200 protein-coding genes and 3 pseudogenes (2 of these 203 running past the window's edge) are annotated in these 229,144 nt (G+C 67.0%); 117 read left to right on the forward strand and 86 right to left on the reverse strand.

Going from position 1 to position 229,144, the window contains the following annotated elements; genetic code table 11:
- The 10 genes from QFZ83_RS12130 to QFZ83_RS12175 all read left to right on the forward strand — a co-directional run.
- On the forward strand, positions 1-1,460 hold the end of the coding sequence (locus QFZ83_RS12130) for a filamentous haemagglutinin family protein (RefSeq protein WP_307506556.1). The gene continues 11,080 nt to the left of window position 1, outside the view; only the last 1,460 of its 12,540 coding nucleotides appear in the window; its start codon lies off the left edge, out of view; it ends in the stop codon at positions 1,458-1,460.
- Between the two features lie 264 nt (positions 1,461-1,724).
- Positions 1,725-3,368: a ShlB/FhaC/HecB family hemolysin secretion/activation protein gene (locus QFZ83_RS12135; RefSeq protein ID WP_307506559.1), complete on the forward strand. Its 1,644-nt coding sequence runs from the start codon at positions 1,725-1,727 to the stop codon at positions 3,366-3,368.
- A gap of 66 nt (positions 3,369-3,434) precedes the next feature.
- On the forward strand, positions 3,435-5,240 hold the full coding sequence (locus QFZ83_RS12140) for a DUF2341 domain-containing protein (protein WP_307506561.1): 1,806 nt from the start codon (positions 3,435-3,437) through the stop codon (positions 5,238-5,240).
- A 15-nt stretch (positions 5,241-5,255) separates the two neighbouring features.
- Positions 5,256-5,669, forward strand: a complete 414-nt coding sequence (locus tag QFZ83_RS12145) for a biopolymer transporter ExbD (protein WP_258352369.1) — start codon at positions 5,256-5,258, stop codon at positions 5,667-5,669.
- Between the two features lie 10 nt (positions 5,670-5,679).
- A complete protein-coding gene (locus tag QFZ83_RS12150) occupies positions 5,680-6,423 on the forward strand; it encodes a hypothetical protein (protein WP_307506566.1) in 744 nt (247 codons plus the stop codon).
- A 58-nt stretch (positions 6,424-6,481) separates the two neighbouring features.
- Positions 6,482-8,275 (forward strand): putative porin, encoded by a 1,794-nt coding sequence (locus QFZ83_RS12155; protein WP_307506569.1) that lies wholly within the window; start codon positions 6,482-6,484, stop codon positions 8,273-8,275.
- A gap of 10 nt (positions 8,276-8,285) precedes the next feature.
- A complete protein-coding gene (locus QFZ83_RS12160) occupies positions 8,286-9,035 on the forward strand; it encodes a hypothetical protein (RefSeq protein ID WP_307506572.1) in 750 nt (249 codons plus the stop codon).
- Positions 9,032-9,973, forward strand: coding sequence for a peptidylprolyl isomerase (locus QFZ83_RS12165; protein ID WP_307506575.1), 942 nt, complete (start codon positions 9,032-9,034; stop codon positions 9,971-9,973). Before QFZ83_RS12160 ends, QFZ83_RS12165 begins: the two co-directional genes overlap by 4 nt.
- Positions 9,974-9,997: 24 nt before the next feature.
- A complete protein-coding gene (locus QFZ83_RS12170; protein ID WP_307506578.1) occupies positions 9,998-10,540 on the forward strand; it encodes a YbjN domain-containing protein in 543 nt (180 codons plus the stop codon).
- 26 nt (positions 10,541-10,566) lie between these two features.
- Complete coding sequence (locus QFZ83_RS12175; protein ID WP_307512870.1) at positions 10,567-10,818, forward strand: hypothetical protein; 252 nt, start codon at positions 10,567-10,569, stop codon at positions 10,816-10,818.
- A 104-nt stretch (positions 10,819-10,922) separates the two neighbouring features.
- Here QFZ83_RS12175 and QFZ83_RS12180 read toward each other — a convergent pair.
- A pseudogene (locus QFZ83_RS12180) lies at positions 10,923-11,039 on the reverse strand (hypothetical protein); the annotation flags it as partial.
- A 7-nt stretch (positions 11,040-11,046) separates the two neighbouring features.
- On the opposite strand from QFZ83_RS12180, the gene QFZ83_RS12185 reads away from it, so the two are divergent.
- Entirely contained in the window at positions 11,047-11,568 is a 522-nt protein-coding gene (locus QFZ83_RS12185; protein ID WP_307506581.1) for a low molecular weight phosphatase family protein, read from the forward strand.
- A gap of 58 nt (positions 11,569-11,626) precedes the next feature.
- Here QFZ83_RS12185 and QFZ83_RS12190 read toward each other — a convergent pair whose 3' ends face one another.
- Positions 11,627-11,821, reverse strand: coding sequence for a hypothetical protein (locus QFZ83_RS12190; RefSeq protein ID WP_307506586.1), 195 nt, complete (start codon positions 11,819-11,821; stop codon positions 11,627-11,629).
- A 368-nt stretch (positions 11,822-12,189) separates the two neighbouring features.
- Between QFZ83_RS12190 and QFZ83_RS12195 the strand changes: the two genes are divergently transcribed.
- From QFZ83_RS12195 to QFZ83_RS12225, 7 genes are all read left to right on the forward strand, one after another.
- Complete coding sequence (locus QFZ83_RS12195) at positions 12,190-12,444, forward strand: hypothetical protein (RefSeq protein WP_307506589.1); 255 nt, start codon at positions 12,190-12,192, stop codon at positions 12,442-12,444.
- Positions 12,445-12,807: 363 nt separating this feature from the next.
- Positions 12,808-14,805 carry a phosphatase PAP2 family protein gene (locus QFZ83_RS12200; RefSeq protein WP_307506593.1) on the forward strand — a complete coding sequence of 666 codons (1,998 nt, stop codon included), beginning with the start codon at positions 12,808-12,810 and terminating at the stop codon, positions 14,803-14,805.
- Between the two features lie 43 nt (positions 14,806-14,848).
- Entirely contained in the window at positions 14,849-15,007 is a 159-nt protein-coding gene (locus QFZ83_RS32760; RefSeq protein WP_373457502.1) for a hypothetical protein, read from the forward strand.
- Between the two features lie 112 nt (positions 15,008-15,119).
- Positions 15,120-18,215 (forward strand): type VI secretion system Vgr family protein, encoded by a 3,096-nt coding sequence (locus QFZ83_RS12210; RefSeq protein ID WP_307506596.1) that lies wholly within the window; start codon positions 15,120-15,122, stop codon positions 18,213-18,215.
- 56 nt (positions 18,216-18,271) lie between these two features.
- Positions 18,272-23,203: an RHS repeat-associated core domain-containing protein gene (locus tag QFZ83_RS12215; protein WP_307506599.1), complete on the forward strand. Its 4,932-nt coding sequence runs from the start codon at positions 18,272-18,274 to the stop codon at positions 23,201-23,203.
- 2 nt (positions 23,204-23,205) lie between these two features.
- Positions 23,206-23,697 carry a hypothetical protein gene (locus QFZ83_RS12220; protein WP_307506602.1) on the forward strand — a complete coding sequence of 164 codons (492 nt, stop codon included), beginning with the start codon at positions 23,206-23,208 and terminating at the stop codon, positions 23,695-23,697.
- A gap of 201 nt (positions 23,698-23,898) precedes the next feature.
- Positions 23,899-24,399, forward strand: a complete 501-nt coding sequence (locus QFZ83_RS12225; RefSeq protein ID WP_307506604.1) for a pentapeptide repeat-containing protein — start codon at positions 23,899-23,901, stop codon at positions 24,397-24,399.
- Positions 24,400-24,444: 45 nt separating this feature from the next.
- On the opposite strand, the gene QFZ83_RS12230 is transcribed toward QFZ83_RS12225, so the two are convergent.
- Complete coding sequence (locus QFZ83_RS12230) at positions 24,445-24,915, reverse strand: SET domain-containing protein (RefSeq protein WP_307506607.1); 471 nt, start codon at positions 24,913-24,915, stop codon at positions 24,445-24,447.
- Between the two features lie 558 nt (positions 24,916-25,473).
- Positions 25,474-28,659 carry an error-prone DNA polymerase gene (locus QFZ83_RS12235; RefSeq protein WP_307506610.1) on the reverse strand — a complete coding sequence of 1,062 codons (3,186 nt, stop codon included), beginning with the start codon at positions 28,657-28,659 and terminating at the stop codon, positions 25,474-25,476.
- An 84-nt stretch (positions 28,660-28,743) separates the two neighbouring features.
- Between QFZ83_RS12235 and QFZ83_RS12240 the strand changes: the two genes are divergently transcribed.
- A complete protein-coding gene (locus QFZ83_RS12240; RefSeq protein ID WP_307506612.1) occupies positions 28,744-29,145 on the forward strand; it encodes a hypothetical protein in 402 nt (133 codons plus the stop codon).
- 481 nt (positions 29,146-29,626) lie between these two features.
- Here QFZ83_RS12240 and QFZ83_RS12245 read toward each other — a convergent pair whose 3' ends face one another.
- Entirely contained in the window at positions 29,627-29,812 is a 186-nt protein-coding gene (locus QFZ83_RS12245; protein ID WP_307506615.1) for a hypothetical protein, read from the reverse strand.
- Positions 29,813-29,882: 70 nt separating this feature from the next.
- Positions 29,883-30,092 carry a hypothetical protein gene (locus QFZ83_RS12250; protein ID WP_307506617.1) on the reverse strand — a complete coding sequence of 70 codons (210 nt, stop codon included), beginning with the start codon at positions 30,090-30,092 and terminating at the stop codon, positions 29,883-29,885.
- Positions 30,093-30,610: 518 nt separating this feature from the next.
- On the opposite strand from QFZ83_RS12250, the gene QFZ83_RS32765 reads away from it, so the two are divergent.
- The 3 genes from QFZ83_RS32765 (at position 30,611) to QFZ83_RS12265 (ending at position 33,244) form a co-directional block, all read left to right on the forward strand.
- Entirely contained in the window at positions 30,611-30,961 is a 351-nt protein-coding gene (locus QFZ83_RS32765; protein ID WP_373423472.1) for an HU family DNA-binding protein, read from the forward strand.
- A 364-nt stretch (positions 30,962-31,325) separates the two neighbouring features.
- Complete coding sequence (locus tag QFZ83_RS12260) at positions 31,326-31,466, forward strand: hypothetical protein (protein ID WP_307506623.1); 141 nt, start codon at positions 31,326-31,328, stop codon at positions 31,464-31,466.
- An 839-nt stretch (positions 31,467-32,305) separates the two neighbouring features.
- Positions 32,306-33,244, forward strand: a complete 939-nt coding sequence (locus tag QFZ83_RS12265) for an IS481 family transposase (RefSeq protein WP_307502078.1) — start codon at positions 32,306-32,308, stop codon at positions 33,242-33,244.
- On the opposite strand, the gene QFZ83_RS12270 is transcribed toward QFZ83_RS12265, so the two are convergent.
- Positions 33,224-33,412, reverse strand: coding sequence for a hypothetical protein (locus QFZ83_RS12270; protein WP_307506626.1), 189 nt, complete (start codon positions 33,410-33,412; stop codon positions 33,224-33,226). The genes QFZ83_RS12265 and QFZ83_RS12270 overlap by 21 nt on opposite strands.
- 332 nt (positions 33,413-33,744) lie before the next feature.
- Complete coding sequence (locus QFZ83_RS12275) at positions 33,745-34,266, reverse strand: hypothetical protein (RefSeq protein ID WP_307506629.1); 522 nt, start codon at positions 34,264-34,266, stop codon at positions 33,745-33,747.
- A 1,175-nt stretch (positions 34,267-35,441) separates the two neighbouring features.
- Here QFZ83_RS12275 and QFZ83_RS12280 point away from each other — a divergent pair.
- The gene (locus QFZ83_RS12280) at positions 35,442-35,825 is read left to right on the forward strand and encodes a hypothetical protein (RefSeq protein ID WP_307506631.1); all 384 of its coding nucleotides are present in this window, start codon (positions 35,442-35,444) and stop codon (positions 35,823-35,825) included.
- A 118-nt stretch (positions 35,826-35,943) separates the two neighbouring features.
- Here QFZ83_RS12280 and QFZ83_RS12285 read toward each other — a convergent pair whose 3' ends face one another.
- The 16 genes and pseudogenes from QFZ83_RS12285 to QFZ83_RS12365 form a co-directional block, all read right to left on the reverse strand.
- Positions 35,944-36,192: a GlsB/YeaQ/YmgE family stress response membrane protein gene (locus QFZ83_RS12285; RefSeq protein ID WP_307506634.1), complete on the reverse strand. Its 249-nt coding sequence runs from the start codon at positions 36,190-36,192 to the stop codon at positions 35,944-35,946.
- A gap of 28 nt (positions 36,193-36,220) precedes the next feature.
- Positions 36,221-36,706: a hemerythrin domain-containing protein gene (locus QFZ83_RS12290; protein ID WP_307506637.1), complete on the reverse strand. Its 486-nt coding sequence runs from the start codon at positions 36,704-36,706 to the stop codon at positions 36,221-36,223.
- A 301-nt stretch (positions 36,707-37,007) separates the two neighbouring features.
- Complete coding sequence (locus QFZ83_RS12295) at positions 37,008-37,691, reverse strand: TraX family protein (RefSeq protein WP_307512699.1); 684 nt, start codon at positions 37,689-37,691, stop codon at positions 37,008-37,010.
- 100 nt (positions 37,692-37,791) lie between these two features.
- Complete coding sequence (locus QFZ83_RS12300; RefSeq protein ID WP_307506640.1) at positions 37,792-39,018, reverse strand: LPD7 domain-containing protein; 1,227 nt, start codon at positions 39,016-39,018, stop codon at positions 37,792-37,794.
- 64 nt (positions 39,019-39,082) lie between these two features.
- Positions 39,083-41,011: a type IV secretory system conjugative DNA transfer family protein gene (locus QFZ83_RS12305; protein WP_307506643.1), complete on the reverse strand. Its 1,929-nt coding sequence runs from the start codon at positions 41,009-41,011 to the stop codon at positions 39,083-39,085.
- Positions 41,004-42,152, reverse strand: coding sequence for a P-type DNA transfer ATPase VirB11 (virB11, locus tag QFZ83_RS12310; RefSeq protein ID WP_307506645.1), 1,149 nt, complete (start codon positions 42,150-42,152; stop codon positions 41,004-41,006). Before virB11 ends, QFZ83_RS12305 begins: the two co-directional genes overlap by 8 nt.
- A pseudogene (virB10, locus tag QFZ83_RS12320) lies at positions 42,121-43,415 on the reverse strand (type IV secretion system protein VirB10). The gene virB11 and the pseudogene virB10 overlap by 32 nt, the downstream one beginning before the upstream one ends.
- A 32-nt stretch (positions 43,416-43,447) precedes the next feature.
- Positions 43,448-44,275 (reverse strand): TrbG/VirB9 family P-type conjugative transfer protein, encoded by an 828-nt coding sequence (locus QFZ83_RS12325; protein WP_307506654.1) that lies wholly within the window; start codon positions 44,273-44,275, stop codon positions 43,448-43,450.
- An 11-nt stretch (positions 44,276-44,286) separates the two neighbouring features.
- Complete coding sequence (locus QFZ83_RS12330) at positions 44,287-45,012, reverse strand: virB8 family protein (protein ID WP_307506655.1); 726 nt, start codon at positions 45,010-45,012, stop codon at positions 44,287-44,289.
- A gap of 153 nt (positions 45,013-45,165) precedes the next feature.
- Entirely contained in the window at positions 45,166-46,218 is a 1,053-nt protein-coding gene (locus tag QFZ83_RS12335) for a type IV secretion system protein (RefSeq protein WP_307506657.1), read from the reverse strand.
- A 13-nt stretch (positions 46,219-46,231) separates the two neighbouring features.
- Entirely contained in the window at positions 46,232-46,477 is a 246-nt protein-coding gene (locus QFZ83_RS12340) for a hypothetical protein (RefSeq protein ID WP_307506660.1), read from the reverse strand.
- Between the two features lie 18 nt (positions 46,478-46,495).
- Entirely contained in the window at positions 46,496-47,227 is a 732-nt protein-coding gene (locus QFZ83_RS12345) for a type IV secretion system protein (RefSeq protein ID WP_307506662.1), read from the reverse strand.
- On the reverse strand, positions 47,220-49,727 hold the full coding sequence (locus tag QFZ83_RS12350) for a VirB4 family type IV secretion/conjugal transfer ATPase (protein ID WP_307506665.1): 2,508 nt from the start codon (positions 49,725-49,727) through the stop codon (positions 47,220-47,222). The genes QFZ83_RS12345 and QFZ83_RS12350 overlap by 8 nt, the downstream gene beginning before the upstream one ends.
- Positions 49,728-49,739: 12 nt before the next feature.
- Positions 49,740-50,108 carry a type IV secretion system protein VirB3 gene (locus QFZ83_RS12355; RefSeq protein ID WP_307506668.1) on the reverse strand — a complete coding sequence of 123 codons (369 nt, stop codon included), beginning with the start codon at positions 50,106-50,108 and terminating at the stop codon, positions 49,740-49,742.
- Between the two features lie 13 nt (positions 50,109-50,121).
- Positions 50,122-50,454 carry a TrbC/VirB2 family protein gene (locus QFZ83_RS12360; protein ID WP_307506671.1) on the reverse strand — a complete coding sequence of 111 codons (333 nt, stop codon included), beginning with the start codon at positions 50,452-50,454 and terminating at the stop codon, positions 50,122-50,124.
- A complete protein-coding gene (locus QFZ83_RS12365; RefSeq protein ID WP_307506673.1) occupies positions 50,451-50,951 on the reverse strand; it encodes a hypothetical protein in 501 nt (166 codons plus the stop codon). Before QFZ83_RS12365 ends, QFZ83_RS12360 begins: the two co-directional genes overlap by 4 nt.
- A 298-nt stretch (positions 50,952-51,249) precedes the next feature.
- Between QFZ83_RS12365 and QFZ83_RS12370 the strand changes: the two genes are divergently transcribed.
- Positions 51,250-52,038 carry a ParA family protein gene (locus tag QFZ83_RS12370; RefSeq protein ID WP_307506675.1) on the forward strand — a complete coding sequence of 263 codons (789 nt, stop codon included), beginning with the start codon at positions 51,250-51,252 and terminating at the stop codon, positions 52,036-52,038.
- Positions 52,035-52,934, forward strand: a complete 900-nt coding sequence (locus tag QFZ83_RS12375) for a ParB/RepB/Spo0J family partition protein (RefSeq protein ID WP_307506677.1) — start codon at positions 52,035-52,037, stop codon at positions 52,932-52,934. Before QFZ83_RS12370 ends, QFZ83_RS12375 begins: the two co-directional genes overlap by 4 nt.
- A gap of 108 nt (positions 52,935-53,042) precedes the next feature.
- Here the strand turns inward: QFZ83_RS12375 and QFZ83_RS12380 are convergent, their stop codons facing one another.
- Positions 53,043-54,020: a helix-turn-helix domain-containing protein gene (locus tag QFZ83_RS12380; protein WP_307506679.1), complete on the reverse strand. Its 978-nt coding sequence runs from the start codon at positions 54,018-54,020 to the stop codon at positions 53,043-53,045.
- A gap of 248 nt (positions 54,021-54,268) precedes the next feature.
- Between QFZ83_RS12380 and QFZ83_RS12385 the strand changes: the two genes are divergently transcribed.
- Positions 54,269-54,979, forward strand: coding sequence for an autoinducer binding domain-containing protein (locus tag QFZ83_RS12385; protein WP_307506681.1), 711 nt, complete (start codon positions 54,269-54,271; stop codon positions 54,977-54,979).
- Between the two features lie 43 nt (positions 54,980-55,022).
- Here QFZ83_RS12385 and QFZ83_RS12390 read toward each other — a convergent pair whose 3' ends face one another.
- The 3 genes from QFZ83_RS12390 to pabB form a co-directional block, all read right to left on the reverse strand.
- Positions 55,023-55,619: an acyl-homoserine-lactone synthase gene (locus QFZ83_RS12390; protein ID WP_307506683.1), complete on the reverse strand. Its 597-nt coding sequence runs from the start codon at positions 55,617-55,619 to the stop codon at positions 55,023-55,025.
- Between the two features lie 147 nt (positions 55,620-55,766).
- Positions 55,767-56,630, reverse strand: a complete 864-nt coding sequence (locus tag QFZ83_RS12395) for a DMT family transporter (protein WP_307506685.1) — start codon at positions 56,628-56,630, stop codon at positions 55,767-55,769.
- Complete coding sequence (gene pabB / locus QFZ83_RS12400; protein WP_307506687.1) at positions 56,623-58,815, reverse strand: aminodeoxychorismate synthase component I; 2,193 nt, start codon at positions 58,813-58,815, stop codon at positions 56,623-56,625. The genes QFZ83_RS12395 and pabB overlap by 8 nt, the downstream gene beginning before the upstream one ends.
- A 589-nt stretch (positions 58,816-59,404) precedes the next feature.
- On the opposite strand from pabB, the gene QFZ83_RS12405 reads away from it, so the two are divergent.
- Entirely contained in the window at positions 59,405-59,662 is a 258-nt protein-coding gene (locus tag QFZ83_RS12405) for an AlpA family transcriptional regulator (protein ID WP_307506689.1), read from the forward strand.
- Positions 59,663-59,855: 193 nt separating this feature from the next.
- Here the strand turns inward: QFZ83_RS12405 and QFZ83_RS12410 are convergent, their stop codons facing one another.
- The 11 genes from QFZ83_RS12410 to QFZ83_RS12460 form a co-directional block, all read right to left on the reverse strand.
- Positions 59,856-61,220, reverse strand: a complete 1,365-nt coding sequence (locus QFZ83_RS12410) for a DUF5666 domain-containing protein (protein WP_307506690.1) — start codon at positions 61,218-61,220, stop codon at positions 59,856-59,858.
- Positions 61,217-62,050 carry a DUF6502 family protein gene (locus tag QFZ83_RS12415; RefSeq protein WP_307506692.1) on the reverse strand — a complete coding sequence of 278 codons (834 nt, stop codon included), beginning with the start codon at positions 62,048-62,050 and terminating at the stop codon, positions 61,217-61,219. The genes QFZ83_RS12410 and QFZ83_RS12415 overlap by 4 nt, the downstream gene beginning before the upstream one ends.
- Before the next feature lie 126 nt (positions 62,051-62,176).
- Complete coding sequence (locus QFZ83_RS12420; RefSeq protein WP_307506694.1) at positions 62,177-62,710, reverse strand: GspH/FimT family pseudopilin; 534 nt, start codon at positions 62,708-62,710, stop codon at positions 62,177-62,179.
- 7 nt (positions 62,711-62,717) lie between these two features.
- Entirely contained in the window at positions 62,718-65,795 is a 3,078-nt protein-coding gene (locus QFZ83_RS12425; RefSeq protein WP_307506697.1) for a pilus assembly protein, read from the reverse strand.
- 47 nt (positions 65,796-65,842) lie between these two features.
- Positions 65,843-66,400 (reverse strand): PilX N-terminal domain-containing pilus assembly protein, encoded by a 558-nt coding sequence (locus tag QFZ83_RS12430; protein WP_307506699.1) that lies wholly within the window; start codon positions 66,398-66,400, stop codon positions 65,843-65,845.
- The gene (locus QFZ83_RS12435; RefSeq protein WP_307506701.1) at positions 66,397-67,536 is read right to left on the reverse strand and encodes a PilW family protein; all 1,140 of its coding nucleotides are present in this window, start codon (positions 67,534-67,536) and stop codon (positions 66,397-66,399) included. The genes QFZ83_RS12430 and QFZ83_RS12435 overlap by 4 nt, the downstream gene beginning before the upstream one ends.
- Positions 67,533-68,090 carry a pilus assembly protein gene (locus QFZ83_RS12440; protein ID WP_307506703.1) on the reverse strand — a complete coding sequence of 186 codons (558 nt, stop codon included), beginning with the start codon at positions 68,088-68,090 and terminating at the stop codon, positions 67,533-67,535. Before QFZ83_RS12440 ends, QFZ83_RS12435 begins: the two co-directional genes overlap by 4 nt.
- A gap of 8 nt (positions 68,091-68,098) precedes the next feature.
- Entirely contained in the window at positions 68,099-68,503 is a 405-nt protein-coding gene (locus tag QFZ83_RS12445) for a type IV pilin protein (RefSeq protein ID WP_307506705.1), read from the reverse strand.
- Positions 68,504-69,028: 525 nt separating this feature from the next.
- Complete coding sequence (locus QFZ83_RS12450) at positions 69,029-72,430, reverse strand: efflux transporter outer membrane subunit (RefSeq protein WP_307506707.1); 3,402 nt, start codon at positions 72,428-72,430, stop codon at positions 69,029-69,031.
- The gene (locus QFZ83_RS12455) at positions 72,418-73,746 is read right to left on the reverse strand and encodes a hypothetical protein (RefSeq protein WP_307506709.1); all 1,329 of its coding nucleotides are present in this window, start codon (positions 73,744-73,746) and stop codon (positions 72,418-72,420) included. Before QFZ83_RS12455 ends, QFZ83_RS12450 begins: the two co-directional genes overlap by 13 nt.
- A 33-nt stretch (positions 73,747-73,779) precedes the next feature.
- On the reverse strand, positions 73,780-74,967 hold the full coding sequence (locus tag QFZ83_RS12460) for an HlyD family secretion protein (protein ID WP_307506711.1): 1,188 nt from the start codon (positions 74,965-74,967) through the stop codon (positions 73,780-73,782).
- An 875-nt stretch (positions 74,968-75,842) separates the two neighbouring features.
- On the opposite strand from QFZ83_RS12460, the pseudogene QFZ83_RS12465 reads away from it, so the two are divergent.
- Positions 75,843-76,133 (forward strand): annotated as a pseudogene (locus QFZ83_RS12465) (LysR substrate-binding domain-containing protein); the annotation flags it as partial.
- A gap of 29 nt (positions 76,134-76,162) precedes the next feature.
- Here QFZ83_RS12465 and QFZ83_RS12470 read toward each other — a convergent pair.
- The 7 genes from QFZ83_RS12470 to QFZ83_RS12500 form a co-directional block, all read right to left on the reverse strand.
- On the reverse strand, positions 76,163-78,106 hold the full coding sequence (locus QFZ83_RS12470; RefSeq protein ID WP_307506713.1) for a TRAP transporter large permease subunit: 1,944 nt from the start codon (positions 78,104-78,106) through the stop codon (positions 76,163-76,165).
- Complete coding sequence (locus QFZ83_RS12475; protein WP_307506715.1) at positions 78,103-79,116, reverse strand: TRAP transporter substrate-binding protein; 1,014 nt, start codon at positions 79,114-79,116, stop codon at positions 78,103-78,105. The genes QFZ83_RS12470 and QFZ83_RS12475 overlap by 4 nt, the downstream gene beginning before the upstream one ends.
- A 72-nt stretch (positions 79,117-79,188) precedes the next feature.
- Positions 79,189-80,778, reverse strand: coding sequence for an acyl-CoA synthetase (locus tag QFZ83_RS12480; protein WP_307506717.1), 1,590 nt, complete (start codon positions 80,776-80,778; stop codon positions 79,189-79,191).
- The gene (locus QFZ83_RS12485) at positions 80,775-81,944 is read right to left on the reverse strand and encodes an acetyl-CoA acetyltransferase (RefSeq protein ID WP_307506719.1); all 1,170 of its coding nucleotides are present in this window, start codon (positions 81,942-81,944) and stop codon (positions 80,775-80,777) included. The genes QFZ83_RS12480 and QFZ83_RS12485 overlap by 4 nt, the downstream gene beginning before the upstream one ends.
- Positions 81,945-81,956: 12 nt before the next feature.
- Positions 81,957-82,766: an SDR family NAD(P)-dependent oxidoreductase gene (locus QFZ83_RS12490; RefSeq protein WP_307506721.1), complete on the reverse strand. Its 810-nt coding sequence runs from the start codon at positions 82,764-82,766 to the stop codon at positions 81,957-81,959.
- Positions 82,767-82,788: 22 nt separating this feature from the next.
- Complete coding sequence (locus QFZ83_RS12495) at positions 82,789-83,187, reverse strand: PPC domain-containing DNA-binding protein (RefSeq protein ID WP_307506723.1); 399 nt, start codon at positions 83,185-83,187, stop codon at positions 82,789-82,791.
- The gene (locus QFZ83_RS12500) at positions 83,180-83,653 is read right to left on the reverse strand and encodes a PCC domain-containing protein (protein WP_307506725.1); all 474 of its coding nucleotides are present in this window, start codon (positions 83,651-83,653) and stop codon (positions 83,180-83,182) included. Before QFZ83_RS12500 ends, QFZ83_RS12495 begins: the two co-directional genes overlap by 8 nt.
- A gap of 199 nt (positions 83,654-83,852) precedes the next feature.
- Here QFZ83_RS12500 and QFZ83_RS12505 point away from each other — a divergent pair, with 199 nt between their 5' ends.
- A complete protein-coding gene (locus QFZ83_RS12505) occupies positions 83,853-84,749 on the forward strand; it encodes a LysR family transcriptional regulator (RefSeq protein ID WP_307506727.1) in 897 nt (298 codons plus the stop codon).
- A 31-nt stretch (positions 84,750-84,780) separates the two neighbouring features.
- On the opposite strand, the gene QFZ83_RS12510 is transcribed toward QFZ83_RS12505, so the two are convergent.
- A complete protein-coding gene (locus QFZ83_RS12510) occupies positions 84,781-85,986 on the reverse strand; it encodes an MFS transporter (RefSeq protein WP_307506729.1) in 1,206 nt (401 codons plus the stop codon).
- A 91-nt stretch (positions 85,987-86,077) separates the two neighbouring features.
- Between QFZ83_RS12510 and QFZ83_RS12515 the strand changes: the two genes are divergently transcribed.
- Positions 86,078-86,857, forward strand: coding sequence for a helix-turn-helix domain-containing protein (locus QFZ83_RS12515; RefSeq protein WP_307506731.1), 780 nt, complete (start codon positions 86,078-86,080; stop codon positions 86,855-86,857).
- A gap of 638 nt (positions 86,858-87,495) precedes the next feature.
- On the opposite strand, the gene QFZ83_RS12520 is transcribed toward QFZ83_RS12515, so the two are convergent.
- From QFZ83_RS12520 to QFZ83_RS12550, 7 genes are all read right to left on the reverse strand, one after another.
- Entirely contained in the window at positions 87,496-87,882 is a 387-nt protein-coding gene (locus QFZ83_RS12520; RefSeq protein ID WP_013541310.1) for a DUF4150 domain-containing protein, read from the reverse strand.
- Between the two features lie 59 nt (positions 87,883-87,941).
- On the reverse strand, positions 87,942-88,655 hold the full coding sequence (locus tag QFZ83_RS12525; protein WP_307506734.1) for a DUF3540 domain-containing protein: 714 nt from the start codon (positions 88,653-88,655) through the stop codon (positions 87,942-87,944).
- Entirely contained in the window at positions 88,652-89,776 is a 1,125-nt protein-coding gene (locus tag QFZ83_RS12530) for a pentapeptide repeat-containing protein (RefSeq protein WP_307506737.1), read from the reverse strand. Before QFZ83_RS12530 ends, QFZ83_RS12525 begins: the two co-directional genes overlap by 4 nt.
- A complete protein-coding gene (locus QFZ83_RS12535; RefSeq protein ID WP_307506739.1) occupies positions 89,773-92,430 on the reverse strand; it encodes a DUF2169 domain-containing protein in 2,658 nt (885 codons plus the stop codon). The genes QFZ83_RS12530 and QFZ83_RS12535 overlap by 4 nt, the downstream gene beginning before the upstream one ends.
- A 13-nt stretch (positions 92,431-92,443) precedes the next feature.
- On the reverse strand, positions 92,444-92,881 hold the full coding sequence (locus QFZ83_RS12540; protein ID WP_307506741.1) for a hypothetical protein: 438 nt from the start codon (positions 92,879-92,881) through the stop codon (positions 92,444-92,446).
- Entirely contained in the window at positions 92,871-95,216 is a 2,346-nt protein-coding gene (locus QFZ83_RS12545) for a type VI secretion system Vgr family protein (protein ID WP_307506743.1), read from the reverse strand. Before QFZ83_RS12545 ends, QFZ83_RS12540 begins: the two co-directional genes overlap by 11 nt.
- Before the next feature lie 67 nt (positions 95,217-95,283).
- A complete protein-coding gene (locus tag QFZ83_RS12550) occupies positions 95,284-95,466 on the reverse strand; it encodes a hypothetical protein (protein ID WP_307506745.1) in 183 nt (60 codons plus the stop codon).
- 93 nt (positions 95,467-95,559) lie between these two features.
- Here QFZ83_RS12550 and tssA point away from each other — a divergent pair, with 93 nt between their 5' ends.
- The 15 genes from tssA (at position 95,560) to QFZ83_RS12625 (ending at position 114,421) form a co-directional block, all read left to right on the forward strand.
- Positions 95,560-96,654, forward strand: a complete 1,095-nt coding sequence (gene tssA, locus QFZ83_RS12555; RefSeq protein WP_373424140.1) for a type VI secretion system protein TssA — start codon at positions 95,560-95,562, stop codon at positions 96,652-96,654.
- Positions 96,655-96,741: 87 nt separating this feature from the next.
- Complete coding sequence (tssB, locus tag QFZ83_RS12560; RefSeq protein WP_013541318.1) at positions 96,742-97,314, forward strand: type VI secretion system contractile sheath small subunit; 573 nt, start codon at positions 96,742-96,744, stop codon at positions 97,312-97,314.
- A 45-nt stretch (positions 97,315-97,359) separates the two neighbouring features.
- Positions 97,360-98,868 carry a type VI secretion system contractile sheath large subunit gene (gene tssC, locus QFZ83_RS12565; protein ID WP_307506750.1) on the forward strand — a complete coding sequence of 503 codons (1,509 nt, stop codon included), beginning with the start codon at positions 97,360-97,362 and terminating at the stop codon, positions 98,866-98,868.
- 45 nt (positions 98,869-98,913) lie between these two features.
- A complete protein-coding gene (locus QFZ83_RS12570) occupies positions 98,914-99,396 on the forward strand; it encodes a type VI secretion system tube protein Hcp (protein ID WP_306879298.1) in 483 nt (160 codons plus the stop codon).
- Positions 99,397-99,536: 140 nt separating this feature from the next.
- The gene (locus tag QFZ83_RS12575; protein WP_307506752.1) at positions 99,537-100,412 is read left to right on the forward strand and encodes a type VI secretion system accessory protein TagJ; all 876 of its coding nucleotides are present in this window, start codon (positions 99,537-99,539) and stop codon (positions 100,410-100,412) included.
- Between the two features lie 32 nt (positions 100,413-100,444).
- Entirely contained in the window at positions 100,445-100,972 is a 528-nt protein-coding gene (gene tssE, locus QFZ83_RS12580; protein ID WP_307512701.1) for a type VI secretion system baseplate subunit TssE, read from the forward strand.
- Positions 100,973-102,853, forward strand: coding sequence for a type VI secretion system baseplate subunit TssF (gene tssF / locus QFZ83_RS12585; protein WP_307506754.1), 1,881 nt, complete (start codon positions 100,973-100,975; stop codon positions 102,851-102,853). It begins immediately after the preceding gene.
- Positions 102,850-104,046: a type VI secretion system baseplate subunit TssG gene (gene tssG / locus QFZ83_RS12590; protein WP_307506756.1), complete on the forward strand. Its 1,197-nt coding sequence runs from the start codon at positions 102,850-102,852 to the stop codon at positions 104,044-104,046. The genes tssF and tssG overlap by 4 nt, the downstream gene beginning before the upstream one ends.
- Entirely contained in the window at positions 104,043-106,778 is a 2,736-nt protein-coding gene (gene tssH, locus QFZ83_RS12595) for a type VI secretion system ATPase TssH (RefSeq protein ID WP_307506758.1), read from the forward strand. The genes tssG and tssH overlap by 4 nt, the downstream gene beginning before the upstream one ends.
- A gap of 24 nt (positions 106,779-106,802) precedes the next feature.
- Positions 106,803-109,196 (forward strand): type VI secretion system Vgr family protein, encoded by a 2,394-nt coding sequence (locus QFZ83_RS12600; RefSeq protein WP_307506760.1) that lies wholly within the window; start codon positions 106,803-106,805, stop codon positions 109,194-109,196.
- Between the two features lie 2 nt (positions 109,197-109,198).
- Complete coding sequence (locus QFZ83_RS12605) at positions 109,199-109,663, forward strand: hypothetical protein (protein WP_307506762.1); 465 nt, start codon at positions 109,199-109,201, stop codon at positions 109,661-109,663.
- Positions 109,660-112,212 carry a DUF2169 domain-containing protein gene (locus QFZ83_RS12610; RefSeq protein WP_307506764.1) on the forward strand — a complete coding sequence of 851 codons (2,553 nt, stop codon included), beginning with the start codon at positions 109,660-109,662 and terminating at the stop codon, positions 112,210-112,212. Before QFZ83_RS12605 ends, QFZ83_RS12610 begins: the two co-directional genes overlap by 4 nt.
- Entirely contained in the window at positions 112,209-113,258 is a 1,050-nt protein-coding gene (locus tag QFZ83_RS12615; RefSeq protein ID WP_307506767.1) for a pentapeptide repeat-containing protein, read from the forward strand. Before QFZ83_RS12610 ends, QFZ83_RS12615 begins: the two co-directional genes overlap by 4 nt.
- 62 nt (positions 113,259-113,320) lie before the next feature.
- The gene (locus QFZ83_RS12620) at positions 113,321-113,983 is read left to right on the forward strand and encodes a DUF3540 domain-containing protein (protein ID WP_307506769.1); all 663 of its coding nucleotides are present in this window, start codon (positions 113,321-113,323) and stop codon (positions 113,981-113,983) included.
- A gap of 9 nt (positions 113,984-113,992) precedes the next feature.
- On the forward strand, positions 113,993-114,421 hold the full coding sequence (locus QFZ83_RS12625) for a DUF4150 domain-containing protein (protein WP_307506771.1): 429 nt from the start codon (positions 113,993-113,995) through the stop codon (positions 114,419-114,421).
- A gap of 21 nt (positions 114,422-114,442) precedes the next feature.
- On the opposite strand, the gene QFZ83_RS12630 is transcribed toward QFZ83_RS12625, so the two are convergent.
- Genes QFZ83_RS12630 through QFZ83_RS12640 form a run of 3 tightly spaced genes read right to left on the reverse strand, consistent with a single transcriptional unit; the run spans position 114,443 to position 117,629 of the window.
- On the reverse strand, positions 114,443-115,252 hold the full coding sequence (locus QFZ83_RS12630) for a PP2C family serine/threonine-protein phosphatase (protein WP_307506773.1): 810 nt from the start codon (positions 115,250-115,252) through the stop codon (positions 114,443-114,445).
- Positions 115,245-117,281 (reverse strand): type VI secretion system-associated FHA domain protein TagH, encoded by a 2,037-nt coding sequence (tagH, locus tag QFZ83_RS12635; protein ID WP_307506774.1) that lies wholly within the window; start codon positions 117,279-117,281, stop codon positions 115,245-115,247. The genes QFZ83_RS12630 and tagH overlap by 8 nt, the downstream gene beginning before the upstream one ends.
- A gap of 48 nt (positions 117,282-117,329) precedes the next feature.
- Positions 117,330-117,629, reverse strand: coding sequence for a TssQ family T6SS-associated lipoprotein (locus QFZ83_RS12640; protein ID WP_234975018.1), 300 nt, complete (start codon positions 117,627-117,629; stop codon positions 117,330-117,332).
- A gap of 254 nt (positions 117,630-117,883) precedes the next feature.
- Between QFZ83_RS12640 and tssJ the strand changes: the two genes are divergently transcribed.
- From tssJ to QFZ83_RS12670, 6 genes are all read left to right on the forward strand, one after another.
- Positions 117,884-118,402: a type VI secretion system lipoprotein TssJ gene (gene tssJ, locus QFZ83_RS12645; RefSeq protein WP_013541337.1), complete on the forward strand. Its 519-nt coding sequence runs from the start codon at positions 117,884-117,886 to the stop codon at positions 118,400-118,402.
- Positions 118,403-118,645: 243 nt separating this feature from the next.
- Positions 118,646-119,941 carry a type VI secretion system baseplate subunit TssK gene (gene tssK, locus QFZ83_RS12650; protein ID WP_306879692.1) on the forward strand — a complete coding sequence of 432 codons (1,296 nt, stop codon included), beginning with the start codon at positions 118,646-118,648 and terminating at the stop codon, positions 119,939-119,941.
- 8 nt (positions 119,942-119,949) lie between these two features.
- Positions 119,950-121,308 (forward strand): DotU family type VI secretion system protein, encoded by a 1,359-nt coding sequence (locus QFZ83_RS12655; RefSeq protein ID WP_307506777.1) that lies wholly within the window; start codon positions 119,950-119,952, stop codon positions 121,306-121,308.
- Entirely contained in the window at positions 121,308-124,943 is a 3,636-nt protein-coding gene (gene tssM / locus QFZ83_RS12660) for a type VI secretion system membrane subunit TssM (RefSeq protein WP_307506780.1), read from the forward strand. The genes QFZ83_RS12655 and tssM overlap by 1 nt, the downstream gene beginning before the upstream one ends.
- Positions 124,944-124,946: 3 nt before the next feature.
- Entirely contained in the window at positions 124,947-125,660 is a 714-nt protein-coding gene (tagF, locus tag QFZ83_RS12665; protein ID WP_306879323.1) for a type VI secretion system-associated protein TagF, read from the forward strand.
- A gap of 31 nt (positions 125,661-125,691) precedes the next feature.
- Entirely contained in the window at positions 125,692-127,662 is a 1,971-nt protein-coding gene (locus tag QFZ83_RS12670; RefSeq protein ID WP_307506783.1) for a serine/threonine-protein kinase, read from the forward strand.
- 53 nt (positions 127,663-127,715) lie between these two features.
- On the opposite strand, the gene QFZ83_RS12675 is transcribed toward QFZ83_RS12670, so the two are convergent.
- Positions 127,716-128,687 (reverse strand): LysR family transcriptional regulator, encoded by a 972-nt coding sequence (locus tag QFZ83_RS12675; RefSeq protein WP_307506785.1) that lies wholly within the window; start codon positions 128,685-128,687, stop codon positions 127,716-127,718.
- A gap of 120 nt (positions 128,688-128,807) precedes the next feature.
- Here QFZ83_RS12675 and QFZ83_RS12680 point away from each other — a divergent pair, with 120 nt between their 5' ends.
- Positions 128,808-129,773 carry an alpha/beta fold hydrolase gene (locus QFZ83_RS12680; protein ID WP_307506789.1) on the forward strand — a complete coding sequence of 322 codons (966 nt, stop codon included), beginning with the start codon at positions 128,808-128,810 and terminating at the stop codon, positions 129,771-129,773.
- 125 nt (positions 129,774-129,898) lie between these two features.
- Entirely contained in the window at positions 129,899-130,690 is a 792-nt protein-coding gene (locus tag QFZ83_RS12685; protein WP_307506792.1) for an SDR family NAD(P)-dependent oxidoreductase, read from the forward strand.
- A gap of 84 nt (positions 130,691-130,774) precedes the next feature.
- Here QFZ83_RS12685 and QFZ83_RS12690 read toward each other — a convergent pair whose 3' ends face one another.
- A complete protein-coding gene (locus tag QFZ83_RS12690) occupies positions 130,775-131,254 on the reverse strand; it encodes a hypothetical protein (RefSeq protein WP_307506795.1) in 480 nt (159 codons plus the stop codon).
- Between the two features lie 32 nt (positions 131,255-131,286).
- Positions 131,287-132,153, reverse strand: coding sequence for a pirin family protein (locus tag QFZ83_RS12695; RefSeq protein ID WP_307506798.1), 867 nt, complete (start codon positions 132,151-132,153; stop codon positions 131,287-131,289).
- 132 nt (positions 132,154-132,285) lie between these two features.
- Here QFZ83_RS12695 and QFZ83_RS12700 point away from each other — a divergent pair, with 132 nt between their 5' ends.
- Both QFZ83_RS12700 and QFZ83_RS12705 read left to right on the forward strand, forming a co-directional pair.
- Positions 132,286-133,188: a LysR family transcriptional regulator gene (locus tag QFZ83_RS12700; RefSeq protein ID WP_307506801.1), complete on the forward strand. Its 903-nt coding sequence runs from the start codon at positions 132,286-132,288 to the stop codon at positions 133,186-133,188.
- Between the two features lie 86 nt (positions 133,189-133,274).
- Positions 133,275-133,880, forward strand: coding sequence for a 2'-5' RNA ligase family protein (locus tag QFZ83_RS12705; protein WP_307506806.1), 606 nt, complete (start codon positions 133,275-133,277; stop codon positions 133,878-133,880).
- A gap of 73 nt (positions 133,881-133,953) precedes the next feature.
- On the opposite strand, the gene QFZ83_RS12710 is transcribed toward QFZ83_RS12705, so the two are convergent.
- Positions 133,954-134,868 (reverse strand): LysR family transcriptional regulator, encoded by a 915-nt coding sequence (locus tag QFZ83_RS12710; protein ID WP_307506809.1) that lies wholly within the window; start codon positions 134,866-134,868, stop codon positions 133,954-133,956.
- A 132-nt stretch (positions 134,869-135,000) separates the two neighbouring features.
- Here QFZ83_RS12710 and QFZ83_RS12715 point away from each other — a divergent pair, with 132 nt between their 5' ends.
- The 7 genes from QFZ83_RS12715 to QFZ83_RS12745 all read left to right on the forward strand — a co-directional run bounded on the left by QFZ83_RS12715 (position 135,001) and on the right by QFZ83_RS12745 (position 140,133).
- The gene (locus QFZ83_RS12715) at positions 135,001-135,990 is read left to right on the forward strand and encodes a 2Fe-2S iron-sulfur cluster-binding protein (protein WP_307506811.1); all 990 of its coding nucleotides are present in this window, start codon (positions 135,001-135,003) and stop codon (positions 135,988-135,990) included.
- Between the two features lie 28 nt (positions 135,991-136,018).
- The gene (locus tag QFZ83_RS12720) at positions 136,019-137,278 is read left to right on the forward strand and encodes an aromatic ring-hydroxylating dioxygenase subunit alpha (protein ID WP_307506814.1); all 1,260 of its coding nucleotides are present in this window, start codon (positions 136,019-136,021) and stop codon (positions 137,276-137,278) included.
- Complete coding sequence (locus QFZ83_RS12725; protein WP_307506817.1) at positions 137,275-137,760, forward strand: aromatic-ring-hydroxylating dioxygenase subunit beta; 486 nt, start codon at positions 137,275-137,277, stop codon at positions 137,758-137,760. Before QFZ83_RS12720 ends, QFZ83_RS12725 begins: the two co-directional genes overlap by 4 nt.
- Before the next feature lie 127 nt (positions 137,761-137,887).
- Complete coding sequence (locus tag QFZ83_RS12730; RefSeq protein WP_307506820.1) at positions 137,888-138,253, forward strand: chorismate mutase; 366 nt, start codon at positions 137,888-137,890, stop codon at positions 138,251-138,253.
- The gene (locus QFZ83_RS12735; protein ID WP_307506823.1) at positions 138,250-139,209 is read left to right on the forward strand and encodes a tripartite tricarboxylate transporter substrate binding protein; all 960 of its coding nucleotides are present in this window, start codon (positions 138,250-138,252) and stop codon (positions 139,207-139,209) included. The genes QFZ83_RS12730 and QFZ83_RS12735 overlap by 4 nt, the downstream gene beginning before the upstream one ends.
- 19 nt (positions 139,210-139,228) lie before the next feature.
- Positions 139,229-139,549 (forward strand): non-heme iron oxygenase ferredoxin subunit, encoded by a 321-nt coding sequence (locus QFZ83_RS12740; RefSeq protein ID WP_306879345.1) that lies wholly within the window; start codon positions 139,229-139,231, stop codon positions 139,547-139,549.
- 92 nt (positions 139,550-139,641) lie between these two features.
- Entirely contained in the window at positions 139,642-140,133 is a 492-nt protein-coding gene (locus QFZ83_RS12745) for a RidA family protein (RefSeq protein WP_307506826.1), read from the forward strand.
- 12 nt (positions 140,134-140,145) lie between these two features.
- Here the strand turns inward: QFZ83_RS12745 and QFZ83_RS12750 are convergent, their stop codons facing one another.
- On the reverse strand, positions 140,146-141,219 hold the full coding sequence (locus tag QFZ83_RS12750; RefSeq protein ID WP_307506829.1) for a DUF72 domain-containing protein: 1,074 nt from the start codon (positions 141,217-141,219) through the stop codon (positions 140,146-140,148).
- A 61-nt stretch (positions 141,220-141,280) separates the two neighbouring features.
- Between QFZ83_RS12750 and QFZ83_RS12755 the strand changes: the two genes are divergently transcribed.
- From QFZ83_RS12755 to QFZ83_RS12790, 8 genes are all read left to right on the forward strand, one after another.
- Positions 141,281-142,759 (forward strand): sensor histidine kinase, encoded by a 1,479-nt coding sequence (locus tag QFZ83_RS12755; protein WP_307506832.1) that lies wholly within the window; start codon positions 141,281-141,283, stop codon positions 142,757-142,759.
- Entirely contained in the window at positions 142,756-143,394 is a 639-nt protein-coding gene (locus QFZ83_RS12760) for a response regulator transcription factor (RefSeq protein ID WP_307506835.1), read from the forward strand. Before QFZ83_RS12755 ends, QFZ83_RS12760 begins: the two co-directional genes overlap by 4 nt.
- Positions 143,395-143,537: 143 nt before the next feature.
- On the forward strand, positions 143,538-144,032 hold the full coding sequence (locus QFZ83_RS12765) for a heme-binding protein (protein ID WP_307506838.1): 495 nt from the start codon (positions 143,538-143,540) through the stop codon (positions 144,030-144,032).
- 17 nt (positions 144,033-144,049) lie between these two features.
- On the forward strand, positions 144,050-144,733 hold the full coding sequence (locus QFZ83_RS12770) for an ankyrin repeat domain-containing protein (protein WP_307506841.1): 684 nt from the start codon (positions 144,050-144,052) through the stop codon (positions 144,731-144,733).
- A gap of 43 nt (positions 144,734-144,776) precedes the next feature.
- Positions 144,777-145,421 (forward strand): FMN-binding negative transcriptional regulator, encoded by a 645-nt coding sequence (locus QFZ83_RS12775; protein ID WP_307506843.1) that lies wholly within the window; start codon positions 144,777-144,779, stop codon positions 145,419-145,421.
- Position 145,422: 1 nt separating this feature from the next.
- Positions 145,423-145,662 carry a hypothetical protein gene (locus tag QFZ83_RS12780; protein WP_306879356.1) on the forward strand — a complete coding sequence of 80 codons (240 nt, stop codon included), beginning with the start codon at positions 145,423-145,425 and terminating at the stop codon, positions 145,660-145,662.
- Positions 145,652-146,767, forward strand: a complete 1,116-nt coding sequence (gene tadA, locus QFZ83_RS12785; protein WP_307506845.1) for a tRNA adenosine(34) deaminase TadA — start codon at positions 145,652-145,654, stop codon at positions 146,765-146,767. Before QFZ83_RS12780 ends, tadA begins: the two co-directional genes overlap by 11 nt.
- Complete coding sequence (locus QFZ83_RS12790) at positions 146,764-147,723, forward strand: LD-carboxypeptidase (protein WP_307506847.1); 960 nt, start codon at positions 146,764-146,766, stop codon at positions 147,721-147,723. The genes tadA and QFZ83_RS12790 overlap by 4 nt, the downstream gene beginning before the upstream one ends.
- Positions 147,724-147,766: 43 nt before the next feature.
- Here the strand turns inward: QFZ83_RS12790 and QFZ83_RS12795 are convergent, their stop codons facing one another.
- A complete protein-coding gene (locus QFZ83_RS12795; protein ID WP_013541366.1) occupies positions 147,767-148,105 on the reverse strand; it encodes a hypothetical protein in 339 nt (112 codons plus the stop codon).
- 264 nt (positions 148,106-148,369) lie between these two features.
- Here QFZ83_RS12795 and QFZ83_RS12800 point away from each other — a divergent pair, with 264 nt between their 5' ends.
- From QFZ83_RS12800 to QFZ83_RS12820, 5 genes are all read left to right on the forward strand, one after another.
- A complete protein-coding gene (locus QFZ83_RS12800; protein ID WP_013541367.1) occupies positions 148,370-149,317 on the forward strand; it encodes an adenylate/guanylate cyclase domain-containing protein in 948 nt (315 codons plus the stop codon).
- A gap of 76 nt (positions 149,318-149,393) precedes the next feature.
- Positions 149,394-149,747, forward strand: coding sequence for a hypothetical protein (locus QFZ83_RS12805; protein WP_307506849.1), 354 nt, complete (start codon positions 149,394-149,396; stop codon positions 149,745-149,747).
- Positions 149,748-149,956: 209 nt separating this feature from the next.
- The gene (locus QFZ83_RS12810) at positions 149,957-151,795 is read left to right on the forward strand and encodes a DUF1800 family protein (protein WP_307506852.1); all 1,839 of its coding nucleotides are present in this window, start codon (positions 149,957-149,959) and stop codon (positions 151,793-151,795) included.
- 16 nt (positions 151,796-151,811) lie between these two features.
- A complete protein-coding gene (locus QFZ83_RS12815; protein ID WP_307506854.1) occupies positions 151,812-153,296 on the forward strand; it encodes a DUF1501 domain-containing protein in 1,485 nt (494 codons plus the stop codon).
- On the forward strand, positions 153,293-153,646 hold the full coding sequence (locus tag QFZ83_RS12820) for a hypothetical protein (protein WP_307506857.1): 354 nt from the start codon (positions 153,293-153,295) through the stop codon (positions 153,644-153,646). Before QFZ83_RS12815 ends, QFZ83_RS12820 begins: the two co-directional genes overlap by 4 nt.
- A gap of 110 nt (positions 153,647-153,756) precedes the next feature.
- Here the strand turns inward: QFZ83_RS12820 and QFZ83_RS12825 are convergent, their stop codons facing one another.
- From QFZ83_RS12825 to QFZ83_RS12850, 6 genes are all read right to left on the reverse strand, one after another.
- Positions 153,757-154,287 carry a hypothetical protein gene (locus QFZ83_RS12825; protein ID WP_307506859.1) on the reverse strand — a complete coding sequence of 177 codons (531 nt, stop codon included), beginning with the start codon at positions 154,285-154,287 and terminating at the stop codon, positions 153,757-153,759.
- A 22-nt stretch (positions 154,288-154,309) separates the two neighbouring features.
- Positions 154,310-154,672, reverse strand: a complete 363-nt coding sequence (locus tag QFZ83_RS12830) for a response regulator (protein ID WP_013541373.1) — start codon at positions 154,670-154,672, stop codon at positions 154,310-154,312.
- Positions 154,673-154,745: 73 nt separating this feature from the next.
- Complete coding sequence (locus QFZ83_RS12835) at positions 154,746-155,963, reverse strand: hybrid sensor histidine kinase/response regulator (protein ID WP_307506862.1); 1,218 nt, start codon at positions 155,961-155,963, stop codon at positions 154,746-154,748.
- The gene (locus QFZ83_RS12840; RefSeq protein WP_307506865.1) at positions 155,953-156,561 is read right to left on the reverse strand and encodes a chemotaxis protein CheB; all 609 of its coding nucleotides are present in this window, start codon (positions 156,559-156,561) and stop codon (positions 155,953-155,955) included. The genes QFZ83_RS12835 and QFZ83_RS12840 overlap by 11 nt, the downstream gene beginning before the upstream one ends.
- Positions 156,558-157,340 (reverse strand): protein-glutamate O-methyltransferase CheR, encoded by a 783-nt coding sequence (locus QFZ83_RS12845; RefSeq protein WP_200861479.1) that lies wholly within the window; start codon positions 157,338-157,340, stop codon positions 156,558-156,560. The genes QFZ83_RS12840 and QFZ83_RS12845 overlap by 4 nt, the downstream gene beginning before the upstream one ends.
- 107 nt (positions 157,341-157,447) lie before the next feature.
- The gene (locus QFZ83_RS12850; protein ID WP_307506868.1) at positions 157,448-160,951 is read right to left on the reverse strand and encodes a response regulator; all 3,504 of its coding nucleotides are present in this window, start codon (positions 160,949-160,951) and stop codon (positions 157,448-157,450) included.
- Between the two features lie 145 nt (positions 160,952-161,096).
- On the opposite strand from QFZ83_RS12850, the gene QFZ83_RS12855 reads away from it, so the two are divergent.
- Both QFZ83_RS12855 and QFZ83_RS12860 read left to right on the forward strand, forming a co-directional pair.
- On the forward strand, positions 161,097-163,427 hold the full coding sequence (locus QFZ83_RS12855; protein ID WP_307506871.1) for an ATP-dependent DNA helicase: 2,331 nt from the start codon (positions 161,097-161,099) through the stop codon (positions 163,425-163,427).
- Positions 163,414-164,103, forward strand: coding sequence for an alpha-ketoglutarate-dependent dioxygenase AlkB (locus QFZ83_RS12860; RefSeq protein ID WP_307506873.1), 690 nt, complete (start codon positions 163,414-163,416; stop codon positions 164,101-164,103). The genes QFZ83_RS12855 and QFZ83_RS12860 overlap by 14 nt, the downstream gene beginning before the upstream one ends.
- Positions 164,104-164,158: 55 nt before the next feature.
- On the opposite strand, the gene QFZ83_RS12865 is transcribed toward QFZ83_RS12860, so the two are convergent.
- Positions 164,159-164,398, reverse strand: coding sequence for a hypothetical protein (locus QFZ83_RS12865; RefSeq protein ID WP_013541380.1), 240 nt, complete (start codon positions 164,396-164,398; stop codon positions 164,159-164,161).
- A gap of 306 nt (positions 164,399-164,704) precedes the next feature.
- Here QFZ83_RS12865 and QFZ83_RS12870 point away from each other — a divergent pair, with 306 nt between their 5' ends.
- The 5 genes from QFZ83_RS12870 (at position 164,705) to bioD (ending at position 169,535) form a co-directional block, all read left to right on the forward strand.
- Positions 164,705-165,016 (forward strand): hypothetical protein, encoded by a 312-nt coding sequence (locus QFZ83_RS12870; RefSeq protein WP_013541381.1) that lies wholly within the window; start codon positions 164,705-164,707, stop codon positions 165,014-165,016.
- Positions 165,017-165,026: 10 nt separating this feature from the next.
- Positions 165,027-165,893 (forward strand): NmrA family NAD(P)-binding protein, encoded by an 867-nt coding sequence (locus QFZ83_RS12875; RefSeq protein ID WP_307506876.1) that lies wholly within the window; start codon positions 165,027-165,029, stop codon positions 165,891-165,893.
- 306 nt (positions 165,894-166,199) lie between these two features.
- Entirely contained in the window at positions 166,200-167,594 is a 1,395-nt protein-coding gene (gene bioA / locus QFZ83_RS12880) for an adenosylmethionine--8-amino-7-oxononanoate transaminase (protein WP_307506879.1), read from the forward strand.
- Positions 167,578-168,810 carry an 8-amino-7-oxononanoate synthase gene (gene bioF / locus QFZ83_RS12885; RefSeq protein ID WP_307506882.1) on the forward strand — a complete coding sequence of 411 codons (1,233 nt, stop codon included), beginning with the start codon at positions 167,578-167,580 and terminating at the stop codon, positions 168,808-168,810. The genes bioA and bioF overlap by 17 nt, the downstream gene beginning before the upstream one ends.
- Positions 168,807-169,535 carry a dethiobiotin synthase gene (bioD, locus tag QFZ83_RS12890; protein ID WP_307506885.1) on the forward strand — a complete coding sequence of 243 codons (729 nt, stop codon included), beginning with the start codon at positions 168,807-168,809 and terminating at the stop codon, positions 169,533-169,535. The genes bioF and bioD overlap by 4 nt, the downstream gene beginning before the upstream one ends.
- 9 nt (positions 169,536-169,544) lie before the next feature.
- Here the strand turns inward: bioD and QFZ83_RS12895 are convergent, their stop codons facing one another.
- Positions 169,545-170,579, reverse strand: a complete 1,035-nt coding sequence (locus tag QFZ83_RS12895; protein ID WP_307506888.1) for an aldo/keto reductase — start codon at positions 170,577-170,579, stop codon at positions 169,545-169,547.
- Between the two features lie 243 nt (positions 170,580-170,822).
- On the opposite strand from QFZ83_RS12895, the gene QFZ83_RS12900 reads away from it, so the two are divergent.
- The 4 genes from QFZ83_RS12900 to QFZ83_RS12915 all read left to right on the forward strand — a co-directional run bounded on the left by QFZ83_RS12900 (position 170,823) and on the right by QFZ83_RS12915 (position 175,823).
- Positions 170,823-171,815: an AraC family transcriptional regulator gene (locus tag QFZ83_RS12900; protein ID WP_041942910.1), complete on the forward strand. Its 993-nt coding sequence runs from the start codon at positions 170,823-170,825 to the stop codon at positions 171,813-171,815.
- A 25-nt stretch (positions 171,816-171,840) separates the two neighbouring features.
- Positions 171,841-172,782 carry a cation diffusion facilitator family transporter gene (locus QFZ83_RS12905; protein ID WP_307506891.1) on the forward strand — a complete coding sequence of 314 codons (942 nt, stop codon included), beginning with the start codon at positions 171,841-171,843 and terminating at the stop codon, positions 172,780-172,782.
- A 123-nt stretch (positions 172,783-172,905) separates the two neighbouring features.
- The gene (locus tag QFZ83_RS12910) at positions 172,906-174,138 is read left to right on the forward strand and encodes a cyclopropane-fatty-acyl-phospholipid synthase family protein (RefSeq protein ID WP_307506894.1); all 1,233 of its coding nucleotides are present in this window, start codon (positions 172,906-172,908) and stop codon (positions 174,136-174,138) included.
- 197 nt (positions 174,139-174,335) lie between these two features.
- Entirely contained in the window at positions 174,336-175,823 is a 1,488-nt protein-coding gene (locus tag QFZ83_RS12915) for an MFS transporter (protein WP_307506896.1), read from the forward strand.
- A 3-nt stretch (positions 175,824-175,826) separates the two neighbouring features.
- Here QFZ83_RS12915 and QFZ83_RS12920 read toward each other — a convergent pair whose 3' ends face one another.
- Positions 175,827-176,300, reverse strand: a complete 474-nt coding sequence (locus tag QFZ83_RS12920) for a hypothetical protein (protein WP_307506899.1) — start codon at positions 176,298-176,300, stop codon at positions 175,827-175,829.
- A 116-nt stretch (positions 176,301-176,416) separates the two neighbouring features.
- On the opposite strand from QFZ83_RS12920, the gene QFZ83_RS12925 reads away from it, so the two are divergent.
- Positions 176,417-176,689: a helix-turn-helix domain-containing protein gene (locus QFZ83_RS12925; RefSeq protein ID WP_373424141.1), complete on the forward strand. Its 273-nt coding sequence runs from the start codon at positions 176,417-176,419 to the stop codon at positions 176,687-176,689.
- Positions 176,679-177,902 carry a type II toxin-antitoxin system HipA family toxin gene (locus tag QFZ83_RS12930; RefSeq protein ID WP_307506905.1) on the forward strand — a complete coding sequence of 408 codons (1,224 nt, stop codon included), beginning with the start codon at positions 176,679-176,681 and terminating at the stop codon, positions 177,900-177,902. Before QFZ83_RS12925 ends, QFZ83_RS12930 begins: the two co-directional genes overlap by 11 nt.
- Before the next feature lie 28 nt (positions 177,903-177,930).
- Here QFZ83_RS12930 and QFZ83_RS12935 read toward each other — a convergent pair whose 3' ends face one another.
- From QFZ83_RS12935 to QFZ83_RS12950, 4 genes are read right to left on the reverse strand one after another with little or no spacing between them, the layout of a single operon-like run.
- Positions 177,931-178,791 carry a transporter substrate-binding domain-containing protein gene (locus QFZ83_RS12935; protein ID WP_307506907.1) on the reverse strand — a complete coding sequence of 287 codons (861 nt, stop codon included), beginning with the start codon at positions 178,789-178,791 and terminating at the stop codon, positions 177,931-177,933.
- Positions 178,784-179,611 (reverse strand): ABC transporter permease, encoded by an 828-nt coding sequence (locus tag QFZ83_RS12940; RefSeq protein WP_307506910.1) that lies wholly within the window; start codon positions 179,609-179,611, stop codon positions 178,784-178,786. The genes QFZ83_RS12935 and QFZ83_RS12940 overlap by 8 nt, the downstream gene beginning before the upstream one ends.
- Positions 179,608-180,417, reverse strand: a complete 810-nt coding sequence (locus tag QFZ83_RS12945) for an ABC transporter ATP-binding protein (RefSeq protein ID WP_307506913.1) — start codon at positions 180,415-180,417, stop codon at positions 179,608-179,610. The genes QFZ83_RS12940 and QFZ83_RS12945 overlap by 4 nt, the downstream gene beginning before the upstream one ends.
- Positions 180,418-180,430: 13 nt before the next feature.
- Positions 180,431-181,486 (reverse strand): ABC transporter substrate-binding protein, encoded by a 1,056-nt coding sequence (locus QFZ83_RS12950; protein ID WP_307506916.1) that lies wholly within the window; start codon positions 181,484-181,486, stop codon positions 180,431-180,433.
- 152 nt (positions 181,487-181,638) lie between these two features.
- Here QFZ83_RS12950 and mgrA point away from each other — a divergent pair, with 152 nt between their 5' ends.
- Positions 181,639-182,679, forward strand: a complete 1,041-nt coding sequence (gene mgrA / locus QFZ83_RS12955; RefSeq protein ID WP_307512703.1) for an L-glyceraldehyde 3-phosphate reductase — start codon at positions 181,639-181,641, stop codon at positions 182,677-182,679.
- Between the two features lie 21 nt (positions 182,680-182,700).
- Here mgrA and QFZ83_RS12960 read toward each other — a convergent pair whose 3' ends face one another.
- Entirely contained in the window at positions 182,701-182,907 is a 207-nt protein-coding gene (locus tag QFZ83_RS12960) for a dodecin (protein WP_013541395.1), read from the reverse strand.
- 151 nt (positions 182,908-183,058) lie between these two features.
- Here QFZ83_RS12960 and QFZ83_RS12965 point away from each other — a divergent pair, with 151 nt between their 5' ends.
- The 11 genes from QFZ83_RS12965 (at position 183,059) to QFZ83_RS13015 (ending at position 194,000) form a co-directional block, all read left to right on the forward strand.
- Positions 183,059-183,256, forward strand: a complete 198-nt coding sequence (locus tag QFZ83_RS12965) for a hypothetical protein (RefSeq protein ID WP_306879390.1) — start codon at positions 183,059-183,061, stop codon at positions 183,254-183,256.
- A 1-nt stretch (position 183,257) separates the two neighbouring features.
- Positions 183,258-183,758: an AAA family ATPase gene (locus tag QFZ83_RS12970; RefSeq protein ID WP_307506919.1), complete on the forward strand. Its 501-nt coding sequence runs from the start codon at positions 183,258-183,260 to the stop codon at positions 183,756-183,758.
- A gap of 100 nt (positions 183,759-183,858) precedes the next feature.
- Entirely contained in the window at positions 183,859-184,863 is a 1,005-nt protein-coding gene (locus QFZ83_RS12975) for an LLM class flavin-dependent oxidoreductase (RefSeq protein WP_307506921.1), read from the forward strand.
- 37 nt (positions 184,864-184,900) lie between these two features.
- Positions 184,901-186,244 carry an LLM class flavin-dependent oxidoreductase gene (locus QFZ83_RS12980; RefSeq protein WP_307506927.1) on the forward strand — a complete coding sequence of 448 codons (1,344 nt, stop codon included), beginning with the start codon at positions 184,901-184,903 and terminating at the stop codon, positions 186,242-186,244.
- Positions 186,244-186,780 (forward strand): GNAT family N-acetyltransferase, encoded by a 537-nt coding sequence (locus tag QFZ83_RS12985; RefSeq protein ID WP_307506929.1) that lies wholly within the window; start codon positions 186,244-186,246, stop codon positions 186,778-186,780. Before QFZ83_RS12980 ends, QFZ83_RS12985 begins: the two co-directional genes overlap by 1 nt.
- On the forward strand, positions 186,777-188,624 hold the full coding sequence (locus QFZ83_RS12990) for an amino acid ABC transporter permease/ATP-binding protein (RefSeq protein ID WP_307506931.1): 1,848 nt from the start codon (positions 186,777-186,779) through the stop codon (positions 188,622-188,624). Before QFZ83_RS12985 ends, QFZ83_RS12990 begins: the two co-directional genes overlap by 4 nt.
- A gap of 31 nt (positions 188,625-188,655) precedes the next feature.
- Positions 188,656-189,588 (forward strand): ABC transporter substrate-binding protein, encoded by a 933-nt coding sequence (locus QFZ83_RS12995; protein ID WP_307506934.1) that lies wholly within the window; start codon positions 188,656-188,658, stop codon positions 189,586-189,588.
- Positions 189,589-189,598: 10 nt separating this feature from the next.
- The gene (locus QFZ83_RS13000) at positions 189,599-190,525 is read left to right on the forward strand and encodes an ABC transporter substrate-binding protein (protein ID WP_307506936.1); all 927 of its coding nucleotides are present in this window, start codon (positions 189,599-189,601) and stop codon (positions 190,523-190,525) included.
- A 13-nt stretch (positions 190,526-190,538) separates the two neighbouring features.
- The gene (locus QFZ83_RS13005) at positions 190,539-191,582 is read left to right on the forward strand and encodes an LLM class flavin-dependent oxidoreductase (RefSeq protein WP_307506939.1); all 1,044 of its coding nucleotides are present in this window, start codon (positions 190,539-190,541) and stop codon (positions 191,580-191,582) included.
- A 136-nt stretch (positions 191,583-191,718) separates the two neighbouring features.
- Positions 191,719-192,669, forward strand: coding sequence for a sulfurtransferase (locus QFZ83_RS13010; RefSeq protein ID WP_307506942.1), 951 nt, complete (start codon positions 191,719-191,721; stop codon positions 192,667-192,669).
- Between the two features lie 140 nt (positions 192,670-192,809).
- The gene (locus tag QFZ83_RS13015) at positions 192,810-194,000 is read left to right on the forward strand and encodes a YeeE/YedE family protein (RefSeq protein WP_307506945.1); all 1,191 of its coding nucleotides are present in this window, start codon (positions 192,810-192,812) and stop codon (positions 193,998-194,000) included.
- On the opposite strand, the gene QFZ83_RS13020 is transcribed toward QFZ83_RS13015, so the two are convergent.
- From QFZ83_RS13020 to QFZ83_RS13040, 5 genes are all read right to left on the reverse strand, one after another.
- Entirely contained in the window at positions 193,984-194,229 is a 246-nt protein-coding gene (locus tag QFZ83_RS13020; RefSeq protein WP_013541399.1) for a hypothetical protein, read from the reverse strand. The genes QFZ83_RS13015 and QFZ83_RS13020 overlap by 17 nt on opposite strands.
- 25 nt (positions 194,230-194,254) lie before the next feature.
- Positions 194,255-194,644 (reverse strand): hypothetical protein, encoded by a 390-nt coding sequence (locus QFZ83_RS13025; RefSeq protein ID WP_307506948.1) that lies wholly within the window; start codon positions 194,642-194,644, stop codon positions 194,255-194,257.
- 19 nt (positions 194,645-194,663) lie between these two features.
- On the reverse strand, positions 194,664-196,667 hold the full coding sequence (locus QFZ83_RS13030) for a triacylglycerol lipase (protein ID WP_307506951.1): 2,004 nt from the start codon (positions 196,665-196,667) through the stop codon (positions 194,664-194,666).
- Positions 196,664-197,704, reverse strand: a complete 1,041-nt coding sequence (locus tag QFZ83_RS13035) for a DUF4105 domain-containing protein (protein WP_307506954.1) — start codon at positions 197,702-197,704, stop codon at positions 196,664-196,666. Before QFZ83_RS13035 ends, QFZ83_RS13030 begins: the two co-directional genes overlap by 4 nt.
- 134 nt (positions 197,705-197,838) lie before the next feature.
- A complete protein-coding gene (locus QFZ83_RS13040) occupies positions 197,839-200,538 on the reverse strand; it encodes a bifunctional acetate--CoA ligase family protein/GNAT family N-acetyltransferase (RefSeq protein WP_307506956.1) in 2,700 nt (899 codons plus the stop codon).
- A 309-nt stretch (positions 200,539-200,847) separates the two neighbouring features.
- On the opposite strand from QFZ83_RS13040, the gene QFZ83_RS13045 reads away from it, so the two are divergent.
- Complete coding sequence (locus tag QFZ83_RS13045) at positions 200,848-202,209, forward strand: homoserine dehydrogenase (protein WP_307506958.1); 1,362 nt, start codon at positions 200,848-200,850, stop codon at positions 202,207-202,209.
- A 3-nt stretch (positions 202,210-202,212) separates the two neighbouring features.
- Here the strand turns inward: QFZ83_RS13045 and QFZ83_RS13050 are convergent, their stop codons facing one another.
- Positions 202,213-203,397, reverse strand: a complete 1,185-nt coding sequence (locus QFZ83_RS13050; RefSeq protein ID WP_307506960.1) for an amylo-alpha-1,6-glucosidase — start codon at positions 203,395-203,397, stop codon at positions 202,213-202,215.
- 136 nt (positions 203,398-203,533) lie between these two features.
- On the opposite strand from QFZ83_RS13050, the gene QFZ83_RS13055 reads away from it, so the two are divergent.
- Complete coding sequence (locus QFZ83_RS13055; protein WP_307506962.1) at positions 203,534-206,182, forward strand: excinuclease ABC subunit UvrA; 2,649 nt, start codon at positions 203,534-203,536, stop codon at positions 206,180-206,182.
- Between the two features lie 135 nt (positions 206,183-206,317).
- A complete protein-coding gene (locus QFZ83_RS13060; RefSeq protein ID WP_013541407.1) occupies positions 206,318-207,298 on the forward strand; it encodes a PA2169 family four-helix-bundle protein in 981 nt (326 codons plus the stop codon).
- 62 nt (positions 207,299-207,360) lie between these two features.
- Here QFZ83_RS13060 and QFZ83_RS13065 read toward each other — a convergent pair whose 3' ends face one another.
- Both QFZ83_RS13065 and QFZ83_RS13070 read right to left on the reverse strand, forming a co-directional pair.
- On the reverse strand, positions 207,361-208,641 hold the full coding sequence (locus tag QFZ83_RS13065; protein WP_307506971.1) for a phosphatidylserine/phosphatidylglycerophosphate/cardiolipin synthase family protein: 1,281 nt from the start codon (positions 208,639-208,641) through the stop codon (positions 207,361-207,363).
- A 39-nt stretch (positions 208,642-208,680) separates the two neighbouring features.
- Entirely contained in the window at positions 208,681-209,313 is a 633-nt protein-coding gene (locus QFZ83_RS13070) for a response regulator transcription factor (protein WP_013541409.1), read from the reverse strand.
- Positions 209,314-209,594: 281 nt separating this feature from the next.
- Between QFZ83_RS13070 and QFZ83_RS13075 the strand changes: the two genes are divergently transcribed.
- From QFZ83_RS13075 to QFZ83_RS13085, 3 genes are read left to right on the forward strand one after another with little or no spacing between them, the layout of a single operon-like run.
- Positions 209,595-209,873 carry a hypothetical protein gene (locus tag QFZ83_RS13075; RefSeq protein ID WP_307506973.1) on the forward strand — a complete coding sequence of 93 codons (279 nt, stop codon included), beginning with the start codon at positions 209,595-209,597 and terminating at the stop codon, positions 209,871-209,873.
- On the forward strand, positions 209,870-210,136 hold the full coding sequence (locus tag QFZ83_RS13080; RefSeq protein ID WP_307506976.1) for a hypothetical protein: 267 nt from the start codon (positions 209,870-209,872) through the stop codon (positions 210,134-210,136). Before QFZ83_RS13075 ends, QFZ83_RS13080 begins: the two co-directional genes overlap by 4 nt.
- 11 nt (positions 210,137-210,147) lie before the next feature.
- Positions 210,148-211,248 carry an ATP-dependent DNA ligase gene (locus QFZ83_RS13085; protein WP_307506978.1) on the forward strand — a complete coding sequence of 367 codons (1,101 nt, stop codon included), beginning with the start codon at positions 210,148-210,150 and terminating at the stop codon, positions 211,246-211,248.
- 13 nt (positions 211,249-211,261) lie between these two features.
- Here the strand turns inward: QFZ83_RS13085 and QFZ83_RS13090 are convergent, their stop codons facing one another.
- Positions 211,262-211,516 (reverse strand): hypothetical protein, encoded by a 255-nt coding sequence (locus QFZ83_RS13090; RefSeq protein WP_307506980.1) that lies wholly within the window; start codon positions 211,514-211,516, stop codon positions 211,262-211,264.
- A gap of 225 nt (positions 211,517-211,741) precedes the next feature.
- On the opposite strand from QFZ83_RS13090, the gene QFZ83_RS13095 reads away from it, so the two are divergent.
- The 11 genes from QFZ83_RS13095 to QFZ83_RS13145 all read left to right on the forward strand — a co-directional run.
- The gene (locus QFZ83_RS13095; protein ID WP_013541414.1) at positions 211,742-211,978 is read left to right on the forward strand and encodes a hypothetical protein; all 237 of its coding nucleotides are present in this window, start codon (positions 211,742-211,744) and stop codon (positions 211,976-211,978) included.
- Positions 211,979-212,010: 32 nt separating this feature from the next.
- Complete coding sequence (locus QFZ83_RS13100) at positions 212,011-213,207, forward strand: DUF3182 family protein (RefSeq protein WP_307506984.1); 1,197 nt, start codon at positions 212,011-212,013, stop codon at positions 213,205-213,207.
- Complete coding sequence (locus QFZ83_RS13105) at positions 213,191-213,967, forward strand: S9 family peptidase (RefSeq protein WP_307506985.1); 777 nt, start codon at positions 213,191-213,193, stop codon at positions 213,965-213,967. Before QFZ83_RS13100 ends, QFZ83_RS13105 begins: the two co-directional genes overlap by 17 nt.
- 158 nt (positions 213,968-214,125) lie before the next feature.
- Positions 214,126-214,455 carry a hypothetical protein gene (locus QFZ83_RS13110; protein WP_306879420.1) on the forward strand — a complete coding sequence of 110 codons (330 nt, stop codon included), beginning with the start codon at positions 214,126-214,128 and terminating at the stop codon, positions 214,453-214,455.
- A gap of 214 nt (positions 214,456-214,669) precedes the next feature.
- A complete protein-coding gene (glgB, locus tag QFZ83_RS13115) occupies positions 214,670-216,559 on the forward strand; it encodes a 1,4-alpha-glucan branching protein GlgB (protein WP_307506987.1) in 1,890 nt (629 codons plus the stop codon).
- The gene (locus tag QFZ83_RS13120; RefSeq protein ID WP_307506989.1) at positions 216,559-218,628 is read left to right on the forward strand and encodes an alpha-1,4-glucan--maltose-1-phosphate maltosyltransferase; all 2,070 of its coding nucleotides are present in this window, start codon (positions 216,559-216,561) and stop codon (positions 218,626-218,628) included. The genes glgB and QFZ83_RS13120 overlap by 1 nt, the downstream gene beginning before the upstream one ends.
- 47 nt (positions 218,629-218,675) lie before the next feature.
- A complete protein-coding gene (gene treS, locus QFZ83_RS13125; RefSeq protein WP_307506990.1) occupies positions 218,676-221,987 on the forward strand; it encodes a maltose alpha-D-glucosyltransferase in 3,312 nt (1,103 codons plus the stop codon).
- Between the two features lie 67 nt (positions 221,988-222,054).
- Positions 222,055-222,801, forward strand: coding sequence for a hypothetical protein (locus tag QFZ83_RS13130; protein WP_013541421.1), 747 nt, complete (start codon positions 222,055-222,057; stop codon positions 222,799-222,801).
- Between the two features lie 74 nt (positions 222,802-222,875).
- Positions 222,876-225,038, forward strand: a complete 2,163-nt coding sequence (glgX, locus tag QFZ83_RS13135; RefSeq protein ID WP_306879427.1) for a glycogen debranching protein GlgX — start codon at positions 222,876-222,878, stop codon at positions 225,036-225,038.
- Complete coding sequence (gene treZ, locus QFZ83_RS13140; protein ID WP_307506993.1) at positions 225,035-226,873, forward strand: malto-oligosyltrehalose trehalohydrolase; 1,839 nt, start codon at positions 225,035-225,037, stop codon at positions 226,871-226,873. Before glgX ends, treZ begins: the two co-directional genes overlap by 4 nt.
- Positions 226,863-229,144, forward strand: the start of a protein-coding gene (locus QFZ83_RS13145) for a malto-oligosyltrehalose synthase (protein ID WP_307506996.1). It continues 2,863 nt past the right edge of the window; the window shows 2,282 of its 5,145 coding nt (coding positions 1-2,282); its start codon is at positions 226,863-226,865; its stop codon lies beyond the right edge, outside the window. The genes treZ and QFZ83_RS13145 overlap by 11 nt, the downstream gene beginning before the upstream one ends.

Consider the following 229,144-nt stretch of genomic DNA (forward strand, 5'->3'; position numbering starts at 1 on the left):
CGGTCCACGGCCATGCGCAGGACGTCTCGCGCATGGTCGCCGGCCGCGACATCCTCTACAGCAGCTTCAACGTCGCCGGCCCCGGCACGCTGGAGGTGAGCGCGGGCCGCAACATCGTGATGGAAGACCGCGCGGCCGTCGTGAGCCTGGGCCCGGTGACCGCAGGCGACAAGCGGCCCGGCGCGGGCATAGCGATGATGGCCGGCATGGGCGCGCAGGGCGCCGACTACGCCGGCTTCCTTGCGCGCTACCTCGACGCGGCCAATCGCGCGCAGGCCGGCACGCCGCTGGCCGACCAGCCCGGCAAGGTCGTGAAGACCTACGAGGCCGAGTTGCTCGCGTGGCTCGCCGACAAGGACAACGGCCTGGGCTTCAACGGCACGGCGGACGAGGCACAGGCCTTCTTCGACGCGCTACCGGCCGCGCAGCAGCGCGTGTTTGCGCGGCAGGTGTACTTCGCCGAACTCAAGGCCGGCGGACGCGAATACAACGACACCGACGGCGCGCGTTTCGGCAGCTACCTGCGCGGGCGCAATGCCATCGCGGCGCTGTTCCCCGAGGCCGATGCCGCGGGCAAGCCGGTCAGCTACCGCGGCGACATCACGATGTACGGCGCGGCCGGCGTCAACACGCGGTTCGGCGGCGGCATCCAGATGCTGACCCCGGGGGGCGCGCAGGTGTTCGGCATCGAAGGCGGTGCGCCGGTGGCCAGGGGTGGCGTCACGCCGGGGGTCATCACGCAGGGCGAGGGCGATATCGCGCTGTATTCGCTGGGCAGCATCCTGCTGGGCCAGAGCCGGATCATGACGACCTTCGGCGGCCACATCATGGGCTGGTCGGCCGAGGGCGACATCAACGCCGGCCGGGGATCGAAGACCACCGTGGTCTACACGCCGCCCAAGCGCGAGTACGACGCGTGGGGCAACGTGACGCTCTCATCGGACGTGCCGAGCACCGGCGCGGGCATCGCGACGCTCGCGCCGATTCCCGAAGTGCCGGCGGGCGACATCGACCTGGTCGCGCCGCTGGGCACCATCGATGCGGGCGAAGCCGGCATCCGCGTGTCGGGCAATGTGAACCTGGCGGCGCTGCAGGTGGTGAACGCGGCCAACATCGCGGTCAAGGGCGAGTCGGTGGGCCTGCCGGCCATCGCCGCGGTGAACGTCGGCGCGCTGACCGGCGCGAGCGCCGCGGCATCGCAGGCGGCCTCGGCCGCGCAGGACGCGCTGCAGCGCGAGCGCAGCGCGCAACGCCAGGCGCTGCCTTCGGTGTTCACCGTGCGCGTGCTCGGCTTCGGCAACGAGGCCGAGGGCGGCGGCGACAGCTCGGCGCCCAAAGCGCGCGAACCGCACGCGGGCTACGACCCGCAGGGTGTGGTGCAGGTGCTGGGCACCGGCACGCTCACGGCCGAGCAGATGCAGTCGCTCACGCCGCGGGAGCAACGCGGCCTGAAGCAGTAGGCGGGCAGGGCTCGCGCTCCGCGCCAAAAGATCGCGGCCAAAGACCGCGCCAAAAGAAGAAGGGCCTCCCGCGCGGAGGCCCTTCTTCTTAAGCGCGCAAAACCGTCCGCCGCGATTTCTTGATGAAGTTTTCGTGACAAACGACAGTCGCCGCGCGCGCTGCACGTCTAGATATCCGTACGCAGCAGCGACATGAAGGCTCTCCATCATGAACACGCTGCCCCGCGAGCTTCATCCTTGAGAACCGAGCTGTAAATGCATGACATGAAGAAGAAAGGCCCACCGGTGCGCTGGAGAGCGGTGTGGCTGGCCACGATGGCGATGGGTGCGCAGGGCGCGGCCTTCGCGCAGGCGCCTGCGGCAGAACCTGCACCAGCTACACCGGCCGCGGTGGCTGCAACCGCGCCGGAACCCGCGCGCAAGGTCGACATCAACGAATACATCGTGCGCGGCAACACCGTGCTGGACGCACGCGCCATCGAGAAAGCCGTCACGCCGTTCCTCGGCCCCGAGCGCACGCTGAAAGACGTGGAGGGCGCGCGCGACGCACTGCTCGCGGCCTACCAGGCGGCGGGCTATCAGTCGGTGTACGTCGACCTGCCCGAGCAGCAGGTGACGCAGGGCGTCGTGTTCCTGCAGGTGAACGAAACGCGCGTGGGCCGGGTGCGCGTGGTGGGCGCCGAATACAACTCGCCGCTCGACGTGCGCGACCAGGTGCCCGCGCTGAAGGAGGGCGGCGTGCCGAATTTCAACAATGCGCAGTCCGAGCTCTCCGCGCTCAACCGCGGCCCCAAGCGGCAGGTGATGCCGCTGGTGCGCCAGGGCAGCATGCCCGGCACGATGGACGTGGACCTCAAGGTCGAGGACGCGAGCCCGTGGCGCGCGAGCGTCGGCCTCAACAACGACTACAGCGCCGACACGCGCAAGCTGCGCGCCACCGCTTCGCTCGGGCACGACAACCTCTGGCAACTGGGCCACAGCGCCTCCATCAGCTTCTTCGGCGCGCCGCAGGACCTGAGCCAGACCAAGGTGATCTCGGCTTCCTATACCGCGCCTTTCGCGGGCACCAACTGGAGCGTGGAGGCCAACGCCTTCGTGTCCGACAGCAACGTGGCGACCGTGGGCGGCACCGACGTGCTGGGCAAGGGCAATTCCTTCGGGCTGAAGGCGACCTACACCGTGCCCAACGCCGGCAACTGGTGGCATGCGTTCAGCTTCGGCATCGACTTCAAGAACAACAAGGAGGCGCTGACGCTCAAGGGCAGCGGCGACACCGTGCCGCTGAAGTACGCGCCGATCACGCTCTCGTACTCGGGCTTCCGCCAGACCGAGAAGGGCCAGTACGGCGTGGGCGTCTCGCTGGTGGTGGGCACGAGCAGTTCGTTCAAGTACGGCAGCGACGAGGTCGAGTTCGACTACAAGCGCTACAAGTCCACGCCGCGCTTCATGCTGCTGAAGACCGACCTCAACGGCACGCACAGCTTCGACGGCGGCTCGCAGCTTTCTTTCCGCTTCAACGGGCAACTGGCCGACTCCGCGCTGGTGTCGAGCGAGCAGATTGCCGCGGGCGGCATGAACTCGGTGCGCGGCTATCTCTCGGCCGAGGCCACCGGCGACTACGGCGTGGTGGGCTCGGTGGAACTGCGCAGCAAGCCGCTGACGTACCTGGGCAGCGCGGTCGAGAACTGGCGCGTCTATGCCTTCGCCGATGCGGCGCGACTGCGCCTCAAAAACCCGCTTGCCGAACAGAACGACCGCTTCTCGCTGTACTCGCTGGGCGTCGGCACCAGCTTCAAGGTCGGGCAGTACCTGGCCGGCCGCGTCGACATCGGCTACCCGCTCACGGACGGACCGCGTACGAAGAAGCACGACCCGCGGGTGAATTTCAGCCTCACCGCGAACTACTGATCCATCCGCGCAGCACCCCGTTTTCATCTTTCATTTTTTCTCACGAGTTTTCCGGAGACCCCTGTCATGCGACGAATTCTTCTCATCGTTCTCACGCTGCTGAGCACGCTCCTGCCGGGCCTGGCGCATGCCTGGTGGCAGGCCGAGTGGTCCTACCGCAAGCCCGTCACCATCGACGGCGGTCCGCAGGCGGGCGCCATCGGCAGCGATGCCGGGCGCGTGCCGGTGCTGGTGCGCCTGCACACAGGCAACTTCAAGTTCGAAGGCGTGAGCGAGACCGGCGCCGACCTGCGCTTCGTCGCGGCCGACGACAAGACGGTGCTCAACCACCAGATCGAGCAGTTCGATCCGCTGCTGGGCATGGCGCTCATCTGGGTCGACGTGCCCAACGTCTCGGCCGGCACGCCGACGAAGCTGTGGATGTACTACGGCAACCCGAAGGCGCCCGCCTCGGGCAACGGCCAACGCAGCTTCGACCCCGACTACACGCTGGTCTATCACTTCGCCGAAGGTGCGGTGCCGCCGCGCGACACCACGGCCTACGGCAACAACGGCCAGACCCCGGCGGTGCCGGTCGAAGGCACCGTCATCGGCAAGGGCGCGCAATTGGGCACCGGCCCGCTGATGCTGCCCGCCACGCCGTCGCTCGCGGTGCAGGCCGGCGGTGCGCTCACTTTCTCGGCATGGGTGAAGCCCGATCAGCTCGGTGCGCGCCAGGCGATCTATGCGCGCCGCGACGGCGCGGGCGAACTCGTGGTCGGCATCGACCAGGGCGTGCCCTTCGTGCAGGTCAACGGCCAGCGCAGCGCGCCGGGCCAGCCGGTGCAGGCCGGCCAGTGGTCGCACATCGCGGTGAGGGCCGAGGGCGAGAACGTGGCGCTGTATGTGGGCGGGCGTCCCGCGGTGTCGCTCGCGGCGAAGCTGCCGGCGCTGAACACGGCGGCCGCCATCGGTGCCGATGCGCCGGCCGGTGCGCCTGCCGCACAGGGCGCGCAAGCCGCTGCCGCCTTCGCACCGTTCACCGGCGCCATCGACGAAGTGCGCTTGTCGAAGGTCGCGCGCGCCGATGCATTGCTGCTGGCCGATGCCGTGTCGCAGGGCGCCGAGTCGCGCCTCACCGCCTTCGGTGCCGACGAGCAGCAGGCCGGCAAGAGCCACTTCGGCTTCATCCTCGCCGCGATGCCGCTGGATGCGTGGGTCGTCGTGGGCCTGCTGGGCCTGATGATGGTGCTGTCGTGGGCCATCATGATCGGCAAGGGCCGCAGCTACGGCGCCACCTCGCGCGCCAACGGCATCTTCATCGAGCACTTCCGCGAAGCCGCGGGCGCGCCGCTCGACCGCCTGGCAGTGAGCAACAGCGTGCCCGAATACGTGCGCGCCGATTCGTCGCTGTGGCGCCTGTACGAAGTGGCGATCGACGAGATGCGCCGCCGCCATGACCGCGGCTACGACCTGAGCGCCGTGTCGACCGCGACCATCGGCGCGATCCGCGCGGCCATGGACGGCGTGATGGTGCGCGAGACCGAGCGCATGTCCAAGCGCATGAACTGGCTCTCGACCACCATCGAAGGCGCGCCCTACGTGGGCCTCTTCGGCACGGTGATCGGGATCATGCTGGTGTTCGTCGTCGCGGCCATGGCCGGTGCGGTGGACATCAACTCGGTGGCCCCCGGCATGGCCGCTGCGCTGCTGTGTACCGCGGCGGGCCTGGGCGTCGCGATTCCGGCGCTCTTTGGCTACAACTGGCTCGCCTCGCGCTCGGACGCCATCGGCGCCGACATGGCGGTGTTCGTCGACGAGTTCGTCACGCGCCTGGCGGAAGAGCAGGGCGAAGGCCGCTCGGTGCCGCATGCCGTGGCCAAGCGCGCCTGAGAACGAACGCACGCCATGGCAAACACCGCAGCCAAGTTCGGCACCCGCAAGCGCGCGGGCGGCATCAACATCACGCCCTTCGTGGACGTGCTGCTGGTGGTGCTGGTGATCTTCATCCTCACCAGCAACGCCAGCATTCCGGGCATCAAGGTCGACCTGCCGAAGGCCAGCGCCTCGGTGGCGCTGGAAAAGCCCAAGACCAAGGCCATCACCATCGACAACGCGGGCAACGTGTTCCTCGATGCCTATCCGGTCACGCTGCCGGAACTGGAGGAGCGCCTTCGCACCGAGAAGGCGCTGTCGCCCGACTTTCCCGTGATCGTGCGCGGCGACGCCAGCGTGCAGTACGCGAAGGTGGTCGACGTGCTCGACCTGCTGCGCCGCATCGAGCTGAACCAGATCGGCCTCGTGACCGGCAAGCAGAAGTGAGGAGCCGCGCGTGAAACCTCGCGATCCGACTCTTGCTTTCGCGCACGCGCACGCGGGCGGGAAGGGAAGGCCGAAAGGGCTGTGGCGCCAATGGGGCGGCGTGGCCATCGGGCTGGCGATCTTCGCCGCGCTGGTGGGGCTGGTGTGGCATCTGCTGAACGACACCGCGAGCACCAAGCGCGTGGTGGCCGACGCGCCGATGCTGATGCTGCCGCCGCCACCCCCGCCGCCACCGCCGCCCGAGCCCGAAAAACTGCCGGAGCCCGAGCCGGAAAAGATCAAGCCGGTGACCGAGCCGGAGCCCAAGCCCCTTGAGCCGCTGGAGCCGCCGAAGGACGACACGCCGCCCAGTCCCTCGAAGGATCTGGGCGACCCGGTGACCATGGACAGCGCCGGCCAGGCCGGCAACGACGCCTTCGGCATCCAGGCCGGCAGCGGCGGCGGCATGAGCGGTACCGGTGCCGGAGGCGGCCTGGGCAGCGGCTCGTATGCGCGCTACGTATCGAGCCTGCTGCAGCAGGCGCTGTCGCGCGATCCGCGCACCCGCCAGCTGGTGTTCGAGGACATCCAGATCGACCTGTGGCTCGGCGCCGACGGCAAGACCACCCGCGTGCAGCTGGTGCGCGGCACCGGCGCGAGCGAGACCGACGACGCAGTGCTCGCCATGTTGCGCGCGCTTGACCGCGTAGACGAGAAGCCGCCGGCCTCGTTGCGCTTTCCGATGCGCGTGTCCATGAAGGGGCGCCGCCCATGACCACCGATGCCCGACGCGCCTTGACCGACCCGACCCATTCAATCCTGTGAACGAAGCGATGAACCATCTTCAAAACATCTCGCGCCGGGGCGCCATGCCGACCCTGCACCAATGCGCGCTCGCGGCGGCCGTGGCCTCCGTGTTCGCCTTCGCGGCCGGCAACGCCGCAGCCCAGGCCGCACCTGCGTCAGGCGAGACCGCCATGGTCAAGCTGATCCGCGGCCTCATCCAGAGCGGCACGCTCGCCAAGGACGTGGGCGAGGCGTTGCTCGCGCAGGCCCAGACCGAGGCCCTCGCGGCGCAGCAGGCGCAACGCATGCCGGCGGCCACCACCGCGGCCTCTGCCAGCGTGGTCGGCGGCGTGCGGCTGGAGGCGGGCGACGTGCGCGTGCCCTATATCTCGCAGACCGTGCGCGACCAGATTCGCGACGAGGTCAAGGCCCAGGTCATGGCGCAGGCCAAGGACGAGGGCTGGGCCGCGCCCAACGAAACGCCCGAGTGGAGCAAGCGCATCCGCGTGGAAGGCGATGTTCGCGTGCGCAACGAATCGCGCAGCTACGCGAGCAACAACAGCAACATCGAGATCAACTGGGCCGAGCTCAACAAGGGCAGCGGCTACGACGTCAACCAGAACACCAACATCGCGCTGCCTTCGATCCTGAACACGCTCAAGAGCCGCCGCAACGTGTTCCGCGCCCGCGCGCGGCTGGGTGTGTTCGCCGATCTCTCCGAGAACACCAAGGCCGGCGTGCGCCTGGCCTCGGGCAGCGACGAGAGCCCGGTCTCGACCACGCAGACGCTGGGCGGTGGCCTCAGCAAGAAGAGCGTATGGCTCGACCAGATGTGGATCTCGCACAAGCCGGTCGACTGGCTCACGGTGACGGCGGGCCGCTTCGGCAACCCGTTCATGTCGAGCGACGTGCTGTTCTCGAACGACCTCAACTTCGACGGCATTGCCGCGCAGTTCGAGAAGAAGCTCGCCTCCAATCGCGACCTCACGCTGTTCGGCACGCTTGGCCTCATTCCGCTCGAATACTCCTCGGACAACGCGCCCAGCCGCGCCCAGGCCGAGTTCAAGGCCAAGAGCGAGAACAAGTGGCTGCTCGGCGCGCAGGTGGGCGCCGATTGGAAGATCGACGAGGACAACCGCCTGCGCGGCGCGCTCGCGTACTACAACTTCCGCAACATCAGCGGCAAGGTCTCCGAGCCCTGCGCGCTGTACGCGGGCGCCGACGGCTGCAGCACCGACTGGTCACGCCCGGCTTTCATGCAGAAGGGCAACACGCTCATGCTGCTGCGCGACATCGCGCTCGATCCGCTCAACCCGGCCGGCACGCCGCAGCCGCAGTACGTGGGCCTGGCCTCGCAGTTCCGCCTGATCGACCTGAACCTGCGCTGGGACACGCAGGTGGCGGGCAACAACCTGCGCCTGGATGCGAACTTCGTGCGCAACACCGCCTACGACGCCAAGGACATCTGGCGGCGCGCGGGCGTGCGCGGCACCATCCTCAACAACTTCGGGCCCACCGGCGGTACCAGCCAGGCGGACTTCAAGAGCGGCGGCAACGCCTACATGCTGCAGGCCACCTACGGCAAGCCGGCACCGGCTGCGCGCGGCGACTGGAACGTGCTGGCGGGCTACAAGCGCATCGAGCCCGATGCGCTGCCGGACGGATACAACGACTCGACCTTCCACGGCGGCGGCACCAATGCGCGCGGCTACTTCCTGGGCGGCTCGTACGCGATCGACAAGAACATGTGGTTCACCGGCCGCTGGCTCTCGACCCGCGAGGTGTTCGGGCAGCCGCTGTCGATCGACACCCTGCAGCTCGAGTTCAATGCGCGTTTCTAAGGGGGTCGACGTGTCCAGAAAATTACTCCCGGCGCTGGTGCTGGCTGCGCTCGCCGTCACGGCCGGCGTGTCGCATGCCCAGCAGCCGCCGCAGGGCCAGAGCATGGAAGAGCGGCTGCGCGCGCAGTTGCGCATCACGACCTCGCAGCTGCAGCAGGCGCAGAACGAGCTGGCGGAGCTGAAGGCGGGGCAGCCCGCGGGCGCGCCCGCAGCGGCAGCGGGTGCGGCGCCGGCCAGCAAATCCGAGCTCGATGCGCTCAAGAAGGAACTGGCGCAGAGCCAGCAGCAGCTCGCCGCCGAACGCCATGCGCGCGCTCAGGCGAGCGCCGGTGGCGAGCAACTGCGCCAGCAAGCCCAGGCCACGAGCGAGAAAGCCACGGCGCAGATCGCGCAGTTCCGCGGCGCCTACGACGACCTGCTGAAGCTGGCGCGCGCCGCCGAGGCCGAGCGCCAGCGCCTGGCGACCGAGACCGCCACGCAGCGCACCGCGCTCACCCAGTGCGAGGCCAAGAACGCGCAGCTCTACGCGGTGGGGCAGGAGATCCTGCGCGCCTACGAAACGGTGGACCTGGGCAGCGTGCTGGCATCCCGCCAGCCGTTCGCCGCGCAGAGCCGCGTCAAGTTCGAGCAGATCGCGCAGCAGTACGGCGACAAGCTGTACGAGGGCAAGTTCGACGTGCGCGCGGTGAATGCGCCGGCGCCGGCGAAACCGGCGGATGCGGCACCCGCCGCACCCGCATCAGGGGAGCAAAAGCAATGACGAAACACCACATGAAATACGCCGCACTCGCGCAGCGGCTGCGCGCCGCCTGCGGCGTGCTGCTGGTCTCCTCGGTCGGCGTGGCCGCCGCGCAGACGCCCGCACCCGGCAACGTCGTCGTGGCGCGCATGGGCGAAGTCACGGTGGGCCAGGACGAGGTCGAGAAGCTGCTGCAGGCGCTGCCCGAAGCGGAACGCGCCGCCGTCAAGGCCGACCGCGCGAGCCTGGACGGGTGGCTGCGCCAGCGCCTCCTGAGCGAAGCGCTGCTGCGCGATGCGCGCAGCAAGGGCTGGGCCGACCGGCCCGAGGTGAAGGCGAAGGTCGATGCGGCCGTACGCGAGGCCACGATGCGCGTGGTCGCCGCGAGCTATCTCGAATCGGTGAGCCAGGTGCCGGCGGGCTATCCGTCGGATGCGGAAGTGAAAGCCGCCTACGAACAGGGCAAGGCCAACTTCAACCTGCCCGCCGGCTACCGCGTGGCGCAGATCTTCATGGCCACGCCCGACCGGGATGCGGCCGCCATCGCCAAGGCGCGCGAAGAAGCGGGCAGGCTCGCCCGGCAGGCACGTGCCGGCGATTTCGCCGCCGTGGCGCGCGCGAACTCGCAGGACAAGCGCACGGCCGGGCGCGGCGGCGAAGTGGAGACCCTGCCGCTGGCCGGCATGCTCCCCGAGCTGCGCGACACGGTGGCCACGCTGAAGCCCGGAGAGGTGAGCGAACCGGTGCAGGCGCAGGCCGGCTTTCACGTCGTGAAGCTGCTCGACACGCAGCCCGCGCGCACTGCCACGCTCGAAGAAATGAAGCCGCAGCTGCAGCTCGCGCTGCGCCAGCAGCGGCAGCAGCAACTGGTGCAGGCGTACCTCGCGCAACTGGCACCGGCCACGCAATTGAGCATCGACGGCGCCGCGCTGGACGCGGCGCTCAAGAAGACGAACTGAACAGATTCACAACAGGGCAGACACATGAACAACACGACGACGAACACCACCGAAGCCAACGACACCGCCGCTGGTGCGACGGCGCAGCACCTCGACCTGCTGGACGCCGTCACGCCCGAGCAGGTGTCCGACGCCATCAAGGCCGCGGGCGCGGCCGTGACCACCATCGAGCAGAACGGCGTGGTGCGGCTGCACAGCGCGAGCCATGGCGTCGGCTTCCAGGTGCTGTGGGGCAACCCGGTCACGACCACGCAGTACACCGATTTCACGCTGAGCTGCCCGCTTCATGTGCAGGGCGGCACGCTGCCCGAGGCGGTGCTGGCGTCGTGGCACCGCACCAAGCGCTTCGCGCGCGTGGCGCAGCACGGCGACTTGGTGGTGCTGGAGATGGACGTGGTGGTCGCCGGCGGCGTGAGCCCCGCCTATCTTTCGTTCGCGATGCGGCTGTGGATGCAGATGATGGGCGAGTTCTTCCTGCACCTGCGCAACTACGGCCCGGCCGCGGAGACCCGTGGCGATGCGGCGAACGGCGCGGCCGTTGCGCGGGGCGAGGCCGCGGCCGCCTGAGGGGACAGTGAATGCATCGAAGCGCGATGCCTGCCAATCTCCGATCCGGGGCGTCGTTCGACGACCACGATGCCCCGGCGACGCGTGCGATTCACGCCATCGCCCGCCAGGCGGTACGCACGCAGCGCGCCGAGACCGCACGCAAGCGGCAGCGCGCGGCGCTGCTCGATTTGCTGGCACAAACCATGGCAGAGATGCACATCTCCATGTCGGAGCTCAACGCGGCGCGGCGGATGCTCGAGCTTCGAGGCAGGCAAAGGGCCGGTGCGGCAGAGTGACCGCGTGGTCGGGACACTGCGCAGCCTGCCCATCGGGTATCGAAGTGCCGCCGGCGGAGTGAGCGCGGAAGCCGCTCGCCGGCCAGTTGGTTGAGCAAAGCCTCAGCCATGAGGCTTCGGGCAGCGTTGCTGTTGCAGATGAACAGTACATTGCTGTGCAGCTTGAAGTCATGGCAAAACAAAGCTACGTGCCCGGCCGATTGACCTCTTTCCGACGACAACCTCCGCGTGACACCGCGCTATATTGAGCTCATGCAACGACGAATTGGGGTTGTTTTCGTTTCGCGGCGAAATTCCTTGCGCAGCGTGCTGGCGGAAGCATGCCTTGCACACTTGGATCAGAAGCATCGGTTCACGATCTTTTCATGCGGGCAACCGGGACACGTCGAACGAGTGATCCACCCGGCGGCGGTTGGCGCTCTTCACAGTGCGAGCATCCCTCTCGTCAAGACATCCGGCCGTGGTTGGGACGAGCTTGCGCGTACCGGTTCGCTCGCCGTGGATCTGGTGATCACGCTCGATGCTGGCGTGCAGACTCTCCAGCCGAACTGGCCAGGGCAGCCGGACGCGGCGCTGTGGGCCTACCCGGACATCGCCGCCGACAAGAAGGCAGAGCAGGTCGGGCACGACGCGCTGCATGTCCTGTATTCCCTGAAGCGGCGACTGGAACTATTGATCAACCTGCCGCTGCATGGCGCCGACCGGACCGCGTTGCGCGACGATCTGCGAGACATGGCCCACATGCGTTAAATGCGACGGAGGATGACGAACACCGCACCGACGGTGGGACGCGCATGCGCGGACGGTGCTAGGCCGATGAGGCGGCAGTGAGCCGCAGCACGGATTCCCCAGCTGCAAGTGCTTCGGAGGCCCGGCGGTAGCTCCATAGCGAGGCTGCGATCTCGACCGGGGCGTCTTGTGACTCATGGTCCAGGATGACCCAGGCAAAGCCACCACTTTGCGGCACAAATTCGACGCGCAGGCTCAGGACAGCAGTCTTCACGGCGTGGTACTTGTCGCATCGAGCCCGGCACGTGCGGCATCTGCAGCAAGGCGCAGGGCATCTCCTCTCGAAAGTGCCGCGCGGTCCGAAAGCGCCAAAGCCCGGTCGCCGAGTATGCAAACCCACCAGCATGCGCCGTCGCGCGCGCCGACTTGCACATCCACCCGGACGTGACGGTAAACGAATGAATGACGCATCGATCTGAAACTGTGATCCGGGGCCTGGGGAGGGCGGTGCTAGACTAAATTCGCTCGCGGAACCGCAGCGGGCGCACGTGGGACGCACGCGATCCGCGAAGAGGATGAGCATTAGGCCCGCCTGACGTTACGCCGCCATGACATGCGTCGTCTACCTTCTACAAGGACACCATGAACGCCATCAAAAAAGCTCGGCAGATCATCACTGCCGCTCCCGAGAGCGACGACGCCAAGACACTTGCGCGCCTGGTGCTTGCACTGGAGGCAGAAGCTGACTTCCCTCTCGCGAACCTTTATGGGCTCGAATTGAGTACCTTCGATCTCGCCCTCGACATCCTCAAGGAATGGCGCCTGGACAGGTACTACGCGCGCAAAGGAAAGCTGCTCGACGTGTCCTATCAGGTGAATGTCCAGGCATCGCATTAGGAGCTAGGAGCGAGTTGGCGTTCGTAGCGTGGGCGTCGCGACATTGCACATCTGCATGCGCGGCTGACAGGCAGCGCACGTGGGACTGCGAATCCGGCGAAGAGGTACAGGAAGTGCGCGGCCCTCGATATTCAGCAGCTGAGTCGTTTTCGAAACGTGCCAGCCGCCTCATGACGCCGCAGATGCATGCCGGCTCGAAACGCGCCGGGCCGCGCCAGCTTGCTCCCATCGCGAGGCGTTGGTTTTTTGCCGAGCTCGGATGACTATTAATAAGAACGACTTGTTGCGTGGATAGATTGCGCGGCTGTACCCGTATCGGGCGACCGGTCCGCTTGCGTTTCCAGCTTCTCCATCTATCTCACCATGTCGTCCCTCCCGTTATTCAGCCGTCCCTTCGCCATCACCCTCGTCGCAGCCCTTTGCCTTTCGGCATGCGGCGGCGGCAGCGACGGCGGTGCCTCGTTCCCGATGGTCGGCACGCCGCCGACCACCACGAATCCGCCTGCCGTTGTCGTGGCGGGTCCGCCGAACGACCTGGGCTTCACCGACGCTGCGCCCGTGCCCGACACGGCGGCCATACCGCCATTCGTCGACAACGTCGCGACCAACCAGCGCGGCGATGCGCGCTTCGCGACCAAGGAAACCAATGCGGGCGTGCGTGTGGTCGCAGGCTTCCTCGACTTCTGGCAGCCCAGCACGCTGCTGGTGGATGCAGGCGTATCGGCCCCCGCGCAGGGTAGCTTTCCGGCCGTCGTCGCGTCCACGTGGAGCGGCACTCCGGGAGACGCGACCGACGGCAAGATCCTCAACACCGCGGTGCTGAACGGCAACATCCAGTACGTCGTCGACGCTACCAATGCGCGCACCAGTGCGCAGGAGCTGGCCGCCTACCTGGACGATCGCCGTGGCAAGGGCTACAGCATCAGCGACGGCATGGGCCCGCTCACCGACGCTTGGCGCGCAGCCACCCAGCAGAGCACCACCATCACCGGCATTGCCGCCGACGCGACCACCAAGCTCTACAACGACACCGGCAGCGACATCGGCGTGCCCGGGTCGGCCAACCCTACGTTCGGCACCGTGGTGGACTTGCTCAACAACATCGGCGAGAACGCCTCCACCGAACCCGCCAAGCGCTTCTATAAGTACGCACGCCCATGGCGCTGGAGCAGCAGCGTGAAGGCGGTGCCTGCGCTGGAGCCCGCCAAGAGCAGCACGCCCACCACCGACGGCGGCTTCGTGAGCGGCCACACGGCCGAGGCCGTGCGCAAGGCCATCGCGTTCGGCTACGTGGTGCCGCAGCGGTTTCAGGAGATGGTGGCGCGTGGCCTGGAACTCGGCGAGAACCGCATTCTGGCCGGCATGCATTCGCCGCTGGACGTGGTCGGCGGGCGCCTGCAGGGCCAGGCCGCGGCGGCCGCGAGCCTGGCCACCGGCGCCAACGTCACGCGCAAAAGCGCCGCTTACGCACAGGCGCAGTCCGTGCTGATGACCGCGGTGGGTGCGAGCGATGCCGCCGCCTTCAACAGCTTTGCCCATTCGCAGGGCGCCGCGGTCGACCGCTTCGCCGACCATGCCGCGAGCAAGGCCGACTACCTGCGCCGCCTGACCTTCGGTTTCAAGCAGGTGGCCGACGCGACCAAGCCGGCCGTGGTCCCCAAGGGCGCCGAAGTGCTGCTCGAAACGCGCCTGCCGTACCTGGACGCCTCGCAGCGTCGCGTGGTGCTCAAGACCACGGCGGTGGCTTCTGGCTACCCGGTGATGGACGACCCCGAAGGCTGGGGCCGCCTCAACCTGTTCGACGCGGCCGATGGCTACGGCGTCTTCAACGGCGACGTGGTCGTGACCATGGACGCCAGCCTCGGCGGCTTCAATGCGCTGGACAGCTGGCGCAACAACATCTCCGGTGCGGGCAAGCTCACCAAGAAGGGCAGCGGCACGCTCGCGCTCGGCGGCAGCAACAGCTACGCGGGCGGCACGCAGCTTGCGGAAGGCACGCTGCAGGCGGATGCAGCGTCGGCTTTCGGCAAGGGCAATGTCTACGTCGGCGGTGGCACGCTGGTCTGCAACGCGCCTTCGACGCTCACGATGGCGGGCGCCTACACGCAGTTGGCAGGTACCACGCTGCAGCTCAACGTCGGCGCCGGCGGTGCCGGCAGCCTGAGCGTGGCCGGCGTGGCTGCGCTGGACGGAACGCTGCGCCTGAGCTTCAAGCCCGGCTTTGCGCCGCGCGCGGGCGACACGCTCACCGTCATCAGCAGCGGCGCGCTGACCGGCCGGTTCTCGGCCATCAACGCGCCGGGCTTCAAGGTCACGCCGACCTATACGGGGACGCAACTCATCGTGCGCTTCGACGCCTGAGGGTTTCCGCAGAATTTTCTCTCGCTCAGAGAAGCGAGACGTGATGTTCGTCGGCTTCATCAGCTTCGCGCTGATCGCCGACCGACTTCGATTTTGTGCCGGCATGCCCTGGTCGCTTTTCTTCGTGTCTGCTACTTTTTCATTCGTGCGTGAGCGCATGAACGCCAGCGTTTCCGAGTTCCCCGAACAGTTGTCAAGCTGACGACATATTTGGCGTCGAAGCTCCCGAGGACGGCATTTTTTCAAGAGCCGACAGGAGGGAGAGTCAGCGTGAACCACATCGTGGCGAGATCGTTTCTGCACGGGTGCATCCGATGAGCGGCCTGTCGGGTCGTCATCTCGCGGAGCTTGTCGCCGACCGGCAGCACGACCGGCTGCTGCGGCTGTCGTTCCCCCAGGGCGGGGAGCCGTCGGGGGCCGACCTCGTGGTCAACACGCTGCATGCGTCCGAGGGCCTTTCTCGCGATTTCGAATTCACCGTCGGGCTGCTCAGCAGCAATGCAACGCTGGCCCTGAAGGACCTTCAGGGCAAGATGCTCTCGGTCGAGCTCGTGCGGCCCGACGGCACGCTGCGCCATTTCACCGGCATCGTCTTCGGGTTCCGGCTCGTGCGCACCGACGGCAACCTGGCCTTCTACGAAGCCCGCCTCGGCCCCTGGCTCCAGTACCTGCGGCTGCGCGCGAACAACCGGCTCTTTCATCGGCAGACCCTGCGCGCGCAGACCGAGGCCATCTTCAACGACTACGGCGTGCTGCCCAAGTGGGAGTGGTTCGTGCGCGGCGAAGACGCGCCCCACACGATGGCCGTGCAGGGCGGCGGCGCCGGCGGCGAGAGCGACCACAACTACCTGCACCGGCGCTGGGAAGCTGCAGGCTACAGCTACTGGTACGAGCACTCGGCCGAGGGCCACACGCTGCATGTGTGCGACGACAGCACGCTCGCCAAGGCCGTGGACGGTTCGTCCTTCGGCATCCGCTTCCAGGACGAAGGCGGCGCTGAGGAGGAAGACGCCATCGGCCAGTGGAGCGCGGTGCGCGGACTGGTCTCGGCGCAAACGGCCGTGAGCGCCTTCGACTTCAAGAGCCCGCGCCCGCAGCACGCCGAGATGCCCAGCAACAACCAGCAGGGCGACGTGCCCCAGCTGGAGGTGCACGAGTACGGCGGCGCGCGCCACTTCAAGACCTCGCTCGAAGGCGAGGGCGTGGCGCGGCGGCGCATCGGCGAGATCGAGGCGAAGGCTAAGCGCTTCGAGGCCGAGGGCAACAACCGCTTCGTGCTACCGGGCCGCTGGTTCCGGCTGACCGACCACTTCGGGCGCACGCAGGGCGACGGCTCCGAAAGCGAATTCCTCATCCTCTCGGTGGACCACCGCGCGACCAACAACTACCTGCAGGACCCCGGCGCCGCGGCGCAAGACCGGCCCAAGGGTTCGCGGGCCGAGTACAGAAACAGCTTCATCTGCAGCCGCCGCTTCGTCGCATGGATGCCGGGCCGGGGCTTTCACAGCGTCGAGCAGCGCGTGCTGGCGCCGCAGACCGCCACCGTGGTCGGACCGGCCAGCGAGGGCAGCATCCACACCGACGAGTTCGGGCGCATCCGCATCCAGTTCCATTGGGACCGCGAAGGCCGGAACGACGAGAAAAGCTCGGCCTGGGTGCGCGTGCTGAGCAACTGGGCGGGCGGCGAAACCGGCATGGTGTCATTCCCTCGCGTGGGCTCCGAGGTGGTGGTGCAGTGCCTCGACGGCAACCCCGACCATCCGGTGGTGATGGGCGTGGTCTACAACGCACAGCGCATGCCGCCGTGGGCGCTGCCGGGGCAGAAGGCGCTCATGGGCCTGCGCAGCCGCGAACTGGCCGAGGGCTCGGGCAACGAGCCCGGGGGCAAGAGCAATCACCTTCTCCTGGACGACACGCAGGGGAAGATCCAGGCGCAATTGCGCAGCGACCACGACGCGAGCCAGCTGAGCCTTGGCCACATCGCGCGCATCGAGGACAACGCGGGCCGCAAGGACGAGCGCGGCCAGGGCTTTGAGTTGCGCACCGACGGCCACGGCGCGATCCGCGCGATGGCAGGCCTTCTTATCAGCACCGAGCCGCGCCCCAACGCGCAGGCGCACATCACCGACATGGCCGAGACCGTGGCGCGGCTCGCGAATGCCGGGGACCAGCAGGAGAGCCTGGCCGACCTCGCGCAGCAGCACCAGGCGCAGGACAAGGGCGGCGACCAGGAGGAAGTCGGCAAGGCCCTGAAGGGGCAGAGCGAGGCGGTCAAGGGCGCGGGCGGCAACCCGCAGCAGGGCGAGTTTCCGGAGCTGACGCAGCCGCACATGGTGCTGGCGAGCCCGGCCGGCATCGCGGCGACCTCGGTCAAGTCGACGCACCTGCACAGCGAGGAACACGTGGCGCTGACGAGTGCGCAGCACATGAGTTTTTCGGTGGGCAAACGGCTGCTCGCGAGCGCCATCGAGTCGGTGCGCGTGTTCGCCTACATGCTGGGCATGAAGCTGGTCGCGGCCAACGGCGACATCGACATCCAGGCGCTCAAGGACAACATCAACCTGCTCGCCAAGCTCAAGATCACGCAGACCGCCGACGAGATCGTGATCACCGCCAAGCAGAAGGTCACCATCGTCGGCGCGGGCAGCTACACGCATTGGAGCGCCGAAGGCATTCGCAGCGGCACCAGCGGCGCGTGGGTCGCGCATGCGGCTTCGCATTCGCTGATCGGCCCCGACACGCAACCGGCCTCGTTCCCCGCGCCGCCCGCGCCGGGCAACGGCACGCTCGAACTCTTCAACAAGTACGTGGCCGACCAGCGCGGCGTGAAGCGCGGCGACTACGAGGTGGTCGATGCACTGGGCACCGTCAAGACCGGCAAGCTCGATGCGAACGGCTTTGCCAGCGTCGCGGGGCTGTTCCCGGGGCCTGCCAGCGTCACCTTCGGCGATGACCGGAGCCAGACATGGGAGGAGGGCAGCTACTTCGGCAAGCCGAGGAACGATGCGGCCGGTGGCGCGGGTGCGGAAGGTGCAGGAGGTCTCGGCGGCGCAGCGCAGGCCGCGATGGGGCAGGTCGCAGGCGTGCTCGGAAAGAGCGGCATCGCGGCCGATGCGGGCGGCCTCGCCAGCCTCGCGCAGACCGTGCAATCGGGCCTGCAGGCCGCGCGCACCTTGCAGGCGGTGGGCAAGGGCGATCTGGCCGGCGTCGCGGGCGGGGCCGCGAGCTTGCTGGGCAACCCGGCGGGTTCGCTCATGGGCGCGGCGGCGCAGGCTGCGGGTTCCGTGGGTCATCTCATGCCTCCCAAGCTGGCCGACGCCGCGGCCAACCTGCTGCCGCGCGCAACAACGACCGCAACCGCGGCACTGCCCGAGATCGCGGGTCTGAAGATCCCCGGCTTCGTGGGCTGAGCGGGTCGCGGGCGAGCAACCGACAACGAACAACCGAATTCCAGGGACTCCACTTCATGGCCGAATCTGCCGACGCTGGCGAATACGCGATCGAACCGCTCGAGCGGATCAGCGCCTCCGAGGTAGTCGAGGGCTTCAGCCCCTTCGACAAGTGGCTGCGCGAGAACACCGACGGCATCGTCACGCTCGAGCGCCTCAAGACCGTGGGCAACGCGATTCCGGGCGTCTCGAACCTCATCGCGTTTTCCGACGTGGTCTACGACATCATCGAGATCAACGACCTGAAGCAGGCGGGCAAGGAGGTGTCGTTCATCTCGTGGGTGAACCTGGGCGTCGACGCCATCGGCGTGATCCCGATGCCCGGAACGGGGCCGGCGCGCGTGGCGTTGCGCGCACCGCTGCAGCTCGCCAAGCAGAAGCTCAAGCAGGGCGTGAAGAACCTCGCGGAAGACTTCCTCATCCTCATCGCGGGGCACCTGGCGAACGCCATCAAGGGCGAGCTCGAGGAGTTCATCCAGACCGCGCAGAAGCAGCTGAGAGCCATGCTGGAGGAGTGCGGCAAGTTCGCGGAGAAGCTGGCCAACGCACTGGCCGATGCGCTGCTATCGGCGCTCGATGGGCACCTGTTCAATTCCAACACCAGCGTGCGCTCCGCGAACGTCGCGCTCAAGGCCGCGGATCGCACCTCGTGGTGGGACCCGCTCGAGAAATCGGAGCACCTGCTGCGCGCGGCCAAGAACATGTTCGTGGCGGGCAACAAGGAGGCCGCCAACATGGCGCTGGGCGGCGCTTCCAGCGTGGCCACCTACATCTCGCCCGAATTCAGGACGCACATCCAGTCCCTTGCCAAGGCCATGCGCGCACTCGGCAAGCTGGCTGCGAAGAAGATGCTCGAGCTGGTCGACCCCGGCACGATGTTCAGCATCGGCTGGCTGCTGATGAAGATCCTGGAGGTCGCGCCCAAGCTCAAGCGCAAGCGGGGCGGCACGGTGCATCCGCGCAGGGTCAACAACGTCAAGGACAAGCGCGGCCCCGGCACGCTGGAGCCGCGCAGGCGGCAGAAGCGCAGCACCGCAGATGGCCGCCCCTGCAAGTGCCCCGGGTCGGCGACGGCGCGCTCCATCTCCTTGAGCCTCGGCGCCGAAACGCTCACGCACACCGACTTCGAATTGCCCGGTGCGTTGCCGATCACCTGGAGCCGCACCTACCGCTCGGACCTCGCGGCGTATGACCTGGGCGTGCTGGGCGCGCGCTGGATCACGCCCTACACGACGCAGTTGGACATCGAGCTGCTCGATGACGGCAGCGAGGGCGCCTTCCTCTATCACGCCGAAGACGGCCGCACGAAGCGCTACCCCGCGCTCGCCGTCGGCCAGACGCACCGCGACGTTATCGAAGACCTGACGCTCGTGCGCCTTTCGGCCGATCTCTTGACGGTCAACCAGGGCCGCGACTGGATGCAGACCTACGAGCGCATTCCGGCGCTCGACGGCCAGCGCGGCTTCTTCCGGCTCGCGCTCATGCAGATGCGCGCAGGCCCGAGCGTAGGGCTGCGCTATGACCATGCGCATCCGCTGCGGCCGGCGCACACGGTGCTCAGCGACGTCATGGTCAAGCAGGGCGCCGAGACCATCGCCCATGCGGGCACGCGCATCGATGCGGCGGGGCGGCTCACGGGCGTGTGGGAAATCAAGGAAGGGCAGCTCGTGCGTCAACTCGCCGCCTATAGCTACGACGCGAACGGCGATCTTGTCGAGGCGCAGGACGAGAACGGGCCCATCACGGCCGCTGTGACGAGCGAGCCCGTCGACGAGGCACAGCAGCAACGCACCTCCGCCGCCTGGCACTACCGGTACGACCACCACCTGCTGACCCGCTACGAAGATCGTACCGGGCGCGGCGTGAACCTCGCCTACGACGGCACCGCCCCCAGTTCCCGCGCCGTGCGCGAGTGGATGGACGACGGCAGCTTCGACACCCGCGTGCGCTGGACCGAGCACATCCGCCTCACGACCGTGACCGATGCGCTCGGTCACGAGACCCGCTACTACTACGACGAGCTGGGCTACACCTACCGCATGGTCCACCCCGACCTGCGCGAGGAATGGTTCTTCCGAGACGAGGCCCGCAACATCGTTCGCCACATCCAGCCCAACGGCGGCGTCGAACACTTCGGCTACGACGCCGAGGGCCAGCTCGTGAGCCAGACGCGCCCCGACGGCAGCGAGATCCACCTCGATTGGGACGACAGCGGCAACCTCGTGAAGATCCTCGATCCCGAAGGCCAGGTGTGGCTGCGCGCGTACGACGCGCAGGGCAACCTCGTCGAAGAGACCGACCCACTCGGCCACAAGACAAAGTACGAATACGACAAGGCCGGGCTCCCCGTGCGCGTGACCGATGCGAAGGGCGGCATCACCCGCATGGCCTACAACACCGTGGGCCAGCTGCTGTCGCGCACCGACTGCTCGGGCAAGACCACCACCTGGGCCTACGACCCACGCGGCCGGTTGATCCAAAGCACCGACGCTGCCGGCCAGTCCACGCACTACCGCTATGCACGCGGGCAGCTCGAAGCCATCGTCAACCCCGACCAGAGCACCGAACGCTTCGCCCACGACGCCGAGGGGCGCCTCATCGCACACACCGACGTGCTCGGCCGCACGACTCGCTACGGCTACAGCGAGGCCGGCCTGATCGCGCGGCGCACCGATGCAGCGGGCCGGCAGCTCACCTACCGCTGGGACAAGCTCGGCCGACTCGTGCAGCTCGACAACGAAAACCGCAGCAGCTACACCTTCGCCTACGACCCGGTCGGCCGCCTGCTCGCCGAGGTCGGCTTCGACGGCCAGAAGACCGGCTACGCGTACGCCGAATTCAACGGCGTGCTGGAGAAGATCGAGCAGCCGCTGCAGTCCATCGACATGCGCTTCGACGCAATGGGGCGCCTCTTGGAGCGCACCGCGGGCGAGGCCAGCGAGACCTTCGGCTATGACGCCACGGGACGGCTGGTGGCCGCAAACAACCGCGATGCGCGGCTGCAGTGGTTCTACGACGCGGTCGGCAATCCGGTGCGCGAGCACCTGCACTACCTCCACGCTGAAAGGAGCGCGTCGGACAAGCCGATGACAGCCGTGTGGCGCCACGAGTACGACGAACTGGGCAACCGCATCGTGAGCACGCGGCCCGATGGCCACGAGGTGCGCCTTCTAACCTACGGCTCGGGCCATGTGCACGGGTTGATGCTGGACGGGCAGGACATCCTTTCCTTCGAGCGCGACGACCTGCACCGCGAAGTCGCGCGGGAACAGGGCAACGGGCTGACCCAGAGCCTGGACTACGACCCGATGGGGCGGCTGCTCGAGCAGCGGATCACGTCCACGGCGGAAGCCACGACAGCGGCACCAGCCGCTGCTGCAACGGGCAACGCCGGCGGCGTGCTGGTCCGCCGCACCTATGTCTACGACAAGGTCGGGCAGTTGATCGGCATTGGCGACACCCGGCGCGGCCGGCTCGACTACCGCTACGACCCGGTGGGCCGCTTGGTCCAGGCCAACAGCGCGCTGGGCCGGGAAGTCTTCGCTTTCGATCCCGCGGGCAACATCGCTGCGCCCGGCTCGCCCGAGGCGCCGGGGCAGTCGGCCGCGACATCGCGCGGCACCGGCCTTCGGGACGACTCGTTGCCTGAAGCGCGCGTCCCGAGCCCGGTGGCCGCGCACAAGCTGCTGGACAACCTGCTCAAGGACTACGCCGGCACCACGTACCGTTACGACGCACAGGGCAACCTCGTCGAGCGCGTGCGCAACGGCGAGCGCACCAGCTTCGAGTGGGACGGCTTCGGCCGCATGGTCGCGGCCAAAAGTCACCAGCAGGGGACGACCACCTTCGCGTACGACGCACTGGGCCGCCGCGTCGCCAAGCTCAGCCCGAAGGGCCGCACCGTGTATGGCTGGGACGGCGACATGCTCGCGTACGAAAGTGTGGAGAGCGTCGCCGACAACGGCAAGTCCGTCAAAGCGCTGGCCCGCACCGTTCACTACCTCTACGAGCCCGGCAGCTTCCGGCCGTTGCTGCAGGCCCGGAAGCAGCAGGCCATCGCCCTGCACGCCACACCGGACTACGCGGCCATGGTGGCCGAGGAGGGCGACTACGATGTGGCGCGCGACCCGCTATGGACCACCGAGCCGGTCGCGCAGCCCTTCGCGAAGGACGAGATCTGCTACTACCAGTGCGACCACCTCGGCACGCCGCAGGATTTGACCGACGACGAAGGCCGCATCGCGTGGTCGGCGCAGTACCGGGCCTGGGGCGAAGCGCGAGAGGTGATTGGGCAGGCGGCGGAGAGCGCGGGAATACGGAATCCGATCCGCTTCCAGGGACAGTATTTGGACGAGGAGACCGGACTGCATTACAACCGGCACCGGTATTACGATCCGCACAGCGGGCGGTTTGTGAGTCGGGATCCGATTGCGCTGTATGGCGGGAATAATTTGCATGCGTATGCGCCGAATCCGACTGGCTGGACTGATCCGGTCGGCCTTAAATCGGGTTACCAAGAGAATTGGGAACGGCTACACGGCCCACTCCCTGCCGGTTATCAAGTTCATCACATCATTCCAAAAGATGGCACGACGGTGGCACTGGCAAAGAAGTTATGCCCTCAATTTGACGTCGATGACGAAAGTAATTTGATTGCACTCCCCAAAGACAACACGGTTGCGGCTCGATCGGGTCCCGGGTTTGGGAAGACTTTGCATAATGGATATCACGCCGGGTATACGTACGCTATTCGAGGGGCTTTAAAAGCCGCCGATAGACTTAAAATCCCCAAGGTCAGCGGCTGCACGAAGATAAAAGCAATTCAAGCAGCATCGTCCAGCCAGTTGAAAAGCGGTACGCTTTCAATGTATGCAGGGAAGGGCGGCACGACAAGCGGGGTCCAGGTCAACTGGATGAATTCGATGCGCGAAATAATCAGAGGAAATTGATCATGAAAAACTGGGATCAGGTAGTGGTTGACGCCAAGGCACTTTTTGACTTTTTGAGCCAACCCGTGTTTTTTGATGGCGCCTACCGAGGAGGCCAGGAAAAAATCAAGTTGATTTTCGATGCCTCGCTGGCCGCCGAGTATTCGACGGACGACAGCGGAGAGAAGTTCGAGGATTGGCAAGGCTTGCTGGAATCGGTGACCCCAGCCTGGCCCGACATGCCGCGTTCTGTGGAGAAGAAAATTCTCGAAGTACTGGATCAGATGTCTGGTAAAGATTACTCCGGGCTCGATGAAGCCCCGTTGATCTACAACATGCAGGGCGACGTTTCCCGACTGCTTCATTGCTATGCATACGGCAAAGTCGATTTGCTATGGAAAAACGTGGAAGAGGCCTATTTGCTGGGCGGTATTCCATGCGGTTGGGATGGGGAATATCCAGAAGGCCGGATGGTTGTTTATTCGAATTCTCCTGTTGCGGGAATTGCCAAGTGAGTATGGGCTACGGGGAGCTTGGATAATTCTCCCAGGCTCGTTGATCTTTGCGAGCGCGGCCCCTTGCCGGATAAACCTTACGGGGGGAGCCGCCACCAAATTTGCTGTCTAGGACGCAGTGCAGCAGGACTTCTGGTTTTGCATGGCGAGCCGTAATTAAAAAATCCCGGGCGCCTTTTTGATTTCCGATCGGGCGCTAATGTGACCTCCCAACTCATCATCCTCAACCACAACCTCTGGCGCAAAGGTGCAGGCGGCGCCCCTGCCGGCCTCATCGGCCAGGCGGACACGTTCGCCTACGCAGGTCTTGATCTGAACCTTGCCCAGTTCGCCTCCAGCGCCTTTACCGGCACCAGCTTCACCGCCACGACATTCCAGAACGCGGGCTGGACCGGCTGCCAGTTCAACGCCTGCACCTTCACCGCGTGCGACTTCGAGCGCATTTCCATCACGGGCTGCACTTTCACCGGCTGCGCCTTCAGTAACTCGCAGTTTGGCGCCGCGCAACTGAGCGGCTGCACCTTCAACCGCTGCACCTGGCACAACCTGAATTTCGACAACGGCCGCTGGACACGAGTCGCGGTTCTGAACTGCGAAGGCAACCATGTCCGCGCCGACGGGCTGCGCGGCGAAATGGTCGACTTCACCGGCAGCCGTTTCGAACGGTTGGAGTTGCGCAACGCGCAGATCAATACGATGTGACGTAGGACCTGGTTGAAACCCGCGCGGTGACTGCGTAGGTTCACTTCAGGCCGACGTGGCCAGTGGTGCCAGCAGGGTGCCGCGACACCTGACCGAACCGCAGCGGCACGGATAGTCTTGGGGATCGGCATTCGCATCTACGTTCAGCGCGTAGTCGATGAATAACTCTTCGCCGGCGCGTATGTGGCGGATCGCTTCGATGCGCAGCACGAGCTGCCCGCCTTCTCCATGCTCCTCTTGGGCTTCGCAGTTCGGCTCACAGGCGTGATTTAGGTGCCGTGTCGCGTTGCCCCCTTCGGCGCCATCGATGGTCGTGCCGTCGGACAGGCCGAAGAGATAGGTCAGCCGGTTGTCCCAATCCTCGCCGTGGGCCTCGTCTGCGCTGTAGCGTCGACCCGTGTAGATCCCGATGAGAGAGCCTGGCGGCAGATCGCAAAGCGCGAAGGCGCCTGCGCCGTGTACGTCGCTGTGCCGCACTTCTATGTGTGGATGATCTGAAATAGCGTGATCGGGCATGAATTCCCTTCGTTGCATGGACTGCGTCGTCGATGAATGCTCACCGCACTTCGTCGTAACGTTGACCAGCCCAAGGGATTGGTCAAAGCGGCTCGCAAGAAACGAGCCGAGAGCGACCTGAATATCGCGGTGGGGTATGAAAAGCCTTCTTCTCTGAGGTCTCTCGCGAGGCGCTGCCCGTCTGATAGCAGTCAAAGACTGCGAGATCGGTTCGGTGTACGCCACTCGTCATCACCAGCCAGTTGCAGTGAGTCCGAGTTCGGGGTGCCTTCGGCCAGTGGGAAGGCCAGCAGAAATCGTTGATTGATCGCGATGGTGCAAGGTGGACGTGGAATCGTCGGATCCCCACATCCGTGCTCTTTCGAAGGGACTGTGCCGAAAACCGTGGACGTCCGCTTGTTGGCACATCTGCCGGCACGGCGAAGAGCCGGTTCGGCCGATATTACCCATTCGTATGTGCCCTGCAGATGTCCGCAATCGCTGCGTAGCCGTCATTCGATATCCCTGCCTCCTGGGTCCGGCCGTTCGTCTTTGGCGCGCGAAGGGCTTCCCGTTTTCTCATCGAAAATCGCGACTGCTGACCCGTAGGCCTCCCAGCAGTGCCGTGTGATCCAGCAGTTGCCAGGCCACGAGGGAATTGACACCTTTCTCGCTTTGCCAAGTGCCGTGCACCGTCAGCAGCATCGCACCACGCAGCGTCTTGCGCTGTTCTTCGGCCAGCGAGGGCCAGACGATGATGTTCACCGTTCCCGTCTCGTCTTCCAGCGTCGCGAAGATCACCCCGCTGGCCGTGCTCGGCTGCTGGCGGTGGGTGACGATGCCGCTCGCCCGCACCTGCTGTCGGTCTCGCGCCTTCGATCGCAATTCCTCTGCCGTGCGGACGCCCAACTCAGAGAGCTTCGGACGCAACAGCGCCAACGGGTGTCGACGCAGCGTCAATCCCATCGTCGCGTAGTCATCTGCAATCTCCGCACCCTCCTGCGGCGTTTCAAAGCGCACTGGCGCTTCGTCGGTGTGCGCCTCGCTCAGCATCCGCGTCGGCCGCGTGTCCACGCCCGCGGCTTCCCAGACCGCATCCGGGCGATGACCGGCCAATCCAAGCAGCGCATCTGCGCCAGCAAGGCATTTGAGGTCGTGTCCATCGAGTTCGGCGCGGCGGGTCAGATCCTCGACGCTCAGGTACGGTCCCGTCGAACGCGCTGCAACGATCCGTTGGGCAGCAGCCTCCCGCATGCCGGAGATTCGCGACAAGCCGAGCCTCACCGCGCGAATCGGTTCGTCATAGTTCGTGTCCCAACGCGGCAACGCACGGGCACTCTGGACAACCTCCTCGAGAGTGCTGGCCCAATCGCTGTACTGCACATCGACCGGACGCACGACGACGCCATGCTCTCGCGCATCGCGCACGAGCTGCGCGGGCGCATAGAAGCCCATCGGCTGGCTGTTGAGCAACGCCGCCAGGAAGGCATCGGGATGGTGCCGCTTGAGCCAGCAACTGACGTAGACCAAGAGCGCGAAGCTCGCCGCGTGGCTCTCGGGAAAGCCGTAGCTGCCGAAGCCCTCCACCTGCTTGGCGATGCGGTTGGCGAAATCCTCCGTATAGCCCTTGGCGAGCATGCGCTGGATCAGCTTGCGCTGGTGGGCCTCGAGTCCGCCGCGCTTGCGCCAGGCGCCCATCGCGCGCCGCAGCTGGTCGGCCTCGCCAGCGGTGAAGTCGGCCGCGAGCATCGCGATCTGCATCACCTGTTCCTGGAAGAGGGGGATGCCCAGCGTGCGTTCGGTCGCGATCTTGATGTCCTCGCTGGGGTACTCGATGCGCTCTTCGCCCGCACGCCGGCGCAGGTACGGATGCACCATGCCGCCCTGGATCGGGCCCGGCCGGACGATCGCCACCTGGATGACCAGGTCATAGAAGCGCTCGGGTTTCAGGCGCGGCAGCATCGTCATCTGCGCGCGGCTCTCGATCTGGAACACGCCGACCGTGTCGGCCTTCTGGATCATCGCGTATGTCACGGGATCTTCGGCCGGCACGTCCTGCATGCGCATCGGTGCGCCGCGCTTGAGGGCGATGAAGTCGAGCGCGCGATGGATCGCCGTGAGCATGCCCAGCGCGAGCACGTCGACCTTGATGAGGCCCAGCGCGTCCAGGTCATCCTTGTCCCACTGCACCACGCTGCGGTCTTTCATGGCCGCGTTCTCCACCGGCACCAGCCGGCTCAGCTTGTCGCGCGCGATCACGAAGCCGCCGGTGTGCTGGCTCAGATGGCGCGGGAAACCGCGCACGGTCTTGGCCAAGTTCAGCCACAGTTCCACGAGGTGCGCGTTCCGGTCGAGTTCGTTTTCCTGAAGGCACGCGTCGCTGATCCACTGCTCCTCGTTGCCGTACGCCGTCTTGGCCAGGCGCTCGACGGTCTCGAGCGGAAAACCCAGCGCCTTGCCGACATCGCGCAGTGCCGACTTCGTGCGGTACGAGGTCACGACACCGGTGATGGCCGCACGGTCGCGGCCGTACTTCCTGAAGATGTACTGCATCACCTCTTCGCGCCGCTGGTGTTCGAAGTCGATGTCGATGTCCGGCGGCTCCTTGCGTTCGACGCTGATGAAGCGCTCGAACAGCACGTTCATGCGTGCGGGATCGACCTCGGTGACGCCGAGGCAGTAGCAGACGGCCGAGTTCGCGGCCGACCCCCGGCCCTGGCAGAGGATGTTGCGCGAACGCGCGAAACGCACGATGTCCTCGACGGTGAGGAAGTACGCCTCGTACTGCAGCTCGGCAATGATCTTGAGCTCGTGCTCGATCTGGGCGCGCACCTTGGCCGGCAACCCTTTCGGAAAGCGCGCCTCGGCGCCGGCATAGGTGAGCTTGCGCAGGTGCGAGGCCGCCGTCTCACCAGGCGGCACCAGTTCTTCGGGGTATTCGTAGCGCAGCTCTTCGAGGGAGAACGTGCAGCGGCGGGCCACCTCGATGGTCTCGCGCATCCATTCGGACGGAAACAGCTCGGCAAGCAGGGCACGGCCGCGCAGGTACTGCTCGCCGTTCGAACGAAGCTCATAGCCGCAGGTCTGAACCGGGCGGCCGATGCGCACGGCCGTCAACGTGTCCTGCAACGCCTTGCGCATCTTCGTGTGCATCAGGGCGCTGGATGTCGCCACGATGCGCAGGCCGGCGCGCGCAGCCGCCTCCTCGATGGTCCAGCAGCGCAGGTCATCGTCGATCTCCAGCGGCCGGGGCCCGGCCACCCACGCGCGATCGGGGAACCAGGTGCGCAGCCACATGCACTGGCCGAAGATGCTTTCGACGGTGGCGTCCTTCTCTGGGATCAACAGGGCCAGGCAACCCGGTAGGCCGGCCAGATGCGGTGCTTTCGCCGTCTTGCCTTCGAGGTCCCCAATGCGCGCGTCATACGACCCCTTCTCGGCGCGCCGACGTGCGAGTGTGATCAGTTCGGAAAGGTTGCCATACCCGCGCCTGTCCTGGGCCAGCAGCACCAGCCGCGCGAACGGCACGCCGCCTGTCGTCTTGAAGTGGATCTCGCTGCCGACGATGAAATGGATGCCGCATTCCCGCGCTTCCAGATGGGCGCGCACCACGCCCGCGACCGAGCATTCGTCCGTGAGCGCCAAGGCGGAGTAGAGCTTGGCCGCCGCCCTGCGCACCAGTTCCTCGGGCTGGGATGCCCCCACGAGGAACGTGAAGTTGGAGCGGCAGTGCAGTTCGGCGAACGGTGGCGGGTCGGACGTCATGCTGTATATTTATACAGTCTTCCACGTACAACTCCAGTACTCGTTTTCTTGTCCCACCGGCAGATCCGATAGAGGAAATAAACCGTGAACCAAACCGAACTGTTCTATCCGCGGCCGGCGCTCCATGCACCGGTCCAGGCCGTCCTCCAGGAATCCTCCGAGGACGACGCGCCCTTCGTATTTGAGGAAGCCGTGTCAGAACCCAGAGTCGCCTACATGGTGCGGCTCGTCGACTACCCGGCAGTGGATGCAGTCAAGGTCGCGGAGCAGCGCTTCAGACACGAGCTCGATCGCCAACTCGGCACCGATGTGCTCCCGGCGCTGCGCGCATTCCGGAACGCAAGTGAGTCAGGCGAGAGCGACTTGGCGAAGAACGAGATCGCGCTGGCCAAGCGATGGGCGAAGGCCTACGACGCAGCGCGGACTGCGGGCTTCCGCGATTTGGGAGACACCGACGAGGCGTACTTCGAGGTGCGGTCGATCTGATGTGTCGCGGCACGGATGGCGAGCTTCGAAAGTCTGCTTTCAGAAGATTTTGGGGACTTCAACTGGCCCGTGAAGTTTCGATGGTGGGGGCACAAAGTGGCAGTTGTCAGCCGAGATTTTGGCGAGCGACTGACATCACGGAGGACGCAATGAACTGCGTGGACACGGTTTCAAGATCAGGCGTCAGGCAAGAGCTGGCGCGAATGCGCGCCCTAGCGACAAGCGTCACCGACGTATGACGCCGGCACGGGATTGAGCGGCGGCCACGTTGCGAATCCATGAAAAAAGCCCTCATGGGGAGGGCTTCGGAAAATGGTCGTGAACTCTTACGCGGTCCACGCTACGGCAAATTCGTTTGCAGAAGTCAATGTTGTTTTTCTCGTCGTGGTGACTTCGACGCGCTGCTTTGAGATTCAGCTTGCTCGGCCGAGCAACACCCGATGACCGGGTGATGGGTGATTCTAACTGGATCTGCTTCCCCTCAGGGATCCGCACTCGAGCGTCTTGACGACACGGGCTTGTTCTCTTGATATCTCTCCCAGAGATAAAGACCCGGCAGGGCCAGCAGGTGCCCAAACGCCGCGATGAGTCCGATTGCGAACAGCGCGACGGCGAACAGCGGCATCGCCGCAATCTCCAGAATAGTCCGAATCAACTTCAAGTTCATGGTTTCCGGCCCGGGGTGTTCTGTGAGGCGTGGTTGCGGCGCGTGCGGGCGCAGCCGGCGATGGACGCCATCATCGCTTTGCAAGCGCCAGGCGGCCGAGTTCGGTGATCTGGTGCACTCGCGCCTCGGCAAACCCGGGGTCCGAAGAGATCACAACTGCCTTCAGGAAGCCGACTGTGTGGAGCATCTCGACACAAGCGACGGCCGACTGCCCGGTGACGACGAGAGGAAACTCGCGCCCTTGCAGTTCGCGCAGAAAGTCCATCGGCTCAAGCTTCATCCGGCCTCCCGCTGGCCGGCTGTCGCAGCGAAACCCTCGCGGGCCATCGGCTACCTTCTGTCTGCCGATGGCGATCGCAGTCGGTCCTCCACGTCAAACAATTGGCATGCCGGACGCGGTGGCAGCCCCTGGCGCGCCTACTTGCAGTCCCGCCGTCGATCAAACGATCCGTCATACGCGCTCCCCTTGAATGCTCGTTTCAGTGCACAAGCACTTTCCGCATCGGTGAAGGCCGTCGCTATCCGCCAAAAGCGACGCCCGCTGCCCGTACCTGTCCTACGCTGCGCGCGCGGCAGGTCGCAAAAGGGGATATGGCGCACGGGTGGGTGCGCCGCGCGGGCCTTAACGGCCGGTGGCCGCCTCTCTCTCCGGACCACAAGGCGCGGGGCGTCCTTCAGTTCGCCGCGCGCCTTGGGCTCACTCGGCGCTGCGGCTACACTGCCGCCGCTCGCCGCGGCATCGGCCTTCGGTGCACGCAGGCCCTGAGCCTGATCTCTCGTCATAGGAAAAAATCAACAATGAACCGCATCGAACTCGTCGAAAAAATCGCCACCACCCACACCGTCAGCAAGGCCGAAGCCGCGCGCATCCTCGAGACCGTCACCAGCGCGATCGTCGCCGCAGTGAAAAAGGGCGATCCCGTGCAGATCATCGGCTTCGGCACCTTCAAGCAGGTCGCGCGTGCGGCCCGCACCGGCTTCAATCCGCAGGCCGGCACCGCGATCAAGATCGCGGCGCAGAAGGTGCCGAAGTTCGTGCCCGGCGCTGCGTTCAAGGCAGCAGTGGACCCGAAGGCGGCCAAGCGCAGGGCGGACAAGGCCGCGGCTGCCAAGCCCGCACCCAAGAAGGCTGCTGCAAAGAAGAAGTAAGCGTCGCGCAGCAATGCGCAAGCGAGCGAGTGGCCCTTCGGGGCCGCTTTGCTTTGCTGCGGGCTCTTTCCCGGGGTACTTCGAAGCTCGGCGAACGGCGCCGCCAGACGAGCGGTACGCCCTGAGAAGTTGCCGTTGCTTTGTGTGCTGTTGTGCCTCACGCCGATCGAAGTTTGCGCCGCTGCTTGATACCCGGCGCGAGTTGATGCGGCGCGCTCCGCAAGCTGATGCCAAGCACACTCTCCATCGACCGGATCTGAGACGTCATTTCGTGGATCTCGCACGCCAGCGTCGACGTGCTGGATCGTTCGTGCGCGTTGCAAGGGACCGGGTGGGACCGCGCAGAAGGTGGCGATGAATCGACATGCTGCAGCATCTCAGCAACGCGATGATGGATGTCGCGCACCGCGGCACGAAGTGCGCGCATGGCGCTATCAATGTCCGCGTCACGTCGCAACATGGCTTCCCGCACGGTGGTTCCATCTGCCCGTCGGTCATCGCTTGAAAGTGGGGCCTTCGGCGGGATGCGGCTCATCGCACGAAGGAGCGAGCACTTGCAAGATGGCGCACGCGGGAACGCCATGCCGGACGATGCCGGCTTCTGCGGCGATAGCTTCCGTCGGTCACGCAGTCGCGCCTTGCGCAAACCGGATCTGGCCTGCGTTCTGCGTGGCTGGCGCGACCGTGCGAATTTGCACGATTCCGCGTCCCGACCACGGGGTGAAACGTTGAATCGCTGCGTGCTGCCTCCTACGATCGGCACCGGTTAGGAGAGCATCCGATGGAATCACCAAATTGCCCGTCCCTCGGTATTGCCACGCGAGGCAAACAGATCCGTGTGTGCTGGCGCCCAGACATCGCGCATCACGAGGACGACGAACATTGTGACGGCGGACTCTGGGTGGAGATGACCTGCGCAGCGCTGAGAGAAGCGGCGGCGATCTGCGAGGTCCAGGACGCGCGCCATGGCGCAGGATCGCATTGGATCGCAGAGCGCACGCGCTTGGATTCGGAATTTGCGGAGCGATTTTCGAATGCGCACTGCAGCGGAGAGTGTGCGCGGCCGAACTGAGCAGAGATCCGTGTCCCGGTCCAAGGGCTTGATGCAGCTCTTGCGCTGATGAATCTGCTGCGCGAGCATTGCGGTGCACGGCGATTGAAGTATGGCCGCTCGATCGCTCCTCGCTCGGACGCGGTCTATCGACGCCGAGCGCTGTCGTGGCGGTCAATGCAGGCCAGCCTTGCGCAGGCGCTCTAGCTGTGATGTCTCAATAGGTTGTTCACCCGAATGGGTCTGGGAAACTGGAGTTACCACGCTTCAGGATCTCAGAGGAATCCCACCGGATGAACAGCCATAAGAATGCCAGATTGACATTGGAAGGTCGCAAGTTGCTTGTCGAACGCATTGCAGGAATGGGGCTGATGCCTGCCGCCGAGGCGGCAGGCATCAGCCCGCGCACCGCGCGCAAGTGGCTCAAGCGCTTCCTGGAGGGCGGCGTGCAGGGCCTGCACGATCGCAGCTCGCGCCCGGCCAGGACGCGCACGAGCCTGGACGCTGCGCTGCACGAGCGCATCGAGCAATTGCGCCGCTCGCGCATGCCCATGCGCCGCATCGCCACCATCGTGGGGCGCAGCGTGTCCACGGTCAGCCGCCTGCTCGCACGCCTGGGGCTGTCCAGCCTGAAGGCCCTGGAACCCATTGCACCAATCGTTCGCTACGAGCGAGAAGCGCCGGGCGAGCTGCTGCATATCGACACCAAGAAGCTCGGGCGCATCGTGCAGCCCAGCCACCGCGTCACAGGCGATCGTCGCGATGCCACGCGGGGCGCAGGCTGGGAGTTCGCTCACGTGGCCATTGACGATCACTCGCGAGCGGGCTTCGTGCAGATGCGCGACGACGAGCGCAAGGGCTCGGCCGTGGCGTTCCTGCAGGCGGCCGTGGCTCACTACGCGGCCTTGGGCGTGACCATCAAGCGCCTGATCACCGACAACGGCTCGGCCTATCGCTCGCGGCTGTTCGCCAAGACTTGCCAGGCACTGGGCATCAAACATACCTTCACCAGGCCCTATCGCCCACAGACCAATGGCAAGGCCGAGCGATTCATCCAGACCTGTCTACGCGAATGGGCCTATGGCCGTGTCTGGGCCAACAGCAAAGAACGCACGACATGGCTGCCTGCGTTTCTGAACTACTACAACGCCAGGAGGCCGCACTCCGCATTGGGCTACAGGCCACCAGCTTCCCGACTCAGCGGGAATAACCTATTGCAACTCGACATCTAGCGCCACCGCCTGGTCTTCTTGGCTGCCGCCGCAGACGATGTCCTGGTAGGCGCCGTCACTGCTGAAGACGCGGACCGCAGTGCAGTCTCCCGCCTGAGCCAGCCGCACCAAGTCGCGAAGCTTCTGCAGCATCTCTTCGCCTTCACCATGGTTGCTTTTCTTCGGCATCGATCAAATGTATGCCATGGCAATGCGCAATGTCCGGTGGCGCGAAAGTTAAAAGATAGCACTTGTTCTCTTGTGAAATTTGCGCCGTTTGTCAGGCAGACCGGACGAGATTCACGTTGGGACAGCCTGTCAGGGCTTTCTCGCCACCGCGACGCCGGATGCCACCTCGCTAGTAGCCGTTCATCGCGATAAGGGCACATGCTCGACGCATGCCACGCCGCGCAGTCTTGAGGCAGCTCGCGCATCCGACAGCTTGAAGGAGGCCGGGCCCTGCAAGGAACGATCCGGGTTGGCGCGGAACAACGGTCGCCGTCTTCTCCTTCGGCCGTCGCCTATCCGCCGTGCTTTTCTTCGTCGTGGCTTGGCGCATCGGGTGGATCCTTGAGGGCTCGCCTCATGAAGGTCGCGATGCGTTCGAGTTGTTCGGCCGAAAAGATGCCCACCATTTCGACGCGCCCAGCTTCGACCCTCCATCGCACATAGTTGCCGATGGCTGATTCGCTCGGCTGCTCCGTCGAGACCTGATCCAGCGCATGTTGCAGATCCTCGGGTCGCCACGACTTCTTCTTTGCGCCAGGAGTGCCGAGGATCGAAGCGAAGTCCGATGCACGAAGTTCGAGCGGAGATTCAGCCGTGTAACGCCAGCCGGACTCCAACTTGGCGTGCGCCGCACGATGGATCGATTGCTTGTTGTTCACGTAAAGAAAGATCGGTGTGTGCTGTCCGCCGACCGCGCCGAAGTGTTCCTCGAGCGCTCGCCGGCTGATCCTTACGGGGACGCTGGTCTTGCGATACCGCACGCGGATATGCAGCCACTCGCCTTTATCGTCGCTGTTCTCCTGTGGCGTTTCCATGCGCGGCTTTGTCCGACATTGCCCGCTGGGTTCGTGAGCAAGCAGTACACGGCGGATGCGCCACCGGCGAGGGTCTGGCGTTCACGCAAAGGGCGCCTTGCGGACCGGGGCGCCTATTGACTCGGCCGGTGCAGGCGCACGCACCTTAGGCAAAAAGGCGCGCCGTGTGTGCAGAAGCGGTGCTGCGGGCGCTTGCAACGGCGTGCGGCGTGATGAAATTCACGTTTTTGAATGCGTGAGAACACGAACTGAGGGTTATTCGATGGCGGCACTGCTGCTCCCCAGCGCCGCGGAAATCCGTGCGGCACGGCCAGCTTGCACGGACCCATCGGATGCACCGCCGGTTGTGTGACCGCACGAGGAGTACCGGTCGTCTCGTCACGAACGACAGCCGCGCCGTCTGGTGTGCACCGGTGTTCTGCCCGGAGCCCGTGCCATGTGCACAGGCTCGGACGTCAATGCGCAACAGGCGCGAGCTTTGCTCGGTGCGTACGCACATGCAGCGAGCGGCGCCGCACGGCGCCAGGCCTGCGAGCGGCTCGGACACACGTTCCACCGCCACCGCAGGATGGAAGCCCCCGCGCGGCCAGTATCAGCTTCGTTCCGTACGATCTCCGCTCAACGTGCTGCGCTGTCTCAGCGCCGCGGCGCCTCTGCCTCCAGCGGGCTGTGCGCGGTGTCGATCGCAACGCGCAACTATCCGTGGCGGTCGTGGTGCGCCGGCAACTGTCGTGTGCGTTGCCACGCCGACAGGGGCGCGGGCGGCACCTCGATGTAGGAAGCCAGCGCGAACAGCGACGACTGCTCCTGGTCGGGGGAGGCCTGGCGTTCCTGCTGGCGCGAGCGCCGTCATCAGGAAGGTCGTCGGCGACTGTGTGAGGGTGCAGATTGCACGGCATCGAGCGAGCCATTCCCTATCACCCGCACGAAATAACTTAACTTACGCGGAGGGGTAGGTGACGTACGCTGCGGTCGGCGCCGCGGAGAGGCGCGCACAGCGGATCGCAGTTGTAGATGACCAAACGATTCGCAGAATATGGGAAAGAGAGGGCGCACAGGCGTAGCAATCTTTGCCGAGAATCTTGCGGCGGATTTTTCCTGACGCGTCGTCCGCGGGGCTTTGGCGGCAGGACAACCCAAGCAATGCTTGGCATCAGGATTGCTGGAACTGCTTCATGGGACCGCTTCACCCGCATCTTGCAGACCTGCGGCGCTTGGCAGCGCAATCGCGTGCGGCAGCCCTCGATATTCAACGTGAACTCGCATCGAAACTGATGGCGCCACCGGAAGGTGGCCGAGCATCGGAGCTCGAGATGCGAGCCAGCAATACCCTCCTGCAGCTCATGGCGGCAATCGATGCGATGTATCTGCAGGAATTGCGACGTTGCAATGCCGTGACCCTGGATCACATTCGCCGACGGGATCCAGGCCGAACCGGACACCACCCGAACGCGTTGATGCTGCGCGCGAACACTGAGGCGGCGTCGAGCGTCACAGTGCCCGGATCGACAGCCGCCGCAGCACACAGAGGCACTGCCGCGCCGGGTCCTGCGGAATGAGTCCTTCAGAGCCGATCTGGTCTCTGCGGGCAGGCCAGGCGCAGAGGGGAACGCCATAGGGCAGCGGCGAACCGCAGCGGCGCCGTGCGACGCTGGGTTCTCGTGAACGCGCGTGCCCTCAACCCCGGCGGGCAATGAACCCGTAGATGGCCAGCACGACGATGGCGCCGACTACTGAAGCTACGAAGCCGGCTCCTGCCCCAGCGGTATACCAACCCATGGCTTGTCCAAGGTAAGTGGCCAGAAGGGAGCCCGCGATGCCGAGTACCGTCGTCAATATGAAGCCCATGGCTTGTTTGCCGGGCAGCAAGGCTCGTGCAACGAGCCCGGCAATGAACCCGATGAGGATGGTCCAGATGATTCCCATGCTTGTTCTTTCGATGAGGTGAGTGGGTTCAGGCTGTGGCCAGTTCACCCAACAGTTCTTCCTTGCGTGCGGTGAGCGTGTCGCGCATTCCGATCAGGTCCAGCTTGCGCGTTGCGCGCGCCTTTACAAAGATCTCGTTGCGCTCTTCCTTCACGTGATGGTCGATGTACTCGCCCAGCACCGTGACCTTGGCGTCGAACATGTCGTCCACGTCCGCGGCGCCCTGGATCTGAGCGATCAAGTCTTTCGCACTTGCGTGTTCGACCTCGGCTTCGTCGAGCAGGTCCGTGTCCTTGATGGCCTCTCGCAGCGCCGGATAGAAGATTTCTTCTTCGATCTGGGCATGGACAGTCAGCTCAAGACAGATCTGGTTGGCCAGATCGCGCTTCTTTTGCGAAGCGCTTGCTGCACGTGACTTCGTCAGCGTCTCGTACTCCTTGAACATGGCCTTGACCTTGCGATGGTCTGCGTCCAGGAGGGTGCAGGCGTCGGGCGCGGTACGGGTGGTGGGCATCTCTGGCTCCTTCATAGTGGGAAGCCGAACATGCAGCGGAGAGGTTCGCAAGTTCGTAGGACGCAACCACGCCGCAAGGAAAGATTTCGGAGGATGGGACCCTCTTCATCATGCTTGGCGACTCGTGGCCCGCATGGCGGCGATCGGTGACGCGGTGGCGCCAGCGCGAAGCCCGTCGGCAAGGCCGGCCTTCGCGGAGTTCGATCGGGCGGCGACGCACGCTTGACTTGCCGCGCTGACATGCGAAATCGCTCCTAAGCTCAGCGGCCGCTTGCGAAGCGTTGCCACTGGTCCTTTTCAGTCATGCGGGTCTCAGCACCACGGCGATCAGTGACAGATGCGCAGGGTAGTAGGCGTAGAAGACCCATCGACAGCGACGCAACGGAATGTCGACATGCCGCGCGCCCAGGATCAAGGGCAGGGCGCCCAGCGCGGAAAAATTTCCGTTGACGATCGCGAGCGAGGCTGTCGCCAGGGCCCACAAGAGCATCCTGACCGCATCGGGACGACGCGCGAACGCCCAGGCTCCGAGGCAGCACAGCAGCGCGGGCCACCAGAACTCCACCAGTGCACCTCCGATGAGGAAAGCGATCGATGCCGCGGCGCGCGCCATCGCACCGCCGCGTTCGAGGAGCCACACGATCAAGGTCGCCAACCCCAGAGTCGCGAGTATGTTCAACGGCCACCAGCCGACAAGGCGAACGAAAGCCGGTGTCGCCAGCAGTGCGAAGACCGCCAGCCGCCGCATGACGCGCAGATGCATGCCGGCTTCAAGCGCCCCGGGCCGCGCCAGGTTGGCCATGAGGACGAAGCCAAAGAGCGGCATCACCATGCGCCCCAGGGCGTAGAGCGTGGCGCTCGTGTCCTGCAGCAGGTACTTGTTGACGTGATCGCCGGTCATGAGCACCAGGCCGACCCATTTGAGCGTTTCCAGCGAGCCGTCGGAGATCGGCCAGGTCGCCGCGGGCGCTGCGGGCTTTCCAATCGAGGGCCTCGACGAACCAGCGCGCGCGTCGGTGGCTTTTCTGGAGCCGCTGCGTGCCTTCGCTTGCCGCCCGTCGTTCGATGGAGCGGTCCTGCGACGACTAGGCGCGCTCATGGCTCGGCGCTTCCGGGTCTCTGGCCGTGCGCTGGCGCACATGCGAATGCAGTTGCATGGGTCCGAAACGCGGGCGTCGTTCAGGGAGGTGGAGCGAATGGCCTTGCGCCAGCGCGTCGGCGATGCGTTCGCGGATCAGTTGCACCAGCCGCTGTTGGGAGTCCTGGTCACTTGTCACGCGCGTCGCGTACTGCTCGGCCAACGCCAAGCCGGCCGCCGCGGCGGCCAGTTGCGGATGCTGACGTTGGATCTCGGGGGACACCGTCTCGCCGCTCCGTATGCGCGTCGCGCGCTCCTCCATGGCGCGAAGGTGGTCCGATGTCTCGATGCGCCAGATGGCACGTTGCGTGACGATTCTTTTCTCTCCGGTCAGCTCGCCCTGCGCATTTCGCTGCGCCACAAGGACTTTCACCGGCTGCGCACCGTGCCTTGTGAGGACCACCTGGTCGCCGATGCGCGGTCGCGACGCGGATTCCGCGAGTGCGCGTTCGAGGTCCGCCCCCCACACCGTGCGATCGCCGGTCTCGGTGCGGACCCTCACATAGAAGGACATGCGCTGCGCCGGATCGAATTGGTAGGGTGCGGCGGCCGCTGCAACCAGCAGCCCTTGGATGGTCGACCCGCGACTAGTCCGCGGCGATCGATGGTGTTGCGGCATCTCCGTCGAATCAGGCGCGGCATCGTGAGCCGCGCCGGGACCGCCTGCATCATCGCGCGCCGTCACGGCCCGGCGTTCCTTCGGTGCTGTCCGAGTTGCCGGCGCCTGGGCGGCTCTCTTTTCAAGCGATGGTGGGGATGGTTTCGAGGCGCGCTGCATCTGAAGGATTTCCACCTCCGTCGGTTCATAGCCTTGGACCTCGATGCCGCGCAACGCTGCTTCGCGCCACATGGCCTGCCGGAAGCTCTCGGTGCCCTTGACGGAGAGGGCCCGCCAGCCGCGCGCCTCGGCGATCGCCACCACACTGTGCAGCACCTCGCGGTTTTCGGTCTGCACGCGGATGCGCGCACCGTCGTCGATGAAGGCGAGGGTGCGGTCGGGAAAAAAGTACCGGTTGTCGACGCGCAGGTAGCGTCGTTCGATGGCATCGGGCACCCGAGGATGGCCGCGTCCCGCATGAGGCGCCTCGCCCTGGACGGAGCCGGCCTCGTCGTGAGAAGCAGCGCCCGCGGTGCCGAACGGCGGCGGGCTTCCGGACGGTGGGTCTGTGGACATCGTGGCTCCTTTCGCATACGTGCAGTCGTTCGGGCCGTCCTGATTCAGGCTTGAGTCGAGGACATCAGTCCAGGATGCGCGCCATGAACTCGTCGGCATGGCGCTTGAGGTCCTCCTCGCTGAGCTTCTCGGTGGGAATCTCCACGTCATCGAAGTCGAACGAGAAATCGTCCAGCTTCAGCTCATCGTCGAGTGCGTCGCCCGCCATGCTCGCCGCCGTTGTGTTCGCTGGTGACGGCCCACCGTCTTTCGATGCGGCGCCGGCGATGCATCCGGAACTCATGCCAGCGGTGTCTTGCTCGTCATCGGTCACGGCCGGCCGAACGCGCGCGCGGATGTCACCGCGCCTGGTCACGTCGAGCTTGGGCACCGGCGGCGGCGGGCGCTCCCGCGGGGCGAAGAACCGGTCGCGAAAGTACAGGACGCGATGCGCCAGCACAGGCCGCAGGCCTTCGTAGAAGAGAAGCATCCGGTCCGTCCCGAGCTCCTTGACCTCCTGCGGCAACAACAGGCGGCGCGGCTGCTCGCTGATGCTCACCGTCGCCCCCTTGGCCGCACCCCCCCACATCGGGCGGCTCATGTTCTTCTGCCGGACGGTGTAGGTCCCCAACTCCCGGGAGATGGCCTCGGCGTCCTCGTACTCCTTGGGCGGGAACACGATGCGCGCGGCCAGCATCTTGCGGATCGACTTGGCGCCCTCGATGCCGTACTTCTCGACCAGCTGCGAGTGGGATTGCACGATGACGACGGTGCGCACGTTGTAGCCCGGCAGGAAGGCGGTGGAATCGGCGATGACCGGAATGCGCCCGAGCGCCGCGAACTCGTCGAGCATCAGCAGCAACTGGTGGCGAAGCTGCGGGTTGCTTTCGGGAAGCTCGTGCGTCTGCAGGCCGATCGCCTGCTGGAAGAAGAGATTGAGCAGCGGCTGCAGCCGGGCGATGTTGTCGGGATTGATCTGCACGTAGATCGAGATCGGCCGCTTGCGCAGGTCCCGCAGATCGAAGTCGTTGGCCGAGGTGGCCGCATCGATCATCGGGTTGAGCCACAGGTCCAGGCGGCTGGTAAAGGTCTTGCGGATGCTCGACGCCGTGGTCGGCGCCAGGTCGATCACGTCATAGAGGCTCTGCACCGCCTCCTGCGAGAGGGGATAGCCGGCACGCTCGCAGGCATCGATCACGCGCTTCCAGTGCTTCTGGAAGCCCTCCGCATCGCTGGCCATGCCCTGGCGCAGCACCTCGCCGAGGGTGCGCGTCGCGCCGGGAGTCTCGAAGAGGTACAGGGCGATGCCCAGGAACAGCGACCGGGCCGACGAGCTCCAGAAGGGGTCGCCCGCCTGCGGATCGGGAAAGAGCATCGTGCCGATGCGCTGCAGGTCGTCGATGCAGCGGTAGGGCTGCTCGGACACGTAGCCCAGGGGGTTCCAGCGTGCCGAGCACTCGCGCTCTGACAGCGGATCGAACAGGTGCACCTCCTGCCCATGGGCCGCCCGAAAGCCCGCCGTGCGCGTGAAGTTCTCGCCCTTGATGTCGCTGACGATGGCCGAGCCGGGCCAGTTCAGCAGATTGGGAATGACCACGCCAACGCCTTTGCCGCTGCGCGGCGGGGCTTCGAGCTCGACACCCTGCTGGCCGGGCAGCACCAGGTAGCGGTTGCCCAGTCGCCCGAGGATGATGCCGTGCTCCTGCAGCAGCCCGGCCCGCGCGATCTCGCGGTGGCTCGCGAACCGTGCTTCGCCGTGCAGCGGCCGGCGACGCGGCAGCATGGCGACGCCCACCAGGCCCAGCGCGAGGCCTTGGGACCCCGCGAGCGATGCCACGAGAGCGCGGCGCACGTCCGGCCGCTCGCCGTGGGCCTGCCAGTACGTGTGGAGCGTGAGCAGCGTGACTTGCTGGGGCGGCAATTTCATCGCCATCAGGAACGCGTGGCCTGCGACGTAGACGCCGACGATCGCGGCCACCAGCATTGCGACGGCAATCCTGAAGGGGCTAGGCAAGCCTTCGGTTCTTGGTGCCAGGGTCATACCAGATCTCCCGCACGATGCGCCGCGGCCGGTCGTCCCTTCGCTCGCGCGCGCACTGCACGACGATGTCCACGCTCATCTGCGCCAGTTCCACCCCGTCGCGCGTGCTCATGCCCTGGCCCGCCTGGCTGCGCTTCATCAACTGCGCCAGTGCTACGAAGGCCATCGCCGCGCTGTCCGCATGCACGCTGGTGATCGAGCCGGGGTGGCCGGTGTTCACGGACACCAGGTAGTCGTAGACCTCTTCGCCGGTCCGCAACTCGGACACGAACACCCGGTCGGGGCGCTGGCGCTTGGCACCGGCGAGCAGCTGGCCGGGCGTGACCTCGGCTTGCCCCTGGGCGCCTTGCGAGTAGAAGAGCCTCACGTGGTTGGGTTGATTGCGCAGCGACAGTTCCTTCACGTCCTCGATCGTGATCAGACGGTCCTCGGGTGGCACCTCGAGGATCAGCGCCTTGCCGACGGTGGTCTTGCCCGAGCCTGTGGCCCCGGACAACAGGATGTTCTTGCGCGACTGCACCGCGCGGCGCAGGAACGGCACGAACTCTCGGCGTGCGAGAAGCTCCGTCAATTCCCGGTCCTCCGGCGCCAGACTGTCCAGATCGGATGGCCGCACCGGGCAGCCGGGAGCGCTGCGCGTCGGCTCGAAGACGCACAGATCCGCCAGCTCTTCGAGGCTCCAGAGCGTGTGGGACGGACGCCGGATCGTGATCGAGACCGTCCGCTCCAGCGTCGCGGGCGGCAGCACGATCTGGATTCTTTCGCCGCCCGGGAGGGTGGCGGACAGGAGCGGCTCGTGGGCCGAGATCCGCTGGTGCGTGAAGTTGGCCACAAGCTTGGCGATGGCCATGCACCAGTCGAAGCTTGCGAACGGCAACTCCTCGCGCAGCCAGCCCGACTGGCGCTCCACGAACGCCACGCCCGGCTCGTTGATGCAGATCTCGGTGACCTCGGGATCGTCCAGCAGACGACCGAGCGGGCCGAGGAAGAGGACAAGCGAAGAGGGCGATTCCGCTATTTCTGCGGCGGTCACAGGGCCGGCCACCGATTGCAAGTCGTCGGTGGCGGCGCAGAGCGTGCGTTCAGGGAGTGGCTGGGTCGTTTCGAAGCGCATAGACGCTCCTGAAATCCACATCGCGAGCGACCAGGATCTGAATCCGCTCGCCCTGGTTCTTGATGACGGTCGGCGGAATCGACACCGTGCTGCGCAGCACTTCCGTCATGACGTCGCGGCTGCCCTGCGGACCGACCACCAGGCCGCCGCCGCTGCCGACCCGGGTGCCGCTTTGCCGCTGGGCGGCGAGCGCCTGCATCGTGCCATCGATCACCGAGATCAGGACCGCGGCACCGAAGCGATCCCAGAAGTGGGTATCGACGAAACCGGGCAACCCATTGCGTCCCAGTTCGTCGGTCCTGGCGAGGCGAGCTGGACCACCACGCCGGTCGGGGTGCGGGCTTCATTCCACACGACGAAGACCCGGCCCTGTCCTTGCCGCGGCGTTCCGCGCTGCTCGCCCACGTACTTGGTGCCGCGCTCCAGCAGGACGACCTTGCCATCCGCCCCGTAGATGTCGCTGGCGCCTATGCAGGTGGTCATGCCCTCGTAGGTGGAGTCGATGGCGGTCTCCAGTGTGCAGTCGATGAATGCGCCCTTGGGCAGAAGCATGCGCCGTGTGGGCAGGGTCTGGGCGAGGACCGCCGGGGTCGGCGTCGGGCGAAGGCTGGCGCCAAGTTGACCGCCGCCGGATGCGGCAGATGCGGCGCCAGGCGGCTGCAGCGCGCCGAGCAGCTGGGACATGCTTGGCACGCCGCCGGCGGGCAGCACCGCCGGATCGGTGAACGCGTGCGGTGTCGAATTGCCCGAGGGCTGGGCGGACTGCGCGCGCCGAAGCACCGGGGTGCCCAACTGCCGTTCCAGTGCGATCTGCTCGGGCGTCTTTTGCGGCGTGCCCGCGTTGACAGCAGTGGTCGCTGGGGCAGGGGGCGTGCCGGCGATCGGCGGCGGCTCCGGCGGCGTTTTCGGGGGATCGATTCGGCCGAGCGGCGGCACCTTCATCTCGCCGCCGGCACGTGCCGACGCCGCCTTTCTCGCGGCCTCTTCGGCCTCGCGCGTCTTGGCGTACTGGGTGTTGTAGTACCAGAACAGGAAGCCGCTGCCGAGCAGAACGATCACGGCCAGCGCCAGGAATCCGCTGATGCGCGACTGGACAGAGCGCTCGCGATTGACCGACGGAATGGCGCGTTCACCTCGGACCGTTGTGCGCTCGTCGGCGTCGCGAGACGCGGCCCCTCCAGTGGCTGCTTCAGTTCGCGCAGACAGAATCTCCCCGGTGCCGGGGTCGATGTCGGACGCATCGGAAGGCGTCGGCGGATCCATTCGGGCGCCGCGGCGCGTCTGGTCGATCCAGGTCACGGACGCTCTCCCGTCGTGGTGCGGCGCACATCTTCTGCGCTCGTGTGGTTCGGGGTGCGCGCACTGCCGCCGACGAACGACCGGTTGACCACGCAGCCGACCAGGCCACCGCGCCGCAGCACGAATTGGCGCGCCACTCGGTGGATCACGACCTCATTGGCTTCGACGTTGAAGTTCAACAGTGACTCGGATCCGTCGTCGTTGCGCACGAACATGGCGGGAAAGTCCGATTGCGCCCGGAAGCGCAGTCGCGTCTGCATGCCGTCGTCGTAGGCGCTCTCGGGCTTGAGCGATTCGCTGCCGCAGAACCAGTAGTCGGCATTGCGTGGGCGCTTGGAGGCCTCTTCGCTCATACGCGCTTCGGTCCTGCGTCGTTCCTGATCCGCTGCCGCGGCGCGGGCCTCGTCCTCCGGGTAGGTGAAACGAATCGAATACACCATGCGCCGGGCCGCGGTGCCGGTCGGCGCGGCCGGAGAGGCGATGTAGTCGAAGTGGTAGGCGCGCCGGTTCGTGAGGAGGGTGAAGTTGGTCGAAGCGCGCGCTTCCTTGGGCTTGATGAAGAAGTGGTTGCGCTCGGCGCCGACATCGAAGGCACCGTTGTCGCCGGCGCCGAGGTTCACGAACTCCTCGCCTTCGGCGAACTGCAGGTGGATCTGGTAGCCCACATAGCTTTGCAGCGTGACGACGTCTTCGGGGTCGTAGGCGACCACCCGCACCCGGGCATCGACCTTGCCGGCGGGCGGCACGGTCGCGGTTCGGCCGAACGGCGCAGCCAGCGCCAGACTTGCCGCCAGCCCGATGGCAAAGCCCAGCCTGCGGGGCATGCGCCACGGCGTCATCGCGCATCCTGCCTGCTCGGTGCAGTTCCACCGACCGGGGCGACCTCGGGCTCGCGGCGGTACTCCACGACGCGAAAGCCCAGTGGATTGAGCGATCGCATCTTGTTGTCCGTCGATGGCGGGACATAAGCGAACTCGATCGTGGCGACCCAGTGGCTGGTCTGCTCATCACCGGTGCCGCCTGTGCGCGTCGAGCGGGTGAAGCGCACCTGTGCCAGCTTGTCCTTTCCGCTGTCCAGCTTGAGAAAGGTGACTGATCGCACCTGCGCGCGGATGGACGTACCGTCCTTGTAAATGTTCAGAGGCGATGCGGGATTTTCGATGGCCCACAGTGCGGTCCATTCCTGGTTGAGCCGAGGTGAGTTCTGTGAGGCGACGAGTTCGTAGTCCGCCTCCGCGGTGCCGTAGAAGTAGCGCTCCCGCGCGATCACGTAGTTCTGCAGCAGGTTGCGAGTCACGACCTGCTCGATGTCGGTGGTGCCCTCGTAGGTGGGGACGATGTCGACGATCCCGCTGCTGCTGTCGACGCGGATGAGAACGGGAACGGGCTGCTTCAGCGGAGTGAGTCCGCTGACGGCGGCGACCGAAAGCACCGCGATCAACGTTGCCGCTGCGGCCACGGTCCAGGCGATCTTGCTGGACCGCTCCGCGCGGCGCGCGCGGTCGAGTTCCCAGCTCTGGGCCTCGTTCACGTAGTTTTCAAGGGCGGCGTTCCGGCGCATGGACCGCTCCTAATTCGGAAACGCCATTCGGGATGTTGATCGGTGTGAGCGGACCTTCGCAATCCGGCGGCGTTGGCGGGCGAGTGCCACATGCAGCCAGCAGAAGGGCAACCAAAGAGAGGATCGTCGAAGGCTTCATCTGCACGCCCTCCGCTAGCGATTGCGCGACAGGCCCGGCATGACCTGCTCTCTTGGAAGTACGGTGCCGCCGCGACGCGCGGCGCCGCCATCAGCCATCGAAGCCAGGCCTGCACCGATGCGATTGCCTGCCAAGCGGCGGAACGAATCCCAGCGGCTGCGCGGCTCCCGTCGTAGGCCATCCAGCACGCCGCGACCGAATTCGTAGCTGGTGCGCTTGGCCCCGCCGAGTCCCCAGCGAATCGCGCCGCTGACGACTCCATAAGTGCTCAGCGCGACTCCGCTCGCCAACCCGGCAGCAATGGACATAACTTGACGCATTATCAGAAAGACCAAGGCCGAGGCAATGCACACTCTGGCACCCTCTGCAATCGTAATCGCGCCCCCAAGAGATGCCGTGTTCTGCGTATAAGAGCGGAGAACACTTAGCAAAAGTGCTGCCGCGAACGTTGCGAGAATGCTAACGAGCGCGTAATTGGCAAGTTGAGCTACCCAGGCCTCGAAAAAGCGCTTGGTCGCGTCGAAGAAGAGAAGCACGATAAAGATCGGGCCCAGCGCGAGGATTAGGGCGAGAGCGACTTTAGAAAGCGCTAACAGGAATGCAATCGCGACGACGGTTAAACCGACGAGAAGGTAGACGAGAAATCCTGCAAGATAGTAGGCAAAGTTTGCATTTAGTAAGCTTCCTTTGCTAAGCAATTGCTCCGCCGTCAGGTTCCCGTCGATCCATATCTGGTCTACGACAGACACAGTTGAAGCGGCCCCAAGGATTGCAGCAGCAAGCTGGTCGGGACTTCGGGTGAAACTATCGACAAAGACATCGTTGTAGGCCCAAAGGCGCAGGCTAACGCCGAGCACGACGGTGATGACAAGGATGCGCTTGACGCCTTCCCAGAGCGGTTCTTGGATCCGCCCAGTAAATGAGAGATAGCCCCAGGTCATCACGTAGATGGTCGCGAGCGTTACCGCTGCGGGCTCGATCGCGGATGCAACCCGGGTGGCGTTCGCACTCACGTAGGTGGCAAGTTGCCCGTTTAGCCAAGTAAAAAACTGCTCGAAGAAACCCATACGACCTCCACTATCATCTACTTCCTAGATCCGGCGGCAGTGGGACAGGCTTCAGATCTTTGATGCTGCCGATGCCATGCAAGATCTTTCGCTCTACATCCCTGTCCTGGGGTGCTGATGGCGTTGCAACCGGAGGAATGGCCTCACCCGAATTCGTTGATCGTTCGATCGTGGCATGGTTGATGTAGTAGTACATCCCGATGCCAGCGAAGACGATGATGGCGCAGAGCGCCACATAGATCTTTGTGCTCGTTAACATCTCGCGCCTTCCGCGGATCTAATAGCTCACCACTGACATGGTCCTCACGCTGCCTACATCTGTGGCCGCACGCTCTCGCAGGCGCTGCTGCTGGGCCGCTTCCTCGGCCCTTGCAATCTGATAGAGGCTCTGCAGCTTTGTCTGCTCATTGGTGAGCATGTTCTGCTCGGCTTGGATTCTTGCCTGCAGGTCCTGGATCGCCTTGGGGTCCTGTGCGGAAGCGATGCGACTGATCAGCAGTTGCAGCGCCGAGAAGCGCTGGCTGGTGTTCTGGTACGCGCTCTGGGTCATGCCGTTGAGCAGTGCTGCCGATTGCCGCCCTTGCTCGACGATCTGCCGCAACTCTGGACTGAGCGCCTCCATCTGCGTCCCCGAGAGGATGCTGTTGGCTCTCGTGATCGACTGCACTTGGTTGGCCAGCCCCGCATAGCCGGCTGAACTGCCGTTGAGCGTGTTCATCAGCTCGCCATAGCTGGGCGGCAGGTAGTTGCGCGCGAGCTCCGAGGTGGGCAACACCTGCTCCATGCCCCGACTCCCCGTCATCGCGTTGTGGGTCTGGGTCAGCTGGTCCTTGGATTCCTTCAGTTGGTCGTATTGCTTCTGCATCCCGGAGATCTGCTGCTGCCAGTACATGACCTGCTGAATCAGGTTGGCGACGGCGGTGACGTCGATCACCGGGATTCCGGCTTTCGCGTGCAGCGGTGCAAGCGAGGCCGCCGCGACGATGAGGGCAACAACAGACCTACGCATGGGAGCTCTCCTGGTGTGAGGGCGAACGGGAAGGGTGGCCAGCCAGCGCCTTGCGGAAAGGCGGCAGCCATTGGTCGGGATCGGGGCCGGAGGTCGCCATGCACTCGCGCATGAGGCGGACGTTGCTGGTGCGCCCGGAAATGACGTGCAGGGCGTCATCGAAGCCATGGAGATCGAGTTGCGCGACCACACTGACATGGTTCTGCTTGATGAGGAATTGCCGGGAGCCGGGCTCAAGCTCCTGCTTGATGAGTGCGAACTCGCGGTCCGTCAGGTTGAATCCCTGGGTGTATTCGTCGTAGTCCGCCTCCGGATTGGGGAACAGGATCTTCGTGGGTGTCTGCTCGACGATTGCGCGGGCGATGCCGGAATCGAGCACATGGCTGGTGCTCTGGGTGAAGGTGGCGATGTTCGCGTTTTTCTTGCGCCAGGTCTCCAGGCCGTTCTTGGCGAACTTCGCGAAGGCCGAGTCGTTCAGGAGCTTCGCGAATTCGTCCATCCAGCACACGAGCGGGCGCCCATCCACCATCCGGTTGACCAGATGAAAGAGGTACATGGTCAGCGGTGCGCGCACGACTTCGTTGTCGAGGAAGTCGGTCACGTCGAACCCGACGAGGGCGTGCCGGGCCAGCAGCGGCGCCACGTCGTCGCGATCGTTGTCGAAGACCCAGGCATAGTCGCCGCGCTCCGAGGCACACCATCTGCGAAGGCGCGCGTGCATCCCTTCGGGATCGGTGATGTCGAGGAAGGCGGACAGGCGGGACAGGCGCCTGAAGGGCGGATCGAGCTTCAGGGTGCCATGCAGCGCCTGATCGAGGTCGTCTTCCTGACGGACGCTCAAGGTGTCGTTCGGCGTGCGCATGACTAGGCGCCTGAGCCACTGCCGCATGAACTCGACGTTGTCGGCGGCCGCATCATCGAGCTGCAACGGATTGCAGCCGGTCGGCACACCGTTCTTGAGCGGGAGATACCGTCCGCCCAGTGCGCGCACCAGGATGTGCAGCCCTTCATCCTTGTCGAAGATGACCTGCGTGGCGTCGAGGCGATTGCAGATCGCCACCATGCAGAAGCCCAGCAGCGTGGTCTTGCCGGTGCCGACCGGCCCGACGCCGGTGATGTGTCCGACGTCGCGGCGGCTGCCGCCGTCCGGGCTGCGCGGGTCGCTCGCATGCAGCGAGAAGTAGTAGGGCGAGCCGGCACGCGTCATGAACATGGCCAGCGCATCGCCCCAGTAGTTGCCCGTGGCGCGGCCGGTGGGGAAATTGTGGAAGGGCGACATCGCGGCGAAGTTGCGGCTGGTCACGGGCGCCTTGCGGCTGCGGTAGCCAAAGTTTCCCGGCAGCTGCGCCCAGAATGCCGCCTCCAGCGCGAGATCCTCGCGCGCCACGACCATTCCCGTGTCGCCCAGCAGGTAGCGGGCGCTGGCCACGTTGTCGTTGAGCTGCTTGAGGCGGGGCCGGCCCTCGGCCTCGCCGACGCCGTCGTAGGTGTCGGCCAGCACATGCAGGCTGAAGTGGTGGTCGCCCATCACGAAGCGATTGCTCATCAGGTCGTCCAGCGCGTCCTTGAGCTCCTCGGCCTGCGAGACCGCTAGGTCGCCGGCCGACGCCATCCGGTGATGCTGGCGGCTCGTCATGTCGGTGGCCGTGCTCTTGGCCAGGAATGTGAAGCTTTGCGTGAGGACGAAGGGGAAGGGCGCGGTGAGCAAGGCGCTGAACATGCCGGGCGCCGTGGGCGTGGGGTATTCCTTGATGCCGAGGAAGGCCCCGATCCGCGTCTGGGTGCCCGTGCGGTATTCCATGGCCTCGTTGCCGAAGAAGGGCCGGGTGGTGGCCAGGACCTCGTTCAGGGGCGCGCGTGGCAGTGGCATGCGCTGCCATTCCCCGTTGACCAGCAGGCCGTGGAATTCCATCAGCGAGGAGAACAGCACCTCCTCGTCGGGCAGCCGATAGATGCCCAGGGCTTCGGGGTCGTAGCGCTCCAGGGCCGCGATCAGTTCCTGGCGCAGCTTGCCGCAGGCGTCGAGGGCATCGCGCAGTTCCGCCTGCGCACCTTCCGCGTCCGCGCGCTTGAAGACCCGAAGCGCGGCGTTGCCGATGCGGGTCGGCTGCGGTCGGTAGACGACCGACAGGTAGAGCTCGTTGACCATCAGCCGCTCGCCGGCCATCTTGCAGCGATACCGCTGCTCGATTTCATCGGCGAAGCCGGGGACCGTCCGCCCGGCCGGATAGCCTGTCTCGCGACGCCGGATCACGTGGGTCCACAGGGCCAGGTTGGGCGAGGCGACGTTGCGCAGCAGAACGTTGAGGCGCTCGTGCCAGCTATTGATCTCATCGTCGTCCGCGCTTTCGAAGCTCGTACCGGCCAGGCGCAGCGTCTGCACATAGTCGCCTGCGCGCGTGCGGGCCACATGCTCGTCCACGTGCGACGACAGCGGGATCATGGTTGCCGCGCCGGCCTCGCGGCGCAGCATGTGCTCGGAGCGTGACAGCAGCTTCATGGCGACCCCGGGTCAGACCACCGCCACGGGCGGCGTCCGCATGCGGCGCCGTCCCCGCCAATCAGGCATGTCCAGCGCCAGGGGGCTGTACGAGTTCGCGCGCCAGAGCCGCAGGTTGCCGCCGAGCATGGCGGGCAGGCGCGTGCGGCCCCACAGCTGCAGCAGATCAAAGAAGCGCGGCTCGTACAGGCAGACCAGGTAGAGCACCCCGTGGATCGGCACGAAGGCCAGCACCCACGCGAGGCTCTTGGTCACGATGAACGACTCGGTCGTGACGACGATGTTGAACATCATGGCCGAGTAGGTGACGCCCCAGACCATCGACGGTCGTGTCATGCCGACGAACAGAGGATCCGCGGTGATGCCTTGGTTGCGATTCACGGTTCGCTCTCCCTCACACCCCGAACAGGCCGCGGATCCAGGAGACGATCTGGGGGCCGCCGAAGACCAGCACGGTGCCGATCACGACGGCGACCATCCACCACCAGCTCAGGCGGCCGAACCAGGCCATGGCGCCGGAGACCATCACGGCGACGGCCGCCAGCGGTGTCAGGATGGCGACGAGTTGCTGCTGGGTCGCGTTGGCGCCGGTGGCAAACGGGCTGCCGGCCCAGGCGGCTCCCGCGGGGGCGAAGGCGAGCAGGGCGATGAACAGGCATCCGCTCCATCGGGTTCGGACGCCGAAGCGCGCTGCGCGCCGGTTGTGGTGGATCGAGCATGCGGTCATGGCGAGACTCCAGTGGCCGAGGAAGGTCCCGCGGGCACTTGCCCGGACGGGGGCGAGAGAGAGACTGGTGCCGACGGGTCCATGCGCCGGCTGCTGCCGTAGACGTCCCACCATGGGGTCGGCGCCGCGCGCTTGCCGGCGGGGGCAGGGCTCTTGTTGACATGCGCGGCCATGGCTTCGACCACCGCGGTCTGGGTGGAGGTACCCGAGGCGGCCGCGATCTCTCGCTGGAGGGCGGCGATGTCGCCGAGCGTGCGAACGCGCTGCGCCTCGGCCTCGGTCGCTGCCTGCGTATCGGACGCGGCGAGCCGCTCGGTCTTGCGGCGCACGAGATCTTCCAACTGCGCTTGCGACTTCCTGAGCTCTTCGCGAAGGATTGTGATGCGATCGTGGTCGCGCGCCGCCTGCTGCTGGGGACCAACGACCTGGGATGTGCCGGGCTCGGCCTGCGCCCACGGGACGCAGGCGTGCGTCATCAAGCCAGCGACAACAAGCACGGGAAGCCTGGCCGCGTGTCGGCCTTTGTCGGTTGCCTGCCTGCGTTGAACATCGGGTGCTTGCATGGGGCGCAATGTCCGCCTCCGCGCATGCGTGTGTCGACTATCGTTTTTGACAGTGGCATCGCAAAGCGCGAGGGGACGATATTCGTGAGCGACGCGGCGTGGCGATCCATCGGACCAACGAGCAGGGCCCCGTGCGTTGGGACAGCGCTGTCGCATGTCTCAGTGGCGTTCGCAGTGCGCCGCGTGTGGCGTAGAGGTCCGCGCATCTTTGGCCGAGCCTGAGGAGCAAGTCATGGGCAACGTGGTCATCTTCGGGAACCAGAAAGGCGGCGTCGGCAAGTCGACCCTGGCGGTGCTGTACGCATGCTGGCTGGCCGATGTGCGACGCCAATCGGTGTGCCTGATCGACCTCGATGCGCAGGCGAACAGCTCCAAATCGCTGCGCAGCGCCCCGGCGATCGTTGAGGCGGTGGAGCTTTTCGGGGGGGACATGGGCCCGATCGTCCCGGCCTGCCCGCAGACCATTTCCCTCGTGCCAGGCGGCAAGAGGCTGGCCGACGTCGAACTCGCGAGGGCGGACGTCGTGATTCCCACATTCCGCAGGAACGTGACTCGCCTGGCGCAGGAATTCGACGCGGTGGTGATCGACACGCCGCCGGCACTGGGCTTGCGCATGAGCGCGGCGCTGATCGCTGGCCATGCCGTGGCCTGCCCGATCGAACTCGAGGAGTACAGCATCGATGGCGTCGCCGACATGCTCAAAACCATCTTCGGCGTCAGGCGCCGCTACAACCCGCAGCTGCGGTTGGCGGCCATCCTCTTGAACCGGTTCAATCCGCATTCGCTGCGGCAGAAGGCCGCGGTGCAGGATCTGGCGTTGAACTTCCGTGAGTTCGTGATACCGGCTCGGATCTCGACACGCTCGGCCATTCCCGAGGCGCTGGCGGCGGGCGTGCCCGTGTGGCGGCTGCCCAAGAGCGCGGCGCGCGAGGCGAGCCTCGAGGTGATGCGGGCCTTCGAGTTGCTGCAGCAACGCATCGACGCCTCGAAGGAGCCCGTGCCTGCGCAAGAGCAGCCATGAATGCGACCGACGGGCTGGACCTGAGTGGGCTGTCGCAGTTCAGGGCTGCCGATCTGCTCACGGGCGAGGCGACCTCTGCGGCCGTGGGCGAACCGATGCAGGCGGCGCTCGACTGCATCGACTTCGACCCTCGCCAGCCGCGCCGTCGCATCCGGAATGAACGCATCGAGGAACTTGCCGCATCGATCCGAGAGCACGGCGTGCTGGAGCCGGTATCGTTGCGACGTCATCCCGAACATAAGGACCGGTACATCGTCAACCGCGGCGAACGCAGGGTGCGCGCCGCGCGCCAGGCAGGGCTCGCCACAGTCCCGGCGTTCGTGGACGAGCGGGTCGACCCGTTCGCCCAGGCCGCGGAAAACCTGCACCGCGAGGACATGTCGCCATTCGACCTGGCTTCCTTCATCACCGATCGGGAAAAGGAAGGCCACTCCCGCGCCGAGATCGCGCGACGCTTGGGCAAGCCGCGTTCATTCATCACCGAGGCCGCTCGGCTCAGCGACGCACCGCCGCAATTGCGGCAGGCGGTGGAGGCGGGGAGGGTCGGCGAGGACGTGCGAGTGCTCTACGAGCTGGTGGCCATCGCCAGCGATCGCCCGCACGAGCTTGAGGAGCTGCTCGCGCGGGGCGGGCCGATCGGGCGTGCGCAGACAAGACATCGCCCGCCATCGCCCCAGTCGGTCCGTGACTCAGCGCCGGCGGCGCCCGGGCAAGGGCTCTCCCGGGTCATCAGCGCCGGGCGCACGGTGCTTGTGGTGGAGCATGGTGGAAGGCGCGGGTCGCTGCGCATCAAGGCGAAGGACGGCAACGTCGGGGAGGTCCGCTTCGGCGACGGCACGCGTGCTTTGCTGCCGCTGGCGGAATTGCGGCTGGTGTGCTGGGCCACGGAAGACTAGCGATGCGGCTGTCGGTCGACGAGTCATCGGCACCCGACGTGTGGACGCGTCGCGGCGGGCGGTCTGGCAACGGGCAGTCGCTGTGGCGCGTGTGAGACCTCCTCACTGCTATGCCGCGCCTGCACTTTTCATGGTGGCGTGGCGCCGCCGGTACTCGCGCGGCGTCATCTGCAGGTCGCGAACGAAGGCTCGGCGCATCACCTCCTGGGACCCGTAGCCGCACTGCCCAGCGATGGTCTTGAGGGGAAGTGGGCTCGTCTCGAGCAGACGGCAGGCGGCATCGAGGCGGATCTGCTGTAGGCCCCGTCCGGGCGAGAGCCCCGTCGCGCGTTCGTAGAAGCGTGCGAAGGAACGCGTGGACATGTGGACCTTCTGCGCCAACCGGGCGACGCTGAGGTTCTCCTGCAGATGCGCCCCGATCCACAGATGCAGCGTGCCGATCCGCGCGTCGCTCGCGGGCGGCTCGATCGGCACCCGGCGACGGCGTGGCATGCCGCAGCGACGGCCGCGTGGCACGGCAAAGCGCGCGGCGAGCATGTCCGCAAACGCGGCACCTCGGTCCTGCGCGATCCACGACAACGCCAGGCCTTCCGCCTGGTCCGGTTCGATGACCTGCCAGTCATGCGCTCTGGTGCAGGCTGCGTGGTCTGGGCGCGGCCCGATTCGCAGTGCCGGCGCCGCCGCACGGTCTTGCCGCCGCACGGCGTGGACGTCCGGCGCACGCGGCAGCAAAGATCGGGCGCCCATGACGGCGCAGCGGCATAGCTGCCTCCGGTTGCGGGAGAGCCATTCGCGCAGGCGCCGCACGCCTACCGGCCCCGCCGAGCCCGGATCGGGCTCGCCACTGATGAAGAGCGTGCTCGCCCGACCGACGAGCCGATGCGGCAATGCACGTGTCGAGAGTGCCACGCCACTTGAACTCAGGGCGTGACCGCCCGTTGCCGAGGCCAATCGGACGTCGTAGCCGCCGAGCTTGCCGCGCGTCCTGCGCAAGGCAGCGTTGGCAGCCTTGAAGACCGCGAGCATGCGGATGATGTCGAGAAGAAGGAATCCGGGAAGCAGCAGGAACCAGACCTTGTGCATCATGAGTAGCCACCGTAGCGAGGATCAATCCCGAATCTCACGACGCTACGCCGCACTGCGCCAGTGCGCGAAGCGGAGCTCGCGAGATTGGCAGAAATGGTGGTGAATTTTGCCTCCGGGCTGGGCGGGGCGCTTCTAGACTGTCGCACCCTTGCCTCCATCACATGCTGAGTGGCCGCCGGGTGCAAGCAGCAGGCCGGCCGACTTGCTCGCGAAAAGGCGGGGGTGCCGACGACGCAGGAAGCGCACCTATGAACGATTGGACCCAGGATGTTCTCGGTCGGTTGAACCAGGCAAGCGAGCCGTCGGAGGTGCTCGCGCAGATCAGCGTGGCAACCAGGCACCTCGGCTTCGAGCACTGCGCCTACGGGCTGCGCACGCTCGTGCCCTTCACCCGACAGAAGACCTCGATGTTCAGCACCTACGACGAGCGGTGGAACCGCCGTTACATCGACGCCGGATACCTCCAGGTCGATCCCACGGTCGCTCACGGCGTGCACAGCGGCACGCCCGTGGTCTGGAACAACGAAGTCTTCCGGAACGCCCCGCAGATGTGGGACGAAGCGCGCTCGTTCGGCCTGCGCGTTGGCTGGGCGCAATCGGTCTTTGAGCCCGACGCGCGGGTCGGCATGCTGACGCTTGCGAGGTCGAGCGAACCGCTGACAGCCGCAGAGATGCTCGCCAAGGACCTCTTGCTGCAGTGGCTGGTCCATACCGCCCACCGCGCGTTCTGCCGCCTCCTGGGCGGCAGCCCGCTCGAGGGGATCGAGCCGCTGAGCGGACGCCAGGTCGAGGTGCTGCGCTGGACGGGCGATGGCAAGACGAGCGACGCGATCGCTTCGATCCTCTGCATCTCGAAACCCACGGTCGAATTTCATTTGCAGAACGCCATGGCCAGATTGGGCGCGCCCACCAAGAGCGCGGCTGCGGCGGTCGCTTCACGGCTCGGGCTCCTGAACTGAGTGGAGGGCCGCAAGGGGGCGCGCCAGCCCGGATGCGGAGTGCTCAACCGACTGCGTCGGCGTGTCGGTCGCGGCGCGGACACCAGCTCGTGTCCACATCGATGAAGCAGGCAAAGAGATGCTGGCCCTCGATCAGCACCGGCGGCGCTGCGCGGCGCACGGACAGGCCGGTGCGACGCAGGATGCGCTCGATGCCCAGTGGGGAGGCGCTGATGAGTCGTCGTCCACCCTGCTTGGCCACGGTCCGCATCGCGACGCTCAGCATGTCCAGCGAGAGCGACCAGCCATGTGGACTCCCGCCCGCTCCGAACCGCATCCAATCGGCAGCGGCGAATCGCGACAGTTCCCAGACGTCGGGCGAGCAGGGCGCGGGCGTGTCGCCGAGCAGTTGAGGAAAGACACTGGCGAGCAGATAGGGCCGGTGCGTGGGCAAGAGGCGGCTCGTGCCCACGATCTCGCCGTCCGGATTGCGCGCGATCAGGTAGATCGTGTCCTTCCGGTCGAATTCGTCCAGTTCCAGCCGGCCGCGCGTAGCGAGCTTCCAGCCCAGCTTTTCGACGAAAACCTCGTGCCGGTAGCGCGCCATGTCGAACAGCACGTCTGCCGTGAAAGAGTCGATCGTTCCCGCAATGATCTCCATGAGGTCACCTCGTTGAATGAGGCCCGCATTACAGCGTGATGACAGACGCGGGGACACTGTCAGAGTTGATAGGGCGGCGAACGCCGCGACGAGCGCACCATCAACCGCCAGCGGCACGGTGGCACGGGGACAGTTCGGACTTTTTATCTACGGGCGACGCGCTGTCCAAACGGTGAAGGCGCCGGCCGCGACGATCAGCACCACGCCGATGGCGGCCTGGGGACGGGGCATGTCGCCCCAGATCGCGTATCCCAGCAGCAGAGCCCAGACGATCAGGCTGTAGCGAAAAGGTGTGACGACCGAGAGATCCACGCCGCGGCAGGCGACGATGAGCGCGTAGTTGCCCAGCGCCGCGCAACCTGCAGCCGCCGCGAGCATGCCGAGCTCGTATCGCGTGAGTGCCGTCCAGCGTTCCGCGAGGCCCATCAGCAGGCCCGCTAGGCACACCGCGAGCGTGGTCGCGACCGCAATGGTCGACGAAGGGATCGTGGGGGGTATGCGCCGCGTCACCAGATCGCGCGCTGCCAACGAGACCGCGCACAAGAGCGCACAGGCAAGACCGGCCGCGGGGACATCCGGCCGCGCGGCTGGCTGGATGACCAGCAGCACGCCACCAAATCCCGCGGCTGCAGCCAACAGACGCCCACCGCGCCAGGGCTCCCACCGCAGCGCCATCGCGGTGGCGGCGATCATCAGTGGCGCGGTCATCATGAGCGTGCTGACCGTGGCAAGCGGCGCCAGGGACAAGGCGACCACGGAGGCCAGAGCGGTTGTGACCTCGAGGCCGCAGCGCACCCCCACGAGCGGGCGCAGTGCAGTTTGCCAGCCAGCTCTCGACCCGCGGGCGAGGGCCAGGACGAAGACGGTGGCGAATGCGCCGCGCACGGCAAGAACCTGCCCGGGCGGCAGGCTTTGCGCGACCAGCTTCACGAAGACATCGTTGAGGACGTAACAGCCCATGGCCACCAACATGAGCAGGATCCCGCGGCGGTTGGCCTGTGCGCTAGCCATGAGAGGCCGGAGGCGGCGTCGAGGGGGGCTGCGCAGCCGCGGGGGCGGGCGCCTGTGCTGCGCCGATCGGGGGGAGGGTATCGCCTGCGCCGCTTGCATCCGGCGCGGTTCCCGGCCGCCGACCGAGCGGCGCACCGCAGCGCCTGAGGACGTCCCACAGCGCCTGTGCCTTCAGAACGATCTCGTCGACTTCCGCATCGGGATCGGACATCGCGACGATGGCGCCACCGGCACCAATGGAGATTCGTCCGTTGGCCGACACCAGCGTGCGAATCACGATGTTCAGCTGGGCCGCGCCGTTGAGCGACAGATAGCCGATGCTGCCCGAGTAGATGCCGCGGGCAGCATCTTCGAGTTCGTCCAGGATCTTCATCGTGCGCACCTTGGGCGCACCGGTCATGGAGCCGCCGGGGAACGCGGCGCGCACACAGTCGACCGTTCCGAGGTCGGCACGCAACCGGCCGCGGATGGTGCTGACCAACTGGTGCACGGTGGCATAGGTCTCGACTGCGAACAAGCTCGGCACGTGAACGCTGTCGACTTCGCAGACACGGTTGAGATCGTTGCGCAGCAGGTCGACGATCATCAGGTTCTCCGCGCGGGTCTTCTCGTCGGCGACCATGGCGTCCGCGATCGCCTCGTCCTCGGCCGGCGTCGCGCCGCGCGCCGCGGTCCCCTTGATGGGCTTCGATTCCACCTCTCGGTCGCCGGAGATGCGCAGGAAGAGCTCGGGTGAGGCGCACAGCACGGCATAGCCGCCGATGCGCAGGTAGGCCGCATAAGGTGCCGGGTTGTGCCGGCGCAGAACCCGATAGATTTCCAGCGGGTGGATACGTCCTTCGCCGACGAGCTGGTTCGTGAGGCAGACCTCGTACGTCTCGCCCTGCAGGATCTCGTGCTGGCAGCGCAGGATGAGATCCCGGTAGGTCGCCAGGTCCACCCGCCAGGCCAATGAACGCAGTTCCCGCGCCGCATCGGCGCCGTCCTCCGGCGCCGCCACCTGTGGGGCTTCAAGCCGCTCGCGCATGGCCTGCATCCAGCGGCGGTTTTCGTTGCATGGTGCGTCCTCATCGAGGCAGACGATCCATGCCTGCTGCTCGAGATGGTCGAAGGCAAGAAAGCGGTCGGCGAGGATCCACATCGCGTCCGGGGTGTCCGCGTCGTGGGCGCGTGCACCGTCGAGCTCGCGCTTGAGTTCGTAGCCGAAGTAGCCCACGAAGCCGCAGGCGAAATCGAAGGGGAGTTTCGGACCCGCTGGCGACTGGCCCGGGAGGTGGTCGCGCAGATAGTCGAAGATGCTTTCGTCGCGCACCTGAACGACGTCGCCGCGGCGCACCATCAGTTCGCGCGGCGCGGTGCGGTAGTTCAGTACCTGGGTGCGCGGACCGCTCGCATCGCCCATGAAGGAGAAGCGCGCTCGCCCGGCCTCGGCGAGGCTGCTGTCCAGCCAGAAAGCGCAATCGCTGTGCGCGAAGGTGCTCATGAAGACGGCCTCGGCGTCCGCCGTGGTGTCGATGCACTCCGCGTGCAGCGACAAGGCCTGCGGACCATCAAGGTGCAGTGCGGGTCCGAAGCGATCCCGTGCCTCGCGTCGCGGCGCCTGCGCGAGCCATTCCAGCGTCAAGTCCCTGAAGTTGCGCAGCAGCCGCGCGCCGAATTCGGTGCAGATCGACTCCGGATGGAACTGCACCCCCCACCAGGGCAGCGAGACATGGCGCAATCCCATCAATGTGCCGTCGGACGTCCAGGCGAGTGGCTCAAGGGAGGAGGGCAGCTGCGTAACCGCGAGGGAGTGGTAGCGCACCGCCTCGAAGCGGTCTGGAATGCCGGCGAAGAGATCGCGCTGCGCGTGCGACACACGATCGAGACGCCCATGCATCGGTCGCACCGCCAAGTCGACGCGGGCGCCGCAGTGATGGGCGATGGCTTGGTGGCCGAGGCAGACACCGAGCACGGGTTTGCGGGAATGCTGCAGCGCGTCGGCCGAGATGCCGAGATCAGTGCGTCGCTGCGGACGCCCGGGCCCCGGCGAAATTACGATGTTGTCGAAGTGCATGCGCTCGACTTCGTCCCAGTGCATCTCGTTGTTTCGCAGCACGATCGGTGGTTCACCGTTGCAGGCCGCCAGGTACTGGTAGAGGTTGTAGGTGAACGAGTCGTAGTTGTCGATCAGCAGCGTGCGCATGGAATGCTCCTTGGCGGTAGGCAGGGCTGTGCATCGTTGAAGATCCGAACCGGCGCCGCAACTGCGCAATGTGCTAGTTGCTCGGCATGGGGTGGGTTGCCGCAGGAGGCTACAGGTGCCTGGTAGATCAGGGTCACCCATCCTCTGCCCTGAACCTCGATCACGGTGCGCAGGAACGTCGCCCACGCGGTCTCGCTGTATGTAGAGGGGAGCAGAGACGGTCCTTCGATGCCCGCTTAGGACGCACAGTCAACGCTGGGTCACTGGCCGGCACAGGCCTGATGTAGCGCTGAGGCGCTTTTGGAACTGAGACGCCCGCGCGCCATCGAGCCATCTGGCAGTCTTCAGAGGCCTCTCAAAAGTCACAGTTGCCCAAGGTGGCACCTCGTCGCACGCTAGAAGCACATCCATGCGGAAGACGATTTTGAAAAGAGGCTGCCGCTGGGTTGGATAGCGATTTTCGATCCCTGCGCAGTGCGCTTTCACTCTGGCGGGGGCACTGGTTCTGCTTCCATTCGGCGCTTCAAGCGAGGCACTTCATCTCAAACAATGCTCGGCTTGAAAGCACGGCAACCATGAAGGATCTGTCATGCAACCCGAACACCATGTCAACCCTCGCGAACTCGGTCTACAGTCTGTCGGCGCTCCTGCGTTTTTCCGCATGGCTGACGTGATTCGCATCACTGCATTGAGTCGTGCCACCGTGTATCGAAGAATTGCCGAAGGCAAGTTCCCGCCACCTGTACATCTGGGAGTGCGCGCCTGTCGGTGGCCGCGCGCCGCGCTTCAGCGGTGGATTGAGGATCCGGAGAGATATTCGAACCCACCCGAATCGCCGATGGCTTGAGCCGGGCGCGTGCGCCGATACCGTCGGTCCAATAAGTGGTCCGCGACGTTGACGCGAAGCGCCTCGTCTAGGACAGCCGGAGATGTGCAGGGCTTTGTTGCTCTGGGTGAACGGCGAACGTCCTGCTCGAGACAAACAAGAACGATGCCCAAGGCGCGTATGGAAAAGGGGCGGCGCGGGACGCCCCTCCGCCTCAGGGATTGAACGTCACTTTCTGAGCGATCAGGACGCCGTCGACGACGCGGTCTCCCACGATCGTCACGCGCTGGCCGTCGCCCAGGTTTGCGACCGTGCCGTTCTCGAAGACCGAGCTCGGTCCGCTGGCGTTCACCGGCTGGCCGCGCACCCGGAAGTCGGCAGGGGAATGGTAGGTGCCGATCGCGCCGATCAGCGTGAAAGACGCCGGACCGCCCGTCCCCGGGACATTGCGGATGCGCAGCTTCTTGGCGACCAGCACGCCACCGGACATGAAGCCGTCGACCTCCACCTTCACGCCGTTGCCGAGGGTGGTGACGGGGCCGCCGTTGATCAGCGAATTGGTGGCATCCACAGGCGTGCCCAGTACGTCAAAGGCGCCGCGCGAGGAGAAATCGGTGATGACGCCCGCCACCTGCACCGCGGTGCCCTCGCTCAGCGGGATGGCGTACCAGCCCTCGACCTTGGCGGCCCCGAACACCCCGGCCACCGGCGCGGCGTTGCCGCGAGCCCGGACGATGACGCCGTTGGCTAGCGCCGATGGGTCGATGCCCGCGAGGCTGGCGGCACCGTAGTTCACCGTCAACTGGCCCAGGTTGAAGGTCTTGCGTGCCGCATCCAGGTTCTGCACGGAGCCCGTGACCAACGGGTCGGTCAGCGTGGGCGAGATCTGCACCCGGGTCGCGCGCAGGGTGCCGGGCGCGCCGGGCAGGCCCCACACCTGGACCAGGCTGCCGTCGACCACGCTCGCCAGCCCGCTCGCATCGGCCCAGACCGTGGCCGCGTCGATGCTGACGCTGATTCCCATCACGGCGAAGCTGCCCCCGGCGACGTCGATGCTCGAGACGGCGCCCCGCAGTTCGGCCGCGGAAACGACCTGGGCCGCGATGCCGCTGGTGAAGTCCGGATCGACCTTGCCGGCCACCCGGGCGGTCATGCCGATCTGCAGTTCGGGGGCGTCTTCCACTGTGATGGCGGCGGTGTCGGTGTTGTAGCGAAGCCCGTTCAGGATGATGCTGCCCAGGCCGTCCGCCGTGCCGACGCCGGCAGCGGCCGCGGTCGCGCCGGTTCCGCCCGAACCGACGCCAGAGCCGTCGGTGTTGCCATTGCTGGCGGTGTCCCCGGAGCCTCCGCCGGCGTCTCCGGCGCCGCCGCTGCCGGCCGTACCGGTATCGCCACCAGTGCCTGTGCCTGTGCCTGCGCTGGCATCGCCCGCGCCGCTGCCAGCGGCTCCGGCGCCGATGCCGGCCCCCGCGACCGAACCGCCGCCGCCTCCACCGCCTCCGCAGGACAGCAGCAGGGCCATGAAGCAGGCCGATAGCAAGCCCAGCATGAATCTTCGGGGTGTCGTTGTCGTGTTCATGATTTGTGCTCGCCTTTCGCGGAAACATTCGAGGGCGGTGCGCTCTCGTCTTCGTAGTAGGTATAGATGCCGACCCGGATGCGCCCCTTGGCGCCCGCCGGGGCGTGGTCGACGGCCTGCGTCATTTGCTGCGCGAGCTCGTGGTGCAGTGCCGACCAGCGCTCGCGCACCAAGTTGTGAATCTGTTCGCACTCCTGCAGCGTCAGGCCGCGCGCGTACACCGCGCGCTCCAGCATCCGCGGCTGCTCGCCCAGCGTGTTGGAGACGGCCGCCAGCAGGTGGTCGCGGCCGTTGTCGCCGAGGAAAGCCAGCATCGACTGCAGATCCTGCACCGGCACGAAGCCGTCGGTGATGAGTTCGGCCACGCCGTCGCTCTCGGCCACCATGTTCAGCCGGATCAGCTCGTCCAGGATGGTTCGGTGGTGAACATTGCCGCGGGTGCCCATGCGGGCCACCGCCTCGAACGAAGGTCCCTCCTGACCGGCCGTGACGGGCAGGCGTCGGAACGTCGGGCTTTCGGTGAGCATCTGCAACCACAGCGTGAACGTCTTGGCGGCTGCCGACAGCTCGGTATGGGGCAGCGGATCGACGGTGGCCCGCACCTTGGCCGTCACGGCCTTGCGGTTCAAGCCGGTCGTGATGGACAGCTGGCTCAGGTTGGGACTGGGCACGCCTTGCGTGCGCCAGGAGCGCTGGGCCTCCTCGATCAGCAGGTCGCGCAGCAGCGCCTCCAGGTGGGGATGCTTGACCCCCATCGCGAGGGCGAGCCTGACCACGGGTCGAAGAATGCGAGCGCAGGCGGCAAGGGCCCAGTCCAGCCGGTGTTCCATGAAGCTAGGTGTCTGTTCCTGAAAGCGTGATTCGAAAAGGAGGGAGTGCAATGCCGGCGACGACCGTCAACCTCCCGCGGACCTGAACCGCACTTGAGCGAAAGCAGCAGGGCGACAGTCTGGGGGCTAACTCGCGCAAGCGCCATCGCTCAAGCGCTTGACGGCAGTGCGGCCGGTGGCACTGATGCTAACCAAGCGGGCCTGACTGGCTGTGGGCGAGGCGCGACAGATCGTAATACCGGCCGGGCTGGCGCCCACGCCGGTCGGCTGGAAGACGAGAACACTCGCACCGCCGCCGTCGCGCAGTTGGTAGCCGCCGGCGGCGGCGGGCTGCTGGAGCAGCACCGTGGTGCCGGCCAGGACGATCCAGCCCGTTTCCCATTGCCCCGTGGTGCCGCAGTTCGCGCCGTCTGCCGAGACGCACAGCGTCACCGGCACATTGCGCTTGATGGCTTCGCTGCGCGCGAGCTGGCCGCCCGCAACCAGCGCGGTGGCGTAGGCGTTGAGCCGGCTAGACAGGCGCACGCCATCGAACGAGGGCACCGCGATCGCGATCAGCACCACCAGCACGGTCAGGGTCACCATCAGCTCGACCAGCGTGAAGCCGCCCGGCCCCAGCGCACGGCGGCGCCAGCATGGAGGGACAAGTTTGCGGATCACGGCGGGCCTATTTCTGGATGAACCAGTACACCCGGCCCTTGGGCTGCTTGAACGCCGACTTGGGGGTGGCGCCCTTGGGACTCAGGAAGGAATCGGGATTGGCGCCGATCACCACGTCGCGCATGCTGCCGTCGTCCAGTTGCACGCGGCCCACCACCGGCGATGGGGCCAGACCGCCGCCCACGACGTTCTGGAATCGACCGTTGGTGCCCTGCGGCGCCGCATTGGCGTAGGACACGTTGTAGACGTTCGCCGTACCCAGGTCGGCGCGGCACGACTGCCGCACGTTCGGGTCAGTAGGCGTGTGGGTGTTGAACGTGGTCACGCCGTAGGCCGTCACCGAGGATGTCACCACCTGCTCGCCAGGGGCCAATGCCAGGTACCAGCCCTTCTTGTTGGCGAGTTCGCTCGCCGTCGGCGTGGCCGAGCCGGTGATCGCCGCCAGCGAGGCCTGGCACAGCACCGCCGTGTTGCCGCAGTTCGCCGATTCCGAGGCCAGCCAGGCATCCGAATCCGAGGGCTTGTCGACCAGCATGTAGAAGCGGTTGGCCACGCCGAGCGCCGCGTTGTAGTAGCGCAGCGGCTTCTCCCGGTCGCCCGAGCCCACCAGGACGACGAACACGCCGTTGTCCTCGACCACGTCGGGCCCGAACATGAACTTGCGGTTGGGCGTGCAGGTCGAGACGGTGTCGCAGCCGAGCGACGCGATCTTGGTCATGCTCCAGCTTCCCGGCGCCGCATTGCCGATGGTGATGCGGTACAGGTTGCCGCCCAGGTCCGCTGCATAGGCGAAACGTGCCAGGCCCTGTGCGTCGGCAATCACGGTCACCTCGCCGGACACCGCGCGATCGGTGGTGAAGGTGGTGTTGAGCTGCGCGCCGGTGTCCGCGTTCAGCACATAGATGCGATTGCCCTTGGTGCCGCTGCCGCAGGCCTGCGCGGCCAAGGTGGCATCGACGTCCTCGCACTTGTCGTAGCCGCCGCCGAACATCACGATCGGACTGTTGCCGCCGCCATAGCCGGACGCCTTCACGACCTTTGGTGCCGACCATGTCTGGCCGATGCCCTGCATGCCGCTGTCGCAGCCGGTGTCGTTGTCCTGATTGGGACAGCCCTTGCGCCACTTGAGGCTGGGCGCCGCGGGGTCCGACACGTCGAACGCATAAATCTGCCGTCCGCCGCGGCGCATGCTTGCATAGAGCCAGGCGGTGGTGTTCTGTTTATACGCAGCGACGGCGCCGTCCATGCCGTACGGCTTGGGTGCGGGGCTGCCGGTGGTTGTCAGCAGTCCGGGGAAGTTGATGCGGGTGCTGTTGTCGTACAGGCGCTTCAAGCTGCCGTAGAACTCCGGCGGCACGAAAGACCACAATTCGTCGCCCGCCGCCGCCGAGCCGATGGCTGCGGACCGGTTGCCGTTGATCGCGCGCAGCACGCCGTCGTTGCCGCCGTAGAAAACCACCACCTGCGGCTGCGCGTCGGTGCCGTAGTTGACCGCCACCGGCCGCGAGTGAACGACGTCGCCGTGGACCGAGGCGCGCATTGCGGTGGAAGTGAGCGGATTGCCGCTCGCGTCGACCCGCTCGTCGCCCTTGTCGTCGGCGCCGCGCACCCAGTTGATCAGGTTGGTGCGCTCGGTGGTGCTCTGTACGCCCAGGGCGGCTTGCGTGATGGCGGCGTTGGCATCGGCAAAACTGGTGAGCGCCGTGCAGGCCGCGCTCGTGCACGCCTTTATGTTGCGGCTGGCCACGGCGAGGCGGCGCAGCATGTAGCCTTGCGCACCTTTCTCGACCACGTTGCCGTCGGGGCTGTCGGCGGCTTCCTTGCCCAGGCAGTCGCCCGACGTGCGGAAGCTCCAGTAGGTATCGGTGTCGCTCGGCAACGGGGTCCAGAAGCTGCGCGCGCAAGGCGCCACGAAGCCGGTCTGGTTGTTCACCGCATTCACGCCTGCTGCATCCTGAAGGATGAGCTGGTTGCTTTTGTCCAGGCCGAGCTTGTACTGCTTCAGATTTCCGTTCCAGCGCGGCAATGCATCTTGGTCGGGACGGAACATGCCGACGAACACCTGGTTCAGGTAGGTGCCCTGCGTGTTCACGCTCACCGGCAGGCTCACGGAGGAGAACACGCTGTTGACCGACTGGATCTTGCTGAAGATGTCGTCCAGCGCGCCGCTCAGGGAGGCGCCCAGGTCCGGGTCGGCCGAGATGTCGTAGTACTCGCCGCCGCTTTGCTTGGCCATGCTGTTGAGCAGGGCGGTCCAGCCCGGACCCTGACCGCCGCTCGCCTTGGCCGCCTCGATGGTGTAGAGCTTCACGCCCATGCTGGTCTGCAGGAATCTCGCCCATTCGTCGGCCATGTTGTCCTGCGAACCGCTCGGGTTCAGCACGATCGGCGTGGTGCTGCCGCCCGCGGCGCGCAGGGCGTCGGCGGACGTCTGGCTGTCGTTGCTGTTGTCCTGCGCCGCGCCGTTGCTGATGTAGATGACGAAGGTGCCGACGCAATTTTCGGTGCTCGGCCCGACGTAGGTGGTGCTGTTGATGGCGTTGAGCGCGTTGCGCGGCAATGCATACACGGCCTTCGATGCGGCGGTGCCGTAGACGCTGCCGCTGTAGTCGGCCTTCAGCTTGTTGTTGCCGGCGATCGGGGCTGCGCTGGCCAGGTAGCGGTAGACCTCGGCCATCGTCTTGCCGGCCTTGCCGCCGTTGGACTTGTCGCCGAGCTTGTCCAGGCTCCGGATGAGGGCGCCGTACTTGACCTTGGTGCCGTCGTCCAGCGTGCGCACCGCCGCCCGTACATACCCGCCGTCGGAATTGGAATTGCCGCCGCCGCTCTCGGTGAACATCATCAGCCCGACCTTGAACTTGTTGGCCGGCAGGCTTTCGAAGGCACTGGCGAGCGCGGCGATCTCCGCAGTGAACGGCTGGTTCCAGTTGGCCGTGTTGTCCAGCACGAACAGCACGTTGGGTGCCTGGGTGGCGGCCTGGTTGTAGCCCACGAAGAGGTCGATGTCCTCCGCGAGCGCCGCGCCGGGCGACAGGGCCAGCAAGGCAGCGGCGGCGCACAGCGGCGCGAAGAAATTCTTTGTCATGGTGATCGATCCGTTCGTCGTCCAGTGATTCGAGGGGGGCGTGCCGATCAGGGGCACAGGGCTTCGAACTGCGCCTTGTTCAGCAGCGCGCGCACGCCCTGGCGCACTGCGGTCGCTGCGCCGGTGGTCGCATCGGTCACGGTGGTGCTGATGTCCCACACCGAGTTGTATTGGTCGGGCAGCGTGGAGAGCCCCGAGCCGGTGCTGGAAGCGCCGCCGGTGATGCCGCTCGGGCCGATCACGGTGCCGCCGGCGGTGTCGATGGCCTTGGTGGCGCGCACGCACACCGGCGGCGCGACGACCACCGTGTAGTCGGTGATGCCGTCGTTGTTGATGTCCACCAGGCTCACAGTCTGCTGGGGCGGCGTCGTCGAAGGGCTGCCGTCGGAATTGGGCACCAGCAGGCTGCTGGCCACTTCCTCGATGGCACGGTTGGCCGCGGCCACGGCCTCGTTGCGGGTCTGCAGGTTGCCCACCGATTTCAGGTTGGAACTGCTCACGTTGAACGCCGTCGTGACGGCGAGCGTGATGAGCACCAGCATGATCATTCCAATGATCAGCGCCATGCCCCTTTGCCGGTGTGCCGTTCGCGGGGTGCCGTTCATGGGGTTTCCCTCCGACCGGTCACGTTGGTAAGCCGCACGGTGGTGATGAAGGCATGGCGCTTGTAGTGATCGTTGAACGGGCCCAGCGTGGCCGCGCCCAAGTTGTAGGTGCGCGTGTCGGTGTGGCCCGGCGACACCTCTGGGCTGCGCGCGAGCACGTGGAGCTTCACGGCCACCACGTTGACCAGTTGGTCTGCGCTGCAGGGTGCCGCCGCGCTGCAATGCACGAAGTCGCCATCGGGGCTGCCGTCGCCGCGATTGGCCGGGGTCAGCTTGTTGGCCGGATCGGCCCAGTCGATGGCGGCGGCATAGTTGACGGCCCCGCTGGTCTTGCCGACGGTGTCGAGCCCGAGTTCGACCCTGAATCCCTCCACGCCCTCGATCAGCGGCACGGGCGGCTGCTGCGCCAGCACGCCAGCCGCGAGGTCGAAACGCGAGCGAGCAAGCGTCGGCACGCCGTCGCCGACGGTGTCGGCGTAGTCGCGCACGTAATAGATGTCGGCAATGAGCTTGCGTTTGGGCGACGGCGTCGTGCAGTCCTTGCTCAGCATGTTTCCGAAGCCGGCAGTGGACAGGTCGAACGACGATGACTTCTGCGTGCCGCACAGCGACGACTGGAAATACAGCGCGCCCAGGGTGTCCGCGCCGCAGTTCGGCGCGCCGGGCAGGCAGGTCTCGGCGTGGCGCACCACGAGCACGTCGGTGTTGGCCTTCTTGTTCTTGAGCAGGTCGGCGCAACTGGCGGGCACCGTCTCGTAGCTCTGCACGGGCAGATCGAGGAGCTTGCGCTTGTAGTCGTCGGTCCAGTTGGCCGCCGAATAGGCAAGGCATGGATCGGGCGGTGTGCCGGTGGGTACGTTTTCCGGGACGCCGTTGACCGTGAGGTCGTCGAACTGGGGCATGTAGTTCTCCCAGAAGCCGGCATGCGCGAGTTCGTTCTCCAGCAGGAAGATGCTGAGGCGGCCGCTCTCGACCTGCCGGCTCACGCGCTCCATTTCCCGCTGGGTGTTGTTCACGTTCAGGAACAGCGCGAGCAGTGCGGCCGTCACGATGAGCGTGATGGTGATCGACACCATCAGTTCGATCAGGGTCAGGCCGCGCTGCAAGCTGCGCGGCGAACGGTGCGCGCGCCTCATGACAGGGCCCCGATGCGCACGAGCGTGGTGACCGTCCTTCGGCACAGGTCGTTCACGCAGCGGGTGCCGGCCGTGTCGTACAGGTTCTTGCCGCAGGCCACGCCGTTGGGAGGCGCGCTGATCGGAATCAGCCCCTGCCAGGCGACCGTCACAAGGTATTCGTTGTTGCCCATGTCCTGCACGCAGCCGCGTCCGCCGATCACTGTGCCGAGTTGGCTGCCGCCCGAGGTCTCGGCGGCACCCTTGAGCGCGTTGCACCATTCGGCGGCATCTACTTGCTGGCGCGTTCCGGTGGCCGAGGGACACGCGCCCCCGCTGCCCAGCGCATCCGTGGTGACGTAGCTGGCGGCCACGCGGCGATTGATCGCGATGCGATTGGACATGTCGTTCAACATGATCAGCGCCTGCGACCGCTGGTACGACTCCATCTCCGATGCCTGAAGTCGCGCCTGAAGCCCAACTAGGCCGAAGAGGCCGAACGACACCACGATCAGCGCGACGAGCACTTCCAGCAAGCCCGCGCCGCGCTGCAGACGCCGGCTGCAGGTAGGCATCACGGTGCTCACCATTTGCCCGCCGGCGTCTTCACGCCGTCGCTGTTGAGCGTGAGCGAACCGTCGCTTGCCTGGCCGTCCTGTGGTGTCAATGTCAGCGTGTAGCCCGGAGCGTCGCCGGTGGACAGGGTGATGTCATAGCTGTAGTTGACGCCGACCTCGGAGGGCAGGGCGTAGCCGCTGGCGGTGAGGGCGGTCTTGTCGGCGTATCTGCGGTTCGCCAGCAGGAATTGCTGCTGGCGATTCGCGATATCCATCATCTGCGCCTGCGCTGCAGAACGCTTGGACCGGATGACGTACTGCCGATAGCTGGGAAGCGCAATCGAGGCCAAGATGGCCACGATCGCGACCGTGATCATCAATTCGATCAGCGTGAAGCCGCCGTGAGGGCGCGCGTGCGAAGGCTGTTTCATCACGGGGCGTTACCTAGATGTTTCACATTGTTAAAATGTGAATTTATCACATTAATAACAAAGTTACACAACTTTGTGGCAAGTGCGGATCGCCTGAATCGTCGGCGGACGGAGGGCAGGGCCATAGCCTTCCTAAAGGGAGGGCTTGGTGCTTGCACCCAGCACAGCCCGGCGTCGCGACAACGGACATCTGGTCCTAGCGCCGGTCCCGCCGGTCAGACGTTTCGTTCCTGATGATTCGCGACGATGCGATTGCGAGCGCCGTCGCCTTTGCTGCCGTGATACCGCGGTCCTTCACATGGAACCAGCCGAAACGTGGGGAACGGGTTCAGTGGGGCACGACTTCAGGCGCGAAGGTCGCGCTCGGCGTCCTACAGACGTCAAGGCGACTGCCTGGGTCGAAGGTTGGGGCGTTTGCCCAATTCATGTGCGAGCCCTATCCGAAGGGGTCGCTCGCATTGGGCGGCTGAAACGCCCAGGGTTGCTGCTGCCCGAGGCGCTCGCCATCGCGCGCGGCCCGCGCTTCTACGCGCTGTCCCAGCCCCCTCCCAGTGCCTTGTACAGGTTCACCGTATTCAACGCCGCCTTGAGCTGCAGTTCGATGAGCTGCTGCTGGCCGGTGTAGAGCTCGCGCTGCGCATCCTGGCTCGAGAAATAGTCTTCCATGCCGCTGCGAAAGCGGGTGCGCGAGATGCTTGCCACCTTCTCCAGGACCTGCACGCGTGCCTGTTGCGCCTCCAGTTGCGGCTGCAAGTGGTCGCCGGCGATCAGCGCGTGGGCCACCTCCCGAAAGGCCATCTGCGCCGCGGATTCGTACGAAGCCATCGCGCCCGCCAGCCGCGCTTCGCTGGCGCTGACATTGGCAGAGCGGCGGCCCCAGTCGAAGATCGGCAGCGACACGCCCAGCACGCCGGCCCAGCTGCCGTTGCCACTGTCGAGCAGCGTCGACAGTTCCTTGCTGACGCCACCGGCCAGCGCGGTCAACGAAATGGTCGGCAGCATGGCGGCCTTGGCCGCGCCGACGCCGGAGTTGGCCGCCTCGACGCGCGCGTACGCCGCGCGCAGGTCCGGCCGGCGCTGCAGCAGGCTCGACGGCAACCCGGCCGCGGCCCGTGCCGTGGAGCGCTCCGGCCAGGGGCGCGCGGTGCCCGTCTCGGGCGGCACGGGACGCCCGACCAGCACGTTGAGCCATTCCAGGTCCTGCGCGACACGCATGCGATATTCCTCCTGCCGCACGCGGGCGTTCTGCAGCAGCGATTGGACTCTGTAGACATCGAGCTGTGCGGCGCCGCCGACTGCGCGGGCGCGTCCGATCATGTCGGCGTTGGCGTTCAGCGTGGCCTCGTTGGTCATGGCCAGCGCCAACAAGGCGCGGTCGGCACGCAACGTGAGGTAGGCGTTCGATACCTCGCCCACCAGGTTCATGCGGGCGGCCGCGTAATCCTCGTCGCCGGCAGCGGCGAGCGCGCCGCTTTGCTGCGCCGCGCTTTGCTGCCGGCCGAAGAAATCAAGCTCGTACGACATCACGCCCGCCTGGATGTCGAAGCTGTTGGACACGCGCCCGTCGGACGGCAGATTGCCGACCGGGCTGAGCGAGCCTTGTGGCGTGGTCTGCGCCCGCTGTGCATGCGCCGACAGACCGACCTGCGGGAACAGCGAGGCGCGGCTGCCAGCATAGGTGGCGCGCGCCTCCCGCGCCTTCGCAGCATAGACGCGCAGGTCGCGGTTCTGCGCAAGTGCCGTGGCGATCAGGCCGCGCAGTTCTCCGTCCTGCACGAAGTCGCGCCAATCCGCCGGCTGCGCGCCTTGCGCCGCATTGCCGGCGGGCCATTGCGATGGCACCGGGAGATCCGGCTCCTTGAGCGGCGGGGTGAGATTGCACCCGGTCGTCACCAGCACGACGCATGCAGCCAGCACCGCAAGGAGCAGGCGCAACGAAAGGCGTGCGAAGCCCGCTTCGGGCGCCCGGAACCCTGCGCTTCCAAGCAGGGCCGAAGCCGCCTGCCAGGGCCGGACCTGGACAGCCACATGGCTCGGCGGCACATTGAAGACATGGCGCACGAGGTGTTCGCGCTGCGCCTCGGTGGCGGCAAACCTCAGCTCGGCCCCCGCCTTGCCGCGCGCGACGAGGCGGGCGGGCAGCCAGCCGAGCGGCTCGATGCAGACCTCCAGCGGCTGCCCGACGCGCAGGCGCTTGAGCGGCCCCCGGGGTTCCAGCAAGGCGCCGTCGGCCGCGATGTTGATGAAGCGCGACGCGCCTTCGCCGTCGGCCGTCCGCACGCGGGCCCGCTCGCGCCAGGGAAAGCGCTCCTCCTGTTGCGGCCGCGGCAGGTCGACGCAGGCCATGAGCGCCCCGAGGCACAGCACGAGCGCGATGCCGGTCCACATCAGGTTGAGTTGGTCGCCCGGCGTCAGCGCCGCGCCGCCGAGGACCGCCATCGCGGCAGCACCCTGCAGCGCCACGAACAGCCCACCGAAAACGGCCACCAGCCGCCAGTGCACCACCGTGCGCGAGCGGTCGAGCCCCTTGGCTGTCACCTTGAACGGATGGCCGAACGGCTGCAGCATCGCGCGGACGAGCGTGCCGCTCACGGCCATCGCCGCGACCAGCTGGCTCACCTCGCTGAACACAGGCAGGCAGCGCCGTTGGCTGATCCAATAGCTGTAGGCCCAGAACATCATGAGCGACGGCAGGCCGTAGGCCGCGAAGGCCTGCGGCGTCGCGTGGAAGACCGAGACGTCGGCATACCAGTACAGCGCCGGCGCCAGCAGGATGAGCACCATGAAGGGCTTGCCCAGCCAGTGCAGAAGACCGTGCAGGAAATGCAGCCGCGCCGCCAGGCTGTAGCCCCGGCCGCGCAGGGGGCCGTCAGGCAGCAGCGCGAGCTGCACCGTGCCAAGGCACCAGCGGCTGCGCTGGTTGATGTAGTCGACGATGCTCTCGGCCGACAACCCGTTCGACAGCCGCTCGCCCAGCCAGCGCGTGATGCGGCCCCGCCGCAGCAGCAGGTAGGTGGTGTGGATGTCCTCGCACACGCTGCCGACCGGGAATCCGCACGCGTCGGCGATCGCGTCGCGCCGCACGATGAACGAGGTGCCCACGCAGAAGGCGGAATCCACCGCGTCCTTGGCGGGCTGCAGCACGTCGAAGAACACGCGCTGCTCGTCGACCCAGCTGTCGGTGGCGCGCAGGTTGTGCTGGATGGGGTCGGCGTTGTAATAGAACTGCGGCGTCTGCACCAGCCCCACGCGGGGATCCTCAAAGAGACCGAGCATGCGGTAGACAATCTGGCGCTGCGGTGCGAAATCGGCGTCGAGCACGAGGATGAACGGCGCATCCGTCACGCCTGCGGACAGGCGCAAGCCGTTGTTGAGGTTGCCGGCCTTGGCATGGCTGTTGTCGGGCCGCCGCGCGTAGTGCACGCCGCGGCGCTCGCAGTAGTCGCGCAGCCAGTCGCGCCGCGTATCGTCGAGCACCCAGACATTCAGCCGCGGGTAGTCGATGGCCTGCGCGGCGATGATGGTTTTCTCGAGCACGGCCAGCTCTTCGTTGTAGGTGCAGATGAAGACGTCGACGGCGGGCACATCCTCACCCCGTGCGCGCAGTGCGGCCTCGCCCCGGTCGGCCTGCGCGCTGTTGTCGCGGCGCCGCATGAGCATGTGGATCGACATCAGCGTGTACACGATGGCCATCAACTCGAAGCACAGGAACACCCAGGCGAACAGGGTTTCGAAGCCCAGGTCCGAGGGCGGCATCGTCGCCACGATGCGCCAGACGGCGTAGCGCAGCAGCAGCAGTGCCGTCAGCGCGCCGAACAGCACGCGGTGGGTGATGCGATCCACCCTGGCCCAGGTCATGAGGAGCAAGGCAAGCCCTGCGACCAGTGCGTTGAGCTGGAATTCCGGCGTGGCGATCAGGTTGGACATGATGAAACGGCTCCCGAGGCAATGGTCTTGCCGGTGAAGGGGTTGAAGCCCGCGGCGGCCAGGGCGATCCAGGCGGTCGCGCCCAGGTGCGGCCAGCGGTAGTAGAAGAAATCGGCACTGGTCGAATCCGGGCCGATGGCCAAGCCGGTCGAGATGCGCGCGCTCGGCGTGGCGTAGTACAGGCCGTTGCCGGCGCGTTGCGTTGCGAGCAGTTGCCACAGCGCCTCGGGCGCCGCGCCCTTGCGGGCCATCAGCGTCGCGGCGGCCTGCGCACTGCCTTCGGTCCAGATGCCATCCGGCTCGCGCGAGAAACCGTAGCCCGCGCCAAAGCGGTGGTGCTTTTCCACCCAGTCGAGGCTGCGCACCCAGGCGCACGAGCCCTCTGGCGCCGCGAGCAAGGGCCACAGCTGCGCGTCGAGGCCGGAGCCTTCGGGAGAGACGGTGGCGCCGTCCTCCTTGGTGCCGATGTGGAAGCGCTGCTCCGACGAGTTCCACATGCGGCCCACGAAATCCAGCGCCGTGCGCGCCTGCCTTTGCTCGGCCGCCTCGTGCTGGCCTTCAGCACGCAGGGCCCGTGCGGCCCATGCCGCCGCCATCGCGATGTCCAGGTTGTGCTCGGTCGACTTCCAGGTCTGCGCTCGCTGCGCGTTGTCCCAGCCGTGGCGCCCGCCGTTGTAGCCGTCGGGGACGTTCTTGGCGCGCGTGTTCTGCTCGGCCCAGGCCAGCAGCCGACGCGCGGTCGCCAGGTAGGCGGGCGTCGGCTCGGCGCTGTGCAGGTTCAGCAGCAGCAGCGCGGCCCAGGCCACGTTGCCGGTGGCGCTGCTGACCTGGTACGCATCGGCAATCCACTGCTTGCGCCCCGCGTCCCAGCGGCCGGGCAGGGCGGGCTTTTCTTCTGTGACCGGCCCGGCGCGGTAGGCGTTGCGCACGCGCCCGTCGGACACGTTCTGGTCGTGCGCCACCGCCTGCACGACGGCGTCGCCGATGCGCCGGGCGGAGACACGGTCGCCGCACGCCAGCAGCGCGATGCCGGCCAGCGCGTTGTCGTAGGTGAAGGCGACGCCTGCCAGCGCGGGCTCGAAGGGCGGTTCGCCGGGCGCGTTCGCCGGGCGGTAACTGGTCAGGAAGAGCGGTCCCGACGCCGCGCTTTCCTGGTCGTGCGCAACGGCGCGACGCAGCCCGTCGCAGCTGTCGCGCGCAAGGGCCTGCTGCTGCGCGGCGCCGGGCGAAGGCGCGGCGGCGGCAGCCGCGCCGGCGAGCACCATCGACGCGGCGGCGCGCCGGGCCCATGCGTGGGAAGAAGCTGGAATCGGCATGGGGCGTGCTCAGCTGAGGCGCAACATGCCCATTCAGCCCTTGGCGAGGCTGGCAGACACCACCTTGCCGGGCACGCACAGGGTCTGACGGCTGCCGTCGGCTGACTGCGGCGGCTCGGCCGCCTCGATGCGGGCCACGGCATAGATGGAGCCCTGCTCGGCGTAGGGGAAAGGCACGCTGTAGGTGCTCTGCAGCGCATCGGAGGCCACGGGCAGCAACTGCTCGACGCGCGCCGGCACCGCGGCGTTGTCCGCCACCTTCACATCGAGCACGGAGCCGATGCTCAGGCGTTTGGCCAGCCGCGCGGGAAACACGGCGACGACGCCGATCCGGCTGCAGTCGGTCACGCGCACCAGTGACGCGCCCGCGGTGACGTACGCGCCTTCGGGCGCCAGCACCGTATGCACCATGCCTGGCTGGGTCGCCTTGACGTCGTAGGCGGCCAGCTTGTCGACGCGGCGGCGCTCGTCCGCTTCGAGTTGAGCGATCTGCTTGAGTTGCTCGTAGATCGCCATGCCGTCCTGGCGCGCGCGGTCGGTGCTGTTGCGCAGCGCCTCCCGCCGGCTTGCAAGCGTCTGGAACAGGTTGTTGCCCCCGGTGCCCACGAAGGCGCCTTGCCCCGCGCTCACCACCGTCTGCGCCTGCCCGACGAACGCCTGCTCGGCCACCGCCGCATTGGCGCGCGCGGTGCTCAGCTGAGCTTCGGCGGCGTTCATCACCTGCTCGCTGATGGCACCCTCCTTCAGCAGCGCCTCGTTGGTACGCACCTTGTTCTCCTGCTCAGCGACGACGCTGTGCGCCACCTCGCGCTGGCGCTGAGCGATTTCCCAGGCTTCCCAGCTCTGCGCCAGCGAGGCCTGCCGATGCACCTGCGCCTGCTGGCCCACAGCGCGCATCTCCTGACTGTCGGTCTTGTATTGGTTGCTCAGCTGAGACAGCTGGCTTTGCAAGGCGAGACGCTGCGTCGTGAGCGTGGTGAGAATCTCCTGGCTGACGGTGGGATTGCGCACCGTCGCCACCAGCGTCCCGGCAGCCACCGTGTCGCGCGAGCGCACCGCCATCTGTGTCACGACGCCGCTGATCGGCGACGTGACGAGCCCGACCGGCGCCTGCAGGACGGCACGCGTGGCCTGCGAAGACAGCAGCGGCTTGAGCAGCGTGGCGATCATCAGCCACAGCACGAACGCCAGCAGCACATAGCCCGCCAGTTTTGGAACCAAGGCGCCGCGCTGGCGCGAAAGCCGACCACGCCCGACCCGGGTGGGTGGCCTGGCCTCAGGGACATGAATGACCGCATCCGGTCGGTTCGATTCCAATGGCAGAAGAATGGGTCTGAACACTGGCATGGCCACCTCTTGGGAAGATATCGGCGGCATGCCGATGCAAGGACGGCATGCCTCTCCGGGGATGAAAACAGACCTGACACGCCCCTCCCGAACACTCAATCCGCAGCTTCGACTTCTCGGGTTGCTCATGCTGCAGTGCAATAAAGTTACGCCGAAAACACGGTCCGATCTGCTTCGGCGAGAAACAAGGTGTGAAAACTTCACATTTGATTTGTCCTCATGCACCGGGCGAAGTCCTACATTCGTTTTGATCGGTCCGGGATTGACACAGCGTTGACGTGTCGGCATGGAGGAAATGCTGCGGGGTTGCGTTTGCCTCTGAAGCCCGCAGCCGCACTGGGAGTGCAGGATTCGATGCCGTCCGCTGGCACGGGGCGCCGAATGCGCTGCTTGGGCGCCACCACCTTCAACAGGTCGTAACGATATTGCTGGGAATGCTCACAGCCGCGAAGAAGTGCGCGTGGCGGCCATGCATCGGCGACGCGACCCCTGATAGGTACAGCTACTGTTCGGCATGCACCATCGCAACGGCGATCTCTTGAACCGCGCTCGAAAGCGTCTCAGCTGCCAGCGGGCCGCTGATGCGATCTGCAGTCGAAGCGCGAGCCGAGTAACGTGTGAGGGAAGAGGGCGACAGCGCGAACTATTGACGCAACTCTTCAACGGAAAGGGACGCGTTGGCCGGGCCGGTGAAGATTGCGGCCATCTTGCCAACGGGTACGGCGGCGTTCATCAGACCATTGGGATCCCCGTGGGAGTTCGAACGCGATGGCGAAGCGCTGCGCATCGATGTCACCGGCCAACTGATCGTTCGGATCGGCTCGGCCGCCGATCTCTCGGTCGATGCGGCCATCGCCGGTGCCGGTGTGATCTACCTGTTCGAAGACTGGCTGCGGCCCCATCTCGACAGCGGTGCCCTCGAGCCGATCCTGGAGCCTTGGTGGCCGCGTTTCTCCGGCCCCTTTCTCTACTATCCAGGCCGTCGGCTGCTGCCCGCGCCGTTGAGGGCGTTTGTGGATTTCATACAGCGTGAGGGCTGAGTCGCGGGTCGCCCTGAGCGCTGCAAATTTCAGAGGAAGCCGATGGACAGCCATGGAATGGCCGCCACGGCGATGGTGCCGACCAGCAGGGCCAGCATGTAGCCGGCGATGGGCTTGATGCCGTCGTCGGGCCGTACACGCCCGATCGCGCAGGCCGCGTAATAGCCCACGCCCAGGGGCGGTGCGAACAGCCCCAGGCCCATCGACAGCACGACGACCATGGCGTAGTGCACTTCATGGATGCCCAGTTGCCGCGCGATGGGAAACAGCAGCGGCCCGAACAGCACGATGGCGGGAATGCCTTCGAGCACCGAGCCCAGCACCACGAAGATGACCAGCGACACCGCCAGAAACGTCGACGCGCCGCCCGGCATGCTGCCCATGACCTCGGCCAGCCAGCGCGAAAAGCCGGACTGCGTGAGGCCCCAGGCCATGGCCGTGGCGGTGCCGATGATCAGCAGGATCGCCCCCGACAGCGACGCCGTCGCAACCAGCATCGGCCCGAGCCGCCGCCAGTCGAACTGCCGGTACACCACAAGCCCGGCGACCACCGCGTAGACGATGCCGATGGTCGACACCTCCGTCGCCGTCGCCACGCCCTCGACCACCGCCGCGCGGATGACGAAGGGGAGCGCAAGCGCGGGCAGCGCCACCATCGCCAGCCTGGCCACCTGGCGAAACGGCGGCCGTGCGACTTGGCTCAGGTCTTCATGCCGGCTGCGGAAGTAGACGACCACGCACAGCATCAGGCCGAGGATCACGGCCGGCAGAAGGCCGCCCGTGAAGAGCGCCGCGATCGACACGCCCGTCACCGAGCCGATGGTGATGAGTACGAGGCTCGGCGGCACGGTCTCGGTCTGCGCGCCGGTGGCCGCGAGCAGCGCAACGAGCTCGCCCTCGGCCGCGCCGCGCTTCTTCATCTCGGGGAACAACGCCGGAGCGATGGCGGCCATGTCCGCCGCCTTCGAGCCCGAGATGCCAGACACCAGGTACATGGCGCCCACCAGAACGTACGAGAGCCCGCCCTTCACATGCCCGAGCAGGCTCGCGAGAAACGCGACCATCGCCTTGGCCATGCCGGTCATCTCGATGAGCAGGCCCAGGAACACGAACAGCGGCACCGCCAGCAGAATGAGGTGCGACATGCCTTCGTCCATGCGCCCGACGATCACCGGCAGGGCGGTGTCGGTGGTCAGCGCGAGGTAGCCGAAGGTGCCCAGGCCGAACGCGAAGGCGATCGGGATGCCGCACAGCACGCAGCCCAGCACCACGCCGACGAAGAACACCAGCAGGTTGAGCCGGCCCAGGTCTTCGAAGACGGCGCGCCCCAGCGCGAAGGCGGCAACGATCGTGACGACTGCGGCCAGGGCCTTGGTCGATGTCTTCCAGTCGACGTCGCGGAAGAGCCGCAGCACCGCGAACACGGCCATCAATGCCACGCCGACCGGAAGCGCCGCGGCGCGCCATGCATTGGAGATGTCCAGCGCGGGCGTGGTGATGAAGCGCTCCTCCGAGGCGTACTCCCATGCGGGCCACGCCACCATCGCCAGGAAAGCCAGCGCCGCACAGAGCGACACGGCCTCGGCAAAGCGGCGTCGCGGTTCGCGAAGGTTCGACACCAGTGCCGTCATGCGCATGTGCTCGCCGCGGCGCAGCGCCACCACCGCACCCAGCATCGCCAGCCAGATGAAGAGCATCGAAGCGAGCTCGTCCGACCAGATCAACGGCTGGTGGAAGACGAAGCGCGCCATCACGCCGGCCAGCAGGACCACCACGTCGGCCAGCACGAGAGCGCCCGCGGTCGTGTCGACCAGCGCCCCCAGCACCCGCTCGGTGCGCGACGCGAAGGAGGCCGGGTTCGCGTCGCTCGCCGCGCCGCCTTGGTGGTGCAGGCGCCCGCGGGCCCCGGCTTCGCTCGGGGTGGCGTCGCACAGTGAGTCGGCCGGCAACGCGGCCGCGCGCGGCGTGCTCATGCGAGCTTGCCCGCGCTGCGCTCCAGGAGCGCCCAGGCCTCGTCGCCGTACTTGGCCTTCCATTCGGCGTAGAAGCCGGCCTTGCGCAACTGGTCGCGGAAGGCGGCGGGGTCGGGCTGGTTCACCTGCATGCCTTTGCCCGCCAGCTCCTTCTGCAGGTTGGCATTGAGCTCTGCGACGTCGGTGCGCTCCTTCATGGCCGCGGCATTGATGTGCTTGGCCACGATGGCTTGCAGGTCGGGCGGAAGCTTCTCCCAGGCGCGCCTGTTGGCGAGGAACCAGAAGCCGTCCCACATGTGGTTGCTCATCGAGCAGAACTTCTGCACCTCATAGAGCTTGGCGGTGGAGATGATGGCGAGCGGATTTTCCTGCCCGTCGACGATCTTGGTTTGCAGCGCGGAATACACCTCGGCGAAATTGATCGAGGTGGGCGCCGCATCCAGCGCCTTGAACATCGAGGTCCACAACGGCGACACGGGCACGCGGATCTTGAAGCCCTTCAGATCCGCCGGCGTGGCGACGGCCTTGCTCGACGAGGTGATCTGGCGAAAGCCGTTGTCCCAGATCTTGTCCATGGCCACGATGTTGGCCTTGGCGATCTGCGCGCGGATGTGGCTGCCCAAATCGCCGTCCATGGCCTTCCACACGCTCGCATAGTCGGGGAATGCGAAACCCACGCCGCTGATGGAGGCCGACGGCACCAGCGTGGACAGGATCAGCCCGGACAGAGTGAAGAACTCGACGCCGCCCGAGCGCAACTGGCTCAGCACGTCGGTGTCGGAGCCCAGCTGGTTGTTCGGGAAGATCTGGATGTCGACCCGGCCAGCGGTCTCCGCGCGGATGGCGTCCGCCATCTCCTTGGCCCGGATGTTCATCGGGTGGGAGACGGGCAGGTTGTTCGCGTACTTGTAGTTGAAGACGTTCTTCTGCGCAAAAGCGTGGCGCAGCGGAAGTGCGAGGCTGGTTGCGGCGGCGGCGGTGCGCAGCACGGTGCGGCGGTTGATGGTCATTCGTTGTCTCGATGTCTTGGTTTGTTTTGAATTCAATCGTCCGGAGGAAACGGGAATGGCGGTGGGGCAGGCTCAGTTCGTGGCAACCTCCCCCATGTCTCCGCGCTCGGCCAGCAGCCGGCGGATGTCGTTCTTGGTGACCTTGCCGTAGCCCGACTTGGGCAACGACTCCCAGAAGAAGACGTGGCGCGGCCACCGGTATCTGGCGCAGCGTCCATCGAGGTGGCCGAAGATGTCCTCGGGCGTCACGCCCTCGCGGTCGCACACGAGCACCGCGACACCCACTTCGCCCCACTTGGCGTCGGGCAGCCCCAGCACCGCGGCTTCGCGCACGGCGGGGTGCGTCAGCAGGACTTCCTCGACCTCGCGCGGGTAGACGTTGGAGCCGCCCGAGATGTACATGTCCGACTCGCGGCCGGTGATATAGAGCAGCCCCTGCGCATCCATGCGCCCGAGATCGCCGGTGTGGAACCAGCCGCCGCGAAGCGCCCTGGCCGTCGCGTCGGGGTTGTTGAAGTAGCCCGCGAACACGGCCGGCCCGCGGCAGCAGATTTCTCCTATCTCGCCGGCGGGCAGGGCTCGCATCCCCTCGTCGAGGATCGCCACCTCCATGCCGGTGCGCGGCCGTCCGCAGGAGCCGATGTGCGCTGCCGGATCGTCGTCGTCGGCCGAGTGCATCGACGGCGGCAGCACCGTGATACAGCCCGTGACCTCGCCCAGGCCGAAATACTGGACCAGCACCGGCCCGAGCTTCTGGAGCGCGCGCTTCTGGTCGGCCCGGTACATCGGCGCACCGGCGTAGACCACGTAACGCAGTGAGCGGTGGTCGAATTCGTCGACCGACGGGTCTTCAACGAGCATCTTGATGATGGTGGGCACGGTGAAGACATTGCTGACCCTGTGCCGCTGCACCAGCGACCAGAAGGTGCGCGGCTCCAGCCGGTCGGACGAAGGCAGCACGGTGGCCGCGCCGCGCGCCACGTTCAGCAGCGCGTGGATGCCGGCACCGTGCGACAGCGGCGCGACGGCGATGGAGCGGTCGTTCTCGGTCGTTCCGGGTATCAGGTCGGCCAGGTGGTTCGTCACGACGAAGGCGAGCTGCCCGTGCGTGAGCACCGCGGCCTTGGGCTTGCCGGTCGTGCCCGAGGTGTAGAAGTACCACAGGGGCGTGTGCGCCTCCACGTCTGCGATGGACTTCGGTGCGTCGGCATTGGCGGCGAGCAGCGGCTCGTAGCCGTGCTCGCCCGGCCGCGCCGCACCGATGACCACGACATGGCGCAGGTGCGTGCTCGCGCCGCGCACCGCGTCCACATGTGCCGCAAAGCAGTCTTCCGCCAGCATCACCGCGGCCTCGCTGGCGCTGCCCAGGTAGGCGACCTCGGGCGGCGTGAGCCGGAAGTTGACCGGCACCCACACCGCCCCCATGCGGAACGCGGCCCAGCAGCTCTCGAACAGCGCGATGCTGTTGCGCGACTGGACGAGCAGCTTGTCCCCGGGCTGCATGCCGAGTGCACGCAGGCCTTGCACCAGCGCATCGACGCGCGCGTCGATCTCGCGCCATGTCCAGCTTCGCTCTTCGAGGATCAGTCCGGCGCGTTCGGGGAACAGCGCCGCCGTCTGCGACAGCAGCACCGACAGGTTCGCGGCCTGCGCTGCGCTCACGCCGCCTCCAGCACGCTGAGGTAGTTGGCGACGGCCGCGCCGCCCATGTTGAACACGGCACCGGGCTTGCCCGTGCCAACCTGCATGTCTCCGGCCAGGCCGGTCAGCTGCATGGCGGCCATCACGTGCTGGGAGACGCCCGTCGCGCCGATCGGGTGGCCGCGCGACTTGAGGCCACCCGACGGGTTGACCGGCAGCCGCCCGTCCTTGCGGGTGACGCCGTCGAGGATGGCACGCGCGCCCTGGCCATGCGGTGCCAGCCCCATCGCCTCGTACTCCAGCAGCTCGGCGATGGTGAAGCAGTCGTGCGTCTCCACGAAGCCGAGGTCATCGAGCCTGAGCTGCGCCGCCGTCAGCCCGCGGTTCCAGGCCAGCGCCGCGCCCTCGAAGCGCGTCGGGTCGCGCCGCGACAGGGGCAGGTATTCGTTCACCTGCGTGTGCGAACGCCAGCGCACCGCCGGCACCGTGGCCGAAGCGGCCGGCACCGCCGAGATGACCAGCGCCGCGGCGCCGTCCGAAACCAGCGAGCAGTCCGAACGCTTGAGCGGTCCCGCGACGAAAGGGTTCTTCTCGGAAGGATGGCGGCAGAAATCGAATCCGAGGTCGCGCCGCATGTGCGCAAAGGGGTTGTGCATGCCGTTGGCATGGTTCTTCGCGGCGATGGCCGCGAGCGCATCGCTCTGGTCGCCGAAGCGTTCGAAGTAGCCGCCCGCGATCTTGCCGAACACGCCCGCGAAGCCCGAGGGCGTGTCGCCTTCCTCCTTCACGTAGGAGCAGCGCAGCAGCGTCTGCGCGACGACCGGGCCCGGCACTGCGTTCATGATCTCGAAACCCACGACCAGCGCGTGGCGCACGCGGCCGCTGCTCACGGCGTCGAGCGCGGCCCAGATCGCCGCCGAACCGGTGGCGCAGGCGTTTTCCAGGCGCACGGCCGGCACATGGCGCAGCGCCGGTATCGCCATCGCCACCAGCGAGGCGCTGAAATCCTGCGGCAGGAAGCCGCCGTTGAAGTGGCCGACGAAGATGCCGTCGATGTCTTCTGCGCCGAGGCCCGCGGTCCGCAGCGCGGGCTCGACCGCGTCGCGGATCAGCTGTTCGCTGTCGGCCGCGTCGAGCTTGCCGAAGGGCGTGTGGCCCCAGCCGATGATGTAGTTTTGCGTGCTCATGGTCGTTGTTCCTCAGGCGTGGGCCGCTTGCGCTGTGGGCAAGCCCCGGCGCAGCGTCGGCAGGCCGACGCCGGTGGCCTCGAAGCCGCCATCCACTGCGATCACCTGGCCGTTGATGAAGCTGGCCGCGTCGCTGCACAGAAAGCCGACGGTGTTGGCCATTTCCTCGACGCTGCCGTAGCGTCCGAGCGGAATCGCGTCGTGGTAGTCGGAGCGGATCGCCACGCTGTGGACCAGCTTGGCCATCTCGGTCTCCACCGGTCCGGGCGCGATGACATTCACGCGAACGCCCGCGTTGCCGAGCTCGACCGCATACTGCTTCGTGAGATGAATGAGCGCTGCCTTGCTGGTGCCGTAGGCCACCCGCAGCGTGCTGGCGCGCAAGCCCGAGATCGAGGCCACGTTCACCACGGCGCCGCCGCCGGCCCGTGCCATCGACGCGCCGAAGGCCTGCGTGCACAGGAATGCGCCGTCCAGGTTGGTGCCCAGCACCTTGCGCCAGTCCGCGAAGGTGGTCTCCGAGATGCGCTTGAACACCGCCACGCCGGCGTTGTTGACCAGCGCATCGACGCGGCCATAGCGCGCAGCGACCGTCCGTGCGGCGGCATCGACCTGCACCGCGTCGGATACGTCGCAGTGGACGCCGAGCACGCGATCGGGCAGGGCGAGTTCGCGCGCCGCGGCGTCCAGCGTGGCGTGGTCGTTGTCGAGCAGCGCGATCCGGTAGCCGTGGGCGAGGAACCACTGTCCGATCGCTAGGCCGATGCCGCGTGCGCCTCCGGTGACGACGGCGACGCGGGAGGAAGAAGAGTTGTCTGTCATGGTTTTCTTGGGGGTTGCGGAATCAGGAAACATCGAAAGGCAGCCACTCCTCGAGCGTGATCTCGAAGGTGACGCACACGGCATTGGCGCCGGCCACGAACGGGCCGCCATAGACCTGGCCGTTCGCGTCGGCGACCACGCCCGTGAGGGCCGCGCGCAGCGTGCCGTCGGGCTGGCGGCGCACCTCGCCGGCCAGGCTCACGACCTCGACGGCGGGGCCGCGAATGACCTGGCACGAGCCGTCGGGCCGCTCCAGGCAGGCATCGATCAGGCTGCCGAGCGCGCCGCGCACGAAAGCGTTGCCGAAGCCTTGTGCGACGCAGAGCTTCTCGACGCTGCGCATCAGGTCTTCGTTGGGGCCGATGCGGGCGTAAGCCACCCGGCCCATGCGGCCGCGTTCGATCAGGCGCACATCAGACATGGGTCGCCTCGCGCGCTTGGGGGTGCATCAAGGGCATGCGGGTTTCCTCGTCGTACGACACGCGCAGCTCGAAGCTGTCCAGCGCGGTCACCACCGCCGTGACCGGAATGCAACCGACCACCGTGCGCTCGGTCAGGATGTGTCCGCCGCGCACGCGCCCGTCGGCCTGGCAGAACGCGCCGTGGCAATGAACGATCGGGCTGCCGGCAGCCGACCGGCCCAGCGTGGCGTTGCCGAAGATCAGGCGCGCACCGCGCAGGGTCTCGGGCGCCCCGTAGGTGGCGAGCACACGGCCGGTGGGATCGGGCAGCGCCATGCAGAAGCTCAGCTGCTCGAGTTCGCCGTCGATGAGCGTCATCGATGCGCTGGCCACGTCGTGCGTGGTCAGCAGCTGCACGAGGGCTTCGTGCAACGTGCGCCCCGCAGGCAACGCAAGGCGAAAGTGCCGGCTTTGGTCGGCATGCATGTGTGCGATCCGCACAGGCCTGTAGGGGCCAGGGTGAACCACGGTCCGTGCTCGTGGCAGGGCCGTCGCTTTCTCTGTCATTTCTTTGTCTCCTTGGCCCGCGGCAGGGGTAACGCCGGCGCCTTGGAGCAAAGTCTAGGATCGGACATCCATAGCAACAAATCTACAATTCAGATCGATCAATACAGGATTCAGATCGATGGAAATTCGTCACCTTCGCTGTCTAGTCGCTGTCGCCGAAGAACTTCACTTCGGCAGGGCCGCGCAACGCCTGCATCTTTCGCAACCGCCGGTGAGCCTCGCGATCAAGGAACTGGAAGAAGAACTGGGCGTGGCGCTGTTCGAGCGCACGTCGCGCCGGATTGCCATCACGCGCGCAGGCGAGGAGGCGCTACACGACGCACGCGCCGTGCTCGCGGGAATGGAAACCATGCGCCGCCGCGCGCAGGACGGCGCCTCCGGGGTCATGGGTTCGATCGCGGTCGGCTTCATCAGCCTGCCGGCCTACTCGTTCCTTCCGCCGACGCTGCTGCGCTTCAACGAGGCCTACCCGAGGGCCAGCGTGGCGCTGCGCGAAGGCATCACCGAGCAGATCATCGCGGACGTGGAGGCGGGCCATCTCGACGTCGGCATGGTGCTGCAGCCGGCCGACATGCCAGAGACGCTCGGCTCGCGGCTGGTGCAGAAAGACACGCTCATCCTCGCGCTGCCCGAGGCGCACCCGCTGGCCGGTACGGGTCCGGTGGCGCTGGAGAAGTTCTCGAGCGAACGCTTCCTGGGCTTCGAACGCCACATCGGCCCGCAGATGTTCGATGCCATCGTCGCGACCTGCATGCGGCGCGGCTTCAGCCCGCTGATGTTTCCGGCGCGCCAGATGAACACCATCGTGAGCCTTGTGTCGGGCGGCGTCGGCGTCGCCCTGGTGCCCGCTTGCGTGAAGGCGCTGCACCGCGAAGGGGTGGTCTACCGGTCGTTGAAGGGCGAGAAGACCTACGTGGACACACTGGTGGTCTGGCGCAAGTCGGACGAGTCGCCATTGGTCAAAGCCTTGCTTGCATTGCTGCCGGACAAGGCGGGGCGTGCGAGGGGCAGGTGAACGTTCGAGGCAGCGCAGGCCTGCCGCGGTGTCACTGCGCGCTGCCCAGGCTGCCGCTCGCGCCTGCCATCTGCACAACAGCTTGCGCCGCCCGGTTTCGCAGCCGCAGCGCCAGCCCTGTCGCCGCGGCGAGCACGCACAGCACTGCGCTGAACGTGACGCCCAGCCCGCGTGCGTCCGACAGCATGCCCAAGAGCGGTGATACCAGTCCGCCCACCGACAGCGCCAGTCCCAGCGTGATGCCGCTCGCGGTGGCCGGGTTGCGCGGCAGATAGTCTTGCGCCAGCGTTACCTGCGCGGCGAACGGCAGGAACATGCTCATGCCCAGCAGGGCCGTGCAGCCCAGCGCCCAACCGGCCGAAGGCGCGAGCACGAGGCCTGCCAGCGAGGGCAGGGCGAACAGGTAGCCCGCCCGGATGGTGCCGATGCGCCCGATGCGATCGCCGAGCCAGCCGCCCAGGAGCACCCCCGCAGCGCCCGAAGCGGTGAAGCCCGTGAGGGCCGCCGCCCCCTGGAAGCCGGTGCCGTGCAAGTCGCGCGTGATGCGCAGCGACAGCATCGAAAGCACGGTGACGTAAGGAATCGACCAGCAGACGATGGTCGCCACCAGCCAGCCGAACGCGCGCCAGTCGTTATGCGGCTTGAGCAGTGCAGCACCGGCGTTGCCCGCAGAGCCGGACGCGGCGCCCGACGCACTGCCGCGCCCGGCGTTTGACAGCAGCCACACGGCCCCCATCGCCAGCGCTGGCAGGCCCAGCAGGTAGCTGTGCGCAAGGCCTGCGCCGCCCACCACGGCGGCTGCCAGCATGGGCGCGAACGAGGCGCCGATGGTGCCGCCCACCGAGAACACGCTCATCGCCTTCTGCGAAGCGCCGCCAGCCGCGCGCGCAGCCACCGTGGCCGGCGGGTGATACGCCGCGATGCCGAGCCCGCACAGCGCGATGGCGATCCAAGTCAGCAGGTAGCTGTGGCTCAGGCCCGCCAGCACCACGCCCAGTGCCGCCACGAGGAAGCCCGTGGGCACCAGCCAGCTGCGCGGATGGCGGTCGGCGTAGAGGCCGACCAGCGGCTGCACCACGCTCGAGAGGCCGGTCGCGGCGAGCATCAGCCCGCTCACGGCGGTGTAGCTGTAGCCGCGCTCCAGCACCATGAAAGGCAGCAGCGCCGGCACCAGGCCCTGGTAGAGGTCGTTGACGGCATGGGTGCCCGTGAGCAGCCCGAGTCGACGCTTGTTCATTCGATCGCTTTCCGTAAGTCATTAGAAAAAAGCCATCGTAAAAATCGGCGCGCAGATGTTCTTGCTACGAATCAGCATCTATCGTCGAGAAATGGACAATCTCAATCTACGGCCGGAAGAGGGCGAGTCGACGCCGCGCGAGGTGGCGGTGCTCGCGACCGACCCGGCGGGCAATGCCTTCATTCCATCGCACACCCATCGGCGCGGGCAGCTCATCCACGCCATTTCAGGCGTGATGCTCGTAAGCGCGGCGGCCGGCAGCTGGGTGGTGCCACCCGGGCGTGGCGTGTGGGTGCCGGCAGGCATGGCACATCAGATCCGCATGGCGGGCGAAGTGCAGATGCGCACCGTGTTCGTGGAGCCCGGAACGCGGGCAGACCTCGGCGACGGGTGCCGGGTGATCCGGGTCGGCGCGCTGTTGCGGGAGCTGATCGTCGCCGCCGCGTCGCTGCCGCGGGCCTACGCGCCGGGCGGACGCGACGAGCGGGTGATGGAGCTGATCCTCGACGAGATCGAGAGCGCGCAGGCCCTCTCGCTTCACGTGCCCATGCCGCGCCATGCGCGGTTGGCGGCACTGTGCGAAGCGTTGGTGCGCGACCCGTCGTCGCCCGCCTCGCTGGACGGCTGGGCGCTGCAACTGCACATGAACAGCCGCACGCTGGCGCGACTGTTCCAGCGAGAGACCGGCATGAACTTCGGCGCCTGGTGCCGGCAGGCACGGCTGCTGCTCAGCCTGCCGAAGCTGGCGGCGGGCGCATCGATCCTGGAGGTCGCCCTCGCGCATGGCTACGAGAGCCCGAGCGCGTTCACAGCGATGTTCCGCCGAACGCTGGGCGTGGCGCCGAGCCAGTACCTGCACCAGGAGGGCTGAGGCTGACCTGGCGCTGCTTTCGTATCCGCCCTGAGCGATGGTGCCGTTCGGATGGCAATGCAGGTACTTCGCACGCGAGCCGACGCGACTCTGTGAGTTCGCACTTCAAGAGGCGCCCGCGCAGGGGCGGACACTGCACACATGTCGGGTGATTGGCCAACCAGCCCCGCTGATAAAAGGCTGATGCCCGGCAAACCCCAGAGTCGAAAGCAGCGCACTTGCAACGCCAGCGGAATGGATCCGGTGAGCTGAGCTTGATAAAGGTGCTGTGACCTTTTGCAGGACACCGTCCACTCGGCCGCGACTTTCTGGACAGCTGTTTGGGGATCGTGCTTCAGCTTGCGCTCCGCATCGCGAGAGCGCCGGATGACATGCAGACGCGTCCAAGTCTCCTCAGGAGGAAAATATATCTGCCACTTTTCGATGTGTCAGCGTCCGTTGGGATGGGCCGAGCTGGGCTTGATGCGATCAAAAATTTAGCATGAGTTTGGAACCGGGCTCAGTCGCTGATGCTGACGGTATTCCTGACGGTATGAGAGAAACGGTGTGCTCCCCAAGGCTTTATCCATGCGACTTTTCCCAGCCAATTGACGATCGAGTGGGAATGATCCGCCGCACACAGCCGGTCGGCCAGCATCTCAAGCTGCCAACACCAGCACCTTGAACTGACTCGGCACGATTCGCATGCCGATGATGTTGCAGCGGTTCTGCACGGCAAGGCTGGTCATGCGGGTGCAGGGCGTGCCCTTCAGCAGCACGGTGAACGCGCCGGTGATGTGGCGTGAGGGGCCCATCACCGTCTGCGACACCACGCCCATCAGCACGCCCGCGTTGTCGCCGTTGGTGATCGGCGTGATGGTGGCCATGTTGTGCGCGGGCGTGCCGCCGTAGAGGATGTTCCAGGCGTTGGGAATGGCCGTTGGCCCGAGCGCGAAGTTGGGGTAGGGGATGGGAAGTGCGGGCGGCGTCTTGCAGACATCCGGAAAGGCGAGATCCACGCCCATCATCTGTGCATTGGCAAACATGGCAAAGGCTCCTTGATCGCGTCGTTGGTGGTCAGAGGCAGCGGGGGCGGAGGCAGGGGTCAGCCCATGTGGATCTGTTCGGCATCGACCTTGACCAGCGCCTTGCTGGTGACCAAGGTGTTCTTCGCGTGCAGGCGCAGTGTTTCGCTTGCCTGCATGTCGATCTGGCCCGCGCGCACCTGCTCGACCTCCTCGGTCAGGCGAAAGCTCGAACGCGTGAGCACGCTCAGCCGGTCGAGCACGGTCTCCAGCGTGCGGCCCACGAAGCGCGCGACCAGCGTGGTCACGCGCACTTCGGCGCCGCGGTAGTCCATGTCTGCGATATCCAGACGCGCCTTCTGCGCCTGCAGCGTCAGCGTGGGCGCATCCAGTGCGATGCGCCCCTGGCGCGAGCTGATGGTGAGGTCGCCGTCCGTGACGATGCGCGACTGGCTCGCATCCGCCTGCGTGACGACCGCGATCAGGTAGAGCTGGTCGCGGTGCGGGCCGGCCACCAGCACGGTGTCGCCCGGGCTGGGCTGCAGCAGGCAGCTTGCGGCGCGAGGACAGTGCCAGCGTTCGCCGCCGTCCTGCGGTGCGACGAGAAAGCCGCCGCCGTCGGCCAGCGCTTGAACCACCGTGCCGAGCGCGCTGCCCGTCCATGGCGAAACGGCTGTCGCGGAGGAGGGCAGCGGCTTGCGCAGCAGCGCCTGCATGTCAAGGGAGGGCGTGTCGTCGCCGGCTGCAACGCCGACGATGGCCCGGGCGGACTCGCGAATGGCACGGTGGGTCATGGGGCGATGTCTTTCGGGTCGGGCGGCAAGGGCCGCCCGAAGGTGTCGCGGCCCGCACGGTGCGGCCGGCTCGCGCGGGCGGCCGAGAAGCGCTCGGCCTCGAACAACGCGGGATCGCTGTCGAGCACGCCGAGGCGGTCGCTCCAGCGCGCGCCGTCTTCGATGGCGCGGTGCAATTGCGTGCGCTGGAAGGTGGCGCCGCGCATGTCGGCACCGCGCAGGTCGGCATACGAGAAGTCCGCGTAGACCAGCTGGCTGCGCGCGAACGAAGTGCGATCGCAGCGCGCGCGGTGGAACACGCATTGCACGAGCTGTGCGTCCGAAAGGTCCGCATCGGCCAGCAGCGCATCGACCCAGATGCTCTGCGCGAAGTGCCCGCCGCGGCAGTCGGCACCGCGCAGGTCCGCCTCCGGAAAAAGGCATTGGGGCGCATGCACGCCCGCGAGCACCGCGCGTTCCAGCTTCGCGCCCTTGAAGTTGCATTGCGTGAGCCGCGCGCCCTTGAAGTTGCAGCCCGCGAGGTCCGCGTCGATGAACTGGCAGAGATGGAACTGCTGCGCCGAAAAATCCTGCGCTGCCAGATCGGCCTCGCTGAAGATCACGTTGTGAAAGCTCGCGGCCTTGAAGCTCGCGCCGCGCAGCCCGGCGCGGTAGTAGACGGTGGTGTCGAGCCGCACGTCGTCGAAGTGCGCCCCGTCGAGCGTCGATTCGCCGAACACGGTCTTGGTGAGGTCGGCGCGGTCGAAGCGCGCCGCATCCAGCGTGCTCTTGTGGAAGGCCGCGAGGTCCAGGCGTGCCGTCGCGAAGTCGGCGCCCTGCAAGGTCGATTCGCTGAAGGCCGCGCGCGTCATCGTCGCGCCCCGCAGGCTTGCCTGCGAGAGGCTGCACTTGTGGAAGGCCGCGCGCTGCAGGTCGGCGGCGTCGAGCCGCGCACCGTCGAAGCGGCAGGTGTCGAACATCGACTCGGCCAGTTGCGTGCCTTCGAGGCTCGCCTGCGAGAAATCGCATTCGCCGAAGGTGCCGCCGCGCAGGTCGAGGTGATCGAGGCGCATGCCCTTGAAATCCTGGCCCTTGATGAACTCGCCGCCGCGAACCTTCTGTGCCAACGCATCCGGCGTCATCGCGCCGGTTCCGCCGCATGCCGCGGGACGGTCTTGGCCTGTTCGATGTAGGCGCCGCGGGTTTCGGTGACGGTGTCGATCAGCGCTTGCGACACGTCGGCGCGAAAGAGATTGGCGTCGCGCAGGTCGACGCCGGCGAGCGTCGCTTTCTGGAGGCTTGCGTTCATGAGGTTGGCGCCGCGCAGCGACGCATGGGTCAGGTCGGCGCGGATGAACAGGCTCTCCGGCGCATCGACAAGGCTCAGGTCCGCGCCCACGAGGCTGCAGCCCGAGAGGTCGCAGGTGTCCAGCGTGGCGCGGCTCAGGCGCGCACCGTCGAGCACCATGTCGCGCAGGCTGCACTGCAGGAGCGTTGCGTCCTGGAAGTCGACGGTGCGCAGGCTGCTGGTGCCGACGAAGCAGGTGGTCTTGAGCGTGGCCGCGGCGAAGGTGATGCCGTGGTCGCCGACGGTGTGAACCCAGGCGCATGCCTCGAGATGCGCCTGCGGAAAATCCAGGCGCTCGACCACGGAGGAGATCAGACCGAACTTGTGCAGGCGCGCCGCGCGAAAGCTGCAGTCGATCAGCCGGCTCTGCTCGAGCAGCGTCACGTAGTCGAAGTGCGCGCGGTCGAAGCGGCAGTTCTGGAAGTGCATGCCGAAGAGGTTCAGGTGCGCGATGCGCGCATCCGAGAAGTCGCAGTCGTCGAAGCGGGTTTTCTCGATCGTGGTTTCATCGAACTGCGCGCGCGCGAACGAGGTGTGCGCGCAATGCGCAAGGCTCAGGTTGGCGCCGCGCAGCACGCAGCCGGCTAGCGACGCACCTGCCAGCCGCGCGCGGACCAGCACGGCTTCGGTGGCGTCGGCATCGTCGAGCCTTGCGCCGCACAGGTCCGCACTCTCGAGCAGCGTGCGGTGCAGGCGGGCGCAGCGCAGGTCCATGTGCGAAAGGTCGGCGCCTGTCAGGTCCATGCCGGAGAGATCGCGGGTGGTGGACATGAGCGCCTGTACGCGCGCCCGTGCTTCACCGGCGCGTTCGACGGTCATGGCATCGGCCGCGGACTGGTGCTGCGCGCCGAGCCGGTACATGTCGATCAGGCCGCGACGGCCGCTCTCGGCGGTCTTCGCAAGATCGGCCTCCTGGGCCGGTGACATGGGCGCGGTGCGCGTGGCCGGGGCGATGCCCCGCATGCCCTGCATCAGCGCCCTGGCATCGAACGTGGGCGGACCTTTGGCCTGGCCGCCGTTCGCATCGGCCACGAGCGCGCGGCTGTCGAAACCCACCTTGCGCGATTCCACCGCATTGGCCTCGGCCATCTGCGCGAGTTCGCGACGCGCGGCGTCGAGTTTCTGTTGCTGTTCGCGCTCGTAGACCTTGGTGCGCTGGATGAACTCGGGCAGCTCGTTCAGCGTCGGCATCTTCGTGAAGGGCTCGGGCGATGCGCGCTCCTTGAAATGGCGCGGCTTGTGGCCGAGGTCGAGCGCCTGCTGCGTGAGGTCTTGCCGCAATGCGTTGCCGCGCACGCGCATGTTGCGCACGAGCACGGACTCTTCCTCTTCCATCTGGTCGACCCACAGGCCGATGGCTTCGGCAGGCAGCAGCTCGTCGTCGCGGAACATGTAGAGGCCGCCGGTCTCGGGATCGCAGCGGCGCTGCAGGATCGCGAAGTAATGTTCGAGTGGCCGCGCGGTTTCGGCGGCGGACTCGATCGCGGGCATCACGTGGGTGATGTCCGCCGCGTCGTCCTCGGAGATGGCGGTTTCGCCATGCCAGATCAGCGCGACCTGCGCCAGGTGCGGAAAGAACCACGCCGTGGTGAGCCGCAGCGCCACCTCTTCGAAGCGCTCGGGCTCGGCCTGGCCCGAGGCGCCCTTGCGTGCGATGAAGGCGCGCGCGCGCCAGTCAGGCAAGCGGCCGCGCTGTACCGGCAGGGTGGGGTGCATGTTCCACACCTCATAGGGCGTGCCGCCCGGAATGCGGTCGTGGTCCGGCCAGCGCTGCTCGGGCGATGCGGCGTTGAAGAGGCGCCAGTCCATGTCCTCCGAAAAGCCGGGGAAAAGGTTCTCGCGCCAGTGCGCGTCGTAGTGCTTGCCGATCAGGCGCATGCGGCTGGGCCAGCTCACGTCCATCGCGCCGAAGCACGCGGGCTCCGGCTGCCGCGAGGGGCGGTCGATGCGGCGCTGCGGATGCTCGACATTGGGCAGGCGCTGCACCAGCAGGCCGTTCACCAGTTCGGGCGCATGGCCGATGCCCAGCGGGTTGTCGGCGAAGGCGGGGCCGCCGAAGGCACGGGTCCAGTCCAGGCGCATCGATTCGAAAGGCTGCGGCGCGGTCGCCCGGCCATCGAGCCAGAAGCGGTCGCCGAACACCACAAGCTGCCGGCTCAGCGCGCCGACGTTCAGCGCGACGGCGCAGGCGGTTTTTTCCTTCTGGTGATGCGTGTACGCATGGCCGGTCGCAAGGAATTCGGCGCATGCCTTGGGCATGCCGAGATCGAGCACCCCCGTGGGACCCAGTTCGTTGGAGACCGTCTTCCAGAACTCGGGCTCGGGCAGCAGCACGGGCGTTTCGTCCATGGCGACCATGCCCATGCAAGTCACGCCCAGCCGCTGGTGGCCGGCGCGCAGGAAAGGGCGCGTGATGATGCTCAGGCGCAGGGGTTTGACGGTCTTCACGGCGAGGCTCGCATCAACCCGCGGCGCGCGCGATTTCGAGCGGCGTGCGCGTGCGGTCGATGGCCAGGCTGGACGCATCGTGAGGGTCGCGCAGCAGGTGCACCCGCGTGCCCGCAATGCAGAACTGCGGCAGCAGGGCTTCGTCGACCAGTGTGCGCACGACGGCCGGGTTCGAGCCGCCCGCGCCGTCGAACACCTTCAGCGACATCTCGACCGCCAGCACCGTTTGTCCCTGCGAGCCGCCGCGCGTGAGTTGGTGCGCCGAGCGCTTGACCGATTCGACGATGGCTTCCGCCGGAACGCCGTGCTGCGCGAGGCGCTTCCAGGTCTTCTCTTCGGCCGAATAGATGCGGTTCTCGCGCGAGGCGACGATCGCCACCGACACGGCCGTCACAATCACCGCGCTCATCACGACGGCGAAGACGATCCAGAGCAGCGTTTCAAACCACAAGGGTCAGCACCTTGAACTTCGCGGCCAGGCCGCCGGTGGCGATGAGCATGCCCTTGTTCGCAATGGCCAGGCCCTTGGCGCTGACTTCGAGCGGCTTGTTCTTCAGCGAGAAGACGGCCGTGTCGATCTTCACGGTCGCGATCTGCGCATTGAGCCCGGCGTAGTACTGCAGGCGCGCGCCCCACACGTCGAACGACATGCCCACCAGGCTGATGCGAAGGCCCACCCCGCCCGCGCGGAACAGCCGCCAGTCGCTGCTCTTGGCGTAGTTGTTGATGTAGGTGGCGGAGTTGTTGGTGTAGTTGACGGTCAGGTTGTTGTAGGTGGTCGACGTCGTGTTGTAGGTCGTTGTGTTGATGACGTGCTGCGTCGTGTTGTGGATGTGGTTCGTGGTGTTGAAGGTCACGTCCGGCGAGGTGTGCACCGTCGGGCCGGTGACCGTGGTGGTCGAGGGGCCGTTGACCAGCACCGTGTTCGAGGTGTTGATCGTGTCGTTGCGGCCCGCGCTCACGAAGCGGATTTCCTGTCCGTCGATGGTGCCGTTGAAGCCGCCGGTGATGGCGAGCTTGACGCCGCCGGTGATGGTGTCGTTCAGCCCGCCGCTGAGCATGCGCGTCTTGCCGCCGGAGATCGTCTGGTTCACGCCGCCGCTGATGGTCTCGCCGAAGCCTCCCGCCACGTCGCGGGTGTCGCCGCCGGTGATGGTTTCCTTCGCACCCGCGGTGATGTCGCGCGTCTCGCCGCTCTGGTAGGTGGCCGACTCATGACCCTTGATCAGCGTGGTGCGGGTGCCGCCGGTGGTGTGGGTCTCGTCGGCTTCGACCTCCACGTCGAGGTTGCGCTCGGCGTGCAGCAGGATCTGTTCGGCGCCCGTGCGGTCTTCGAAGCGCAGCATGTTGGCCTGGTTGGCCGCGCCGCCGGTGCTCGAGCGCGTGAGGATGCCGCTGGCCGTGGCGTTGGCGGGAAGTTCCCATGGCGGCATCTGGTCGCTGTTGTAGACGCGGCCGGTGATGATGGGGCGATCGGGTTCGCCACCGATGAAATCGACGATCACTTCCTGGCCCACGCGCGGCATGTGCATCGTGCCGTAGTTGGCGCCGGCCCAGTTGCTCGACACGCGCACCCAGCAGGAGCTGTTCTCGTCGGACTGGCCGTATCGGTCCCAGCGGAACTGCAGCTTCACGCGGCCGAAGCGGTCGGTCCAGATTTCCTCGGGGCCGACGACGGTGGCGGTCTGCGGGCCGTTGGTGCGCGGCTTGGGCGTCCTGCGCGCGGGGCGGTAGGCGACGGTGGAGGGCAGCACGGTGAAGTCGAACTCGCACACCGATTCCGCGCTGCCGCCGCTCGAATACTCGGGTTCCTGCAGGTCGTAGCGGGTCTCGGTGACGAGGTACTCGCGGTTGTCGGATTCGCGCGGGCAGTGCGTCATCTGGAACAGGTAGCCCGGCGCCATGCCCAGGACGTTGGTGTGTCCCGACGCCAGTTCGTGCGCGCACTGCAGCTCCTGCAGGCGGACCTTCGCGTAGGCATCGCCTTGCCCGTGCTCGCTGTAGCCGCCGAGCCATTCGTAGACTTCGTAGGTCGAATGCTCGTGGCCCTTCGGGTCCTGCTGCACGCTTTGCAGCGAGGCGCGTGACTTCTTGAAATCGAAGTCGTCGAGCATCACGCGGCCCGAGGTGATCTGCTCGGAAATGCGCCACCGGTCGATGCACGGCTCCATCGCGTTGACGACGCGGTCGCGCGGACGGTAGGGAATGCTCGCGTAGCCCGGCAGCCTGGCGTAGCCGCCGGTGTCATCGGCCAGCACCAGAAGGTGCGCGCCGTTGCTGTGCTCGAAATGATAGGCGATGCCTTCGTGCTCCATGAGGCGGCTCACGAAGGCGAAGTCGCTCTCCTGGTACTGCACGCAATATTCCCACGGGCGGTAGTTGCCGGTAAGTCGCTTCTCGAACTGAAAGCCGTACTTGCCCAGCACATCGTCGAGTACCTCGGGCACGCTCTTGTTCTGGAAGATGCGGCAGTCGGTGGTGCGCGTGAGGTACCAGAGCCAGGGCTGCACCAGCGCGCGGTAGATGTAGTGGCGGCCGGTTTCGTTGGCGCGGCCCACGAGCTCGAAGCGCACCACGGTGCCGTTGAGAAAACGCGGTGCGCCGCCGTCCTGCAGTTCGATGGTGAGCGATGTGCCCAGCAGCGTCTTCAGGTCGAGGCTGAAGCTCGTGCTGACCATGTCCACCTCGAACTCGAACAGTCGCGAGAGGCCTTCGTGCCCACGCATGGCGCGAAATTTGAGGTGCTCTGCACCGAGTGCGGTGTGAACCTGAACGGTACGCGTCATTCGGAATTTCCCTGACCCCTTGGAGCTTGTTGCGGTTGCAAGCCTTCGGAGGCAGTCTAGAAATTCGTTATGTCATATGCATGACGTGGGCGTGCTGCGCCCTATGGAAATGCAAAGCGCGAACACCTCGCGGCAACGCCGCATCGAGGTCACGCGCGGCTTCATGGAACTCGGCCGTGCGCATTCGCGTGCGGTCGTTGTAGGTCTTCGGTGTGAAGTCAAAAAGAGGTTGTAATTCTTTGGAATTCATCACGCCGAGTTGCATTCAGTTGCGGTTGACCATGCCTTCTGTTCCCCTCAAGATAACAAGTGTTGACGATGGTTAATCACAAGGGGGGGCCGGTTGTTGCCGAGTGAGATCGATTTGTTGCAGTCGCCTGTCGAAGGCCCGCTTCCATGCGGCGAGGATCTGGAGTACGACCCCGATTTCATGGCGTTGCAACAGGCGACGACGGGCAAGCGGGAGCAACAGTTCGGCGCCACGATCATTCCGGCAGAGCCTCCCGACTGGGCCCGCGTGGAACGCATCGCCAAGCAGTTGTGCGAACGCACGCGCGACCTGCGGGTGCTGGTTCCGCTGACCCTGGCATGGACCGAGACGCGTGGCCTCCCCGGCTACGTCGATGGCCTTCGGCTGGTCGACTTTGTGCTGCAGAACTTCTGGGATGAAGTGCATCCGCGCGTCATCGCCGATGGTTTCGAAGACCCGTTGCCGCGCATGAATGCGTTGGCTGCGCTGGCAGAAACCGAAGGGCTCGGGCGCAGCGTGCGAGATGCACGCCTGCTCGACGACGGTGGTTCGTCGGTGAGCCTGCGGCGGGTCGAGGCCCTGCTCGATTCGAGCAAGGCCGATCAGATCGACTATCCCGGCGGCATCGGCCGCTTGCGTGAAGCGGCGCGCCGCGCGCATGAGAAAGCAACGCCCGCGGTGGTTGCCTTGCGCGCCGCGCTGGAGCTGCTGCAGCGCATTCGCGAGACTTCCGAACGCGCACTGGGACAAAGCTGGGCGCCTGATTTCTCCCGGCTCGAACGCTCGCTTCGCACCGTGATCCAGTTGCTGCCAGAGCAGGCGCAGCCCGATCCGGCACCGAGCCTTCCGAGGGAGAACGACATGAATCCACAAGGGACTGCGCAGTCTGTTTCGAGCGCGCAGTCCTCGATCTCGGCGGCTGCAAGTGGCGGCGCAGGCCTACGCGCACCCGGTATTAAAGAGATTGAAATATCGAGCCGTGATGATGTGCGAGTGCTGTTGGAGAAGGCTTGCGAGTACCTGGAGCGCACGGAGCCCAGTCACCCTGCGCCCATGCTGATACGGCGAGCGCAAAGACTCATGGACCTCAACTTCTTCCAGATCATCGAAGAGCTTGTGCCCGAGGGATTGCAGAAGATCGAGGGACTTGCCGGACGGCCGTTGAACGGCGGTGCCGCGCCTGAATAGGCGGCCATCGCAGTCGATGCCGAAGGCTTGCGCCGCCAGGACAGACAGTCGGGTCCGACCCATGGATTCAGTTTCAAGAGGAAGCTTATGGCAGACAACCGTGTCAGAAACAGTGGTCAGAAGTTCATCGCGCGGAACCGGGCGCCGCGTGTGCAGATCGAGTACGACGTCGAAATCTACGGCAGCGAACGCAAGATCCAGCTGCCCTTCGTGATGGGCGTGATCGCCGACCTCGCGGGCAAGCAGATGGACCCGATGCCAGATCTGGCCGAGCGCGATTTCATGGAAGTCGACATCGACAACTTCGACGACCGCATGAAGGCGATCAAGCCGCGCGTGGCGTTCCAGGTGCCCAACACGCTCACGGGCGAAGGCCAGATGAATGTCGACATCACCTTCGACACCATGGACGACTTCTCGCCCGCGCGCATCGCGGGCCAGGTGGGCGCGTTGCAGCAGTTGCTCGCCGCACGCACCGAACTGTCGAACCTGCTCTCGTACATGGACGGCAAGAACGGTGCCGAGCAATTGATCGCGCAGGCCCTGCAGAACCCGGCGCTGCTCAAGTCGCTCGCCTCCGCGCCCAACCCGGCGGTCGCCAAGGCGGTCGAAGCGGCGAACGAGAAAGCGGGCCACGCGCCCGGCGGTTCTCCCGAGTAAGCGCAAAGCCCGAGCAACGCACAGCAAGCCGACAGGATTCCCACCATGAGCACCGCACCGAAACAGACAGCGCGCGCACAGGCCACCACGGTCGAGGCACTGGCGCCGAACGAGTTCTCCGACCTCCTGCAGCGCGAGTTCAAGCCCAAGACCGAGCAAGCGCGCGAGGCGGTGCAGAACGCCGTCAAGACGCTCGCCGTGCAGGCGCTGGAGAGCACGGTCACCATCTCCAACGATGCCTATCGCACGGTGCAGGGCATCATCACCGAGATCGACCGCAAGCTCACCGAGCAGATCAACCAGATCCTGCACCACGAGGACTTCCAGCAGCTCGAAGGCGCATGGCGCGGCCTGCACTACCTGGTGAACAACACCGAGACCGACGAGCAACTGAAGATCCGCGTGATGTGCGCCTCCAAGCGCGAAGTGGCGCGTTCGCTCAAGCGCCACAAGGGCATCGGCTGGGACCAGAGCCCGCTGTTCAAGAAGATCTACGAAGCCGAATATGGCCAGTTCGGCGGCGAGCCGTTCGGCGCGCTGATCGGCGACTTCCACTTCGACCACAGCCCGCCCGACGTCGAGATGCTCGGCGAGATGGCCAAGATCGCCGCGGCCGCGCACTGCCCCTTCATCGCGGGCGCGTCGCCCACGGTGATGCAGATGGACTCGTGGCAGGAACTGTCGAACCCGCGCGACCTCACCAAGATCTTCCAGAACACCGAGCACACCGCGTGGCGCTCGTTGCGCGAATCGGAAGACGCGCGCTACATCGGCCTGGCCATGCCGCGCTTCCTGGCGCGCCTGCCGTACGGCGCGCGCACCAACCCGGTCGATGAATTCGAGTTCGAGGAAGAAACCGACTCGGCCGCGCACACCCGCTACACCTGGGCCAACTCGGCCTATGCGATGGGCGTGAACATCAATCGCTCGTTCAAGCAGTACGGCTGGTGCACCTCGATCCGCGGCGTGGAATCGGGCGGCGCGGTGGAGAACCTGCCCACCCACACCTTTCCGACGGACGACGGCGGCGTGGACATGAAGTGCCCCACCGAGATCGCCATCAGCGACCGGCGCGAGGCCGAGCTTGCCAAGAACGGCTTCATGCCGCTGGTGCACCGCAAGAACTCGGACTTCGCGGCCTTCATCGGCGCGCAGTCGCTGCAGCAGCCGGCCCAGTACTACGACGCCGACGCCACGGCCAACGCGAACCTCGCGGCGCGCCTGCCGTACCTGTTCGCGTGCTGCCGCTTTGCGCACTACCTCAAGTGCATCGTGCGGGACAAGATCGGATCGTTTCGCGAGCGCGAGGACATGGAGCGCTGGCTCAACGACTGGATCATGAACTACGTGGATGGCAGTCCGGGCAACTCGTCGCAAGACACGAAGGCGTTGAAGCCGCTGGCGGCGGCGGAGGTCCAGGTGGAAGCCATCGAGGACAACCCCGGCTACTACGCCGCCAAGTTTTTTCTCCGGCCGCACTATCAGCTCGAAGGGCTGACGGTTTCCTTGCGGCTGGTTTCGAAGCTGCCGTCCAACAAGAAGGACAGCAGCTAAATCAACGGTGCTCCACGAGGGCGCAAATAACTTTGGGGGTTAATCATGGCAGTAGACATGTTCATGCGCGTTGAGGGCGCGAACGGCGAATCCAAGGACTCGAACCACAAGGACTGGACCGATATCAAGTCGTTCGCATGGGGGGCAACGCAGCCTGGCAACATGGTCAGCGGCGGCGGCGGCGGTGTGGGCAAGGCCAGCTTCAACGACCTGCAGGTGGTCGCGCGCATCGACAAGGCGGCCCCGTCCATCCTGAAGAACTGCGCGAGCGGCAAGCACCTGAGCAAGGTCGAGGTGTCGCTGTGCAAGGCCGGCGGCACGCAGATCGAATACACGCGCGTGACGCTCGAGGAAGTGCTGGTCACCTCGGTGCAGTACACGGCAGAGCAGGGCGGCGACGCGGTGCTCGTGCAGTTCGCGTTCCAGGCCGCCAAGGTCAAGCAGCAGTACTGGGAGCAGACCGACAAGGGCGGCAAGGGCGCCGAAACCGTGCTCGGCTGGAACCTCAAGGAAAACAAGGAAGCCTGAGTTTCCTGTTGCCGTCATGCCGGGGGCAGGCCGCGCGAGCAACTCGCGCGCCGATGCAAGGAAGGCCCGCCCTCCGGCCGAGGATCGATCACCACCGGACGACTCCGCCCTGTGCGCGAGTCAGTCAATGAGGAAGCTTCATGGGCGATGGGTTTGCAGTGCTGGGCGAGCGCTCCGTGGCCGAGCACACCGAATGGGTACAGCGGCAGATCCGCGCGAGCCCCCAGAACGCCAGCCTGCGCCTTGCCCTGTGCCACTTCCTCGCGCTGCGCGGCGAGTGGCAGCGGGCTGAAGACCAGCTCAAGCTCGCGGCGAAGATCGATCCCTCTTTCGCGCCGGCGAGCGCCACCTGCGCGATGGCGCTGGCCGGCGAGCGCAACCGCACCGAGTTCTGGAATGGCGGCCGCGCGCCGTCCGTTGTTGCCGGCCAGGCCGCGTGGGTCGACGGCTTGATCGCCGCCGCGGCAATGCCACCCGAGCAGGCCGATGAAGCGGCTGCATTGCGCGAAGCGGCGCGGCAGGATGCGCCCGCATCGCAAGGCACGCTGAGCGTTGTCGACCGGTCCGATTCGCGTGCCGTGCAGGCCATCGACGGCGAGCCTGCGGAGACCATCGGATTCGCCTGGCTCTGCGATGGCGACGTGCGCATGGGTGCCGTGCTCGAACTTCTCACGCCTTCGGGCTACGCGTGGCTGCCGCTGCATGCGGTGAGCCGCCTGAAGTTCAAGCGTCCGCAGCATCTGGTCGACCTGCTGTGGGCGCCGGCCGAAATCGTGCTGCGCGATGGCCGCGGGCTCAACGGCCTGGTGCCGGTGCGCTATCCCGGCAAGCTCGATGCGCTCGACGACGAAACCACGCTGGGCCGCCGCACCGACTGGCTGCCGCTGGCCGGCGAAGAGCAGTACGCGGGCGTCGGCCAGCGCACGCTGATCAGCGAAGCCGGCGACCATTCATTGCTCGATGTGCGTCTCGTCGAATTCGATTCGGCAGCAACCGCGGAGGGCGCCGCACCGTGAGCACCACGCTGCCCGCCAGCCGTTCCGCGGCGATCGACGCCGATGGCGATCCGCAGGAAAGCGTTGCGCGCGACCGCCTGCAGCCCGTGCTGCTCGATCGCCTGACCGACAAGCAGCCGCAGAGCCGCCAGGAGCGCGCGGGCAGTTTTCTCATGAGCGGCAGGCTCTTGCGCGACTCGGTGCTGCGCGACCTGCAGTGGCTGCTCAATACCACCAACTTCGGCACCGAGCACGGCATCAACGCCATGCCGCGCGCGCGGCGCTCGGTCGTGAACTACGGCGTGCGCGGCTGGGCCGGCGGGCGCATGTCGGAGGTCGACTTCGCCGACGTCGAGGCCGCCATCCGGGCCTCGATCATCGACTTCGAGCCGCGCATCATGAAGGACAGCATCGACGTGCGCTGCGTGACCGATGCGGCCGACCTCGAACACCACAACCTGCTCGCGCTGGAGATTCGCGGCACGCTGTGGTCGGTGCCTTACCCGATCGAGTTCATCCTGCGCTCGGAGCTCGACCTCGAAAGCGGCCACATGATCCTGCGGCCGACGGGAGGGCTCTGAATGGACGCAAGGCTGCTCGACTACTACAACCGCGAGCTCACCTACATGCACGAGCTCGGGGCCGAGTTCGCGCAGCGCTACCCCAAGATCGCGGGCCGCCTGGGCATGCGCGGCATCGAGGTCAGCGATCCGTACGTGGAGCGCCTGCTCGAAGGCTTCAGCTTTCTCACGGCGCGCATCCAGCTCAAGATGGATGCGGAGTTTCCGCGCTTCTCGCAGCGCCTCCTGGAGGTGGTGTACCCCAACTTCCTCGCGCCGCTGCCCGCGATGGCGGTGGTGCAGATCGACGGCAACCTCAACGAAGGCTCGTTGAAGGCAGGCTACGAACTGCCGCGCCACACCGTCCTGCGCGGCCGCATGATCAAGGGCGAGCAGACGGCGTGCGAGTTCCGCACCGGCCACCCGGTCACGCTGTGGCCCATCAAGATCACCGAGGCCGGCATCGGCCCCGTGCCCGCGGAAATCGGGCATGCGATGCCGATGGTGGCGCGCCAGGCCAAGAGCGCGATCACCATCAAGCTCGAAGCGGTGGGCGGCGCCAGGTTCTCCGAGATGCCGCTCGACCGGCTCGAATTCTTTCTCTCGGGCGCCGAGTTGCATGCGCTGCGCGTGCTCGAACTGGTGGCGCACCACAGCGTGGGCACCGTGTGCCGCAGCGGCCCGGGCGCCCAAGGCGGGTCCTCGCGCATCGTGCCGCTGGGCGACGAGGCCATCCGCCACGAAGGCTTCGATCCCGACCAGGCGCTGCTGCCCTACGACGCGCGCTCGTTCCAGGGCTACCGGCTGCTGCACGAGTACTTCGCGTTTCCCGATCGCTACCTTTTCTTCAGCGTGAAGAACCTGCGCGCCGCGGTCTCGGCCATCGGCGGGAACACGATGGAAATCGTGATCCTTCTGGACCGCAGCGACGGCGACCTGGAGAGGGTGGTGGACGCCAAGCACTTCTCGCTCTTCTGCACGCCCATCATCAACCTCGTGCCGCGCCGCAGCGACCGCATCCCGGTCGGGCCGGGCCAGCACGAGCACCACGCGGTGATCGACCGCACGCGCCCGCGCGACTTCGAGATCTTCACCGTCGAGCGCGTCACCGGCCACATGACCAACGGCTCGGAGGAGCGCGAGTTCCGCCCCTTCCTTGGCTCGTTCGCGACCGACGACGGCGACTTCGGCGCGTATTTCTCGCTGCGCCGCGAACCGCGCCTGGTGTCCGACCGCGCACGCGCGCAGGGCACGCGCACCAGCTACACCGGCAGCGAGGTCTACGTGTCGCTGGTCGACCAGCACGACGCGCCGTTCCCGCACAGCCTGCGGCACATCACGCTCGATGCGCTGTGCACCAACCGCGACCTGCCGCTGCTGCTTCCGACGGGGCTCGAATCGGACTTCACGCTGCGCATCTCGGCGCCCGTGCGCTCGATCCGCATCCTGCGGGGACCGTCGCGGCCCTACCCGGCGCTGGCCGAAGGCGCGCTCACCTGGCGGCTCATCAGCCACCTGGGCCTGAACTACCTGAGCCTGACCGACGTCGACGCCGCGCAAGGCGCCGCCGCGCTGCGCGAGATGCTCGACCTCTACGGCAACCTCGCCGATCCCGCGGTGCGCCGCCAGATCCAGGGCGTGCGCTCGATGGCGCTCGCGCCGGTATTCCGCCGCTTGCCCGAGCCGGGGCCCATCGTCTTCGGGCGCGGCGTGGAGGTGGCGCTCAAGATCGACGAGGTCGCGTTTTCCGGCGCGAGCCCGTATCTTTTCGGCGCGGTGCTGGAGCAGTTCTTCAGCCGCCACGTGTCGCTCAATGCCTTTACCGAGTTCGCGCTCTCCAGCCTGCAGCGCGGCGAAATCGCGCGCTGGACCCCACGGGTCGGACGCCGCCCCGCCGTATGAGTACAGCCGGCTTCTCCGACGACATGCCGCAGGCCGCGCAGGTGGAGGGCGAGGAGGTGTTCGAGGCGCAGTCGTTCGATGAACCCGCCGGCCAGGAGACGCCGGAAATTGCAGCGACGGGCCGCCGCGATGCGCTGCTGGCCGACCCCGCGCTGTGGGCCGGCCTGGTCGAGCAGCCCTTCGAGCACGACCTGTTCATGCTGCTGCGCAGGCTCGATGCGCACGGCGACCATCCCCTGCTGGGCCGCGCGCCCCGGCCATCGGACGAGCCGCTGCGCCTCGGGCAGGAGCCCTCGATGGCCTTCGCGCCGTCGAACGTCTCGGGTGTCGATGTCGATGGCGACGGGCCGCCGCGCATCTCGATCTACGGCTTCGGCTTGTTCGGCCCCAACGGCCCGCTGCCGCTGCACCTGACCGAATACGCGCGCGAACGCAAGCGCCACCACAACGACCACACCCTCAGCGCCTTCGCCGATCTGTTCCACCACCGGCTCATCCTGCTGTTCTACCGGGCCTGGGCCGATGCGCAATCGGTCAACAGCCTGGACCGCCCCGACGGCCACCGCTTCGTCGACTACGTGGCGAGCCTCATGAACATGGGGCAGCCGGGCCTGAAGGAGCGCGACCGCATTGCCGACCATGCGCGCACCTTCATGGCGGGCCATCTCGTGCGCCAGACGCGCAACCCCGAGGGGCTGATCCAGATCCTGCGCCTGTACTTCGACGTGCCCGTGCGCGTCGAGGAATTCGTGAGCGACTGGGTGATGATCGACGAGCGCCAGGTGAGCCGGCTCGGGCTCTTCGGACGCAACCACCGGCTCGGGGGCGGGGCCACCATCGGCCTGGCGGTGCGCGATGCGCAGAGCAAATTTCGCCTCGAACTCGGCCCGCTCACGCAGCAGCAGTTCCGCGAATTCCTGCCGGGCAGCCGCCGGTTGCAGCAGGTGGTCGACTGGGTGCGGCAGTACGTCGGCATCGAGTTTGCCTGGGAGCTGAGGCTGGTGCTCAAGAAGCAGGAGGCGCGCGGCATGCAGCTGGGCAGCGACCAGCGCCTCGGCTGGGGCACCTGGGTCGGCACGCGCCTGTCGGACACCGACGCAGGAGACATGTTGTTCGAGCCCGAGGCGCTGTATCCCCGCAACACAACGGCGGCCGCAGTGCCTGCCGAGTCCGCATCTTCCATGGCCCTATGACCGACATCCGCCGCGTCTCTCTCTTTTCCAAGCTGAACCCGATGCTCTACAAGGCATTGGAGACCGCCACCGCCTTCGCCAAGCTGCGCGGCAACGCCTACGTCGAACTCGTGCACTGGCTGCACCAGATCCTGCAGCTGCAGGACAGCGACATGCTGCGCATCGTCAAGCGTGCGGGGCTCAACCTCGATGCGGTGGAACAAGACCTCGTGCGCGCGCTCGACCGCTTGCCGCATGGCGCGACGTCGATCAGCGACATCTCCGAGCACGTGGACAACGCCGTCGAACGCGCGTGGGTGTATGCGAGCCTGCGCTTCGAGGCCACGTCGATTCGCGGCGGGTATCTCCTGGCCGGCATCATCAAGACGCCGGGGCTGCGCCAGGTGCTCTCGGGCATCTCGCGCGAGTTCGACAAGATCGTGCCCGACGTGCTGGTGGCCCAACTCGACGCATGGACCGAAGGCTCGCCGGAAGACGACTACGACGCCGCGCCGGGCGAGGGCGCGGGCGGCGGTGCGCCGGCCATGCAACACCAGGGCGATGGCGCGCCGGCAGGCGGCTCGGCGCTCGCGAAGTACGCGAGCGACCTCACCGCCAAGGCGCGTGCGGGCGAACTCGATCCGGTCTACGGCCGCGACGAGGAGATCCGCCAGATCATCGACATCCTCATGCGCCGCCGGCAGAACAACCCGCTGCTCACTGGCGAGGCCGGCGTGGGCAAGACGGCGGTGGTCGAAGGGCTCGCCTCGCGGCTGGCTTCGGGCGATGTGCCGCCCTCGCTCAAGGACGTGTCGTTGTGGGTGCTCGACCCGACGCTGCTGCAGGCCGGCGCGGGCGTGAAGGGCGAGTTCGAGCAGCGGCTGCGCCAGGTGATCGACGAGGTCGAGAAGAGCCCCAAGCCCATCGTGCTGTTTGTCGATGAAGTGCACACGCTGGTGGGGGCGGGCGGCACGGCCGGCACCGGCGATGCAGCCAACCTGCTCAAGCCTGCGCTCGCACGCGGGCGGCTGCGCACCATCGGCGCGACGACTTGGTCGGAATACAAGAAGTACATCGAGAAAGACCCGGCGCTCACGCGGCGCTTCCAGACCATCCAGGTGCATGAGCCCACCGAGCCCAAGGCGGTGATCATGCTGCGCGGCATCTCGGCGGAGCTGGAGAAGCACCACGGCGTGCTGATCCTCGATGCGGCGCTTGAAGCGGCCGTGAGCCTGTCGCACCGCTACATCCCCGCGCGGCAACTTCCGGACAAGGCCGTGAGCCTGCTCGACACGGCGTGCGCGCGCGTGGCGCTGAGCCAGCATGCGCTGCCGGCCGCGCTGGAAGATTTGCAGCGGCGCATCGAGGTGCTGGGCATCGAGTCGGGCATCGCGGGGCGCGAGGCGGCGATCGGCGTGGGCGAGCATCAGCGTGTCGAAGACATCGCGGCCGAAGTGGCGGCCGCACAGGCCGAACTCGATCTGCTGGAGCAGCGGCGCGTGGAAGAGGCCGCGCTGGTCGAGCGCATCGTGGCGCTGCGCAAGTTGCTGTCGCCCGCTGCCGTGCCGGCGCAGGCTGAAGTGGAGGAGGGCGAGCAAGAGGCCGAGGATCAGACCCGGGACGCCGCGCCCTCCGATCCCTCCGAACCCGAGAGAACGCCCGAAGCGATCCGCGCCGAACTCAACGAGGCGCAGGACCGCCTCGTGCAGCTGCAAGGCGAATCGCCGCTCATCCTCGCCGCCGTCGATGCGCAGGCCATCGCCACCGTCGTGGCCGACTGGACCGGCATTCCCATCGGCCGCATGGTGCGCGACGATGCGCAGTCGGTGCTGCGCCTGGGCGAGATCCTCTCGGCCCGCGTGGTGGCCCAGCCCGATGCGCTGGAGACCATTTCGCGACGCATCCGCACAGCGCGCGCGCGGCTGGACAACCCCAACAAGCCTGTCGGCGTGTTCCTGCTCTGCGGCCCGTCGGGCGTTGGCAAGACGGAGACCGCGCTCGCGCTTTCAGAAGCGCTGTATGGCGGCGAGCAGAACCTCGTGACCATCAACATGAGCGAGTTCCAGGAGTCGCACACCGTCTCCACGTTGAAGGGCGCGCCGCCCGGCTACGTGGGTTATGGCGAAGGCGGCGTGCTCACCGAGGCCGTGCGCCGCAGGCCCTACAGCGTGGTGCTGCTCGACGAGATCGAGAAGGCGCACACCGACGTGCACGAGATCTTCTTCCAGGTGTTCGACAAGGGCTGGATGGAAGACGGAGAAGGCCGCCACATCGACTTTCGCAACACCGTGATCATCATGACCTCCAACGTCGGCACCGACCTAGTCATGCAGCTGTGCGAAGACCCGACCCTGCGGCCCGACCCCGAACCGCTCGCGGCCGCGCTGCGCGAACCGCTGCTCAAGGTGTTCGCGCCCGCGCTGCTCGGGCGGCTGGTTGTAGTGCCTTATTACCCGTTGCAGGCCGATGCGTTGCATCGCATCATCCGTCTGCAACTCGACCGCATCGCCACGCGGCTCGCGGCGAATCACGGGATTACTTTGGATTACAACGACAGCGCCGTGGAGCTTGTGGCGCGCCGCTGTACCGCCATAGAGTCGGGTGGCCGGATGATCGATGCGATCCTCACGCACACCATCCTGCCCCGGTTGAGCGAGGAAGTCATCGGCGCCACCGTCAGTGGCCGCAAGCTCGCCGCCGTGCAACTGAGCGCGGCGGGAGACGACTTTCATTACGAATTTTCTGAACGCTAGTCGAAGAGAGAAAGGGAGCGCCCCATGGCCAGAGTCGTCAAAGCCCACACACCGCTTGGAGAGGACCAGCTGCTGTTCCGCTCGATGCACGGCAACGAGGGGCTCTCGCAGCTGTTCGAGTTCGAGGTCGATCTGCTTAGCCCGAACACCTCGGTCGACATGAAGGCCGTGCTCGGCAAGCCGCTCACGCTGGAGATCGTCACCGTCAACGGCACGCCGCGCTACCTCAACGGCCAGATCACGCGCTTCACCATGATCGGCCGCGAGGAGAGTTCGTCGCGCTACGTGGTGTACCGCGCGCTCGTGCAGCCATGGCTCTGGTATCTCACGCGCACCAGCGACTGCAAGATCTTCCAGAACAAATCGGTCGTCGACATCCTGGACGAGGTCTTGGGCGAGTACGGATTCGCCTTCGAGAAGAAGCTCAGCGCCAGCTACCGCCAGCGCGACTACTCCGTGCAATACCAGGAGACCGACTTCGCATTCGTGAGCCGGCTCATGGAGCACGAAGGCATCTACTACTACTTCAAGCACGAGAAGAACCAGCACATCCTGGTGCTCGCCGACGACATGGGCGCGCACGAGACGCTGCCGGGCTATCCGCGCATCGGCTACCTGGCCACCGACCGGCCGGGAGAGCCGGGTCGCGAGGTGATCGACCAGTGGGAGGTGACGGAAGAGATCCGCCCGGGCACCTTCGTGGTCGACGACTTCGACTTCAAGAAGCCCAAGGCCGACCTGCTCAACACCCGTAGCCAGCCGCGGGGCAACGACCACGGCCAGTACGAGATGTACGAGTGGCTCGGCGGCTACAGCGATGCCGGGCAGGGCGAGCATTACGCGCGCATCCGCCTGGAGGAGGCGCAGGCGCAGGCCGAAGTCGACACCGGCCATTGCAATGTGCGCGGCATGGCCCCCGGCTACTGCTTCAAGATGCAGAACGCGCCTCGCGACGAGGACAACAAGGAATACCTGATCGTCTCGGTCACGTACAACCTGCGCGAAGGCGGCTACGCGACCGGCGCGGAGCAAGGCTTGTACAGCTTCAATTTCGGCGTGCAGCCCACGTCGTTCCCGTTCCGTGCACCGCGCGTCACGCGGATGCCGACCACGCACGGTCCGCAGACCGCCACGGTCGTCGGCCCTCCGGGCGAAGACATCTGGATCGACAAGTACGGGCGGGTGAAAGTGCAGTTCCGCTGGGACCGCTATGGGCAGCGCAACGAAGACAGCTCCTGCTGGGTGCGCGTGTCGAGCGCGTGGGCGGGCTCCAACTTCGGCGCCGTGAACCATCCGCGCGTGGGGCAGGAGGTCATCGTCGATTTCATCGCCGGTTGCCCCGACCGGCCGATCATCATCGGCCGCGTCTACAACGCCGACCAGATGCCGCCGCTCGAGCTGCCGGCCAAGGCGACGGTCAGCGGGTTCATCAGCCGCACGGTGAAGGGCGATGGCGAGTTGGCCAACCACTTCGTGATCGATGACGATCCGAGCAACGAGTCGATCAAGATTCATGCGCAAAAGGACTTCGGCATCTCTGTCGAAGCGGACGAGACGCACACCGTGGGCGGAACTCGCACGACAACCATTGAAGGTGCGGATACCTACACGACCAATACATCGCTCGACGAAACGGTAAATGGCCCTCACACGCTGACGGTAAATGGTGGCCCGCAGGAAATCACCGTGGATGGTGATCAGACGATTCACATCACCGGCAAGCGGGTGGATTCAGTGGACAGCGGTGAAGAGCGCAATATCAAAGTTGAGCTCAAAGAAACGATTACCGGCCCACAGACGACAAAAATCAGCGCGACCTACACGGAGAAATCAAAAGAAAAATGGGTTGAAGTGACCGGGCGAGAAGACTATCAAATCGGTGGAATCAGCAATACGGTCGTTACTGCAGAGACAATTCTTTATTCTGGAGGGAGTATTTTCAATACTTCTTCTGGCGGCGGTATCAAGCACAACAATCAGGGTGGCGACTTCACCGTTGATAGTTCCGGAGGAAAAATCTACCTAGATAGTTCGGCCGGTGGTAATACGGAAATCAACGCGTTGGGTCATCTTTTCAAGGTTGATGCCGCGAACATCCTTCTGCATTCGACGGAAAACCATACGAACAAGTACGACGGGGATATTCATACGGAAGCCGGAAACTCCGCGTATACCAAGGCGAAGAACACCATCGAGTCGCAAGCACCCACAATTCACACTTACGCAGACGGTCATTTTGTCATGCGTACGCCCTTGGCCATGACTTTTGCATTAAATGCACTGAATGTCGGCGTGAATATTGTGGATGTCAAAGACTTCAAGCTCAATATGTCGGGGCTCAATATAAATCTCGATTTAATTGCTTGCGGTCTCGCAGTGTGGCGCAATAAAACAGCTCAGTTGCATACCTATTGGTAATGATGAGTATCGGGTTCGTGTCGATAATCGGTGTCGCTTGCCTGGCAGGCTTTTTGTTGGGTGGGATCCTGTATGTCTCTAATGTCATCACTGCGACTGGAGCTTATGTTGCGCTCGGAGGGATGTTGGCTGGCGGAATTGTGTTGGTCATGGTGTTGTGCTTTTGGATGCATATCTGGACATCTCGCAAACCGGTAAGTCATATCACTTTGATGGGGCGCGTTGTTGAAGCCCATTCCGACAATTCGATGGTGTTAAACCAATACGTCATTCGACTCGTCGTGGAGTTCGAGACGCCAAGCGGCGAGCGTGGCCTTGTAAAGGTGACGCAAGCGGTCGACCTGATCGACATGGCGGGCTACGCGCGCGGCCGCAAGGTGCTGCTGCACCGCGGCAGCCGCGGCGGCAAGGAAGTCGCCTGGGTGAGCCAGCCCGATCCGCTTGCCGACGAAGGAGCCGCCGCTTGAGGACCGTAAAACCGATCCACCTGAGCATGCTTACGCATCCGTACCGCTGGCAGCGCAGCGACCACCTCGGGGTCGCGGTGATGGCCATGAGCACCCTGGGTGACAACCCGCACCTGGTGCTGGAACAGGAGCTTTGGAAAAGCACGGCCGAACTCATCGGCCCCGGCGCCGTGCTCGACCTCGGCGTGCCGAAGCTGGTGCCCGAGGTGCTGGTCAGCGGCTACGCGTACACGAGCCACCAGCAGGACAAGACCAGCTGCGCGGTGAAGCTGCAGATCGCCGGGCTGCAGAAAACCCTCACGGTCCACGGCGACCGCTACTGGCTTGACCGCCGGGCCACGCCGCCGCAGCCTTTCGAGAAGATGCCGCTCGATTGGCGGCACGCCTACGGCGGCCCCGGTGTGCCGGAAAACCCCCTGGGCATGGGCACGGTCGAGGAGTTGATCAACGGCGTGCGCGCCACGCGGCTCGCGCACATCGAGACGCCGGGCCGCCAGCCCGTGTCGCCGAGGCAGGCCGTCCCGCCTGCGGGCTTCGGCGCGATCCCGCCCGACTGGCCGCAGCGCGCGTCGCTGATGGGCACGCAGTACGGCCAGGCGTGGCTGGAGAACGACTACCCTGGCTTGGCCAAGGACGCCGACTGGCGCCACTTCAATGCAGCACCTGCCGACCAGCGTTGGGAAGGGCTGCAGGAGGTGCCCACGGGCGCGGCCTACGAACTCTGGAACATGCATCCGGACATTCCGGTGCTGCGCGGGCAGCTGCCGCGCTGGCAGGCCCGCTGCTTCGTGCAGCACACGCCCAGTGGCCCCGAACTGCGCGAGGTGCCGCTGCGCCTGAGCACGGTCTGGTTCTTTCCCCATCTCGAACGCATGGTGCTCATCTGGCACGGCGTTTTTCCGGTCACGCAGGACGACGCGGCCGACGTGCCATTGGGCATGGCGGCGCTGGAGCGCATGGACGACACGCCGCGCACCCTGGCGCACTACGAGTCGGTGCTCAAGCTGCGCTCGGAGCCCGAACGCGGCGGCCTGCACGCGATGCGCGACAAGGACCTGGCACCCAAGGAAGTGCTGAGCGACTGGGCCGACACCTTCCCGGCATCGGTCAACGAGCCGCTCGTGCGCAACCTGCGTGCGGGGCAGCAGCGCGACCACGAGCGGCGGCGCGAGGAACTGCGCGCACGCGGCCTGGACCCGGAGGTGTACCTGCCCCCGCTGGCGCCGCCGGAAACGCCGCCGCACGTCGATGACCTCGTCGACCACCTGGAGCGGATGGAGGCGCAGGGCCGCGACGCCAAGGCGCAAATGGAGGCCTTCGCCAAGCAGGCGGACTCTTCCGGTGTGTTCGACCTCGATGCGTTGGGTGGCGAGCCGCCCCGCGCAGAGCAAGACGAAGGCGACGGCGACGCGACGGACGATGCGCTGGTGCTGCCCGTGCCGCCGCCTTCCGACACTGCGTCCGCGTTGAGGCAGCAGGCCAGCTTGTATTCGGCCCACCTGTCGAGTCCCCGGCCACCGGCGCCGTCGTTCCGCTCCGCCAAATGGCGCCGGCGGCTCGAAGCTGTGAGCCCGGCGCAGCGCGACTTCTCGCGGCTCAATCTCACAGGCGTCGACCTGTCCGGCATGGACCTGCGCGGCGCACGCTTCGTGGACGCCGTGCTGCAGGACACGAACCTGCGCGGCGCTCAGCTCGACGACTGCGACTTCTCCCAGGCCGTGCTGGTGCGGGCCGACCTGAGCCAAGCCTCGATGGTGCGGGCAAAGCTCGTCAAGACCAACCTGGGCAGCGCCCGCTGCGAGCAGACCGTCTTCGACGAGGCCGAACTGCGCGAAGCCAACTGCACTCGGACACGCTTCGACGGATGCCGCATGGTGGGCACGCGCTTCGAACTGACGCAGCTCGGCGAGGCGACGCTGCAGCGCTGCGACCTCAGCCGTTCGCACTGGCAGCAGATGATCGTGCTGCGCCTGACGCTGAACGATCTGCGCTTCGAGGGCGCGAGCTTCGACCAGGTGACCTGGGCCGAATGCCGCTTGCAGAACGTGTCTTTCGTGGGGGCGCGCCTGGAGCGTTGTGGCTTCGTCACGGCCGACTGTTCGGGCGGCGTCGATTTCACGAATGCGCATCTCGAAGGCAGCGGCTTCGCGCACGGCTGCACGCTCGTACAGGCCCGTTTCAAGTCGGCCTTTCTCAAGGAGTGCGGCCTGCGGACCACGCCGATGATGCAGGCCGACCTGAGCGATGCGCGCATCGACAACAGTGACCTGTCCGAGTGCGACCTGAGCCATGCGCGGCTGGATCGCATAGTGGGCGGCGACAGCCTGTTCATTCGCACCAATTTTTCGGGTGCGTCGCTGCGCGAGGCCAACCTGATCGATGCGAACCTCGCCAAGGCCGACCTGCGCGGCGCCGACCTGACGCGCGCCAACCTGTTCCGCGCCGACGTGTCGCAGGTGCTGTTCGACCCCGCTACGCGCATGGACGGCACCTACACCAAGCATGCCAAGGTGTGGCCAGCGCGCCGACCCGAGGCGCCGACCGCATGACCCGCGATGAACTGCTCGACCACATCCGTCATGGCATTCAGGTCCGCACCGCCGACTGCCGGGGGTGGGACATGAGCGGTCTGGACCTGTCCGGTGCGATGCTCGACCACATCGACTTCAGCGGTGCGCGTTTCACCGGCGCCAACCTGGAGGGCAGCGTGCTGACGCGCTGCCGCCTGGACGGCTGCGACCTCTCGCGCAGCACGCTCGACAACGTGCAGTTCTTCAGCTGCCAGCTGCCGCAGGCGACGCTGGACGGTGCGCGGTGCGAAGGCACCAATTTCTCGGAATCGGCGTTGCCGCAGACGAGTTTCCTGGATGTCCATGTCGACCGCGCGCTGTTCTTTCGCTGCGAGCTCACGCAAAGCCGCATGCGGTCGGACCATTTCAAGCAGGTCTCCTTCACGGAGTGCGGTCTGGAGGGGATCGACTTCTCGGGTTCCGCGCTGCATTCGGTCACCTTCCATCGGCAGGACCTGACCACGGCGGTGTTCACGGGTGCGAGCTTCGACACCACGCTTTTCATCGAGTGCGACCTGACGAAGCAGGGCTTTCCCGCGCAGCGGTTCTTGCGCTGCGTATTCACCGACAGCCGTATGGACCACGTCGATTTCGGCAACGCCAGCATGGTGCAGTGCATCTTCAAGGGCGCCTCTTTGCGCCAGGCCAACTTCGAGCAGGCGGACGCGCCCAACGCGCTGTTTCCGCTGGCTGACCTGAGCGGTGCCAACCTGCAGCGCGGGCGCTTCGATCGCGCCATCTGGGTGGAGGCCCGCCTCGAAGGGGCGGACCTCAGCGAGGCCCACATCCACGAGAGCGTGTTCCATCGGGCGCGCTGCAAGGGCGCCAGCTTCCGAGGTGCCAGCTTGCACGACGCCGACTTTTCCTATGCCGAGCTCGTCGATGCCGATTTGCGCGACGCGCAGTTCCTGCGCACGCGCGTGCATCGCACGGTGGAGGACGGTGCACGGTTTTCGAGGCGCAAGGGCCTCATCGAGAGCGACCCCGAACTGCACAAGGCGCAGACGTGGTCCAAGGTTCAGTGATGGCGAATGCAGGAATCCGCCGCATCGCAGGTCATCCCGCAGATCAGACAAGGAGATTCACCATGACAGTCGTTCCACTGCGCACACCGGTCGATGTGTCCGGTCCGGTCCAGCACCTGGGCCAACTGGTGTCCGTCGATGCCGACGGGCTGTTCGAGGTGCACACCGAAGACGGTGCCACCTGGCACTGCCGCCGTGCGGCCAGCTGCCTGCTGCAGCCGCAGCCGGGCGACACGGTGTTGCTGTCCGGGCCGGACTACCGGCGGGTCTACCTTCTTGCCGTCATCGAGCAGGCCGATGCGTCGGTGAGCCGTATCGACGCCCCCGGCGATCTGCGTCTGGCGGCGCCTGCGGGGGCCATCTCGATCGAAAGCGCCGCAGACCTTCGACTTCACAGCGCGGCGACGCTGGCGATGCAGGGTGCGCAATGGACGCTCGACGCGCAACAGGCGCAGTGCGACGTGCGTGAGATGCGCTACGCCGGACAGGCACTCGATGCCACGGTCGGCCGGATGCGCCTGGTCGGTCAGGTGTTCGAGTCGGTGGCCGAGCGCGTGATGCAGATCGCGCGCAACGCACTGCGTTTTGTCGACGGCGTCGACCAGGTGCGCGTCGGCCATCTCGACCTGCGTGCCCAGGAGACGGCCATCGTGCACGGCAAGCACGTGGTGATCACGGGCAAGGAACTGATGAAGGTCGACGCCGGACAGATTCACATGGGCTGAAGCAGGCACGTGCCCATCCCACCATCAACCCACAACAATCCCAAGGAGAAAAAAATGCTAGCTACACACCAATGGATGGGCGGCGCACTGGCCTTCCCGGACGTCTGCAAGATGCCGTTCCCATTCCCCTTCTTCAACCTCGGCCTGCGGCCGATGACCATCCCGGCGTGCTGGCACATCCTGCTGCTCGGGGGGCCGATGCACAACCTCTTTGCCAAGACGCCCATCACGCTGCTCGATCAGCCCGGGGTTCTTGGCGGCGTCATCTCGCAAGTGTTCATGCAGATGCAACGGCACATCACGGGTTCCTTCACTTTGCTGTTGCGGGGCGGCCCGGCCACGCGATTGACCAGCCTCGCGATTCAGAACCGCATGAACATCGTCGGGTTTGAGTGCATACCCGGCATTCACTTCAAGTTTTTCAACTTCAAGTTCTGAAGTGCGGGGTGGGCGGCGGCGTCACGACGCGGATCGGACCGTCCCCGCCAGCGTCACCTGCTGCGGAAACCCCACCCACACCGCCAACGCCGAGTAGTTGTCCCGCGACTTGTCGGCCTTCGCCTCGGCCGCGCGGCGCAGCAGTGCGAGCCATTCTTCCGCGCTGTCGGCCAGTTGCAGCGAGCGTTCCATCACCTGCTGCGAGATCAATTGCCAGAGCCCGTCGGTGCACAGCAGGAACGCATCGCCATCGGCCAGTTGCTGCGATGCCGACACCGTGGTCTCGGCCGTTGCGCGCGCACCGAGCGCGCGGTACAGCAGGTTCGTCTTGACCAGGCGCTCGCCACCGTTGGCGCCGCTGCCGGCCGCGGCTTCGCCCGAGCGCGCCGACAGGCTGTGGTCTTCGGTGCGCTGCATCAACGCGCCACGGCGGAACCAGTAGAGGCGGCTGTCGCCCACGTGGGCCCAGGAAGCGTGGCCGCTTGCACGGTCCACGAACAGCGAGACGATGGTCGCGCTCATGCGGCTCTGGTCGGCGAGTTCGCGCTGTCTTGCCAGGATGGCGTCGTTGGCCGCCTTCACCGCATGGCGGATGTCGTCGGCCGCGACAGAAGGACGGCCCACGAAAGTGTTGAGCGCGGTGTCCACCGCGATGCGCGCGGCCAGTTCGCCGCCCGCGTGGCCGCCGACGCCGTCGCTCACGACGAAGCATGCGTTGTGCTCATCGAGGTGGTAGCCGATGGCGTCCTGGTTGCCGGAGCGCTCGCCCACGCAGGAGAACTGCGAGGTCGAGATGGGAACCGCGAAAGCGGCGCGGGTGGCGTCAAGCACGGCGGGCTTCCTTCAGGCGTTCCATCTCCCGGTCGTAGGCCTGCTGGAAAGCGCGGCCGAAGACGGCCTGGAAATCGTCTTCGACGGCCGCGGCCGTTTCCGCATGCAGTTGCCGCAGCTGGCGCCACAGGCGCGCCTCGCGCCCGCCGGGCAGCATCTTTTCGCCGAGGCTGCCGTCGTGCGGTGTGGTGCGGCTCAGCGTCGCGGGGTCGAAGCGCTGCAGCACGGTGAGCAGCGCCGCGCGCATGCCGGCCACCATGCCCAGCTGGTGCGATTGCAGGTCGCCGAGCGCATCGTGCACTGCGGCTTCGGGTGTGAGAAAACCGGGCATGCGCGCGCCGAACATCTGCATCAGCACCGCGCGGCCGTTGGGCAGGATCTTGAAGGGGTTGTTCTCTTCGTCCACGATCATCGTGATCTCGGCGCGTACCTCGCGCTTGAGCATCGCGCGCGATGACAAGAGCTCGATGGTGCCGTCGGTGAACGCGCGCATCAGCCGGCCGAGGTGGCGCATGGCTTCCGCATCGAGCGGCTGCTGGCCGGCGACATCGGGCACGCCGGCGCCTTCGAGAAAGGCCTTGAAGAGTTCGTCGGAAGACGCGGGTGATGACAGCGCCGTGGCGGGCGGGAGCGCTGCGGCCACGGCGGGAGGCGAAGGCGAAAGCGCAGTGGGTGCCGGGGCCTCTTCGGCTTCGACCGGTTCCGATGACACGACCTCGACTGGCGGAACGACCTCCGCGGGTGCGGCCGTGATCGGTAGCGCGGCGGCGGGGGCTTCCGGCTCCGCAATCGGCGTGGGTGCCGATGTTGCTTGAGGAGGCGGCGGCGGAGGAGGAGGAGGCGACGGCGGTAGTGGTTCGGGTAACGCGCTCACCTGCGCATTCACCGGCTTCACCTCGGGCGTATCGAATGCCACCGGACTCGGCGGCCTGAATTGCGCCCCCACTTCGCGCGCATGGTTCGAGTGGTTGAACCCCTGCGCAGCAGGCGGCTTGCCCAGCAGGTCGAGGGCCGGGTGCCTGTCGCTGAGCGGGTCTTCATGGGTGAGTGCCGTGGGGCGCGGATCGGCGAGGGGCGAGGGTGCATTGCTGTCGGCCGCGAAGAACGAGAGCGGATCCATGCCGCGCTTGAGCGCGATGTCGGACATGTCGTTCGCTGCCCCCGGGTTCAGTTCGGCGAGCGGATCGACGGGGTTTCTTCGCGCCTGCGACGGCAGCTCGAAAGGCTCGTGCACCAAGGGGTCGGGCATCGGCGCCGGCGCGCTGTCGACGCGGCGAGGCGCGTTTGCGAGGATGGCGTCCCAATCGGCGGCGGATGGAATCTGCGATGTTGTGGGCGCAGCCGTCCTCGCGAACGGCGATGGTGCTGGTGCTGGTGCTGGTGCTGGTGCTGGTGCTGGTGCTGCCGTGACCGCAGGCGCTGCGAACTGTTCCCGGGGCTGTGGTGCAAAGGCCGGCGCCGGCGCGGGCAGGGGAGTCGCTGCAGAGACAGAAGCAGATGCGGGCGCAGGCATCGCCACGGTCGTCTGCGGCGCGTCGCCGATGGGCAAGGCGCCCGCGCCGAAGAGGTCCGAGAACACGTCGGACACCGGCGCCTCTTGCGGCAGTGCATCCAACGAACTCGCCGGCATTGCCTGCACCGCAGTCGGAAGCAGCGTCGCCGGCACATCGATCGGCGGTGGCGAGGGCGGCCTCACGGGAACGTTCGTCGCACGCTGGGCGCTCGCAGCCTCCAGCACATAGCTCCCGATGACCACGCGGTCCCCGTCCGCGATGCGCGACTCTTCCTCATGCTGCAGCGTGCGTCCGTTCACGCTGATGGGCAGTACCGCGCTCATGTTGCGCAGCACCACAGCGCCCTCCTGGTCGAAGCGCACGGTGGCCTGCAGGCGCGAGATCTGCCGCTGCTCGTCGGGCAGCACGAGGTGGTTGTCGGGGCTGCGTCCGATGGTGCCTCCGGGTGCTGCAAGCAGCGCCGAGGCGCCTGTTGTCACCGGCCTGCCGGCATGTTCGATCACGGTCCAGCGCATGGCGTCTTCCTGTTCATCTCGGGCGTCGGTCGGCGGTGACCGCGATGGTCAGCGCTTCATTCGTTTGGCGGCCTCGAAGGCGGGGCCCCACACCGGGTGCTTGCGCTCCGCGACGGTCAGATCGAAGCTCGGGAATGCATCGAGGACCTTGCGGAATTGCGTGCGGCATTCCGGGATCTGGTTGTTCACGCAATAGCTGAAGGCCTCCAGCTTCATCGCGCTCTGGCGCGTGGCGGGCTCGGCGCCATCGAACACCGACACGCCGCCGCTCTTGAGCGTGGAGATGGCCTTGGCGTAGTCGCCTTCGTCATAGGCCTGCTGCGCGCGCTCGAGCGTGTCGCGTGCCACCTTCTGGCTCAGGCGTTCGGGTTGCGGTGGCGGCTCGGGCGCGGTCTGACAACCGGATACCAGAAAAAGCGTGAAAGCCAGAGCAGGCAGACATGACTTCAATCTTCTCTCCTACCTCGCGAAAGGCAATGAATGGCAATGCTCGAAACAGTATGCCGCCAGGTTGCGACACAAGCACACGATGGCACACGATGCGTCGTCGTCCGGGTACACGATTTCGATAATATAGGCCGCGAACCTCTGAGGGAGATCTCATGCAGCGACGAACCTTGCTTCAAGGCGCACTTGCAACCACACCGTTGTTTGCGGGCCTCGTCAGTGGATGCGCATCGACGGCCAAGTCGTTGCCCACGCCCTATGCGGTCACCATCCGCATCGACGACGGCGTGAACCCCGACGGGCGCGGCCAGGCAGCGCCGATTCTCGTGAAGGTCTTCGAACTGAAATCTTCCGGTAACTTCGAGACCGCAGACTATTTCGCGCTCCAGGACCGCGACCGCGAGACGCTGTCGACAGAGCTCGTCAATGCGGACCAGGCCATCATGCGAAGCGGCGAAGAGCGTGTCTTCAAGCGAGAAGCAGGGCTCGACTCGCGCTCCATCGGCATCATCGCGGGCTACCGCAAGCTCGAAGCTGCGCGGTGGCGCATCGTGTTGCCGCTCAAGGAGCCCAAGCAAACCAATCTGTACAAGGTCTGGCAGTTTTCGCCAAGCGAACAAGCCGTGCGCATTGCCATCCGAAAGACAGGCATCGAGTTACTACCAAGTCGTTAAAAACGTCGAGAAGTTAGTGCGAAAGTGCGAAAAACCAGTGCGCAAAATCCGGTGCAAAACGCAACAAGCGGCGTGTAGCATCAAGCGCAGAACGATCGATCGGGAGGCCGTCATCAGAGCGCATCTCCCGCTTCCGTGTGAGCACTCCCAGGAGGTTCTTTGGTGACAGTTCGCAACTCGGGCTCCGCAAGATCGGGCGCCCATCCGCAGGCATTGGCGAACCGCGTGGTGTGGTCCGAAGGCATGTACCTGCGGCCCCAGCATTTCCAGCAATTGGAGCGCTACGTCGAGCAATACGTCACGCGTCGCGCCGCCGGCCTGCAGGGCGCGTACTGGGGTTGGCTGCATCTGGACATCGATCGCGACGCCTATGCGCTCGGGCGCGTGTCGCTGCTCGGTGGCGCCGGCGTGCTGCCCGATGGCACGCCGTTTTCCTTCGGCATCGAAGACGCGCCGCCGCCCTACGAAGTGCCCAACGATCTGACCGATGAACTCATCGTGCTCGCACTGCCGCTGCGCAGGCCCGGCAGCGAGGAGGTCATCTTTGCCGAAGACGAGGGCTCTGCCGCGCGCTTCGGCGTGATCGAGCGCGAGGTGGCCGACGGCAACGCGGTGGCCCTCGGTCCGGCGGTGCTGCAGCTCGCGGCGCCGCGCCTTCGCCTTGCGCGCGCCTCGTCGCTCACCGCGGAGTGGCAGGCCATCGGCGCGGTGCGCGTGATCGAGCGGCGCACCGACCACAAGCTGGTGGTCGATGCCAACTACATCCCGCCGGTGCTCGATGCATCGGCCCATGCAATGCTGCGCAGCATGATCGCGGAGCTGCACGGCCTGCTCACGCAACGCTCCGAGGCGTTGGCCTCGCGGCTCTCGCAGCCGGGCCGCGGCGGTGTGAGCGAGGTCTCCGATTTCCTCCTGCTCGAGCTGGTCAACCGCTACCTCGCGACCACCTGGCACGCGCAACAGGCGGTGCAGGTGCACCCCGAGCAGCTGTTCATCGACTGGCTCAAGCTGGCCTGCCACCTTGCCACGCACACATCGCCCACGCGGCGTCCGGTGCTGTGGCCGGTGTACGACCACGACAACCTCAACGAGAGCATTCGTCCTCTGATGGAAGAGCTGCGCCGATCGCTCTCGGCCGTGCTCGAGCAGAGCGCGATCGCCATCGAACTGGAGGAGCGCAGCCACGGCGTTCGCGTGGGCCGCATGCCCGACCCGGTGCTGGTGCGCAACGCGGGCTTCGTGCTCGCGGTGCATGCGGACCTGCCGGCCGAGGCGATCCAGCAGCGCTTTCCCACGCAGGTCAAGATCGGTTCGGTCGAGCGCATCCGCGATCTCGTGCAACTGCAGCTGCCGGGCGTCACGGTGCGGCCGCTGCCGGTGGCGCCGCGACAGATTCCCTACAACGCGGGCTACCACTACTTCGAGCTCGACAAGAGCGGCGACATGTGGCGCCAGCTCGAAAAATCCGGCGGCGTCGCCATGCACCTGGCCGGTGACTTTCCGGGTCTGGCCATGGAGTTCTGGGCCATCCGTCCGTGAGGGAGCCTATGAACGGTGTCAACGACATGGCCGTCGGTCCGGGAGGCTTCGTGCCGCCGAACCCCGGCGGCGGCAATGGCGGCAACGGCGACGCGGGCGGCATGCCGGCATCGCCGCGCGGGCTGGGCCAGCAACCCGAATCCTTCACCGCATGGCACGACGCACGGCGCCCGCACGCGGGCGACACCGCGCTCGCAGGCAACAACCCGCTGGTGGCGGCCGCCAACCCGCTGCTCGACCTGATCCCGCAGATCCGCGCGACGGGCCACCACGATGCACCGGCGCAATTGCGCGAGAACCTCGTGGACGAAGTGCGTCGCTTCGAGACCCGCGCGCAGCAAAGCGGCATCTCGCCCGAGGTGATCATCGGCGCGCGCTATTGCCTCTGCACTGCGGTGGACGAGGCCGCGGCGCTCACGCCGTGGGGCGGCAGCATCTGGTCGTCGCAGAGCCTTTTGGTGATGTTCCACAACGAGACCTGGGGCGGCGAGAAATTCTTCCAGCTGCTCTCCCGCCTGGTGCAGAACCCGCAGCAGCACCTGCACCTGATCGAACTCATCTACTTCTGCCTGGCCATGGGTTTCGAAGGGCGCTTTCGCGTCATCGACAACGGCCGCACGCAGCTCGAAACCCTGAAGCAGCGCCTGCTGCAGATCATTCGCCAGACGCGCGGCGAAATCGCGCAGCCGCTGTCGCCGCACTGGCAGGACGCGACCGCGCCGGTGCGCCGCACACGCAACTGGCTGCCGGTGTGGGCGGTGGGCGCCGTGGCGGCGGTGCTGCTGGTGCTGACCTTCGCAGTGCTCACCTTCAACCTCGCGGGCAACTCCGATGGTGCGTTCGCGGCCGTCAATGCGGTGCGGCTGCCGCAGACGGCGCGCGCGGTCGTCATGCCCGCGCCGCAGCCGCGCCTGCAGCGCTTTCTCGAACCCGAGATCCGCGAAGGCCTGCTGACGGTGCGCGACGAGGCCGACCGCAGCGTGGTCGTGCTGCGCGGCGACGGGCTCTTCGCCTCCGGCTCCGACCGCGTGCTCGACCGCTATGTGCCGGTGCTCAGCCGCGTGGCCGATGCGCTCAATTCCGTGGAGGGCAACGTGCTGGTCAGCGGCTTCAGCGACGACCAGCCGATCCGCAGCGTGCGCTTTCCCTCCAACTGGCAGCTCTCGCAGGCGCGCGCCGATTCCGTCAAGAAGATGCTGGCCTTGCGCATCACGCGGCCTGAACGCCTGCGTGCCGAGGGCCGCGGCGATGCCGATCCGCTCGCGCCCAACGATTCGCCGGCCAACCGCGCGCGCAACCGCCGCGTCGAGGTCACGCTGCTGGTCGCGCCCGTGACGCCGTCGGCGCAGCAAGGGGGAACCCGCTGATGCTGCGTTCCATCTTCCGTTTTCTCATCGGCCGCGACCTGTGGATTTTTCTCGGCCTGCTGGCCGTGGCCTTCCTGATCTGGGTCATCGGCCCCGTCATCGCCGTGGGCCGCTACCGGCCGCTGGAAGGCGAGTTCGTCCGCATCGCCGTCATCGCGCTGATGTTCGCGATCTGGATCGTTCGGCTGGCCTATCGCAAGTGGCGCGAGCGCCGGCTCAATGCGCAACTGCTCAACCAGCTGCGCGTGCCTTCGAAGAAGGAAAAAGAGGCCAGGCCCGAAGACGCGCCCGAGATCAAGGAGCTGCAGAGCGGCTTCACCGACGCCACCGCGATCCTGAAGAACATGCGCTTCGGGCAGGGCGCCGACGGCAAGCCCGCGAGCCGCTTCTCGGTGTTCGACCGGCAGTACCTGTACCAGCTGCCCTGGTACATCTTCATCGGCGCACCGGGCTCGGGCAAGACCACGGCGCTGGTCAACTCCGACCTGGACTTTCCGCTGGCCGACCAGCTCGGCAAGGCCGCGGTGCGCGGCATCGGCGGCACGCGCAACTGCGACTGGTGGTTCACCAACGAGGCGGTGCTGATCGACACCGCGGGCCGCTACACCACGCACGAGAGCAACCGCGAAACCGACGAGGGCGAGTGGAAGGGCTTTCTCGACCTGCTCAAGAAATTCCGCCCGCGCCAGCCGATCAACGGCGCGATCCTCACCATCAGCATCGCCGACCTGCCGCTGGCCGACGACGCGCAGCGCGCACGCCACGCCATGGCGCTGCGCAAGCGCCTGCTGGAACTGCGCAACGACCTGGGCATCGACTTTCCGGTCTATGTGCTGGTCACCAAGACCGACCTCTTGGCCGGCTTCAACGAGTACTTCGGCTCGCTGGGCCGCGCCGAGCGCGCGCAGGTGTGGGGCTTTACCTTTCCCATCGAGGCCAACCCCGCGGACGCCGCGAAGGCCGATCTTCGCGAGCGCTTTCACCAGGAATACAAGCTGCTGCACCAGCGCCTGGACGAGCGCCTGCCGGAGCTGATGGCCGCCGAGCCCGACCAGATGCGACGCGCGCAGGCCTACCTGCTGCCGCAGCAGTTCGCGAGCTTCGAGGACATCCTGGGCACCTTCCTGGCCGACGTGTTCAACCCGTCGAAGTTCGAGGCCGCGTCGATGCTGCGCGGCGTGTACTTCACGAGCGGCACGCAGGAGGGCACGGCCTTCGACCGCGTGATGGGCGCGATCAAGCGCTACCTGCAGGTCAATGCGCCGCCCGCGCCGCCGCCGGGTCCGGGCAAGAGCTACTTCCTGAAGGAACTGCTGCAGCAAGTGATCTTCCGCGACGCGGGCGTGGCCGGCACCAACCTGCGCTGGTACCGGCGCCGCCGCGCCATCGACATCGCGGGCTACAGCCTCATCGGCGTGCTGCTCGTGGTGCTGCTGGGCGCCTGCGTGAACAGTTGGCGCAACAACAAGGACTACGTGGCCGAGGTCGACAACAACGCCAAGGCCTTCAACAAGGCCGCGGCGCGCGGCGAGTTGCCGACGGTGGTCGATGCGAGCGGCGACCTCGCGAGCTCGCTGTTGATCCTGGACCGCCTGCGCGACCTGCCCAAGTCGGGCCGCTTCGACATCGGCGATCCGCCGGTGTCCTACCGCTTCGGCCTCTACCAGGGCGAGAAGCTGCAGGCCGCGACCGATGGCGTCTACCAGCGCGCGCTGGAGAGCGTGCTGCTGCCGCAGGCGGCGCAGCGCATCGAGCAGTCGCTGCGCGATGCCGCGAAGATCGATGCCGAGTACAGCTACGAGGCGCTCAAGGCCTACCTCATGCTGTACGACGCCGAGCGCTACGACGCCGATTTCCTGCAGGCATGGCTGCTCACCGACGTGGACCGCAAGATCGGCGCTTCGCTCACGCGCGAGCAGCGCACCAACCTCGAGTCGCACCTGAAGGCGTTGTTCGCGGGGCGCGTGGTGACATCGCCGTTCGCCAAGGACGACAAGCTCATCACGCAGACGCGCGAGCGCCTGGCCGGCGTGCCGCTCGCGCAGCGCTCGTATGCGCGGCTGCGCCGCATCCTGCTGCAGACCAGCCCGCCCAATGCCTTCACCATCGCCGAGATGGCGGGGGCCGAGTCGGCGCTGGTGATCCGGCGCGCGAGCGGCAAACCGCTGACCGACGGCATCCCCACGCTCTTCACCTACCGCGGCTATTGGGACATCTTCGACAAGCGAATGGCCGAGACCACGCTCGCGCTCGAACAGGAAGACCGTTGGGTGCTGCAGATCCGTGCGCCCGGCATGACGGACATCACCTCGCGCGAGCTGCTGCTGCGCGAAGTGCGGCGGCTCTACCTCACCGACTACATCCGCGTGTGGGACGAGTACCTGGCCGACGTGCGATTGGCCGAAAGCAAATCGCTTCTGCAGAGCATTCAGATGACGCGCGTGCTCTCGACCGGCGAATCGCCGATGTCGCGGCTCATCCGCGGCGCCGCGCGCGAAACCGATCTGCTGCGCAACCACGACGAGGCCGCGCGCAGCCTGCTCGACCAGGCGCAGAACCGGGTGGCCAGCACCCGCGAGCGCATCGAACAGCTCATCGGCCAGCCCGACGGCAGCCAGCGCCGCAACGCCGCGCCCGACCGCCCCGAGTCGCTGGTGGACAACCACTTCGAGCCGTTGCGCCGGATGGTGACCGCGCCCAAGGCGGGCGGGCAGACGCCGCTGGATGCCACGGCGGCGCTCATCAACGAGCTCTACACCTTCCTCACCGCCACCGACACGGCGCTGCGCAGCGGCAACATTCCGCCGTCGAGCGATGCCGTCACCAAGGTGCAGGCCGAGGCGGGCCGGCTGCCGGTGCCGTTCCAGGGGATGCTGAACGACCTGTCGGCGACCGCGTCGTCGAAGGCGGCGGCGGTGACGCGGCAGAACATCGGGCAGAACGCGGCGGCGACCATCGGGCAGTTCTGCAACCAGGCGATTGCGGGGCGCTACCCGTTCTCCCGCGGCTCGCCGCGCGACGTGGCGGCCGGCGACTTCGCGCAACTCTTCGCACCGGGCGGGATGATGGACGACTTCTTCCAGAAGAACCTCGCCTCGCAGGTCGACACTTCGGTCAATCCGTGGACCTTCAAGCGCGGTGTCGACGGCAGCGCCGCGGGGCGCTCGGCGTACCTCGATTCGTTTCAGAAGGCGCAGGCGATCCGCGACGTGTTCTTCACCGGCATGGCGGGCAGCCGCACGCCGTCGTTCACCATCGACCTCAGGCCCGAAGACATGGACGCCGCCATCACGCAGTTCACGCTCGACATCGACGGGCAGACGGTGCGCTATGCACACGGCCCGCAGGCGCCGAGCACCGTCAAGTGGCCGGGCCCGCGCAACAGCAACCAGGTGCGCCTGCAGGTGACGACCGCCAACGGCACGCCGGCCGGCGGCATCGTGACCGAAGGGCCGTGGGCGCTGCACCGTCTCTTCGACAAGGCATCGATCTCGGCCGGGCGTTCGCCCGAGTCGTTCAACGCGACCTTCGACCTGCAGGGCAAGAAGGTGGTGTTGGCGGTGACGGCCAACAGCGTCTACAACCCGCTGCGGCTCAACCAGATGAGCGGGTTCTCGTGCCCCGGGAAGTCATAGGACATGAACAGCAGCCTTCCCCCGCAGGCCTGGGTCCCCGTCGACGAGCAGATCGGCTGGTACGGCAAGCTGCCAGCCGCCGGCGACTTTCTCTACCGCCGCATGCCGCGCGAGCTGCAGGCCTGGTGGGACCGCTGGATGCAGAACGGCCTCGCAAGCTTCAAGCGCTGGCCCGACGCCATGACGCGCCACTACGCGGTGGCCCCGGTCTGGAACTTCGCCATCCCCGCGACCCATGGCGTGGACGCGGTGCAGTTCGGCTGCATTGCCCCTAGCTGCGACCGCGTGGGCCGCTACTACCCCGTGTGCGTGACGCTGCAGGTGTCCGCGTCGAACTACCGCCCCGCCGTGCTCGAAGGCTCGGCCGCGTGGTACTGGCAGTGCGGCACCGCGTTGCTGCAGGCCATTCGCCACGGCGTGGCGCCAGACCAGTTCGACGGCCAGCTCCTTGCCGCTGCGCGCGCGGGCTTTCGCACGGCCAGCGGTGGCTCGGACGACATTCTTTCGATCCTCGGGCCTACAGCCGCTGGCGCGAGCGCCCAACAACGCCTGGGCTGGCCCGAGCTTCCACTGTGCTTCGACGCCTTCGGCAGCACCAGCTACTGGTGGACCAACCAGGCCGACGGCTCACCGTTGCGCACCGCTGCCCATGGCGGCGGCCTCAACACACCGCTGTTCTCGAAATTGTTTTCGCAGGGGCACGTGCCATGGGCATGAAAAACCGGCCCCCCGCGACAGGAGGAGATGAATGACGACGAACGACAGCAGCATCGGCAACGGCGACAGTCCGCCGTCCGACGCGCAGGACGCGGAGAAACCGCACCCGCTGGGCGTGGGCCACCGGCTGGACGAGTTCGAGCTGCTGGAGGTGATCGGCGAAGGCGGCTTCGGCATCGTCTACCGCGCCTACGACCATTCGCTGCAGCGCGAGGTCGCGATCAAGGAGTACATGCCCTCCATGCTCGCGCGCCGCGTGGGCGACAACAGCGTGCACGTGCGCTCCGAGCGGCTCACCGCCACCTTCCAGGCGGGCCTTCGCAGCTTCATCAACGAGGCGCGCACGCTCGCGCAGTTCAGTCATCCGGCGCTGGTGCGGGTGCATCGCTTCTGGGAGTCGAATTCCACCGCCTACATGGCGATCCAGCTCTACAAGGGCCGCACGCTGCGCCGCCTGGCCGAGGACGAGCCCGCGAAGATCACCGAGCCGTGGCTGCTGGGCATGCTCGGCCCGCTGCTCGGCGCGCTGGAGACGCTGCACCGCAACCAGTGCTTTCACCGCGACATCGCGCCCGACAACATCTTCATCCAGCACGATGACCTGCCGGTGCTGCTCGACTTCGGCGCGGCGCGCAAGTCGATTGCCGACCTCGTCGACGAAGTGGCGGTGATGGTGAAGTCGGGCTACTCGCCCATCGAGCAGTACGCCGACGACAACACGCTGCGGCAGGGTGCGTGGACCGATATGTATGCATTGGGCGCAGTGCTGTACCGGGCGGTTACCGGCCACCCGCCGCCATCGGCCGTGGTGCGCAGCGTGCAGGACGCTTACGTGCCGCTGTCGTCCATGGGCCGCAGCGACCTGAGCCCCGGCTTCTGCGCCGCGGTCGATCACACGCTGGCCGTGCACAGCAAGGACCGCACGCAGACCGTTGCCGTGTTCGCGGCCGAGTTGGGGCTGGTGAAGCTGGGCGATATCTATGTGAACACGATGGCCGCGCCGACGGTGATCATTCCGTCCGCGCCCGTGCCGGCCACGCCGCCACCTCCGCCGCTGTCGCCAATGCCGACGCCGCTGGAAGCAACCGCCGTCGCTGCGCCTGCAGTGGCCGAGCCGGTGCAGACCCAGCCTCCTGCACCGCCGCCGAGAGCCGCGTCGAACGGGAGTGGCAGCAAGCCTGTCGCGCAGAAGAAGACACCGGCGCTTGCGCGCTGGGGCTTGTTGGGCGGGTTGCTGATCGCACTCGTCGCCGTGGGTGCCTGGATCGGCCTGCGCGTGACCTCGGGCAAGCCGGACACGACGACGGCCATGGTGCCGATGCCGCCGCCCGCGCCGCCGATGTCCGATCGCGCCGCGCCGCCGGTCGCCATGCCCGCACCCGGCACCAGTGCACCCGCTGCCGGGCCTTCGGCCACCGACGGCACGCCGTCAGCCGGCGGTGCGACGGTGATTTCGGACGGCACCGCCGCGGCTCCTGCAGTTCCTGCGAGCGCGCCGTCGTCGCAAGGACCGCTGACGCCGCTCGAGAACGTGCCGGTCACAACACCTTCGGCCGAGGCACAGGCCGGGGCGACGTCGCCGGTTCTCCCGCAGGCGCTCACTGAAGCCGAGGACTGGAACCTTGCCCAGGCCGAAAATTCGCGGGAAGGCTACGAGGCCTATCTGCGCCGTTATCGGCGCGGCCCGCACGCAAGAGACGCGCGCAACGCGATCGCGGAGCTGAATCGGCTTTCGGCGAACTCCGGCGCGCCGTCCGTGCCCTCTGTGCCGTCGGCGGTGGCCGCACCGGGCATGGGGCGCGTGCAGTTCAACATCCGGCCGTGGGGCCAGGTGTTCGTCGATGGCGCGGACCGCGGCGTGAGCCCGCCGCTCAAGACGCTGCCCCTGCGACCGGGGGTCTACAACATCGAGGTGCGCAACGGGGACCTCGAGGTGTACCGCCAGCGCGTGACCGTGCAGGACAGCCGGTCGGTGCCTGTGGTGGCGCACGAGTTCAAGTAGGCGAAATCCGGTCCGTCTCTTCGACGGATCGGGATGGCACTTCTTATCGGGCCTCAGGTTCGAAGCTCGGAGGTGTCTAGAAACCCCGGGTGATTCAGACTGCCATCTGCCGCTGCCGCCACTCCTTCGACAAGCGGCGCGTCTTGAAATGCCTCGACCAGAAAGTCGACCATCACCCGCACCTTCGCGCTGAGATGCCGGCGGCTTGCGTAGATCGCCAGGATGTCGACGGGCGGCATGTGATAACCGGGCATGACCTCGACCAACCGTCCGGTGCGCACATCCTCTCCGATCACGAAGCTCGGCTGCCAGATGACGCCGGCACCTGCGAGCGCCGCGGCGCGGGCGGTTTCGCCGTTGTTGGCGCGAAGGGCCCAGCGCACGCGCACGGATTCCAGCGACCCGCCGGGGCCGGCGAACTGCCACTCGTCGGAGGTCGCACCGTATGTGTAGCCGAGGCACAAGTGGCGCGACAGGTCTGTCGGCACTTGGGGCATGCCATGGCTTGAAAGGTAGTCCGGCGAGGCGCAGACCAGGTTCTGCGAACGGCCCAGCCGGCGCGCGATATGGTTGCCCGACGAGGTCCGAGAAATGCGGATGGCCAGGTCGTAGCCCTCTTCGACGATGTCGACCACGCGGTCGATGAGCGCGATGTCGAGTTCGACATCGGGGTACCTCGCCATGAACTTCGGCCACAGCGGCGCCAGCACGAGGCTGCCGAAACTCAGTGGCGCGTTGATGCGCAGGCGCCCCCGCGGCTGGAGGGAGGCGGTGGTCGCCAGCGCCTCGGTCTCCGCGACTTCTTCAAGGATCGATTTTGCGCGGTCGAACAATGCTTCGCCGCCTTCGGTGAGCGACAGGCGGCGCGATGTCCGGTTGATGAGCCGCGTACGCAAGTGCGCTTCCAGCTCGTTGACGTAGCGCGTCACGTTGGCCGGCGAGGTGTCCAGCGCGTCGGCCGCCTTGGTGAAACTGCCTCGCGCCACCACGGTGACGAATACCTCGTAGGCACGCAATCGGTCCATGGCACCACTTCCAATCATTCATAAAAGCTGAATGAGTAAACCACTTTTGGCCTCTTTCTGGAAGTGAAGCTGAACCATAAATTCAGCTCATCCCAGCAACCGACAGAAAGGAAGTTCAACATGACCGACACCGATTTGACCCCCGCCGCCCCCTCCACATCGACCCGCCGCGCCTTGCTCGGCGGTGCCGTCGCCGTGGGCGCCGCCCTGACCATCGGGGGCACCGCACACGCGGCCCCCGCCGCCGACGCCGTGCCGGGCTTCCGCTCGGGCAGCGCGGACGTCAACGGCACCCGCATCCACTACCGCATCGGCGGCAGCGGGCCGACCGTCGTGCTGCTGCACGGCTATGCCGAGACCGGGCACATGTGGAACCCGCTCATGCCGTTGCTGGCGAAAACACACACCGTGGTCGTGCCCGACCTCCGAGGTGCCGGTAATTCGTCGAAGCCCGAGACGGGCTATGGCAAGAAGAACATGGCCGTCGACATCCACGAGCTTGTGCGGTCGCTGGGCATTCGCAGCGTCAGCATCGTCGGCCACGACATCGGCCTGATGGTGGCCTACGCGTATGCCGCGCAGTTTCCTTCGGAGACCGACAAGGTGGTGCTCATGGACGCCTTCCTGCCCGGCATCGGTGCATGGCAGAACGTCTGGCTGCTGCGCGATCTGTGGCATTTCCATTTCCATGGTGCGACGCCGCTGGCGCTCGTGAAAGGGCGCGAGCGCATCTATTTCGAGCACTTCTGGAACGACTTCGCGGCCGACCCGAAGCACTCGGTGCCCGAAGCCGACCGCCAGTTCTACGCCAGGGCCTACGCGCAACCCGGCGGCATGCGTGCGGGGTTCGAATATTTCAAGGCCTTCGAGCAGGATGCGGCCGAGTTCGCCGAACTGGGGAAGACGCCGCTGCCCATGCCGATGCTGGTGCTCTCCGGTGAAAAGGCCGGCGGGGCCTTCCTGATCGAGCAGGGAAAGATGGTCGCGCCCCAAGTGCAGGGCGTGATCGTCAAAGGCTCCGGCCACTGGTTGATGGAAGAGGCACCAGAGCAGGTCATTCCGGCCTTGGTCAACTTCCTGGGCTAGCGGGAAGGCTTGCGCCACATGCATGACATGGGCCCCAGGACGGCAAGGGGGCTTGCCACCCCGCGGGCGGCACGCGCAGCAGAACTCAGCGAACATGAACGTCGAACCAACCCAGGAGAACCAAGATGGATCTGCAACTCGATGGAAAGCTCGCCCTGGTGAGCGGAAGCACCGCCGGCATCGGCTATGCGATTGCGCGCACGCTGGCCGAGGAGGGCGCAAGCGTGATCGTGAACGGCAGATCGCAGGCGGCGGTCGATGAGGCGGTGGACCGCATCCGCTCGGAAACGCAAGGCACGGTGCTCGGCTATGCCGGGGATCTCAGCCGGGCGGACGTCGCGGAGGAAGCCGTGCGTCGTCACTCCGACATCGGCATCCTCGTGAACAACCTGGGCATCTTCGAGGCCAAGGCCTTCGAAGACATCCCCGATGAAGACTGGCAGCGCTTCTTCGACGTCAACGTGCTGAGCGGCGTTCGCCTTTCGCGCCTCGTGCTGCCGCAGATGAAGCAGGCGAACTGGGGCCGGATCATCTTCATCTCGAGCGAAAGCGCGGTGCAGATACCCACCGAGATGATCCACTACGGCATGACGAAGACCGCGCAGCTGGCGGTGTCGCGCGGTCTTGCGGAATCGCTCGCCGGCACGAACATCACGGTGAACAGCGTCCTTCCAGGACCGACAAAATCGCGCGGCGTCGGCGACTTCGTGGAAGGCATGGCGCGCTCGAGCGACAAGAGCTTCGAGCAGGTCGAGGCGGAGTTCTTCGACCACGTGCGCCCGACCTCGCTGATCAAGCGCTTCGCCTCGCCGCAGGAGGTGGCCTCGCTCGTGGCCTACGTGGCAAGTCCGCTCGCCTCGGCGACCACCGGTGCGGCCCTGCGCGTCGACGGCGGTGTCGTCAAGAGCGCCTTTTGAGGAGCGTGGCTCGCTGCATCCCTAACTTCGTTTCAGCGCGACCCTGTTGACCGCGTCAATGGCGGCAGCAGGCGGCACAACGGCTCAAGACTTGACGCGCCCCAGGTGCAGTGCGCCTTTACGCTCGAGTCGCCGGAGGATCGATCCAAGCGTCGAGTAGGGAATGTCGATTCCCCTGCGGACGAGTTCGCTGGCCGCGGCCTTGGGCGTGCGAATTTCCACTGGCAGGTCGGTGACCGCCTTCAACACATCCGCCTCCCGTCCGTGCAGTGTCGGGCGCAACTGGATGAACTGGTTCTCGGGACCCGGGCCCTTGTTGGGCACCACTTCAAGGATGCCTGTGACGCCGGTGCGCTTGCCGCTCTTCAAAGTCATAGCGCCGAAATGTGCAGCGCGGGCCTGAACGAAGTCTGAATGCGCAAGCTCGGTCCGGCAGGCGACAAGGTGGATCGAACCCGATCGATTCGTTTCTCGTCGCGGGTGCTTGGGCCGACGCACTTCGCCCGATACCGGTCTGATCCGGAGTGGGTTGGCGCTGGACAACGTCATGTGCTGAGCAAACAAGGAGGCCTCCGCTGCAGGAGGCCTCTGAACGCTCAGGCAGCCATCCGCCCGAAGCGGCCGCTGTTGAAGTCAGCCACGGCCTGGCGGATCTCGGCCTCGCTGTTCATCACGAACGGGCCATACCCCACCACGGGCTCGTCGATCGGCTCGCCCGACAGCCACAGCACGGTCGCATCGCTGTTGGCCTCGATCTCCACGCCGCTGCCGGCGCGGTCCAGGTGCACCAGTTGCCCTTCGCGCGCAACGGTCGTGCCGTTGACCAGCACCGTGCCGTGCAGGACGACCAGCGCCAGCGTATGGCCTTCCTTCGCGTCGAACCGGCCGATGCCGCCCTGGCCGATGCGCAGGTCCCACACGTCCATCGCGGTGAAGGTTTGCGCCGGGCCGCGATGCCCGTCGAATTCCCCGGCGATCACGCGCACCCGGCCTGCGCCTTCGGGCAGGTCGACCGACGGGATCTGCGCATTCAGCAGGGTCTGGTAGCCCGGGTCGGCCATCTTGTCCTTCGCGGGCAGGTTCACCCAGAGCTGCACCATCTCGATCGTGCCGCCACGTTCGGTGAAGCCCCGCGAGTGGAACTCCTCGTGCAGGATGCCGCCGCCGGCGGTCATCCACTGCACGTCGCCGGGGCCGATCAGCCCGCCCGCACCGGTGGAATCCTTATGTTCCACCTCGCCCTGGTAGACGATGGTCACGGTCTCGAAACCGCGGTGCGGATGCTGGCCGACGCCGCGCGGGCGCACCGTCGGCTCGAAGGACGTCGGCGTCGCGTGGTCCAGCAGCAGGAACGGGCTCAGGTGCTTGCCGAGGCCGTCGTAGCCGAACAGCGAGCGCACCGGAAAACCGTCGCCTACCCAGTGCGGACGGGGAGCGCTGTAGACACCGAGGACTTTCTTCATGTTCATCTCCTTTGCGTCGCCAGAAGGAAGCTCCTGGCCGATGGATAGAGAATATGGGCCGAACGATGAAGGCAGTAGTGGGCACTATTCGCCATCAGAGTCCTATTCAAGGAACGATGAGGGCGGTTTGACATGAAAGACCTGAACGACCTCTACTACTTCGTGCAAGTGGTGGACCATCGCGGCTTCGCGCCGGCCGGGCGCGCGCTGGGCATGCCCAAATCCAAGCTGAGCCGGCGCATTGCGCTACTGGAAGAGCGCCTGGGCACGCGCCTGATCCAGCGCTCCACGCGGCGCTTCGCCGTCACCGAGACCGGCCAGACCTACTACGGCCACTGCAAGGCGATGCTGGTGGAGGCCGATGCCGCCGACGAAGCCATCGCGCTGACCCACGCCGAGCCCTGCGGCATCGTGCGCATGACCTGCCCGGTGGCGCTGCTCGATGCGCGCATCGCCGACATGCTGGCGGCGTTCATGGTCGCGAATCCGCGCGTGGAGATTCACCTGGAAGAAACGAACCGCCGCGTGGACGTGGTGGGCGAGGGCATCGACGTGGCCATCCGCGTGCGCCCGCCGCCCATCGAGGACAGCGACCTCGTGATGCGCGTGCTCGCCGAGCGTGGGCAATGCCTCGTGGCCAGCCCGCGCCTGCTGGCGAACGGTGTCCCCGAGGTGCCCGCCGATCTGGCGGGCCTGCCGAGCATGGACCTGGGCCTGCCGGCGCACGAGCACGTGTGGAACCTGATCGGCCCCGACGGCACGCAGGCGGCCATCCGCCACCAGCCGCGCCTCATCACGCGCGGCATGCTGGCTCTGCGCGCGGCCGCCGTTGCCGGTGTGGGCGTGGCGCAGTTGCCCTCGATGATGGTGCGCGAGCAGATCGAGCGCGGCGAACTGGTCTGCGTGATTCCGGGCTGGGCGCCGCAGCGCGAAATCATCCACGTGGTGTTTGCCTCGCGCCGCGGACTGCTGCCGGCGGTGCGGGCGCTGGTGGACTTTCTGGCGGAGCGGTTCCAGGCACTGGACGAAGACTGATCGATCTCGACAACCAGGCTGTTTGCTGGTCTTCGCCGTTGCCGAAGAACTCGTGATGAGCGCAGCCCGTGCGCGATGATCGACGCATGTCAGAACAGCTTCTTCTTCCCGGAATCGATCCCCCACCGCGGCCCCTGCCGCGACCCCGAACCAAGGCACGCCGCAAGGAGCCGCTGCCGCACACGCTCTTCCTCGCGATCTTTCCGAGTGCCGAGGACGCCGCATCCATCGCCGCGCTCGGTGCGCAACTCAACGACCGGCATTCGCTGAAAGGAACACTGAGCGAGCCGCATCGCCTGCATGTCACGCTGCATGATCTCGGCGGCTACGAGACGGTGCCGCGCAAGAAGGTGCAGGCGGCACTCGAAGCGGCCGCTGCCGTCGCGGCGCCTTCGTTTGACGTCGTCTTCGACCACGCCATGACCTATGCGAACAGCAAGGCCCTCGTGTTGTGCGGCGAAGAGGGCACCGCTGCCCTTGCGGACTTCAGGCAGCGCCTGGGCGAAGCGCTGGCCGATGCGGGGCTCAAGCCCGACCGCAGCTTCACGCCGCACATGACCCTCGCGTACACGCGGCGCAAGGTCGAGAAGCACGCCATCGAGCCGGTGCGCTGGACCGCGGGTTCCTTCGCGCTCATCGACAGCCATGTCGGCGAAGGCATCCACGAAGTGCTCGGACACTGGCCCGCATGAGCGGTCGACTATTGGGCCCACACGGCCATGGGCGCGGTCGACCAGTTGGCGCTCGCTCGGCAATGCCGGGCAGCTAGTCCTTGTCCGCAAAACTGTCGAACAGCAACCCGCGCAGCCACTGATTCCCCGGATCGCGGTGCACCTTCGCGTGCCAGAACAGGTTGATCGCGATCTGCGGCAGTGCCACCGGGTGAGGGCGCCACACGAGGCCGAAGGGCTCGGCGATGCTTTCTGCGAGACGTTCGGGCACGGTCGCGATCATTCCGCTCGAACGCAGGATGTGGCCGATCGCCACGAAGTGCGGCACCTTCAGACGAATGCGCCGGTGGATGCCCTGCGCGGCCATCACGTCGTCGGCCTTGCCATGGCCGGTGCCGGCGGCCTGCACCAGCACGTGGTCGGCGGCACTGAAGTCCTTGAGCGACACGCTGCGCTTGCGCGCGAGCGGATGCGTGCCTGAGAAGAGGCATACGTAGCGCTGCAGGAACAGCCGGCGCTGGAACACGCCCGCCTTCAGTTGAGGGAGGAGGCCGATGGCAATGTCCACGTGCCCGGCCTCCAGTTCGTCGCGCAGGTTGGTCGCGGTGTTGTTGCGCAGCGTGCTGATCGTCACGCCCGGCGCGGCGACCGAGAGCGCCTCCATCAAGCGGGGCGTGAAGTAGATCTCGCCGATGTCCGTCATCGCGAGCGTGAAGCTGCGCGTGCTGGTGGTCGGGTCGAACACCACCTGCTGGTTGAGCGCGGTGTGCAGCGCGCCCATCGCGTAGGCGACCGGCTCGGCCAGCTGCAGCGCGAAGGGCGTCGGCTCCATGCCGCGCGCGGTGCGCAGGAACAGCTCGTCGCCCAGCAGCTTGCGCAAGCGCGCCAGCGCATTGCTGATGGCGGGCTGCGAAAGCCCGAGCGATTCGGCCACCGCCGAGACGCGCTTCTCGGCCAGCATCCGGTCGAACACCAGCAAGAGGTTGAGGTCGATGTCCTTGAGTTGCATGCCGGACCTTTATTCACATCGGTGATGGAGTCGATTCACCAAATTCTATTGGTCAATCTGCAGGGGCCACGCATCATCCGTCCTCAAGAGACGAGCCGGTCCACGATGCCGGCGCAAAAAGAGAGCCCCGCGATGGACCTGCACATTCACCCCCTTGCCCGCACCCTCCAGGTTCGCCCCGGCGCGAACCTGCTGGAAGTGTTGCGCGAGCACCATGTGCCGGTGTCGTACAGCTGCATGTCGGGGCGCTGCGGCACCTGCCGCTGTAAGGTGGTGTCGGGCCAGGTGCTCGACGCGGGGCAGGACGCGATCCGCCCGGACGGCCAGGGCGAGCGCTATGTGCTGGCCTGCCAGAGCACACTGACCGAAAGCTGCACCATCGAGATCCCCGAGCCCGACGAGGTGGTGGTGCATCCGGCGCGCATCCTGAAAGCGACGGTGACGGGCATCGACGTGCTCACGCACGACATCCGGCGCCTGCGGCTCAAGCCGAACAAGCCGCTGGAGTTTTCGCCGGGGCAGTACGCGCAATTGCAGTTCGCGCCCGATCTCGCTCGGCCGTATTCGATGGCGGGGTTGAGTCTCGATGCGGAGCTCGAATTCCATGTGCGCCGGGTGCCCGGCGGACGCGTGACCGCGCACATCTTCGAGCAGTTGCGCGTCGGAGATTCGGTGCGTGTGAGTGGGCCGCTCGGCACGGCGTACCTGCGCACGAAGCACCGCGGGCCGATGCTCTGTGCAGCCGGCGGCACCGGGCTCGCACCTATTCTTTCGATCGTGCGCGGCGCCATCGCAGGCGGGCTGATGCAGCCGATTCATCTCTACCTGGGCGTGCGCTCCGATGCGGACGTGTACGGGCTCGCCGAACTGCGCGAACTGCAGGCCCAACATGCGGGCCTGAACGTGCATGTGGTGGTCGTCACCGGCCCCGCGCGCGAAGGCCAGCGCCTGGGCCTCATCACCGATGCCATCCGCGCCGACTGGCCCGGCAGCCTCGACGGCTGGCGCGCGTATCTCTGCGGCTCGCCGCCGATGGTCGAGGCGGTGACGCAGCTGGTGCGCACCCGCGGCCTCGCGCCCGAGCAGACCCATGCCGATGCCTTCTACCTGCAAGGCACCTGAAGAATCCAAAAAGACAAGGAGACCCACGATGACCACGCAACCCGTGTTCCCCATCGAGCTGCATTGGGAGAGCGACAAGACCAGCCGCATTCCCTTCATGGCCTACACCGACGAGGCGCTGCACAAGAAGGAGCTGCAGCGCTTCTTCTACGAGAAGCACTGGTGCTACGTCGGCCTCGAAGCAGAGATTCCGAACCCGGGCGATTTCAAGCGCACCGCCATCGGCGAGCGCTCGGTCGTCATGTCGCGCGACGAGGAGGGCGCGATCCATGTGTTCGAGAACGTCTGCGCGCACCGTGGCATGCAGTTCTGTCGCGAGCGCCATGGCAACAAGAAGGAATTCGTCTGCCCGTACCACCAGTGGAATTACACGCTCAAGGGCGACCTGCAGGGCGTGCCGTTTCGCCGTGGCGTGAAGCAGGACGGCAAGGTCCATGGCGGCATGCCCGCGGACTTCAAGACCGAAGAGCACGGGCTCAACAAGCTCAAGGTGGCCTCGCGCGGCGGCGTGGTGTTCGCGTCGTTCGACCACGAGGTCGAATCGTTCGAAGACTTCCTCGGGCCCGACATCCTTCACTACTTCGACCGCCTCTTCGACGGCCGCAAGCTCACCATCCTCGGCTACAGCCGCCAGCGCATTCCGGGCAACTGGAAGCTGATGCAGGAGAACATCAAGGACCCGTACCACCCGGGCCTCTTGCACACCTGGTTCGTGACCTTCGGGCTCTGGCGCGCCGACAACAAGTCGGAGCTCAAGATGGATGCGCGCAGCCGCCACGCAGCGATGATTTCCACGCGCGGCAACGCGGGCAAGGCCGCGCAGGTGACGCAGGTCTCCAGCTTCAAGGAGAGCATGCAGTTGAAGGACCCGCGCTTCCTGGACATCGTGCCCGAGCCCTGGTGGGGCGGGCCGACGGCCGTGATGATGACGCTGTTTCCGAGCCTCATCCTGCAGCAGCAGGTCAACAGCGTGTCGACGCGACACATCCAGCCGGTGGGGCACGACGCCTTCGATTTCGTGTGGACGCATTTCGGTTTCGAGGACGACACCGAAGAGATGACGCAGCGGCGTCTGCGCCAAGCCAACCTGTTCGGCCCGGCGGGCTTCGTCTCGGCCGACGACGGCGAGGTGATCGAGTTCTCGCAGCAGGGCTTCGAGCAGAAGCCTTATCACCGCACGCTCGCCGAACTGGGCGGCCGCGAGGTCGAGAACACCGACCACATGGTGACCGAGACGCTGATCCGAGGCATGTACCGCTACTGGCGCGAAGTGATGGAGGCGGCATGACGAAGATGCTCGACGCCAACGCCTATCTCGAACTGGCAGGCCTCTATGCGGCCTATGCGCATGCGGTCGATTCGGGCAATTGGGACCTGTGGCCCGCGTTCTTCATCGAGGAATGCAGCTACCGCCTGCAGCCGCGCGAGAACCACGAGCGCAACCTGCCGCTGGCGACGCTGTCGTTCGAGAGCCGGGGCATGCTCGAAGACCGCGTGTACGGCATCAAGGAGACGCTGTTCCATGACCCGTATTACCAGCGCCACGTCGTCGGATTGCCGGTGGTGCACAAGGTCGATGACGACGGCGCGATCCACAGCGAAGCGAACTACGCGGTGTTCCGCACCAAGCTCGACGGACCCTCGACTGTGTTCAACGTCGGCCGCTACATCGACAAGGTCGTGCCCACGCCCGAAGGCTTGAAGTTCGCCTCTCGCCTCTGTGTGTTCGACAGCGAAATGATCCCGAACTCCATCATCTACCCGATATAAGGCTCACCCCCAGGCTTGCCCACTTCGTGTGGCCTCCAACCCCCTACCGGGGGCAATACCAGCGGCCCGGCAAAGCCGGTTCCGCGGTATTCCAGAACAGACCATTGAGCAACGAGACACAGCGAACATGCAAAAAGAACCCGAGACACACGGCGCACCGCTGCGCCGCTTTACCGATCCCGCCTACCAGCCGCTGTGCGACAACCTCGCCGGGGTGCGCGAGAACATCGACCGGCTCGATCGCCAGATCGTCGCGCTGCTGGCCGAGCGCGGCCGTTATGTGAAGGACGCGGCGCGCTTCAAGCGCGATGCCTTCCAGGTGTCGGCGCCGCAGCGCCAGCAGGAGGTGATCGACAAGGTGCGGGCGCTGGCCGAGAAGGAGGGCGCCTATCCCGAGGTGGTCGAGGCGGCGTACCGCGCGCTGATCGTGGGCTTCATCGCGCGCGAGCAGCGGGACCATCAAGGCATGGTCAATGTGGAGGCGAAGCCGTGAAGCGGGCCGTCGTTTTCGCCATCGTGGCCGTGGCCGCCGCGGCCCACGCGCAGGACTGGCCGCAGCGCCCCGTGCGCATCGTCGTGCCGTTCGCGGCCGGTTCGTCGCCCGACATCCTCGCGCGCATCGTCAATGACAAGCTCGCGGCGCGCATCGGCCAGCCGCTCATCGTCGACAACAAGCCCGGCGCGGGCGGCAACACAGGCACCGACCAGGCGAGCAAGTCGCAGCCCGATGGCTACACCTTCCTGCTCTCGGTGAATGCGCCGCTCGTCTACAACACGGTGCTCTACAAGAACCTGCCGTACGACCCGTTCAAGGACCTCGTGCCGGTGTCGCTCGCGGCGACCACGCCGAATGTGTGTGCGGTCTCGAATTCGATGAACGTCGATTCGGTCAAAGGCTGGCTCGCGGCGATGAAGCAGAACCCGGGCAAGTTCAACTTCGCCTCGACGGGCAACGGATCGATCTCGCACCTGGGTGTGGAACTCATCAAGCTCAAGACGAATTCGTTCGCCGTGCACATTCCGTATGCGTCGTCGGGGCAGGCGGTCACCGCGATCATCCAGGGCGATGTGCAGTACGCGTGCCTGCCGCCCGTCACCGTGATGCCGCAGGCCAAGGCCGGCCGGCTCAAAGCGCTGGCCGTGACGTCGGCCGAACGTTCGGCCCTGTTGCCCGAGCTGCCCACGCTGCGCGAATCGGGTCTGCCCGACATCCAGGCCGTGCCGTGGTTCGCGTACATGGCGCCCAAGGGCACACCCAACGAGGTGGTGCAGCGCATGAGCCGCGAGATTGCGGCCGTGCTGCAGGACCCCGAGACGAAGAAGCGCCTGCAGACCGCGTACTTCGACCCCGTGGGCAGCACGCCCGAGGCGCTGGCGAAGTTCATGGGCGAGGAACTGGTCCGCTGGAAGCCGGTGATCCAGCGCGCCGGCCTCAAGCCCGACAACTGAAGAGCGAAGGAAAAAAGACATGAGCACGATGACTTGGGTCGATGCCGCGGCGGTCGACGACGTTCCCGCCGACGACGTGGTGGGCATCGAGGTGCAGGGCCGCGACATCGCCCTCTACGGCACCGAAGACGGCATCCACGCGACCGACAACATCTGCACGCACGGCCATGCACGGCTCTGCGACGGTTTTCTCGAGGGCCACGAGATCGAGTGCCCGCTGCACCAGGGGCGTTTCGACGTGCGCACGGGCAAGGCGATGTGCGCGCCGCTCACGGAGGACCTCCGCAGCTATCCGGTGAAGATCGAAGGCGGGCGGGTGTTCCTGGCGTTCGAGGCGTAGCGGGCATCTGTTCCGCATTGGGTCCACGCCATCTGTATCTGTTCTCCCTGCGCTCGGGTGGCGACAATGGCCCCCCGTTTCATGGAACACATATGACGACAGCGCAAAGCCGAGACCAGATTGCCGATCAGATTGCCGCCGAGCTGGGCCACAGCTTCGCCGGGGAAATGCTTGCGGGGGGGCACTATGTGCCGATCGTGCGCGACGGCCGCACGCTCTACACCAGCGGGCAGGTGCCGCGCGTGGGCACCACGGTGGTCGTCACGGGCCGCGTGGGCGACGTGGTGTCGCTGGAGAAGGCGCGCGAGGGCGCGCAGATCTGCGCGCTGCGCTGCCTCACGCTGCTGCGCCGCGAACTCGGTTCGCTCGATGGCGTGGAGAAGGTGCTGCGCGTGGGCGTGTTCATTCAATGCACGGCCGAGTTCACGCAGCAAAGCGAAGTGGCCGATGCGGCGTCCGATCTGCTGCACCGCGTTTTCGGCGATGCCGGCGTGCATGTGCGGACTGCGGTGGGCGTGTATCAGTTGCCGAAGAATGCGAGCGTCGAGCTGGAGATGACGGTCGCCGCGCGCGACACCGCGTAGCGCGCTCTTCCTCTAGCGCGATGGCAGATCGACGATGTCCCGCGCGAGCGAGGCAATCGTCAGCGGGGCGCAGCCCTCGGCGTTGTTGCTCACCGTGACGAAGGCGTTCTGGCCCGCGCGCGTGGTGCCGGCAATCACCTTGGCGAGCGCCGCGCGTGTCTCAGGGTCGGGGTCGACGATCTTGTCGAAGGGTTCGTAGAGCTTCTCGGCATCTTCATAGCCGAACCGGCCGTGCCGGCGGTGCAGGTTCCAGCGGCACACGAGCGGCCCGGGCCACAGGGCGCGCAGCATCGGCAACTGGTCTTCGATCGGCGGCATCTTGGCGTGCAGGCCCATGCAGAAGGTCGCGCCCACGCTGCGCAGCATGTCGGCGAAGGCGGGGCACAGCAGCTGCGGGTCGCGCACCTCGACGGCGATGACGGCATCGGGCGCGGTCTGCTTCAGGCCGGGCAGTGCTTCGAGCATTTCGCCGATGCGCGTGAGCAAGGCTGGCTGATCAGCCAAGAGCTGCGAGGGGATCGGGCTCAACTGGAACACCAGCGCGCCGATGCGGTCTCCGAGACCTTCGAGCGCGGGCTGCACGAATTCCTGGATCGCGATCTCGCTATTGAGGAACACGGGGTTGACCTGCGTGCCGCGGCCGCTTTCGTCGCGCACGGTGGCGTCGGTCACAAGGCTCGGCGCCTTCACCACGAAGCGGAAGTCGGCGGGCACCATCGCCGCATAGCGCGCGTACTGGCTCGCGGTGAGGGCGCGGTAGAAGTTGCGGTCCAGGCTCACGGTGCGGAACAGCGGGTGCTGCGCGAGGGCGGAAAGGCCGTTCTTCGAGAGCACGGTCTCGGCGTATTCGCCGTCCCACACGAGGTTGGCCCAGCCGGGATAGCTCCATGACGAGGTGCCCAGGCGCAGTCCTTGTGGGAGAGCGGCCGCCAGTTCGACCAGGGCCGGATCGGTGGGGACGGGAGCAACGGTGGCGCCGCGCGATTTCTTCTTCGCGGGCGCTTCGGCCTCGGGCGGCGGCGGGGCCGCGGGCGCCTCTAGCGGGCGCGGCAGATCGGGGAAAAGAGAGTCCTGTACTTCGCTCATGCTGGGGCCGCATTCTCGGCCAACACCGGACCGCCTCGCAGCGGCGGGCACAATCCGCGCCATGAAACAGTGGTTGCGCTCGCAGGGTGGTTGGTGGCTGGCATGGCTGGTCCTCACGGTCGTGGGCGCGGTGTGGCTGGCGCGCGCGGAACTCGTGCAACTGCAGCAGGACTTCGAGACAGACGCGCGCATCGCGCACCGGCTCATGAGCCAGCAAGTGGTGCAGTACGACGCGGTGCTCGCCACGCTCGCGCTGCTGGAGCCCGGCGCCGATGCGGGGCAGCCGGAGCAGCGGTTGCCGTCGGTGTACGCATCGATCCTGAAGGTGCAGCGGCGGGCGCGCGACGAAGCATGGCCCGATCAAAAGCAGGCGGACGCGCTGGCCGCCGCGGAGGCCCGGTCGCGCAGCCAGCAGCGCGCCGAACTCGCATCGCTCGACCTCGCACATGGCCGCTATCAGCTTGTGATGGGCGCCACGCCCTTGAGCTATGCGCTCGAAATCGACCTGGCCGGCTCCGTGCCGTGGCGCGACTGGTCGATGAATCCGCAGACGAGCCCGGTGCGTGTGAGCCTGCAACGCGATGGGCAACAACTGGTGCTGCAGCCCGGTCGCATGGGCGAAGGCGGCTGGCGCTTCGGTCTCACCAAGGCGCTCGCGTCTCCGAGCCAGCCCTTCGAACTCGTGGCGGAGCGCCAGGTCGGCTGGGGCGAACTGCCGTGGCGCAGCATCGCCGGATGGGCCGTGGCGATGGCGGTGTTGATGGCCGGCTTGCGGATGGCGCAGCGCCAGCGCATCGCACGGCGCCGGGCCGAAGAACTGCTGCGGCTCGGACAGGTCGCGCGGCTCAATGCATTGGGCGAGTTGTCGGCGGGCCTGGCGCACGAACTCAACCAGCCGCTCACTGCCGTGCTGGCCAACGCGCAGGCCGCGCGCCGTTTGCTCGACGACGATCCGCCCGATCTCGCCACCGCGCGCGACGCGATGGGGCAGGCCGTGGTGCAGGCCCGCCGCGCGGCCGATGTGGTCGGCCGTTTGCGCCGCGTGATCGAACGGCCCGAAGCCGGTGGCGACGTGAAGCCGCTGGTGCTGCAGGAGGTGGTGCGCAGCGCGATGCACCTGCTCGCGCCCGAGTTCGCGCAGCGCGGCGTCGCCGCCCAGTTCGATGCAGGCGCGCAGGCACCGGTGCGCGTGCAGGCCGAGGCGGTGGCGCTGGAGCAGATCGTGCACAACCTGCTGATGAACGCGCTGCAGGCGCTGGACCTCGTGCCCGCGGCCGAACGTCGGCTCGTGGTGTCGGTCGGGCGCAATGGACAGGAGGGCGTGCTGACCGTGACCGACAACGGACGCGGCATTTCGCCCGAGGCCATGCCGCGGCTCTTCGAGCCGTTCTTTAGCACGCGCGAGGGCGGCCTCGGTTTGGGCCTGAGCCTCAGCGAGACGCTGGCGAGCGGCATGGGCGGCAGCCTGACGGCCGCCCATGCGGCGCCGCGCGGTGCGCGCTTCACCTTGCTGCTGCCGCTGGTGGCGCAGTCCGCATGAACACCTCCGCCACGCATCAACCCCAGTCGCCGCTGATCCACCTGATCGACGACGACCAGGCGGTGCGCGACAGCCTCTCGCTGCTCATCGGCACGGTCGGGCTGCGCGTGCAGGGCTGGGCCGATCCGCAGGCCTTCATCGATGGCTTCGACCGCGCGAGCGTCGGCGCCATCGTGCTGGACGTGCGCATGCCCGGCATCAGCGGGCTCACGGTGCTCGACCGGCTGATGGCGCAGGGCGTCGACCAGCCGGTGATCATGCTGACCGGCCACGGCACGGTCGAGATGTGCCGCCGCGCCTTCAAGGCCGGCGCGGCCGAGTTCCTGGAGAAGCCGGTGGACGACGAGCAACTGCTCGAGGCGCTGCAGCAGGCGGTGCGGCAGCATGTGCGCACGCGCGAACGCTCGCAGGCCGACAACGCCGCGCGCGAGCGGGTGGCCCAGCTCTCGGAGCGCGAGCGCGAGGTGCTGGCCTTCATCGTGCAGGGGCTCACCAACAAGGAGATCGCGCGCACGCTGGCGCTGTCGCCGCGCACGGTCGAAACGCACCGGGCCAACCTGTTCGCCAAGCTCGATTGCGATTCGCTCGCACAGCTGATCCGGCGCTATGCGGTGCTGGTGACTTCGGACGCGTGAGGTGCGCGCTCCGTAGTTCTACGGAGCAGCGGGCGTAGCCGTACGAATGGTCGCGGCGGCCGGCGTTTTCTACAGTGGCGCAGCCGTCGGCCACAACAGACAGTGGTCGGCGCATTCACCTGCATCCACTGGAGAAATCACCAATGCGTTCCACCCTTTGCCTCGCCGTCCTGCTCGCCGCATCGGCTGCACAAGCCCAGACGCCGGCTCCCGCCGTGCGCACCGAGAAGAACATCTCGCTGGCCCTCGCCAACCAGATCGCCGCCGAAGCCGTGGCCGCCTGCGCCGCCAACGGCTACAACGTGGCCGCCACCGTGGTCGACCGCGCCGGCACCGTGCGTGCCGTGCAGCGCGCCGACAACGCCGGCCCGCACACGCTGGCCTCGAGCGAACGCAAGGCCTGGACCTCGGCATCGGCCAAGAGCCCGACGCAGGCCATGATGGAAGGCGCGCAGAAGAACCCCGGCGCCGCGAACCTCGTGTACCTGCCGGGCTTCCTGCTGCTGGGCGGCGGCGTGCCGGTGAAGTCGGGCAACGAAGTGATCGGCGCCGTGGGCGTCGGCGGCGCGCCGGGCGGCCACCTGGACGACCAGTGCGCCAACGCGGCGCTCGAAAAGGTCAAAGGCCTGCTGGGCTGAATGTGATGAAGCGCGGTATGTGGTCTTTTATCCTGGCTGGTGTGCTCGGCCTGGGCGCGTCGGCCGGCGTGTCGGCCCAGGTGCCGCCGCTTGCGGCCGAGGTGCTGGCCTATGAAGGGCTGCACCGCGCCGCATGGCATGGCGATCTGCCGAAGCTGAAGGCGTTGATTGCCTCGGGCGCAAGCCTCGATGCCCGGGATGCGAAGGGGCGGACGCCGTTGCATGTCGCCACTTACGCGCGGCAGGGCGAGGCGATCAAGCTGCTCGCCAAGGCGGGCGCAAGCCTCGACCGGCTCGAGGACGACCGCTATGACGCGGTGACCATCGCATCGGTCGCCGACGACCCCGCGACGCTTGCATTGCTGCTGTCGCTCGGCGCCAATCCCGGGCAGACGACGAGCCGCTACGACGGCACCGCGCTCATCGCCGCCGCGCACCTGGGCCACGACGAAGTCGTGCGCCGACTGATTGCGGCCGGCGCGCCACTCGACCATGTGAACAACCTGCACTGGACGGCGCTGATCGAATCGATCGTGCTCGGCGACGGCGGGCCGCGCCACCAGCGCACGCTGGCCGCGCTGCTCGATGCGGGCGCGAGCGTGAAGCTGACCGACCGCCAGGGCAACACGCCGCTGCAACTGGCGAAGGCGCGCGGCTACACCGCGATGGTCAAGCGCCTGGAAGCACCGCGCGCAAGATAGGTCGGCTCGGGGACAATCGGGGTTCGCCACGAGGAAAAAACCCATGTACATGCCCCCGCAGTTCAATGCCAAGGACCCGGCGATCGCGCTGGAGTTGATGCGCTCGCACCCCTTCGCGAGCCTGATCTCGAACGACAACGACGGCCTGCCGTTCGTTACGCACCTGCCGCTGGTGGCACAGGCGGGCGAGGGCGACGGGCTGGTGTTGTGGGGGCACTGCGCCAAGCCGAACCCGCACTGGCGCTACCTGCAGGCGCGGCCGCAGGCGGTCGTTACTTTCCTCGGGCCGCATTCGTACCTGTCGCCCCAGGTCTATCCCGACCTGGCGCGTGTACCGACATGGAACTACCTTGCGGTGCATTGCACGGTCGAGGCCCGTTTGGTCGAGGAGCCCATGGAGAAAGACGCGCTGCTCAAGAAACTCATCGGTGACCACGAACCGGCCTACGCCCAGCAATGGCGCGACCTGGGCGAGGAGTTCCAGCTCAAGATGCTGAACGGCATCGTCGGCTTCGAGCTGAAGGTGACCGCGCTGCAGTGCAAGGTCAAGATCAACCAGCACCGCAAGGAATCGCATGCGGCCATGCGCGCCATGTACGGCGCCGGCACGCCGGACGAGCAGGCGCTGGCGGCGTGGATGGACCGGCTCGGCATGAACGCCGAAGCGCCCGTGGCGGAAGGAAACTGAAATGCGCGTGTTCGGATTGCTCGGCCTGGTGCTGGCGCTCGTGATCGTCGGGTTGATCGCCAAGAAGCAACTGACGACGACGGCCGTGGCGCCGGTGTTGCCGTCCGTGCCCGGCGCCGCGGCGCCCGCACCCGACGAGGCGCCCGCCGATGTGCGCACGCAGAGTCGGCAGGTCCAACAGCAGGTGAAGGATGCGCTCGACGCCGCGGCGCAGGCGCGCAAGATGCCGGATGACAACTGAGTTGCCCTTGCAGACAAACGACGCGCACTGGATGGCGCTCGCGCTGGCCGAAGCGCGTCTCGCGGCCGAGGCGGGCGAGGTGCCGGTGGGGGCGGTGCTGGTGAAAGACGGGCAGGTCATCGCGACCGGCCGCAACACGCCCGTGGCGCAGCACGACCCGAGCGCGCATGCCGAGATCAACGCCCTTCGCGCCGGTGCCGCCGCGCTGGGCAACTACCGGCTCGACGGCTGCGAACTGTTCGTCACGCTTGAACCCTGTGCGATGTGCGCGGGCGCGATGCTGCATTCGCGGCTGGCGCGGGTGGTGTTCGGCGCGGCCGATCCGAAGACGGGCGCCGCTGGATCGGTGCTCGATCTCTTTGCGGAGCCGCGGCTCAACCACCGCACGCAGGTGCAGGGCGGCGTGCTCGCACGGGAGTGCAGTGCGGTACTGCAGGGCTTCTTCCAGCAGCGCCGCAGCGTGGCGCGCGAACAGGCCGAGCCCTTGCGCGACGACGCGCTGCGCACGCCGGCCGAACGCTTCGCTTCGCTGAACGACTACGCCTTCGCGCCGCACTACGCGCAGGACCTGCCGAGCCTGCAGGGCTGGCGCCTGCATTACGTGGACGAAGAGGGCGCAGCGGGCAGCGACGGCCAATCGGCGCCTTGCCTTTGCCTGCACGGCTCGGGCGAATGGGGTTACTTCTTCCGCCATCTTGTCGGCGTTCAAGGTTTGCGCACCCTGGTGCCCGACCTCATCGGCTTCGGCAAGAGCGACAAGCCCAAGCGCGAAGCCGCGCACAAGCTCGAGTGGCACCGCGACGTGCTGCTCGAATGGCTGGACCGCGTGCAGCCACAGCCCGTGGTGCTGGTGCACAGCGTCGCGGCCAGCGAGCTCGCATCGTTGTTGCAAGCCGCGGCTGCCGATCGTTTCGCGGCCACCATCGTCGCCCCCGATGGCGGCGAGCGCATCAAGGACGCGTGGCGCGCGCCATACCCCGACCGCGGCTACGAAGCCGCGCTGCGCGCGCTCGGACCGATCGCTTCGTCCTCGGGTCCGACAGCCGCGCAAGCCACGCTGCTCACGCGTTTGGCGCGCAACGCAATGGGATACTCGACCTCGTGACCAAACACATCTACATCTACTCTCCGTCCAGCGCGATCCGCGACAAGGCCGCCTTCCGGCGCGGCGTGAAACGACTCCAGGCTCTCGGCCACGAGGTCGAGATCGATCCCGACGCGCTCTCGGTGCACCAGCGTTTTGCGGGCGACGATGCCACGCGGCTCGCCGCCATTTCGCGCGCGGCCGCGAGCGGCGCCAACATCGCGCTCATCGCACGCGGCGGCTACGGGCTCACGCGCATCCTCGATCAGATTCCGTACAAGGCGGTGGCCAAGGCGATCCAGAAAGGCACCGAGTTCGTCGGCTGCAGCGACTTCACCGCGCTGCAGAACTCGCTGGTCGCCAAGACCGGGGCCGTCACCTGGTCAGGCCCCGCGGTCGGCGAAGACTTCGGCGCCGAAGCCGGTGCCGACGACATCATGGAAGCCTGTTTCGACGACCTCGTGAGCGGGCAGGGCGAAGGCACCGGCTGGCGCATGCCGGCGCGCGATGCCGACCTGAAGTTCAAGCCCGTGGAAGATGCCGTGCTCTGGGGCGGCAACCTCTGTGTGCTGACGAGCCTGCTCGGCACGCCGTACTTTCCAGTGGTCGACAAGGGCGTCCTCTTCATCGAGGACACGAACGAGCACCCCTACCGCATCGAACGCATGCTCGACCAGTTGAAGATGGCCGGCGTGCTGGGCAAGCAGAAGGCGATCGTGTTCGGCCAGTTCACCGGCATCCGAAAGGTGCCGGGCTACGACCGCGGCTTCGGGCTCGATACGGTGGTCGATCGCCTCCGCGCGTCATTGAAGAAGGTGCCGGTGCTCACGGGCCTGCCATTCGGCCATGTGCCGACGAAGGTGCTGCTGCCAGTGGGGGCGAAGGTGGCGATGGCGGCCGAAGGGCGCGATGTCTTCCTCGTGTGGGGGCACCGGCATGCCCATTCGCACGACCATGACCACGCGCACTCGCACTGAATGCCGCCCGGGTTGGCGGCGGCCTCGAAAGCCGTTTTCGCCTTCAGCCGTTGTTGGTGAAGCGCTGATGGGTGCGCGGACCCATCGAGCCGGGCAGGCCGCCCTTGAACATGCTGTTGATGGATTTCATCTGGCGGCGGGCGGCGGATTCGCCGTCGATGGCGCTCAGCGCGGTCATCACGTCCTGCCGCAGATACCAGAGAGCCTCGACGTCGACCGCGAAGCGCACGCGCTGGCTGACGCGCTGGATCGAATGGCCGCCATGAGCCTGGAGCACCGACAGCATGGCCGTGCGAATCCGACCCAACTGGCTTTCGGTCGCCTGGCGGGAACCGAAACTGGGCAAATTCAGCAGACGAAAAATGCGGCGGAAGAGCACCATGTGACGAATAGCGTATTGCCGGAAGCCGGGACGGCCGCTACCTTAAGCTTGAGTTCGCCGTTACACAAGATGTTAAACAGTGTTTCTTGTTTGCAAACAACAAGCTTTACGTATCAGTTTCAGCACTTATTGAAGTTTGATATCAAAAGTACTACATCCTTTGGCGGGCTCGGTTTTCGGCATATGTCAGACAAAACACGGGCAAGGGGCTGAAGAGCTTCCTGACCATAATCAACCAGCGATCGCTACCGAGTACAAGCCAGTATGGGTGTCAATGCCACAGTCGTTTTCGCGGACCTGACGGGGAGCACGAGGGTCTTCGAGGCCATGGGGAATGCGCGCGCCACCGAGACGGTGACGCGCCTGACCCAGTGGATCGGCGGCGTCTGCCAGGCGCACGGCGGCCGGGTGGTGAAGTCGCTGGGAGACGGCGTCTTTGCCATCTTCTCGAGCGGCGCCGCCGCCACACACGCGGTGATCGAGCTCCAGCGCTACCACCAGAAGCGCCTTCAGGTCTGGCCCGCGCCCTTGCGCATGGCGCTGCAGATCGGCGTGGCCAGCGGCGAAGTGGTCGAGGTGGAGGGCGACTGCTTCGGCGACGCCGTCAATCTCGCCTCGCGGCTGAGCGACCTCGCCGGCCCCGGGCAGATCTGGGTGACCGATGCGGTGATCTCGCAACTGCGCGAAGGCAGCGTGCAGCACCGCGACCTCGGGCTCATCAACATCCGCGGCCGCAGCGAGATGTCGGTGGTGCACCGCATCGACTGGCAGGAGGACGTGACCTCCTTCCTCACCGTGCCGGCCGCGCTGGCGCCGATGCGGATTCCAGATTCGTCGTTCGGCCAGATCGAGCTGTCCTGGCTCGACGTGCGCTCCATGTTCAGCAGCGAGCAGCTGCCGATTCACCTGGGGCGCGTGGACGACGCGCAGTTCGTGGTCAACGACCCGCGCGTCTCGCGGCTGCATGCGCGCATCGAGATGCGGCAGGGCAGTTGCGTGCTGATCGACATCAGCACCTATGGGACCTGGGTGCGTTTTCATGGCAACGGCGGGCCGAGCACCGAGATCGCCCTGCGCCGCGAGGAATGCGTGCTGCACGGCCGCGGTGAAATCGGCCTGGGCGCGCCGCTGAGCGATTTCAGCGCGCCCACCATCGCCTTCAACACGACCGGCGGCGAGGTGATGCTGTCGCGCCGCGAGGTGAGTCCTTGAGAGAAGGTGCACCGGCGGGTTGCGTCGGGCGTTGCTTGTGAACCGGGCGCTGTCCGCCCTTGGCCCTGGAGCCGCTGTGAACCTCAAACAACATTCTTCTGTTTTCAAATGGGCAACCCTCGGCGCGATCGCGGCCGGTGCGTTGCTCGCCGCGGGCGCCGCGAATGCGCGGGGCCACTGGTCGGTGCAGATCGGGACGCCCGGCTATGTGGGCGGCGGTTATCCGGCGCCGTATTACGCGCCGCCGCCGGTTTACTACCCGGCACCGATCTACTACCAGCCCGCGCCGCCCGTCTACTACCGGCCGCCGCCGCCGGTGTACTACCGCCCGGCACCCATCTACAGCCCGCCGCCCGGACGCATCTACTACGGTCCCGGCTATCCGTACCGTCCGCCGAACGGCTACGAATGGGAAGACGAGCAGGACTGAAGTCCCGACCCAAGGCGCGATAACTTAAGACTTGCTCCAGCGGGTCGCCGGAGTTGCCAATTTTGTTTCGGAAGTGACGAAAAAGTCACATAAAGTCACAAATATTGGATTGACGACCCGTCGTCAAAGGTTCTCACCACCGAAATCCACAGGGCACGGCACTTGCCTTGATAGCTCCCGGCGCAAGAACGCCGCAGGAGCGAGGAAACATGGTGGAACCGATAGAAGCCGGCTGCGCGAGCGTGGCCGACGATGTGGCGTACGTCGAAGCGCCGGCAACAACAGATACAGCTGAGACCGAAGCGTCGTCCAGGCCCCTGAAGGCGTTGGCGACGTTCTCCATCGCGGCCGCGCTCGCGGCCTGCGGGGGTGGAGGTGGAAGTGGCGGCGGAGGCGGGGGAGGCGGATTCGGCGCCGGCATCGGCGGCCTGCCAGGGGCAGGCTCAGGCCCCGGCGCGGGATCGGACGCGGGCCCGTACCGCTACACGCAAGCCAAGACCGACGAAGAGGCCGCGCGCTTCCTGCTGCAGGCGCAGTTCTCGGCCTCCGAACCGGAGATCGCCGACCTGCGCAACAAGGGCTACCTGCCGTGGCTCAGCGAGCAGTTCGGCGCACCGCGCACCCAGTCGGCCTGGGAATGGATCGACAGCAAGCCCTGGAACACCGTCGAGATCGATGCGGCCGTCTGGCGCCAACTGATGGTGTCGGCCGACCCGGTGCGCAAGCGCATGGCGCTGGCGCTCAGCGAGATCTTCGTGGTCTCGGCCAACGAGATCGGCTCGAGCTGGCCGCACGCCATGATGGCCCAGTACTTCGACACGCTGGTCGCGGGCGTCACCGGCAACTTTCGCACGCTGCTGGAAGACATCACGCTCAACCCGGCGATGGGCTTCTACCTGAACACCCGCGACAACCGAAAGGAAGACGGCCGCGGCCGCCAGCCCGACGAGAACTACGCGCGTGAAGTCATGCAGCTCATGACCATCGGCCTGTCGCAGCTCAATGCCGACGGCACGGTGAAGACCGGCACCGACGGCCAGCCGCTGGACACCTACACGCAGGACGATGTGACGAACCTCGCACGCGTCTTCACCGGCTACGTGCTCGACATCCGCACCGGGGAGCGCGAGGGTTTCAAGCCACCCGGCGGCGGCGGCGCCTTCGACACCAAGGACTGGACCACGCGTCCCATGGCCTACCTGGCGGCGAACCACTCGATGCTGGAGGCGAAGTTCCTCGGCACCAGCGTGCCCGGCGGCACGCCCGGCCCGGCGGCGCTGAAGATCGCGCTCGATGCACTCTTCAATCACCCGAACGTCGGCCCCTTCATCGGCAAGCAGTTGATCCAGCGGCTGGTGACCAGCAACCCCAGCCCGGCGTACGTGAAACGCGTGGCCGATGTCTTCGGCAACAACGGCGCCGGCGTGCGCGGCGACATGAAGAGCGTGTTCGCGGCCATCCTGCTGGACGACGAGGCGCGCGGCCCGGGCGGCCTTTTGGACCCGAACTTCGGGCGCCTGCGCGAGCCGATGCTGCGCCTGGTGCAATGGGGCCGCACCTGCGGCATCGCCTCGGCCACCGACGCCTGGAAGATCGACAACCTCTCGGATGCGAGCTTCGGCCTCGGCCAGAGCCCGCTGCGCTCGCCCTCTGTCTTCAACTTCTTCCGGCCCGGCTACGTGCCGCCATCGACCGCCATCGCGAGCAACAAGCTGGTTGCGCCCGAGTTCCAGCTGGTCAACGAAAGCAGCGTGGGCGGCTATCTCAACTTCATGCAGAACAGGCTGTCCAACGGCTTCGACAACAAGGACGTGATGGCGAGCTACGCGGCCGAGAAGGCGCTGGTGCTCGATCCGGCCGCGCTGGTGCGCCGGCTCAACCTCGTGCTGACCGGCAACCAGCTGCTGCCGGCTACCGTCAACCTCATCACCACCGCGCTTGCCACGCCGAATCTCACGGCGGCGAGCAGCGATGGCGCAAAGCTCAACCGCATCTGCGCCGCCGTCCTCCTGGTGATGGGGTCGCCCGAATACCTTGTCCAGAAATAAAGCGAGAGCGTCTTTCATGTACCTGATCGATCCCGCCCGTCACACCCGCCGCGCGTTCCTCCGCCGCTCGGGCCAGCTCGCAATGGCCGGCACCGCGCTGCCGTTCGCGCTCAACCTCGCCGCGATGGGCGAGGCCGCCGCGCAGGCCGCGCCCGGCAACGACTACCGCGCGCTGGTGTGCGTGTTTCTCTTCGGCGGCAACGACTATGCGAACACCGTCGTCACCTACGACGCCGACAGCTACGGCAAGTACAGCCTGATCCGCGGCGGCGACGGCGAGGCGGGCGGCGGCATCGCCATCGCGCGCGCCGCGCTGGCACGGACCGAGCTCAAGCCAACGCAGGCATTGCCTGGCGGCCGCGTGTACGCGCTGCATCCGTCGATGACCGGGCTGGCCGACCTCTTCAACGACCCGGAGAGCAAGGCCAAGGTGGCGGTGCAACTGAACGTCGGCCCGCTCATCAAGCCGCTGACGCGGGCGCAATACAACAGCAGCAACCGCCGCGACTTCCCGATTCCACCCAAGCTCTTCTCGCACAACGACCAGCAGTCGGTCTGGCAATCGTCCTCGCCCGAGGGCTCGACCGTCGGCTGGGGCGGCAACCTCGGCGACCTGGCCCTCGGGCCGAACGGAGGCTCGCTCTTCACCTGCATGTCAGTCTCGGGCAACGCGGTGTTCCTCTCGGGCGACCAGGCGCTGCAGTACCAGGTGGGAACGGGCGGCGCGGTGCGCATTGGCGCGGTGAGCGGCGTCGGCGGCAACCTCTACGGTTCGGCAACGGTGAAGGCGGCCATGCAGCAGATCGCCCAGCGCGAGAGCGGCCACACGCTGGAGAACGAATACACGAAGGTCATCCGGCGCGCGGTCACGGCCGAGGGAAAGATCACCGAGGCGATCCAGTCGGACTTTCCCTCCGGCACCTTCCCGCAGCAGAACTACCTGGCCGACCAGCTCAAGATGGTGGCGCGCCTGATCCGCGGGCGCGAAGCACTGGGCGTGAAGCGCCAGGTGTTCTTCGTCTCCATGGGCGGCTTCGACCTGCACGACGACCTGATCGCGCGCCAGCCGGGGCTGATGAAGAACCTGTCCGAAGCGCTGGTCGCGTTCCACGCCCGAATGGACGCATTGGGCCTGGCCGAGAAGGTCACCACGTTCACCGCCTCCGACTTCGGCCGCACGCTCTCGAGCAACAGCAATGGCTCCGACCATGGCTGGGGCGGCCACCATTTCGTGGTCGGCGGCGCGGTGAAAGGCAAGGCGATCTACGGCACGGCGCCGCCGGTGAGCATCACCAACACCGCGAGCGACATAGACCAGTGGCACGTGGGGCAGGGCCGCCTCTTGCCCACCACCTCGGTCGACCAATACGCGGGCACGCTGGCGCGCTGGTTCGGCGTGCCCGACGACCAGCTCGACGGCATCCTGCCGAACCTCAAGAACTTCGGCATGACGGCGCCGAGCGGCATCGCCTATCCGCGCAACGTGGGGTTCATGGGATGAACGACGCAAGCGGCATGAAGGGAATGAAGGGCCTGAACGGGGAGGAGGGCGGCATGCGCGTGTCCTTTCCGTCCGATGGCGGCAGGAAGGCGTCCGTGCGCATTCACAGTGGGGACCTGACACCCATGCACCCCTTCTCCAGCGTCGAGGGCGCCATCGCGGCCATCGACGCGCTGGACCGCGGGCTGCGGGAGTTCGAGCTGTCGGTGTCCGACAGCCTGCAGGACTATCTCGGCGTGCAGATGGCGCAGATCACCGACCGCGCACTGGCCCGCGGCTGGGAGCCAATCAGCTTCATGCAGAAGAATGGGTACCGGCGCTATCGCTTCAAGGCGATGCGCCGGGCCTGAAGTATCGCCTTTCTCTACCATGCGTTCGAACCAGACCGCTGCCATCGGCACCCTCGCGGCCCTGTTGCTGGTGCTCGGATCGCCCTGACCGGCCTCCACGACCGCGCGCGTCAGTCCAGCCGGATGCGGCCCCACAGTTCGAGCGTGCGCTTGCCGATGCGGTCCATGACCTTGGCCTGCACGCTGTAGAGCCCGGCCTCATTGGTAGGGCCGAAGCCGAAATTCATGCTGGCCGAACCGAGCACCAAGGTTGCCGCGGGCGGCTCCGAAGTCCAGAGCGGACCGCCTCCGGCCGGCACGCGCTGTCCGCTGGGGGTGATCATGAAGAACTCGACCACCACATCGCACTGGCCGACGGCATTCGGCGCGCAGCCGCGCAGGAACAGCATCGCGCTGGAACTGATGCCGCGCTTCACGCTGTCGGTGACCCGCAGCGTCGGTGCGCGGCTGGCGGTGCTCCAGGCCTTGCGCAACTCGGCCTCGTCCGGGGTGATGAGCAATTGCGCGAGAAAGTCGCCGTCGCTGCGCATCGACTCGGTATCGGGAATCGGCTTGCCGGCGCCGTCGGTCCATCCCCCCGTCGATGCGAGCGGCACGAGAAGCGAGAGAGCAACGACAGGAAGACGGAAGAGGCGGCGCATCGGCACAAGCCTCCCGTTCTGGCTAGCGCGCCGGCTGCGCCAGGATCCGATCGAGCTGCGCAATGTCGATCGGCTTCTGCAGGTGATGGTCGAACAGCCCCTTGGCGGCTTCGCCGGCCGCGTCCTGGGCCGAGAAACCCGAGATCGCGACCAGCAGCCGCGGCGTGCCTTCGGCGGTGCTCGCACGCAGCCGCCGCGCCACCTCGGAGCCCGGAAAGTCGGGCAGGGTGAGGTCGATCAGCGCGGCATCGAAGTGTTCCTCGGCTGCCGCGTCCATCGCCTGCTGGGCCGTGTAGGTGCAGCGGGCGGTGTGGTCCTGCAGCGTGAGCAGTTCCTGCAGGAGGTCGGCAGCGGCCTGGTTGTCGTCGACGATCAGCACGTTCACGGCGGTGGGTCTCTTGAGTAGGTCGAAAGATGCAGTATCAACGGAATGTGTCTTGAGCGGCGTAAGGATGTTCCTACGCGTTGCGTGCGGGGCTCGTTGCGGTGACCTGCAGCGGCAGTTCGACGGTGAAGCGCGCGCCCTGGCCGGCCGCGCTTTCCACACCGATCTGCCCGGCGTGCAGGTCCACGATCTTGCGCGTGATGTAGAGGCCGAGGCCCAGCCCGGCCGCGTGCTGGCGGCTGTGCTCGGTGCGCTCGAACTGCTCGAAGATGCGCGCCTGGTCCTCCGGCGCGATGCCGATGCCATGGTCGCGCACGCTCACGCGCGCCACGTCGCCGGCCCGCTCGACCACCATCTCCACCGGCTTGCCGCCGCCGTAGCGCAGCGCGTTGGTCAGCAAGTTGGTCAGCACCTGTTCGATGCGGAACTCGTCCCACACGCCGTGCAGCTCGGCCGGCGCTTCGAGCGAAATCGTCGAGCCCGCGGCTTCGGCCTGCTGGCGCAGGTTCTCGACCACGGCGCGGGCGAGCACCGCGAGGTCGACCGGCTTGGTCTGGATCGACAGCGCATCGCGCCGCATGCGCGTCACGTCGAGCATGTCGTCGATGAGCCGCACCATGTTGCGGATCTGCCGCTGGTCGCGCTCGATCATCGCGGGCAGCCGCTCGGGCGAGAAGCTCGCGAGGTTCCCCTTGCTCAGGTGAAGCTGGCGCAACTGCGCCTCCAGGTAGAGCGTATTGAGCGGCGTGCGCAGTTCGTGCGAGACCATCGACATGAAGTCGTCGCGCATGCGCACCGCGCGCTCCAGCTCGAGCTGGGTGTGCTGCAACTGCTGCACCAGCTCTTCCTGCTTCCTGTGCGCGGCCGCGAGCAGTTCCATCTCGTGGCGCAGCGCCTTGCGGTGTTGGTAGAGGTCGACGAACACGTTCACCTTGCTGACCACCGCGTGCGGATCGAGCGGCTTGTGCAGGAAGTCGACTGCGCCGCTCTCGTAGCCCTGGAAGGCGTAGTTCAGCTCGCGCCCGGCGGCGCTCACGAAGATGATCGGAATGTGCCGCGTGCGCTCGGTGCCGCGCATCATTTCGGCCAGCTCGAAGCCGTTCATGCCGGGCATCTGCACGTCGACGATGGCGAGCGCGAATTCATGCTCCAGCAGCAGCGAGAGCGCCGCCTCGGCCGAGCCGGCGCGGTACACGACGCGGTCGGGCGAGCGGATCAGCGCCTCCAGTGCCAGCAGGTTCTCCGGCAGGTCATCGACGATCAGCAGCTTGCTTTGGACGTCAATGGGCATGGGCGGCCTCCAGTTGCAGGAGCAGGGCGCGAAGCTCGCGAAGCGGCAATACGTGGTCGGGGGCGTGTCGCGCAAGGGCGGCGTTGGGCATGATGGAAATCAGGGCTTCTTTGGGGTCCTGCACGGCGGTGAGTCCGCCGGCCAGGTGAATGCGATACAGGCCTTCGGCGCCATCGTCGTTGGCGCCGGTCAAGAGAAAACCGGCCAGTGCGGGGCCGTAGGCGTCGGCGGCCGAGGCCATCAGCACGTCGATGGACGGCCGCGAGAACAGCACCGGCGCCTCGCAACTGAGCGAGAAGCAGCGCTCCCGCTCGATCGACAGGTGGTAGCCGGGCGGCGCGAAATAAAGCGTGCCGACGGCAATCGGCATCTTGTCGGCGGCCTCGTGCACGGGAATGGCCAGGCGCTGCGCGAAGATCTCTGCGAGATGGCTGTCGTGGTTCTCGGGCAGGTGCAGCACGACCGTCATCGGCAGGCGCCAACCGGCGGGCAGGTCGTGCAAGAGCACCATGAGCGCATCGATGCCGCCGGCCGAAGCGCCGAGCACGACCATGTCCACGCGCTTGCGGGTGTAGGGACGAGGCAGCGTCGTCGTCATGTCGCCTTGCGGTAGATGCGCTCGGCGCGGGCGTGCGGCGCGAAGCGGTCTGCGTAGCCGGAGAAATCGATGCTTTCCTTCGACCCGAGGCCGAGAAAGCCGCGGTGCGACAGCGACTCGTGGAAGAGCCCGAGCGCACGGTCCTGCAGCAGCCGGTTGAAGTAGATGAGCACGTTGCGGCACGACACCAGCTGCGTCTCGGCGAACACGGTGTCGGTCGCCAGGCTGTGGTCCGCGAAGATGACGTCGGCGCAGAGCGACGGGTCGAAGCGCGCCGCGTCGTAGGCGGCGGTGTAGTAGTCGGAGAACGCACTGCGCCCGCCCGCCCGCTGGTAGTTGGTGGTGTAGCCGCGAATCGCCTCCAGTGGAAAGATGCCCTGGCGCGCCTTCTCCAGCGAGGCCGGGTTGATGTCGGTCGCGTAGATCTGGGTGCGTTCGAGCAGGCCTTCTTCGCGCAGCAGGATCGCAAGCGAGAACACTTCCTCGCCCGTGCTGCAGCCCGCCACCCACACCTTCACCGAGGGGTAGGTGTGCAGGATCGGCACGACGTGATCGCGCAGCGCCAGAAAGTAGGCCGGGTCGCGGAACATCTCGCTCACCGGGATCGTGAGGAACTGCAGCAGCCGGCCGAAGAGCCCCGCGTCGCGCAGCACTTTCTCTTGCAGCGCCGAGATGCTCGGCAGCCCGAGCTGGTCGAGCGCGTAGAGCACGCGGCGCTTCTGAGAGGCGGTGGTGTAGTTGCGGAAGTCGTAGCTGTACTTGAGATAGATGGCCTCCATGAGCAGGCGCAGCTCGATCTCGGTGTCGCTCAGCGGCTGGAGCGGCGAGGGCGGGGAAGACGCGGCTGAGAGCGGCGAAGGCCGCGGGGTTGGGGGCTGCTTGTCGGTCACAGGCGCTCCATCTTGGGCATCCACACGCGCAACAGCGAGAACAGCCGCTCCAAATCGACCGGCTTGGCCAGGTAGTCGTTGGCACCGGCTGCGAGGCACTGGTCGCGGTCGTCCTTCATGGCCTTGGCGGTGATGGCGATCACCGGCATCTTCTCGAAGCGCGGGTCGGCGCGGAGGCGCCGGGTGGCTTCCAGGCCGTCCATCTCCGGCATCATCACGTCCATCAGCACCAGGTCGATCTCGCGCACCTGGTCGAGTTTTTCGAGCGCCTCGCGGCCGTTGCGGCCGATTTCCACCGCCGCGCCGCGCTGCTCCAGCGCGCTGGTGAGGGCGAAGATGTTGCGCACGTCGTCGTCCACCAGAAGGATGGTGCGGCCCTCGAAGATGCGGTCGCGCCCGCGCGCCGTCTTCAGCATGCCCTGGCGCTCGGTCGAGAGCGAGGCTTCCACCTTGTGCAGGAAGAGCGTCACCTCGTCGAGCAGGCGCTCCGGCGAGCGGGCGCCCTTGATGATGATCGAGCGCGAGTAGCGCTGCAGCTCGGCTTCTTCGTCGCGCGTGAGGTTGCGCCCGGTGTAGACGATGACCGGCGGGAACGACACGATTTCTTCCGCCGCCATGGCCTTGAGCAGATCGCTGCCCTGCATGTCGGGCAGCCGCAGGTCGGTGACCATGCAGTCGAACACGCGGGTGCGCAGCAGCTCCAGCGCTTCTTCGCCGGAGCCCACGGCCACGATCTCGATGTCGTCGTCGCCGATGAGCTTGATCACGGCTTCGCGCTGCAGTTCGTCGTCTTCCACCAGCAGCACGACCTTGACCTTCTGCGTGAGCTTCTCCTCCAGCCGGCCGAACACCTTCATCAGTTCGTCGCGGGTGGCCGGCTTCAGCGCAAAGCCGATGGCGCCCATGTGCAGCGCGGCGGCCTGCGCGTTGTCGGCGGCCGAAACCACGTGGATCGGGATGTGGCGCGTGTGCGGCGAATCCTTCAGTTTCTGCAGCACGTCGAGGCCGGTGCTGTCGGGCAGGCGCATGTCCAGCAGGATGGCGTCGGGCACGAACTGCGTGGCCAACTCGAAACCGTCGGCCGCGCCGTGCGCTACCAGGCAGCGGTAGCCCAGCTCGTGCGCCAGGTCGTAGAGGATGTGCGCGAACTGCGGTTCGTCCTCGATCACCAGCACGCGGCGCACCTGGTCGCGCGGGATCGCGCGGTCGTCGTCGAACTGCGGCGCCGGCACCACGGCCCGCGGCGCGGGTGCTTGCGGTGCGACGGGGGCGAGGGCGGGCGCGGCGGCGGAGTTCCGGTTGCCGGGCACATAGGTAGGCAGGTTGCGCGGCGCGCTGGCCTGCTGCCCCGAAGCCTGCGGGGCCAGCGCCGGCAGTTGCAGCACGAAGGTGCTGCCCTTGCCCGGCTCGCTCTGCACGGTGAGCGTGCCGCCCAGGAGGTGCGTGAGGTCGCGCGAGATCGACAGGCCGAGGCCCGTGCCGCCGTAGCGCCGGCTGGTGGTGCCGTCGGCCTGGCGGAAGGCCTCGAAGATCAATTCGTGCTGTTGCGGATCGATGCCGATGCCCGAATCGGACACCGCGAAGGCCGCGCCGCCATCGGCCGTGGCGGAGACCACCAGCGCCACTTCGCCCTTGTCGGTGAACTTGAGGGCGTTCGACAGCAGGTTCTTCAGGATCTGCTCGACCCGCTGCCGGTCGGTGACCAGCGAGACCGGCGCGCCGGGCTGCAGCTCGAGCCGGAAGCTCAGGTTCTTCTGCATCGCGAGCGGGCTGAAGGTGCTCTCCAGGCTCTCTGCGAGGCGCGCGAGCGACACGTCCTCGGGCACCACTTCGAGCTTGCCCGCCTCGACCTTGGCAATGTCCAAAATGTCGTTGATCAGCACCAGCAGGTCGTTGCCCGACGAATAGATCGACTCGGCGAACTTCACCTGCTCCAGCGTCAGGTTGCCCTGCGGATTGTCGCCGAGCAGCTTGGCCAGGATGAGCGCGCTGTTGAGCGGGGTGCGCAGCTCGTGCGACATGTTGGCGAGAAACTCCGACTTGTAGCGGCTCGCGCGCTGCAGCTCGTCGGCGCGGTCTTCCAGGTCGCGCTGCACGCGGCGCAGGGCGGTGTTGCGCTGGTCCAGCGCCTCGGTGCGTTCGGAGAGCTGGCTGTTGGTCTGCTCCAGTTCGGCCTGCTGGTTCTCCAGCATCGCCTGCGAGGCGCGCAGGGCCTTCGACTGTTCTTCGAGCTCTTCGTTGGCGGTGCGCAGCTCTTCCTGCTGCACCTGCAGTTCCTCGTTGAGCTGCTGGGTCTCGGCCAGCACCTCCTGCAACTGCTCGCGGTAGCGGGCGGCGGCGAGCGAGGTGCCGATGTCGTCGGACACCACGTCCAGCAGCTGGCTCGCGCGCTCGTCGGGCGCGCCAGGCAGGCCGAGCTCGACCACGCCGTTGACGATGCCGCCGTTCATCACCGGCAGCAGCAGCACGGTTCGGGGCGCCATCGCGCCCAGGCCGGAGTTGACCTTGAGGTAGTCGGCATCGATCGGGTCGATCAGCATGCGGCGCCGCTCGGCCGCGGCCTGGCCCACCAGGCTCTCGGTGGGCGAGAAGACCTGCGGCGAGGCTTCGGCGTCGGCCGAGAAGCCGTAGCTCGCCGCCCGGCGCAGCGGACCGTGGCGCTCGCGCACATACATCGCGCCGACGCTGCTGCCCAGGTGCCGCGAGAAGAAGGCGAGGATCTTGCGGCCCATGTCCGGCGCGCTCAGTTCGCCGACCAGTTCGCCCACCAGCTCGGTCTGCGCACCGCGCAGCCACGCTTCTTCGGAGAGCCGCTGCGAATGCGCCGCCTGTTCCTTGAGCACGACGTCGTAGCTGTCCGACAGCCGCACCAGCTGGCGGCGGCCGAAGTAGGCGATCAGCGCGGTCAGCGTCAGCGTGAAGAACAGGAAGAGCCCGACCACCCACCAACTGGTGCGGTTGGCGTCGTTGTTGCGCTGGAAGCGCAGCGTCTGCTCGGTGTCCATGAACCCGGTGTATTCGGCGCGCATGTCGTCGGTCAGCCGCTTGCCGCGGCCCAGGCGAACGGCCGCCTGCACGTCGCCGCCGGCGCGGCGGGTCGCAATCATGTCGCGGGCGAACTCGTTCCAGGCGTCCTGCAGGCTGGCGAGGCGGTCCACCCGCTCGACCTGCTGCGGGTTGTCCGACACGAGCCTGCGCAAGGCATCGGTATCGGGTTTCAGGCGGGGCAGGGCGCTCTGGTAGGGCTCGAGGAAGGTCTCGTCACCAGTGAGCAGGAAGCCGCGCAGCCCCGTTTCCATGTCGATGCCGCGGCGCTGCAGCTCGCTGGCCGAGCGGGTCACGCGGTCGGTGTGCTCCACCCAGCCGATGGTCGAGAGCAGGAAGAGGATCAGCCCGACGAACACCACGGCGCCGAACAGTCCTCCGAGCATCGGGAGCTTGAGGTTGCGGCTCAGCAGGCGGTCGAAGTCGTCGGGATCGATGGCGGCAGGTGTTTTCATCAGCACATTTGTAAGCAAAACTTGTCAAGTTTTGCCGGAAATGGAGGGGCGCCCTGTCGGAGAAGACCCCGAGACGAACGCATGGACCCTCAACGTTAACATTCCGCCGCTCGTTATACTGTGCTTTCATACAGTGAATCGAGAGATGGCCCCGGCTTCCTCCACCACCCCGCCAGATGCGGCTTCGGCCGCCTGCGTCGTTTCGGTCAAGGCGCTTTGCGCTTTCGGCGCGAAGGCGGGCGACCTCGACCTGCGCTTCGTGCCCGCGCCCAGCGCGCTCGAAGGCATGGCCGGCCACGCGCTGGTGCAGGGGCGGCGCGGCGGCAGCTACCAGAGCGAGGTGTCGCTCGACGCCCGGCACGGCGCACTGCGGGTTCGCGGCCGCGCCGACGGCTATGTGCCCGGCCCGCCGCGCGTGGAAGAGATCAAGACCTTCCGCGGCGACTTCGACGCCATCCGAGGCAACCACCGCGCGCTGCACTGGGCGCAGGCCCGCGTCTACGGCTGGATGCTGTGCGATCAGCACGGGCATGCGCAGATGACGGTCGCGCTCGTCTACCTCGATCTCGCCACCGGCGAGGAAACCGTGCTCGAGGAACAGCACACCCGCGAGGCGTTGCGCGAACATTTCGAATCGCTGTGCGAGCGCTACAGCGCATGGGCGCAGCAGGAAGCCAACCACCACGGCGCGCTCGACCGAACGCTGGCGCAGCTCGCGTTCCCGCACCAGTCCTTCCGCACCGGCCAGCGCGAACTGGCTGAAGCCGTCTACCGCGCAGCCGCCGGCGGGCGCTGTCTCATGGCGCAGGCGCCGACCGGCATCGGCAAGACGCTGGCCACCATCTTCCCGCTGCTCAAGGCCCGCGCGGCGGGCAAGCTCGACAAGGTCTTCTTCCTCACCGCCAAGACCTCCGGACGGTCGGTGGCGCTCGATGCGCTGCGGGTGCTCGGCAAAGGCTGTGCAGCGGGTGGCGCGCAGCCGCGCGTGCTCGAACTCGCGGCGCGCGAAAAGGTCTGCGAATACCCCGACCGCGCCTGCAACGGCGATTCGTGCCCGCTCGCCAAGGGCTTCTACGACCGATTGCCCGCCGCCCGCATCGAAGCCGCACAGACCGGCTGGCTCGACCGCCAGGCGCTGCGGCAGGTCGCGCTGCAGCACACGGTCTGCCCCTATTTCCTCGCGCAGGAAATGGCCCACTGGAGCGACGTGATCGTGGGCGATTACAACTACTACTTCGACAGCAGCGCCTTCCTCTTCGCCACCATGAAGGACGCCGACTGGCGCGTCGCGGTGCTCGTCGACGAAGCCCACAACCTGCTGGAGCGCGCACGCGGCATGTACACAGCGCAGCTCGAAGGCGGAGCGCTCGAAGAGGCGCACCGCATCGCGCCCGCGCCGGTGCGCGGCCCGCTCGCACGGCTCTTTCGCGAGTGGGATACCGTGCAGCAGTCGCAGACCGACAACTACGAAACCGCCGACGAAATTCCCGAGCGCTTCGTGCGCGCGCTGCAAGCTGCCAACACGGCGATGGCCGAGTACTTCGCCGCCAAGCCCGAGGCCGCGCAAGGTCCGCTGCAACGCTTCTTCTTCGATGCGCTGCACTTCGCCCGGCTCGCCGAGGTGTTCGACGATCACTCGGTGTTCGAGCGCACCCTCGGGATCACGCAACAAGACCGCACGCTGGCGATTCGCAACCTCGTGCCCGCACCGTTCCTCGAAGGCCGGTTTGCGGATGCGGTCTCGGTCACCTGCTTCTCGGGCACGCTCTCGCCGTTCGCGTTCTATCGCGACGCGCTCGGCCTGCCGCCGGACACCGCGCTGCTCGACGTGGCCTCGCCGTTCCACAGCCAGCAGCTGCGCGTCGAAGTGGCGATGGATGTCTCCACGCGCTTTCGCGACCGCGCCGGATCGCTCGGCAATGTGGCCGGCATCATCGGCGCCCAGTTCGAGCGCATGCCCGGCAACTACCTGGCCTTTTTCAGCAGCTTCGACTACCTGGAGAGCGCCCGCGCCGCCTTCTCGGCGCGGCACCCCGGCGTGCCGGTGTGGACGCAGACGCGCGGCATGCTCGAAGCCGACCGCCACGGCTTCATCGCGCGCTTCGAAGAAGGCGGGCGGGGCATCGGCTTCGCCGTGCTCGGCGGCGCGTTCGGCGAGGGCATCGACCTGCCGGGCAGCCGCCTCGTCGGCGCCTTCGTCGCGAGCCTGGGGCTGCCGCAGTACAACGCGCTCAACGAAATCACGCGCGAGCGCATGCAGTCGCGCTTCGGCAAGGGTTATGAATACACGTATCTCTATCCGGGCCTGCAGAAGGTGGTGCAGGCGGCGGGGCGCGTGATTCGCACCGAAGAAGACCGAGGCGTGCTGCACCTGCTGGACGATCGCTTCGCGCGCACGGAAATCCGCGAGCTGCTGCCGCGTTGGTGGCATGTGGAAGTGGGCGGAATGGGAAGGGCACGCGATGCGCTCCGCTAAGCGCCTCGAACACGCCGGCCAGGACGACCTGTTCGGCGGAACGCCCACGGCCGTCATCGAAGGGCTGCGCTACGAGCGCGAGTTCCTGTCGCGCGATGAAGAAGCCGAACTGCTGCGCATCGTGCAGGCCTTGCCGCTCAAGGAGATGCGCTACAAGGAATACACCGCGCGTCGCCGCGGCATCGGCTTCGGCGGCAGCTACGACTTCGACACCAACCGCCTCAAGCCCGGCGCACCGCTGCCCGAGGCGCTGCATCCGTTGTGGCCGAGGGCGGCTGCATGGCTCGGCGTTGCGCCCGAGGAACTCAGCCACATGCTGATCGCCGAGTACCAGCCCGGCACGCCGCTCGGCTGGCACCGCGACGTGCCGGACTTCGAGGACATCGTGGGCGTGTCGCTGCAGGGCGATGCGGTGATGCAGTTCAGGCCGTACCGGCCGCAAGGCGCGTCGAGCTCCGAGGCGGGCAACGTGCAGTTCCTGATCGAGCCGCGCTCGATCTATCTTCTGCGCGGTCCGGCGCGGTGGGCGTGGCAGCACGCGATTGCACCGACCGAAGCGCTGCGCTACTCGATCACGCTGCGTACGTTGGCCACGCGTCGTCCGCGCGCTGCAGAGAATTCCCAAGGCCCTGCGCCCAGGATTGCGCCGAGCCCAGGACAAAGACCAACCTCTTGATGCGCTGCTCGGCCACTCGAATGCCCCTGAGGCCGGCCTCCGGGCGAAGGTGAAGTCAGACCAAAAAAAATCGGCTCCGACGATCTTCCGTCTCAAAGAATGCCTTGTGCTGGCGAACAACGGTGCGCCCGTCGTCCAGCCGGTAGACGACCTCTTTGAGAACCGGCGCATAGCGTTTCGTGACGCTCAAGTGCTCGATGTAGACGCCGCTCCCGGTCACGGTGGCGTGGTGGTCGAAAGCATCGACCACTTCAACCCGTTCCGTTTCGCGGACGATGGTTGTGTAGGTAGCCATGGCACCTCCTGCCCGACATCGGGAAGCATGGCCGGGAGTGGCTTGCTTCCAGGTGATTCGTAATACTTACGTTTCCATGGCGTACAGGTGAGCGGGTTTTCCATGTCTTCCAATCCGGTCGTCGAGCCTTGCGGGCGTCACTTCAGGCCCGGGCGTGGTGCGGGTCGAATGGCGTACAGATCCCTTCGATCCGCACGCGACGACGACAGACAACGCTGACGCGCATCGCGCCCGTCTTCTTACCCACGTCGCGATTCGAACGCCGAGCATATGAAGCTTCTCACTCAACCTGAAGGAGCGATGATCATGCCAAGAGGCGACAAGTCGTCCTACACGGACAAGCAGAAACGCAAGGCCGAGCACATCGAGGAAGGCTACGAGCACCGCGGTGTCGGCAAGGGCGAGGCCGAACGCCGCGCCTGGGCCACGGTGAATGCCGAGACCGGCGGCGGCAAGAAGAGCGGATCGGGCCGCGGCAAGTCCGAGAACCACGCGCCTTCCCGCAAGGGCGGCCACAAGGGCGGGGCGGCGGCGGCATCCCGCACCGCGGAGGAACGCTCCGCATCGGCGAAGAAGGCAGCCGCCACGCGCAAGCGGAACGCCGAGAAGCGGTCGTAGGGAAATCGCGATGCACATCATCCTGGGCGCAACGGGCCACGTCGGCTCTGCATTGGCGCAGGCGCTGCTCGCGCGCAATGAGCCGGTCACCGTGGTCACGCGCAAGGCAAGCAAGGCCGAATCGCTGAAGACCAAGGGGGCTCATGTGGTCGAGGTCGACGTATTCGACGCGGCCGCGCTGCACCGCGTGATCGAAGGCGGGCATCGGCTCTTTGCGCTCAATCCGCCGGCGCCGCCCTCGACCGACACGGTCGCCGAAGAGCGAAAGAGCCTGAACGCCATCGTCGCCGCGCTCGAAGGCTGCAAGCTCGAGAAGATCGTCTGCGAATCGACCTATGGCGCGCAGCCCGGCGACGGCATCGGCGACCTCGGCGTGCTGTACGACATGGAGCAGGCGCTGCGACAAACCGGCGCCGCGCCGGTCAGCGCCATCCGCGCGGCCTACTACATGAGCAACTGGGACGCCTCGCTGGCGACCGCGCAGAAGGAAGGCAAGGTCCACAGCATGTACCCGCCCGATTTCAAGCTGCCGATGGTGGCGCCGCACGACCTCGGCGAGTTCGCGGCGCGGCTGATGCTGGGCGCGGCCGAGGCCTCGGGGCCGCACTACGTCGAAGGGCCGGAGCGCTATTCACCCGGCGATGTCGCGCGCGCTTTTGCCCAGGCGCTGGGGCGGCCCGTGGAGGTGGCGGTGACGCCGCCTGAACAGTGGGAGCAGGCGTTCCGGTCGCTGGGGTTCTCGGAGGCTGCCGCGAAGTCGTATGTGGCGATGACGCGGCTCACGCTGGAGAGCAAGGAGGAGCCTGAAAGGCCTGAGCGCGGGGCGACTTCGCTGGAGGCGTACATCTCGGCGCTGGTGAGGAAAAGCGCCACCTGAGCGCCGGGGAGACGCGGATCGCCTTAACCGGACATCGACGTGTCCGGCGAGGCGCCACAGCGCCGATTTCTGGCGTACATCCGACATTCGGCGCTTTTCTTTGGCGCGGACCGGACAACTTGCATTCGGCTTGCGAAGCTCGCTCCCGCTCAATGCGGTCGCGTTGCGCGAGCTTGTTCCCAACGCACGCGCTATGCCGTTCTTCGTCGTCCAAGCGCATGGCAATTCACCGGTGGTGACCTGGTTTGTCGGGCCTGCCAAGCGTCGATACGATCCCGCGCCTTGCCCCCTCAAAGGAATGCGCGGATGCCGCCATCGACTGCTTTTTCGTCCTCCGCCAACTCCTCCGCCAACACGAGCTGGCAGCAGCGTAGCCGGCGCCACGTCTGGCATCCGTGCACGCAGAGCATCCGCCTCGAAGCGGTGCCGCCGTTGCCGATCGCGCGGGGCGAGGGCGTGTGGCTCCTCGACCATGACGGCCGCCGCTATCTCGACGCGACGAGCTCGTGGTGGGTCAACCTCTTCGGCCATGCGCACCCGGCCATCAACGCCGCGCTGAAGGATCAGCTCGACGCGTTCTCGCACGTGATGCTCGCCGGCTGCACGCACGCGCCGGCCGTGGAACTGGCCGAGCGCCTGTCGGCATTGACCGGCCATGCGCTCGGCCATTGCTTCTATGCCTCGGATGGCGCCTCGGCCGTGGAGATCGCGTTGAAGATGAGCTTCCACGCGTGGCGGAATGCAGGCCGCGGCGGCAAGCAGAATTTCGTCGCACTGCGGCACGGCTACCACGGCGAAACGCTCGGTGCGCTGCATGTGACCGACGTGCCGGTGTTCCGCGACGCCTATGCGCCGCTGCTGGCGAACGCGCACCTCGTTGCATCGCCCGATGCGCGGACCGCACGGCAGGGTGAAGACGCGCTTGACGTGGCGCGGCGTGCGGCTGCCGACCTCGAAGCGCTTCTGGCCGAACGGCACGCATCCATTGCCGCAGTGATCGTCGAGCCGCTCGTGCAGTGCGCCACCGGCATGGCGATGCACGACCCCGAATACCTGCGCCTCGTGCGCGCGCTGTGCGACCGTTACGAGGTACACCTCATCGCCGACGAAATCGCTGTCGGGTGCGGGCGCACCGGCACTTTCTTCGCGTGCGAACAGGCCGGCATCTGGCCCGATTTCCTGTGCCTCTCGAAAGGCATCAGCGGCGGCTACCTGCCGCTTGCGTTGGTGATGACGCGCGATGCGATCTACGAAGGCTTCGTGGACGACGACGTGGCGCGCAGCTTCCTGCATTCGCATTCCTACACCGGCAACGCGCTGGCCTGCCGCGCGGCGCTCGCGACGCTCGACTTGTTCGAGCGTGAGGACGCATTGCGACGCAACCTTGGCCGTGCCGAACGGTTGATCGGCCGGTTGCGCGAAGGCCTCCAGGGCATGCCGGTGGACCACCTGCGCCAGCGCGGAATGATCACGGCCTTCGACGTGCGCGAGCCCGGCGCCCGGTTCGCGGAACGCTTTCACCTCGCGGCGCGTGCGAACGGATTGCTGATGCGGCCTATCGGCTCGACCGTCTACCTGATGCCGCCCTACGTGATTGACGATGACGAGATCGACCGGCTGGTTGACGGCACGCTGGCCACGCTGCAGGCGGTGTCCGAACCGACTCACGCAGAAGGAGCTCGCGATGCTGCGCTTGCTTGAACGCCTGCAGGACGAAATCACCGCGCTCGATGCGCAATCGCTGCGCCGCCGCCGGCAGATCGCCGAGACGGCCTGCGCGCCCGAGCAGCGCTTGACGCTGGCCGGCGCGAGCGCACCGCGCACCATGCTCGGCTTCAGCAGCAACGATTACCTCGGCCTCGCCGCGCATCCGGCGCTGGCCGCCGCGCTGGCCGAAGGCGCGGAGCGCTACGGCACGGGCAGCGGCGGGTCGCACCTGATCCTGGGCCACTCGCGCGCGCACGCCGAACTCGAGGAGCGCCTGGCCGATTGGATGGCGCCGTACATCCCCGAGGCGCGAAGCCTTTTCTTCTGCACGGGCTACATGGCCAACCTCGCGGTGCTGTCGGCGCTGGGGGGCGCGGAGGCGGTGATCTTTTCGGAGTCGCTCAACCATGCGTCGCTGATCGACGGCGCACGGCTGGCCAAGGCGCGCGTCGAGCGCTATCCGCATTGCGACGTGGCGGCGCTCGATGCGCAGCTCGCGGCCTGCGACGCGCCGGTGAAGCTGATCGTGAGCGATGCGGTTTTCAGCATGGACGGCAACATCGCGCCCGTGGCCGAATTGCTCGCGCTGGCGGAGCGCCACGACGCGTGGCTGGTGCTCGACGATGCCCACGGCTTCGGCGTGCTGGGCGCTACCGGCCGGGGCGTGGTGCAGGCGATGGCGCTGCGCTCGGAGCGGCTGGTGCTCATCGGCACGCTGGGCAAGGCGGCGGGCGTGTCGGGCGCGTTCGTGGCGGCGCACCGCACCGTGGTCGATTACCTCGTGCAGCGCGCGCGGCCGTACATCTTCACCACGGCCGCGCCGCCGGCCATCGCGCATGCGTTGCTCGCGAGCCTCGCGTTGATCGAAGGCGAGGAGGGCGACGCGCGCCGTGCGCGGTTGAAGGCGCGCATCGCGCAACTGCGCCGGGGCGTGGGAGCAATCCTCCCGCCCGATGGCAGCGCGTGGCTGCCCGATTCGCCTACCGCGATCCAGCCGCTGATCCTCGGCGACAACGCGCGCGCGATGCGGACGATGGCGCAGCTCGATGCCCACGGCCTTCGGGTTGGGGCGATCCGCCCGCCGACCGTGCCGGCCGGCACCGCTCGCCTTCGGATCGCGCTGTCGGCCAGCCACAGCGAGGCCGACGTGGCGCGTCTGGTCGATGCGCTTGGCGAAGCACTGGCGCAGCCGTGGAAGGAGGCCGCATGACGCAGCGCCGCTGGTTTGTCACGGGCACCGACACGGGTGTCGGCAAGACGCTGGTCAGCAGCGCGATGCTGAGCCTGCTGGCCGCCTCGGGCCTGCGCGCGGTCGGCATGAAGCCGGTGGCTGCGGGCCTGGAACGGGTCGATGGCGCGTGGCAAAACGAAGACGTCGAGCAGCTGCACGCAGCCGGCAATGTCGATGCGCCGCTGGCGTTGCGCTGCCCCTACCTGCTGCGCGCGCCGATGTCGCCGCACCTCGCGGCGCGGGAGGAGGGCGTGCGCATCGAGCTGCCGCCGCTGCTGTCGGCCTTCGCGGCGTTGTCGCAGCGTGCGGACGCGGTGGTGGTCGAAGGCGTGGGCGGTTTCTGCGTGCCCTTCGGAGACGACCTCGACAGTGCCGACCTCGCGGTGGCGCTCGATCTGCCGGTGATCCTCGTGGTCGGCCTCCGGCTCGGCTGCCTGAGCCATGCGCTGCTGACCGCCGAGGCAATTCGCGCGCGTGGTCTCGTGCTGGCCGGTTGGGTCGCGAGCGTCATCGAGCCGCAGATGCTGTCGCCCGAGGCCAACCTGCAGACCCTGCGCGACCGGCTCGGCGCGCCCTTGCTCGGCGTGGTGCCGCACCTGGCCGAGCCCGGTGCGGCCGGCGCCGCGCGGCATCTCGATCTGCGTGCACTGCGCGCGATCGCGGGCCACGCGGCGCGGCGCTCGGCCGCGCTGGCCTTGGCCTGAATCGGTCGATCAGGCCAGGTGCTTGTCGCGGTTGATGCGCTGGCGCTCCAGCATCCAGCCCGGGTACTCGGCCGGCAGCGCGCTCGCCTTGTCGAGCGTGGCCAGCTCTTCGGCTGAGAGCTTGATGGCAGTCGCCGCGATGTTGTCGTCCAGCTGATCGACGCGCTTGGCGCCGACGATCACGCTGGTGACGACCGGCTGGTGCAGCAGCCACGCCAGCGCGATCTGCGCGACCGACACCTTGCGGGCCTCGGCCAGCACGCGCATCGCGTCGATGCAGTCGTAGGCGCGGTCGCGGTTCACCGGCGGGAAATCGAAGGTGGCGCGGCGGGTGCCCTTTTCGGTTTCGGTGTGGCGGTCGACCTTGCCGCTCAGAAGGCCGCCGGCCAGCGGGCTCCAGACCATGAGGCCCACGTTTTCGCTGCGCAGCATCGGCACCAGTTCGCGCTCCAGGTCGCGCCCGGCGATGGTGTAGTAGGCCTGCAGCGATTCGAAGCGCGCGAGCCGGTCGCGCTCGGCGATGCCCAGGGCCTTGGCGATCTGCCAGGCGGCCCAGTTCGACACGCCCACATAGCGCACGTGGCCCTGCTGCACGAGGTTGTCCAGCGCGTGCACGGTTTCCTCGATGGGCGTGAGCGGGTCGAAACCGTGGATCTGGTAGAGGTCGATGTGGTCGAGCTGCAGGCGCTTGAGGCTCGCCTTCACGCCATCCATGATGTGAAAGCGCGAGGCGCCGCTGGAGTTGGGTCCCTTGCTGCCGGTTTCGCCGAGCACCTTGGTGGCGACCACCACGCTGTCGCGCGGGATCTTGAGGTTCTTGAGAGCTTGGCCGGTGATGACTTCCGACTGACCTTCGGAGTACACGTCGGCGGTGTCGATGAAGTTGATGCCGGCGTCGATGGCGCGGCCGACAAGCCCTTCGGCCTCGCTCTGCTGCAGGTCGCCGATATGGGTCCAGATGCCCGAGCCGCCGCCGAAGGTCATCGTGCCGAGGCAGAGTTCGGAAACCAGGAGGCCGGTGCGGCCGAATTTGCGGTACTGCATGGAATAGGTCCTTTGCGTTGAGAGATGTGTCGGGGGATGCCGGGAGGCGCGTCGGTAAAAAGTATCCGCCCGCGGGCCCCGGCGCGGCGAGCGCGTTTCTGCAAAGTCTTTGCCTATTTCTCCAGACCTCGTTCCAGACCCGTGCAGATTCATGGGAGCGGCGCTAAGCTGCAAACCACCCGATCCTCCACGGTGCGCGCCGCCGTGATTCCCACCGCCATCCCCCCGCGAGAGGCCCCCTACATGTCCGACGAAACACCCGAAATCGCTGCAGCCCTTGCCCAGCCGATGCCGCTGGAGCCCGAACTCGACGAAGCCAGGAAGGAACTGGTGGCGCTCATCAACCGCATCACCGGAGGGCGCGACGGCACGGTAGAAACACCGGTGGCCGGCCTGCAGGTGTATTGCATCAGCAAGCCCGACCGTCCCAAGCACGCCTTTGCCACCCCGGCGCTCGGGCTGATCGCGCAGGGTTCCAAGCGGATCATCATGGGCGACGACATCTATGTGTACGACCCGATGCACTACCTCGTGACCTCGGTCGACCTGCCGGTGTGCGGCCAGGTGCGCCTGACGAGCGACAACGAGCCGTACCTTGGCCTTCGGCTGGAGCTGGCGCTCGACGAAATCGGCGAGCTCATCGGCGACGAGAAGCTGCCCGCCAAGGCGAACGCGCCGGCGTCCCGCGGCATGTACGTGAACCGCATCGCGATGCCGGTGCTCGAGCCTGTGCTGCGCTTGCTGCGGCTGGTCGAGAACCCGGAAGACGTGCCGATCATGGCGCCGCTCATCAAGCGCGAGATCATGTATCGGCTGCTGGTGAACGGCGAGGGTGCGCGCCTCCGCCAGATCGCGCTGCAGGACAGCCACACCCAGCGCATCGCCAAGGCCATCAGCGCGCTGCGCATCAACTATGCGCAGTCGCTGCGGGTGGAAGACATGGCGCGCGCGGTGCACATGAGCGTGTCGTCGTTCCACCACCACTTCAAGGCCGTGACGGCGATGAGCCCGCTGCAGTACCAGAAGCAGCTTCGCCTGCAGGAGGCGCGCCGCCAGATGCTGGTGACCGGCATCGACGTGGCGAGCGCGGCGCACAGCGTGGGCTATGAAAGCCCCTCGCAGTTCGCACGCGAGTACGGCCGCATGTTCGGTGCACCGCCGCTGCGCGACAAGCAGCGCTGGCTCTCGGAGGCGGGCAACGATGCGATGGGGGCGGCTTCGATGGAAGCGGCCTGAACGGCAGCCCAGACAAACAAGCCGCATGGCCGAATCGAAAGTCGCGATCTACGGCGCCATCGGCGCCAATGTCGCTATCGCCATCACCAAGTTCGTCGTGGCGGGCATCACCGGCAGCTCGGCGATGCTGTCGGAGGGCATCCACTCGGCGGTCGACACCTTCAACGGCGTGCTGCTGCTGGTGGGCCTCAAGCTCAGCAAGCGGCCGGCGACGCCGGAGCATCCGTTCGGCCACGGCAAGGAGCTCTATTTCTGGAGCCTGATCGTCGCGGTGCTGATCTTCGGGCTGGGCGGCGGCGTGTCGTTCTACGAGGGCATCCAGCACATCCGCGCGCCGGAGCCGATGCGCGATCCGACGTGGAACTACGTCGTGCTTGCGGCGGCCTTCGTGTTCGAGGGCACGAGCTTTCTGATTGCGCTCAAGCAGTTCCGCGCGCAGGCCAAGGGCACGCCGTTCTGGCAGGCGCTGGACCGCAGCAAGGACCCGACCACCTACACCGTGCTGGCCGAGGATTCCGCCGCGCTGGTAGGGCTCTTGGTGGCGGCGCTCGGCATCTACCTCGGCCACGCGCTGGACATGCCGGTGCTCGACGGCGTGGCCTCGGTGGTCATCGGCGTGCTGTTGGCGGGCGTGGCCGTGCTGCTCATCGCGCAGGCGCGGGGTCTTCTCATCGGCGAAGGCATCCGGCCCGAGACGGCGCGCGCCATCCGCGCCATCGCGATGGAGCAGTCCAGCGTCGAAGACGTGGGCCATGTGCTGTCGATGTACATCGGTGCCGACGAGGCGCTGGTGATCGTCGACGTGAACTTCAAGGACGACATTTCCACGGGCGAGGCGGGCGACGCCATCACGGCCATCGAGACCGAGGTGCGCGCGCGTTTCCCGACGATCCGGCGCATCTTCATCGAGGCGACCGAAGCGCCGCAGGCCGGCGCGCCACCGGCGAAAGACGGAGGCGCCTTGTAGCACTTGCTGCAATTTCTTGCGTCGTCACGACCATGCAGGTTTCAAATTTTTTCGTTATTGTTTTGCTCGCTGCAGCACCCCGGCGCACAGGCGCCGGGAGAACCAAACAACACGGAGAGATGCATGCTTTGGGAAAAGAAGCTGGCGCAGTGGAGCGCCGCCGTTCGTGACCGCGCCAACCTGCCGGCACGCCTCACCCTGTGGGACGGCCAGTCCTACGACTTCGGCAATTTCAGCGGGCCTTCGGTCACGCTTCACGTCAAATCGCCGGCCGCGCTGTCGCTGATGCTGCAGCCCACGCTCGACAACCTGGGCGAGGCCTACGTCAAGAGCAAGATCGACATCGAGGGCAAGCTCAGCGACGTGATCGACATCGCCTACGGTCTCGCGAAGACATCGATCGACAAGCAGGGCGGGGCGCTGCAGAACATGGCGCGCTACTTCGCGCACACCAAGTCGTCGGACAAGAAATCGATCCAGTACCACTACGACGTTTCCAACGAGTTCTACCAGCAGTGGCTGGACCCCAACATGGTCTATTCGTGCGCCTACTTCGAGAACGGCGACGAAGACCTCGCCACCGCGCAGCTGAAGAAAATCGACCACATCCTCACCAAGATCGACCTCAGGCCGGGCCAGACGCTGCTGGACATCGGTTGCGGCTGGGGTGCGCTGGTGATCCGCGCGGCGCAGAAGTTCGGCGCGCGCTGCGTGGGCGTCACGCTCTCGCAGAACCAGTTCGATCTGGCCACTGAGCGCGTGAAGGCCGCGGGCCTCGAAGACCGCATTGAGATCCGCCTGCAGGACTACCGCGACGTGACCGGGCAGTTCGACCGCATCACCAGCGTCGGCATGTTCGAGCATGTGGGCCGCAAGAACCTGCCCACGTACTTCAAGCACGTGCGCGAACTCCTGGCCGACGACGGCGTGGTGATGAACCACGGCATCACCTCGTCCGACCCCGAGGGCGGCGGTGTCTCGTACGGTGGCGGCGACTTCATCGACCGCTACGTGTTCCCCAACGGCGAACTGCCGCACATCAGCCTTGCGCTGCAGGCCATGCAGCAGGGCGGGCTCGAAGCCTTCGACATCGAGAACCTGCGCCGGCACTACGCGCAGACGCTGCGCTACTGGAGCGACAGCTACGAGGCCAACAGCGACAAGTTGCGCACGATGGTCGACGAGGAGAAGTTCCGCATCTGGCGCGTGTACCTCGCGGGCTGCGCGTATGCCTTCGAGAACGACGACGTGGCGATCTACCAGATCGTGGGGCGCAAGGCGGGGAGGGCGGCGAAGACGCTGCCGTGGTCGCGGCGCTATATCTACGACGGCACCTCGGCGCTGAACGCGGGTTGATGTTCCGGTGCGGCCGCATCGGCATGGCGGCAAAGCGATATCGCAAGGCCGCACGGGCGCGTGAACAAGACAACGGAGGGCCAGCGCCAGCACGGATTCGCACGGCCCGATAGCATCTCGGGCTCGCGGCCTCACACCACCTCGGCGCTCACCGGACACCCCGTTCGGGGCAGCCTCTCCGGCCCGCGAAAAATCCCATGAGCGTCAGCACCAAAACAACAAACCGCCCCCTGGTCATCGCATCGATCATGGCCTCCATGGCCATGGTCGCCATCGAAGCCACCATCGTCTCCACCGTCATGCCGCAGATCGCCTCCGAGCTCGGCGGGCTGCATCTCTACAGCTGGGTCTTCGCCTCGTTCCTGCTCGCGCAGACCGCGATGACCGTGGTGTTCGGCAAGCTCTCCGATCTGTATGGGCGCAAGCCCATCATGTTCGTTGGCATCGCGATCTTCGTCATCGGCTCGGTGCTCGCGGGCTTCTCGTGGTCGATGCCGGCCATGATCTGTTTCCGTCTCATCCAGGGCATCGGCGCGGGCGCGATCCAGCCGGTGGCGCTCACCATCGTCGGCGATCTCTATCCGGTGCGCGAGCGCGGCAAGGTGCAGGGCTACCTCGCGAGCGTGTGGGCGGTGTCGGCCGTCGTGGGGCCGATGATCGGCGCGCTCATCGTGCAGAAGCTGTCGTGGGCCTGGATCTTCTGGGTCAACGTGCCCATCGGACTGGCTGCGGCGGCGGGCTTCTGGTTCTTCCTGCACGAGGCGCCGACGGTGCGCCGCTCGTCCATCGACATGGTGGGCGCGGTGCTGTTCACCGTCGGCATCGCCTCGCTGATGATCGCGCTGACCGAGTTCGGCGTCGGCAACACCGGCGTCGCGCTCGCATGGACGGTGCTCTTCGTCGTCACGCTCGCGCTCTTCATCGCGCAGGAGCGCCGCGCGGCCGACCCGATGGTGTCGCTCAAGCTCTGGGGCGCACGGATGATCGCGACCGTCAACGGCGCGGCAATGCTCGCTGGCATGGTGCTGATCGGCATCACGACCTTCCTGCCGATGTACGTGCAGGTGGTTCTGGAGCGTTCGTCGGTCACCGCCGGTCTCACGCTCACGATGGTGATGCTGGGCTGGCCCATCGGCGCGACGCTGACCTCGCGCACCTTTCACCGCATCGGGCTGTGGCGCATGGTGGTGGTCGGTGCGGCGCTTATTCCGGTCGGCACATCGACCTTCGCATTGCTTGGCGTCGGCAGCTCGCCGGTACTGCCGGCCATCGGCTCGTTCATCATCGGCCTGGGCATGGGCGTGATGAGCCTGAGTTCACTGATCCTGATCCAGGAGGGCGTGGAGCTCTCGCAGCGCGGCATCGCCACGGCTTCGAACGTGTTCTCGCGCAACCTCGGGAGCGCGCTGGGCGCGGCCTTCTTCGGCGCGGTCTTCAACTTCGGGCTGACGCGGGGGGACGGCAGCATGATGTTCACGGACGACGAACTGCGGCTGCTGCTGCAGGGCGTGCACGGCTCGGTGGCGGGGGATGCGGGTATCCGGTTGGCGCTGGGGAATTCGCTTCACCTCACGTTTCTGATGATGCTGGTGGTGAGTCTTGGGGTGGTGGCGCTGGCGTTGTGGCTGCCGAAGGAAGGGCTGGAGAGCTCGGCCGCGCGGGATGCCAAGGCGGCGCAGAAGTAGGGCTCAGCTCAGAAGCGTGACGATGGCCCACGGCGTCACGGAGCCTGTGACAAGTGCCGTCACCATGAACAGCAGGTCCTTGAAGTAGACGGGGGTTTTCGTGATCGCTCCGCCCACGGAGACCAGCACGATCGATGAGACGATCAGGACGGAAAGCGCGATCAGGCCGGACGAGAGCAGATAGTCGTACACGCCGCCCAGCAGAAGGCCGACGAGCGCGATGCCAAGAAAAGCGATGGGCCGTGATATCGGCTGCTGTTCTGCCTTGGGTGCGTCCGACGGTGCGGCTGCAGCAATCGCCGATGCATGCCACATGACACCGCCGAGCAGCGCAAGCAGCGTGACTGTCGCGACGGCACCGGTGCCGAACCCGGGAAAGATCTGAGTGGCCAGCATGCCGACCGCAAGACCGCACAGAGCGGCGAGCAAGGCCCGCCAGAACAGGATGGCGAAGAGAAGCCCAATGAGTTCGTCCATGGCGGCCATTCTGCCGCCGCTCGTGGCTTGGGCGTCGATGTCTTCTCGGATCAACTGCCGAGGAATAGTGTCCTGTTTAATAGACAATTTCCCTTCAATTCCATAAAATGTGGCGTATGAAGGACAAAATACGTCTCCCCGTCGAACTGGGCCAAGCCATCCAGCGTGCGCGAAAAGAAGGCCGCATGAAGGCGACCGACATCGCCGCGCGCTCGGGCCGCGCGCGCAACGTTCTTTATCGACTGGAGCGAGGGGAAGACATCACGCTGGCCTCGCTGTTCGACATCCTGCGCGCCATGGATCTCACGATCGGCCTGGAGCGCCTGGGCATGCCGACGCTGGAAGAAGTCACGGAACGCTTCGGACAGGATGACGACGATGCTTCCTGAAAAGATCAGGCAGCTCGATGTCGAGATCGCCGGCGCGCCAGCAGGCCAGTTGCTCAAGCACTCGGTCTACGAGTTCCGGTATCTCGACAGCGGTGTGGAGCAGCCCTCGGTCGCGTTGCTGATGCCACCGACCCGGCCGACCTACCAGGACGGCGACCTTTTCGCAGTGATGGACCAGAACCTCCCCGAGGGCGACCTGTACCTGCGTCTGCGGGCGATGTTCCCCAAGCAGCAACTCACCCCGATGCATCTGCTCGCAGTGGTGGGATCCAACGGCATCGGGCGCCTGGGCTTCCGGCTGGCGGGAGCAGAGGCGATTGCGGCGCCCCGGATCATCGATCGCAAGACTTTGCTCGCCACCCGCTACACGCCCGAGGTGTTCGACGAACTGGTGCGCGCGTACCTGAGCACTGGCGCCGGCATTGCCGGCATGCAGCCGAAGATCATGGTGCCGGACAGGGTCAGCGTTCCGGTGCCCACGATCATCGTGAAGGCGGGCGCAGCTTCCTATCCGGGCCTGTCGGCCAACGAGTTCATGTGCCTGACGGCCGCCGGCCACGCCGGCATCGAGACGCCCACATTCGACCTCTCGGACGATGGGCAACTGCTGCTGGTCGACCGTTTCGACATCGCGGCGGACGGGTCCCGGATCGGCTTCGAGGACATCGCGGCGCTGATGAACCTTCGCGTGCGCGACATCCAGTCCGACCGGAAGTACCACGGAAGCTACCAGCGCATCGCCGAATTGATGCAATACCTCCAACTGCCCAGCGAAAACCTCGCGCGCTTCTTCGAGCAGGTGGCGTTCAGCATCATGGTGCGCAACGGCGACGGCCACCTCAAGAACTACGGATTGCTCTACACCTCGACCGCCGATTGCCGCCTTGCGCCGATGTTCGACGTGGTGACGACCGCGCTCTACCGGTACACGCGCTACGAAGGCGGTCCCGAACTCGAGGACCGCACGCTGGCGCTCAAGCTCTTCGCGGGCAAGGGCCACACGAAGGCCTACCCGACGACCGAGGAGTTGCTGTTGTTCGGCAGCAAGGTCTGCGGGGTCGCCAAGCCGGAACTCGTTCTTGCGCGAATCGCGGAGGGGATGCAGAAGACGCTGCGCCTGGCGGCCGGTGATCCGCGAATCCCGAAGGACCTGCTGCAGAAGATGCGCGACATCTGGACCGATGGGATGACTTACGCCACCGCGGCGAGGTAGCCCCCCCCGAGACATCGAACGCCGCCAGCTAGGAATGGCAGACAAACCCATCCTTGAGCAGCGTGATCTCGAACTGCAGGTTGCCCGCGCGCGCGTCTCTCGCCTTGGCCAGCGTGCCGTCCGAACGCCATTGGCGCAGGGCTGCTGCCAGGTAGTCGCGTGAGGCCGTGTCGCCATCGGCCAGCCGGATTGCGGCATCCGATGGCAGGCGCACATCGCTGACCAATGGCTTGTAGAAGCGCCACTCTTCGTTCTGCATGAGCCGCTCCAGCACCTCGCCGTCCTCGGCCAGCGCGGCGCATTCACCGGCCATGAAGGCCGAGGCCGCATGCACGGACGACGGGTAGCTGCGCGGCTGCGCGCCGTAGCGTTGCGACACCGCGTCGGCATAGCCCGAGCCTTCGCCGACGCAGACCGAGGCGCCGCGCAGCGCAGCTTCGTCCTGCACCTTGCCGCGTCGCAGTGCGACCACGAGCCCGCGGCCGGTGTCGTAGCTGCCGGGTGCAGCGGCGATGTCTTGCGCGTTGGGTGAAGCAGGTACGCCGGCGACCAGCAGGTCGATGCGGCCTTCGCGCAGTGCGGTTTCCTGCGTGGCGGAATCGAGGCCGACCAGTTCCAGGGGGATGCCGAGAGATGCCGCCAACTGCCGCGCGAGCGTGGCGTCGAAGCCATCGGGCTCGGGCGGCGTCGGCGCCTCGGCGAGGGCGGGGCGCGGGTAGCGGCGAACGCCGACAACGAGCTTGCCCCGCTCGATGGCGCGGGCGAGCACCGGCCCTTTCGGCAAGCTAGACAGCGAAGGCGTCGCAAAGGCCCAGGCGCCGCCGATGCTCGCGAGCACCACGGCCGCGGCGAGTGCGGCGCCTGACAGCACAAGCCTGCGATCAGTCATCGAGGCTCAGTCCCTTGCGCCAGCGCAGCAGCCGTTGCTCCAGCAGGGCGAGCAGGTAGTTCAACAGCAGCCCGAGCACGGCTAGGAGCAGGATGCCGGCGTACATCGTCGGAATCTGGAAGGTCTCCTGAGAATTGAGCGTGAGAAAGCCCAGGCCCGAATGCGCGCCGATCATCTCGGCAGCAACCAATGCCGTGATGCTGTACGCGCCGGCCAGCCGCACGCCGGTGAAGATCGAGGGCAGCGAGGCCGGCAGCACCACCTTGAAGAAGATGAAGCGCTGCGAGGCGCCCATCGACAGCGCCGAGTTGACGAGCAGGCGGTCGACCTGCTTCACGCCGCTCACCGTGCTCAGCAGCACCGGCCAGAACGAGGCCCAGAAGATGATCGCCACCTTCGAGAGCTCGCCGATGCCCAGGAACAGGATGAACACCGGGAACAGCGCGAAGGCCGAGGTCTGGCGAAAGAGCTGCAGCACCGGATCGACGATGGCGGCCAGCCGCTTCGAACTGCCGATCAGCAAGCCCAGCACCACGCCGAAGAAGCTCGCGAGCAGCAGGCCCCACAGCGAGCGCTGCAAGCTCGCGGCCAGGTGCTTCCAGAGCTGGCCGGTATCGACGAGCTGGGCGATGCTGGCGACGACGGCGGAGGGCGGGCTCAGGTAGGCGTCGCTCACGATGCCCAGGCGCGGAAGGGCCTCCCACAGCGCCAGGAAGATGGCGATGCCGATGCCGCGTTCGGTCACGCGGGCGAAGCTGCGTGCGAATTTGAAGAAGCGGCCGGGCGTGCGCGCTGCGGGCGCATCGAGCACGGCGCTCACGAGACAACCCCTTCGAGTGACCGCGGCTTCAGCCCGACCTGCACTTCGTCCTTCAGCACTTCCCAAGCGCGCTGTCGCAGCGCCGCGAACTCGGTCGAATGACGAATCTCCGCCGAGCGAGGTCGCTCCAGCGGGATGTCGATGATGTCCTTGATGCGCCCGGGCCGCTGCGTCATCACCGCCACCCGGTCGGAGAGATACACCGCTTCTTCGAGGCTGTGCGTAATGAAGACGATGGTCTTGCGGTACTGCTCCCAGATGCGCAACAGTTCGCCCTGCAGGATCTCGCGCGTTTGCGCATCGAGCGCTGCGAAGGGCTCGTCCATCAGCAGCACGTCGGGCTTGTAGGCGAGCGATCGCGCGATGGCGACACGCTGTTTCATGCCGCCCGAGATCTCGTGCGGATACCGGTCGGCAAAGCCGTGCAGGCCGACCAGTTCGAGGTATTCGTGCGCGGTGCGGCGGCGTTCAGTCTTGCCGATGCCGCGGATCTCCAGCCCGACCGCGATGTTGTCGAGCACCGAGAGCCACGGAAAGAGCGCGTAGCCCTGGAACACCACGCCCTGGTTGCGGTTGATGCCCGCGAGCGGCTGGCCGTTGATGGCGATGCGCCCGCCGGTGCGCTCGGTCAGCCCCGCGAGGATGCCGAGGAAGGTCGACTTGCCGCAGCCCGAGGGACCGAGCACCGACAAGAATTCGCCTTCGCGCACGTCGAGGTCGAAGCCTTCGAGCACCCGCACGCGTTCGCTCGCGCCGCGCGCGGCGTAGTCCATCCGCACATCGCGGGCCGAGATCTTGAGGCTCATGGCGCGTGCACGTTCACGACTTCGCGGCCGACTGCGCGAAGGGATTGAATTCGTTGGTGTACACGTCCTTCACCGCCACCTTGCCCGCGGCGAGCTTGCCTTCGGACTGCAGGATGTCGATGTAGTACTGGATCGGTGGCTCGGTTACCACCAGGTCGTCGACATAGGCGTAGCGGTCGACGTTCTTCAGGTCCATGTTGATGCGTTTGGCCACGAGCTTGCGCGCCTCCTCGGTGTTGGCATTGACCCAGTTGCCGGCCTTGGCCAGCGCCACCACCACGTCGCGTACCGCCTCGGGATGCTGGCGGATGAACTGGCCGTGCGCGCTGTAGGGCGCCATGCCACCGAGGCCGCCATCGAGGTCGAAGTCGCTCCACAGGCGCACCAGCGACTCGGCGTTGTCGGCGCGGCCCGAGAAGGGCGCGTGGATGATCGCGAGGTCGGTGTTGCCCGTTACCAGCGTCTGCTCGGCCTGCTCGTCGGGGATGACGACGAAGTTGATCTTGTTCACGTCCACGTCGTGCTGGCGCAGGTACTTCTTGGTCACGAACTCGGCGCAGGCGCCGAAGCTGTTGAAGCCGATGGTCTTGCCTTCGAGGTCCTTCGGGTTGCGGATGCCCGAGTCCTTGCGGACGAAGTACTTCATGTGCGGCGCTTCCTGCAGCGTCTTGCCGCCCGCGGCCACCACCTTGAGGTCCGCACCCGATGCGATGGCTGAGATCACCAGCGGCACCATGCGGCTGCCGAAGTCGATCTCGCCCGTGCCCACGAGCGGAATGATCTGCGGCGCGGCGATCTTGCCGACGTACTCGGGGCGGGTGTTGGTGCCCTCGAAGTAGCCGAGCTCGTCGGCCAGGTAGATGAGGTCGAACGAGGGGTTGTTCGGGTACTTGAAGGCGACCTTGTCGCCGGTCTTCTTCACCACGGCAGGGCCGCTGGCCGCGGCGGCCTTGCTGCTGTCGTCGCGTGAGCAACCCGCGAGCGCCAGGCCACCAATGGCGGTCAGCGATGCGAGTGTCTTGAGCGCCACGCGGCGCGAAGGAATGGAAGAGGTCGTCTCGGTGGGCATGGCGGCGCGCTCCGGCACGGGAGCGGTGGGGCTGGTGGGAAAGCGACGATCCTAGAAAGCCCTGCCCGCGTCACCAACGAAGAAAACCGCGCATGCATATGCGCAAACGCGCGGGCATCATGTCGCTCCCTTTCCACTTTCCATCGCACTTCATGACCTACCTTGCCGCCCCCGAGCGCTACGACGCCATTCCCTATCGACGCGTCGGGCGCAGCGGGCTCGTGCTGCCTGCCATTTCGCTCGGGCTCTGGCACAACTTCGGCGACAGCACGCCCATCGATGTGCAGCGCAAGTTGCTGCGCACGGCCTTCGACCTGGGCATCAACCACTTCGACCTCGCCAACAACTACGGCCCGCCGTACGGCAGCGCCGAAACCAACTTCGGCCGTCTGCTGAGGGAAGATTTCAAGGCGTATCGCGACGAACTCATCATCTCCAGCAAGGCCGGCTGGGACATGTGGCCCGGCCCCTACGGCCAGGGCGGGGGCTCCCGCAAATACGTGCTCGCGAGCCTCGACCAGAGCCTGCAGCGCCTGGGCCTCGACTACGTCGACATCTTCTATTCGCACCGCTTCGATCCGCACACGCCACTGGAAGAAACCGCCTCCGCGCTGGCGCAGGCGGTGCAACAGGGCAAGGCGCTCTACATCGGCATCTCGTCGTACTCCGCCGGCAAGACGCGCGAAATCGCCGCGCTGCTGCGCGAATGGAAGGTGCCGCTGCTCATCCACCAGCCGGCCTACAACCTGTTCAACCGCTGGATCGAGAAAGACCTGCTCGATGCCACCGGCGAACTCGGCGCGGGCGTGATCGCCTTCACGCCGCTCGCGCAGGGGCTGCTCACCGACAAGTACCTCAAGGGCATTCCGGCCGATGCGCGCATCAACCGCCCGGGCGGCGGCTCGCTCAAGCAGGAGCACCTGTCGGACGACAACGTGGAACGCGCACGCGCGCTCAACGAGATCGCCAGGCGCCGCGGCCAGAGCCTTGCGCAACTCGCGCTGACCTGGACGCTGCGCGATCCGCGCGTGAGTTCTGCGCTGATCGGTGCGAGCCGCCCCGAGCAGATCGTCGACAACGTCGCGGCCCTGCGCCATGCGCCGCTGAGCGCCGAAGAGCTCGCGGAGATCGACAAGTACGCGGTGGAAGGCGGCGTGAACCTCTGGGAAAAGCCGTCGACCGATTTCGCGTGACGACGGCCTTCGCTGCCGCGACTATTCGAGCGTGAACCCGATCTTCACCGTCACCTGCCAATGCGCGACCTTGCCGTCGACCACATGGCCACGCGTCTCTGTGACGGTGAACCACTGGATGTTGCGCACCGTCTCGTGCGCCTTGGCGATCGCGGTCTGCACCGCGTCCTCGATGCCGACGGGCGACGAGCCGGTCAGCTCGAGGGACTTGTAGACGTGGTTCGACATGTGCGTGCTCCTTGTGAATGGGTGTGGAGCCATCGTAGTCATGGCACGTGGTGGCGGGTGGAATTTTCTGCATCAGGTAACTCGCAATCCTTCTTTGAGAAAGCGAAGCGGCTGCGCAGAATCGCCCCCAGCGTTCACCCGGAAGTTGTTCATGCCACAGCGCAGTCTTTATGTTTCCCCGGCGGCCCAGGCCCGCCATGTTCTCGCGCTGACCACCGCAGCGTGGCGCATCGCGCCGTCTTCGCCGCACGAGGTGGCGCGGCGTGCGCCGCACGGCTATGTGCCGATCCGCGCCATGCGGCGCTTCCACGCGGCAGCGGCCCTGGCCCTGCTGCCGCACTCATGGTGAGATGCTGATCGTTCTTTCAGGCTTGCCCGGATCGGGCAAGACCACCGTCGCACGCGAGCTCGTGGGGCGGCTTTCGGCCGTCTATCTGCGCATCGATGCCATCGAGCAGGCGCTCGTGTCGGCGAAGGTGCTGGCGGGGGAGGTCGGGCCCGCGGGCTACGAGGTTGCCTATGCGCTGGCGCGCTCGAATCTTGCGCTCGGCCTCACGGTGGTGGCCGATTGCGTCAACCCGTTGCCGGTCACGCGCGAAGCGTGGCGCGCGGTCGCGGCGAGTGCGTCGTCGCGTGTGCTGGAGGTCGAGATCGTTTGCTCGGATGTCGCGGAGCACCGCCGGCGCGTGGAGCTTCGCGCGCCAGACATTCCGGGCCATGTGCTGCCCGACTGGGCCTCGGTGCTGCGGCACGACTACGCGCCGTGGACCACGGATCGCCTCGTCATCGACACGGCCGCCGTCAGCGCGAGTGATGCGGCGCAACGCATCGCGACAGCCGCGCGCCCCTGAACACTCTGCAGATATCGATATAGGAAATCAGCGCAAGCGGTGCGCGTGATGCCCAAGAGAATTCGCAGCAATTCTTTCAAAGGCATCCCTGCCGCACACCGTGTCCTATTCGCTCTCCCTGCTCGACAAGAGCCTGATCCCCGAAGGTGCCGACGCCGCCCAGGCGTTCCAGCACACCATCGCGCTGGCACAGAGCGCCGAGCGCCTGGGCTATCGCCGCTACTGGCTTGCGGAGCACCACGGCAATCGCGGCTATGCCGGTTCGGCGCCCGAAGTGCTGGCCTCGCACCTGCTCGCGAAGACGTCGCGCATCCGCATCGGCACGGGCGGCGTCATGCTTCAGCACTACAGCCCGTTCAAGGTCGCGGAGACTTTCCGGGTGCTCGCATCGCTGGCACCAGGGCGCGTGGACCTGGGCGTCGGCAAGGCGCCCGGCGGGCTGCCGCTGACCAGCAAGGCGCTGCAGTGGCTGCACGATCCGGTGAAGAAGAAGGAGGACTTCGCGGTCCGCCTCGCCGAGCTCGATGCGTTCCTGCACGACGGGGTCGCCGCGGACCACGCGCTGGCCGGCGCGGTCGCCACGCCGAACCCGCCGCAGTTGCCGCAGCGCGTGCTGCTCGGCGGAACGCCCGAAAGCGCGCTTCTTGCGGCGCGCCTTGGCTGGGAGTTCGTCTATGCGGGGCACTTCAACGGTGACCCGGTGAACATCGGGCAATCCATCGAGGCCTACCGCTCGGCCACCGGCCGCGCGCCTTTGCTCGCACTCTTCGCCTTCGCGGCCGAGACCCACGAGAAGGCCGCTGAACTCGTCGGCGCGCTGCGCAGCTTCAAGGTGCACCTGCCCAGCGGCCAGAGCGTGAACCTCGGAAGCCTGGAGGCAGCAGCCGAATTCGCGCGGCAGGCCGGCGTGACCGACTACCGCACCGAGGAGCGCCGCCCACACGTGATCGCAGGCACCGCCGACGAGGTGCGCGATGAACTCGACGCACTGAGCGAGCGCTACGGCATCGAGGAGTTCGTCATCGACATCCCCGTTGCCGGTTTTGCCGAGCGCGCCACTGCCGTCGAACTGCTGGCCCAGGCGCGCGAACCCGCACTGGCCTGAGCCTTCCCCTTTTCCACCCCTAGAAGAACGAGTCGCGATGAGCAACATCAAGTTCGGCGTCATGCTGCAAGGTGCCGGCAGCCACATGAATTCATGGAAGCACCCGGGCGGTCCGGCCGATGCCAGCGTGAACCTCGATTTCTTCGTGCGCACCGCGAAGAAAGCCGAAGACAACGGCATCGCCTTCGCCTTCGTGGCGGACGGGCTCTACATCAACGAGAAGTCGATCCCGCATTTCCTCAACCGCTTCGAGCCGATCTCGATCCTGTCGGCGCTTGCGACCGTCACCTCGAAGATCGGCCTTGCGGGCACGGTCTCCAGCTCGTACAGCGACCCGTTCACCGTGGCGCGCCAGTTCGCCTCGCTCGACCTCATCAGCGGCGGGCGCGCGGGCTGGAACGTGGTGACCGCGCCGCTCGAAGGCAGCGCGAAGAACTACAGCCGCAATCATCCCGAGCATGCGCAGCGCTATGAGATCGCCGATGAGTACCTCTCAGTGACGCAGGGCCTGTGGGACAGCTGGGACGAAGACGCCTTCACGCGCAACCGCGAGACCGGGCAGTTCTTCGACCGCGAGAAGCTGCACACGCTGGATCACAAGGGACGTTTCTTCCAGGTTGCCGGGCCGTTGAACATCCAGCGCTCGCCACAAGGGCAGCCGGTGATCTTCCAGGCCGGCTCCTCGGATGCGGGCGTGGGCCTTGCGGGCAAATACGCCGATGCGGTGTTCACCCATTCGCCCTCGATCGAGGAAACGCGCGCCTTCCTCAAACAGGTAAAGGCCAGCGCGGTGGCACAGGGCCGGCAGGCCGACGATGTGAAGATATTCCCCGGCATCGGCCCCGTCGTCGCGGCCACCGAGGAGGAGGCCGAGGCCAAGTACCGCGCCATCCGCGAGCTTCTGACCATCGAGGAAGCGCTGGCCTACCTGGGCCGCTTCTTCGATCACCACGACTTCAGCCAGTACCCGCTGGACGAAGCCTTTCCAGAACTGGGCGACATCGGCCGCAACAGCTTCCGCTCGACCACCGACCGCATCAAGGCCAAGGCGAAGGCCGGCGGCCAGACCGTGCGCGAGGTGGCACTCGAAGTCGCGACGCCGCGCACGCAGTTCGTGGGCACGGGCGAGCGCATTGCGGACGAAATCATCCGCTGGGTGGACGAGGGCGCGGCCGATGGCTTCATCCTCGGCTTTCCGGTGTTGGGGCAGGGGCTGGACGACTTCATCGAGTTCGTGATTCCGGTGCTGATTGCGCGTGGCCGCTATCAGCGCGAGTTGCCCGGGCAGACCTTGCGCGACCACCTCGGGCTGCCGCGCAAGGCGAGCCGCTATGCGACGGCGGCCGATGCCGATGCGGACACCGCGCGAAAGGCCGCGTGATGAGCGAACAGTTCCTCTACACCACACCCCTCGATCCGCGCGCCCAACCGCTGGTCGAGGGCCTGACCTTCGAGTACGACAGCCGCTACGGCGACGTGCTGCGCGAACCCGGCGCACCGCGCGAGATGGACCGCTATCCGCCCGAGGTGTTCGCACCGCCGCACGGCAACTTCGTGCTGCTGCTGCGCGACGGCATCGCCATCGGCGGCGGTGCCTTCATGCGGCATGACGAGCGCACCGCCGAACTCAAGCGCGTGTGGACGCACACCGATCTGCGTCGGCAGGGCCTCGCGAGCAAGGTGCTGCTGGAGCTGGAGGCGCAGGTGCGGCGCCAGGGCTATGAGCGCATCTATCTCACGACCGGTTTTCGGCAACCCGAAGCGGTCGGCCTGTACCGCGGCCATGGCTACACCGCGCTGTTCGAAGAGGTGGCGGACCCCGAAGTGCCGCGCAAGCTGCCGTTCGAAAAGCACCTCGTGGTGCCGCGCCACCATGGCCAGACCGCAGCGGTGCTGAGCGAGGCGGTGCAGCGATGAACACGACCACCCTCCTGGACGTCGGCCCCGAGCCGCGAAGCCCGGCACCGTCTCGTCCTGTGGCCCGGCCCGAACCTTCGGCGCCGCAGCAGGTCGCGCCCGCGAAGGGCGACTACTCGCATTTCCGCGTGGTACCCGCAAAGTACCCGGCACGCACGGTCGGCACCGTGTTCGCAGTGCTGCTCATCGGCATCGTGCTGTATTCGGTGCTGACCAATCCGCGTTGGGGGTGGGGCGTCTTTGCCGAATGGTTCTTCGCCGAGCCGGTGCTCGCCGGGCTCGGCCGCACGCTGCTGCTGACGGCCTTGGGCGCGGTGTTCGGTTTCCTGCTCGGCACCGGGCTGGCGCTCGCGCGCGTCTCGCGCTCGCCGCTGCTGGCGCGGCTGTCGTGGGTGTCGTGGGTGTTCACCTGGCTCTTCCGCTCGGTGCCGATCATCGTGTTGCTGTTGATCATCAACAACCTCGGCTATCTCTACGAGACGGTGGCACTAGGCATTCCGGGCACCGACATCACCTTCTTCTCGTACCCGACCACGCAGTTGATCAGCCCGTTCGTCGCGGCGCTGCTGGGCCTCACGCTGAACCAGGCGGCCTTTGCCTCGGAGATCGTGCGCGGCGGCATCCTGTCGGTGGAGCAGGGGCAGCTCGAAGCGGCTGCGGCGCTGGGCCTTTCGCGCAAGAGACAGGCCTTTCGCATCGTGCTGCCGCAGGCGATGCGGACCATCTTGCCGACGGCCTTCAACGACATCATCGGCCTCGCCAAGGGCACGTCGAACCTCTACATCCTCGCGCTGCCCGAACTGTTCTACACGATCCAGATCATCTACCGGCGCAACCTGGATGTGATTCCGCTGCTGATGGTGGCGACCGTCTGGTACCTCGTGATCCTCACGGTGCTGTCGGTGGCGCAGCACTACATCGAGCGGCATTTCTCGCGCGGTGCGCTGCGCAATCCGCCGCGCTCGCGGCTTGCCGGCGTGGCGCGCGGGCTGTGGCGGGCAAAGGCGCCGGTGGCCATAGAACCAGTGGTGTCGGCACCGCCCGCACCGGTGCTGGTGCCGCGCTGGACCGACCCGCTCACGCAGGGCGGCGAGGTCACGATCCACGGCGTCTCCAAGAGCTTCGGCGCGCTCAAGGTGCTCGACGATGTGACGCTCACCGTGCCGCAGGGCAGCGTGACCGTGATCCTCGGCCAGTCGGGCTCGGGCAAGTCGACGCTGCTGCGTTCCATCAACCACCTGGAGCGCGTGGACGACGGCTTCATCGCCATCGATGGCGAACTCATCGGCTACCGGCGCGACGAAGACACGCTGTACGAGCTGCACGAGAAAGACATCCTCAAGCGCCGCGTCGACGTCGGCATGGTGTTCCAGAACTTCAACCTGTTTCCGCACCTCACGGTGCTGGAGAACATCGTCGAAGCGCCGGTGTCGGTACGCGGCCTGGCACGCAACGAGGCTGAGGCGCTGGCTTCGGAACTGCTGGTGCGCGTGGGCCTGGCCGACAAGACGCATGCCTATCCGCGCCAGCTCTCGGGCGGTCAGCAGCAGCGCGTGGCGATTGCCCGCGCGCTCGCGCTCAAGCCCGAGGTGCTGCTGTTCGACGAACCCACTTCCGCACTCGACCCCGAGTTGGTGGGCGAGGTGCTGGCCGTCATCAAGGAGCTCGCGCGCTCGGGCACCACGCTGGTCATCGTGACGCACGAGATCGGCTTTGCCCGCGAGGTGGCCGACACCATCATCTTCATGGAGCAGGGCCGCATTCTCGAAACCGGCACGCCCGACAAGGTGTTTAACGCGCCGTCGCATCCGCGCACCGCCGAGTTCTTCGCCAAGGTTCTCTGATTCTTTTTCTCTCTGACTGAAATCCTTTCCCATGATCCATCGCAAGAACATTCTTTCCGCGCTCCTGGGCGCTGCCATGCTGTTGCCTCTGGCGGCCTCGGCGCAGCGGGCTGCCGCCGCCGACGACTTGAGTCCGGAACAGGCCGGCCGTCCGCGTTCGCAGAAGGTCGAGGAGGCCGTCAAGCTCGCCAAGGATTTCAAGTTCGTGAAGGAGGGCGTGCTGGTCGTCGGTACCACCACGGGACGGCTGCCGCTGGCGGCGTACGCCACGGACACGAAGACGCCCGTGGGCAATGCGCCCGACATCGCACAGCTCGTGGCCGACAGCCTGGGCCGCAAGCTCGAGCTGGTCTCTACCGTCTGGGCCGACTGGCCGCTGGGCCTGCAGTCGGGCAAGTTCGACGTGGTGGTGTCCAACGTGACCGTCACCGAGGAGCGCAAGGAGAAGTTCGATTTCTCCACCTACCGCAACGACCAGTTGGGCATCTACGTGAAGTCCGACAGCAAGCTCGGCGCGATCAAGGAGCCGAAGGACATCGCCGGGCTCAAGCTCATCGTGTCGGCCAGCACGAACCAGGAGCAGATCCTCTTGCGCTGGAACAAGCAGAACATCGCTGCCGGGCTGAAGCCGGTGGAGATCCAGTACTACGACGACGATGTGGTGCAACGCCTCGCGCTCCAATCGGGCCGCGCTGATGCGTATGTCGGCCCCAACGCCCTGGCTGCCTACGAGGCACGCGACGGCAAGACACGGCTTGCAGGCCTCGTCTCCGGCGGTTGGCCGCTGAATGCCGAGATCGCGGTCACTTCGCGCAAGGGCTCGGGCATCGCCGAAGCGATCACCGTGGCGCTGAATGCGCAGATCAAGAACGGCAACTACGCGAAAGCCCTGTCACGCTGGAACCTGAGCTCCGAGGCGATCGAGGTGGCGCGGACCAACCCGCCCGGCTTGCCGAAGAACTGAGGCGAGCGGAATGTCTTTCAGAAGCAAAGCCGGCGCACTGGCCGCCTTCGGTCTGATCGCTCTGACGACGGTACATGCCGCCGACAAGTTCGACTTCAGCCCCGAGCAGAAGGGTCGCCTGCACACGAGCAAGGACGCCGAAGCGGTCGCCGCCATTCCCCCGGGCTTCAAGTTCGTGAAGGAGGGCGTGCTGACCATCGCTATCGCACCGTTCGCGCCGCCCATCTCCACCTATGCCACCGATGCGAAAACCGTCGTCGGCTTCGATCCCGACTTCGCGCACCTCATTGCCGAATCGCTGGGTCTGAAGCTCGAACTGCAGCCCGTCGCCTGGCCCGACTGGCCGCTGGGCCTCGCCTCGGGCAAGTACGACGCGGTGATCTCCAACGTGGGCGTGACCGAGCAGCGCAAGGAGAAGTTCGATTTCTCCACCTACCGGCTCGGCCTGCACGGCTTCTACGTGCGCACGGACAGCGCCATCAAGTCGATCAAGGAGCCGAAGGATGTGGCGGGCCTGAAGCTCACGACCGGCGCCGGCACGAACCAGGAGCGCATCCTGCTCGAATGGGACCGCCAGAACGTGGCCGCGGGCCTGAAGCCGATCGCGATCCAGTACTACGACGACGATGTGACGCGTTGGCTGGCAGTGACCACCAAGCGCGTCGATGCCAACTTCAACCCCAACGCACCGCAGGCCTACGAGGCGGCGAAGAACGGGCAGCTTCGGCTGGTCGGCACGGTGAATGCGGGCTGGCCGCTGAAGTCGGATGTGGCGGTTGCGACGCGCAAGGGCAGTGGTCTCGCGACGGCGCTGAGCACAGCGGCCAACAACCTGATTCGCAGCGGCACCTACGGCAAGGCGCTCGCGCGCTGGAGCCTTGCGGAAGAGGCGCTGCCGAAGTCCGAGATCAATCCCCCGGGCCTGCCCAAGTTCTGAAAGCGGCGACACCGTGGCGATCCACCACATCGGCTTCCTCACACCCGGCAACTACGCCGAGGCCAACCCGCTGGTCGGCCTCGAAGCGGCGCTGGCGCTCTTCGAGTTCGGCGAGCGGCGCGGCTTCGACAGCGCCTGGGTGCGGCAGCGGCATCTGGAGCGCGGCGTGTCGTCGGCCACGACGATCCTCGCGGCTGCGACGCAGCGCACGCGCCGCATCGAGCTGGGCGCCGCGGTGATCCAGATGGGGTACGAAAACCCGTTCCGCCTCGCCGAAGACCTCGCCACCGTCGATGTGCTCTCGCGCGGCCGGCTGCAGGTGGGTCTGAGTGCGGGCGTGCCGCCGCACGGTGCGTTGCTGGGCAACCGCTTCTACGATGCGGCGCCGAACACCATCGACTTCACGCACAAGCGCGTGGCGCGCCTCAGGGCCAACCTCGAAGACGTGTTGCTCGGCGACGAGGACACCTTCGTCGAGTCGGCGGGCGGGCGTGTGCGACCGCGTGTGCAGCCCTATGCGCCGGGGCTGATCGACCGGCTCTGGTATGGCGGCGGATCGCTGCGCTCGGCCGAGTGGGCAGGGCGCAACGGCTTCAACCTGCTCTTGGGCAACGTGCTTTCGGGTGAGCACACGGATGACTTTCTGCAGGCGCAGTCGGCCCTCATCGAACGCTACCGCGCAAGCGAGGCCGGGCCGCGCGCGGGCAGGGTGGCGCTGGGCCGCGTGATCGTGCCGCTCGATGGCGCCGATGCGGCCACGCGAAGGCGATACCGCGAGTTCGCAGCGAGCCGCATCGAACGCACGCTGACGCCGCAAGGCGAGCGGCGCACGCTCTTCGCAACGGACCTCGTGGGCACGTCCGACGAAATCCTGGAGCGGCTGCGCAAAGACCCGGTGCTGCCGCAGGTGAGCGAGCTGCGCGTGGAGCTGCCCTACAACTTCGCGAGCGACGAGTACGAGCAGATCCTGGACGACCTCGCGCGCCGCATCGCGCCGGAGTTGGGATGGCATGCAACGGCCGAGCCCGTGCGTGAGCCCGCGCTGCTGGTCGCTTGATGCCGTTACCCTTTTTTCTGCTGGGTGCATTTGCTGAATTGGTTATGGACTTATCGCAAACGCTTCGTTGGTGATCGGTGCCCGCTTGCCTAGAGTCCAGCCTGTCTTTTTCATGATCATTCACAAGGAGTCCCGCATGTCGATTCTCAGCAGATGGTGGCGAGCCGCGTCCTTCGCCACGCTGACCTTTCTGGCCACCTCGCCCGTTGCGTTCGCGCAGGCATCGGCCGACGGCAGCGGTCCGCTCGTCTCCACCGAGTGGCTCGAGAAGAACCTCAAGAACCCGAAGCTGCGCGTGATCGAGGTCAGCGTGAACCCCGGCCTCTACGAGCGCGGCCACATTCCCGGCGCCGTCAACTTCTCGTGGCACAACGACCTGAACGACCGCGTGCGGCGCGACATCGTGAGCCAGGCCGATTTCGAGAAACTGCTGTCCACGGCCGGCGTGGACAAGGACACCACCATCGTCCTGTACGGCGACAACAACAACTGGTTCGCGGCATGGGGCGCCTGGGTGTTCGACCAGTACGGCCTCTCGAACGTGAAGCTGCTCGATGGCGGCCGCAAGAAGTGGGAGGCCGAGAACCGGGGCCTCGACAACCGCGCGCCCGAGTACGCCGCCACCCGCTTCAAGGTGACGCAGCCGAACCCGCAGATTCGCGCGCGGCTGGCCGATGTGCTGGCCGTGGCCGAGGGCAAGAGCGACACGAAGCTGGTCGACATCCGTTCGGCCGACGAGTACAGCGGCAAGATCTTCGCGCCCGCCGGTGCCGCCGAGTTGGCGGTGCGCGCGGGCCACATCCCCGGTGCGGCCAACGTGCCGTGGGGACGTGCGGTGAATGAAGACGGGACCTTCAAGTCGGTCGCCGAGCTGAAGGCGCTTTACGCGGGCGTGGGCATCGATGGCAGCAAGCCGGCCATCACCTACTGCCGCATCGGCGAGCGATCGAGCCACACCTGGTTCGCGCTCAACAGGATTCTTGGCTACAAGAACGTGCGCAACTACGACGGCTCGTGGACCGAATACGGCAACGCCGTTGGCGTGCCGGTCAACAACCCGAGCGGCACGGTCTGGGCTTCCAAGTGAGCAATCTGGAGGTGGGTTGAAGGATGAGTTCGAGGTGAGTCGGAGTCGGGTTGCCTTCATCGCAACTTGACGGACGACTTTTGAGCGAGCCCTCGGGCTCGCTTTTTTTATGGATTTTTGATGGATCTGCCGGAACGGACATGACTACTTCATCGCTTTCACTTTCCCGCACCGGCCTCGTTGCTGCAACCGCGACGCTGCTGCTGGTCGCCGCCGGCGTGCACCTGCTCGGCGAACGCAGCGGTGGCCGGGCGCTCGCATTCGCGCTCGGGCTGGGCGCGGTGCTCGGCGTGGTGCTGCAGCGTTCGCGCTTCTGCTTCTATTGCCATGCGCGCGACTATTTCGAAGGCGGCGATGCGCGCGGGCTGCTCGCCATCGTGGCCGCGCTCGCGGTCGGCACGGTGGGCATGCACGTCGTCATGACGGGCTGGCTGCCGGTGCCGCAAGCGGGGCGCCTGCCGCCCGATGCGCACATCGGTCCGGTCAGTTGGGCGCTGGTGCTCGCCGGCTTGGCCTTCGGCGCGGGCATGGTGGTCTCGGGCTCGTGCATCAGCGCGCACTGGTATCGGCTGGGCGAAGGCTCGCCGACCGCGCCGTTCGCACTGCTGGGGGCTGCAGGTGGGTTCCTGCTGGGCTTCAACAGTTGGAACTGGCTCTACAGCGCCACCATCGCCACCGCGCCGGTGGTGTGGTTGCCGCATTACCTGGGCTATGCGGGGTCGGCGGTGCTGCAACTGGCGTTGCTCGGCGTGCTGAGCGCCGTGCTCTGGCGACGGTTGCCCGCAGCCAAGGCGCCGGCTTCAGCACCTCGCAGCTTCGCCGCGGCGCTGCGCGGCTTGTTGCAGGGGCGGTGGGCGTATGGATGGGGCGGCATCGCGGTCGGTGCGATTGCGGTGACCGTGGTGCTGCGGCTGCGCCCGCTGGGCGTGACGGCCGCGCTGGGCAGCGCCGCGCGCGACCTCGGAGATGCGCAGGGCCTGTTGCCGCAGCGGCTCGATGGGCTTGACGGCTTCGGCGGTTGCGTCACCGCCGTGGTCGAGAGCCTTTGGCAGACGCCCAATGCATTGCTCGTAGGCGGCATCGTGGCAGGCGCACTGGCCGCAGCACTCGCGAGCGGGCAGTTCAAGCCCGCATGGCCGAAGCCGGGTCAGATCGTGCGCGGCCTCGGCGGGGGCGTGTTGCTGGGGTGGGGCGCGATGACCGGGCTCGGCTGCACGGTCGGGAACCTGCTCTCCGGCACGATGGCCGGCGCGTTGTCGGGCTGGGTGTTCGGTGCGAGCGTGCTGTTTGCGGTGTGGGCGGGGTTGCGGGTGCTCAATCGCGGTCGATGAAAACGCCTGCGCACAGCGCGATGCCGACGACGTAGAGCAGCCAGGTCCACGGCACCGCGTAGGGATAGAACATCAGCGCCACGCCGAGCCATTTGCTGCGCCGGCGCCCGGAGCGCTTGCCCCACCGGTAGGCCGCGATGCCGGCGAGGCCGAACACCACGGCGCCGAAGATGTAGGCCGGGCTCGGCAGGGTGATGCCGAGCGACTGCAGTGCTTGCAAGTTGTCCATGGGGCGCTATTAACGCACGCCAGTATTACGCCCGCAGTGGGCCGAAGAAACCGGTGATCTTGAGGATCCGGCCGCCGTCCTCCGAGAACTCGACGTAGTCGAAGCCGTCCATCTCCAGGCCGTAGGCCGTGCCGTCGGCTTCCAGCGGTGCCGGCGATTTCAGCAGCCACGCGAAACGGCCGACGGTGTGGTGCACGTCGAGCTGGCTGGCCGGCACGATGAAGGCGCCGGGGTAGCGGGCGCGGAAGTCGAGGATGACCGCGGCCAATTCCTCGGGGCCGGTCGCGGTCGGCGTGATGGGGTCGGTGTAGGTGCTGGCGGGCGTCCAGCACAAGGCCAGCGCCTCGCGGATGCCCTGTTCGGTGGCCTGGGACCAGGCGGAGGAGTAGGTTTGAACGGTGGCTGAATGGGTCACTGGGTTTCCTTGTCGTGCTTCATCGAGAGCAGGGCGACCCTTCGGCCGCGCCCGCACCGGGAAGCTTGACAGGGGCGTCCTGACAACGTGGTGTCAGCAGGAGTTGTTCCCTGAGGATGCGCCGGATCTCCAGGATGGCCAGCGGGTTCTCCTGCACGCTGTGCGCCGACCGAAGCACCAGCTCGGACGCCGCGCCGTCCAGGTGGGCGCTTTCGTAGGGCACGATGCCGTCGCTCGACAGCGCCTGCACGACACCCGGCGTGTCGTTGCCGATGATCGAGTGGAAGCGCACGCGCGGGTTCATCGGCAGGTCCGACGACATCTGCACGAAGGCGTCGCGGTCGCTCAGGTTGTCGATGCTGTTGGGAATGCGCAGCGGCCCGATGTCCTGCTTGCCGGGCGCAATGCGCATCAGCTCGCGGGAGATGTCGTTCAACTGCCCCAGCATCGCCACCGGCAGCGTGATGAGGTTGGCCACCCAGCGCGCGATGCGGTTGTTGGCGAAGGGCGTGCCGCGATGCGGCGAGGCGATGAAGATCGCGTCGCTCACTTGCGGCAGCGGCTCGAAGCGCAGGTAGGGCGCAAGCCGCTGCTCCATGCGCTGCTGCTGCGCACCCTGCATGGGGTAGCTCGCGAGGATCGTGTCCCACAGCTTGTCGCCCGACGAAGACACCAGAAGGCGCGAGAGCACGCCGCCCATGCTGTGGCCGATCAGCGTGATGTTGCGCGAGGCCTCGGCCTTGCCCGTCGGGTCGAAGTGCGCGAGCGTCTCAGTGATGGCCTGCCGGATCGCGAAGTTGTTGATCGCGAGCGGCGCGTTCGTCGGGTAGTACACCTGCCAGATCTGGTAGTTGCGGCGCAGCGTTTCGTCGCCCAGCACCTCGTTGGCCACGTTGATCCACGCCTCGGGGCTGCTCGCCAGGCCGTGCAGCATGATGACCGTGCGCCGGTTCGGGTCGTAGGGCTGCATCAGGTAGATGCGCGGCTTGGTGAGCCCGTCGGCGCTGCCGAAGAGGCTGCGCAGCGCCTGCCGCGCGAAGTCGGAGCGCGCGAGCCAGAGTCCGTAGCCGGAGGTGAAGTTCGCGGCGAGCGGAACGTCCTGCTCGGCCAGCCGCGTGGTCGAGGTGCGGTAGGGGTCGAACACCACGATGCGCGCGGTGTGCGTGGCGAGCACCTGCCGCAGGTCCGTACCTTCGAAGCGCAGGAGCGCGGTGAGGCCGGGGAAGGGCATTTCGCTGTAGGGCGGCGTGTCGTCTTCGGCCTTGCTGTCCAGGGGGCGGGGCGAGGGCGCCGGCTGGTTGGTCTCCACCACCAGCTCGGCGCCGAAGCCGTCGCGCCGGTAGGTGTTGCGCAAGCCTGAGAAGGTGAGCGAGGCGGCGGGAATCAGCGCCTGCGGCACCGGGTCTTCAGGGCGCAGCTCGAGCGCGGACAGGTCGGTGTCGATGCGCCAGGCGCCCACCTGCGGCACGCGCGGCAGCGCGTCGTCGCCCACGCGGCCGCCCTGGCGGTAGCGGCTGAAGAGGCCGGTGATGGCCTGCTGCACCGCGTAGTTGTAGTAGTCGCGCACCTGCGTCTGGCGGTCTTCGAAGGCCCGGTCGCGCGGCTTGCGTGCGGTGAAGAACAGGTAGGCGTAGGCGTGGCGCGCGGACTCCAGGTATGCCTCGATGGTGTCGGGCGCGGCAGGCCCGGCGGCGGCACCGCTGGACTTGCCGGCCGCGAGCGCGACCTGCAGCCAGACTTCAGACAGGGCGGAGAGCCGCTGTTCATCGCTGAGGCCGGTGGAGTCGGCCAGCGCTTGGCGGCAGACCTGTCCGTTCGCGGTGCACTGGTCGGCGTCCGAGCCGATCACGCGCAGCACCTCTTCTGCCGAGGTGCTGAGCTTTCCGGTGATGAGTACGTCGCCGCGGCGTTGCGCAAGGTATTCGGATGGCGAGATAGAGCCTACCGTCACGCCTGCGCAGCCGCCCAGCAGAAGGGCGGCGCACAGCAGGGTAGGCAGTGCCAGGAAGCGCGAAGCCGTCACGGCTTGGCCCCAGCATCGACCGCCATTTCGACACCCGGCAAATCGTTCCGGATGGCTCGCGAGAAGCTTTCCGTGCCGGGGTTGCGATCGAATGCGCGCGCACGTTCGGTGATGCGTCCGGCCGCGCGCAATTCCTCCATGCCAAGGCCGGGCGTCAGCGCGCCGACGTCGTGAAGGTACTCGGGCAGGTAGCCCGAGGCCAGCAGCCGCCAGTCCATCGGCAGTCCCGGCACCACATGCTTGGCGAGCGCGTAGACGATGGTCGTGCAGTTGGCGGTGAGCGTGTTGTAGAAGCTCGGCGCGCGCACGAGCGCCGCGCCTTCGCCGAGGTAGCCGAGGAACAGCGAGCGCATCTCGGCTTGCGGCAGGCGCACGCGGTACATGTAGACGTCTTCGCCGCGCACGTTGGTGCGCACGCGCAGGATGTCGTGTTCGTCGGCCGCGACGAGGCTGGTTTCGAACTCCTTGAAGAAGCCGCCGACGGACGAGAAGCTCTCGCCGCGCTCCTTGCGTATCTCGATGGAGAAGGTGACGAACTGGCCGTCGTCGAAGCCGAAGGACACGAGCGTGTGGGCGATGGCCGGGCCGGCCCAGTAGGAGAGCGACACATCGACCGAGCGAATGCGGTCGAGGTCGTAGCGGCGGATTTCCCAGCGCGGTGTGTAGTCGGTGTCGCTGCGCCAGTCGAAGTTGCGCACGTTCTCCATGGTCACCACGTTCCCCTCGACCCGCGCGACGAGCTGCCGCGCCACGTCGTCGGCCCAGACCCGATTTTGCGAGGGCAGGATGGTGCCCCACCACGCGAGCACCATGGCGAACCCCACGGCATAGGAGAGCAGGGCGCGTGCCGCCTTGCCGCGCCACAGCAGCGCGATCGCCACGAGGCCGAAGCCGGCCCAGAGCACGCCGGCCGCGATCTTGAGGGCGGGCGTTGCCGGCAGTTGGTACCACAGGGCTGCACAGGCCCATGCGGCCGAGAGCAGCACGGCGAGCGAGGCCGCGAGACGGCCGGAAAAACACAACAAGGTTCGGATCATGAAGAGGGGGGAAGCTGCGGAGGCACCGAAGCATAGAGCTTGCCCAAGACCGATCCGAGCCCTCGCTGATCAACAGCGCATCAGCAGCACGCCCCCAATGCCCCCAATGCCCTCGAACGCTCCGTACCCAAAGCCTACAACTGGTAAGTCACGAGCTTGAAGTCGGGGTCCTCGGGGAACGACTTCACCGTGAAGCCCAACCGGCGCACCAGCTTCAGCATGTCGGGGTTGTTGGCGAGCACCAAGCCGTCGACTTCCGACAGGCCCCGGTCGCGCGCGACGTCGATGATGCTTTCAAGCAGCCGCGAGCCGATGCCCTTGCCGCTGAACTCGTCGGCCACCACCAGCGAGAACTCGCAACTGGTCTGGTCGGGGTTGGTGACGTAGCGCGACACGCCCACGATGCGCTCGCTGTCGAGAATCGTGCCGTCGGGCGCGTTGCTGCGCTCCATCACCACGGCCACCAGCGCCATCTCGCGGTCGTAGTCGATGAGCGTGAAGCGCGACAGCATCGAGGGCGGCAGCTCGTGGAAGCGCGAGACGAAACGGAACCAGCGGCTCTCGGGCGAAAGGCCCTGCACCAGCGCCTGCAGCATCTGCGCGTCGTTCGGATGCACGGGACGCACGGTGTAGATGTCGCCGCCCGTGCCGGGCAGCGGCCACTCGCGCCGGTAGCGCGCGGGGTACGGCATGATGGCCAGGTGCTGGTAGCCGCTGCCCACATGGCCCGCCACCGCCTGCGGGCTGCTGTCGACCACGATGCGCGCATCGACCGACACCGCGCCGTGCTCGTCCACGATGATGGGGTTGATGTCCATCTCGCGCAGCTCGGGCAGCTCGCACACCATCTCCGACACGCGCAGCAGCACGTCTTCGAGCGCTTCCATGTTCACCGGATTCGCGCCGCGCCATTCGCCCAGCGTCTCGGCCACGCGCGAACGTTCGATCAGGCGGTGCGCGAGGAACTGGTTGAGCGGCGGCAGCTCCATCGCGCGGTCGTTCATGAGCTCGATCATGGTGCCGCCCGCGCCGAAGACGATGACCGGGCCGAAGGGCTCGTCGGTCACGAGGCCGACGTAGATCTCGCGGCCGCGCCGCGCCTTCACCATCTTCTGCACCGTCACGCCGTTGATGCGCGCCTCGGGCGCGAGCCGGGCGACGCGCTCCATCATCTCGACGTAGGTGTCGCGCGCGCTGGTGCCGTTCAGCACGTTGAGCGCCACGCCTTCGACGTCGGACTTGTGGCTGATGTCGGGCGAATCGATCTTCAGCGCCACCGGAAAACCCAGTTGCGTCGCGATCATCATGGCCTCGTTGGCGCTGCGCGCGAGCAGCGTGCGGGTGATCGGGATGTGGAAGCACGACAGCAGCGACTTCGACTCCATCTCCGTCAGCACCTTGCGCCGCTCGGCCAGCACGCTTTCGATGATGAGGCGCGCGCCTTCGATGTCGGGCTTGGCCAGGGCCGAGAGCGGCGGCGGCGTCTGCTGCAGCAACTGCTGGTTTTGATAGAAGGCCGCGATGTTGCCGAAAGCGCCCACCGCCGCCTCGGGTGTGCGGAAGCTCGGGATGGTGGCCTCGGCCAGCACGCCGCGCGCAGGGCCGACGGACGCGTCGCCCATCCAGCAGGCGAGCAGCGGCTTGTTCATGGGGCGCGGAATGTCGGCGAGGGCGCGCGCCGTGGCGGCGGCATCGACGCCGGCCTTTGGGGAAAAGATGGCCAGCACGCCGTCGATCTGGCTGTCGGCCGAAGCGGTGTCGATGGCGGCGCGATAGTGGGCAGGCGTGGCGTCTTCGGAAAGGTCGATCAGGTCCGTGAGCGTGGCGAGCGGCGGCAGCGTGGGGTGCAGCAGCTTCTGCGCGGGCGTGGAGAGCTTGCCCAGGTCCAGTCCGATCTCGTTGATCCAGTCGGCCGCCAGCACGCCGGGGCCGCCGCCGTTGGTGACCACGGCGAGCCGCTTGCCCACGGGCCGGTAGCGCGAGGCCAGGCACTTGGCGGCGGAGAACAGCTCGACGAAGGAGCGCACGCGCACGGCGCCCGCGCGGCGCAGCGCGGCATCGAAGACGTCGTCGCTGCCGACGATCGATGCGCTGTGCGTCTGCGCGGCCGCGTTGCCCGCGGGCTTGCGGCCGGCCTTGAGCACCACCACTGGCTTGGCATGCGAGGCCGAACGCAGTGCGCTCATGAAGCGGCGCGCGTCCGAGATGCCTTCGAGGTACACGATGATGCTGTGCGTGGCCTGGTCGTTCGCGAGGAAGTCGAGCACCTGGGGAATGTCGACCGACGTATGCGGGCCGAGCGACACCACGCTCGAAAAGCCGACGCCGTTCTGCCGCGCCCAGTCGAGCATCGAGGCGGTGAGCGCGCCCGATTGCGACACCAGCGCGAGCGGCCCGGCCTTGGCCAGCGGCCCCGCGACGCTGGCGTTCAGATGCAGCAGCGGGCGCTGGAACCCAAGAGAGTTGGGCCCGAGTAGGTGCACGCCTTCGCGGCGCGCGATCTTGCGCCACTGCGCCGCCTGCTCCGAGGCGATGCCATTGGAGATGACCACCGCGGCCTTGCAGCCGATGCGCCCGGCGATCTCGAGGGCGGCCGCCACGTCCTGCGGCGCGAGCGCGATAAGGGCGAGGTCGGCATGCGTCTGCGAGAGTTCCTCGAGCGTGCCCTTGGTGCGCACGTCGAGAAAGCGCAGCGTGCCGTCGAAGCGGTCGGCACGGAAGGCTTCGCGCAGCACGCGGCCCGATGCGGTCTGGCCGCCCGGGTCACTGGCGTTGCCGACGAAGGCCACGGCGGAGGCGGGGGCGAAGAGCGGGGTCAGGAAGTGCTTGTCCATGCGCCAAGTTTGCACCTATAGCCCGGGCCTGTGCTATCGGCCGCACGGCTCCTGTACACTCCGCCTCCCATGTCGTGCCTCCAACTCCATACCGCATCCACCGCCGCCCGCATGGGCCGGATGATGCCGCCTGCATTCCCGCAGGCAATGGGTGCACGAATGATTACCTCCATTACCACCGCGGCCACCTGAGCACGCGCAGGTGGCCGTTCCGGCAGCCACCTGGTGAATCGCTCTTCTCCCCGAAGGAATGAAAACCCAGCTCTGGCAGTTGGGTTTTTTGTTTGTTCTTTCGTTCGGAGAAGTCCCATGTACCGCGATCCAGTCCTGTCCCTTCAGCCCCTTCACGGTGTTCCCGTGGCCATGCGCCCGCTGCGCGTGGGCATGATCGGCATCGGCACCGTTGGCTCGGGCACCTTCCGCGTGCTGGCCCGCAACCAGGCGGAGATTGCCGGCCGGGCCGGGCGGGGCATCGAGGTGGTGATGGTGGCCGCGCGCAACCTGCAGCGGGCCGTCAGCATCGTGGGCGACGGCGTCCCGCTGACCGATGACCCGATGCACGTCGCCACGCACCCCGACGTCGATGTGCTGGTCGAAGTGGCCGGCGGCACCGGCCCGGCGCGCGACTGGGTGCTGGCGGCCATCGCGCATGGCAAGCACGTGGTCACGGCCAACAAGGCGCTGCTGGCGGAGCACGGCGCCGAGATCTTCGGTGCGGCGCGTCAGCACGGCGTGGCGGTGGCGTACGAAGGCGCGGTGGCGGTCAGCATCCCCATCGTGAAGGCGCTGCGGGAAGGGCTCACCGCGAACCGCATCGAATGGGTGGCGGGAATCATCAACGGCACCACCAATTTCATCCTGAGCAAGATGCGCGACGAGGGCCTGGACTTCGCCGTCGCGCTCGCCGAGGCGCAGGCCCTGGGCTACGCCGAGGCCGACCCCGCCTTCGACATCGAGGGCATCGACGCCGCGCACAAGCTCACGCTGCTCGCCGCCAATGCTTTCGGCTCACCTGTGCGCTTTGCCGATGTGCAGGTGGAAGGCATCACCGCGCTGCAGGGCGTGGACGTGGCCTGCGCGGAAGAGCTGGGCTACCGCATCAAGCTGCTGGGCATCGCGCGCCGTCGGGAAGAGGGCATCGAACTGCGCGTGCAGCCCGCGCTCGTGCCAGCCGCGCACCTCATGGCGCATGTGAACGGCTCGATGAACGCGGTCATGGTCAAGGGCGATGCGTCGGGCGTGACGATGTACTACGGCGCTGGGGCCGGCTCGGAGCAGACGGCATCGGCCGTGATCGCCGACCTGGTCGATGTGGCGCGGCTCGATGGCACGCATGCCGTGCAGCGCGTGCCGCACCTGGGCTTTCATGCGCATGCCATGAACGAACTGCCGGTGTTGCCACGCGCTGCCGTGCGGACTTCCCATTTCCTGCGCGTCCCCGTGCATGCGGCGAATCAGATCGAAGCGGTTGCAACCTTGCTGGCCGGACAACAGCTGCCGGTGCAGCAGGTGGTGCTGGCGGCGGAGCGGCCGCAGGCCGGGCCTCAGGTGCTGGTGCTGACGGGACTGGCGATGCAAAGCGCGATCGACCTCGCCGTGCATGCGCTGCAGGCGCACCCGGCAGTGAATGGCGCTGTGACGACGTTGCGGGTGGAAGCGCTCGCGGGCTGAGCGTTACCAGGCGTCCGAGCGCCCCTGGAGGGCGCGTTGGGCCAGCAAAAAGGTCGCCGCGTTCCAGCTCTGCCCGGCCATGCCCATCGGCGCCAGCGTCTTGCCGTGGAACCACTCGGTGAAGCGCCAGTCGCCGAGCGAATTGACGTGCGCGAGTCGCGCGAGTTCAGCGTGTGCGAGATCGTGCCGGCCCACGTTGGCCAGCGCCATCACCCAGAAGCCGCCGACGAACGGCCAGATGCCGCCGTTGTGGTACTGGTGCGCGTCGTTCTGCTGGTGGCGTCCCATGTAGGGCCGCCACAACTCGTGCTGGCGCGACAGCGGATGCAGCACGACGCGCACCGGGTACGGATCGGCCGCGCGCGAGTTCGCGATGGTGTCGACGATGCGGCCGGCCATCTCGGGTTCGGCGAGGCCGGCCTGTATCGCCAGTGCGTTGCCGAACACGTCGCCCTCGTTTCCGACGAACGCGAAGTTGACGAAGCTGAGGTAGAGCGCCGGGTCGCGCCGCCCGCGCCGCGCATAGTGCCGCAGCAGCCGCGCCCGGTGGTATTCGGGCAGGTCGCTCTGGAACGGATTGAACATGTGGTTGAAGTGGTGCCGCGTTTCCTCGGCATGGTCGAGCGCGAAGCGGCGCTTGACGTCGTACCAGAGCGCGTTGCTGTACAGCACATAGCCCGAGCGCGGCATGATGTCGGCCCAGTCGCTCGCCTCGTTCTGCTGCAGCAGCCGAAAGTGCTGGTGCTCCTGCGCCAGCAGCCAGCCGATGGCACGGGCCACGCCGTCTTCCCAGTGGGATGCGCCGACCTTGCCGTGGCGGCGCACATGGTCCACCGCGATCAGCCACCACAGCGTGGCGTCGATGCAGCCGAGATACCAGAAGTCCGCATCCTGGCCCTCGGGATCGACGTACTTCGGAATCTGTCCGTTGGCCGCCTGCTGCGCCGCGAGCGCATCGAGGCTCGCGACCGCGCCTTGCTCCAGCGTGGGCACGCCGCTGCCGCACATGGCCATCACGCAGATCGCGGCATCGCGCCCGAAGATGCGCGTGTAGCGCCGCGCCACGGCGGCTTCGGTGCGGCTCGCGGCCAGGATGCCGTGCGGCGTCAGGTTGCTTTCGAGGAGCGCGAGCGAGGCCTGCGAGCAGGCGTCGATCAGCGCGAGCGAATCGGTGTCGGGCATCGTCATGGCAGCGATCGTAGGGGATGCCGCGCGCGGGAGTCCGACGCCCGGGGTGGTCCGGTTCTCACAGCGTGGACGCGTCGTACCCTGCAGGCTCTCGATGCCTGCAAGGCACAAGACAAGAAGACAGAAAGAAGAAACCATGGCGCGCAAACCCGCCCGCACGTCCCCAAGCACGTCGGCCCGCGGCACCGACCACTTCGTGCGCGTCCGAGGCGCACGCGAACACAACCTTCGCAACGTCGATGTCGACATCCCGCGCGACGCGCTCGTGGTGTTCAGCGGCATCTCCGGCTCGGGCAAGTCGTCGCTGGCCTTCGGCACGCTGTACGCCGAGGCACAGCGGCGCTACTTCGAATCGGTCGCGCCGTATGCGCGCCGGCTCATCGACCAGGTGGGCGTGCCCGCGGTCGATGCCATCGACGGGCTGCCGCCCGCCGTCGCTCTGCAGCAGCAGCGCGGCACGCCGAGCACGCGCTCGTCGGTGGGCAGCGTCACCACGCTGTCGAGCCTGCTGCGCATGCTCTATTCGCGCGCCGGCGACTATCCGCCGCGCCAGCCGATGCTCTATGCGGAAGACTTCTCGCCGAATACGCCGCAGGGTGCATGCCCGACGTGCCATGGCCTGGGCCGTGTCTTCGAGGTGACCGAGCGCTCGATGGTGCCCGACGACACCCTCAGCATCCGCGAGCGCGCTATCGCCTCGTGGCCGCCCGCCTGGCACGGCCAGAACCTGCGCGATATCCTCGTCACGATGGGCATCGACGTCGACAAGCCGTGGCGCGAGCTGCCGAAGAAAACGCGCGACTGGATCCTCTTCACCGAGGAGCAGCCGACGGTGCCCGTGTACGCCGGCTTCACACCCGCCGAGACCCGCGGAGCGCTGCGCAGCAAGATGGAGCCGAGCTACCAGGGCACCTTCATGGGCGCGCGCAAGTACGTGCTGCACACCTTCGCGACCACGCAGAGCCCGCTCATGAAGAACCGCGTCGCGCGCTTCATGGTGGGCGGCGACTGCCCGGCCTGCAAGGGCAAGCGGCTCAAGCCCGAGGCCTTGTCGGTGCGTTTCGCGGGGCACGACATCGGCGAGATCGCGCGCATGCCGCTCGCGCAGTTCGCCGAGGTGCTGCGGCCGGTGGCGGCGGGCGAGGCACCAGCATCGTCCGTCCGTGGAGCGAGCCGCAGCGCCTTGCGCGAAAAAGGCGGCGCGCACGCAGCGGCGCCCGACGTGCGCCGCACGCCCAATCAATCGGCGGAAAAGCGCATTGCCGCGCAACGCATCGCTCACGACCTGCTGGAGCGCGTCACGGTGCTGAACGACCTGGGCCTGGGCTACCTCTCGCTGGACCGCAGCACGCCGACGCTGTCTCCCGGCGAACTGCAGCGCCTGCGCCTGGCGACGCAGATTCGCTCGAACCTCTTCGGCGTGGTCTACGTGCTGGACGAACCCTCGGCCGGGCTGCATCCCGCGGACGGCGAGGCGCTGGTTGTGGCGCTCGACACACTCAAGCGCTCGGGCAATTCGCTCTTCGTGGTGGAGCACGACCTCGACCTGATGCGGCGCGCCGACTGGCTGGTGGACGTGGGGCCCGATGCGGGCGAGAAGGGCGGCGTTGTCCTCTACAGCGGCCCGCCCGAGGGGCTGCGGCATGTGAAGGCATCGCACACGGCGCGCTACCTGTTCGCACCGCACACGGCGACTTCGCGGACCGTGCGCGCGCCGGCTGCATGGCTTGCGCTGGAAGACGTCACGCGCAACAACCTGCAGGGCCTGTCGGTGGCGTTTCCGCTCGGGGTGATGACGGCGGTGACCGGCGTCTCGGGCTCTGGCAAGTCCAGTCTGGTGAGCCAGGCGCTGGTCGAACTGGTGGCCGCGCACCTGGGCCACGAGGCGCCGCCGGCCGATGGCGAATCCGACGACGGACCCGATGAGGAGCCCCGCCTCGCGGGCCGCACCGGCGGCCGCATCGCCGGCGGCATGGAGCGCATCCGCCGGCTGGTGCGCGTGGACCAGAAGCCCATCGGCCGCACCCCGCGTTCCAACCTGGCGACCTACACGGGCCTGTTCGACCATGTGCGCAAGCGCTTCGCCGACACCAAGGCGGCCCGCGCGCGCCGCTTCGATGCCGGCCGGTTCTCTTTCAACGTGGCCAAGGGCCGCTGCCCGACCTGCGAGGGCGAGGGCTTCGTGAGCGTCGAGCTGCTCTTCATGCCCAGCGTGTACGCGCCGTGTCCCACCTGCCACGGCTCGCGCTTCAACGAACAGACGCTGAAGGTGACGCTGCGCGAGCGCACCATCGCCGACGTGCTGGCCATGACGGTGGAGGAGGCGCATGCCTTCTTCGAAGACGACGGCGCCATCGAACGGCCGCTGCGGCTGCTGAAAGCCATCGGGCTGGGCTACCTGCGCCTCGGGCAGCCCGCGACCGAGCTGTCGGGCGGGGAGGCGCAGCGCATCAAGCTCGCCACCGAGCTGCAGCGCGCGCAGCGCGGCGATGCGCTCTACGTGCTGGACGAGCCGACCACGGGCCTGCATCCATCCGACGTGGACAAGCTGATGGCACAGTTGGGCGGCCTGGTCGAGGCCGGCAACACCGTCATCGTCGTCGAGCACGAGATGCGGCTGGTCTCCGCCTGCGACTGGGTGATCGACATGGGTCCGGGCGCGGGCGAGGAGGGCGGGCAGGTGGTGGCGAGCGGTACGCCGCAGGCGGTGGCGAAGGCCGCGGGGAGCCGGACCGCGCCTTACCTCGCGCGCTGGACGGCACCTGGCGGGGAAGCCGAGCGTTGATCCGCGCGAGGCCCGACTGCGCCTACAAGCAGCCGGGCCCAAGCCCCACGATGGCGCGTGCCTCGACCTGCAGGATGAAGACTGTTCGATCCAGAGTCGATCGACTTTCTTTCCACCCTCATTCAAGGAGCCACCATGGCAAAAGACCGCACATCCCTGCATCCTGACGATCTCAACCGCGATCCCATCTCCGGCGCGCCCGGCGCGCATCCCGTCGGCACCGGCGTCGGCGCCACGGGCGGTGCCGTGGCGGGTGCCGCCGTCGGCGCGGCCGGCGGCCCGGTGGGCGCTGCGGCGGGCCTTGTCGTCGGCGCAGTGGTCGGCGGGCTCGGGGGCAAGGCCGTGGCCGAGCGCGTGAACCCGACCGCCGAGCGCAGCTACTGGGAGAACGCCTACGACCGCGAGCCGTACTACGAGACCGGCCGCACCTACGACGACTACGGTCCGGCCTACGAGCTGGGCTGGTCCAGCCGCAATGCCGCGGTCGATGAGTTCGCCTCGGTCGAGCCCTCGCTCGCGCGCGAGTGGGAAACGCGCCGCGGCACTTCGTCGCTCGACTGGGAGCGCGCCCGTCCGGCCTCGCATGCCGCATGGGAACGTGCCGACCGCCTGTATTTCCGCGAGGAAGACACGGCCATTCCCGAAGGCGAGCCGCTGTCGAACGAAGAAGTCGTCGATGTTCTGAACGACCTGCTCGAGAACACGCGCGACGGCGAATACGGTTTCCGCACCTGCGCCGAAGAGGTGGAAGCTGGCCGCTTGAAGGAGGTCTTCGCCTCGCGCGCCGCGCAGTGCCAGGCGGCGGCGAGCCAGCTGGTGGAACTGGTCATCACCTACGGCGGCAAGCCCGCGGAAGGCGGCACCGCCTCCGGCGCGATGCACCGCGGCTGGGTCCACGTGAAGGGCGCCGTGGGCGCGAACAGCGAGCTGTCGATCCTGGAGGAATGCGAGCGCGGCGAAGACGCGGCCGTGGCCCGCTACCGCAAGGCGCTGAAGCGCGCGCTGCCGGCGGGCGTGCGCCAGATCCTGCAGGCGCAGGCCCAGGGTGCGCAGCGCAACCATGACCAGATCCGCGATCTGCGCAACGCGGCACGCGCGGCCAAGGCGCGCAGCTGATCCGCGTCGCAACCCGCACATTGCAACCCACAACAAGCGCGGCCTTCGGGCCGCGCTTTTTTTCAGAGCTGAACCGAGAGCACCGAGGCCAGGTGCTCCATCGCCTTCTCGTGCAGGGGGCGGTTCTTCCAGTCTTCGAAGGTGATGCGCCTGGATTGCGCGAGGTCGGCCTCGAACTGCACGGTCTCGGCGGCCGCGAAGGCCTCGTCGTAGATGTTGAGGTTGGCTTCGTCGTTCAGCCGGAACGAGCGGTTGTCGAAGTTGGTGGAGCCCACCGACACCAGGAGCCCGTCGACCATGAACACCTTGCAGTGAAACATTGTCGGCTGGTATTCGCTGATTTCCGCACCGGCCTCGAGCAAGGGCCCCCAGCTCGCGCGCGATGCGGCGCGCACCGTCTGCGAATCGATGATCGGCCCCGGCGTGATGATGCGCAGCCGCACGCCGCGCCGCATGGCCGCCACCAGCGCGCCCACCGTCAGGTCGTCGGGCACGAAGTACGCGCTCGACAGGTCGATGGACTTGGTCGCCGCCGCGATCGACAGGAGGTACATCAGGTGCATGCTTTCGCTGCCGCCCGAGGGCGAACTGCTGAACACCTGGGCGCGGCCATCGCCCACGGGCGCAAGGCGGGGAAAGTAGCGCTCGCCGTGCAGCACATCGCCCGACACCTTGATCCAGTTGTCCATGAACACCGCCTGCATCTGCGCCACCACCGGCCCTTCGACCTTGTAGTGCGAGTCCCGCCAGTGCTTCGCGTCCTGCGCATGGCCGGTCCATTCGGGCGCGATGCCCACGCCGCCAGTGAAGCCGACGCGGCCGTCCACCACCAGCAGCTTGCGGTGCGTGCGGTTGTTCATGCGGCCGATGTCATACCAGCTCGGCTTGTGAAAGCGGCGGATCTGCACACCGGCCGATTCCATCTCCTTGATGAAGTCGTCGTCCACCTTGGCACTGCCCACCCAGTCGAGCAGCACATGCACCGGCACGCCGGCCCTCGCGCGCTCCGACAGCGCATCGGCAAAGGCGCGGCCGATGTCGCCCGACCAGTAGATGTAGGTCTCGAAGGTGATGCTTTCCTTCGCGCCGCGGATGGCTTCGAGCATCGGCGGAAAGATGCGATCGCCGTTGTAGAGCGCCTCGAAGCGGTTGCCGCCGGCGATCGGCGGGCCGAGCATCACGCCCAGCACGCGCTGGTACTGCGCGTCGTGCAGCGAATACTCGCGGCGGATCTGCTCGTCCAGCTTCTTCTCGCTGCCGCCCAGATTGACCACCAGCAGCGTGGCCGCCACGGTCAAGAGGAAGGTCCAGACGACCGCCTTGAGCGTCCTGCGGTGCCTCACGTCACGTCAGTCCAACTGCCCTGGGCACCCGCCGCGCCTTCAATCGATCAACTGCGTCTTGATGGCGTAGTAGGTGAGGTCGCTGTTCGTGGAGAGGTTCATCTTCTCCATGAGCCGCGTGCGGTAGGTGCTGATGGTCTTGACCGACAGCGACAGCGCCTCGCCGATGCTGCCCACCGATTCGCCCTTGGCGAGCTTCAGGAACACCTGGAACTCGCGCTCCGACAGGTGCTTGTGCGGCGGCTCGCTGTCCTTGCGCTCCAGCTGGCCGGCCAGCAGCTCGGCCACCGAGGCCGAGATGTAGCGGCGCCCCAGCGCGACGGTGCGGATGGCGTTGGCGATTTCCTCGGGCTCGCATTCCTTGTTGAGGTAGCCCGATGCGCCCTGGCGGATCAGGTTGACCGCGTAGTGCTCCTCCGGGTAGCCGCTCAGGATGAGCACGCCCAGTTGCGGCGCCTTGGCGCGCACCATTGCGAGTGCGTCGATGCCGCTTTGGCCGGGCATGGAAAGGTCCATCACCAGCACATCCATGTCGGTGGTGCGGACCATGTCGATTGCCTCGCGGCCGGTGGCGGCCTCGCCGACGACCCGGAAATCCACGAAGGTAGAGAAGAAAGCCTTGAGGCCTGAACGCACGACCGCGTGGTCGTCGACGATGCCGATCTTGATCATGATGGGGCTGCTCCTTCCGCGTGAACACAAAAATGGCCGCGTGTGTCGCGGCGGGGGAACAATGCCACAACAGTGCGTCGTTTCACGACGGCGCATGCAGGTCGAGCGCTTGTCCTGCACGGGAATGCCGTTCAGTCCGCCATGAAGACGCGGCCTGGCGCCGATTCGTGGCACTGCGCCTACAGCGCATGTCCCGCCACGCCGACAGGACGGTCCCGGGTGCTGCAAAAGCATGAAGGCTCTTTTGCGAACCGCGAAGGAATTTTCGAAGGACCCGAACCATGGCATCCATCACCACCAGAACCCAATCCGACACCGATCCCATCGGCCCCCACGACGACAACCCGCCTTCGCGCGGCAAGCTCGAGAGCGGCGGAACATCCGGCAGCGCCCCGCTGAATTTCGACGACGACGAAATCTATTCGGGCCGCAGCAAGACGCGCGACGGCGGCACCACGCACGCCGCCGGAGGCGACAGCGGCAAGGTCGGCCCGCCGGCCGAGCAGCTCTCGGACACCAATGCACCCAGCGATCCCGCCAACCGGAAGGGCCGGTCATGACGCAAGGCACTTCTCCCCTCAACAGCGGCGACGGCTCCCGTCCGACCACGGACGGCACGGTCGACAACATCGGCGGCGGCGAGCGCTTCGTGGCGCCCGACAAGGAAGGCGAGCGCACCGGGCCCCAGCCGCATGAACGTTTCGCCGAAAAGCGCAAGGACGTGGCAGCGAGCAAGAAGGACGATTCGGACGCCTTCCATCTGCACGAGGACCTGGACAGCGAGACCAACGAGGAAAGTCCGCCACCCGCGCCCGCTCCCTGAGGCGCAAGCGCGTGGCCACGCAGATCGCTCCGGTCGAGCCGATGCTCGCGAGGATCGCCGAGGAGGTGCCGCCCGAAGGTGAATTTCTCTACGAGCCCAAATGGGACGGCTTTCGCGCCATCGTGTTCCGCGACGCGGCGGGCGTGCGCATCCAGAGCCGCGACCTCAAGCCGCTGGACCGCTATTTCCCCGAACTGCATGCGGCCCTGTATGACGGCCTGCCGGCGCGCTGCGTGCTGGATGGCGAGATCGTCATTGCCGGCGCGGCCGGGCTCGACTTCGATGCCTTGCTGCAGCGCGTGCATCCGGCGGCTTCACGCGTCGAGCGCCTCGCGCGCGAAACGCCGGCGTCTTTCGTTGCCTTCGACCTGCTGGCGCTCGAAGGCCGCGACCTCCATCAGCGCAACCAGAGCGAGCGGCGGATGCTTCTGGAAGCGTTCATGGCCGACGTCGGCCCACCGATCCACCTCACGCCGATGACCGAAAGCCGCGCGGTCGCCCTGCAATGGCTCGACCACTTCGAGGGCGCGGGCCTCGATGGTGTGGTTGCCAAGCGCGCCGACGGCGCCTACCTGCCGGGCGAGCGCGCCATGTTCAAGGTGAAGCACGTGCGCACGGCCGACTGCGTGCTGGCCGGTTTGCGGTGGCACAAGTCAGGCGACGACGCGGTCGGCTCGCTGCTGCTGGGGCTATGGGACGCAGAGGGCGTGCTGCAGCACGTGGGGGCCACGTCGTCGTTCGACATGGCCACGCGCCGCGCGTTGGCGCGCGAACTCGCGCCTCTCATGCGCAACGCCAGCCGCGGCCATCCCTGGATAGGCGCCGACGACGCGGCCACCGCGGCACTTCAGGCCCGCCAGCGTGCACCCGGCGCGCGGACGCGATGGAATTCCGGCAAGGATCTCTCGTGGGTGCCGCTGCGTCCGGAGCGCGTGTGCGAGGTGCGCTACGACCATCTGCAGGGCGATCGCTTCCGCCACGGCGCCATCTTCGTGCGCTGGCGGCCCGACAAGCCGCCGGCTGCCTGCACCTATGCGCAATGCGAGGTAACGCCGCCCTACGAACTGGCGCGGGTGTTCGCGGCCGAGCGCACGCGCCCGGCTTCGGCGTGAAGCGCCGCGCCCCTCAACTCACACCGAGGACGATCGCGCCCGACTCGATGAACCGGTCGAACTCGATCTTGGGAATGGCGGCCGTGAGCGGCTGGCCGTCTTCGGTCCAGGTCAGCACGGCGCTGTCGCCTTCCACGATGACCTGGCATTCGCCTTCGCGAATCTCCAGCAGCGGGCCGTCGCCGGCACGGAACTCGACGGGCGCGACGATGCGCGCACTGATCTGTGTGGGGTTGGATGACATGTCGCAGATGTTTGCCGCAGCCATCGGGTGTGCGCGTGGGACGGCACCGCGTGAGAGGCGAGGGCAATGCCCTCAGCGTCAAGCATGCGGCCGCCATGGGAGCCGCTTGCGCATCGAAGCCCCCGCCGCGCGGGACTGTTCCCACGCACAGGCGCAGCGCCTTCCGACCGCGCACCTCCCGAACGGGACAGCACCATGGCCGGGCGCCTTCCTTCTTCGAGGAGGGGCCCACATTGCCAGGAGCGCACCATGACCAAGGAACCGAAAGAGCAGAAGCCATTTCCCTTTCCCACGTCGGAGAACCATGGCAAGCCGGCCGAGCAGGAAAAACCCGTCGAGCAGCCCGCCAGCGAGGAAGCGCTGGACAGCGGGGTGGAGGAGTCTTTCCCTGCGAGCGATCCGGTGTCCGTCACCGTCACCAAGGTGAAGCTGCCTTCGGCGGAAAAGGACAAGGACGCGGACAAGAACAAGGCACACCAGCGCTGACGGCACGGCAACCATCGACCACCACCGCCACCATGAAAACGGCCCTCCGACCCCGGCCCGCCGCAACGGCGTCTCCCGCCCCGCAGCCGCAGGTTCAATCGCAATCGCAATCGCAACCCCAGCCGCGCGGCCTCGTGACATGGAACCTCGATGCGGCCGCCTACTGCAGCGCGCATGAGCACGCCACCCGCAGCGACTTTGCGCGGCGGCTCGCCGTGCTCACGGGCTGCGCCTATGCCGGCGACTACGACGAGCGGCAGCCGTATGTAACGGCGCCGTACTTCGTGCCCAGCAACACCGTGACCGACGCCGGCCTCGCGCAAGCCATGGGCATCGCCGGCGTGCACGACCTGTTCGGCGGCGTGGTGCCGCACCCGTTCATCGCCACCAAGGCCATCACCCATCCGGTGGCCGGGGCCGGTGCGCCGCAACCCGCCGGCTGGAACCCACGCTTCGCCCCCGAGATCGCCGGCTCGGCGCTGGCCGGGTTCTCGTGCTTCTCACGTGCGGAGGCGCGCCGGGCAGGGCGCACGTTGCTCGGCGCGGGCGTGGTGCGCATCAAGCCGGTGACCGCGACCGGCGGCCGGGGCCAGGTCGTGGCGCACAGCGCCGATGCGCTCGATCGCTGCATCGACGCCATGGACGAGGCCGACATCGCCAGCCACGGCGTGGTGATCGAAGAGAACCTGGAGCGCCCCGTCACCTACAGCGTCGGGCAGGTGATCGTGGCGCGCATGGTCGTGAGCTACTACGGCCAGCAGCGCCTGGCGCGCGACAACGCGGGCGAAGAGGTCTACGGCGGCTCCGATCTCACGCTGGTGCGTGGCGACTTCGAAGCGCTGCTCGCCGCGCCCGGCCTCGCGCCGCCGCTTCGCCACGCGATCGACCAGGCCCGGCGCTACCACCGCGCCGTGATCGATTGCTACCCGGGCTTCTTCGCCTCGCGCACGAACTACGACGTGGCGCAAGGCACCGGGCACGGCGGGGCGTGGCGCTCGGGCGTGCTGGAGCAGTCGTGGCGGGTGGGCGGCGCCACGGGCGCCGAGATCGCGGCGCTCGAATCGTTCCACGCGGACCCGGCCTGCGAGCGCGTTCGCGCGTCGACCTTCGAGGTGTACGGCCCGGCCACGGTGCCCGCGCACGCCATCGTTTCCTACCAGGGCGTCGATCCGCAGGTCGGACCGCTCGCCAAATACACCCTGTTGAACCTTCATGCCGACTCGCCATAGCGCCATCGATATCGCCGTGGACGGCCAGCACATCGAAGGCACGCTCTTCGCGGCCTCGACGACCGTGCCCGGCGTGCTGCTGGTGCACGGGTGGGACGGGAGCCAGGAGCAGTACATGAAACGGGCGCAGGAGATCGCCGCACTGGGCTGCGTGTGCCTCACCTTCGACCTGCGCGGCCACGCCCGCCATGCCGCGCAGCGGATGGAAGTGACGCGCGAGGACAACCTGCGCGACGTGCTCGCCGCCTACGACGCGCTGGTCGGCCACCCGACCGTCGACCCGGCATCCATTGCCATCGTCGGCAGCAGCTATGGCGGCTACCTCGCCGCGCTGGTGAGCGCGATGCGGCCGGTGCGATGGCTCGCGCTGCGCGCACCGGCGCTGTACCGCGACCGCGAGTGGGACACGCCCAAAGGCAAGCTGAGCCGCTCCGACCTCGTGACCTACCGCCGCTCGCTGGTCGGCCCCGCCGACAACCGGGCGCTCGCGGCCTGCTCCCGGTTCACGGGCGACGTGCTGATCGTCGAGTCGGAAGACGACCAGACCGTGCCGCACCCGGTGGTCGAGAACTACCTGGCCGCCTTCAAGCGCGTGCGCTCGGTCACCTACCGCGTGCTGTCGGGCGCTGACCATGCGCTGTCGAAGCAGGAATCGCGGCAGGCCTACGGCGCGCTGCTGGTGTCGTGGATCACCGAGATGACGCTCGGCGCGAAGGCCACGGCGACGATCACGAAGCCGGTGTCGAAGAGTCCGGCGTGAGCGGGGTGTGAGTGGTGTAGGTAACTGCTCTGGTGCTGATGTAGGACGCGTCCTGCACGAACACGCGCCAAATTCCATCGCCGCCTGTGGGCGCGCGCGCCTTCAATTCCTGCCGCGGCGCACCGCGCACAACGCCCCCCAACACAGGAGACACGGCCATGGATTTCGAGGGTATTTACTGTTTCGACACCGCATCGGTGCGCCTTGCCGTCTACCCCGACGGCCCGCAGGGCGCACGGGTCGTGGCGCAGATTTCCGAAGACACCTTGCACGACGGATTCGGCACGCGCGAGGTCGGGCACCGTCTGCTGGATGTCTGCAAGAACAACTTCCGCGCGATCGAGCTTGCCGCCGTCGCGCGCTACCGGGCGAACAAGCGTCAGTCGGTCATCACGCTGACGCTCGGCGACTTCACGGTGCACCGGAGTGCACAGGCTGCCAACGAGGCCATGCGCGCCACGCGCGAGGACGACGCGATCGCCGCCTGAGGGCCCGAGGTTTACGGGAAACCGTTTCATTCGAGGCCGTGCACGCCATTGCGGTGCATTGCAGGGCACCGCACGGGCAGCTCTCTGACACGGCGAGGGGGCAGAGGCCGTAACCGCGACGCCATTCGTTCTTGCAAATTGGTGGCAGCCATGCGGAGGCCAGCGTCGTTCCTTGAACAACCGTTCCGCGGGCCATTCAATTCGAGGAACGCCGGTGCCGTTGAACCATTCACTCCAGGGCGAGCGAGACGCTTATCTTTTTCGGGAAGGGACCCACTCCCGCCTGTATGACTTGCTGGGTTGTCACCCGCAGGAAGAGGGCGGAGCCCACTTCGCGGTGTGGGCCCCGAACGCCGAATCTGTTTCCGTAGTGGGCGACTGGAACTACTGGTCCGGCGATGCCGACCCGCTGCAGCCCAGCCCCGACGGCACGGGCATCTGGCGCGGGCATGTGCCGCAAGCCGCCATCGGGCAGGCCTACAAGTACCGCATCCGTTCGCGCCATGGCGGCTACACGGTCGACAAGGCCGACCCGGTCGCCTTCAGCGCCGAGCCGCCTCCCGCCACCGCGTCGCGCATTTGCGAGCTTTCGTACAAATGGGGCGATGCGGAATGGATGGCCAACCGCGGGCCCTTCAATGCGCTCGATGCGCCGCAGTCGGTGTACGAAGTGCACCTGGGTTCATGGCGCCGCAAGGACGGCCAGTTCCTCGGCTATCGCGAGATCGCGCACCAGCTGGCCGACTATGTGACGAAGATGGGCTTCACGCATGTGGAGCTCATGCCGGTGACCGAGCATCCGTTCTACGGCTCGTGGGGCTACCAGACCACCGGCTACTTCGCGCCCACCGCGCGCTTCGGTTCGCCGCAGGACTTCATGTACCTCGTGGACCACCTGCACCAGCAGGGCATCGGCGTGCTGCTGGACTGGGTGCCCTCGCACTTTCCGACCGACGAGCACGGCCTGGGCTACTTCGACGGCACGCACCTGTACGAGCATGCCGATCCGCGCCAGGGCTTCCATCCAGAGTGGAGCTCGAGCATCTTCAACTACGGCCGGCCGGAGGTGCGCAGCTTCCTGGTGTCGTCGGGCCTGTTCTGGCTGGACCTGTACCACCTCGATGGCCTGCGGGTGGACGCGGTCGCCTCCATGCTCTACCTCGACTACGCGCGCAAGCACGGCGAATGGATTCCCAACCGCCACGGCGGGCGCGAGAACCTGGAAGCCATCGACTTCCTGCAGACGCTGAACCGCGCCGTCTACCGCGAGCACCCCGACACCGTCACCGTGGCCGAGGAATCGACCGCCTGGCCGCGCGTCTCGCGCCCCACCGACATGGACGGCCTGGGCTTCGGCGAGAAATGGAACATGGGCTGGATGCACGACACGCTGGCCTACATGAAAGAGGACCCGGTCAACCGCAAGTACCACCACCACAAGCTGACCTTCTCGCTGGTGTATGCCTTCCACGAGAACTTCGTCCTGCCGCTCTCGCACGACGAGGTGGTGCACGGCAAGGGCTCGCTCATCAACAAGATGCCCGGCGACACCTGGCAGCAGTTCGCCAACCTGCGGGCGCTCTACGGCTTCATGTGGGCGCACCCGGGCAAGAAGCTGCTCTTCATGGGCGGCGAGTTCGGCCAGCGCCGCGAGTGGACGCACGACGGCGAACTCGAATGGTGGGTGTGCGAGCAGGAAGGGCACGGCGGCGTGCAGCGCCTGGTGGCGCAGCTCAACCGCGTGTACCGCGCGGCGCCCGCGCTGCACCAGGTCGACTTCGCTTCGTCGGGCTTCGAGTGGGTCACCGCCAACGACGAGGCGCAGAGCGTGTTCGCGTTCCTGCGCAAGGCCGCCGATGGCAGCCCGCCGCTGCTCGTGGTGAGCAACATGACCCCGGTGCCGCGCACCAACTACCTGCTCGGCGTGCCGCTGGGCGGCCACTGGCGCGAGGTGATCAACACCGACGCCACGGAGTTCGGCGGCGCGGGCTGGGGCAATTTCGGGGGCGTCGAGGCGGCGCCCGTGCGTTCCCACGGACACAGGCAATCGGTGTGCATCACCTTGCCGCCCTTGTCCACGCTGATCCTGGAGCACCGGCCCTGATGAAGAACATTTTCTCGACCAAGCCGCTCGCCGCCGCGGGCGCCCTCGACGGCACCGGCATCGACTTCGACCACGGCGCCTCGCGCGCGGTCATCGACGCGGTGCTGCCCAACGTGGACAACGGCCGCTTCGCGGTCAAGTGCGTGGCGGGCGAGCGCGTGACGGTGCGCGCGCATTGCTTCACCGACGGCCACGACGTGCTGCGCGTGCAGCTGTGCTGGCGCGCGCAAGACCAGAACCAGAAGGAATTCCGCGAGGTGCCGATGAAGCCGCTGGTCAACGACGTGTGGGAGGCCGCGTTCTCCCCGCCGTCGGTGGGCCGCTACGTCTACACGGTGGTCGCGTGGGTCGATCCCTTCGAGTCGTGGCGCCACGAGATGACGCGCCGCGTCGACCCGCAGGACGTGCGCATCGCCGCGCAGGTCGGCGCGCTCGAAATCGCCGCCGCGGCTGCCCGCGCCGAGGGCAGCGACCGCGCCGAACTTCAGCGCTGGGCCACCGAACTCGATGCCACGGCCGCCAACCCGGGCGCGGACGTGACCTCGCTCAAGGCGCTGGCGCTGGACGACGAATACGCCGATCTGGTGCGCCGCCACCCCGATCGCCGGCACGCCGTGCGCCACCCTGTCGAACTGCCACTGGTCGCGGACCGCGAACGCGCGCGCTTCAGCACCTGGTACGAACTCTTTCCGCGCTCGGCCGGCACCGTGCCCGGTGTGCACGGCACCTTCAGGGACGTGGAGGCGCGCCTGCCCGCCATTGCCGCAATGGGCTTCGACGTGCTGTATTTCCCGCCGATCCATCCGGTCGGCCGCATGCAGCGAAAAGGCCCGAACAACGCGCTCGAAGCCGGGCCCGACGACGTGGGCAGCCCCTGGGCCATCGGCGCGGCCGAGGGCGGGCACAAGTCGATCCTGCCGGCGCTCGGCACCGAAGAAGACTTCAGGCACCTGCTCGCGCGCGCGGCGGACCACGGGCTGGAGATCGCGCTCGACATCGCCTTCCAGTGCGCGCCCGACCACCCCTACGTGAAGGCGCACCCCGACTGGTTCCGCTGGCGGCCCGACGGTACGGTGCAGTACGCGGAGAACCCGCCCAAGAAGTACCAGGACATCTACCCGTTCAACTTCGAGTGCGAGGACTGGCGCGGCCTCTGGGCGGAACTCAAGAGCGTGTTCGACCACTGGATCGGGGAGGGCGTGCGCATCTTCCGCGTGGACAACCCGCACACCAAGGCCTTCCCGTTCTGGGAGTGGGTCATCGGCGAAGTGAAGCGCGAGCACCCCGACACCATCTTCCTGGCCGAAGCCTTCACCCGGCCGAAGGTGATGCACCGGCTCGCGAAGCTGGGCTTCTCGCAGAGCTACACCTACTTCACCTGGCGCAACACGAAAGAGGAGCTGCAGGCGTACTTCACCGAACTCTCGACCGCGCCCGGCATCGACTACTTCCGACCGAACGCCTGGCCCAACACGCCGGACATCCTGCACGAGCAGTTGCAGACCGGCGAGCCCGCGGTGTACATGTCGCGCCTCGTGCTGGCCGCCACGCTCGCGGCCAACTACGGCATCTACGGGCCGGCCTACGAACTGCGCGAGCACCTGCCGCGCGGCCCGGGCAGCGAGGAGTACCTCGACTCCGAGAAGTACCAGCTGCGCCACTGGAACCACGACGACCCGACCAGCCTTGCGCCATTCATCGCGCGGGTGAACCGCATCCGCCGCGAGAACCCCGCGCTGCAGCGCGACCGGGGCCTGCGGTTTTTGCATGTGGACAACGACCAGCTGCTCGCCTATGCCAAGGCATCGCCGGACGGCGAGAACGTGGTGGTCACCGTGGTCAACCTCGATCCGCACAACGCCCAGTGGGGCTGGGTCGGGCTGGAGCCCGCGAGCGTGGGCGTGAAGGACGGACAGCCGTTCCAGATGCACGACCTGCTGAGCGGCCAGCGCTTCACCTGGCAGGGCGACTGGCACTACGTGAGGCTCGATCCGCACAGCGTGCCGGCGCACATCTTCGTGGTGCGCCGCCGGCATGGCGACGAGCGCGACTTCGACTACTTCCTGTAGCCGAGAAGCCGAGAAACAACAAAGAAACGAAGGAAGGTTTGTCGCCCATGAATGCACCCGTCTCCCACATCGCGCTTGAAACCGTCGAGATCGACAACAGCGACGATCCGCTGTGGTACCGCGACGCGGTGATCTACCAGCTCAACGTCAAGGCCTTCTTCGACTCCAACAACGACGGCATGGGCGACTTCAAGGGCGTGACCGCCAAGCTCGACTATGTGAAGGAGCTGGGCGTCAACACCATCTGGCTGATGCCGTTCTATCCGTCGCCGCTGCGGGACGACGGCTACGACATCTCCGAGTACGAGGACGTGCATCCGCAGTACGGCACGCTGGACGATTTCCGCGAGATGCTGGCCGAGGCGCACAAGCGGGGCCTGCGTGTCATTACCGAACTGGTCATCAACCACACCTCGAGCGAGCACCCGTGGTTCAAGGCCGCGCGCCTGGCGCCGCCCGGTTCGCCCGAGCGCAACTTCTATGTGTGGAGCGACACCGACCAGATCTACCAGGGCACGCGGATCATCTTCACCGACACCGAAACCTCGAACTGGACCTGGGACCCGGTCGCCAAGCAGTACTTCTGGCACCGCTTCTTCAGCCACCAGCCGGACCTGAACTTCGACAACCCGGCGGTGATGGAAGCCATCCTGAAGACGATGAAGTTCTGGCTCGACATGGGCGTGGACGGCTTCCGCCTGGACGCCATTCCCTACCTGGTGGAGCGCGACGGCACCAGCAACGAGAACCTGCCCGAGACGCATGCGGTCATCAAGCAGCTGCGCGCGGCCATCGATGCGCAGTACAAGAACCGCTTCCTGCTGGCCGAGGCCAACATGTGGCCCGAGGACGTGCGCGAATATTTCGGCGACGGCGACGAGTGCCACATGGCGTATCACTTCCCGCTGATGCCGCGCATGTACATGGCCATAGCGCAGGAAGACCGGCATCCGATCGTGGAAATCATGGCGCAGACGCCCGACATTCCCGAGGGCTGCCAGTGGGCGATTTTCCTGCGCAACCACGACGAGCTCACGCTCGAGATGGTGACCAGCAAGGAGCGCGACTACATGTACACCATGTACGCGGCCGACATGCGCGCGCGCATCAACCTGGGCATCCGCCGGCGCCTGGCGCCGCTGATGGAAAACGACCTGGACCGCGTGAAGCTCATGAACGGCATGCTGCTGTCGATGCCGGGCTCGCCGATCATCTACTACGGCGACGAGATCGGCATGGGCGACAACGTGTTCGTGGGCGACCGCAACGGCGTGCGCACGCCGATGCAGTGGAGCCCCGACCGCAATGCCGGCTTCTCGCGCGCCGACCCGCAGCGCCTGTACCTGCAGCCGATCATGGACCCGATGTTCGGCTACGAGGCCCTGAACGTGGAGACGCAGGCGCGCGACAGCAGCTCGCTCCTGAACTGGACCAAGCGCATGCTCGCGGTGCGCAAGACCAGCCATGCCTTCGGCCGCGGCAAGCGGCGCTTTCTGAAGCCTGGCAACCGCAAGATCCTCGCGTACCTGAGCGAGTACGACGGCGACGTGATCCTCACCGTTTTCAACCTCTCGCGCGCCGCGCAGCCGGTGGAGCTCGACCTCTCGGAGTTCAAGGGCTTCGTGCCCATCGAGATGCTGGGCCGCGCGCCGTTCCCGCCCATCGGCGAGCTGCCGTACCTGCTCACGCTGGCCTCGTACGGCTTCTACTGGTTCAAGCTCACGGCCGAGGCCGATGCGCCCAGCTGGCACGAGCAGGGCGTGGCGCTGCAGGAGTGGCCCACGCTGGTGCTGTTCGACGGCTGGACCAGCTTCTTCCGCGAGCGCGTGATGCCGTGGCGCATCGGCATGTCAGAGCGCATGCGCACCCAGTTCGAACTGGAGACGCTGCCGCGCCACATAGAGATCCAGCGCTGGTATGCCTCCAAGGGCACGGCCATCCGCCGCGCGCGGGTGGTCGACCACGCCGTGTGGGAAGCCAACGGGCAGAGTTGGCTGCTGCCGCTGCTCGACCTGGACGGCCCGCCCGGCGGCGCCACTTACTTCATGCCGCTCGCGCTGGCGTGGGAAGAGCGCGACGAGGAGCGCATGGCCGGCGTGGCGCAGGCCGCCATCGCCCGCATCCGCCAGCAGGCGCAGGTCGGCCTGATGGGCGATGCCTTCTACGACGAGGCCTTCTGCCGCGAGCTGGTGCGCACCATCGGCAACGGCGCCGAAGTGCCCACGGCCAACGGCAAGCTGGTGTTCAAGCCGACGGCGGCCTTTGCGGAGATGGCGGTCGACATCGATGCGCTGCCGGTCGGCCGCCCGAGCGGCGTGAGCAGCAACACGGTGGTCACGCTGAACGAAACGCTGTTCCTCAAGGGCTACCGCCATGTGCGCGAGGGCATCAACCCCGAGCTGGAGATGGGCCGCTTCCTCACCGAGGTGGCGCGCTACCCGAACTGCGTGCCGGTGCTCGGCGCGCTGGAGTACATGACCCACGACGGCCGCACCATGACACTGGCGATGGTGCAGAGCTACATGGCCAACCAGGGCGACGGCTGGGACTACACGCTGGGGTACCTCGAACGGTTCCTGCGCGACGTGGCCACCACCGACGCCAGCGCGCCCGAGGCGACGGAGGTGGCCGACGTGCACGGCGGCTTCCTTGCGCTCATGGCCACGCTGGGCCGGCGCACGGCCGAGCTGCACCGCGCGCTCGCCACGCGCACCGGCGCCGCGGCCTTCGACCCCGAGCCGCTCGCGCCCGCCGACCATGCGGGCTTCAAGGCGCATGCGGCCGAGGACGCCACCGCCACGCTCGCGCTGCTGCGCGAACGCATCGACCTGCTGCCGGGCGCCGCGCAGGCCGATGCGCGCACGCTGCTCGACGCGGCCGATGCGCTGCAGGCCGGCATCGCGTCGCGCCGGCCGGTGGAGGGCGTGGGCGTCAAGACCCGCTACCACGGCGACTACCACCTGGGCCAGGTGCTGGTGAAGGACAACGACTTCGTCATCATCGATTTCGAGGGCGAACCCGCGCGCACCTTCGACGAGCGCCGCACCAAGGGCTCGCCGCTGCGCGACGTGGCGGGCATGCTGCGCTCGTTCAACTACGCGCGCTGGTCGGCACTGCGCCGGGTGGCGCAGAGCCCGGAGGAGGCCGAGCGCCTCGCCGCACCCGCCATCGCCTGGGAACAGGCCACGCGCGCGGCCTTCCTGGCCGGCTACGGCGATGCGGTGGACACCGAGCTGCTCGCGCTGTTCGAACTCGACAAGGCGCTGTACGAGCTGCGCTACGAGCTCAACAACCGCACCGACTGGGCACAGGTCCCGCTGCACGGCGTGCTCGCGCTGATCCGGCCGGCCCGCGGCTGAACCGGCGACACGACGCGAACGACACGAACGCACGACACACACAACACGACATCGAGGAAGAACACACATGGAAAATTTCGGCATTCACCTGGAGCCGCTGCGCGCCATCCTCTACCAGGTCGGCGCCTTCATTCCGCGCCTCCTGATCGGGCTGGTGGTCGTCGTCGCCGGCTGGCTCATCGCCAAGGCGGCGCGCTTCGCGGTGACCAAGGCGCTGCGCGCCATCAACTTCAACGTGCTCACCGAGCGCGCGGGCCTCGACAACTTCCTGCGCCAGGGGGGCCTCGCAGGCGACACGAGCAGCGTGTTCGGCATCCTCACCTACTGGCTGGTGATCCTGGCCTCGCTGCTCATCGCCTTCAACGGCATGGGCCTGAGCTACATCGCGGACCTCCTGGGGCGCATCGTCTGGTTCGTGCCGAACGTGTTCGTGGCGCTCCTGGTGCTGGCCTTCGGCTCGTACTTCGCGCGCTTCGTGGGCGAGGCGGTGTCCAGCTATTTCCGCGGCGTGAAGATGCAGGACGCGGTGGCGTTCGGCAAGGTCGCGCAGTACGCGGTGATGGCCTTCGTGATCCTGATTGCGCTCGACCAGATCAAGGTGGGCGGCGACATCGTGCGCGAAAGCTTCCTCGTGATCCTGGCGGGCGTGGTTTTTGCACTGGCCCTGGCATTCGGGCTCGCCGGCAAGGACTGGGCGAAGGCGCAGATCGAGCGCTGGTGGCCCAGGCAGATCAAGGACAGCAAGGCGCCGACGCCCGGGGTGACGCCCGTGGGCACCCCTCCGCGATTCGACAGCGACCGGCCGCCGCGCTGAACCGGCGAAGAGCGAACGCTGAACAAATGACCGAACAAACGACTGCACGAACGACTGATACACCGGCTTCCTGAATGACACGAAAAACCAATCCGACGATCACCGCCATCTGGCCCGGACGGCCCTATCCGCGAGGCGCCACCTGGGACGGGGAGGGCGTGAACTTCGCACTGTTCTCGCAACATGCCACCCAGGTCGAGCTGTGCCTCTTCGACGAGCGCGGCCGCCATGAACTGCAGCGCATTCCGCTGCGCGAGCGCACCGACGGCGTGTGGCACTGCTACCTGCCCGAGGCGCGCCCGGGCCAGGCCTACGGCTACCGGGTGCACGGCCCCTACAAGCCGGAAGAGGGCCATCGCTTCAACGCCCACAAGCTGCTGCTCGACCCCTACGCGAAAGACCTCGTGGGCGACCTGCGCTGGGGCGATGCGCTCTACGGCTACACGGTCGGCAGCAAGCGCGAAGACCTCTCCTTCGACCGCCGCGACAGCGCACCGCTGATGCCCAAGGGCCGCGTGCTGGAGACCGCCTTCACCTGGGGCGACGACCGCCGCCCCTCGGTGCCGTGGCAGGACATGGTGATCTACGAGATGCACGTGCGCGGCTTCACCATGACGCACCCCGACGTGCCGCCCGAGTTGCGCGGCACCTACGCCGGCCTCGGCTGCGCGCCGGTGGTCGACTACCTCAAGCGCCTGGGCGTGACCACCGTCGAGCTGCTGCCGGTGCACAGCTTCCTGAACGACCGCCACCTGGCCGAGAAGGGCCTGCAGAACTACTGGGGCTACAACACCTTCGGCTACTTCGCCCCCGAAATGCGCTACAGCGCGTCGGGCAAGGTGAAGGAGTTCAAGACCATGGTGAAGACGCTGCACTCCGCGGGCATCGAGGTGATCCTGGACGTGGTCTACAACCACACCTGCGAGGGCAACCAGCTCGGCCCGACGCTCTCGATGCGCGGCGTGGACAACGCCTCGTACTACATCGTCAATGCCGAGAACCGCCGCTATTACGACGACTTCACCGGCTGCGGCAACACGGTGAACCTCGAGCACCCGCATGCGCTGCAACTGGTGATGGACTCGCTGCGCTACTGGGCCGAGGAAATGCACGTCGACGGCTTCCGCTTCGACCTGGCCTCGGCGCTCGCGCGCGAATCGGGCAAGGTGGAGAACCTCGGCGGCTTCTTCGATGCGATCCGTCAGGACCCGACCCTGAACCGCGTGAAGCTCATCGCCGAGCCGTGGGACCTGGGCCACGGCGGTTACCAGGTGGGCAATTTCCCGCTCGGCTGGGCCGAGTGGAACGACCAGTACCGCGACGGCCTCCGCGGCTTCTGGAAAGGCGACGGCGGGCTCATCGGCGAGGTGGCCAAGCGTGTCACCGGCTCCGAAGACCTGTACGGCTGGTCGGGCAAGCGGCCCAGCGCCAGCATCAACTTCATCACCGCGCACGACGGCTTCACGCTGCACGACCTGGTCTCGTACAACGACAAGCACAACGAGGCCAACGGCGAAGACAACCGCGACGGCAACAGCCACAACGTGTCGTGGAACTGCGGCGTCGAGGGGCCGACCGACGACCCCGAGGTGGTGACGCTGCGCGAGCGCCAGAAGCGCAACCTGCTCGCCACGCTGCTGCTGTCGCAAGGCGTGCCGATGTTGCTGGCGGGCGACGAGCGCGGCCACACGCAGCAGGGCAACAACAACGTCTATTGCCAGGACAACGAGCTCGGCTGGCTCGACTGGACGCCCACGCCCGAGCGGCTGGCGCTCGCGACCTTCGTGGAGCGCGTGGTGGCGCTGCGCCGCGCGCACCCGTCGTTCCGCCGCCGCACCTTCTTCGCGGGCAAGCCGGCCGAGGGTGAGACCGTCACCGACGTCTACTGGCTCAAGCCCGACGGCCAGGAGATGCGGCCCGAGGACTGGAACGACGCCAACGCCCGCTGCATCGCGATGTACATCCCCGGCGGCGGCATCGCCGACCGCGGCCCCCGCGGCGAGGCACAGCACGACGACGATTTCCTGGTGCTGATGAATGCGCACCACGACGAGATCGCCTTCACGCTGCCGGCGGCGCCGCATGGTTCATGGCGGCTCTTGGTGGACACCGCGAGCAATTCGCCGCCGCCCACGACCGAGGACGCGGCCTCGCTCGCTCCGGCCTGGGCCGAGCCGGCCTATCCGTTGCAATGCCGCTCGCTCGTCGTGATGAGCCGGCCGGATGTGCGGCCATGAGCGCCCATTCGCATCGCATGCCGTTCGGCGCCACGGTGCAGGCCGACGGCGTGGAGTTCGCGCTCTGGGCGCCGTCCGCGGAAACCATCGTGCTCGAACACCAGTCCGAGTCCCGGCCGATGACGCGCGACGGCGGCTGGCATCGTCTGACGGTGCCCGACGCCAAGCCCGGCGACCGCTACAGCTACCGCCTTGCCGACGGCACCCGCGTGCCCGACCCGGCCTCGCGCTGCAACCCCGATGACGTGCACGGCCCGAGCCTGGTGATCGACCCGGCGCGCTTCGCATGGACCGACGACGGCTGGCGCGGCCGGCCATGGGAAGAGGCGGTGGTCTACGAAATGCACGTCGGCACCTTCACCGACGAGGGCACCTTCAACGCCGCCCGCGAGCGGCTGGGTGCGCTCGCCGAGCTCGGCATCACCGCCCTCGAAATCATGCCGCTCGCGGATTTCCCGGGCCGGCGCAACTGGGGCTACGACGGCGTGCTGCATTACGCGCCCGATGCCTCCTACGGCACGCCCGACGAATTGAAGGCGCTGGTCGACACGGCGCACTCGCTCGGCTTGATGGTGCTGATCGACGTGGTCTACAACCACTTCGGCCCGGAGGGCAACTACCTGCACGCCTACTGCCCCGAGTTCTTCAACGCCGGCAAGCAGACGCCGTGGGGCGCGGCGATCAACTTCGACGGGCCGCAATCGCGCACGGTGCGCGACTTCTTCGTGCACAACGCGCTCTACTGGATCGAGGAGTTCCGCTTCGACGGCCTGCGCATGGATGCCATTCACGCGATTCACGACGAGACCCGGCCGCACATCGTGCGGGAGATCCGCGAGGCGATCGATGCCGGTCCGGGGCGGGAACGCCATGTGCACCTGGTGCTGGAGAACGAGACCAACCAGGCGTCGATGCTCGCGCGCGACGGCCGCGGCCAGCCCGTGGCCGGCACCGCGCAATGGAACGACGACCTGCACCACGCGGTGCACGTGCTGGCCACCGGCGAGCGCGACGGCTATTACATCGACTACGCCGACGAGCCGGTGCGGCGCCTCGCGCTCGCGCTGGCCGAGGGCTTCATCTACCAGGGACAGGCTTCGGCATTCCGCCAGGGCGAGCCGCGCGGCGAGCCGAGCACCGGCCTGCCGCCGCAGGCCTTCGTGTCGTTCCTGCAGACACACGACCAGGTCGGCAACCGCGCATTCGGCGAGCGCATCCACGCGCTGGGCGATCCGGTGCTGGTGCGCGCGGCCATGGCCTGCCTGCTGCTGTCGCCGCATGTGCCGATGCTCTTCATGGGCGATGAGTTCGCGGCTTCCACGCCGTTCCAGTACTTCTGCGATTTCGGGCCGGAGCTGGCGAACGCGGTGTCCGAAGGGCGGCGCTCGGAGTTCGGCGGCTTCGCGGCCTTCAAGGACGAAGCGGCCCGCGCGCGCATTCCCGATCCGAACGCGGAGGCGACTTTTCTCGCCTCGAAGCTGCGCTGGCGCGAGCGCGGCACACGCGCGCATTTCTCGCGCCTCTGCGAGGTGCAGCAGTTGCTGGACCTGCGCCACAAGCGAATCGTGCCGCACCTGGCGGGGATGGCGGGCGCTGGCACCTTCCGCTGCGAAAACGACACGCTGCGCGTGCAATGGGACCTCGGGCCCGCCGCCGATGGCGCGCCGCCGCTGCGGCTGCACATGCTGGCCCACTTCGGGGCCGAGCCGGCAGAGGGCGTGGAGATGCCGCCCGGCGAGACGATTCACAGCGACGGTGTCGGCGGCCATGAAGGCGCACGGCAACTCGCGCGTGGCGCGGTGCATGTGACGCTGGAGGCAGTGCATGGTGGATGAGGCGAATCACGGCCCGGTCGGCGGCGATCTCGGGCGGTTGTGCGAACACTTCGGCATTGCGACAGGTTATTTCGACGCTTTCGGCGTGCGGTGCGAAGTCTCCGCACGGAGCCTCGTCGCGCTGCTCGGCGAATTCGGCGTGAAGCTCGACAACGCGGGCGATGCAGGCCGTGCACTCGACGCAGCACGCCGTGCGCGCTGGGCCGAGGCATTGCCGCCTGTGCAGGTCGTGCAGGCCGGCAATCCCGCATGGTCGGTGACGCTGCGGGTGCCGGCGTCGATGGGCCGACTGCGCTGGCGGATCGGCGACGAGCACGGACGGGAAGTCGAAGGCGAGGTCGATGCCGACACGCTCCACGAGAACGGCCGAAGCGAGATCGACGGAACGCTGCTGTGCGAACGCGTGCTGCATGTGCCGCTCGCGCTCGAAGCCGGCTACCACCGGCTGCGCATCGAGGGCCTTCGCGGCGAAACGCTGCTGCTCGCCACGCCGGGCCACTGCTATCGGCCGCCCGCGGTGCGCGAGGGCGGCCGCGTCTGGGGCACGGCGGTGCAGCTCTACAGCCTGCGCTCGCCGCGCAACTGGGGCATCGGCGATTTCGGCGATCTGGAAGACCTCGCGGTGCGCATGGCGGCGCAGGGCGCCGACGTGATCGGCCTCAACCCGCTGCATGCGCTGTTCGCGAGCACGCCGTCGAACGCGAGTCCGTACAGCCCTTCGTCGCGCCAGCAACTCAACGTGCTCTATATCGATGTCGAAGCGGTCGACGGTTTCGCGGACTGCGCGCCGGCCCGCGACCGGGTGCATTCGCCCGACTTCCAGGCGCGGCTCGCAGCACTGCGCGCGGCGCCGTTGGTCGACTACGCCGGCGTGGCCCAAGCCAAGTTCGAAGTGCTGGCCTTGCTCTTCGGCGATTTCTGCGCGCGGCACCTGCCCGCCGAGGGCGCGCCCAGCGAGGAGGGCCGGGCGTTCCTGGCCTTCGTCGCGGAGCGCGGCGAGGCGCTGCGGCAGCACGCGCTGTTCGAAACGCTGCAGGCCCACTTTCTTGCGACCGAAGGCGGCGCGTGGGATTGGCACGACTGGCCCGCGGCCTACCGCGACGCCGATTCCGCCGAGGTGACCGCCTTCGCCGTGGCGCACGCACAGCGCGTGCAGTTCCACCAGTACCTGCAATGGCTCGCGACTCGCCAACTGGCGCGGGTGGCGGCACGCTGCGAAGCGCTCGGCATGGGCGTCGGCCTGTACGTGGATCTCGCGGTGTCGGTCGACCGCGCCGGCTCCGACACCTGGGGCGCGCAGCGGGTGTTCGCGGACGGCGCCAGCGTCGGCGCGCCGCCCGACGAGTTCAACCCCGCGGGCCAGGGCTGGGGCCTGCCGCCGTTGCGGCCCGACCGCCTGCGTGAAGACGGCTACCGCTTCTTCATCGAGACGCTGCGCGCCGGCATGCGCGGCGCGGGTGCACTGCGCATCGACCATGTGATGGGGCTGATGCGGCTCTTCTGGATTCCGCAGGGCCGCAGCGCCCGCGAGGGCGCGTACGTGTATTACCCGCTCGAGGAGATGCTGGCCATCGTCGCGATCGAAAGCCACCGGCACCGCTGCATGGTCGTGGGCGAAGACCTCGGCACCGTCGAGGACGCGGTGCGCGAGGCGCTGGCCCGTGCCGACGTGCTCTCGTACCGGCTGCTGTATTTCGAGAAGCGCCACGACGGCGGCTTCAAGCCGCCGGAGGCTTATCCGGCGGCCGCGCTGGTTGCGATCAGCACGCACGACCTCGCGACCTTCGCCGGGTGGTGGACCGCCGCCGACCTGCGCGAGCGGCTGGCGCTCGACCTGTTTCCCGACCCCGCCATCTTCGACAAGCAGTTGATGGACCGGGCGCGGGAGCGCATCGAACTGATGCAGGCCTTGCAGCACGCCGGACTGCTCTCGCGCGAGGAGGCGGCAGAGGCCGCAGGGCTCGCGATGCCGTCGCCGCGCCTCGTCGAGGCGGCGCATGCCTTCCTGGCCGCGACGCCCTCGGCGCTGCTGATGGTGCAGCTCGAAGACGTGGCCGGCGTGGTGGCGCAGGCCAACATGCCCGGCACGGTGGACCAGCATCCGAACTGGCGGCGCAAGCTCCCCGAGCCGGTCGCCGTGCTGGCGAACGGCGACGGCATGCGCGGGCTGGGCGAGGCGCTGCGCGCGGCGCGGCCACGCCGCATCGATGCAGGCGTAGGCGAGTCGCCCGGCCTGCAGACCCGCGTGCCGCGCGCCACCTACCGGCTGCA

The organism is Variovorax sp. W1I1, assembly GCF_030815625.1.
Classification (GTDB): Bacteria; Pseudomonadota; Gammaproteobacteria; order Burkholderiales; family Burkholderiaceae_C; genus Variovorax; species Variovorax paradoxus_C.

Bases quoted from the DNA above. Each gene is read 5' to 3' on its own strand.
- QFZ83_RS12330 (WP_307506655.1), bottom strand. From the start codon at position 45,012: ATGCGCCGGAACGCCGCCCTTGAAAACTACGTGAACGAGGCCCAGAGC.
- QFZ83_RS12520 (WP_013541310.1), bottom strand. From the start codon at position 87,882: ATGTTTGCCAATGCACAGATGATGGGCGTGGATCTCGCCTTTCCGGAT.
- QFZ83_RS12740 (WP_306879345.1), top strand. From the start codon at position 139,229: ATGAGCACGATGACTTGGGTCGATGCCGCGGCGGTCGACGACGTTCCC.
- QFZ83_RS12835 (WP_307506862.1), bottom strand. From the start codon at position 155,963: ATGCCCATTGACGTCCAAAGCAAGCTGCTGATCGTCGATGACCTGCCG.
- bioA (WP_307506879.1), top strand. From the start codon at position 166,200: ATGCCGCCATCGACTGCTTTTTCGTCCTCCGCCAACTCCTCCGCCAAC.
- QFZ83_RS12875 (WP_307506876.1), top strand. From the start codon at position 165,027: ATGCACATCATCCTGGGCGCAACGGGCCACGTCGGCTCTGCATTGGCG.
- QFZ83_RS12485 (WP_307506719.1), bottom strand. From the start codon at position 81,944: ATGAGCACGCAAAACTACATCATCGGCTGGGGCCACACGCCCTTCGGC.
- QFZ83_RS12815 (WP_307506854.1), top strand. From the start codon at position 151,812: ATGTACCTGATCGATCCCGCCCGTCACACCCGCCGCGCGTTCCTCCGC.
- QFZ83_RS12265 (WP_307502078.1), top strand. From the start codon at position 32,306: ATGAACAGCCATAAGAATGCCAGATTGACATTGGAAGGTCGCAAGTTG.
- QFZ83_RS12140 (WP_307506561.1), top strand. From the start codon at position 3,435: ATGCGACGAATTCTTCTCATCGTTCTCACGCTGCTGAGCACGCTCCTG.
- QFZ83_RS12870 (WP_013541381.1), top strand. From the start codon at position 164,705: ATGCCAAGAGGCGACAAGTCGTCCTACACGGACAAGCAGAAACGCAAG.
- QFZ83_RS12930 (WP_307506905.1), top strand. From the start codon at position 176,679: ATGCTTCCTGAAAAGATCAGGCAGCTCGATGTCGAGATCGCCGGCGCG.
- QFZ83_RS12820 (WP_307506857.1), top strand. From the start codon at position 153,293: ATGAACGACGCAAGCGGCATGAAGGGAATGAAGGGCCTGAACGGGGAG.
- QFZ83_RS12755 (WP_307506832.1), top strand. From the start codon at position 141,281: ATGAAACAGTGGTTGCGCTCGCAGGGTGGTTGGTGGCTGGCATGGCTG.
- QFZ83_RS12335 (WP_307506657.1), bottom strand. From the start codon at position 46,218: ATGGGTTTCTTCGAGCAGTTTTTTACTTGGCTAAACGGGCAACTTGCC.
- QFZ83_RS13075 (WP_307506973.1), top strand. From the start codon at position 209,595: ATGGCATCCATCACCACCAGAACCCAATCCGACACCGATCCCATCGGC.
- QFZ83_RS12490 (WP_307506721.1), bottom strand. From the start codon at position 82,766: ATGACAGACAACTCTTCTTCCTCCCGCGTCGCCGTCGTCACCGGAGGC.
- QFZ83_RS13120 (WP_307506989.1), top strand. From the start codon at position 216,559: ATGAAGAACATTTTCTCGACCAAGCCGCTCGCCGCCGCGGGCGCCCTC.
- QFZ83_RS12260 (WP_307506623.1), top strand. From the start codon at position 31,326: ATGCTGCAGCATCTCAGCAACGCGATGATGGATGTCGCGCACCGCGGC.
- QFZ83_RS12285 (WP_307506634.1), bottom strand. From the start codon at position 36,192: ATGGGAATCATCTGGACCATCCTCATCGGGTTCATTGCCGGGCTCGTT.
- QFZ83_RS12765 (WP_307506838.1), top strand. From the start codon at position 143,538: ATGCGTTCCACCCTTTGCCTCGCCGTCCTGCTCGCCGCATCGGCTGCA.
- QFZ83_RS12515 (WP_307506731.1), top strand. From the start codon at position 86,078: ATGGACAATCTCAATCTACGGCCGGAAGAGGGCGAGTCGACGCCGCGC.
- QFZ83_RS12730 (WP_307506820.1), top strand. From the start codon at position 137,888: ATGCAAAAAGAACCCGAGACACACGGCGCACCGCTGCGCCGCTTTACC.
- QFZ83_RS12995 (WP_307506934.1), top strand. From the start codon at position 188,656: ATGATCCATCGCAAGAACATTCTTTCCGCGCTCCTGGGCGCTGCCATG.
- QFZ83_RS13015 (WP_307506945.1), top strand. From the start codon at position 192,810: ATGACTACTTCATCGCTTTCACTTTCCCGCACCGGCCTCGTTGCTGCA.
- QFZ83_RS13095 (WP_013541414.1), top strand. From the start codon at position 211,742: ATGACCAAGGAACCGAAAGAGCAGAAGCCATTTCCCTTTCCCACGTCG.
- QFZ83_RS12275 (WP_307506629.1), bottom strand. From the start codon at position 34,266: ATGGAAACGCCACAGGAGAACAGCGACGATAAAGGCGAGTGGCTGCAT.
- tssF (WP_307506754.1), top strand. From the start codon at position 100,973: ATGGACGCAAGGCTGCTCGACTACTACAACCGCGAGCTCACCTACATG.
- QFZ83_RS12445 (WP_307506705.1), bottom strand. From the start codon at position 68,503: ATGAAACAGCCTTCGCACGCGCGCCCTCACGGCGGCTTCACGCTGATC.
- QFZ83_RS12475 (WP_307506715.1), bottom strand. From the start codon at position 79,116: ATGACCATCAACCGCCGCACCGTGCTGCGCACCGCCGCCGCCGCAACC.
- QFZ83_RS12545 (WP_307506743.1), bottom strand. From the start codon at position 95,216: ATGACGCGTACCGTTCAGGTTCACACCGCACTCGGTGCAGAGCACCTC.
- QFZ83_RS12135 (WP_307506559.1), top strand. From the start codon at position 1,725: ATGAAGAAGAAAGGCCCACCGGTGCGCTGGAGAGCGGTGTGGCTGGCC.
- QFZ83_RS12770 (WP_307506841.1), top strand. From the start codon at position 144,050: ATGTGGTCTTTTATCCTGGCTGGTGTGCTCGGCCTGGGCGCGTCGGCC.
- QFZ83_RS12235 (WP_307506610.1), bottom strand. From the start codon at position 28,659: ATGACGTCCGACCCGCCACCGTTCGCCGAACTGCACTGCCGCTCCAAC.
- QFZ83_RS12905 (WP_307506891.1), top strand. From the start codon at position 171,841: ATGGCCGAATCGAAAGTCGCGATCTACGGCGCCATCGGCGCCAATGTC.
- QFZ83_RS12935 (WP_307506907.1), bottom strand. From the start codon at position 178,791: ATGACTGATCGCAGGCTTGTGCTGTCAGGCGCCGCACTCGCCGCGGCC.
- QFZ83_RS12345 (WP_307506662.1), bottom strand. From the start codon at position 47,227: ATGCGTAGGTCTGTTGTTGCCCTCATCGTCGCGGCGGCCTCGCTTGCA.
- QFZ83_RS12925 (WP_373424141.1), top strand. From the start codon at position 176,417: ATGAAGGACAAAATACGTCTCCCCGTCGAACTGGGCCAAGCCATCCAG.
- QFZ83_RS12950 (WP_307506916.1), bottom strand. From the start codon at position 181,486: ATGCCCACCGAGACGACCTCTTCCATTCCTTCGCGCCGCGTGGCGCTC.
- QFZ83_RS12800 (WP_013541367.1), top strand. From the start codon at position 148,370: ATGGGTGTCAATGCCACAGTCGTTTTCGCGGACCTGACGGGGAGCACG.
- QFZ83_RS13010 (WP_307506942.1), top strand. From the start codon at position 191,719: ATGTCGATTCTCAGCAGATGGTGGCGAGCCGCGTCCTTCGCCACGCTG.
- QFZ83_RS12780 (WP_306879356.1), top strand. From the start codon at position 145,423: ATGCGCGTGTTCGGATTGCTCGGCCTGGTGCTGGCGCTCGTGATCGTC.
- QFZ83_RS12605 (WP_307506762.1), top strand. From the start codon at position 109,199: ATGAGTATCGGGTTCGTGTCGATAATCGGTGTCGCTTGCCTGGCAGGC.
- QFZ83_RS12280 (WP_307506631.1), top strand. From the start codon at position 35,442: ATGGGACCGCTTCACCCGCATCTTGCAGACCTGCGGCGCTTGGCAGCG.
- QFZ83_RS12670 (WP_307506783.1), top strand. From the start codon at position 125,692: ATGACGACGAACGACAGCAGCATCGGCAACGGCGACAGTCCGCCGTCC.
- QFZ83_RS12375 (WP_307506677.1), top strand. From the start codon at position 52,035: ATGAATGCGACCGACGGGCTGGACCTGAGTGGGCTGTCGCAGTTCAGG.
- QFZ83_RS13060 (WP_013541407.1), top strand. From the start codon at position 206,318: ATGGCAAAAGACCGCACATCCCTGCATCCTGACGATCTCAACCGCGAT.
- QFZ83_RS12510 (WP_307506729.1), bottom strand. From the start codon at position 85,986: ATGAACAAGCGTCGACTCGGGCTGCTCACGGGCACCCATGCCGTCAAC.
- QFZ83_RS12550 (WP_307506745.1), bottom strand. From the start codon at position 95,466: ATGAATTCCAAAGAATTACAACCTCTTTTTGACTTCACACCGAAGACC.
- QFZ83_RS12500 (WP_307506725.1), bottom strand. From the start codon at position 83,653: ATGCATGCCGACCAAAGCCGGCACTTTCGCCTTGCGTTGCCTGCGGGG.
- tssC (WP_307506750.1), top strand. From the start codon at position 97,360: ATGAGCACCGCACCGAAACAGACAGCGCGCGCACAGGCCACCACGGTC.
- QFZ83_RS12380 (WP_307506679.1), bottom strand. From the start codon at position 54,020: ATGATGCACAAGGTCTGGTTCCTGCTGCTTCCCGGATTCCTTCTTCTC.
- QFZ83_RS12795 (WP_013541366.1), bottom strand. From the start codon at position 148,105: ATGGTGCTCTTCCGCCGCATTTTTCGTCTGCTGAATTTGCCCAGTTTC.
- QFZ83_RS12655 (WP_307506777.1), top strand. From the start codon at position 119,950: ATGAACGGTGTCAACGACATGGCCGTCGGTCCGGGAGGCTTCGTGCCG.
- QFZ83_RS12990 (WP_307506931.1), top strand. From the start codon at position 186,777: ATGAACACGACCACCCTCCTGGACGTCGGCCCCGAGCCGCGAAGCCCG.
- QFZ83_RS12250 (WP_307506617.1), bottom strand. From the start codon at position 30,092: ATGAAGCTTGAGCCGATGGACTTTCTGCGCGAACTGCAAGGGCGCGAG.
- QFZ83_RS13090 (WP_307506980.1), bottom strand. From the start codon at position 211,516: ATGGCTGCGGCAAACATCTGCGACATGTCATCCAACCCCACACAGATC.
- QFZ83_RS12705 (WP_307506806.1), top strand. From the start codon at position 133,275: ATGTCAGAACAGCTTCTTCTTCCCGGAATCGATCCCCCACCGCGGCCC.
- pabB (WP_307506687.1), bottom strand. From the start codon at position 58,815: ATGCGCACGCTGCTGATCGACAACTACGACTCGTTCACCTACAACCTC.
- QFZ83_RS12825 (WP_307506859.1), bottom strand. From the start codon at position 154,287: ATGCGCCGCCTCTTCCGTCTTCCTGTCGTTGCTCTCTCGCTTCTCGTG.
- QFZ83_RS13070 (WP_013541409.1), bottom strand. From the start codon at position 209,313: ATGATCAAGATCGGCATCGTCGACGACCACGCGGTCGTGCGTTCAGGC.
- QFZ83_RS12170 (WP_307506578.1), top strand. From the start codon at position 9,998: ATGAACAACACGACGACGAACACCACCGAAGCCAACGACACCGCCGCT.
- QFZ83_RS12600 (WP_307506760.1), top strand. From the start codon at position 106,803: ATGGCCAGAGTCGTCAAAGCCCACACACCGCTTGGAGAGGACCAGCTG.
- QFZ83_RS12985 (WP_307506929.1), top strand. From the start codon at position 186,244: ATGAGCGAACAGTTCCTCTACACCACACCCCTCGATCCGCGCGCCCAA.
- QFZ83_RS12695 (WP_307506798.1), bottom strand. From the start codon at position 132,153: ATGAAGAAAGTCCTCGGTGTCTACAGCGCTCCCCGTCCGCACTGGGTA.
- QFZ83_RS12470 (WP_307506713.1), bottom strand. From the start codon at position 78,106: ATGAGCACGCCGCGCGCGGCCGCGTTGCCGGCCGACTCACTGTGCGAC.
- QFZ83_RS12910 (WP_307506894.1), top strand. From the start codon at position 172,906: ATGCTTTGGGAAAAGAAGCTGGCGCAGTGGAGCGCCGCCGTTCGTGAC.
- QFZ83_RS12300 (WP_307506640.1), bottom strand. From the start codon at position 39,018: ATGTCCACAGACCCACCGTCCGGAAGCCCGCCGCCGTTCGGCACCGCG.
- QFZ83_RS12575 (WP_307506752.1), top strand. From the start codon at position 99,537: ATGGGCGATGGGTTTGCAGTGCTGGGCGAGCGCTCCGTGGCCGAGCAC.
- QFZ83_RS12325 (WP_307506654.1), bottom strand. From the start codon at position 44,275: ATGCCCCGCAGGCTGGGCTTTGCCATCGGGCTGGCGGCAAGTCTGGCG.
- bioD (WP_307506885.1), top strand. From the start codon at position 168,807: ATGACGCAGCGCCGCTGGTTTGTCACGGGCACCGACACGGGTGTCGGC.
- QFZ83_RS12855 (WP_307506871.1), top strand. From the start codon at position 161,097: ATGGCCCCGGCTTCCTCCACCACCCCGCCAGATGCGGCTTCGGCCGCC.
- QFZ83_RS13000 (WP_307506936.1), top strand. From the start codon at position 189,599: ATGTCTTTCAGAAGCAAAGCCGGCGCACTGGCCGCCTTCGGTCTGATC.
- virB11 (WP_307506645.1), bottom strand. From the start codon at position 42,152: ATGCGCTTCGAAACGACCCAGCCACTCCCTGAACGCACGCTCTGCGCC.
- QFZ83_RS12750 (WP_307506829.1), bottom strand. From the start codon at position 141,219: ATGAGCGAAGTACAGGACTCTCTTTTCCCCGATCTGCCGCGCCCGCTA.
- QFZ83_RS13050 (WP_307506960.1), bottom strand. From the start codon at position 203,397: ATGACGATGCCCGACACCGATTCGCTCGCGCTGATCGACGCCTGCTCG.
- QFZ83_RS12775 (WP_307506843.1), top strand. From the start codon at position 144,777: ATGTACATGCCCCCGCAGTTCAATGCCAAGGACCCGGCGATCGCGCTG.
- QFZ83_RS12960 (WP_013541395.1), bottom strand. From the start codon at position 182,907: ATGTCGAACCACGTCTACAAGTCCCTCGAGCTGACCGGCTCGTCGCCC.
- QFZ83_RS12230 (WP_307506607.1), bottom strand. From the start codon at position 24,915: ATGCCCGATCACGCTATTTCAGATCATCCACACATAGAAGTGCGGCAC.
- tssJ (WP_013541337.1), top strand. From the start codon at position 117,884: ATGCAGCGACGAACCTTGCTTCAAGGCGCACTTGCAACCACACCGTTG.
- QFZ83_RS12920 (WP_307506899.1), bottom strand. From the start codon at position 176,300: ATGGACGAACTCATTGGGCTTCTCTTCGCCATCCTGTTCTGGCGGGCC.
- QFZ83_RS12455 (WP_307506709.1), bottom strand. From the start codon at position 73,746: ATGCCGATTCCAGCTTCTTCCCACGCATGGGCCCGGCGCGCCGCCGCG.
- tssH (WP_307506758.1), top strand. From the start codon at position 104,043: ATGACCGACATCCGCCGCGTCTCTCTCTTTTCCAAGCTGAACCCGATG.
- QFZ83_RS12450 (WP_307506707.1), bottom strand. From the start codon at position 72,430: ATGTCCAACCTGATCGCCACGCCGGAATTCCAGCTCAACGCACTGGTC.
- QFZ83_RS12290 (WP_307506637.1), bottom strand. From the start codon at position 36,706: ATGCCCACCACCCGTACCGCGCCCGACGCCTGCACCCTCCTGGACGCA.
- QFZ83_RS12810 (WP_307506852.1), top strand. From the start codon at position 149,957: ATGGTGGAACCGATAGAAGCCGGCTGCGCGAGCGTGGCCGACGATGTG.
- QFZ83_RS12725 (WP_307506817.1), top strand. From the start codon at position 137,275: ATGACGAAGATGCTCGACGCCAACGCCTATCTCGAACTGGCAGGCCTC.
- QFZ83_RS12245 (WP_307506615.1), bottom strand. From the start codon at position 29,812: ATGAACTTGAAGTTGATTCGGACTATTCTGGAGATTGCGGCGATGCCG.
- QFZ83_RS12145 (WP_258352369.1), top strand. From the start codon at position 5,256: ATGGCAAACACCGCAGCCAAGTTCGGCACCCGCAAGCGCGCGGGCGGC.
- QFZ83_RS13035 (WP_307506954.1), bottom strand. From the start codon at position 197,704: ATGATCCGAACCTTGTTGTGTTTTTCCGGCCGTCTCGCGGCCTCGCTC.
- QFZ83_RS12525 (WP_307506734.1), bottom strand. From the start codon at position 88,655: ATGACCCACCGTGCCATTCGCGAGTCCGCCCGGGCCATCGTCGGCGTT.
- QFZ83_RS12850 (WP_307506868.1), bottom strand. From the start codon at position 160,951: ATGAAAACACCTGCCGCCATCGATCCCGACGACTTCGACCGCCTGCTG.
- QFZ83_RS12620 (WP_307506769.1), top strand. From the start codon at position 113,321: ATGACAGTCGTTCCACTGCGCACACCGGTCGATGTGTCCGGTCCGGTC.
- QFZ83_RS12430 (WP_307506699.1), bottom strand. From the start codon at position 66,400: ATGAACGGCACCCCGCGAACGGCACACCGGCAAAGGGGCATGGCGCTG.
- QFZ83_RS12865 (WP_013541380.1), bottom strand. From the start codon at position 164,398: ATGGCTACCTACACAACCATCGTCCGCGAAACGGAACGGGTTGAAGTG.
- QFZ83_RS12860 (WP_307506873.1), top strand. From the start codon at position 163,414: ATGCGCTCCGCTAAGCGCCTCGAACACGCCGGCCAGGACGACCTGTTC.
- QFZ83_RS12965 (WP_306879390.1), top strand. From the start codon at position 183,059: ATGCCACAGCGCAGTCTTTATGTTTCCCCGGCGGCCCAGGCCCGCCAT.
- QFZ83_RS13020 (WP_013541399.1), bottom strand. From the start codon at position 194,229: ATGGACAACTTGCAAGCACTGCAGTCGCTCGGCATCACCCTGCCGAGC.
- bioF (WP_307506882.1), top strand. From the start codon at position 167,578: ATGCTGCGCTTGCTTGAACGCCTGCAGGACGAAATCACCGCGCTCGAT.
- QFZ83_RS12395 (WP_307506685.1), bottom strand. From the start codon at position 56,630: ATGGCTAGCGCACAGGCCAACCGCCGCGGGATCCTGCTCATGTTGGTG.
- tssB (WP_013541318.1), top strand. From the start codon at position 96,742: ATGGCAGACAACCGTGTCAGAAACAGTGGTCAGAAGTTCATCGCGCGG.
- QFZ83_RS13080 (WP_307506976.1), top strand. From the start codon at position 209,870: ATGACGCAAGGCACTTCTCCCCTCAACAGCGGCGACGGCTCCCGTCCG.
- QFZ83_RS12900 (WP_041942910.1), top strand. From the start codon at position 170,823: ATGTCCGACGAAACACCCGAAATCGCTGCAGCCCTTGCCCAGCCGATG.
- QFZ83_RS12720 (WP_307506814.1), top strand. From the start codon at position 136,019: ATGACCACGCAACCCGTGTTCCCCATCGAGCTGCATTGGGAGAGCGAC.
- QFZ83_RS12370 (WP_307506675.1), top strand. From the start codon at position 51,250: ATGGGCAACGTGGTCATCTTCGGGAACCAGAAAGGCGGCGTCGGCAAG.
- QFZ83_RS12215 (WP_307506599.1), top strand. From the start codon at position 18,272: ATGGCCGAATCTGCCGACGCTGGCGAATACGCGATCGAACCGCTCGAG.
- QFZ83_RS12405 (WP_307506689.1), top strand. From the start codon at position 59,405: ATGCAACCCGAACACCATGTCAACCCTCGCGAACTCGGTCTACAGTCT.
- QFZ83_RS12410 (WP_307506690.1), bottom strand. From the start codon at position 61,220: ATGAACACGACAACGACACCCCGAAGATTCATGCTGGGCTTGCTATCG.
- tadA (WP_307506845.1), top strand. From the start codon at position 145,652: ATGACAACTGAGTTGCCCTTGCAGACAAACGACGCGCACTGGATGGCG.
- QFZ83_RS13130 (WP_013541421.1), top strand. From the start codon at position 222,055: ATGGAAAATTTCGGCATTCACCTGGAGCCGCTGCGCGCCATCCTCTAC.
- QFZ83_RS12385 (WP_307506681.1), top strand. From the start codon at position 54,269: ATGAACGATTGGACCCAGGATGTTCTCGGTCGGTTGAACCAGGCAAGC.
- QFZ83_RS13110 (WP_306879420.1), top strand. From the start codon at position 214,126: ATGGATTTCGAGGGTATTTACTGTTTCGACACCGCATCGGTGCGCCTT.
- QFZ83_RS13055 (WP_307506962.1), top strand. From the start codon at position 203,534: ATGGCGCGCAAACCCGCCCGCACGTCCCCAAGCACGTCGGCCCGCGGC.
- QFZ83_RS32765 (WP_373423472.1), top strand. From the start codon at position 30,611: ATGAACCGCATCGAACTCGTCGAAAAAATCGCCACCACCCACACCGTC.
- QFZ83_RS12425 (WP_307506697.1), bottom strand. From the start codon at position 65,795: ATGACAAAGAATTTCTTCGCGCCGCTGTGCGCCGCCGCTGCCTTGCTG.
- glgX (WP_306879427.1), top strand. From the start codon at position 222,876: ATGACACGAAAAACCAATCCGACGATCACCGCCATCTGGCCCGGACGG.
- QFZ83_RS12220 (WP_307506602.1), top strand. From the start codon at position 23,206: ATGAAAAACTGGGATCAGGTAGTGGTTGACGCCAAGGCACTTTTTGAC.
- QFZ83_RS12200 (WP_307506593.1), top strand. From the start codon at position 12,808: ATGTCGTCCCTCCCGTTATTCAGCCGTCCCTTCGCCATCACCCTCGTC.
- QFZ83_RS12495 (WP_307506723.1), bottom strand. From the start codon at position 83,187: ATGTCTGATGTGCGCCTGATCGAACGCGGCCGCATGGGCCGGGTGGCT.
- QFZ83_RS12715 (WP_307506811.1), top strand. From the start codon at position 135,001: ATGGACCTGCACATTCACCCCCTTGCCCGCACCCTCCAGGTTCGCCCC.
- QFZ83_RS12440 (WP_307506703.1), bottom strand. From the start codon at position 68,090: ATGCCTACCTGCAGCCGGCGTCTGCAGCGCGGCGCGGGCTTGCTGGAA.
- tssM (WP_307506780.1), top strand. From the start codon at position 121,308: ATGCTGCGTTCCATCTTCCGTTTTCTCATCGGCCGCGACCTGTGGATT.
- QFZ83_RS12710 (WP_307506809.1), bottom strand. From the start codon at position 134,868: ATGCAACTCAAGGACATCGACCTCAACCTCTTGCTGGTGTTCGACCGG.
- QFZ83_RS12415 (WP_307506692.1), bottom strand. From the start codon at position 62,050: ATGGAACACCGGCTGGACTGGGCCCTTGCCGCCTGCGCTCGCATTCTT.
- mgrA (WP_307512703.1), top strand. From the start codon at position 181,639: ATGACCTACCTTGCCGCCCCCGAGCGCTACGACGCCATTCCCTATCGA.
- QFZ83_RS12165 (WP_307506575.1), top strand. From the start codon at position 9,032: ATGACGAAACACCACATGAAATACGCCGCACTCGCGCAGCGGCTGCGC.
- QFZ83_RS12945 (WP_307506913.1), bottom strand. From the start codon at position 180,417: ATGAGCCTCAAGATCTCGGCCCGCGATGTGCGGATGGACTACGCCGCG.
- tagF (WP_306879323.1), top strand. From the start codon at position 124,947: ATGAACAGCAGCCTTCCCCCGCAGGCCTGGGTCCCCGTCGACGAGCAG.
- QFZ83_RS12760 (WP_307506835.1), top strand. From the start codon at position 142,756: ATGAACACCTCCGCCACGCATCAACCCCAGTCGCCGCTGATCCACCTG.
- QFZ83_RS12435 (WP_307506701.1), bottom strand. From the start codon at position 67,536: ATGAGGCGCGCGCACCGTTCGCCGCGCAGCTTGCAGCGCGGCCTGACC.
- QFZ83_RS32760 (WP_373457502.1), top strand. From the start codon at position 14,849: ATGTTCGTCGGCTTCATCAGCTTCGCGCTGATCGCCGACCGACTTCGA.
- QFZ83_RS12570 (WP_306879298.1), top strand. From the start codon at position 98,914: ATGGCAGTAGACATGTTCATGCGCGTTGAGGGCGCGAACGGCGAATCC.
- QFZ83_RS12360 (WP_307506671.1), bottom strand. From the start codon at position 50,454: ATGACCGCATGCTCGATCCACCACAACCGGCGCGCAGCGCGCTTCGGC.
- QFZ83_RS12745 (WP_307506826.1), top strand. From the start codon at position 139,642: ATGACGACAGCGCAAAGCCGAGACCAGATTGCCGATCAGATTGCCGCC.
- QFZ83_RS12350 (WP_307506665.1), bottom strand. From the start codon at position 49,727: ATGAAGCTGCTGTCACGCTCCGAGCACATGCTGCGCCGCGAGGCCGGC.
- QFZ83_RS12270 (WP_307506626.1), bottom strand. From the start codon at position 33,412: ATGCCGAAGAAAAGCAACCATGGTGAAGGCGAAGAGATGCTGCAGAAG.
- tagH (WP_307506774.1), bottom strand. From the start codon at position 117,281: ATGCGCTGGACCGTGATCGAACATGCCGGCAGGCCGGTGACAACAGGC.
- treS (WP_307506990.1), top strand. From the start codon at position 218,676: ATGAATGCACCCGTCTCCCACATCGCGCTTGAAACCGTCGAGATCGAC.
- QFZ83_RS12980 (WP_307506927.1), top strand. From the start codon at position 184,901: ATGAGCAACATCAAGTTCGGCGTCATGCTGCAAGGTGCCGGCAGCCAC.
- QFZ83_RS12530 (WP_307506737.1), bottom strand. From the start codon at position 89,776: ATGACGCCGGATGCGTTGGCACAGAAGGTTCGCGGCGGCGAGTTCATC.
- QFZ83_RS12340 (WP_307506660.1), bottom strand. From the start codon at position 46,477: ATGTTAACGAGCACAAAGATCTATGTGGCGCTCTGCGCCATCATCGTC.
- QFZ83_RS12680 (WP_307506789.1), top strand. From the start codon at position 128,808: ATGACCGACACCGATTTGACCCCCGCCGCCCCCTCCACATCGACCCGC.
- QFZ83_RS12685 (WP_307506792.1), top strand. From the start codon at position 129,899: ATGGATCTGCAACTCGATGGAAAGCTCGCCCTGGTGAGCGGAAGCACC.
- QFZ83_RS12210 (WP_307506596.1), top strand. From the start codon at position 15,120: ATGAGCGGCCTGTCGGGTCGTCATCTCGCGGAGCTTGTCGCCGACCGG.
- QFZ83_RS12915 (WP_307506896.1), top strand. From the start codon at position 174,336: ATGAGCGTCAGCACCAAAACAACAAACCGCCCCCTGGTCATCGCATCG.
- QFZ83_RS12845 (WP_200861479.1), bottom strand. From the start codon at position 157,340: ATGGAGGCCATCTATCTCAAGTACAGCTACGACTTCCGCAACTACACC.
- QFZ83_RS12615 (WP_307506767.1), top strand. From the start codon at position 112,209: ATGACCCGCGATGAACTGCTCGACCACATCCGTCATGGCATTCAGGTC.
- QFZ83_RS12675 (WP_307506785.1), bottom strand. From the start codon at position 128,687: ATGGACCGATTGCGTGCCTACGAGGTATTCGTCACCGTGGTGGCGCGA.
- QFZ83_RS12700 (WP_307506801.1), top strand. From the start codon at position 132,286: ATGAAAGACCTGAACGACCTCTACTACTTCGTGCAAGTGGTGGACCAT.
- tssG (WP_307506756.1), top strand. From the start codon at position 102,850: ATGAGTACAGCCGGCTTCTCCGACGACATGCCGCAGGCCGCGCAGGTG.
- QFZ83_RS12840 (WP_307506865.1), bottom strand. From the start codon at position 156,561: ATGACGACGACGCTGCCTCGTCCCTACACCCGCAAGCGCGTGGACATG.
- QFZ83_RS12895 (WP_307506888.1), bottom strand. From the start codon at position 170,579: ATGCAGTACCGCAAATTCGGCCGCACCGGCCTCCTGGTTTCCGAACTC.
- QFZ83_RS13105 (WP_307506985.1), top strand. From the start codon at position 213,191: ATGCCGACTCGCCATAGCGCCATCGATATCGCCGTGGACGGCCAGCAC.
- QFZ83_RS12155 (WP_307506569.1), top strand. From the start codon at position 6,482: ATGAACCATCTTCAAAACATCTCGCGCCGGGGCGCCATGCCGACCCTG.
- QFZ83_RS13045 (WP_307506958.1), top strand. From the start codon at position 200,848: ATGTACCGCGATCCAGTCCTGTCCCTTCAGCCCCTTCACGGTGTTCCC.
- QFZ83_RS12970 (WP_307506919.1), top strand. From the start codon at position 183,258: ATGCTGATCGTTCTTTCAGGCTTGCCCGGATCGGGCAAGACCACCGTC.
- QFZ83_RS13040 (WP_307506956.1), bottom strand. From the start codon at position 200,538: ATGGACAAGCACTTCCTGACCCCGCTCTTCGCCCCCGCCTCCGCCGTG.
- QFZ83_RS12175 (WP_307512870.1), top strand. From the start codon at position 10,567: ATGCCTGCCAATCTCCGATCCGGGGCGTCGTTCGACGACCACGATGCC.
- QFZ83_RS12505 (WP_307506727.1), top strand. From the start codon at position 83,853: ATGGAAATTCGTCACCTTCGCTGTCTAGTCGCTGTCGCCGAAGAACTT.
- tssK (WP_306879692.1), top strand. From the start codon at position 118,646: ATGTACCTGCGGCCCCAGCATTTCCAGCAATTGGAGCGCTACGTCGAG.
- QFZ83_RS12390 (WP_307506683.1), bottom strand. From the start codon at position 55,619: ATGGAGATCATTGCGGGAACGATCGACTCTTTCACGGCAGACGTGCTG.
- QFZ83_RS13100 (WP_307506984.1), top strand. From the start codon at position 212,011: ATGAAAACGGCCCTCCGACCCCGGCCCGCCGCAACGGCGTCTCCCGCC.
- QFZ83_RS12195 (WP_307506589.1), top strand. From the start codon at position 12,190: ATGAACGCCATCAAAAAAGCTCGGCAGATCATCACTGCCGCTCCCGAG.
- treZ (WP_307506993.1), top strand. From the start codon at position 225,035: ATGAGCGCCCATTCGCATCGCATGCCGTTCGGCGCCACGGTGCAGGCC.